At 64.5% G+C, this 163970-nt stretch carries 156 protein-coding genes, 5 tRNA genes, 1 pseudogene and 1 riboswitch; of the genes and pseudogenes, 101 read left to right on the top strand and 61 right to left on the bottom strand.

Going from position 1 to position 163970, the window contains the following annotated elements; translation table 11 throughout:
* Positions 1 to 46: 46 nt before the first annotated feature.
* The gene (locus AB4074_RS07275) at positions 47 to 793 is read right to left on the bottom strand and encodes a phosphoglyceromutase (protein WP_441412775.1); all 747 of its coding nucleotides are present in this window, start codon (positions 791 to 793) and stop codon (positions 47 to 49) included.
* Between the two features lie 129 nt (positions 794 to 922).
* Between AB4074_RS07275 and AB4074_RS07270 the strand changes: the two genes are divergently transcribed.
* Positions 923 to 1735, top strand: a complete 813-nt coding sequence (locus AB4074_RS07270) for a class I SAM-dependent methyltransferase (protein WP_441412774.1) — start codon at positions 923 to 925, stop codon at positions 1733 to 1735.
* A 76-nt stretch (positions 1736 to 1811) separates the two neighbouring features.
* On the opposite strand, the gene AB4074_RS07265 is transcribed toward AB4074_RS07270, so the two are convergent.
* Together AB4074_RS07265 and AB4074_RS07260 are read right to left on the bottom strand one after the other, a co-directional pair.
* On the bottom strand, positions 1812 to 2150 hold the full coding sequence (locus AB4074_RS07265) for a DUF2516 family protein (protein ID WP_441412773.1): 339 nt from the start codon (positions 2148 to 2150) through the stop codon (positions 1812 to 1814).
* A gap of 10 nt (positions 2151 to 2160) precedes the next feature.
* Positions 2161 to 3345, bottom strand: a complete 1185-nt coding sequence (locus AB4074_RS07260; protein ID WP_441412772.1) for a trans-sulfuration enzyme family protein — start codon at positions 3343 to 3345, stop codon at positions 2161 to 2163.
* Between the two features lie 138 nt (positions 3346 to 3483).
* Between AB4074_RS07260 and tmk the strand changes: the two genes are divergently transcribed.
* The 3 genes from tmk to AB4074_RS07245 are packed head-to-tail and all read left to right on the top strand — an operon-like array spanning position 3484 to position 6960.
* Entirely contained in the window at positions 3484 to 4164 is a 681-nt protein-coding gene (gene tmk / locus AB4074_RS07255; protein ID WP_441412771.1) for a dTMP kinase, read from the top strand.
* Positions 4161 to 5309 (top strand): DNA polymerase III subunit delta', encoded by a 1149-nt coding sequence (locus tag AB4074_RS07250; RefSeq protein WP_441412770.1) that lies wholly within the window; start codon positions 4161 to 4163, stop codon positions 5307 to 5309. The genes tmk and AB4074_RS07250 overlap by 4 nt, the downstream gene beginning before the upstream one ends.
* Positions 5310 to 5358: 49 nt before the next feature.
* Positions 5359 to 6960 carry an alpha/beta hydrolase gene (locus AB4074_RS07245; protein ID WP_441412769.1) on the top strand — a complete coding sequence of 534 codons (1602 nt, stop codon included), beginning with the start codon at positions 5359 to 5361 and terminating at the stop codon, positions 6958 to 6960.
* Positions 6961 to 6986: 26 nt separating this feature from the next.
* Here the strand turns inward: AB4074_RS07245 and AB4074_RS07240 are convergent, their stop codons facing one another.
* Positions 6987 to 7223, bottom strand: a complete 237-nt coding sequence (locus AB4074_RS07240) for an endonuclease domain-containing protein (protein ID WP_441412768.1) — start codon at positions 7221 to 7223, stop codon at positions 6987 to 6989.
* A gap of 14 nt (positions 7224 to 7237) precedes the next feature.
* Between AB4074_RS07240 and AB4074_RS07235 the strand changes: the two genes are divergently transcribed.
* Complete coding sequence (locus AB4074_RS07235) at positions 7238 to 7549, top strand: hypothetical protein (RefSeq protein ID WP_441412767.1); 312 nt, start codon at positions 7238 to 7240, stop codon at positions 7547 to 7549.
* Positions 7550 to 7827: 278 nt separating this feature from the next.
* Here the strand turns inward: AB4074_RS07235 and AB4074_RS07230 are convergent, their stop codons facing one another.
* Positions 7828 to 8571, bottom strand: a complete 744-nt coding sequence (locus tag AB4074_RS07230) for an HAD-IA family hydrolase (protein ID WP_441412766.1) — start codon at positions 8569 to 8571, stop codon at positions 7828 to 7830.
* Positions 8572 to 8793: 222 nt separating this feature from the next.
* Here AB4074_RS07230 and AB4074_RS07225 point away from each other — a divergent pair.
* From AB4074_RS07225 to srmL, 4 genes are all read left to right on the top strand, one after another.
* A tRNA-Thr gene (locus AB4074_RS07225) sits at positions 8794 to 8866 on the top strand.
* Between the two features lie 161 nt (positions 8867 to 9027).
* Positions 9028 to 9438, top strand: coding sequence for a hypothetical protein (locus AB4074_RS07220; protein ID WP_441412765.1), 411 nt, complete (start codon positions 9028 to 9030; stop codon positions 9436 to 9438).
* Between the two features lie 282 nt (positions 9439 to 9720).
* Complete coding sequence (locus AB4074_RS07215; protein WP_441412764.1) at positions 9721 to 10398, top strand: hypothetical protein; 678 nt, start codon at positions 9721 to 9723, stop codon at positions 10396 to 10398.
* 192 nt (positions 10399 to 10590) lie between these two features.
* Positions 10591 to 11709 carry a PheS-related mystery ligase SrmL gene (gene srmL, locus AB4074_RS07210; protein WP_441412763.1) on the top strand — a complete coding sequence of 373 codons (1119 nt, stop codon included), beginning with the start codon at positions 10591 to 10593 and terminating at the stop codon, positions 11707 to 11709.
* 73 nt (positions 11710 to 11782) lie between these two features.
* Here the strand turns inward: srmL and AB4074_RS07205 are convergent, their stop codons facing one another.
* From AB4074_RS07205 to AB4074_RS07185, 5 genes are all read right to left on the bottom strand, one after another.
* Positions 11783 to 12349 carry a GNAT family N-acetyltransferase gene (locus AB4074_RS07205; RefSeq protein WP_441412762.1) on the bottom strand — a complete coding sequence of 189 codons (567 nt, stop codon included), beginning with the start codon at positions 12347 to 12349 and terminating at the stop codon, positions 11783 to 11785.
* Positions 12350 to 12357: 8 nt separating this feature from the next.
* Positions 12358 to 12909 (bottom strand): hypothetical protein, encoded by a 552-nt coding sequence (locus AB4074_RS07200; RefSeq protein ID WP_441412761.1) that lies wholly within the window; start codon positions 12907 to 12909, stop codon positions 12358 to 12360.
* Between the two features lie 32 nt (positions 12910 to 12941).
* Positions 12942 to 13625, bottom strand: coding sequence for a hypothetical protein (locus tag AB4074_RS07195; protein ID WP_441412760.1), 684 nt, complete (start codon positions 13623 to 13625; stop codon positions 12942 to 12944).
* Positions 13626 to 13717: 92 nt separating this feature from the next.
* Positions 13718 to 13987, bottom strand: a complete 270-nt coding sequence (locus AB4074_RS07190) for a type II toxin-antitoxin system RelE family toxin (RefSeq protein WP_441412759.1) — start codon at positions 13985 to 13987, stop codon at positions 13718 to 13720.
* The gene (locus tag AB4074_RS07185; protein WP_441412758.1) at positions 13984 to 14265 is read right to left on the bottom strand and encodes a type II toxin-antitoxin system Phd/YefM family antitoxin; all 282 of its coding nucleotides are present in this window, start codon (positions 14263 to 14265) and stop codon (positions 13984 to 13986) included. The genes AB4074_RS07190 and AB4074_RS07185 overlap by 4 nt, the downstream gene beginning before the upstream one ends.
* 165 nt (positions 14266 to 14430) lie before the next feature.
* Here AB4074_RS07185 and AB4074_RS07180 point away from each other — a divergent pair, with 165 nt between their 5' ends.
* The 4 genes from AB4074_RS07180 to AB4074_RS07165 all read left to right on the top strand — a co-directional run bounded on the left by AB4074_RS07180 (position 14431) and on the right by AB4074_RS07165 (position 16750).
* Positions 14431 to 14949, top strand: a complete 519-nt coding sequence (locus AB4074_RS07180) for a hypothetical protein (RefSeq protein WP_441412757.1) — start codon at positions 14431 to 14433, stop codon at positions 14947 to 14949.
* Positions 14950 to 14994: 45 nt separating this feature from the next.
* Positions 14995 to 15501, top strand: coding sequence for a hypothetical protein (locus AB4074_RS07175; RefSeq protein WP_441412756.1), 507 nt, complete (start codon positions 14995 to 14997; stop codon positions 15499 to 15501).
* A gap of 380 nt (positions 15502 to 15881) precedes the next feature.
* On the top strand, positions 15882 to 16058 hold the full coding sequence (locus AB4074_RS07170) for a CsbD family protein (RefSeq protein ID WP_236815163.1): 177 nt from the start codon (positions 15882 to 15884) through the stop codon (positions 16056 to 16058).
* A 212-nt stretch (positions 16059 to 16270) separates the two neighbouring features.
* Positions 16271 to 16750, top strand: coding sequence for a DUF7793 family protein (locus AB4074_RS07165; RefSeq protein WP_441412755.1), 480 nt, complete (start codon positions 16271 to 16273; stop codon positions 16748 to 16750).
* Positions 16751 to 16999: 249 nt separating this feature from the next.
* Here the strand turns inward: AB4074_RS07165 and AB4074_RS07160 are convergent, their stop codons facing one another.
* The 7 genes from AB4074_RS07160 to AB4074_RS07130 form a co-directional block, all read right to left on the bottom strand.
* Entirely contained in the window at positions 17000 to 17578 is a 579-nt protein-coding gene (locus AB4074_RS07160) for a VanZ family protein (protein ID WP_441412754.1), read from the bottom strand.
* Between the two features lie 268 nt (positions 17579 to 17846).
* Positions 17847 to 18686, bottom strand: a complete 840-nt coding sequence (locus tag AB4074_RS07155) for an aldo/keto reductase (RefSeq protein WP_441412753.1) — start codon at positions 18684 to 18686, stop codon at positions 17847 to 17849.
* Positions 18687 to 18803: 117 nt separating this feature from the next.
* Positions 18804 to 19256 (bottom strand): hypothetical protein, encoded by a 453-nt coding sequence (locus tag AB4074_RS07150; protein ID WP_441412752.1) that lies wholly within the window; start codon positions 19254 to 19256, stop codon positions 18804 to 18806.
* A gap of 8 nt (positions 19257 to 19264) precedes the next feature.
* Complete coding sequence (locus AB4074_RS07145; RefSeq protein ID WP_441412751.1) at positions 19265 to 19918, bottom strand: bacterial proteasome activator family protein; 654 nt, start codon at positions 19916 to 19918, stop codon at positions 19265 to 19267.
* Positions 19919 to 19944: 26 nt separating this feature from the next.
* On the bottom strand, positions 19945 to 20403 hold the full coding sequence (locus AB4074_RS07140; RefSeq protein ID WP_441412750.1) for a GNAT family N-acetyltransferase: 459 nt from the start codon (positions 20401 to 20403) through the stop codon (positions 19945 to 19947).
* Positions 20404 to 20437: 34 nt separating this feature from the next.
* Positions 20438 to 21019 carry a PadR family transcriptional regulator gene (locus AB4074_RS07135; RefSeq protein ID WP_441412749.1) on the bottom strand — a complete coding sequence of 194 codons (582 nt, stop codon included), beginning with the start codon at positions 21017 to 21019 and terminating at the stop codon, positions 20438 to 20440.
* Between the two features lie 36 nt (positions 21020 to 21055).
* On the bottom strand, positions 21056 to 22039 hold the full coding sequence (locus AB4074_RS07130; protein ID WP_441412748.1) for an NAD(P)H-quinone oxidoreductase: 984 nt from the start codon (positions 22037 to 22039) through the stop codon (positions 21056 to 21058).
* A 114-nt stretch (positions 22040 to 22153) separates the two neighbouring features.
* Between AB4074_RS07130 and AB4074_RS07125 the strand changes: the two genes are divergently transcribed.
* A tRNA-Ser gene (locus AB4074_RS07125) sits at positions 22154 to 22241 on the top strand.
* Between the two features lie 172 nt (positions 22242 to 22413).
* Here the strand turns inward: AB4074_RS07125 and nirD are convergent.
* Complete coding sequence (nirD, locus tag AB4074_RS07120; RefSeq protein ID WP_441412747.1) at positions 22414 to 22788, bottom strand: nitrite reductase small subunit NirD; 375 nt, start codon at positions 22786 to 22788, stop codon at positions 22414 to 22416.
* A gap of 279 nt (positions 22789 to 23067) precedes the next feature.
* Between nirD and nirB the strand changes: the two genes are divergently transcribed.
* Positions 23068 to 25686, top strand: coding sequence for a nitrite reductase large subunit NirB (nirB, locus tag AB4074_RS07115; RefSeq protein ID WP_441412746.1), 2619 nt, complete (start codon positions 23068 to 23070; stop codon positions 25684 to 25686).
* Positions 25687 to 25722: 36 nt separating this feature from the next.
* On the opposite strand, the gene AB4074_RS07110 is transcribed toward nirB, so the two are convergent.
* Positions 25723 to 26496 (bottom strand): potassium channel family protein, encoded by a 774-nt coding sequence (locus tag AB4074_RS07110; protein WP_441412745.1) that lies wholly within the window; start codon positions 26494 to 26496, stop codon positions 25723 to 25725.
* Between the two features lie 109 nt (positions 26497 to 26605).
* Between AB4074_RS07110 and AB4074_RS07105 the strand changes: the two genes are divergently transcribed.
* Together AB4074_RS07105 and AB4074_RS07100 are read left to right on the top strand one after the other, a co-directional pair.
* Complete coding sequence (locus tag AB4074_RS07105; protein ID WP_345451336.1) at positions 26606 to 27484, top strand: undecaprenyl-diphosphate phosphatase; 879 nt, start codon at positions 26606 to 26608, stop codon at positions 27482 to 27484.
* Positions 27485 to 27609: 125 nt separating this feature from the next.
* Positions 27610 to 28389 carry a VOC family protein gene (locus AB4074_RS07100; RefSeq protein WP_441412744.1) on the top strand — a complete coding sequence of 260 codons (780 nt, stop codon included), beginning with the start codon at positions 27610 to 27612 and terminating at the stop codon, positions 28387 to 28389.
* Positions 28390 to 28718: 329 nt separating this feature from the next.
* Here AB4074_RS07100 and AB4074_RS07095 read toward each other — a convergent pair whose 3' ends face one another.
* The gene (locus tag AB4074_RS07095) at positions 28719 to 30734 is read right to left on the bottom strand and encodes an FAD/NAD(P)-binding protein (protein WP_441412743.1); all 2016 of its coding nucleotides are present in this window, start codon (positions 30732 to 30734) and stop codon (positions 28719 to 28721) included.
* Positions 30735 to 30793: 59 nt separating this feature from the next.
* Between AB4074_RS07095 and AB4074_RS07090 the strand changes: the two genes are divergently transcribed.
* The 3 genes from AB4074_RS07090 (at position 30794) to AB4074_RS07080 (ending at position 34636) form a co-directional block, all read left to right on the top strand.
* Complete coding sequence (locus AB4074_RS07090) at positions 30794 to 33055, top strand: prolyl oligopeptidase family serine peptidase (protein WP_441412742.1); 2262 nt, start codon at positions 30794 to 30796, stop codon at positions 33053 to 33055.
* 139 nt (positions 33056 to 33194) lie between these two features.
* Positions 33195 to 33282 (top strand) — tRNA-Ser (locus tag AB4074_RS07085).
* Positions 33283 to 33553: 271 nt separating this feature from the next.
* Positions 33554 to 34636 carry a hypothetical protein gene (locus AB4074_RS07080; RefSeq protein WP_441412741.1) on the top strand — a complete coding sequence of 361 codons (1083 nt, stop codon included), beginning with the start codon at positions 33554 to 33556 and terminating at the stop codon, positions 34634 to 34636.
* An 87-nt stretch (positions 34637 to 34723) separates the two neighbouring features.
* Here the strand turns inward: AB4074_RS07080 and AB4074_RS07075 are convergent, their stop codons facing one another.
* Positions 34724 to 36166 (bottom strand): MFS transporter, encoded by a 1443-nt coding sequence (locus AB4074_RS07075; RefSeq protein WP_441412740.1) that lies wholly within the window; start codon positions 36164 to 36166, stop codon positions 34724 to 34726.
* Complete coding sequence (locus AB4074_RS07070) at positions 36163 to 38334, bottom strand: RecQ family ATP-dependent DNA helicase (RefSeq protein WP_441412739.1); 2172 nt, start codon at positions 38332 to 38334, stop codon at positions 36163 to 36165. The genes AB4074_RS07075 and AB4074_RS07070 overlap by 4 nt, the downstream gene beginning before the upstream one ends.
* A gap of 124 nt (positions 38335 to 38458) precedes the next feature.
* Between AB4074_RS07070 and AB4074_RS07065 the strand changes: the two genes are divergently transcribed.
* The 4 genes from AB4074_RS07065 to AB4074_RS07050 all read left to right on the top strand — a co-directional run bounded on the left by AB4074_RS07065 (position 38459) and on the right by AB4074_RS07050 (position 42146).
* The gene (locus AB4074_RS07065; protein ID WP_441412738.1) at positions 38459 to 39877 is read left to right on the top strand and encodes a phosphomannomutase/phosphoglucomutase; all 1419 of its coding nucleotides are present in this window, start codon (positions 38459 to 38461) and stop codon (positions 39875 to 39877) included.
* Between the two features lie 27 nt (positions 39878 to 39904).
* Positions 39905 to 40357, top strand: coding sequence for a hypothetical protein (locus tag AB4074_RS07060; RefSeq protein WP_441412737.1), 453 nt, complete (start codon positions 39905 to 39907; stop codon positions 40355 to 40357).
* A 24-nt stretch (positions 40358 to 40381) separates the two neighbouring features.
* On the top strand, positions 40382 to 40831 hold the full coding sequence (locus AB4074_RS07055) for an RrF2 family transcriptional regulator (protein WP_441412736.1): 450 nt from the start codon (positions 40382 to 40384) through the stop codon (positions 40829 to 40831).
* Positions 40832 to 40985: 154 nt separating this feature from the next.
* Positions 40986 to 42146, top strand: a complete 1161-nt coding sequence (locus AB4074_RS07050) for a globin domain-containing protein (RefSeq protein WP_441412735.1) — start codon at positions 40986 to 40988, stop codon at positions 42144 to 42146.
* Positions 42147 to 42248: 102 nt separating this feature from the next.
* Here AB4074_RS07050 and AB4074_RS07045 read toward each other — a convergent pair whose 3' ends face one another.
* From AB4074_RS07045 to AB4074_RS07035, 3 genes are all read right to left on the bottom strand, one after another.
* The gene (locus AB4074_RS07045) at positions 42249 to 42854 is read right to left on the bottom strand and encodes a TetR/AcrR family transcriptional regulator (RefSeq protein ID WP_441412734.1); all 606 of its coding nucleotides are present in this window, start codon (positions 42852 to 42854) and stop codon (positions 42249 to 42251) included.
* A 1-nt stretch (position 42855) separates the two neighbouring features.
* Positions 42856 to 45483 (bottom strand): PEP/pyruvate-binding domain-containing protein, encoded by a 2628-nt coding sequence (locus AB4074_RS07040; RefSeq protein WP_441412733.1) that lies wholly within the window; start codon positions 45481 to 45483, stop codon positions 42856 to 42858.
* A 162-nt stretch (positions 45484 to 45645) separates the two neighbouring features.
* Positions 45646 to 47481 carry a phosphoenolpyruvate carboxykinase (GTP) gene (locus tag AB4074_RS07035; protein WP_441412732.1) on the bottom strand — a complete coding sequence of 612 codons (1836 nt, stop codon included), beginning with the start codon at positions 47479 to 47481 and terminating at the stop codon, positions 45646 to 45648.
* Between the two features lie 283 nt (positions 47482 to 47764).
* Here AB4074_RS07035 and AB4074_RS07030 point away from each other — a divergent pair.
* Positions 47765 to 47838: transfer RNA gene (locus AB4074_RS07030), tRNA-Arg, on the top strand.
* A gap of 393 nt (positions 47839 to 48231) precedes the next feature.
* Here AB4074_RS07030 and AB4074_RS07025 read toward each other — a convergent pair.
* Positions 48232 to 48960 carry a FadR/GntR family transcriptional regulator gene (locus tag AB4074_RS07025; RefSeq protein WP_441412731.1) on the bottom strand — a complete coding sequence of 243 codons (729 nt, stop codon included), beginning with the start codon at positions 48958 to 48960 and terminating at the stop codon, positions 48232 to 48234.
* 361 nt (positions 48961 to 49321) lie between these two features.
* Here AB4074_RS07025 and AB4074_RS07020 point away from each other — a divergent pair, with 361 nt between their 5' ends.
* The 13 genes from AB4074_RS07020 to AB4074_RS06960 all read left to right on the top strand — a co-directional run bounded on the left by AB4074_RS07020 (position 49322) and on the right by AB4074_RS06960 (position 64735).
* Positions 49322 to 50962 (top strand): ABC transporter substrate-binding protein, encoded by a 1641-nt coding sequence (locus AB4074_RS07020; protein ID WP_441412730.1) that lies wholly within the window; start codon positions 49322 to 49324, stop codon positions 50960 to 50962.
* A 149-nt stretch (positions 50963 to 51111) separates the two neighbouring features.
* Positions 51112 to 52068 carry an ABC transporter permease gene (locus tag AB4074_RS07015; RefSeq protein WP_441412729.1) on the top strand — a complete coding sequence of 319 codons (957 nt, stop codon included), beginning with the start codon at positions 51112 to 51114 and terminating at the stop codon, positions 52066 to 52068.
* A 2-nt stretch (positions 52069 to 52070) separates the two neighbouring features.
* A complete protein-coding gene (locus AB4074_RS07010) occupies positions 52071 to 54227 on the top strand; it encodes a dipeptide/oligopeptide/nickel ABC transporter permease/ATP-binding protein (protein WP_441412728.1) in 2157 nt (718 codons plus the stop codon).
* Positions 54224 to 55042, top strand: a complete 819-nt coding sequence (locus AB4074_RS07005; RefSeq protein WP_441412727.1) for an ATP-binding cassette domain-containing protein — start codon at positions 54224 to 54226, stop codon at positions 55040 to 55042. Before AB4074_RS07010 ends, AB4074_RS07005 begins: the two co-directional genes overlap by 4 nt.
* 36 nt (positions 55043 to 55078) lie before the next feature.
* Positions 55079 to 55996 (top strand): dihydrodipicolinate synthase family protein, encoded by a 918-nt coding sequence (locus AB4074_RS07000; protein ID WP_441412726.1) that lies wholly within the window; start codon positions 55079 to 55081, stop codon positions 55994 to 55996.
* A 558-nt stretch (positions 55997 to 56554) separates the two neighbouring features.
* Positions 56555 to 57514 carry an ROK family protein gene (locus AB4074_RS06995; protein WP_441412725.1) on the top strand — a complete coding sequence of 320 codons (960 nt, stop codon included), beginning with the start codon at positions 56555 to 56557 and terminating at the stop codon, positions 57512 to 57514.
* A 36-nt stretch (positions 57515 to 57550) separates the two neighbouring features.
* Positions 57551 to 58237: an N-acetylmannosamine-6-phosphate 2-epimerase gene (locus tag AB4074_RS06990; RefSeq protein ID WP_441412724.1), complete on the top strand. Its 687-nt coding sequence runs from the start codon at positions 57551 to 57553 to the stop codon at positions 58235 to 58237.
* 61 nt (positions 58238 to 58298) lie between these two features.
* Positions 58299 to 59759 carry a dihydrolipoyl dehydrogenase family protein gene (locus tag AB4074_RS06985; protein WP_441412723.1) on the top strand — a complete coding sequence of 487 codons (1461 nt, stop codon included), beginning with the start codon at positions 58299 to 58301 and terminating at the stop codon, positions 59757 to 59759.
* 47 nt (positions 59760 to 59806) lie between these two features.
* Positions 59807 to 60589 carry an alpha/beta fold hydrolase gene (locus tag AB4074_RS06980; protein WP_441412722.1) on the top strand — a complete coding sequence of 261 codons (783 nt, stop codon included), beginning with the start codon at positions 59807 to 59809 and terminating at the stop codon, positions 60587 to 60589.
* Between the two features lie 104 nt (positions 60590 to 60693).
* Complete coding sequence (locus AB4074_RS06975) at positions 60694 to 61410, top strand: ABC transporter ATP-binding protein (protein ID WP_441412721.1); 717 nt, start codon at positions 60694 to 60696, stop codon at positions 61408 to 61410.
* Entirely contained in the window at positions 61407 to 63443 is a 2037-nt protein-coding gene (locus tag AB4074_RS06970; protein ID WP_441412720.1) for a YhgE/Pip family protein, read from the top strand. The genes AB4074_RS06975 and AB4074_RS06970 overlap by 4 nt, the downstream gene beginning before the upstream one ends.
* Complete coding sequence (locus AB4074_RS06965; protein ID WP_441412719.1) at positions 63440 to 64072, top strand: TetR/AcrR family transcriptional regulator; 633 nt, start codon at positions 63440 to 63442, stop codon at positions 64070 to 64072. Before AB4074_RS06970 ends, AB4074_RS06965 begins: the two co-directional genes overlap by 4 nt.
* Positions 64073 to 64135: 63 nt before the next feature.
* Entirely contained in the window at positions 64136 to 64735 is a 600-nt protein-coding gene (locus AB4074_RS06960; RefSeq protein ID WP_441412718.1) for a hypothetical protein, read from the top strand.
* Here the strand turns inward: AB4074_RS06960 and AB4074_RS06955 are convergent.
* Positions 64708 to 65664: an EamA family transporter gene (locus AB4074_RS06955; protein WP_441412717.1), complete on the bottom strand. Its 957-nt coding sequence runs from the start codon at positions 65662 to 65664 to the stop codon at positions 64708 to 64710. The genes AB4074_RS06960 and AB4074_RS06955 overlap by 28 nt on opposite strands.
* 72 nt (positions 65665 to 65736) lie before the next feature.
* Here AB4074_RS06955 and AB4074_RS06950 point away from each other — a divergent pair, with 72 nt between their 5' ends.
* The gene (locus tag AB4074_RS06950; RefSeq protein ID WP_441412716.1) at positions 65737 to 66693 is read left to right on the top strand and encodes a LysR family transcriptional regulator; all 957 of its coding nucleotides are present in this window, start codon (positions 65737 to 65739) and stop codon (positions 66691 to 66693) included.
* 82 nt (positions 66694 to 66775) lie between these two features.
* Here the strand turns inward: AB4074_RS06950 and AB4074_RS06945 are convergent, their stop codons facing one another.
* The 3 genes from AB4074_RS06945 to AB4074_RS06935 all read right to left on the bottom strand — a co-directional run bounded on the left by AB4074_RS06945 (position 66776) and on the right by AB4074_RS06935 (position 69965).
* A complete protein-coding gene (locus AB4074_RS06945; protein ID WP_437772382.1) occupies positions 66776 to 67306 on the bottom strand; it encodes a SixA phosphatase family protein in 531 nt (176 codons plus the stop codon).
* Positions 67307 to 67452: 146 nt separating this feature from the next.
* Positions 67453 to 68322 carry a winged helix-turn-helix domain-containing protein gene (locus AB4074_RS06940; RefSeq protein ID WP_441412715.1) on the bottom strand — a complete coding sequence of 290 codons (870 nt, stop codon included), beginning with the start codon at positions 68320 to 68322 and terminating at the stop codon, positions 67453 to 67455.
* A 665-nt stretch (positions 68323 to 68987) separates the two neighbouring features.
* Positions 68988 to 69965: a hypothetical protein gene (locus AB4074_RS06935; protein ID WP_441412714.1), complete on the bottom strand. Its 978-nt coding sequence runs from the start codon at positions 69963 to 69965 to the stop codon at positions 68988 to 68990.
* A gap of 163 nt (positions 69966 to 70128) precedes the next feature.
* Between AB4074_RS06935 and AB4074_RS06930 the strand changes: the two genes are divergently transcribed.
* The 6 genes from AB4074_RS06930 (at position 70129) to AB4074_RS06905 (ending at position 79135) form a co-directional block, all read left to right on the top strand.
* Positions 70129 to 70869, top strand: coding sequence for a response regulator transcription factor (locus AB4074_RS06930; protein ID WP_078106594.1), 741 nt, complete (start codon positions 70129 to 70131; stop codon positions 70867 to 70869).
* A 12-nt stretch (positions 70870 to 70881) separates the two neighbouring features.
* Complete coding sequence (locus AB4074_RS06925; RefSeq protein WP_441412713.1) at positions 70882 to 72360, top strand: ATP-binding protein; 1479 nt, start codon at positions 70882 to 70884, stop codon at positions 72358 to 72360.
* A gap of 164 nt (positions 72361 to 72524) precedes the next feature.
* Positions 72525 to 72698, top strand: a riboswitch (cyclic di-AMP (ydaO/yuaA leader).
* Positions 72699 to 72700: 2 nt separating this feature from the next.
* A complete protein-coding gene (locus AB4074_RS06920) occupies positions 72701 to 73450 on the top strand; it encodes a hypothetical protein (protein ID WP_441412712.1) in 750 nt (249 codons plus the stop codon).
* 160 nt (positions 73451 to 73610) lie between these two features.
* Entirely contained in the window at positions 73611 to 74978 is a 1368-nt protein-coding gene (locus AB4074_RS06915) for a glycosyltransferase (RefSeq protein WP_441412711.1), read from the top strand.
* A complete protein-coding gene (locus tag AB4074_RS06910; protein WP_441412710.1) occupies positions 74975 to 77038 on the top strand; it encodes an ArnT family glycosyltransferase in 2064 nt (687 codons plus the stop codon). The genes AB4074_RS06915 and AB4074_RS06910 overlap by 4 nt, the downstream gene beginning before the upstream one ends.
* A gap of 6 nt (positions 77039 to 77044) precedes the next feature.
* The gene (locus AB4074_RS06905; RefSeq protein WP_441412709.1) at positions 77045 to 79135 is read left to right on the top strand and encodes an ArnT family glycosyltransferase; all 2091 of its coding nucleotides are present in this window, start codon (positions 77045 to 77047) and stop codon (positions 79133 to 79135) included.
* Between the two features lie 22 nt (positions 79136 to 79157).
* Here the strand turns inward: AB4074_RS06905 and AB4074_RS06900 are convergent, their stop codons facing one another.
* The 3 genes from AB4074_RS06900 to AB4074_RS06890 all read right to left on the bottom strand — a co-directional run bounded on the left by AB4074_RS06900 (position 79158) and on the right by AB4074_RS06890 (position 81861).
* On the bottom strand, positions 79158 to 79835 hold the full coding sequence (locus AB4074_RS06900; RefSeq protein ID WP_441412708.1) for an HAD-IA family hydrolase: 678 nt from the start codon (positions 79833 to 79835) through the stop codon (positions 79158 to 79160).
* A gap of 54 nt (positions 79836 to 79889) precedes the next feature.
* Positions 79890 to 80267 carry a VOC family protein gene (locus AB4074_RS06895; RefSeq protein ID WP_234752415.1) on the bottom strand — a complete coding sequence of 126 codons (378 nt, stop codon included), beginning with the start codon at positions 80265 to 80267 and terminating at the stop codon, positions 79890 to 79892.
* A gap of 124 nt (positions 80268 to 80391) precedes the next feature.
* The gene (locus AB4074_RS06890; protein ID WP_441412707.1) at positions 80392 to 81861 is read right to left on the bottom strand and encodes an MFS transporter; all 1470 of its coding nucleotides are present in this window, start codon (positions 81859 to 81861) and stop codon (positions 80392 to 80394) included.
* Between the two features lie 101 nt (positions 81862 to 81962).
* On the opposite strand from AB4074_RS06890, the gene AB4074_RS06885 reads away from it, so the two are divergent.
* Entirely contained in the window at positions 81963 to 82676 is a 714-nt protein-coding gene (locus tag AB4074_RS06885; RefSeq protein ID WP_441412706.1) for a TetR/AcrR family transcriptional regulator, read from the top strand.
* On the opposite strand, the gene AB4074_RS06880 is transcribed toward AB4074_RS06885, so the two are convergent.
* Positions 82673 to 83062 carry a hypothetical protein gene (locus tag AB4074_RS06880; RefSeq protein WP_441412705.1) on the bottom strand — a complete coding sequence of 130 codons (390 nt, stop codon included), beginning with the start codon at positions 83060 to 83062 and terminating at the stop codon, positions 82673 to 82675. The genes AB4074_RS06885 and AB4074_RS06880 overlap by 4 nt on opposite strands.
* Before the next feature lie 141 nt (positions 83063 to 83203).
* Between AB4074_RS06880 and AB4074_RS06875 the strand changes: the two genes are divergently transcribed.
* Positions 83204 to 83512 carry a hypothetical protein gene (locus AB4074_RS06875; RefSeq protein WP_441412704.1) on the top strand — a complete coding sequence of 103 codons (309 nt, stop codon included), beginning with the start codon at positions 83204 to 83206 and terminating at the stop codon, positions 83510 to 83512.
* A 482-nt stretch (positions 83513 to 83994) separates the two neighbouring features.
* On the opposite strand, the gene upp is transcribed toward AB4074_RS06875, so the two are convergent.
* On the bottom strand, positions 83995 to 84630 hold the full coding sequence (upp, locus tag AB4074_RS06870; protein WP_059388604.1) for a uracil phosphoribosyltransferase: 636 nt from the start codon (positions 84628 to 84630) through the stop codon (positions 83995 to 83997).
* A gap of 23 nt (positions 84631 to 84653) precedes the next feature.
* On the opposite strand from upp, the gene AB4074_RS06865 reads away from it, so the two are divergent.
* The 6 genes from AB4074_RS06865 (at position 84654) to AB4074_RS06840 (ending at position 89261) form a co-directional block, all read left to right on the top strand.
* Positions 84654 to 85163 carry a nucleoside deaminase gene (locus AB4074_RS06865; RefSeq protein ID WP_345451423.1) on the top strand — a complete coding sequence of 170 codons (510 nt, stop codon included), beginning with the start codon at positions 84654 to 84656 and terminating at the stop codon, positions 85161 to 85163.
* A 112-nt stretch (positions 85164 to 85275) separates the two neighbouring features.
* On the top strand, positions 85276 to 86265 hold the full coding sequence (locus AB4074_RS06860; protein ID WP_441412703.1) for a glycosyltransferase family 2 protein: 990 nt from the start codon (positions 85276 to 85278) through the stop codon (positions 86263 to 86265).
* Positions 86262 to 86681, top strand: a complete 420-nt coding sequence (locus AB4074_RS06855; RefSeq protein ID WP_441412702.1) for a GtrA family protein — start codon at positions 86262 to 86264, stop codon at positions 86679 to 86681. Before AB4074_RS06860 ends, AB4074_RS06855 begins: the two co-directional genes overlap by 4 nt.
* Positions 86674 to 88551 carry a glycosyltransferase family 39 protein gene (locus tag AB4074_RS06850; RefSeq protein ID WP_441412701.1) on the top strand — a complete coding sequence of 626 codons (1878 nt, stop codon included), beginning with the start codon at positions 86674 to 86676 and terminating at the stop codon, positions 88549 to 88551. The genes AB4074_RS06855 and AB4074_RS06850 overlap by 8 nt, the downstream gene beginning before the upstream one ends.
* Positions 88552 to 88599: 48 nt before the next feature.
* On the top strand, positions 88600 to 88986 hold the full coding sequence (locus AB4074_RS06845; protein ID WP_441412700.1) for a VOC family protein: 387 nt from the start codon (positions 88600 to 88602) through the stop codon (positions 88984 to 88986).
* The gene (locus AB4074_RS06840; RefSeq protein ID WP_284988732.1) at positions 88983 to 89261 is read left to right on the top strand and encodes an acylphosphatase; all 279 of its coding nucleotides are present in this window, start codon (positions 88983 to 88985) and stop codon (positions 89259 to 89261) included. The genes AB4074_RS06845 and AB4074_RS06840 overlap by 4 nt, the downstream gene beginning before the upstream one ends.
* Before the next feature lie 47 nt (positions 89262 to 89308).
* Here AB4074_RS06840 and AB4074_RS06835 read toward each other — a convergent pair whose 3' ends face one another.
* From AB4074_RS06835 to AB4074_RS06825, 3 genes are read right to left on the bottom strand one after another with little or no spacing between them, the layout of a single operon-like run.
* Positions 89309 to 90520 carry a DNA glycosylase AlkZ-like family protein gene (locus tag AB4074_RS06835; protein WP_441412699.1) on the bottom strand — a complete coding sequence of 404 codons (1212 nt, stop codon included), beginning with the start codon at positions 90518 to 90520 and terminating at the stop codon, positions 89309 to 89311.
* Between the two features lie 49 nt (positions 90521 to 90569).
* The gene (locus tag AB4074_RS06830) at positions 90570 to 90965 is read right to left on the bottom strand and encodes a 6-pyruvoyl trahydropterin synthase family protein (protein WP_441412698.1); all 396 of its coding nucleotides are present in this window, start codon (positions 90963 to 90965) and stop codon (positions 90570 to 90572) included.
* A 2-nt stretch (positions 90966 to 90967) separates the two neighbouring features.
* Positions 90968 to 91990 carry a dehydrogenase gene (locus tag AB4074_RS06825; RefSeq protein ID WP_441412697.1) on the bottom strand — a complete coding sequence of 341 codons (1023 nt, stop codon included), beginning with the start codon at positions 91988 to 91990 and terminating at the stop codon, positions 90968 to 90970.
* A gap of 116 nt (positions 91991 to 92106) precedes the next feature.
* On the opposite strand from AB4074_RS06825, the gene AB4074_RS06820 reads away from it, so the two are divergent.
* Positions 92107 to 92196 (top strand) — tRNA-Ser (locus tag AB4074_RS06820).
* Between the two features lie 461 nt (positions 92197 to 92657).
* Here AB4074_RS06820 and AB4074_RS06815 read toward each other — a convergent pair.
* Entirely contained in the window at positions 92658 to 93497 is an 840-nt protein-coding gene (locus tag AB4074_RS06815) for a DUF998 domain-containing protein (protein ID WP_441412696.1), read from the bottom strand.
* 273 nt (positions 93498 to 93770) lie between these two features.
* Between AB4074_RS06815 and AB4074_RS06810 the strand changes: the two genes are divergently transcribed.
* Complete coding sequence (locus tag AB4074_RS06810; protein WP_441412695.1) at positions 93771 to 94328, top strand: dihydrofolate reductase family protein; 558 nt, start codon at positions 93771 to 93773, stop codon at positions 94326 to 94328.
* 67 nt (positions 94329 to 94395) lie between these two features.
* Here the strand turns inward: AB4074_RS06810 and AB4074_RS06805 are convergent, their stop codons facing one another.
* Positions 94396 to 94854 (bottom strand): prevent-host-death protein, encoded by a 459-nt coding sequence (locus AB4074_RS06805; protein ID WP_441412694.1) that lies wholly within the window; start codon positions 94852 to 94854, stop codon positions 94396 to 94398.
* Positions 94855 to 94991: 137 nt separating this feature from the next.
* Positions 94992 to 95315, bottom strand: a complete 324-nt coding sequence (locus AB4074_RS06800; protein ID WP_441412693.1) for a hypothetical protein — start codon at positions 95313 to 95315, stop codon at positions 94992 to 94994.
* A gap of 322 nt (positions 95316 to 95637) precedes the next feature.
* On the opposite strand from AB4074_RS06800, the gene AB4074_RS06795 reads away from it, so the two are divergent.
* The 3 genes from AB4074_RS06795 to AB4074_RS06785 all read left to right on the top strand — a co-directional run bounded on the left by AB4074_RS06795 (position 95638) and on the right by AB4074_RS06785 (position 99873).
* Positions 95638 to 96783, top strand: coding sequence for an acyltransferase family protein (locus AB4074_RS06795; RefSeq protein WP_441412692.1), 1146 nt, complete (start codon positions 95638 to 95640; stop codon positions 96781 to 96783).
* A gap of 401 nt (positions 96784 to 97184) precedes the next feature.
* Positions 97185 to 99119: a glycoside hydrolase family 32 protein gene (locus tag AB4074_RS06790; RefSeq protein ID WP_441412691.1), complete on the top strand. Its 1935-nt coding sequence runs from the start codon at positions 97185 to 97187 to the stop codon at positions 99117 to 99119.
* Between the two features lie 211 nt (positions 99120 to 99330).
* Positions 99331 to 99873 (top strand): DUF2087 domain-containing protein, encoded by a 543-nt coding sequence (locus AB4074_RS06785; protein WP_441412690.1) that lies wholly within the window; start codon positions 99331 to 99333, stop codon positions 99871 to 99873.
* On the opposite strand, the gene AB4074_RS06780 is transcribed toward AB4074_RS06785, so the two are convergent.
* Positions 99870 to 100664 carry a carbon-nitrogen hydrolase family protein gene (locus AB4074_RS06780; protein ID WP_441412689.1) on the bottom strand — a complete coding sequence of 265 codons (795 nt, stop codon included), beginning with the start codon at positions 100662 to 100664 and terminating at the stop codon, positions 99870 to 99872. The genes AB4074_RS06785 and AB4074_RS06780 overlap by 4 nt on opposite strands.
* Positions 100665 to 100696: 32 nt before the next feature.
* On the opposite strand from AB4074_RS06780, the gene AB4074_RS06775 reads away from it, so the two are divergent.
* Entirely contained in the window at positions 100697 to 101353 is a 657-nt protein-coding gene (locus AB4074_RS06775) for a GntR family transcriptional regulator (protein WP_441412688.1), read from the top strand.
* Between the two features lie 56 nt (positions 101354 to 101409).
* Here AB4074_RS06775 and AB4074_RS06770 read toward each other — a convergent pair whose 3' ends face one another.
* On the bottom strand, positions 101410 to 102801 hold the full coding sequence (locus tag AB4074_RS06770) for an MFS transporter (RefSeq protein WP_441412687.1): 1392 nt from the start codon (positions 102799 to 102801) through the stop codon (positions 101410 to 101412).
* 147 nt (positions 102802 to 102948) lie between these two features.
* Here AB4074_RS06770 and AB4074_RS06765 point away from each other — a divergent pair, with 147 nt between their 5' ends.
* The 10 genes from AB4074_RS06765 (at position 102949) to AB4074_RS06720 (ending at position 113111) form a co-directional block, all read left to right on the top strand.
* Positions 102949 to 103635, top strand: a complete 687-nt coding sequence (locus AB4074_RS06765) for a DUF2848 domain-containing protein (RefSeq protein ID WP_441412686.1) — start codon at positions 102949 to 102951, stop codon at positions 103633 to 103635.
* Between the two features lie 109 nt (positions 103636 to 103744).
* Positions 103745 to 104779 carry a GTP 3',8-cyclase MoaA gene (gene moaA / locus AB4074_RS06760; protein WP_441412685.1) on the top strand — a complete coding sequence of 345 codons (1035 nt, stop codon included), beginning with the start codon at positions 103745 to 103747 and terminating at the stop codon, positions 104777 to 104779.
* Between the two features lie 43 nt (positions 104780 to 104822).
* Positions 104823 to 105719, top strand: coding sequence for an AAA family ATPase (locus AB4074_RS06755; RefSeq protein ID WP_441412684.1), 897 nt, complete (start codon positions 104823 to 104825; stop codon positions 105717 to 105719).
* A 3-nt stretch (positions 105720 to 105722) separates the two neighbouring features.
* Positions 105723 to 106853, top strand: a complete 1131-nt coding sequence (locus AB4074_RS06750) for a vWA domain-containing protein (protein ID WP_441412683.1) — start codon at positions 105723 to 105725, stop codon at positions 106851 to 106853.
* Positions 106846 to 108012 (top strand): XdhC family protein, encoded by a 1167-nt coding sequence (locus tag AB4074_RS06745; RefSeq protein WP_441412682.1) that lies wholly within the window; start codon positions 106846 to 106848, stop codon positions 108010 to 108012. The genes AB4074_RS06750 and AB4074_RS06745 overlap by 8 nt, the downstream gene beginning before the upstream one ends.
* A 91-nt stretch (positions 108013 to 108103) precedes the next feature.
* Positions 108104 to 108634 carry a (2Fe-2S)-binding protein gene (locus AB4074_RS06740; protein ID WP_441412681.1) on the top strand — a complete coding sequence of 177 codons (531 nt, stop codon included), beginning with the start codon at positions 108104 to 108106 and terminating at the stop codon, positions 108632 to 108634.
* Positions 108631 to 111000, top strand: coding sequence for a xanthine dehydrogenase family protein molybdopterin-binding subunit (locus AB4074_RS06735; RefSeq protein ID WP_441412680.1), 2370 nt, complete (start codon positions 108631 to 108633; stop codon positions 110998 to 111000). Before AB4074_RS06740 ends, AB4074_RS06735 begins: the two co-directional genes overlap by 4 nt.
* Complete coding sequence (locus AB4074_RS06730; protein ID WP_441412679.1) at positions 110997 to 111851, top strand: FAD binding domain-containing protein; 855 nt, start codon at positions 110997 to 110999, stop codon at positions 111849 to 111851. The genes AB4074_RS06735 and AB4074_RS06730 overlap by 4 nt, the downstream gene beginning before the upstream one ends.
* Positions 111852 to 111873: 22 nt before the next feature.
* Positions 111874 to 112659, top strand: coding sequence for an SRPBCC family protein (locus AB4074_RS06725; protein ID WP_441412678.1), 786 nt, complete (start codon positions 111874 to 111876; stop codon positions 112657 to 112659).
* A 197-nt stretch (positions 112660 to 112856) separates the two neighbouring features.
* Positions 112857 to 113111: a hypothetical protein gene (locus tag AB4074_RS06720; RefSeq protein ID WP_441412677.1), complete on the top strand. Its 255-nt coding sequence runs from the start codon at positions 112857 to 112859 to the stop codon at positions 113109 to 113111.
* On the opposite strand, the gene AB4074_RS06715 is transcribed toward AB4074_RS06720, so the two are convergent.
* A complete protein-coding gene (locus AB4074_RS06715) occupies positions 113108 to 113581 on the bottom strand; it encodes a MarR family winged helix-turn-helix transcriptional regulator (protein WP_441412676.1) in 474 nt (157 codons plus the stop codon). The genes AB4074_RS06720 and AB4074_RS06715 overlap by 4 nt on opposite strands.
* Positions 113582 to 113733: 152 nt before the next feature.
* Between AB4074_RS06715 and AB4074_RS06710 the strand changes: the two genes are divergently transcribed.
* Complete coding sequence (locus AB4074_RS06710; protein ID WP_441412675.1) at positions 113734 to 114678, top strand: methyltransferase family protein; 945 nt, start codon at positions 113734 to 113736, stop codon at positions 114676 to 114678.
* A gap of 76 nt (positions 114679 to 114754) precedes the next feature.
* Entirely contained in the window at positions 114755 to 115396 is a 642-nt protein-coding gene (locus AB4074_RS06705; RefSeq protein WP_441412674.1) for a dihydrofolate reductase family protein, read from the top strand.
* A 223-nt stretch (positions 115397 to 115619) separates the two neighbouring features.
* Here AB4074_RS06705 and AB4074_RS06700 read toward each other — a convergent pair whose 3' ends face one another.
* Both AB4074_RS06700 and AB4074_RS06695 read right to left on the bottom strand, forming a co-directional pair.
* Positions 115620 to 116273, bottom strand: coding sequence for a DUF1254 domain-containing protein (locus AB4074_RS06700; protein WP_441412673.1), 654 nt, complete (start codon positions 116271 to 116273; stop codon positions 115620 to 115622).
* Between the two features lies 1 nt (position 116274).
* Positions 116275 to 116877 (bottom strand): DUF1214 domain-containing protein, encoded by a 603-nt coding sequence (locus tag AB4074_RS06695; RefSeq protein ID WP_441412672.1) that lies wholly within the window; start codon positions 116875 to 116877, stop codon positions 116275 to 116277.
* A gap of 448 nt (positions 116878 to 117325) precedes the next feature.
* Here AB4074_RS06695 and AB4074_RS06690 point away from each other — a divergent pair, with 448 nt between their 5' ends.
* From AB4074_RS06690 to AB4074_RS06645, 10 genes are all read left to right on the top strand, one after another.
* Positions 117326 to 118477, top strand: coding sequence for a sulfite oxidase (locus tag AB4074_RS06690; RefSeq protein ID WP_441412671.1), 1152 nt, complete (start codon positions 117326 to 117328; stop codon positions 118475 to 118477).
* Positions 118478 to 118570: 93 nt separating this feature from the next.
* Positions 118571 to 119143: an SRPBCC family protein gene (locus AB4074_RS06685; protein WP_441412778.1), complete on the top strand. Its 573-nt coding sequence runs from the start codon at positions 118571 to 118573 to the stop codon at positions 119141 to 119143.
* A complete protein-coding gene (locus AB4074_RS06680; RefSeq protein ID WP_441412670.1) occupies positions 119136 to 119531 on the top strand; it encodes a hypothetical protein in 396 nt (131 codons plus the stop codon). Before AB4074_RS06685 ends, AB4074_RS06680 begins: the two co-directional genes overlap by 8 nt.
* Before the next feature lie 39 nt (positions 119532 to 119570).
* The gene (locus tag AB4074_RS06675) at positions 119571 to 120800 is read left to right on the top strand and encodes a cation:proton antiporter (protein ID WP_441412669.1); all 1230 of its coding nucleotides are present in this window, start codon (positions 119571 to 119573) and stop codon (positions 120798 to 120800) included.
* A gap of 64 nt (positions 120801 to 120864) precedes the next feature.
* Complete coding sequence (locus AB4074_RS06670) at positions 120865 to 122115, top strand: hypothetical protein (protein ID WP_441412668.1); 1251 nt, start codon at positions 120865 to 120867, stop codon at positions 122113 to 122115.
* A gap of 69 nt (positions 122116 to 122184) precedes the next feature.
* Positions 122185 to 122808 carry a hypothetical protein gene (locus tag AB4074_RS06665; RefSeq protein WP_441412667.1) on the top strand — a complete coding sequence of 208 codons (624 nt, stop codon included), beginning with the start codon at positions 122185 to 122187 and terminating at the stop codon, positions 122806 to 122808.
* An 85-nt stretch (positions 122809 to 122893) separates the two neighbouring features.
* The gene (locus tag AB4074_RS06660) at positions 122894 to 123622 is read left to right on the top strand and encodes a YcnI family copper-binding membrane protein (RefSeq protein ID WP_441412666.1); all 729 of its coding nucleotides are present in this window, start codon (positions 122894 to 122896) and stop codon (positions 123620 to 123622) included.
* Between the two features lie 105 nt (positions 123623 to 123727).
* Positions 123728 to 124366 (top strand): DUF4232 domain-containing protein, encoded by a 639-nt coding sequence (locus AB4074_RS06655; RefSeq protein ID WP_441412665.1) that lies wholly within the window; start codon positions 123728 to 123730, stop codon positions 124364 to 124366.
* Positions 124367 to 124436: 70 nt separating this feature from the next.
* Positions 124437 to 129467, top strand: a complete 5031-nt coding sequence (locus AB4074_RS06650; protein ID WP_441412664.1) for a DNA glycosylase AlkZ-like family protein — start codon at positions 124437 to 124439, stop codon at positions 129465 to 129467.
* A complete protein-coding gene (locus AB4074_RS06645) occupies positions 129460 to 130443 on the top strand; it encodes an Fpg/Nei family DNA glycosylase (protein ID WP_441412663.1) in 984 nt (327 codons plus the stop codon). The genes AB4074_RS06650 and AB4074_RS06645 overlap by 8 nt, the downstream gene beginning before the upstream one ends.
* A gap of 114 nt (positions 130444 to 130557) precedes the next feature.
* Here AB4074_RS06645 and yczE read toward each other — a convergent pair whose 3' ends face one another.
* Complete coding sequence (gene yczE, locus AB4074_RS06640) at positions 130558 to 131178, bottom strand: membrane protein YczE (protein WP_441412662.1); 621 nt, start codon at positions 131176 to 131178, stop codon at positions 130558 to 130560.
* Between the two features lie 60 nt (positions 131179 to 131238).
* On the opposite strand from yczE, the gene yczR reads away from it, so the two are divergent.
* Positions 131239 to 132699, top strand: a complete 1461-nt coding sequence (yczR, locus tag AB4074_RS06635) for a MocR-like transcription factor YczR (RefSeq protein ID WP_441412661.1) — start codon at positions 131239 to 131241, stop codon at positions 132697 to 132699.
* Positions 132700 to 132770: 71 nt separating this feature from the next.
* Here the strand turns inward: yczR and AB4074_RS06630 are convergent, their stop codons facing one another.
* Positions 132771 to 133259 carry a DUF4188 domain-containing protein gene (locus AB4074_RS06630; RefSeq protein ID WP_441412660.1) on the bottom strand — a complete coding sequence of 163 codons (489 nt, stop codon included), beginning with the start codon at positions 133257 to 133259 and terminating at the stop codon, positions 132771 to 132773.
* A 92-nt stretch (positions 133260 to 133351) separates the two neighbouring features.
* On the opposite strand from AB4074_RS06630, the gene AB4074_RS06625 reads away from it, so the two are divergent.
* On the top strand, positions 133352 to 133954 hold the full coding sequence (locus AB4074_RS06625; RefSeq protein ID WP_441412659.1) for a TetR-like C-terminal domain-containing protein: 603 nt from the start codon (positions 133352 to 133354) through the stop codon (positions 133952 to 133954).
* A gap of 69 nt (positions 133955 to 134023) precedes the next feature.
* Here AB4074_RS06625 and AB4074_RS06620 read toward each other — a convergent pair whose 3' ends face one another.
* Positions 134024 to 134716, bottom strand: a complete 693-nt coding sequence (locus AB4074_RS06620; protein WP_441412658.1) for an SRPBCC family protein — start codon at positions 134714 to 134716, stop codon at positions 134024 to 134026.
* Entirely contained in the window at positions 134709 to 135341 is a 633-nt protein-coding gene (locus AB4074_RS06615; RefSeq protein WP_441412657.1) for an ArsR/SmtB family transcription factor, read from the bottom strand. Before AB4074_RS06615 ends, AB4074_RS06620 begins: the two co-directional genes overlap by 8 nt.
* 263 nt (positions 135342 to 135604) lie before the next feature.
* On the opposite strand from AB4074_RS06615, the gene AB4074_RS06610 reads away from it, so the two are divergent.
* The 3 genes from AB4074_RS06610 (at position 135605) to AB4074_RS06600 (ending at position 139164) form a co-directional block, all read left to right on the top strand.
* A complete protein-coding gene (locus AB4074_RS06610; protein ID WP_441412656.1) occupies positions 135605 to 137239 on the top strand; it encodes an alkaline phosphatase family protein in 1635 nt (544 codons plus the stop codon).
* A 31-nt stretch (positions 137240 to 137270) separates the two neighbouring features.
* On the top strand, positions 137271 to 138203 hold the full coding sequence (locus AB4074_RS06605; protein WP_441412777.1) for an RluA family pseudouridine synthase: 933 nt from the start codon (positions 137271 to 137273) through the stop codon (positions 138201 to 138203).
* A gap of 520 nt (positions 138204 to 138723) precedes the next feature.
* Positions 138724 to 139164, top strand: coding sequence for an SRPBCC family protein (locus AB4074_RS06600; RefSeq protein ID WP_441412655.1), 441 nt, complete (start codon positions 138724 to 138726; stop codon positions 139162 to 139164).
* A 61-nt stretch (positions 139165 to 139225) separates the two neighbouring features.
* Here AB4074_RS06600 and AB4074_RS06595 read toward each other — a convergent pair whose 3' ends face one another.
* Positions 139226 to 139753, bottom strand: a complete 528-nt coding sequence (locus AB4074_RS06595) for an O-acetyl-ADP-ribose deacetylase (protein WP_441412654.1) — start codon at positions 139751 to 139753, stop codon at positions 139226 to 139228.
* Positions 139754 to 139810: 57 nt separating this feature from the next.
* On the opposite strand from AB4074_RS06595, the gene AB4074_RS06590 reads away from it, so the two are divergent.
* Complete coding sequence (locus tag AB4074_RS06590) at positions 139811 to 140434, top strand: DedA family protein (RefSeq protein WP_437772306.1); 624 nt, start codon at positions 139811 to 139813, stop codon at positions 140432 to 140434.
* Between the two features lie 19 nt (positions 140435 to 140453).
* Here the strand turns inward: AB4074_RS06590 and AB4074_RS06585 are convergent, their stop codons facing one another.
* Together AB4074_RS06585 and ppc are read right to left on the bottom strand one after the other, a co-directional pair.
* Positions 140454 to 140759, bottom strand: coding sequence for a hypothetical protein (locus AB4074_RS06585; protein WP_441412653.1), 306 nt, complete (start codon positions 140757 to 140759; stop codon positions 140454 to 140456).
* 124 nt (positions 140760 to 140883) lie between these two features.
* Positions 140884 to 143682, bottom strand: coding sequence for a phosphoenolpyruvate carboxylase (gene ppc / locus AB4074_RS06580; protein WP_441412652.1), 2799 nt, complete (start codon positions 143680 to 143682; stop codon positions 140884 to 140886).
* A 290-nt stretch (positions 143683 to 143972) separates the two neighbouring features.
* Here ppc and AB4074_RS06575 point away from each other — a divergent pair, with 290 nt between their 5' ends.
* Together AB4074_RS06575 and AB4074_RS06570 are read left to right on the top strand one after the other, a co-directional pair.
* Positions 143973 to 144809 carry a DUF1684 domain-containing protein gene (locus tag AB4074_RS06575; protein ID WP_441412651.1) on the top strand — a complete coding sequence of 279 codons (837 nt, stop codon included), beginning with the start codon at positions 143973 to 143975 and terminating at the stop codon, positions 144807 to 144809.
* A 141-nt stretch (positions 144810 to 144950) separates the two neighbouring features.
* Entirely contained in the window at positions 144951 to 147062 is a 2112-nt protein-coding gene (locus AB4074_RS06570) for a DUF6807 family protein (protein ID WP_441412650.1), read from the top strand.
* 55 nt (positions 147063 to 147117) lie between these two features.
* Here the strand turns inward: AB4074_RS06570 and AB4074_RS06565 are convergent, their stop codons facing one another.
* Positions 147118 to 147633 carry a VOC family protein gene (locus tag AB4074_RS06565; RefSeq protein WP_441412649.1) on the bottom strand — a complete coding sequence of 172 codons (516 nt, stop codon included), beginning with the start codon at positions 147631 to 147633 and terminating at the stop codon, positions 147118 to 147120.
* On the opposite strand from AB4074_RS06565, the gene AB4074_RS06560 reads away from it, so the two are divergent.
* Together AB4074_RS06560 and AB4074_RS06555 are read left to right on the top strand one after the other, a co-directional pair.
* Positions 147568 to 148146, top strand: a complete 579-nt coding sequence (locus AB4074_RS06560; protein ID WP_441412648.1) for a DUF6597 domain-containing transcriptional factor — start codon at positions 147568 to 147570, stop codon at positions 148144 to 148146. The two genes, AB4074_RS06565 and AB4074_RS06560, sit on opposite strands and share 66 nt — an antisense overlap.
* Entirely contained in the window at positions 148076 to 148507 is a 432-nt protein-coding gene (locus AB4074_RS06555) for a helix-turn-helix domain-containing protein (protein WP_441412647.1), read from the top strand. Before AB4074_RS06560 ends, AB4074_RS06555 begins: the two co-directional genes overlap by 71 nt.
* A gap of 48 nt (positions 148508 to 148555) precedes the next feature.
* Here the strand turns inward: AB4074_RS06555 and AB4074_RS06550 are convergent, their stop codons facing one another.
* From AB4074_RS06550 to AB4074_RS06540, 3 genes are read right to left on the bottom strand one after another with little or no spacing between them, the layout of a single operon-like run.
* Positions 148556 to 149410, bottom strand: a complete 855-nt coding sequence (locus tag AB4074_RS06550; RefSeq protein WP_441412646.1) for a sugar phosphate isomerase/epimerase family protein — start codon at positions 149408 to 149410, stop codon at positions 148556 to 148558.
* Entirely contained in the window at positions 149407 to 150621 is a 1215-nt protein-coding gene (locus AB4074_RS06545) for a dihydrodipicolinate synthase family protein (protein WP_441412645.1), read from the bottom strand. The genes AB4074_RS06550 and AB4074_RS06545 overlap by 4 nt, the downstream gene beginning before the upstream one ends.
* Complete coding sequence (locus AB4074_RS06540) at positions 150621 to 151790, bottom strand: Gfo/Idh/MocA family protein (protein ID WP_441412644.1); 1170 nt, start codon at positions 151788 to 151790, stop codon at positions 150621 to 150623. Before AB4074_RS06540 ends, AB4074_RS06545 begins: the two co-directional genes overlap by 1 nt.
* Before the next feature lie 169 nt (positions 151791 to 151959).
* Here AB4074_RS06540 and AB4074_RS06535 point away from each other — a divergent pair, with 169 nt between their 5' ends.
* The 3 genes from AB4074_RS06535 to AB4074_RS06525 all read left to right on the top strand — a co-directional run bounded on the left by AB4074_RS06535 (position 151960) and on the right by AB4074_RS06525 (position 155072).
* Entirely contained in the window at positions 151960 to 153018 is a 1059-nt protein-coding gene (locus AB4074_RS06535) for a LacI family DNA-binding transcriptional regulator (RefSeq protein WP_441412643.1), read from the top strand.
* Between the two features lie 261 nt (positions 153019 to 153279).
* A complete protein-coding gene (locus AB4074_RS06530; protein WP_441412642.1) occupies positions 153280 to 154674 on the top strand; it encodes an MFS transporter in 1395 nt (464 codons plus the stop codon).
* A 65-nt stretch (positions 154675 to 154739) separates the two neighbouring features.
* Positions 154740 to 155072: an L-rhamnose mutarotase gene (locus AB4074_RS06525; RefSeq protein ID WP_441412641.1), complete on the top strand. Its 333-nt coding sequence runs from the start codon at positions 154740 to 154742 to the stop codon at positions 155070 to 155072.
* 118 nt (positions 155073 to 155190) lie between these two features.
* Here AB4074_RS06525 and AB4074_RS06520 read toward each other — a convergent pair whose 3' ends face one another.
* Both AB4074_RS06520 and AB4074_RS06515 read right to left on the bottom strand, forming a co-directional pair.
* A complete protein-coding gene (locus tag AB4074_RS06520) occupies positions 155191 to 156435 on the bottom strand; it encodes an acyl-CoA dehydrogenase family protein (RefSeq protein ID WP_441412776.1) in 1245 nt (414 codons plus the stop codon).
* A gap of 5 nt (positions 156436 to 156440) precedes the next feature.
* Positions 156441 to 157232 carry an SDR family NAD(P)-dependent oxidoreductase gene (locus tag AB4074_RS06515; protein WP_441412640.1) on the bottom strand — a complete coding sequence of 264 codons (792 nt, stop codon included), beginning with the start codon at positions 157230 to 157232 and terminating at the stop codon, positions 156441 to 156443.
* A 110-nt stretch (positions 157233 to 157342) separates the two neighbouring features.
* On the opposite strand from AB4074_RS06515, the gene AB4074_RS06510 reads away from it, so the two are divergent.
* Together AB4074_RS06510 and AB4074_RS06505 are read left to right on the top strand one after the other, a co-directional pair.
* Positions 157343 to 158554, top strand: coding sequence for a glycoside hydrolase family 76 protein (locus AB4074_RS06510; protein WP_441412639.1), 1212 nt, complete (start codon positions 157343 to 157345; stop codon positions 158552 to 158554).
* Positions 158551 to 159060, top strand: coding sequence for a hypothetical protein (locus tag AB4074_RS06505; protein WP_441412638.1), 510 nt, complete (start codon positions 158551 to 158553; stop codon positions 159058 to 159060). The genes AB4074_RS06510 and AB4074_RS06505 overlap by 4 nt, the downstream gene beginning before the upstream one ends.
* A 10-nt stretch (positions 159061 to 159070) precedes the next feature.
* On the opposite strand, the gene AB4074_RS06500 is transcribed toward AB4074_RS06505, so the two are convergent.
* Positions 159071 to 159676, bottom strand: a complete 606-nt coding sequence (locus AB4074_RS06500; protein WP_441412637.1) for a YdeI/OmpD-associated family protein — start codon at positions 159674 to 159676, stop codon at positions 159071 to 159073.
* Positions 159677 to 159736: 60 nt separating this feature from the next.
* Between AB4074_RS06500 and AB4074_RS06495 the strand changes: the two genes are divergently transcribed.
* Positions 159737 to 160405 carry a VOC family protein gene (locus AB4074_RS06495; RefSeq protein WP_441412636.1) on the top strand — a complete coding sequence of 223 codons (669 nt, stop codon included), beginning with the start codon at positions 159737 to 159739 and terminating at the stop codon, positions 160403 to 160405.
* A gap of 165 nt (positions 160406 to 160570) precedes the next feature.
* On the opposite strand, the pseudogene AB4074_RS06490 reads toward AB4074_RS06495, so the two are convergent.
* Positions 160571 to 161185 (bottom strand): annotated as a pseudogene (locus AB4074_RS06490) (M20/M25/M40 family metallo-hydrolase); the annotation flags it as partial.
* Between AB4074_RS06490 and AB4074_RS06485 the strand changes: the two are divergent.
* From AB4074_RS06485 to AB4074_RS06470, 4 genes are all read left to right on the top strand, one after another.
* A complete protein-coding gene (locus AB4074_RS06485; RefSeq protein ID WP_441412635.1) occupies positions 161136 to 161462 on the top strand; it encodes a RidA family protein in 327 nt (108 codons plus the stop codon). The pseudogene AB4074_RS06490 and the gene AB4074_RS06485 overlap by 50 nt on opposite strands.
* The gene (locus tag AB4074_RS06480) at positions 161459 to 162124 is read left to right on the top strand and encodes an RraA family protein (protein WP_441412634.1); all 666 of its coding nucleotides are present in this window, start codon (positions 161459 to 161461) and stop codon (positions 162122 to 162124) included. The genes AB4074_RS06485 and AB4074_RS06480 overlap by 4 nt, the downstream gene beginning before the upstream one ends.
* A 43-nt stretch (positions 162125 to 162167) precedes the next feature.
* Positions 162168 to 162707 (top strand): NUDIX hydrolase family protein, encoded by a 540-nt coding sequence (locus AB4074_RS06475; protein WP_059388553.1) that lies wholly within the window; start codon positions 162168 to 162170, stop codon positions 162705 to 162707.
* Between the two features lie 89 nt (positions 162708 to 162796).
* Complete coding sequence (locus AB4074_RS06470; protein ID WP_441412633.1) at positions 162797 to 163828, top strand: DUF6707 family protein; 1032 nt, start codon at positions 162797 to 162799, stop codon at positions 163826 to 163828.
* The last annotated feature ends 142 nt before the right edge of the window (positions 163829 to 163970 follow it).

Here is a 163970-nt window from a genome sequence, read left to right as displayed (position 1 = left end):
GGCCCACCTCGCAAGGTGGGCCGGCCGCCGTCGTTCGCTCAAAGACTTATTTCTTGCCTTGGGCAGCTACAGCCTTGATGGACTCTGCCGCAGCCTCAGGGTCGAGGTAGGTTCCACCCGGGTTGATCGGCTGGAAGTTCTCGTCCAGGTCGTAGACCAACGGGATGCCTGTGGGGATGTTCAGACCGGTTATGTCTTCGTCGCTGATGCCGTCCAGGTGCTTGACGAGAGCGCGCAGGGAGTTGCCGTGGGCCGTGACCAGGACTGTCTTGCCAGCCTTGAGGTCTTCCTTGATGTCTGACTCCCAGTAAGGCAGGAGACGGACCAGGACGTCCTTGAGGCACTCGGTGCGCGGCAGTGCGTCGCCGAGGCCCGCGTAACGCACGTCGCTCACCTGGGAGAACTCGCTGTCATCGGAGAGCGCGGGCGGCGGGGTGTCGTAGCTGCGGCGCCATTCCATGAACTGCTCTTCACCGAACTCGGCGAGGGTCTGGGCCTTGTCCTTGCCCTGCAGCGCGCCGTAGTGACGCTCGTTGAGGCGCCAGTCACGCTTCACCGGGATCCAGCCGCGGTCGGCCTTGTCCAGGGAAATGTTCGCCGTGTTGATGGCCCGCTTGAGCAGGGAGGTGTACAGGATGTCCGGGAGAATGTTGTTCTCGACCAGGAGCTCTCCGCCGCGCGCTGCTTCCTCGCGGCCTTGGTCGTTCAGGTCGACGTCCACCCAGCCGGTGAACAGGTTCTTGGCGTTCCAGTCGCTGTGGCCGTGGCGCAGCAGAATCAGCTTGTAAGTCATGGTTTTCATCCTAAGCGATCATGCCTAGCTGTTGCCGGGCGTTACGTCGCAACGCGGGGTCACTTAGCGCCGATGTTTGAGGGCCGGATGGGCCGTAAGTGACCCCGCGTTGGAGGATAAAGTGGGACGGTGGTGCAAAAAGCGGAGCGGGTGCAGGGAAGGCGCGGTAAACCCGTCGGCAACATCACCAGGGGCACCACCAATCCCAACCGCATGCGCCGTCTGGACCGCTGGTTGGCAGGTCCGCAGGGATGGCGGCTACGCTCCGCCGTCGACCCCTTGGTAGTGGACCTAGGCTACGGCGCTTCCCCGGCCACCGCCGTCGAACTCTTCGAAAGGCTGCAGGCAGTCCGCCCCGATGTCCGCGTGTGCGGGATCGAGATCGAACCCGAGCGCGTCCGGGTCGCGAAATCCCTGGAAAGGCCCGGGCTCAGCTTCCACGTGGGCGGTTTCGAGGTTCCTGTTCCAGGCAATCCCGTGTTGGTGCGGGCCTTCAACGTGCTGCGGCAATACGAGGAATCGGATGTGGCCGGGATCTGGGCGCTGGTGCAGTCGCGGCTGGCACCGCAGGGATTGTTCATCGACGGTACGTGTGACGAAATCGGCCGCAAGGTGACGTGGGTTGCGTTGGATCCAAACGGGCCGCTGAGCCTGAGCCTGTCCATGCGGTTCGGCGGTTTCGAACTGCCCTCCGACGTGGCCGAACGCCTGCCCAAGGCACTCATCCACCGCAATATCCCGGGGGAACGCATTCATGCTTTCCTGAATGCGCTGGACCAGGCCTGGTTGGAAGCCGCACCGCTCGCGTCCTTTGGCAGCAAGCAGCGGTGGACCGCTATGTGCCAATCAATGCGCGACGCCGGTTGGCCCCTTCAGGACGGAACGTCGCGCTGGCGCCTGGGTGAACTTACCGTCGACTGGTCAGCGGTGGCCCCGGCTTAGTTGGCCGCGGGCGGGCCTGGGCCCACACCGGCGAGGGCCCCGGCCTGAGCTTGCGAAGGCTGGGAGCCGGTGGGGATCACCAGGGACCGTACGGCCCCTGGTTCCGGCCGCTGTTCCCGATTTCCTTCACCGCAGGACGGACGTCCGCCAAATAGACACACGCTGCCGTGACGGCTGCGATGCCAAAGATGCCGAAGCCACCGCCGCCACCGAGGAGGGAGAGGCCGCCGATCACCGCGGCGACGCCGGTCAGGGCCAGCCAGAAGGTCTTGGTGCGCTTGGATGCGGCTTCGAAGGACGAGGGTTTGTGGCGCAGGCAATCGACCAGCGCCCACAGCTCCAAAGCGAAGGCAACCAGTCCCAGAATGAACCAAATCCCATTCTGGATGTTTGAAATCAAAACTTTTCCGTCCACGCCCACAAGCCTAGCGGTCAAGCGACTTGAGCGCTTGCTCCAAATCCGCCCAGAGGTCTTCGACGTTCTCGATCCCGACGCTCATCCTGATCAGGTTGTCCGGCACGCTGAGCGGTTCGGCGGTGTGCCGGCGTCGGCGTTCGATGAGGGATTCGACCCCGCCCAGCGACGTCGCGGGGATCCACAACCGCAATGCACGAACCAGTTGATCTGCTGCGTCGGCACCGCTGCGGATTCCGTCTCCGGCCAACTGGATGCACAGGATGGAGCCGAACCCCTTCATCTGGGACTTGGCACGCTCATGGCCGGGATCGGTGGACAGGCCCGGGAAGCGGATCGACTCGACGCGCGGGTGGGTGCTCAGCCGCTCGGCCAACGTCGCGGCAGAAGCTTGCGAGCGCTCGATCCGGAGTGCCAGCGTGCGCAGGCCTCGGAGCGCGAGCCACGCCTCGAAGGGGCCCGCGATGCCGCCGTGGATGATCCGGTGGTGCAGGAGTTCCGCGCGCAGCTCCGCATTCGAGGTCGCCAAAGCGCCGAGTACGACGTCGGAGTGTCCAGCCAGGTATTTGGTCACCGAATGGAGCACGACGTCGGAGCCCAGGCTGAGGGGCTGCTGAACGAGCGGCGTGGAGAAGGTGTTGTCCGTGACCACGATGGCGCCGGCTTCATGGGCGGCGGTGGCCAGTGCCCGTACGTCGGCGATGCCGAGCATGGGGTTGGTGGGGCTTTCAATCCACAGCATGCTGGCGGGTATTCCATCGGCGGGGGCGAGCTGCGCCTTAACGGCGTCTGTGTCCGCGATATCAACGGTCCGCAGTTCAAGGATGCCCTTGGCGGCGAGTTCGGTGGCCATGACGAGCGATCCTGCGTAGCTGTGCGTGGGCATGACCAGGACACCGCCGGCAGGCACGAGCGACAACGCGGAGCTCACTGCGGCCAAGCCCGAGGCGTAGAGCAAGCCCGGCAGCTCGGCGCCCTCCAGCTGGGCCAGTGCTTCCTCGAACGGATCCCACGTGGGGTTCGCATAGCGTCCGTAGCCGCGGTCGCCGTCGCTCAGTGCTCCCGTGCCGAAATACGTGGAGGACAGAACGATGGGCGGGTTGACGGGTTGGTCATGGCTTCGTTCGGGACGGCCTGCCGCCACCACCACAGTGTCAGGGGACAGATCTGCGGCATGTTCTCGGGAAAGACTCATTGCCCCAGCCTACGGCGCGGGGCGCGGGCGTTGGAAAGGTGTTACGGCTCCGTCCCGTCGAGCGGCAGGTTCGGTCCCGCGCAGGTGGGCAAGCGCCGACGTCGGGCACTGTCAGAGTTCCTCTGTACGCTTAGATCCGTGACTACGCAGCGCCTCAAGCAGGACCAGAGCCCTACGCCGGACCAGCGCCCAGGACTCTTCATCGCCTTCGAGGGCGGGGATGGCGCCGGCAAGTCCACGCAGGCCGCCCGCCTGGCTGCATCGCTTGAGTCCCTCGGCTTTTCGGTGCTGCGCACCCGCGAGCCGGGGGGCACGCCGATCGGCGAGAAGCTGCGTTCCTTGGTGCTGGACCACGGCCACGGCACTATCGACCCCCGGACCGAAGCCCTGATGTTCGCCGCATCCCGGGCTGCCCACGCAAGCCAGGTCATCCGCCCGGCCTTGGCGCAGGGTTCTGTGGTGATCACGGACCGCTATATCGACTCCTCCGTCGCTTACCAGGGTGCCGGCAGGGACCTCGGGACCGTCGACGTCAGGCGGCTCAACGAATGGGCCACCGAAGGCCTCGAGCCGGACCTGACAGTACTCCTGGACGTCCACCCGGGCGATGGCCGGGACCGCAGAACTGCCGGAGACGCTGCCGAGGACCGGCTCGAGTCGGAACCGGACGATTTCCATGCCCGCATCCGTGCGGCGTTCCTGGAACTGGCGGAGGCCCACCCGGAGACGTACCTCGTGCTGCCCGCCAAGGACGCCGTCGAAAACCTCGCCGCGCAGATCCTCCGGAGTGTGCAGGACTTGCTCGGGAGCCGCGCGTGAGCGTCTGGGACGAGCTCCATGGCCAGGCGCCCGTCGTCGCACAACTGCGCGCCGCCGCCCAAGGCGAAGGCCTCACGCACGCATGGTTGTTCACCGGACCGCCGGGGTCAGGCCGTTCCAACGCGGCCAAGGCATTCGCCGCGGCATTGAATTGCGAACAGGACGACGTCGCACTTCGCGGCTGCGGCGAATGCGCATCGTGCCGGACCATCCTAGGCGAAACCCACTCCGACGTGACCTTTGTCCGCACGGAGAAGGTCACCATCACCATCGACGAAGCCCGCCAGTTGGTGTCCAAGGCCGGCGACCGGCCGGCGACCGGCCGTTGGCGCATCATCGTGGTGGAAGACGCGGATCGCATGGCCGAACGCACCACCAACGTGCTCCTCAAGGCCATCGAAGAACCGACGCCCCGGACCATCTGGATGCTGTGCGCGCCGTCGCCCGCCGATGTGCTGGTCACCATCCGCTCTCGTTGCCGCCCGGTGAGCCTCCGGATTCCACCGGCTGCCGACGTCGCCGCCCTGCTGGTGAAGCGCGACGGCGTCGACCCCGCCATTGCGGACAGGGCCGCCCGCGCAGCCCAAAGCCACATCGGAATTGCGCGTCGGCTGGCCCGCGATCCGGAAGCCAGGGAACGCCGGATGGAGACTGTCCGTTTCCCGCTGGGCCTGCGGGGCGTCACTGCTGCCGTGATGATGGCCGAAAAGCTGGTCAAGATCGCAACGGATGAGGCCAACAGCTCCAACGACGAACGCGACGCCGCCGAGAAGGTCGCCCTGCTCGCGAGCCTGGGCGCTCCGGAGTCGGGCACCCTGCCGCCGTCGATGCGCAGCCAGGTGAGGCAGCTTGAGGACGACCAGAAACGGCGCGCCAAGCGCTCCATCACAGATTCCCTCGACCGTACCCTGACGGATCTGCTGTCCTTCTACCGGGACGTCCTGGTCATCCAGCTGGGGAACGCTGTGGAGTTGGTCAACGTTGAACTCAGGAGTGAACTGGACGCCTACGCAGCCAGCTCCACGCCAGAGATCACCTTGGCGCGCATGGATGCCATCAACAAGGCGCGAGTGCGGATCACCACGACCAACGTGGCACCACTGTTGGCCGTCGAGTCCATGGCGAGCAGCCTGATTCAGCAATAGCCGGATAGTTTAGAAATACAGCACGCTTCCCCAGCCTGAGGAGAAACGCATGACCCCCGCACGACGCCGGCCCGCCGGGTCCAGTTCCAGGACACGGTTCCCCTCACTGCGGCGGGCTGCAGCGGCAGTGGCTGCCACGGTCACCGCGAGCCTGCTGCTGAGCGGCTGCGTGTTCTCGGTACCGGCGCCCAATGATGGCGCCAGCAACGGGTCCGGTAACGTCAGCACCCCGGACGCGTCCATCGCAGCCGCAGCGCCGGCAGGACTGGAAAGCTTCTACTCCCAAAGAGTGAACTGGACGTCCTGTGAGCAGGGATTCCAGTGCGCCAACATCAAAGTACCGGTGGACTACGCAAAACCCGATGGCGGCAGCATCTCCATCGCTGCCATCCGGCTCCAGAGCCAGGGCACGAAGAAAGGCTCGCTGCTGGTGAATCCCGGCGGCCCCGGCGCTTCAGGCTATGACTTCGTCAGGGACGCGGCGAAAACGCACTTCACCAGCAAGCTGCGGTCCAGCTTCGACCTGGTGGGCTTCGATCCCCGCGGCGTCAAGCGGTCGGCGCCGGTGACGTGCCTCAGCGATGCCGAGCGGGACGCTTCCCGCGAGAAGGTCTACAACTACGACACTGACCAGGGCGTCGCCGCGGCGCTGGCCGACACGAAGGCCATGAATGCCCAGTGCGTGGAAAAGTCCGGGCCCGCCCTGCCGCACATCGACACCGCCAGCTCCGCCAAGGACATGGACATCCTCCGCGCAGTGCTGAACGACGCAAAACTCAACTACCTTGGCTTCTCCTACGGAACCGCCCTCGGCGCCACCTATGCGTCATTGTTCCCGAACAACGTCGGCAAGCTCGCTTTGGACGGCGCAGTGGATCCGTCCCTCAACAACGAGGACCTCACCGCGGGGCAGGCAGAGGCGTTCGAAAAGGAGCTCCGCACTTACGTGGCGGATTGCCAGGCAAAGTCCGGATGCCCCATGACCGGCAGCGTCGATAATGGCGTGCAGCAGATCCAGAACCTCATCGCCGACGTCGAGCAGAATCCCAAACGCGCCAAAGACGGACGGCTTGTCACCGGGGCTACGTTCGTCAGCGGTATTTTCACCCCGCTCTACGACAACGAATCGTGGCCTGTCCTGACCCAGGCTCTGGTGGCCGCGTTCAAGGGCGACGTGTCGCTCATGCTCCGGATTGCCGACTTCGGCGCGGACCGGGACCCGAACGGCACCTACACGTCAAACACCTCGTTCGCGTTCAACGCCATCAACTGCCTTGACTACCCCATGGTCACGGATACGGCCGGGATGCGTTCCGAAGAAGCCCGATTGAAGCAACTCTCCCCCACCTTCGGCTATTACTTCTCCTACACCGGCATCAACTGCAAGGACTGGCCCTATAAGCCGGTGCACACGCCTGCTCCCGTGAAGTACACCGGCAGTGCGCCGATTGTAGTCATCGGCACCACTGGGGACCCCGCAACGCCTGTCGCCTGGGCTGGTTCGCTGCGCAAACAACTCGGCAATGCTTCCCTCGTGACGTGGAAGGGTGAAGGCCACACCGCCTACGGCCGCTCCAACCAATGCGTGTCCGACGCCGTGGACAACTACTTCGTGGATGGAAAGGCGCCTTCGGACGGGACCATGTGCTGAGCTGGGCGCTGTGCTCGCAAAGGTGGTCATTTGTTGAGGCGTAGCCCGGAATGATGGGCCCGGATGGCGGCCAGCACTTCCGCGACCATTGCCTCCGGGTAGTGAACAACGTCCTCGTAGAAGTACCTCAACACAGTGAAGCCGCCGGCGACAGAAGTGTTATCCCGGCGTCGATCCCTCTTGATGGCCCTGGGTTCGAAATGAGTCTTGCCGTCCAGCTCAAGGACCAAGAAGCGCTCGACGACGAAATCGACCTCCCCCACGCGGGCAGTTCCACGTGCTGCACGAACGCGATTCCAGCCTGCTGGAAGTACATGGCCGCCAGGGGTTCAAGCAGCGAATCGGCTCTCAAGCATACGAAACCAAGGACGTCCCTCGCCCGGCCGTTCCGGTTGCCGCGCAGCTTTCTGCGCAGGAACTCCACGGTTATGTCGCCACGCGCAACAGCACATTGCACCATGACCAGCGCTTCAGCTGGAGGCCTGCATCGCAAGGCATGTATCAGCACATCGGCGAGAGCTGCCACCGGTCGGCCCGGCAAGGGTGGCAACGAAGCGCTCCGGTGCAGCACCACGCCGTCGCGCGGTAGTCCGTTACCGCAGACCAAATGGAGCTCGGTGGCAGGATGAAGTTGCCAAAGTCCATAGTGTGGGGCAGCCGAAATGCAGGTGAGGACACATCCGTGCCGAAAGGCCTCAGCGAATTCCGGGGGTGCGCCCGCCAAGGCCACAACGCCGCGATACGGAACCACAACCCCGCCCAGCCGTGCCGCAGTTCTGAGCTGCCAAGCGCCGACTCCAGCGTTGAGGAGGTCCCTGCGCATGGCCACACCTCCCCGTGCACGAAGGGCAGCTATGAGGCCCGGCGCTAGAGCCGTGCGGCGCGGGGCTCCAGCAGCGCGGGAAGGTTCTTGACTGAGGGCACGACGGCGGTGGCGCCGGCCGCGCGCAAAGCCGCCTCGGAGTGGAAGCCAGTGAGCACGCCCACCACGGCGGAGGCGCCGGAGCGAACACCGGACAACATATCCGAGCTTGTGTCCCCCACGACGACGACCTCACGGACATCGTCCAGGTCAAGAGCCAACACGGCCGTGAGAATCATGTCCGGATAAGGGCGACCTCGGCCGGCGTCAGCGGGGCACAGGCTGAGATCCGCCTTCCCCATCCACCCCAGCGACTCAAGCACCATGTTCTGGGTGTGCCGGCCGAAGCCCGTAGCCAGGCAGACTTTCACGCCGGAGTCCCGCAACCAGTCGATGGTTTCCTCGGCGCCTGGAATAGCCCGGACGCCGCCGTCGGCAATCAGATCGTCGTAGGCGCGTTCGAAAGCCTTGTTGGCGCTCTCGGCCCGTTGAGCTTCTTCAAAAAGGTGGCTGAAAACGGTCAACTTGGAAAAGCCCATGGTGTCCCGGGCGTAGCCGAGCATGCTTTCGAAGCGGGGCGAACCAGGCTCGACGCCGGTCTCCTGCAGGGCGAGGGACATAGCACGCTCTGTAAGACCATCGTCGGTAATCGTGGTGCCCACCATGTCCAAGACAGCAAGCCGGAGCCGCTGCGCACGATGTGCCCCGGCGTCGTCCGCGTTGATCCTCTTGCCGCTGTCCATGCTCATGGCGCCCCTTCGCTGGTTGATGACCGAAATCGTGCGGCCACGTTAGTCCGCCCAGCTTGCCCCCGGTCCACGACGGCGGCCTGAACCCGGCGCGACGAGCGGGTGAATTCCGCAACAACTGCGCCGGGGTAGCTCCGCACGGGGCTGTTTTGACCCGGACGAGGTGACTCTATTACAGTTGTATCTTGCGTGATTCAGCCGGTACCCGGCCGATAACGCGGTGCTTCCTTAGCTCAGTCGGTAGAGCGTTTCACTCGTAATGAAAAGGTCATCAGTTCGATTCTGATAGGAAGCTCGAAAAGCCCCGCCATTCCACGGATTTGGCGGGGCTTCTTTTTCCGAGGTTCAGGGCCTCTTATGGCCCTCTTTGCCGGGGCCAGAGTCCCGCTACTTCGCGCCGGTCAGATCCCTGGCCTGGTCGCTGCCGTTCCCTTCCGGCAGCGCTAGGCTGACGCCATGAGGACCCGGACGCTGCCAGTGCTGCTGCTGACGCTGCTCCCTGCGCTAGTGCTCTCTGCGTCCGCATGCACCCCGACCGCGTGCCCCGCCGTGGGCTTCGTCAACCTGGGCCCGATCGAACTTGACCTATCAGGGCTCCCGGCTGGAACCAAAGTGTCCGCCTGCTTCGGAGTGAACGACCGCTGTGACCCGGTTCCGGTAACCCGCGACAGCTCCGGCCGGTGGATGGTTCCGCAGACGCCACCGTTCGCGCAACCAGATAACGCTGCGGTACCGCTTCCCCGGATCCGCGTCGTCGCCGCCAAGCCGGACCGCTCCATCTCCGATCAGCTTTACGGGATCGAGCGCACTGCGCCGCGCGGAGGCTGTGACAACTCCTATGACCTCATCCCGGTGAAGGTCTACTGATCCGACCGGCCGGTCCATCCGGTAACTCCAGCTTTCTGCAAGTCCACATTTGGACTTGGAGGAACCGATAGCGCCCCGCCCCACGACCAGGCCGCCAGCCGACGATTCGGGGGGCACCCAGGAGAAAGGCTGCGGTGAAGACCAGAACAGCCAGCTCCCGGCGCGCCGGTCGCTGCGAAGTCCAGCCAACAGGATAGAAAAGATGGGCGGGAGCTACTAGCTTCCGCTTGTCGTTCCCCTTTCCGGGGGACAGACTTCCGAGCTCCCGAACACCTGAGGGTCATGAACTTCCGCTATCGCCTCGCCCTGCCCGCCGCATTCCTCTTTGCCGCATTGGCCCTGGGTGGATGCCAGCAGGGGGCCCACTCCGCCGCCGAGGCGATGACCAAGCCCGCGTCGCCGGCAGTTCCCCAGGCGGTTGCGGCCTCTGGCAGCGCACCCTCGGGTGCGGCGGCGGCAGCCGTGAAGTCCATCCACTCCCCCGGCGTCGTCGCGACCGACGAGCAGCTTGGCGCCGGACAGTGCTCCGCCAAAGTGGTCGACGCCACTACTGGCGAGTACCTGCCAGACCCCGCCTGCACTCCAGGGGCCACAGATCCCGCGGTTACCCAGGAGAACATCGACTCGACGATATGCATGAGCGGCTATACGGCCACGGTGCGCCCGCCCGCTTCGAACACGGACAAGGTGAAGGCCGAGAGCCTGCGCGAATACGGCCAGGTCGCAATGAAGACCACGGAATACGATCACCTGATCAGCCTGGAGCTCGGCGGCACAAACTCCGTGTCGAATCTGTGGCCTGAGCCGAACAAGTCGAGCGCCACGGGCACCACAAACCCGAAAGACGCGGTGGAGAACACTCTGCACAGGGCCATCTGCGCTCACAAGGTCGCCCTGTCAGCTGCCCAGGAGGCGATCGCCCACAACTGGGTCACTGCGGTCAAAGACCTCGGTTTGTAGCTGCGCGAAGCGCTGACGCCGACGATCAGTGTCGGCAGCTGGGGTATAGTCACCCCATGCTCTCCATGCGTCGATTTACTTGCCCCCGACCGGGGTCCGGTCGCGAGGGCTCTGAGGCGCGCGCCTAGGTCCTGGCGCCGGATTTGAGTCGGGGACCAACCCGCTACTCAAATCCGAACATAAGGACCAGCAATGCCCGCTTATCTCAGTCCCTCAGAACTCAACGATGCTTTGACCATCCGGGATCTCTCAAATCCGGACGGCGGCCCTCATGCAATGCAGACACTCTTGCAAGGAGTCATCGACGCGTTCGGCAGCAAATGGGGTGTGCCTGAACGGATTGTTCGACACAGCCCTCTGGTGAGCGTGGCCGACAACTACGACCGTCTGGGGTTCAACGAATCGGACGTGACCAGGGATCAAAGATACTCCCGCTACGTCAGTCCTACAGTGATGCTCCGCAGCCATACTTCGGCTTCCATCCCATCCCTGCTGCGGGCATTGGATCCAGACGAATCCACCGACGAGCTCTGGGCCGTCCCCGGTCTTGTCTACCGGCGCGACTCGATCGACCGCACCCACGTGGGCACGCCACACCAGGTCGATTTGTGGCGCGTCAGCTCTCGGGAACCCCTCGACGCCGGTGACCTGCGGGAAATGATCGCCGCCCTCGTGCAAGCGGTCCTCCCTGGGGCGCAATGGCGCGCAGTTCCGGCCGTTCACCCCTACACCAGGGAGGGCCTGCAGGTCGATGTCCTCATGGAAGGAGAATGGCTCGAACTGGCGGAGTGCGGGCTTATCACTCCGCATCTGTTCTCCGAAGCCGGCCTGGATCCCGCAAGGTGGTCGGGACTGGCTTTAGGGATGGGTTTGGACCGGGCCCTGATGCTCCGCAAAGGCATCCCCGACATCAGGTTGCTCAGGGCCATGGACAAGAGAATCGAACAGCAGATGCTGGACCTCTCCCGATGGAAACCGGTCTCCCAGATGCCCTCGATCCGGAGGGACATTTCCATTGTCGTTGCCGCGGATTTGGACGCCGAAGTGCTCGGAGACCGGGTGCGGACAGCCTTAGGCGAACAAGCCGAAGAACTGGAAGGCGTCGAACTCCTGGCACTGAATTCATATGGAGAGCTTCCCGCGGCAGCCCGGGGACGGCTCCGCATCCGCGACGGACAGGCCAACGCCCTTATACGTTTGGTACTGCGTCCCCTCACCCGGACCATGACGGATCCCCAAGCCAACCAGATCCGGGACGATGTGTACCTTGCCCTGCACGAGGGGCCGGTCAAGGAGCTCATCGTAGGCTAGAGCCTGCGCGGTTCACGCCAAATGATGCGAGCATCGCGGGATATGTCGGCAACCGGAGCACCCCGTCAGGATCCTAATCCCAGGTGTTCAACCAAGGGGTTCCCCGAAGGTCGATCGGTCCGGCGGACCACGATGCGGTGGTCTTAGCGGCGGAGCAGATCAGGATCGGAGTATCTGCGGATTCGATGACCGTGGTTCCGTCCAATCGTGAAAGGCACCGCTCTCGCACTCGGATACGCCGCCAGCCGCAGGACTCGTAGAACGTCGCCAAGTCTTCATGACAGCCGAGGTAGCCGAAATCCACGCCAGCGGGCTCCATGGCCTCCCGGGCGCGGCCCATCAGCAGCGTGCCGAGTCCTGTTCCGCGTGCTCGGGGTGCTACAAGTACCCCGCCGGTGCCGCCCACTGGGACCTCGGTGGGGCCGACGTCGATCAGCCTCCTCTGGAATCCGACATGCCCGATGATGCCCAGACTATTGGTGGCGAGGACATGGACATCGGCGGGCGAATACCCGTAGGGACAGTCAGGATCCCATACGCCGAACGTCTCGTAATATTCGGCGTCGAACAGGGATCGAAGGCCCTCAATGGTTCCGCGAAGAAGATGGCTGTGCCTGACAACCCGGATCGTCGTCTGCATTTCCTTTCTCAGCTCTCGACGATGGACATCGGCAAACCGCCCCCATGCTCGGAAAGGTCGATGCTGTCGAGTTGCCATCCGTCCGCGGATGCCCGGAACGTCGCGGTCTGCGGCGACGAGTAGCCTGACGGGACGCTGCTCGGCCCATTCGCCGTCGAGGCAAGGTATTCCTCGGTCTGTTCCTTGAAGTGGACGTTCGCCGTCGAACCGGTCACCTCGATCGACTCCACAGTGACCTTTGTCGAAAAGGACGTATACCAGAAGCCTGCTGACCTGAATCGAGCCTTCGAACGCTCCACCACCGGCAGGTCCCGACCACGCTTGGCCCCGCAGGCGGCCGTAGTCTGCCTGTCGGCGAGGCGCGGGGCCTGCAGAGTGTCGAGAACGGTGCTATTACGATCCTCGACGGCGGTCTGAATCATGGCCGCGAGCTCGGCCGACGGCGGGCTGGGCACCGCTGAGGTCAGTCCCGGTGTGGGCGGCCCGGGTGCCGCCTGGCACCCGCAAAGGGCCAACCCGAGCAGCACGGCGACCGCAGCCAAAGTGCGTGGAAGCTTCATCCTGATCCCCTTGCTATGGATGTCCCCCCAGCCTACGGGCGTTTCGCGAATTCAATGCGTATGTAGCCGAGCTCATCGCGTGGGAGGACGGTCGTCAAAACCCCGCCCTGTCCGAGGGACGCTCCAACGCCGTACACGAAGGGGTCCGTGTCGATCTCCACACCCTGCACTTCGACCCCGTCAATCCAAACTGCCACCTCACGGTTGGCTGGACGACCTCCGATGTCCCCCGCGTATCGGTCCCAGGCAATGCCTCCCGGCCATTCGCGCCGGTAGCGATTGATGAGGATATGGTTCATGTGTTCGGCCAGGACCCTGGCCGGGGACGAGCGTTCGGAAGTGTCGCGGTGCCAGGTGGTCCGCACGGCCTCCCACAACTGGGGGTATCGCATCCGTTGAACCCCTTCAACCAGCCAAGCCGGCCGCGGCCAACGCGGAACGTCTTCGATCGACCTTCGCGTCTGCTCGTCGAGCTCGGCCAGGTTTATCGGGTCGGAATGGTCAGCGGGTTTGCGCCACAGCGTGTAGGTGATGCTCGCCGACATCTCGTTGTATCCGCGGGGATCCTGCCCGTACTGGATGCCGACCATATCCGGATCTTCCAGCGATGGCTGGGGTGCCAGTCCCATGATGGGGATCGGCATCAGTTCCAGACGCCTGGCCTGCTCGTGGCGAGGGTCAGGTGCGTCTTCGGGGAGCACTCCATCGAATCTCACTTGCCGATTGTGCGCGGGTCACGAGTGGTTGGCAATACCGCCTCGGCATGGATCCCAGGTACATCGGCCTTCCGGGAAGCCGCAAGTTCGTCCTATCGATAGGCGTCACGGCGATGCGCGATCGAGACGATCTCGATCAGTACGACGTCCTCCACGATCCGGTAGATGACGCGGTAATCTCCTCGTCTGGCCGAATACAAGGGGAACAGCGGCTCGTGCAACTGCTTACCCACTCGTTGAGGGTTCTCACTCAGCGCGCCCGTGATGAACTCAAAGGCCGCAGCTGCAACCTTCTCTGGCAGGTCATGGGTTAGAGCCCGCTTCGCCGACTTGGAGAATCTGACCTCATAACGAGGGCTCATGCCCCGTGCTTGGTCGTGCGCATGTCCGCCTTGACCTCGTCGATGGTGAAGGTTTCTCCGCCATCCAGTTCCCTCAACCCCTTGCCAATATCCTTGACGAGTTTCGCGTCGGACAATACCGCCACCGTTTCGATCATGGCGTCGTAATCGTCGGCGCCCAGGAGGACCGCGGCACGTGTGCCGTTCCGGGTGATTTCGAATCGTTCATGCGTGGACGATGCCTGTTCCACGATCCGCGAGAAATGCGACCGGGCCTCTGCAACTGGAAGGGTTGTCATGTACATAATTCTAGCGCAATTGCCTAGTGTCTATTTGGACATGCGGTTATGGGAAGTTATGACGCTCCGTCCCGATTGCTCTTATGGGTCAAGGTAGACTCCCGGTTGGGAGCGCGCGGGGACGCCCTCCGCCGCACGCGAGGGGGACCCCACATGGGCCAAGACATGCAGTCGCAGACCGACCAGTCCGATGCCGTAGAGCGGCTCGACGTGCGGCCATCGCGGACAGCCGACGCTCCCGTCCTTACCCGCCACGGCGCGATGAGATCACGGCACTGGCGCTTTTGGTTGGGGCTCTTCGAGTTGGTCTCGGGGTTGCTCACCTGCTGGGTTACCGTCACGAGGGCCGCGACGGGTATCGGACACTTACGGGACATGGCTGGTTCAGGGGTAGAACCCCCGGCAGAGTGGATCGCCTACGTCTTCGCCGTTACCTTGGGCTTCGGCGTGGTGTCCATAGGGGGTGTGGCCATCGGGATCTGGAACATCGCCACCCTAAAAAGAACAGCCCGTTCACCACTGATCGCCGCCATTGTGGTCTCCGCGGCGTCAATCGTGCTGACAATGGTGTTCATCGACGGGCCCCTGTTTGATCCGGTGAAAATCGCATGGGCCGCGCTGCACGCGGTAGTCAGCCTCTGGACTGTCGGCATCCTTCGGCTCAAGAAAGTCCCGGCCCGGTAGTCCCGCGGCGCGCGCTGACCACCGTCAGGGGCCAGACTCCCTGTCTTGCGTTCGCTCCTCGCTGCCGACACTCCCCGCCCGGTCTCTTCCCTGACCGGGATCCTGCTGTTTCCTCCGACAGCATTACGCCGACGCTATGAAGACCAGGGGACTTCCAGGACTAATGTTGGCGATGCTTCCGGCGGTGGTGCTTGCTCTTCCTGCGTCCGACTACACCCGGAAGTGTGCCCCGCCGTCGGCTTCGTCAACCTGGGCCCGGTCGAGCTTGATCTCTCCGGCCTCCCTGGCGGCACGACTGTCTCCGCCTGCTTCGGAGTCAACGACCGCTGTGATCCGGTGAAGGTCACCCGTGACAGCAACGGACGGTTGATGGTTCCTCAGGCGCCCCCGTTCGTCCAGCCCGACAACGCCCCGGTACCGCGCGCCCGGATGCACATCGTCGCCGTCAAGCCTGACCATTCCATCTCCGACCATCTGTACGGGATCGAGCACACGGCGCCGCGCGGAGGCTGCGACAATACCTACGACCTCATCCCCGTGAAAGTCCTCTGACCAAACACGCCCGCACCCATCCGGCAACGCGATAGCCGTGAACCCGGAGCGGAAAGCTTTTGGTGGCGGTTGGGCAGGCATATTAAGAGGACTCCGGGCTGCGCCCCTCGCCCTTCGTGTGATCCGATTTGTTTCTCGTCCAGGCCACCATCGTGTTCTCCGCGTTGTGATTCTTCTTTGTGTTCTTCTGGGCCCGGCGGCCCGAGCCGGGACTCTCGACGAGCGGAGTCCCCGGGGTGACGGCAACTTCGTCGAGTCCAACCAGTGCACGAGAGCCCGTCATCGGGTAGCCGGACCGGACTTGAAATCCAAACCCGAAGCATGCTTAGTATGTAGTAACGGCCGGATCGATCGGCTGCCGAACCAGAGGAGGAAACACCATGGGACTAGGCGACAAGATTGAGAACGCTGCCGAGAAGGCTGGCGGCAAGGGCAAGGAAGCTGCCGGTAACGCCACAGGCGACGAAAACCTGAAGGCGGAAGGCCAGGCCGACCAGGCCAAAGGCGATTTGAAGCAGGCCGGCGAGAAGGTCAAGGACGCTTTCAAGAAGGACTGACCTGACCGTCTAGCGAGGGGCGCATCCCATCGGGGTGCGCCCCTCGCTGTGCCCGCTACTTGATTCCGGAGGTCACTCGAGCGAAAACACTCCGCACACTCACTATTCATGGACGCCGGGCGTCCTCACCGGTATTGTGATCCGCACCCGGCTCTTGCTGATCCGGGAGCTGCGTCAATGGGGTTGCAGCGGAATCACATCTGGGGGATCTGATGACGACGCTGGTACAGTCCGAGGGCGAATTACACCTTCACGCAGAGGTGAGCACCGCTTCCGACGCGGACGGCGGTGGGGCGTGGTTCAGTTCAGACCATGAAAATGTGAGGGTTGAGGACACGGGTGAAGGGGTACTCCGGATCACTTTGCGCCCGGGCCGCCGGATCACCGCAGAGGACGGAGCGCTTGTCCGGGAGAGATACCTGGCTCTGACGGGGACGGGCGCCGCGGTGCTGCTGCAGGTCATCGGCGTCGAGTCCGTCAGCCGCGACGCCGTCCGATTCTTCAGTGAGGCCGCCACCATCACGGCCTTTGCGATCCTGGGCAGCACGCCCGTGGACCGTGTCATTGCCCACGGCAGGCATGGACTCCCCGCACCGCAGTGCCCGACCCGGTATTTCTCCGACGAACCAGAAGCCCTGGGGTGGTTGCGCGAACTGCGTGCCGAGCGAGTCCCGGAACTTCCGAAGGGCTGAGAGGCACCGGACATCATCGGGTTACCGTGCTGATGCCGCGAAGTGCGGCACCAGCACGGCGTTCAAACTCATCAGGGACCGCTTCGTGTGAAGCGGACCGCTTCGTGTGGAGCGGACCTAAGCGCTCCCGGTGTGGACAACGAAGTCGCCATACTTGCCGACCAGGACGTCTTCGAAGTACACGGCCGTCCCCAAGGTTGCCGACACGTAAAGGGGCCGCTCTGCTGTGCGGGGAACTGCGGGTTGTGCTCACATGTGTAGTCGGATGATGAATAAGAAGTAGCACCAGACGGGCATTGAAAGCAGTGACAACACGGCCATCGCGGTCCGTACTCGGGATCGCTCGTGCAGGATCGCGGAGAGCAGCCAGAGTGCCAGCATTCCGATGAGTCCTCCGACACAGTTCAGGATCACGTCGTCGATGTCAGATGCTCCAACCGCGAACACACCCTGGATGATCTCTACGGCCACGCTGACCGAGGCGACCGTGAACATGGTCAGCCATGCGGCCGCCCGATGTCGGAGCCACGATGCGTAGACTCCCAGCGGGATGAAGATCAAGATGTTCCCGACGACGTTGGCGAACGCCACTCTCTCGGTCCCGGGAGAGTGGCTGAACGCGTATTCCGCGATACTTGCGAACGGGATGAGATTGATCGAACGCTCCGAACCCGGTACACGAGAGAAGAGAAGCAGCTTAAGCCCGAAGGCCGCGTAGAGGGCGAAGCCGGCGAAGATGGCCACGGTCTCCGCTTTCGCCCGTTTCGTTGTGAGTCGCCAGCTCGGCACATCATCCGTGACCGCGGTGGGTTTCGGTTGTACACGCATCCACAGGATTGTACATAGGGAGCTTGTCGTGCTCCTGTGAGACTTGGAATCGACAACCGCCACCGAGGAGCGCAACGTGGCCGACCGCGGATCCAGGCAGCATGGAGCCACCGTGACGATGCCGGGTTCAGCAACACGCCAAAGATCCGGGCACGGCGCGACTTCGTCGCCAAATCCCCCGATTAATCCAAGAAGACCCCGCACCTGTTAGGTGCAGGGTCTTCCCGTTGTGAAACTCCGCGAGTTGAGAAACGACGCGAGTTGCGAACTATTCGAAGTCTGAGACTGCCGGGTCCGGTCCGATGCGGCCTTCGGCGCCTCGGTCCAGGCCGTTGATGGCCTCAATGTCGGCCTCATCCAAGGTGACGCCAAGGGCTGCGAAGTTCTCCTGGATCCGGGACTCCGTCACGGACTTGGGGATCACGACGTTGCCGATCGCCAGGTGCCAGGCGATAACCACCTGCGCCGGGGTGGCGCCGTACTTGGCAGCGATCTGGGCGATAGTGGCGTTCTCAAGGAGCTCGCCGCCCTGCCCGAGGGGCGACCAGGCCTGGGTCAAAATGCCGCGTGCCGTAGCGAACTCCCGGAGTTCGGCCTGGTTGAAGAACGGGTGCAGTTCGATCTGGTGGATCGCCGGAACAACGCCGGTCTCGTCGATCAGGCGCTGCAGGCCTTCCTTGCTGAAGTTGGAGACGCCGATGGACTTGATGCGTCCGCGCTTCTGGAGCTCAATGAGCGCCTTCCAGGTGTCCACGAACTTGTCCTGCTTCGGCTGCATCCAGTGGATCAGATACAGGTCCAGGGTTTCCAGGCCGAGGCGGTTCATGGACTCTTCAAAAGCCGCGAGCGTGGACTCGTAGCCCTGGTCCGCATTCCACAGCTTGGTGGTAATGAAGATTTCCTCGGGCTTGAGGCCGGAGGATGCGATGGCGCGTCCCACGCCTGCCTCGTTGCCGTAGATCTTGGCGGTATCGATATGGCGGTAGCCGGCGTCGAAGGCCTGACGCACTACCTTTTCGGCTACATCGTCCTCAACCTGCCACACCCCGTAGCCGAGCTGGGGGATGGAGTTGCCGTCGTTAAAAGTAAGGTTCGGTGACGAAGTCATGGCTTCCATCCTGCCAGCCGCGCACACCGGGTGGCTACGGATTCCGGCCCCTCTAAGCTAGGCGCTTAATAGTTGTTATGTGGGAATAGACGCGTCTGCACCTAAATCGCCAAAAGCCTACGAGCCGGCTTTGGCCCTCAGCAGGCGTTCGGCTTCTTCGACATGTTCGTAAACGGCTTCAGCGCGTCGTCGTACCGAAACGGCTCCTACAGGAACGGGCCCGACGGCGAGACGCAGCATCGCGGCCGCCTCCGCCGTGGTGGCAAGAGAGTTCCCCGCTTTGGACAGCGCGCGATGGACGCCCGCGAGCGAACCAGGAATGTCCAGCCCATCACTGGGCGCCTGGAGTTGGGCCTCCACGCAGATCGCACGCACCCTGGACGACAAGTCCGCCAGTTCGTTCGCAATGGCCACGAGTTCGACGTAAAGCTGTTCGTCTCCTACGCCTTCAAGCACTTGGTGGTACCGGTCAAGGCCGCGATGGAAGCGATCGTGGGCACGGCGCCACAGTCCTTTGCCAAGTTCAGCGTCATCCTTCCGTCCCTGTCGGACGGCCCCAAAGAATCCCAACCCAGCGCTCAGAGGTATTGACCCGGGTGTCGGTCCGGGTCTTCAACGCGAGAAGGTTTGTCGGGTTCCGCTTCCTTGCCGGGAAGGCGGGCACGCTGCGGCTCACCATTTTCGCCAATAACGACGCCCGGGGCGATCATGGTTCCGGGCGGGAGCTGGCGAAGCTGCAACTGGGCAACAGCATGCTCCCGGGCTGCCTGCTGGGCAGCAATGGCGGTCTGGATTCCATGGAACAACCCTTCGAGCCAACCGACGAGCTGGGCCTGCGCGATCCGTAGTTCGGCGTCAGAGGGCGTGGCGTGTTCAGGGAAGGGGAGGCTGATGCGCTCGAGCTCTTCCACTAGTTCCGGTGCGAGGCCCTCTTCCAGCTCTTTGATGGAGCGTTCGTGGATCGCTGCAAGGCGTCCGCGGGCTGCCTCGTCCAAGGGTGCGCTCTTCACCTCTTCGAGGAGCTGGCGGATCATGGTGCCGATCCGCATGACCTTGGCCGGTTCGTCGACGAGGTCCTGCAGGGTGCTGCCCTTCTTGACGCCAGGTTTCCCGTCGGCCTGCGGACCCGCTTCCGATGTGCTCCGTGCCGTGCCAGCGTCCAAGGTTGTGCCCTCCACCGGGATGTCGTCAAAACTCTCGCCACTGGGTTGAGTGTCGTCCTGATCGCTCATGCGTTCATACTCTCACGGGCCGCAACTCAGCCCAGTGCCTTGACGAGTATTTCGCCTTCGTCCTTAGCGAAACCACATTTTTCGTAGAAGCCCGTCGCATAGAGGTTGGCCGGGACCCAGACTTCTTCCATCCCGTGTTCCCGCATCCACTCCTCCATGACTGCCAAAAGGGACCGGCCGATACCACGGCGGCGCCACTGCGCATGAGTCCCCATTTCCATGAGGAGCAGTTCGGCCCAAGGTCCGGCATTACGACGGCGCTGAATGCAGCAGTGAAGGAATCCAACCGTCTCGCCGCCGAGCTCAGCCAGCCAGAAAAGCACGCCGGGGTCGCCCAGAAAGGAGCGGGCGCCGTCGTACGTCAACGCGCCTGACGGCGCGACTGAAGGATCCTCGTCGAACAAGTTGTCCGTATCCGCCAAGCGGATCAGCGCGTCCGCATCGTCGGGGCCGAGCAGCCGGATCCGGACGCCGGCATTCGTCAATGTTTCGATGTCAGCACCTCCCCTGCGGAGCAGTTTATGCGGTGGGTGTCCCCGTCGAGCGGACGGTTCCGATCGTGCCGTTGCTGGCGCCATTGGCCTGCTGGACCAGCCTGGCGTCGCAAAGATCCAGCCATCGGGCCTCCGCCTCGGCATGGAAGATCAGGGAGTCCAGGACGAGCAGCCTGGCCGTATCCGTCACTCTTTGGTTGGCGGCCAGGTCCCTGCGGTCCTGGGTATACGCCTGCAGCTCGCGCAAGGAAATCTCACGTTGGGCCTGGATCAGCGCGGGGACGTCGGTGCCCGCCGTCGTGACGGCCAACGCCAGCTTGATGGCCAATTCGTTCCTCGGCGGCGCTCCGCGATCCACTGCGGTCGCGAACCATCGACGGATTTCCGCAGTCCCGGCGTCGGTGATGCTGAAAAGCACGTGGCCGCGGCCGTCGTCGCGCTCTTTGCGGACCAAAGCGTCGCGCTCCAGCCGGTTCAGGGTGGTGTACACCTGTCCGATGTTCAACGGCCAGACGGCTCCCGTGCGTTCCTCGAACGCCGCCCGCAATTGGTAGCCGTAGCGTGGTTGCTCCTGAAGCAATGCCAGGATGCTGTACCGGATGGACATCGCTCTCCTTCGTACTGCCGGTTTGGCGGGGAGCCGCTAGAGCAGCAGCAGGATTTTGCCCATGTGCTCGCCGGAATCGAAGTACTCGTGGGCTTCGCGGACCTGCTCCAAGGGGAACGACTTGGCCACGAACGGCTTGATCCGGCCGTCGGCCAGCATCGGCCAGACCGATTCACGGACGGCATTCATGATGACACCCTTTTCCGCGACCGGCCGCGGACGGAGCGCCGTGCCGATGATGGCCGCGCGTTTGCTGAGTAACTGGCCGAGGTCGAGTTCGCCCTTGACGCCACCCTGCAGCCCGATCACCACCAGCCGGCCGTAGTCCGCGAGTGCTTCCACGTTCTGCTGCAGGTATTTGGCACCGACGACGTCGAGAATGACGTCCGCGCCTTTGCCGCCGTTTTGTGCCTTGAGGCTTTCGACGAAATCTTCCTCCGCGTAATTGATGGCAATGTCGGCCCCGAGGAAGGCTTTCGCGGTTCCGACCTTTTCGGCCGTTCCGGCCGTCGTCGCGACCGTAGCGCCGTACGCTTTGGCGAGTTGGATGGCCATGGTGCCGATGCCCCCAGTGGCGCCATGAATCAGTACCGTCTCACCGGCCTGCAGCTGTGCAGTCATGATGAGGTTCGAGTAAACCGTTGCGGCTACCTCAGGCAAGGATGCGGCAGTGACCAGATCCACGCCGTCGGGCAGTCGCAAAACCTGCTCCGCCGGGACAGCAACCTGCTGCGCATAGCCGCCACCCGAAAGCAGGGCCACTACCTTGTCGCCTACCGAAAACGGCTTGCTCACCTCGGGCCCGAACGCGGCAATCCTGCCGGAGACCTCAAGGCCGGGAATTTCGGATGCCCCCGGTGGTGGCGGGTAGAAACCGCGGCGCTGCTGGACATCCGCCCTGTTGAGACCGGCGGCGACGACGTCGATGAGAACCTCGCCGGGGCCGGGAACCGGAGCAGGGACGTCCCGGATTTCCAGAACCTCGGGCCCGCCCGGTTCGGAGATGTAGACGGCTTTCATAGAGTGCTCCCGATCCCTCGCTCAGTGCAGTTGGCCTTTCAGACACCTTAACCGCCTTAATCGCCGCGGCAGGTTTTTGGCGCAGCCAACTCCCTATGAAACACTACTAGGCAGGGAAGGTTGTCCGAGCGGCCTAAGGAGCTGGTCTTGAAAACCAGTGTGCGGTAACCCCGCACCAAGGGTTCAAATCCCTTACCTTCCGCGTGGCGCGACACAGCGCAGCTGAGAGGCCGGTTCATGCGAATCTTTGGATTCCATGGCCGGCCTCTTTTGCGTTAAACCCGCTGGCGGTCCCCCGCCACACCACGAGGAAACGCCAATGGCCGGTTCCGCGGGCGGAACCGGCCGGAATCGGCGTCGGAAGCTGAAGCAGCCTAGACGGCTACTTCAATGTATCCGTCGACGAGGCGGGTGTTGTAGGTGGCGAGCCGCAGTTCAGGATTGGTGAAGCATTCGCCGGTTTCCAGGTCGTACACCTCTTTGTGAAGCGGCGAGGCGATGGTGGGACGGCTGCCCCGGGAACCGACGATGCCCCGCGCCATGACATTTGACAGCGTTGCAGGGTCCTGCTGGGATACCGCCAGGACCTCATCCGGCGTGGTGCGGAAAAGTGCTACTTGCTTCCCTCCGACCAGGGCAGCTTCGCCCCAAGCCGGTTCCAGCTCGTCGATTGCGCAGACGCGGTGCCAGCCGGACGCGGTCGGTGCGTTCTGCTGTTGTAGTTTTTGCCGATCCAAAATTACGGTCATTTCAGCCCCTATCGCTAAGCCTGCCGGTCCGGCGGATCCAATTCCGCCAGCCGGCACGGGCCGTTTGCGGCCACAACTTCACGGTAGGCCCGCGATGTTTCGCCGGAATGCAATCAATGTGTCCTGCTCGTAAAGGAGACCTCACATAGCCGCAATCCTCACCGTGATGCCGAAGTTAAGCCCCCGAAACAAAGGGGAAACTGACGCGAAACTGCGTGTCTTTAGTCTGAAGTGACAAGTCGCGGATGACGGTTCTGCGGCACATGCGAAAGGCCGCCAGTGACCGGACATACTTCCCCTTCAGAGAACCCGCGCCGCATTGTGGTCGCGGGCGGAGGCCCTGCGGCCCACCGCTTTGCCGATGCCATGCATACCCGCGGTCTCGAGGGCTGGCACGTCACGGTCCTGACCGAGGAAGCGCATCTTCCTTATGACCGGGTCACGCTGAGCAAGGCGCTCATCGAGGTGGACTGCGACCTCACCCTCGGACACGCGTCAATGTGGGAGCACGAGGCCCTGGACCTGCGCACAGGCGAGCGGGTGGTCAAGATCAACACCGATGCCAAGTCCGTGGAAACCGCGGCTGGCAATAGCTACGAATATGATGCCCTCGTGGTTGCGACGGGTTCGAATGCTGCCCGTCTGCCGATCCCGGGCGCCGAGCTCACCCATGTCTACCGCACCCTCGAAGACGTCTGGGCCATCAACGAAGCAATCACCCAGCTCACGGAAAAGCTGGGCCGCAAGGTCAACGCTGTCACCATCGGCGGCGGTCTCCTCGGCCTTGAATCGGCAGCAGGGACGGAGCGGTTGGGCGCCACGCCGATCGTCATCGACGGCGCGTCCTGGCTGATGGCCACCCAGCTCGACGAAGGGGCCGGCCAGGCACTGGGCCGCCTTATCAAAGACAAGGGCTTCGAAATCCACGGCGGCGTCTTCCCCTCGGAAGTTTTGTCCGACGACGACGGCCAGGTCACCGGAGTCCTCATGGCCGACGGCCGCATCATCGACGCCGACATCGTGATCGTCGCGATCGGGGTCAGGCCGCGCGATGAGCTCTTCCGTGCAGCGGAGGGCGAGGAACAGGTCTTCACGCTTGGCCAGCGTGGCGGTGTTGTCATTTCCGATGCTTGCGAGACCGAGATCCCCGGAATCTTCGCCATCGGTGAGGTGGCGAACTTCGGCGGGATGTGCCTGGGCCTCGTGGCACCGGCGAACACGATGGCCGAGATCGTCGCGGACCGCCTGCACGGCGGACAAGCGACCTTCCCCGGTTTCGACACGGCCACCAAGCTCAAGCTCTCCGGCGTGGACGTCGCCAGCTTCGGCGACGCGTTCGCCAAGACCGAGCACTCCTTGGAAATCGTCTACGCCGACCCCGCCCGCGGCGTGTACCAGAAGATCGTCACCACCGACGACGCCAAGACCCTCCTGGGCGGCATCTTCGTCGGCGACGCCACCCCGTACATGAGCTTGCGCCCCCTGCTCGGCCGCGAACTGCCCGCAGAACCCGGCGCCTATTTGACGGCCGCCGGCGGCGGGGACGCCCCCGAAACCGAACTGCCCGATGACGCGATCCTGTGCTCCTGCAACAACGTCCCCGCCGGGAACATCCGGGACGCGGTCAACGCGTGCGGGACGTGCGAAGGCAACGAGCCGGTCCGCGATGTGCCAGGCCTCAAGGCCTGCACTCGGGCCGGCACCCAGTGCGGCTCCTGCGTGCCGATGATCAAGAAGCTCCTCGAAGGGGAACTGAAGAAGTCCGGCATCGAAGTCTCCAAGGCGTTGTGCGAGCACTTCGAGCTCTCCCGGCAGGAACTTTTCGACGCGATCCGCGTCCTGGAACTGACATCCTTCGAGGAGATCCTGGCCAAATACGGCACCGGAGCGGGTTGCGACATCTGCAAGCCAACCATCGCCTCGATCCTGGCGTCGCAGCATTCCGCGTACGTGCTCGACGCCGGCCGCGGCACCCTGCAGGACACCAACGACCGCGCCCTGGCCAACATGCAAAAAGACGGCACCTACTCCGTGGTCCCGCGCATCCCGGGTGGGGAGATCACGCCCGACAAGCTCGTGGTCATCGGCACGATCGCCAAGAAGTACGGCCTGTACACGAAGATCACCGGCGGCCAGCGCATCGACATGTTCGGCGCCCGCCTCGAACAACTCCCGGAGATCTGGGGCGAGCTCATTGACGCAGGCATGGAGTCCGGCCAGGCGTACGGCAAGAGCCTGCGCACCGTGAAATCCTGCGTGGGTTCCACCTGGTGCCGCTTCGGTGTCCTCGACTCCGTCGCCATGGCCATCAACCTGGAACTGCGCTACCGCGGCCTGCGCAGCCCGCACAAACTCAAAATGGGCGTCTCCGGTTGCGCCCGCGAATGCGCCGAAGCCCGCGGCAAGGACGTCGGCGTGATCGCGACATCGGAGGGTTGGAACCTCTACGTCGGCGGCAACGGCGGAGCGAACCCCGCTCACGCCCAGCTCCTCGCCGGCGGCTTGGACGACGACATCCTAGTGAAGTACATCGACCGCTACTTCATGTACTACATCCGCACCGCCGACCGGCTTCAACGCACCGCCCGCTGGCAGGAAGAGCTCGACGGCGGCCTGGAGCACGTGCGCCAGGTTGTCGTCGAGGACTCCCTCGGCATCGCCGAGGAGCTCGAAGCCGCCATGGCCAAGCACGTTGGGTCCTACGAGGACGAGTGGGCCGCGACCCTGAAGGACCCGGAACGCCTCCGCCGCTTCCGCTCCTTCGTCAACGCCCCCGAGCAAGAAGACGAGGCCATCGTCTTCGTCCCCGAACGCGGCCAGATCCGCCCCGCCACCAACGAAGAAAAAAGCGCCGTCTTGATTTCTTCCGCGAGCATCCCCGTCCGCGGAAGGGACTAAGAACGCACCTCCACGGCGGGCTACGGGGACGGCGAGCTAGGGCGACGGCGAGTGGTCGCCGCGGGCTCCGACCACGCTGCCCCGTGGCTCGTCGTCGGCGTTTTCCAGAAGCGCGCTAAGGCGTTCGACTTGTTCTGCCAACCGGCGGATCTCCTGTTTCATGGGCTCCTCGGCGACTGTCGCGGCCGCCGCAGCTCCGGAGGAGACCTGTTCAACGAGCCACGAGGCAACCGAAGCGGTCACGACGCCCAGGACAGCGATTCCGCAGACCATCAAACCTCCGGCAACGCAGCGGCCCACAACCGTCACCGGGTAGTGGTCCCCGTAGCCGACGGTAGTGATGGTGACCATCGCCCACCAGATGGCATCGCCAAAGTTGGTGATGTTGGCGCCCGCGGCGTTCTCCTCAGCATCAAGCACGGCGATGGCACCGCAATACGTCAGGAGGGCCGCGGACCCAAGGACAAAAGTGAGGATGCGGCCCCGCATGGCGTTCCCGGCGGTGCGATGAAGCAGCTTCAGGAGTGTCACGAGCCGCAACAACCTCAAGGGCCTGAGGACCGGGAGGGCCAAAATCAGCAATTCGTGCAGGTTCCGCACGAACCACTGGGCGCGACGCCGCGCCAGGACCAGGCACATCGCATAGTCCAGGGCAAACACCAGCCAGGTGACCCAGATGATGGTGTCAACGACCGTGGATTGGGCCTCGCTGAGATTGGCGATCACTTGGAATGAATAGGCCACCAGGAACAGCACCGCTGCCGCCACCATGGGCCATTCGGAAACCTGCCGCCATCGCTCTTGAGTCATTCGTCGATATTAGCCACCCACCCTATTGACCGCGTTCACCTGCTGGCACACGGCTGCCTCCCAGCAAACGTTCATCTCCCAGTAACCGGTACTGGCTAGGATCGAACCCATGATTAATATGATCCAGGCCATCGTTATGGGCCTGCTGCAGGGAATCACCGAACTCTTTCCGATTTCCAGCCTCGGCCACAGCGTCATCCTGCCCAAACTGTTCGGTTGGGGCCTGGACCAGAAGGCGCCCGAATTCCTGAACTTCCTCATTGCCACCCACCTGGCTACAGCAATTGTGCTGTTCTTCTTCTTCCTCCGGGACTGGATTGAAATCGCCAAGGGTCTTGGCCGCTCCATCCGGGACCGGAAGATTGCTCCGTCAGACACGTACGCAAAGCTCGGCTGGCTCCTCGTGGTTGGAACCGTGCCGGCCGGAATCATCGGTTTGGTCCTGGAAAAGCCCATTCGGAACCTCTTCGGTTCGCCGCTGATCGCTGCCGCCTTCCTGGTGCTCAACGGTCTCATCCTTTTTGCAGCCGAGCGTCTGCGGACAAGGGACAGCCGCCGTGTAGCGGAGCAGGCGGCCACTGCAACGGTTTCCGACGCCGAAATCGCCACCCTGCCGTGGAAACGCGCCTTGGCAATCGGAACCGCCCAGGCAGCCGCCCTCATCCCGGGAATCTCCCGCTCCGGCTCGTCGATGGCCGGAGGCTTGCTGTCCGGGCTGAACAACGAAAACGCTGCGAGGTTCAGCTTCCTGCTCGCCACGCCGATCATCGGCGCGGCCGCCGTGCTCAAGCTGCCTGAACTCTTCACCCCGGCCATGGCCGACGAGCGTGGAGTCTTCCTGGTGGGGGCCCTGTGCGCGGGTGTCGCCGCATGGTTCGCCACCAAGTTCCTGCTTCGTTTCTTCGAGACCCGGACCTTGACGCCTTTCGCCATCTACTCGGTGGTCGGCGGAGCGATCTACTTCATCTTGATGCTGGTCATGGGCTAGGTTTCCGCTGAAGGCATCGAGCCAGGCATTGAAACTGTCGGAGGCCCCGCATAGGGTTTTGTCTGTCTCCACCACCCACTCATGAAGCCGCGGCAACAACCGCGGTAAACGACACAGGAGCAAACATGCCTACGCCTGACATCACCCCCGGTTCACCTTGCTGGATCGACCTGATGACCTCGGACCCGGAGAAGGCAAAGTCCTTCTACAACACGCTCTTCGGCTGGACCTACGAGACCGGGGACCAGGAAAAGTACGGCGGCTACATCACGGCCTCGAAGGACGGCAAGATGGTGGCCGGGATCATGCAGAAGCAGGAAGAGATGGCCCAGATGCCCGATGTCTGGTCCACCTACCTGCGCACTGACGACATCAAGGCCACCACCGAAGCGGCCGTCGCCAACGGCGGCCAGGTCTACATGGAACCCATGGAAGTACCGGACCAGGGAACCATGGCCATGTATGCGGATTCCTCCGGAGCAGCGATCGGTGCCTGGCAATTCGGCGAGATGAAGGGCTACCAGCTGGCTGCCGAAACCGGAGCACCCGCCTGGCACGAGCTCTTCGCCAAGGAGTACGACTCGGCAGTTTCCTTCTACCAGAACGTCTTCGGCTGGGAAACCACCGTCGTGGGTGATACCCCGGAGTTCCGCTACACCACGCTCGGGGCGGGCGACGACTCCAAGGCTGGCATCATGGATGCCTCCGGTTTCCTCCCGGCGGAGGTCCCGTCCTATTGGGGCGTCTACTTCGCAGTGGACAAGGTCGATGACACCATCGAGCAGGCCGTCTCCCTGGGCGCCACCGTGGTCCAAGCGGCTGAGGACACTCCCTACGGCCGGATGGCCACCCTGACCGACCCGACGGGTGCGATCTTCAAACTCATCGAAAACCAGGCTGCATAAGCCCAACCGCTAGGCCCAGCCCGCCACCCAGAGAGCATGCTCCCCCCACGACGCGGGGAGTGGACATATTGGGATTATGTCCACTCCCCGCCTCAAATGGAGGGCATGCTCTCTCTTGTTTGTGCCGTCACCATATGGGAACCCGGTTTTCACCCACGACTGATGTGATGCCGAGCCTGGGTTGAGTACCAGAAGTGCCTTCCGGGCTAGCCGCAGCGCCAACCCCGGATGAGCATGCTCTCCCCCGGCCCCGACGAGAGGACATATCAGGTTTATGTCCACTCGTTGGAACGGGCGGGAGCATGCTCATCTTTCTTGGGGGAACATGCTCATTTTTGGAGGGGAAGGCCGAGCATGTCCCTGGCGATTTCGTCCGCGTCGCGGAGGGTGCGTTGGCCGCTGCGGTAGCCGGTGCCATCCGAGGGCCGGGCTTCGGCGGCGATGGCCGTTCCCCACTGGGTGGAGGAAAGCTGCAGGCCAAGGGCGTACATCCCCGGAGTCACGGAACCGTTGGCGCCCACCAGCCGGTAGGGGTGCGGCTCGACGTCCAAGCCGGAGGTCTCCACCGGCATTCCCTCGGCAGTCATCATCACTTTGGGCCGCACCAATCCGTCGGCCAGCAATTGCCGCAGGAACGGAGAAACACTCACGCCAACGCGGTTCGCGGGAGACATGGCTTCAATCAGGGTCCTGGCTTCCGCGGCGTCGTCGTGCACCCAGGCAGATACCGCGCGGAAGACGCGCTTGGAACGATCAACGCTGAACCGCGGATCCGGGCCAACGAAACTCACGACGCCGGCGCGCGCCAAAGCGGCCAACTGTTCGGCGCGCAGGGCGGGAGGACCGCTCGCGAGCCCCTCAACGAAGGATTCGAACCAGCCCCGCAGCTCGCCCACCCATGATTCGTCCGTAATGCCGCCGTCGGCCACAGCACTCTTCAGGATCGCCCGTCCGGTATGCAAGGCACCGATGGCCATCTTCACGGGATCTGACTCTCCGAGCGCGGAGCGGCGGGCATCGTCGTCCAGATAGTCGACGACGGCGGCGTCGAGTTCTTTCCTGGACGCGAAGGAATGCCCGGCCAAGGGCGCCGCGAGGCCCAGCAGGTCAAGGCGGCGCGACGCTGCAACGTGGGTGGCAACCAGCTCTGCGACCTGGTTTTCCCATCGCCCGGTGGCATGCGCGTGTGGCTGCAACAAGTCTTCGAGGGCAGCAAGGAATTCGTTCGCATCAGACACGGCCACGGGTTCCGCCACGACCAACGTTGAGTAGTAGGCCCACAAGGCGTCCCGATGCAGGAGGGGCCAAAGATCGTGGTCGAAGCCAGGTTGGATGCCTGCCGCGGCGAAGCGTTCCACCGCGCTCTCGGTCAGATACCGCAAGCGCACGGACTTGGGATAGTACCCGTCCAACCCGGCCTTGGCCCGGTACGGAGTGCCCCGCCTGGATGCCGCAATGATCTTCGGTTCCCTGCCCGAAGGCAAGTATTTAAGCTTCCCCTGGAGACTGCCTTCAGCGGGCACGAATCGTCCCCCGCGGCCTTCGGTCAGCTGGCCCATGACGTCGAAGAAATTCAGGCCCATGCCGCGGACCAGGACGGTTTCCCCGTCCGGAACCAGCGCCCAGTCCACGTCGGCAGGTGCGGCGGGCGGGACGTGTAGCAGCCCGAGCTCCGACGCCACCTCCCTGAACGAACGCTGCTCCGGGTTGAGCCGGGACTCAAGGTGGCCCAGCGCGAGGACGAGGGAATCCACGGTGAGCCGGGCGCCGTCGTCGAGTTCGACGTCGAACCGTCCGCCCGCGCGCTCGCCGGCCGAACCTTCCCGCAAACCGTCCCGCGAACCGTCCGCCGGCCGGCCCGGGAGGGGACGCGCCGCCACGGCGTTGTTCCGGTGGAAGGCGATCTCAACGCCGGCCGGGACACGGTCGAGCAGTTCCTCCAGCGTCGAGCGCAAATACCGCCCGTAAAGGGCGCGGCTGGGAAAGTCGTGGGAGGCGAGCACGGCAAGTTCAGCCCGTTCCTCGTCGCTCAGGCCCGGACCGCCACCTGACCGCTGCTTCGCTCGCCACTGCTCGAAGGAGCCCCCGGCCAAAGGCGGCGCGAGTCGTTCGTCCTCGGGGATCAACGTGGGGTAGAACGACTGCGTGTTCATGAGGTACAGCCGGGACTGCTCGGGCTGCCAGACGTGCCCGGGGCCGGCCGGATAGGGGTCCACGACGTCGATGTGCAAGGAACGCGTTTGAGTTTCCGTCGCGGCCCAATTGGCGAGCAAACGCTCCAGCACACTGGTGCCGCGGGGACCTGCCCCGATCAGCCCAACCCGAATGTTCTGCGATTTACCCACGCCCAAGCCTAACTTCTTGTGACTTGCTTCCTTCTCAGACAGTCACTCTAGGATGGGGGATGACCACCACAGCAGCTGATCAAGCGCCCGCGCCCGACAACGAAACTGCCCAGGGAACCGCAATCGCCCCCGAACCTGTCGACGAGAATATCTGGCTCGAAGACATTCACGGCGAGGAACAGCTGGCCTGGGTGCGGGAGCAAAATGCCCGCACCGAAGACTTGCTCGACGACCCCGACTACACGGCTTTGGAAGCCGGAATCCTGGAGGTCCTGGACTCCACGGACAGGATCGCCATGGTCAACAAGCGTGGCGAGCACTACTACAACTTCTGGAAAGACCAGCAGAACCCCAAGGGCCTCTGGCGCCGGACCACATGGGAAAGCTACCTCAGCGATGCCCCGGAATGGGACGTGCTGCTCGACATCGACGCACTGGCCGCCGCCGAAGGCGAAGAATGGGTTTTCCACGGCGCCAACTTCCTGCGCCCGGCCGAAGGCGAACCGCACCGCCTCGCCATCATCGCCCTCTCCCCCGACGGCGGTGATGCCAACCGCCACCGCGAGTTCGACGTCGAGACCCGCACCTTCGTGGACCCGGCTGCAGGCGGTTTCGACCTTCCGACCGCGAAGGGCAACGTGAGCTGGCTCGATGCCGACACCCTGTTGGTTGCCACCACCGCCGACGGCCTGCCGAAAACCAACTCGTCCTACGCGCGCACCGGGGTGAAGCTCCGTCGCGGCCAATCCTTGACTGAGGCGGAGCGGATTTTCGAGATCCCCGAAGACCACATGATGGCCCTCGTCGCCCACGACTCCACCCCGGGTTTCGAACGCACTTTCGCCGTGGACTGGATCGACTTCTTCAACCGGACCACTTCCGTGCTGCATGACGACGCGTGGCTGGCCATCGATGTCCCCACCGACGTCAACCTCAGTTCGCACCGCGAATGGCTCATGTTCCGTCCGCGGCAGGACTGGAACGTGGACGGAACCACCTATCCCGCCGGGTCTCTGCTGGCTGCCGACTTTGAGGACTATCTGTCCGGGGCACGCGATTTCACGGTGCTTTTCACCCCGGATGAACACACGTCCCTCCAGTCGTGGAGTTGGACCCGGAACTACCTGCTCCTGAACCTGCTGCACGACGTCTCTTCCGAAATCAGGGTGCTCGACCCGGCCCGCAAGGACTCCGCGGGTGGGTGGGCCTCGACTTTGTTGGATGCGTGCCCGCCGCTGCACGATGTGAACGCCTACGCCGTCGACGACGAGGACGAAGCGGAAGGCGACGACGCCGGCAACGACTACTGGCTCGTCGCAACGGGCTTCACCACCCCCACCACCCTCATGCGCGGCACCCTGTCCCCCGGGGTCGCGAGCTACACGCTCGACGCAGGCCATGACGGCGGGGTGGCGAGCACGCACGCAGTGGTGAAGTCCTCGCCGTCGTTCTTCAACGAGGCGGACTACGAGGTCCAGCAGCACTTCGCCACCTCGGCAGACGGCACGCGCGTGCCCTATTTCCAGGTGGCGTCCAAAGATCTTGACCTCGACGGCGAGAACCCCACACAGCTCTCGGGCTACGGCGGCTTCGAAGTCTCTAGGACCCCGGCCTACAGCGGAGCCATCGGGCGCGCCTGGCTGGAACGCCGGACCGAAAGCATCCCGTCCGAAGACGGCTCTGCGGCACATTCACGTGGCGGCGTCTACGTCGTGGCCAACATCCGCGGCGGCGGCGAGTACGGTCCCGCTTGGCACCGCGCAGCCTTGCAGGCGAATCGACACCGCGCGTTCGAGGACTTCGCCGCTGTGGCCCAGCACCTCATTTCGCGGGGCGTCACCAGTCCGCGACGGCTCGGCTGCGTGGGCGGCTCCAACGGCGGACTGCTGGTGGGCAACATGCTGACCCAGTACCCGGAGTTGTTCGGAGCCATCTCCTGCGGCGTCCCGTTGCTGGACATGCGCCGCTACACCAAGCTTTCGGCCGGCTACTCCTGGATTGCCGAGTACGGCGATCCCGACGTACCGGAACAGTGGGAGTACATCCGCACCTTCTCGCCGTACCACCTGCTGCGCGACGGCGTGGAGTACCCGGAGACGTTCATCTGGACGGCCACCTCCGATGACCGTGTAGGCCCGGTCCAGGCCCGGAAGATGGCAGCCCGGATGCAGGCAATGGGCATCCCGAACGTGTGGTTCCACGAAGCACTTGAAGGCGGTCACGCCGGAGCCTCGGACAACCGCCAGGCAGCCTCACTCCAAGCCCGCAGCCAACACTTCTTGTGGCGGGCGCTTGCGGGCAAGGAAGGCTCGGGGCACTAGCGCCCTCGACGGGGAGCGCCCGACGGCGGCCCGCACCAAGTCCGACAGGCGGCGGTGCGACGCCCTGCGGCGGCCCGCGCCTCCGTTTTGCGCTCGGTGCCCAGTTCTGCGTATCCTTGGTTGGCTAGCAATAGCAACTGGAGACGTGCCAGAGCGGCCGAATGGGCTTCACTGCTAATGAAGTGTGGGGCACAACTCCACCGGGGGTTCAAATCCCCCCGTCTCCGCGTTTGGCCCCGGTCCCTGACCGGGGCCTTTTGCGTTTCCGCACCCCTGGGGGCCGCACCGTTTTCCCCATGTTTGCCGGGTTCCGGCGTCGAAATGACGCGACTCGCCGTGTCGTAAGCGCTTTCCCGATTCAAAGAAGGGGAGGAAGGTACGGGGTCGGAACGGAGCATCGCCGAATCCTGGAGGAAGATTCATGTCTCCGACTCTTTGAATTCAGCTCGCGTCAATAACCTCGTCCGGGTAACGGAGACCAACGACGAGGAGAGATTCATGCGTTCAATGACGAGATTCGCGATCGCAACGGTTGGGGCCGTCCTGCTGTCAACCACGTTGCTCACGCCGCCGGCGCTGGCGGCCAATGACGGTAACAAGGCGGGACAAGACGGCTCCAACGGCAACGGACACCAAGGCAATACCGAGGGCTTCAGCTTCGGCGTCATCGGAGACGTGCCCTACGGTAACGCTGAAATCCAAGCCTTCCCCTCCTACATTCAGGACCTGAACGCGCACAAGGAACTGAGTTTTGTAGCACACGTGGGCGATATCAAGAACGGATCATCCCAGTGCACGGACCAGTACTTCCAGGCCATCAAGACGAACTTCGACAGCTTTACTGCCCCTCTCGTCTACACCCCGGGTGACAACGAATGGACTGACTGCCACCGAACGAACAACGGTGCATACAACCCCCTGGAAAGACTGGCCAAGCTGCGGGAAGTCTTCTTCCCGCAGCCAGGTGTCACGCTTGGTTCTCCGATGCAGGTGAAGTCACAGGCAAAGGAAGGCTTCCCGGAGAACGTCAGCTTCCGCAAGCATGAGGTCGCCTTCACTGCCGTCAACATTCCGGGCAGCAACAATTCGATGCTGCCCTGGACGGGACTCGGCCAGACCCAGCCCACCGCCACCCAACTTAACGAGGTACAGCAGAGGACCGATGCTGATATCCAGGAGTTGAGGGATACCTTCCGGAAGGCGCGGAACAACGGTGACCGGGCCGTCGTCGTGATGACTCAGGCGGACATGTTCGACCCGACAGTCGCGGCCCCTTCCCAGGCGGATTTTGGTGCTTTCAAACCCCTGGTGCAGACCTTGATCGAGGAATCGAACTCGTTCGGCGGCCCGGTCTACCTGATCAATGGCGACAGCCACGTTTACAACCAAGACCACCCCCTCGCTGCCGGTTCCACGTGGCTGTCTTTCTACGGCCAGGCCACAGCAGCGAAGAACCTGACCCGAATCACCGTGGATGGATCCAACAATGCCAAGGACTGGCTGAAGGTTACGGTCAACCCGGGTGAAGCAACGAGCGTCATGTCGTTCGACCGGATCCCGTTCACGCACCCGGCGTCCTAGCTAAACGATCCAAGCAAGACGGCGGACGGCCGAAAGTCGCCGGAATCTCCGGTGTGGAAGTTCCGGCGACTAGCGTCCTCGAAGGCCTCAGCCCCGCCGTTTTTCGGGTTTACTCACAGCACTGCGACTGACTTCAGCTCCGGCGTACCGGTGCAGCGTCAGGCTGTCTACTGTGCTCAACAGCATCACGGCAGCCATGGCGAGGAAGGCGCCACGGTATGCCGAGGAAGTGCCGTCGCCGAAGAGCGACACATGGTCGAAGAGACGCAGGAAGAGTGCACCCACTGCAATGCCGGCGCCCGCGGCCAGTTGCACCAACGTGGCTGATACTGCGTTGGCCGAAGGTAGCTCCCCCGGGACGATATCCGCATACTGCACCGATGCGTATGCCGAGAATCCGATCGAGCGGAAGGCTCCGCTGGCCAACAGCAACGCAAAAATCAACGGCTCCGGGGTCCCTGCGTTGAGCGCTGCACAAGCGGCAAAGGTGACGGCCGAGGCGAAAGAGGCAAAGACCAACACTGGCTTGAAGCCGAACCGCCGAATGATGGGCGTCGTGGCGGGCTTGATGCCGATGTTGCCGATGAACACCGCGGCCACCATGGCACCGGATTTGAGCGGATCCCAGCCAAAGCCGTCCTGGAACAACAGAGGCAGCAGAAAGGGCACCGAGCTGATGGTCAGGCGATAGACGAACCCTCCGGTGGAGGTGGCCCGGAACGTGCGAGTGGCGAAAACCCGGAGATCGAAGAGCGGAGCCTTGGCTTTAAGCATCCACCAGGCCGCTCCGGCCAAAGCCAGTGCTCCGGCCAACAGCACGGCTGCCGGGACCACGCCCGCGCCGTGGCCACCAACCCCTTCAAGGCCTACCACAAGCGATCCGACGCCGAAGGTGGTGAGCGTGAGCCCCCGCCAGTCGAGCCGACGGCCGGCGTCGCCTCCCGTACGCGGAACCAACCTCAGGGCTGCGATGAACGCAGCAAGCCCCAGCGGTACGTTGATCAGGAAGATCCAGTGCCAGGAAAGATAGGTAGTGAAGGCTCCGCCCACGAGCGGCGCCAAGACGGGGGCCAGCAACAACCCGGGCCACACAAGGAACGCGGTGGCTCGGAGGAGCTCCGACTTGGGTGTGCCCCGCAGCACTACGAGAGTCCCCACCGGCACCATCATCGCCCCGCCGGCCCCCTGCGCCACCCGGCTCAAGGTCAGCAAGGTGAGGTCCTGGCTGGCCGCGCACAACAGCGACGCGACGGTGAACACTGCGATCGCCAGGCAGAAGATCCGGCGTGCACCAAAGCGTTCTGCGAGCCAGCTGCTCAGCGGAATTCCCATGGCCACAGTCACCAGATAGGCAGTCATCGTGATGTTGACATCGGCCGAGACCACTTTGAAGTCGGCCGCGATGCGCGGCATGGCAGTAGTAAGGACTGTTCCGTCCAGGAACTCCATGAAGAAGGTGGCGGCAACCAGCAAAGCGAGCCGCGGCTGCCACTTGGATTCGGACTGGACGTCCGGGACTGCGCCGGTCACGCTGCTTGACCGAGGACGAGAGGCAACACCGATCCTGCCCCCGCTTGCCTGAGGGCGCGGCCGGCAACGGTCATGGTCCAGCGGCTGTCCGCGAGGTCGTCGACCAAGAGGATGCCTTGACGGCCCAGCGACTCAAGGTTCTGTCCAAGTTCCGGACCCACCACGAGGCGCTCCCAGACACCGGCCAGCCGATAGGCGCTGTTGCCACCGCGCCCGCCCGTGGGTCCGCCGTGCTGGAGTTGGAGGGAACCCAGGTACGGCATTTGGCCGATGCCGGCTATGCCGCGGGCCAAGGATTCGACCAGCGCCGGCTTGTTCCTGGAGGGGATGCTCACGACGGCTGCCGGACGGCCTTGGCCGCTCCACGCCGTGGACCGGCCGTCTCCGGCGGACCATTCGCGCAAGACCTGTACGCAAGCCTGCAACATGGCCGGTTCAACCTCGCGGTCAGCTGCGCCGGCGGCAAAGAGCTCACGGAGGGCACCACCCCAGCCGAGGTCGGTCAGGCGGGCCAGGACGCGCCCTTCGGCCAGCAACTCTTCCGGCTTGATCTTGCCTTTCACCGTGACGCCGAGCCGATCCATGCCACTGGGCCATTGAAGCCGTGGTTCCAGCGCGAGACCCGCGCGCCGAAGCGTCTGCCCGGCGGCGTCGGCGGCGGCTGCTGCCACGTCCGCCGGGAACCACCTGCCGGCGCAATTGTCGCAGCGGCCGCATGCACGCGCGGACTCGTCGTCCAGGACCGCGGTGATGTATTCCATGCGGCATCCGGCGGTCTCTTGGTAAATCACCATGGAATCCTGCTCGTCCACCCGGGCCTCGGCGATCCGGGCGTAGCGCTCGGCGTCGTAGATCCACGGATTTCCAGTGGACCTCCACCCACCGCCCACGCGCTCCACCGCTCCATCCACGGCGAGCACCTTCAGCAGGAGTTCCAAAGGCGTCCGGCGCAGGTCCACCCGTGCTTCGAGGGCCACCGTGGACAAGGCAGAGCCGGATTCGGCCAAGACGTCGAGGACGGCTGCGGCCTTTTCCTCCGAGGGCATTGAAGCAGTCGCAAAGTACTGCCAGATCTCGCGGTCCTCGGATCCAGGCAGGAGGAGCACATCGGCATTTGCAGCGCCACGGCCGGCACGTCCGACTTGCTGGTAGTAAGCCACCGGCGATGACGGGGCACCAAGGTGGATGACGAACCCGAGATCCGGCTTATCGAAGCCCATGCCGAGCGCCGATGTGGCAACCAACGCCTTCACTTGGTTGTCCTTGAGGAGTTGCTCGGCCCGTTCACGATCCGCGGGGTCCGTCCGCCCGGTGTAGGACAGGACGTTGTGGCCTGCCTCGGAGAGCAGCCGGGCGGTGTCTTCAGCGGCAGAAACGGTCAGGGTGTAGATGATTCCGCTGCCTGGCATGTCTGCAAGATGGGTCAGCAACCAGCCAAGGCGATCCCGCGAGTCGGCGAGCTTCAAGACACCCAGCCGCAAGGACTCCCGGCCAAGCTCACCGCGGATGGTCAGCACTCCGGCGCCGAGCTGTTCTTCGATGTCATGGACCACCCGGGAGTTGGCCGTGGCCGTGGTGGCCAACACGGGAACGCTGCCAGGCAATTGCTCGATGAGATCGGAGATGCGCCGATAGTCGGGACGGAAATCGTGCCCCCAGTCCGAAATACAGTGTGCCTCGTCAATCACCAGGAGACCGGTACGGCGGATGAGCTCGGGAAGCTGGTTTTCCCGGAAGGAAGGATTGGTGAGCCGCTCCGGCGAAACCAGAAGAACATCCACTTCGTCCGCGGCCAGTTGTTCGCGGACGTTGTCCCACTCAAGCTGATTGGCGGAGTTGATAGCTACGGCCCGTACCCCGGCACGTGCGGCTGCCGCCACCTGGTCCCGCATCAGTGCGAGCAGCGGCGAAACGATGAGGGTGGGCCCTGCGCCCCGGCGCCTCAACAACAAAGACGAGACGAAGTACACAGCCGACTTGCCCCAGCCTGTCCGCTGCACCACCAATGCGCGCCGTCCCGCGTCAACGAGGGCCTCAATCGCCTCATACTGGCCGTCGTGAAAACGGGCGTCCGCATTTCCCACAAGCTCCTTCAATACTTCAAGGGCCTGCAGCCGGGTGGTGGACTGATCTGCTGCGAGTAGGGCGGCATCCGGGTTGTTGGGCATGGCTTCAGTATTCCAGCACCCGCAGACAGCCAGAACCCGGGACGTCATCTATGTGGACAAGCGTTTTCCACATAGATGACCTCCCCGCACAGCGACGACCTCGCTCCACAGTAAGATTGAGCGCGTGACTAGCGAGCAGAACAAGACATTTGACCTCTCGGCTTCCTTCAAGGCCTATGACGTTCGGGGGATCGTCGGCGAATCCATCACCTCCCACATCGTGGAATCCGTCGGCGCGGCCTTCGTCGACACCCTCGGCCTCGCCGGGGAAACTGTGCTGGTTGGCGGCGACATGCGTCCGTCGTCTCCCGAATTCATCAAGGCATTCGCCGACGGCGCCGCTCGCCGCGGCGCCGATGTCCAGCTCCTGGACCTCATCTCCACCGACGAGCTCTACTACGCTTGCGGTGCCCTGAATGCGGCCGGCGCCACTTTCACCGCGAGCCACAACCCCGCCGAGTACAACGGCATCAAGATGTCCAAGGCCGGCGCCCAGCCGATCTCCTCCGAAACAGGCCTCAAGGAAATCCAGGCGCTGGCGGAGAAGTACCTCAACAGCGGAAGCATCCCGGCTGCGGATGTCCAAGGCAACATCGGCACCCGCGATGTCCTGAAGGACTATTCCGAGTACTTGCGCAGCCTGGTTGACCTCAAGGGCTCCCGTCCGCTGAAGATCGTTGTTGACGCCGGAAACGGCATGGCCGGACTGACCACTCCCGCGGTGCTTGGTGACCAGTTGCTTCCTGCCCAGCCGTTCGAGATCGTCCCCCTGTACTTTGAACTGGACGGCTCGTTCCCGAATCACCCCGCCAATCCGCTTGAGCCCGAAAACCTGCGCGATCTGCAAGCCGCGGTGATCGAGCACGGTGCGGATATCGGCCTGGCGTTCGACGGCGACGCCGACCGTTGCTTCGTGATTGACGAGAAGGGCGAACCAGTGTCCCCGTCTGCTATCACCGGGATGGTTGCGCGCCGGGAAATCGCCCGAGCACAGGCCGCGGGTGAAAAGACCCCCGTAATCATCCACAACCTTCTGACCTCGCGGGCAGTCCCGGAGCTCGTGGCGACGGATGGCGGCAGGGCCGTGCGCACTCGTGTGGGGCACTCGTTCATCAAGGCAGTCATGGCCGAAGAAGGAGCCGTCTTCGGCGGCGAACACTCGGCGCACTTCTACTTCCGCGATTTTTGGAACGCGGACACCGGCATGCTCGCGGCCATGCACGTCTTGGCTGCATTGGGCGAGCAGGACGGCCCACTGTCCGATCTTGGCCGCCAGTACGAGCCTTATGTCTCTTCCGGTGAAATCAATTCCGAAATCGAGGACAAGGCAGGAGCCATTGAGCGGGTCCGCGCCGATTTTGATGGCGAAGACGTCGACGTGGACTACATGGATGGCAGCACCTTCACCGCGAAGGACGGCAGCTGGTGGTTCAATCTTCGTCCGTCCAACACGGAGCCTTTCCTGCGCCTGAACGCCGAGGCGAAGGATGTTGCCACCATGGAAAAGGTACGGGATCGCGTCCTCGCACTGGTCCGGTCCTAGCCGACAACTCCTAAGGCGGGCAGCAGCGTGAATTCCCAGATCAACGGCCTCGAAAACACAGAGGAACACGAACTCCGCGAAGTGCGTGAAACGCTGGGGGCCGCCTTGGCAACAGCGCAGGAACACCTGGAACAAAACGGTGGCTTCCTGCCCTTCGCGGTCACGCTCGCCGAGGACAACGAACTTCGGATCGTCTTCGTAACGCCTGGAGAGCCGGACGACGAGGGAAACGTCGACACAGAGTCGATGCTGGCAGACATCCTCGAATTGCTGCGCCAAGGCCGTGACGAGTACCGCGCGGTGGCGATTGCCAACGACGTAATCCTTCCGGAACACGGTTCGGACGGGATTCACGCCGCGGCTGAGCATCGCAGCGGCGGTCTCCTCGCTGCCGTTGTCCCTTACGTCCAGACCGCCGAAGGCTTTACCTTTGACAACGCCGAGGCCGACACCAATGTGCCCCTGGTATGGGTGGACTAGACCTTACTCCGTAAGCTTGAGGGCATGAAGATCAATGCCTTCGCGGATGTGAGCCTGCGTGCGCTCCTGGTTCTATCGTCCGCGCCCGCAGGAGAACTCCTGACGACCCAGAACATCGCAGACGCCGTGGGGACTCCTTACCACCACGTCAGCAAGGCCATCGTCCGGCTGAGGGAGCTCGGCCTCATCGACGTCGAGCGCGGCCGAAACGGCGGATCACGGCTCAGCGCCGCCGGACAGCAGGCCACCGTTGGGCACATCCTGCGTGAACTGAATACCAGGGCCGACCCCGCCGAGTGCCAATCCGTACATGGCGACTGCCCGCTGATTACTGAATGCGGCCTGCGCCATGCCCTGGCCCGCGCGAGGGAAGCCTTCTACCGGGAGCTGGACGACGTCGTCGTGTCCTCGCTGCCGCGCCTTCGGCAGATGGTGCCGGCATTCCAGGCGATCGGGTTACGCCCCGGACTGTAGACCCGGCTTATGGCGGGCCTCTGTCATCTTCGGGCTGTCGATTAGGCAAATACTTCTACGACGTGTAGAAATTAGCTATAGATACTTGCATTCTAAATACAAGTATTGATCCCGGTCCGTATGCGTCCCACGGGCCACTACGACAGGAGTACCTATGCTCTCGGACAAGTCCTTCCCCGTCATCGAGGCCACTTTGCCGCTCGTCGGCGCCCGGATTGGTGACATCACCCCCAAGTTCTACTCCCGACTCTTCGCTGCGCACCCCGAACTGCTCGATGGGCTGTTCAGCCGTTCGAACCAGCGCTCGGGCAACCAGCAGCAGGCCCTCGCTGGAAGCATCGCCGCCTTTGCAAGCCATCTGGTGAGCAACCCCGGAACCCTGCCGGAGACAGTGCTGTCCCGCATTGCACACCGCCACGCTTCCCTGGGGATCACCGAGCCGCAGTACCAAGTGGTCTACGAGCACCTCTTCGCCGCCATCGCGGAAGACCTGGCCGAAGTCATTACCCCTGAAATCGCCGAAGCCTGGACAGAGGTCTATTGGCTCATGGCGGATGCGCTGATCAAGCTCGAAAAGGGACTCTACGCAGCGCAGGCCAATGGCAAGATGTGGAGCCCCTGGAAGGTCGCGTCGAAGACTCCTGCCGGCACCGGGTCCACGACCTTCACCCTGGAGCCGGCCGACGACACGCCGATCACTGAAGCTCTGCCGGGCCAATACATCAGCGTCAAGGTCACACTCCCCGACGGCCTGCGCCAGGTCCGCCAGTACTCGCTTTCCGGCAACGCCGGCATCAGCCGAAGCTTCACGACAAAAATCGACGACGGCGGCGAGGTCTCGCCCGTGCTGCACAACACCGTTCGGGTGGGTGATGTCCTGGAGATCTCCAACCCCTATGGCGAGATTACGCTCAAGGAGGGCAACGGTCCCGTGGTCCTCGCCTCGGCGGGCATCGGCTGCACCCCCACGGCTTCCATCCTGCGCTCGCTCGCCGATTCCGACTCCGACCGCCAAGTGCTGGTCTTGCACGCGGAGAGCAATCTGGACAGTTGGGCGTTGCGCGGCCAGATGACGGACGACGTCGAGCGCTTGGATGGTGCGGAACTCCAGCTCTGGCTGGAGGAACCGCAGGCCGGGTCCAAAGCGGGCTTCATGTCACTGCGCGAAGTGGACCTTCCAGCCGATGCCTCGCTGTACCTGTGCGGACCGCTGCCGTTCATGAAGCACATCCGCAACGAAGCCATCAATGCCGGAATCCCCGCCACAAGGATTCACTACGAAGTCTTCGGACCGGATATCTGGCTCGCCAACTAGTCCCCACCGCCGCCCTCGCCTCGCAAGTCCGAAGCAGCAGGTGACCCCAACTAGCTCGCAGTTGTTGTCGTTTTGGACCCTCAAAACGACAACAACTGCGAGTCAGTTGGGCGGCCCAACCAGCAACAACGGCAGCATTACCTCGTCCACCACGTGCACCAAATAGTCGTCATCGATCGGCACTCCAGAGAAGATGAACCGCTGCCGCAGCAAGGCGGGGCCGGCCTCGATCCTTGTCTCCGTGGCCACGCTGGGATCGCATTCGCCGCGGGCCGCGGCCTGCTCAATGATGGCTCGCATGGTCTTAGCTACGTTGCCGCGGGCGTACTCCTGGACCTCAGCAGCCACCGCCGGATTCTGCAGCGCCTCCCCCAATAGCCCGCGCATTGCCTGCCCCACGGCCCCTTCGAGTTGTTGGGCCACGAGCCGCAGGATCGCCAGGGCGTCTTCGCGCAGGCTGCCGGTGTCCGGCGCGGACGCCGGGCCGGGCATGGCATCGTAGGCTGCCTCAAGCACCAGGGCCGCGCGTCCGGGCCACCGCCTATAGAGCGAAGCTTTACTCGCCCTTGCGCGCTCGGCCACACTGTCCATGGTCAACGCCGCGTAACCGGATTCGGCGATCTCTGCCCGGACCGCCTCGAAAATCGCACTATTCAGGGCCGCCCCGCGCCGGCGCGGCAGCTTCCGGTGGTCCCGGTTCCCCGGCATCTCAAGGTCTCTCCGCCGAAGCGGCCGGCAGGACTACCCCCAGGGTTCCGTCCACGAGCACTTGCTGCCCGTCAGCCAAGGCGCTGGTGCCCGAACCGGTGCCCATAACTGCCGGAATTCCGTATTCCCTCGCAACGATCGCCGCATGCGAGCCGAGCCCGCCGGCGTCCACCACAACCGCGGCGGCCCGTTGGAACAACGGTGTCCAGGCCGGATTGGTGTACGGGCACACGAGGACCTCTCCGCTGCGCAGCCGTCCGAACTCGGCCGGTCCACGGATCACACGGACCGGCCCGGTCGCTTGGCCGCGGCTCGCTGCCGTGCCGGAGAGGAGGACCCCTTCCACCTGGCGGCCTCGGCGGCTCTGACGGCCTCCGCCGAAGAGCAAAGCCGGATCGAGCAGCGGGATGCCTTCGAGTTCGCGCCGCTTTGCCGCGCGAGCCAGTACCAGCGGCCGGAAACGGTCACGGAGTGAAGCCGGCAGCGCGCCGTCGTCGTTGTCTGTGATGGACTCCAGTTCCTCGAACCGCAGGTGATAGATCTCGTCGGACTCATCGATGACGCCTGCCATCACCAGTCGGCGGCCGAGCTCCCGGTAGGCCCGACGGATCGGCGGGATGGCTTTGGTGGCGTAGAAGTGGCTGTCCTCGCGGAACGCCATTCCGGCTTGGGCGGACTCGACGGCGGCGAGCACCCTCCGCCGCAGCGGTTCGAAGCGGAGAGCCGGATGGCGTTTCAATTCCGCAAGCGCAATCCCGCCCTGGTCAACTGTTTGGGGCCGCTCTCCGGACAAGGCCTTCACGAGACCAAGAACCACCTCGGGGGCATCAGACCACGTGGGCGAACTGCTGAGGACAACGCTTATGGTTTCGCGGTGGCCGTACTCGAGCTCGAACGCCTTGAAGGCCTCGCGGAAAGCGCAATGTTCGGGCCCATTTTCCACCAACTCCAGGAGCTCACGGGGTCCTGAATCACGTAACGCGCGGGACAGCCCGGGATCGTCCGCCGCGATGGAAGCGAGCCGTTCAAGGGCCCGGTTCGCCTGGCTCGTCCGGGTTTCCGCCCCCGCGATCAGCGCAGGCGCAAGCTTGATCCTGCCCAGGAGCAGAAGCATGAAACGCATTTTCAGCACCGGCACCGGAATGCCGGGCAGGTAGGAGACCCTCAAGTCCGTGATGCCCTGCATCCCCGCGAAGCATTCCCCCGCAAATGCAACCACCGCACGCCACCGCAGCGGGCCGAGGTCCTTGCCGTTCAGCCTTTCAATGTTATTGATAAACAGGGAGAAACGTGGATCCCGGGTCCAGGCGCCGGCTTTGAATCGCCTCGACCGGCGCAACAAGGAAACCGGTGCGGCAAGCGTTCGGATGGTCGGGCGCGGCACAGGCGGGATGAGCTGCACCACCACCCCGTCTTCCTCCGGCAGCAACTCCTCCACTGCAGGGAAGACCACACCTACGCTCCCGGCCATGCCGTGCAACATGGCGAGAATTCCCCGACTCATCCAGCCCGATACATCCAAGGGATAGGGCCGCTCCTGGAACATCTCGATGAAAAACGGCCCCACCCGACGTTGGACCGCGTTGAGGACGGGCGGTTGAGGCGGTAGCGCCGTCATCGGCCGCGACTGCAGTACGTATAGCGTTCCGCCGGCCGCCGCCCACTCGATGTCCTGAGGCCGGCCGAAATGCTGCTGGGCTTTGTTTCCCAGCATGGCCAACTCCGCCAATTCCTCCGCGGCGAGCCCTGGTTTCGTGCTTTGCGTACCGGAGCTTTCTCGCGTGCCGCCACCCTCAGCCGCGCTGATCACTACCTCGCGGCCACCGGGCGTGAAACCCAGCACTTTCCCCGAGCCGTCCAGGACATAGTGCTCCGGCGTCACCCGCCCGGAGACCACGGCCTCCCCCAGCCCGGGGTTCGCGTCCACCACCATTTCGCGGCGCTCGCCCGTGACCGGGTTCGCCGTAAACAGCACGCCCGCCATGGCGGCCGGCACCATTTTTTGCACGACGACGGCGATGGCCACCCCGTGCGGATCAATTCCCTGCCGTCGGCGATAGGCCATGGCCCGGTCCGTCCACAACGATGCCCAGCAATTGGCGACCGCCTGGACAACACCGTGCCCGCCCAGCACGTTGAGATAGGTGTCCTGCTGACCGGCGAACGCGGCTCCCGGAAGATCCTCCGCCGTGGCGCTGGACCGGACCGCGACCGCCCCGCCGCCCAGCTTCGCATAGGCATCGAGGATCTCCTGCCGCAGCCGGCCGGGCATTTCCGCCTCGGCGAAGAGGGCGCGGAGTGCGTCACCGCCGGCACCGTCGCCGCCGTCGGGCGCACCGCCGTCGGGAGCTTCATCAGGCCCGACGGACAGGAAACCGCTCAGTGCGGCACCCACGTTTGTTTCCGCCAGGAAGGACGAGTACGCGCCCGTGGTGATAATAAATCCCGGCGGCACTGGAAACCCTTTACGCACCAATTCCCCCAGCGCGGCACCTTTTCCACCGGCAATGGCGACATCCCCGACGCCGAAATCGGCCAAGGGGGCGGTAGCCTGCTGAGCCGTCTTGGGCCCGTCACGCGGTCCTGACGGCGGAGGGGACTCTTCTGTGTGCCGCTGGGAATCGTCCATGGCCCGGACCCCCGGAAATAGAGAACTGCTGGTTCTCTAAAAGCTACGCTCGCGCCAATCGCGGCACAATGCTCGGCGACGACAGCTCCAAGATGGGGGAAACGACGACGACGGTCCAGCACCGAGGTACGGGACCGTCGTCGTCGTAAGCCGGCAGGTGGTCTAGGCCAGGCGGGCCTTCAGTCCGTCGAGCTCGGAGAGGAGCGCGGCCGGCAGGGAACCGCCGAACTTTGCGTACCATTCCTCGATCGATGCCAATTCGGTCTTCCACTCGGAGGCGTCGACGCGCACTGCGGCTTCCACCTCGGCGGGGGTCATGTCCAGGCCTTCGAGATCGATGGACTCGCCGGTCGGCACGAAGCCGATGGGAGTCTCGACGGCGTCGGCCTTGCCTTCAAGGCGCTCGATGGCCCACTTGAGGACGCGGGCGTTGTCACCGAAGCCGGGCCAGGCGAAGCCACCCTCGGCAGTGCGGCGGAACCAGTTGACCAGGAAGATCTTGGGCAGTCGGTTTTGTCCAAGTGAGTTCGCCTTGGCAGACAGGTTGACCCAGTGGTTCAGGTAGTCGCCTGCGTCGTAGCCGATGAACGGCAGCATGGCCATGGGATCACGACGCACAACGCCAACGGCACCGGCCGCAGCAGCGGTGGTCTCGGAGGACAGCGTGGAACCCATGAAAATGCCGTTGGACCAGTCTCGGGCCTCGGTGACCAGCGGGATGGTGGTCTTGCGGCGGCCGCCGAAGAGGATCGCGGAGAGCTCCACGCCGTCGGGGCTGAAGTATTCCTCGGCGAGCATGTCGATCTGGTCGATCGGGGTGCAGAAGCGGGAGTTCGGGTGTGCAGCAGGCTTGTCGGAGTCGGGGGTCCAGGAGTTGCCCTGCCAGTCGGTCAGGTGCGCCGGAGTTTCCTCCGTCATGCCCTCCCACCAGACGCCGCCGTCGTCGGTTATGGCGACGTTGGTGAAGATGCTGTTGCCCTTGGCGATGGCACGCATGGCGTTGGGGTTGGTGCCCCAACCGGTGCCGGGAGCGACGCCGAACAGGCCGGCCTCGGGGTTGACTGCGCGGAGCTCGCCCTCCTTGCCGAAGCGCATCCAGGTGATGTCGTCCCCGAGGGTCTCGACCTTCCAGCCCTTGATGGTGGGGTCGAGCAGCGCGAGGTTGGTCTTGCCGCAAGCGGAGGGGAACGCCGCAGAAATGTAGTAGGTCTTCTGCTCAGGCGAAGTCAGCTTCAGGATGAGCATGTGCTCGGCCAGCCAGCCTTCGTCGCGGGCCATGACGGATGCGATGCGCAGGGCGTAGCACTTCTTGCCGAGGAGGGCGTTGCCGCCGTAGCCGGAGCCGAAGGACCAAATGGAGCGCTCTTCCGGGAAGTGCACGATCCACTTGTCGGGGTTGCAAGGCCATGCGACGTCGGCCTGGCCGGCTTCCAACGGAGCGCCCAGGGAGTGCAGCGCGGGGACGAAGAAAGCGTCGGTCTGCGTAATGCGCTCAAGGACGTCGGTGCCGATGCGCGCCATGATGCGCATCGAGGCAACAACGTAGGCCGAGTCGGTGATCTCGACCCCGAACTTCGGATCTTCGGCATCCAGGTGGCCCATGACGAACGGAATGACGTACATGGTGCGGCCGCGCATGGAGCCGGCGAACAGCCCGCGCAGCTTCAGCTTCATCTCGGCCGGAGCCATCCAGTTGTTGGTGAAGCCTGCGTCGTGCTCCTTCTCGGAGCAGATGAAGGTCTGCTCTTCGACACGGGCTACGTCCGCGGGATCAGAGAATGCAGCAAATGAATTGGGGAAGAGTTCTTGGTTCAGCCTCTTCAGGGTGCCGGCCGCGACAAGTTCGTCGGTCAGCTTCTTGTTTTCAGCTTCGCTGCCGTCAACCCAGTGGATGCGGTCCGGCTGTGTCAGCTCGGCTACTTCCTCCACCCAGGCCAACAGGCGTGCATGCGTAGTAGGTGCCTTCTCAAGCAACGGCAGTCGCGCCAGATCGCCCATCGTGGTTCCCTTCCTCGGGTTCAGTGGTGTGTCCTAAATGCTAGGGGTCGCGGAGTAGACCAATCTGGGTTCGGACATGGGATCTCTTGACCATTTCGGAGCAAAACCCCTAAAAATCAAGGATCCGCGTCACGGATACGCCAAATTTAGTGACTAAGGTCACATAGACCGGTCTAGTTAGGCAGATTACACCGCATCGATTTGGCACCAACAGGGATCTCGCGTAAAGTTTATTGAGGTTCGAGGGGGGAACGAGTTTGAAACTCCCGAGAATCACCAACATGCGCCCATAGCTCAGCTGGATAGAGCGTCTGTCTACGGAACAGAAGGCCGGGGGTTCGAATCCCTCTGGGCGCACAAATGAAGACCCGCACCGGGCCCGGTGCGGGTCTTTTTTCGTTAAATTCCGGGCCCAGGTTTGGTTTGCCGCAGCGTCCTCCCTGGGCTGCTCCGCGTTGCCCGCGCCTTCCTGACCCTCTTTGGCGCGCCACGGCCACCAAATGACGAGACTCGCCGTGTCGTAAGCGCTTTCTCAAACCAAAGAAGGTCAGGAAGGGCGGCCCTCCAGGAAACCGAAGGGCTCCCCCGCACTACCCGGCCAGGCCTACCCCCGGCATCGGCCTGGCGGCAAGCCGACGATACCCTCGTCTCCGGGGTTGCCCTCCAGCGAGACACGCGCGCATAGCCAAGGGCCGCCGTCGTACTTCGTGAAAAAGTACGACGGCGGCCCTTGAGCTTGGGTGCCAGGCCTTAGACTGCGACGGCCTCGCTGATCCGGCGGCGGATTCCGTCGAAGTGACGGTTGAGGAGTTCGGCAGCCGCGGTTTTGTCCCCGGTTGCGACGGCGGTGTAGATGCTTCGGTGCATGGCTGCGGTTGCTACAAGATCTTCGTTGTCGGAGCCGATCTCCACATGGATCTTCCGGTAGACCTTCCAGAAAACGCCCATGAGGTTGATGAGGATCTCGTTGTTCAGCGGCTCGAACAGCCGGCGGTGGAACTCGGCGTCGGCGGCTACGAAGTTCTCGCCAGCGTGTGCGAGCTCCTCCATCTGCTTGACGGCTTCTTCGATCAACGCGAGCTGCTCAGGGGTCATCACGTCCATGGAAGAGCCGATCAGTCCCGATTCGAGGGCCTGGCGCACGTCCACGAGTTGCAGGGCCTCGAGCCCTTGGTGGCGCAGCGACAAGCGGCCCCGGAACGTCAGGCCGTCGGCGAGCGCCTCGAAGTTGCTGGGGGCGACGAACATGCCAAAGCCGTGGCGGATCTCGATGACACCCAGGGCCTGCAGCACTTTCAGGGATTCGCGCAGGGTGTTGCGCCCTACCCCCAGAGCCACGGATAGTTCATTTTCCGTGGGCAAAGGATCGCCCGCCTCGAGCTCGCGCTCGAGGATCAACTCCATAATGTCCGACTGGAGGGCCCTGAGCCGGGCCTGTGCGCTGAACCGCGCCTGCGGAACGACACCGGAAGTGGTCATGGCTCTCCTTGCAAAAGTACTCATCCTCGGCCGGACCCTTTCAGGACCGGGGACAAGGAATCAGTGCAGTGTTAATGTTGAGGTGAGCCTAGCGCCCACCGTGGATATAGTGCTTCGCAACATACAATATCGGATGTCCCATCTCCTTGATAGATATTCGCCTTTATTTTTGACCGAGCCCCAGGCTGAACCTCGCAAGGTGAACCCGGGCGCAGCGCCCGTCGGGAGCACCCGCCGGGAGCGTCGCTGCCGCTCCTCGGGTCGCTAGTGATCCAGATCTCGCTTGACGACTTCATGTGACCACCCTTACAGTTTCTTTACGAGCATCGGATGTCCTACATCCGATAACCAGAAAACTTGAATGGTGAGGCATCTTATGAGCAACACGATTAACAACCTGCCGCTGGTCAGCGACGCCAGCCGACGCAACTTCCTCAAGCTGACCGGGGCGATTGGAGCCGCGGCAGCGTTCACGGCCAGCCTGTCCGCATGTGGCGGTCCTGCCTCCACCACCACGGGCGCAGCAAACAACACTGCGACCGTCAACAAGGACCTCACCATCGAAGCGGGCATCTCCTATGCACTGTCAACCGGGTTCGACCCGATGACATCCTCCGGCGCCACGCCGCAGGCCGCCAACCTGCACGTCTTCGAGGGCCTCGTGGAACTCCACCCGGCCACCCGCGAGCCGTATAACGCGCTGGCAGCGAGCGACCCCAAGAAGGTCAACGACACCACGTACCAAGTGACAATCCGCGACGGTGCCAAGTTCCACAACGGCGCCCCTGTCACCACCGACGATGTTGTCTACTCCTTCACCCGTGTGATGGACCCGGCCAACAAGTCCTTGTTCTCCCAGTTCATTCCGTTCATCAAGGACGTCAAGGCCCTCGATGCCAAGACGGTCGAGTTCTCGCTGAAATACCCCTTCCCGGGCTTCGGACCGCGAATCTCCGTGGTGAAGGTGGTTCCGAAGGCGTTGGCCTCCGCCGATCAGAAGGGATTCGATGCGAAGCCCGTCGGCTCCGGCCCCTACAAGCTGATCTCGGCCGTCAAGGACGACAAGATCGTCTTCGAAGCCTTCGCCGACTACAACGGCCCCAAGCCGGCACTCGCCAAGGGCATGACCTGGCTGTTGCTCTCGGACGCGGCCGCCCGTGTCACGGCAGTCCAGTCGGGCCGCGTCCAGGCGATCGAAGACGTCCCGTACCTGGACATGGACGGGCTCAAGTCCAAGACCCGGGTTGAATCCGTGCAGTCCTTCGGCATGCTGTTCCTCATGTTCAACTGCGCCAAGGCCCCGTTCGACAACAAGCTGGTCCGCCAGGCACTCCACTACGGACTGGACAAGGACGCCATCATCAAGAAGGCCTTGTTCGGCAATGCCAAGGCCGCGTCGTCGTACTTCCAGGAGGGCCACCCGGACTACGTCAAGGCCAAGAACGTCTACTCCTACGATCCCCAGAAGGCCGCGGACCTCCTCAAGCAGGCCGGCGTGGGCAACCTCGAGTTCGAGCTGCTCACCACGGATACCGCTTGGGTCAAGGACGTTGCCCCGCTGATGCTGGAATCCTGGAACAAGATCCCCGGCGTCAAGGTCACCGCAAAGAACCTGCAGTCCGGCGCTTTGTACTCGGACAGGGTTGGCAAGGCCGACTTCTCCGTGGTCGCGGCCCCGGGCGACCCCTCCGTCTTCGGCAACGACGCAGACCTGCTCTTGAGCTGGTTCTACTCCGGCGCCACCTGGATGGCCAAGCGCGCCTACTGGACCACTCCAGAAAGCGCCACCCTCCAGGGTCTGATGGACAAGGGCTCGCAGGCCGCGGCGGCCGATGCGAAGAAGATCACCGGCCAAATCGTGGATCTCGTCTCCGATGAAGTCCCGCTGTACCCGCTCTTCCACCGCCAGCTCCCCAGCGCGTGGGACGAGAAGAAGCTCTCAGGCTTCAGGCCGCTGCCCACCACGGGACTGTCCTTCATCGGCGTCGGCCGCACTTCGTAGCACGCCCAACCCAACTGACTCGCATTTGTTGTCGTTTAGACGGCTCAAAACGACACTTACTGCGAGTCAGTTGGGCAGGGCGCACCCCTTAGAAGCACTACCCGCGAGACCGCCACGCAGCGGCCGCACCAAAGCAACCGGAGAACAAATTGGTCATGATATTGCGTCTGCTTGGACGCAGGCTCGCAGCATTGCCCTTGATGATCCTGGGCATCACGCTGCTGGTCTTCCTCGTCCTTCAAGCAGCCCCAGGCGACCAGGCCAGCTCGGCCCTCGGCGAAGGCGCCAGCGAGGCCGCCAAACAGCAGTACCGCCAGGACAACGGCCTGAACGATCCCCTGTTCGTCCAATACTTCCGCTTCCTGGGCAGGCTCCTGCAGCTCGATCTCGGCGTGACCACTCCGCCGTCCAAGTCGGTGGCAAGCATGATCGCCTCGGCCTTCCCGCTGACCCTCCAGCTGACCTTCCTCGGCGTGATCATCGCCGTCGTGCTGTCCTTGGTTTTCGGCATCATCGGGGCCCTTTACCGCGACAAATGGCAGGACCAGCTGGTCCGGATCTTCTCCATCGCGGCGATCGCCACCCCGTCCTTCTGGCTTGGGATCCTGCTCATCCAGTGGTTCGCGCTCGGTGAGAACCCGCTGTTCCCCTCGGGTGGAATCGCGACGCCGGAGTCCGGCTTCGGCGGCTGGCTCAACTCGCTGGCGCTCCCGGCCCTCGCGCTCGGCATTCCGGTCTCCGCTTCCCTGATCCGCGTGGTCCGCACGTCCATGGTGGAGGAACTGGACCGTGACTACGTCCGGACAGCCATCGGCAACGGGGTCCCCTACCCCGAGGTGGTTTCCCGGAACGTCCTGCGCAACGCGCTCGTGACTCCGGTGACCGTGCTGGGACTCAGGATCGGCTACCTCCTGGGCGGCGCCGTCGTGATTGAAATGATCTTCGCCCTTCCGGGCATGGGCCAGCTGATCCTCAACGGCATCACCAACCTGGACGTCAACCTGGTCCAGGGCGTGGTCCTCACCATCTCGGTCACCTTCGTTCTGGTTAACATCGTGGTGGACCTCCTGTACCTGCTCATCAACCCCCGAATCAGGACGGTATAGCCATGCGCAGCAGACTTGCTGAACGGCTCAGCGCCCCGGGCGTCCGCTTCAAGTCCCTCCCTTGGGGATCGCGTTTTGCCCTCTTGTTCCTCGTGGTCATCGCCCTGGCGGCGATCTTCGCGCCGGTCATCGCGCCACACGATCCCCTGGAAACGTTCATTCCGGCGCAAGCTCCGGACGGCGACCACTTCTTCGGCACCGACCGCCTGGGCCGCGACGTCTTCTCCCGGCTCCTTTACGGCTCACAGTCTTCGCTCATGATCGGCCTCGGCGCAGTGGCCCTTGCGATCGTCGTCGGCGCTGTGCTTGGCTCGCTCGCTGCGACGTCCGGCAAGGCCGTCAGCGAGATCATCATGCGCCTCATGGACATCCTGATGGCGTTCCCGGGCATCGCCCTTGCAGCCGTACTCCTGGCCGCGTTCGGCAACTCGGTGCCCACCATCATCGTCGCGATCGCGATCATCTACACCCCGCAGCTCGCCCGCGTGGTCCGCGCCAACGTGCTCGCCCAATACGGCGAAGACTACGTCCGCGCCGAACGAGTGATGGGTGCAAACCGCCCCTACATCCTGCTCAAGCACATTGTCCGCAACACCGCCGCCCCGGTGCTGGTTTTCGCCACGGTCATGGTGGCCGACGCCATCATCCTCGAAGCCTCGCTATCCTTCCTCGGCGCCGGCGTCCAGGATCCCGCGCCGTCGTGGGGCAACGTGATCTCCTACGGCCGTAACCTGGTCCTCTCCGGAGGCTGGTGGGCAACCACCTTCGCCGGCCTCACGATCCTGCTCACGGTGCTTGCGCTGAACATCCTCGCCGAGGGCCTCACCGATGCCATGGTGAACCCGAAGCTGCGCAAGGCTCCAGTTGTGAAGGACGACGACGGTGCTGCCGCGGCCTTTGCAGGCGCGGCCGTGGTGGGTGCCGCCATCGATACTGAGATCGCGACGTCGGTGGCCCAGCCATCCGTCGTGGAACAGCACGAGCTCGACGGCGTTCGCGCCGCCAACGGCGATCCGCTCTCCGAAGAGGACTACGCGGCGTCGGTCCTGAACGATACTCGTGTCCTGAACAATCCGAGGCTCGCAATAGCGAATCCGCACGCGCTCCTCGACAAGGAACTCGAACTCCTCGCTTCCATCGAGGCGAAACGCACGGACCGGCTCCCCCAGGTGCCCGTCGACGCCCGGAACGTGCTGGAGGTCAAGAACCTGTCCATCCGCTTCCCCGGCCGTTTCGGCGAAACCGCGATCGTGGACAACGTCTCCTTCACTGTCCGCGAAGGGGAAACCATGGGCCTGGTGGGCGAATCCGGTTGCGGCAAGTCCATCACGTCGCTCGCGATCATGGGCCTCCTGCCAAAGACCGCCGAGATCACCGGTTCCATCACCTTCGATGGCAAGGAACTCCTGGATTCCAGCTCGAAGCACAGCAACGCCAAGGCCTATCACGGCCTGCGCGGCGAACAGATCGCCATGGTCTACCAGGATGCGCTGAGCTCGCTCAACCCGTCCATGAAGATCAAGGAGCAAATGACCCAGCTGACCAGGCGCGGCGGCCGCAAGTCCCCCGCCGAGTTGCTGGAAATGGTAAAGCTCGATCCCGTCCGCACGCTCGCCAGCTACCCGCACGAGCTCTCCGGCGGCCAGCGCCAACGCGTATTGATCGCCATGGCGCTCTCCCGCTCGCCGAAGATCGTGGTGGCAGACGAACCCACCACCGCCCTCGACGTCACCGTCCAGAAGCAAGTAGTGGAGCTGCTCAACGAACTGCGCGAACAGCTCGGCTTCGCCATGGTCTTCGTCAGCCACGACCTCGCCCTGGTTGCCTCCCTGGCGCACCGGATCACGGTCATGTACGCCGGCCAGGTGGTGGAATCCGCACAGGCATCGGAGCTCCTGCAGAACCCGCGGCACGAATACACGCGCGGGTTGTTGGGCGCAGTCCTTTCGATCGAGGCCGACGCCGTCCGCCTCCACCAGATCCCCGGCACTGTTCCGTCCCCGCGCGACTTCGCTCCCGGCGACCGCTTTGCGGCACGTTCGTTGAGGCCCGACGCCGACCCCAACCAGCAATTGGTCCTCGCTGTTGTTGAACCCGCGGGCGGCGGAGCGGACAGGGACCACTACTGGGCCAGCCACCTCAAGGAGGACGCAAAGTGAGTACTTCCCAACGGGACATCCCAGCCAAGCCGGTCATCGAGCTCAAAAACGTCAAGGTCCATCACCGGGCCCGCACCGGCGGCCTCTTCCGGCCCAACATCGTCAAGGCCGTCAACGGCGTGGACTTCAGCATCAGCCGCGGCGAAACGGTGGGCATCGTCGGCGAGTCCGGCTGCGGCAAGTCCACGCTCGCGTCAGTGCTCGTGGGACTCCAGGCCCCGACGTCGGGCGAGGTCCTGTTCCACGGCAAGCCGGCCATCAAACGCAACGCCCGGATGCGCAAGGAATTCGGACGCGCCGTATCCGTGGTCTTCCAGGACCCGGCCACGGCCCTCAATCCACGCATGACCATCCAGGACATCCTCACCGATCCCCTGCAGGTGCACGGTATCGGCAACGCCGCGTCCCGCTCTGCCAAGGTCAAGGAACTGCTGGCCCTCGTCGGCTTGCCGCAATCGGCTGCCGAGGTCACGCCGTCGCAGGTTTCCGGCGGCCAGCGCCAGCGCGTGGCCATCGCCCGCGCCCTCGCCTTGGACCCGGACATCATCGTGGCGGACGAGCCGACGTCGGCCCTCGACGTTTCGGTCCGCGCCCAAGTCCTGAACCTGCTGTCCGACCTGAAAACCCAGCTGAACCTCGGCATGGTGTTCATTTCGCACGACATCCAGACCGTCCGCTACGTCTCCGACCGCATCTGCGTCATGTACTTCGGACAGATCGTCGAGGAAGGCCCGGCCGCCCAGGTCTTCGACAATCCGAGCAACGACTACACCAAGAAGCTGCTCGGCGCCGCTCCCAGCCTGCTCCACACCTAAGTTTTTCCCATCCAGATCCAAGCAACGGAGATTTCTGTGTCTACTCAGTTCCAGGGCGTCATTCCCCCGGTCATCACCCCCCGCCACGCAGACGGCCGCGTTGACACCGCGTCCCTGAAGAACGTCACCAAGCACCTGCTCGACGGCGGCGTGTCCGGCCTCTTCGTGTTGGGCTCCTCGGGCGAGGTCCCCTACATGACCAACGAAGAGCGTGAACTCGTCGTCTCCACGATCGCCGACGCGAACGCCGGTGCGGTGCCGCTGATCGTGGGCGCCAACGAACAGACCACCAACCGCGTCATCGAAGAAGCACGCAAGGTTGTGGACCTCGGCGCCGACGCAATCGTGGTCACTTCCATGTACTACGCCATCGGCAACGCCCAGGAGACCGAAACCCACTTCCGCAGCATCCACGCTGCCGTGGACAAGCCGATCTTCGCCTACGACGTCCCCGTCCGCACCCACTTCAAGCTGCCCACCGACCTCCTGGTCCGCCTAGGCCGCGACGGCGTCATCGCGGGCGTCAAAGACTCCTCCGGCGACGACGTCTCCTTCCGCCAACTCGTCCTCGCAGCCAAGGACATCCCCAACTTCGACATCTTCACGGGCCACGAAATAGTAGTCGACGGCGCCCTCCTCGCCGGCGCCCAAGGCGTAGTCCCCGGCCTCGGCAACGTCGACCCCGCCGGTTACCGCCGCCTCTTCGACGCCACCCAAGACGGAGACTGGACCGCAGCCGCAGCCGAACAAGACCGCCTGGCCGACCTCTTCGACATCGTCTACACCCCCAACGGCCGAGTCTCCGGCGGCGCAGCAGGACTAGGTGCCTTCAAGACGGCCCTCCAAATCATGGGCATCATCGAATCCAACACCATGAGCGCCCCGATGCTCTCCCTCAACGCCGAAGAAGCCTCCGCGATCCGCACGATCCTCGAGCGCAACGGCCTGGTCTAAGGGGCGGCGCCGTTTCGCCCGCCTTTCGCTCACCCGAGCGGGGTTGCTGTCCGTTGGGCTGTTGGCTGCCGTCACCTTTCGTGGGTTCCCGTGGTCGGGTCGTGCCGCAGGACCAGTTTTGCCGTCCCTTAGACACCTCCCGACGCCGCATTACCGTCGCTGAGCGACGTCCATGCAGCTCTGGTCGGCGATGCGGGACTACACAAAACCGTCCCACCGCCACTCGAGCGATCGCGGAACCTTTGTACCGGGGCTGGGATCCGCACCGTGCCGCTGCAGGCGGCAGGGTGCCGATCGGTGAGTCGACAGCGCAAAGCGCGGGCGCATTGTTTCGTGTAGGCGCGCATCGCCGACCAGAGTCGTCTGAAGGTCGCCCAGCGACCGGAAGACGACGTCGGGAGGTGTCTAAGCGCCGGCGAAATGATGGGTCCGCGCTGTCCCAGCCACAACTAACCCGACCGCAACCAAACCGCAGTCCGGCGCAGTACCAACCACAGCTAACCTGACCACAGACGCAACCACAGCAACCGCAGCAATCGAACGATCCGGAGGACAAACATGATGTACGTGGTCGGGGTTGATCTTGGGGGGACGAAGACTGCCGCGGGGGTTGTGGGAGCCGACGGCGAGGTGTTGTTTTCGGAGCAGATTCCTACTCTGAATCGGAGTGGGGGCGACGCCATTTTGAAGGCGACTGCGGCGCTCGTGGGGCGGCTCATGCGGCGGGCGGCGGGTGAGGGAATCGACGTCGGGCGTGTTGGCGTGGGGTCGGCCGGGGTCATCGATGCCGTGAATGGCGAGGTGGTTTCGGCCACTGATGCGATTCTTGGGTGGGCCGGGACCAGGTTGACGGCTGGGTTGGCGCAACTCCTGGGCTTGCCTCGGGGGTCGGTCAGTGCGGTCAATGATGTGCATGCGCATGCTCTGGGTGAGGCGTGGCGTGGGGCGGCTGCGGGGTCTTCGAGTTCGTTGATGGTGGCTTTCGGGACGGGTGTGGGCGGCAGCTTTGTGCTGGACGGCTCTCCTGTTTTGGGACACCACTATGTGGGTGGGCACGTGGGGCATTTTGCTTCGCCGTACGCCTATCACGAGGGCAAAGCCCTCCCCTGCGTGTGCGGCGGCTCGGGCCACGTCGAGGCGATCGCCTCGGGGCCGGCCATCCATGAGTCGTTCATCCGTTTCGGCGGTTCCTCCGAGGTCGCGGACACGCGTGCCGTGTTTGCCGTGGCCCGCAACGGCGATAGGGCCGCCGCGGCTGACAGTGCTGCCGCCATCAAAGCCATCGGGGCAGGCGCGGGTGCTGCCGGGCAGGCGATCGGCGGGCTTGTCAACATCCTCGACCCGGAGACGGTAGTGGTTTCCGGCGGTCTCGCAGATGCGGGAGATTTCTGGTGGAAACCCATGGAACGCGCCCTGCGCAAAGAGCTCATGGCCCCGCTTGCTGACATCCCCGTGCTTCGCGCGGCGCTAGGCAATACCGCGGCCATTGTGGGCGCAGCCAAACTCGTCCTGAACTGACATCAGAACACCCGAACACCCGAACAAGGAGACCCCATGATCCTGACCCCCGACGGCCTCGAAGCCCTCCGCTCCCAGTTGATCGTCTCCTGCCAGGCCTACCCGGGCGAACCCATGCGCGATCCGCGGACGACCGGCCAGGTGGCGGCGTCGGCGGTTATCGGTGGTGCCGCCGCGGTCCGGGTCCAGGGCCTCGCGGATGTCCAGTTCACCCGCACAGCTGTGGAGGTTCCGGTGATCGGGCTCTGGAAGGACGGGCACGACGGCGTTTTCATCACCCCCACGCTCCGGCATGCCCTCGCCGTCGCGAACGCCGGGGCCCACGTCGTGGCTATCGACGGTACGCGACGCCCGCGTCCCGATGGCTTGAGCCTCAAGCAAACCATTGATGGAATCCACGCCGAATCGCATGCCTTGGTCATGGCTGACTGCGGTTCCTACGCTGATGCGGTGGCCGCCGTCGAAGCCGGTACTGACTTGATCGGCACCACGCTGGCCGGGTACACCGGGGAGCGTCCCAAGACAGACGGCCCCGATCTCGAGCTTCTCGCCGAGATCGCCGGCGCAGGACTGGGCAAGCCACTCATCGCCGAGGGCCGCATCCACACCCCCGCACAAGCCCGCCAGGCCCTCGACGCCGGGGCGTTCGCCGTCGTCGTCGGCACCGCTATCACCCATCCGGCCAGCATCACGGGCTGGTTCAAGGGCGCAATGGACGCCTGATCGCGCAGAATCCGTCGCCGGTTCCCTGATCCCAGCCTGTGTCCGGGCGTAGGCTTCTCCCATGGCTGAGGAGAATATCCGGGAATTCGATGTCATCGTGATCGGCGCCGGGGCGGTGGGTGAAAACGTTGCAGACCGAGTGGTCCGGGGCGGTCTTACCGCGGCCATCGTCGAGGCTGAACTCGTCGGAGGGGAATGCTCCTACTGGGCCTGCATACCGTCCAAAGCGCTCCTTCGGCCTGGAACCGCGCTGCACACAGCCCAGTCAGTGCCCGGAGCATCGGACTCCATCACGAAGGTCCTGGATCCCGCACCAGTCCTGAAATACCGCGATTACTTCACCAACAAATGGCAGGACGACGGCGCCGTGCAGTGGCTCGTGGATACGGGGATCGAGCTCATCCGGGGCCGCGCGCGCATCACGGGCCCCCGCGAAGTCCAAGTGGATGGCAAGGACGGCAACAGCTACTCGCTCAAAGCCCATCACGCCGTGGTAGTGGCCACCGGATCCACGCCCGTCATCCCGAAAGTCGACGGCTTGCGCAACGTCCCCTACTGGACAACCCGCGGGGCCACCTCGGTGCGGCAAATCCCCAAACGGTTCATCGTGCTAGGCGGCGGTGTCGCCAGTGTCGAACTTGCCCAGGCTTTCGCCCGCTTAGGCTCGTCGGTTTCGATCGTTGCCCGAGGGCGGCTGCTGAGCGCGTTCCCCGAGGAAGCCGCCGAGCTGGTTGCTGCGGGACTTAGGGCCGACGGCGTCGATCTCCGTCTCGGGACAGACACGACGCGGGTCGAACATAACGCGGACCATTCCTTCAGCGTCACACTCGGCGACGGGACAGTCTTGAACTCCGACCAGTTGCTGGTGGCGACTGGTCGGCGGCCCTCCCTGGACAATTTAGGACTCGAAAACGTAGGGCTCGACGCCGAGGAGGGCAAGCCTTTGCGCCTCACCACGGACTCGAGCGGCTTGGTTGAGGGTGCCGCGAGCGACGGCACCAGCGGGCTGTGGCTTTACGCGGCCGGCGATGCTGCGGGATCGGTGTTCCTCACCCATCAGGGCAAGTACGAGGCCAGGGCAACCGGCGACGCCATCGTGGCCCGCGCAAAGGGAACCCTCCACGGCGACCCTAAGCCCTGGAGCGCCCTCGCAAAGACGGCCGACGAATACGCGATCCCCAGTGTGGTCTTCACGGATCCGGAAGTGGCATCCGTGGGTCCGAGCCTCAAGCAGGCGTTGCAGAAGGGCATCAATGCAAGCACGGTGGAACTCCCCATCAACGTGTCCGGCTCCCAGCTGCATTCGGAAAATTACCAGGGCTGGGCACAACTGGTGGTGGACGAGGACCGGAAAGTGGTGGTGGGCGCGACGTTCGCCGGGCCGGGAGTAGCCGAGCTTTTGCATGGCGCCAGCATCGCGATTGTGGGCGAAGTGCCGTTGGACCGGCTGTGGCATGCGGTGCCGTCGTTCCCCACTATCAGTGAGGTGTGGCTGCGCCTGTTGGAAAAGTACGGGCTGTAAGCCTGGTAGCCGTTGTGGCGCCGACGGGCCGGGAGGACAATGGCCGCATGGCCGAGCTCGTGGACATTGCCGGACACCCAACGTGGGTCGAAGACCGGGGCGGTCCCGGCGAACCCCTCCTGCTGTTGCATGGCGGCCTGAGCAACAGCGACGATCTGCTCAGGAGCATCGGACCGGGCCTATCGGAGCGGTTCCGGGTGGTCGCCTTCGATCGTCGAGGCCATGGGTATACCGCGGACACAGATGCCGACTTCCACTACGCGGACATGGCCACCGAGACGGTACGGGTGCTCGAGGACGTCGTTGGTGGCCCTGCCCATCTCGTCGGGTGGAGTGATGGTGGGATCGTTGGCCTCCTTGTCGCACTCCGGCGACCCGAGCTTGTCAGCAAGCTGGTTGTCATTGGCACCAACTACCACTACAACGGCACCGTGCCCTTCGACATGGACCAGGATTCGCCGATCGCGCAGGAACTGGGCAAGGCCTACATCGAGCGATCGCCCGACGGTCCGGAACACCTAGAGGTCGTCTTTGGCAAAAGTGTGGCGACGTTCACGTCGGAGCCGGAACTCACCACCACCGACATCGCGCACATCACTCAGCCGGTTCTCGTGATGGTCGGTGACGACGACGTGGTCACGTTGCCCCATACCCTCTCGCTGTACGAGGCCCTTCCCCAAGGCCAGCTGGCCGTCGTTCCGGGAGCCTCCCACGGGCTTCCCCTGGAACAGCCGGAGGTCGTCACGGGCTTGATAGCCAATTTCCTCGCCGCGGAAGAGCCGCCGCGTACGTTTATGCCGGTGCGCCGCGCGAAGCCTGCCGAGGGGTAGCCACCTGAGAGGACGCGGCCCGAGGAACCGCCGACGCTATTTGAACTGACTGGTCAGTTCAGTTACGATTGGAGCAGATAACAGGTTCTGCGAAAGGTCCAATTGTGCTGTCTGCACAGCAACTCCAGATCGACGGCCGCCGGGACGATCTCCTGCCTCCCACTTCCCTCGAAGCCAGGCGCGGGCAACTCCTCCTGGTCAGCGGCGACGGTCAGGACCAGCGCACGGCATTGGCTCTCGCGCTGAGCGGCCGGATGAAGCCCAGCAAAGGCCTCCTGAGCTGGGAAAACTCGGCAAAGACCAAGAAAGTCCGGGCCGCGAGCGCCCTGATTGACGCTCCCGGCGTCAACGAGCCGGAGCAGCATTTGAGCGTCCGCGACCTGGTCACCGAAGACCTCTCCCTCATCCCCCGCCGCTACCGTGGCGCCCTCCTCAGCAAGCCGTGGCTCAAGGTCAACCGCTTCGAGGACATCGCCGGGCTGTGGATTGAGCAACTCCCTGCGGACCGACGCCTCGAGCTGCTGACTGCCCTGGCCCTTGCGGACCCTGCCCTTGACCTCCTGGTGCTCGACTCCCCGGACCGGCACAGCGCAAACACCGCGGACTGGCTCCCCCGCCTTGAGCAGTTGGCGTACGACGCCGGGCGGCCGCTCGCCGTCATCGCCGTCGTTTCTGCCCTCCCGGACAACTGGGCCGGCCCGGCCGCGGTGATCGGCAACTCGGTCACGCACACTGCACCGGCCGAACCCGCTGAGCTCCTCGACGACGCGCAAGAAGATCCCGAAGAAGTACCCGAAACCCTGCAAAGGACCGCAAAGTGACTGTTCTGCGGCTGGCCCGCTCCGAACTCAAGCGCATGACCGGCGGGCTCCTGCCTAAGCTGACCATCCTCGCCCTGACCATGGTGCCCCTCCTCTACGGAGCCGTGTACCTTTACGCGAATTGGGATCCTTACGGCAATCTCAACCAGATCGACGCCGCCTTGGTCGTCGAAGACGCGGGAGCCCAGCCGGCCAACGGTCCCGAACTGCAGGCGGGCCAGAAGGTTGCCGACAGCCTCGTGCAGAGCCACGTTTTCAACTGGCAGCGCGTGACCACCACGGCCGAAGCCGACGCCGGCGTGGAATCCGGCAAATACGCCTTCGCCCTGAAGATTCCAAAGGACTTTTCCGCCAACCTGGTCTCGCCGGGCAGCTTCGACGCCGCCAACCAGGCGATGCTCAACGTCACCACCAACGACGCGAACAACTACCTCCTCAGCACTATCGTGGACAAACTCACCACCGCGGTGCACTCCACCGTGGCCAAGGAAGTGGGCGAGGAAACCGCCAACCAACTCCTCACGGGCTTCGGCACCATCCACGCCTCCATCGTCAAAGCGTCCGACGGCGCCTCCCAGCTCGCCGACGGCGTCGGCAAACTCAGCGACGGCGCGGCCACCCTGCACAACGGCACCAGCAAGCTCAGCAGCGGAGCCTCCGAGCTCCTGGCCGGCCAAAACAAGCTGCGTGACGGCGCCAATCAGCTGAACGACGGCGCCGGACAGCTCAGCGCAGGGCTCACCGAACTGAAGAACAAGACCGCATCCCTTCCGGCCGACTCACAGAAGCTCGCCGACGGCGCCGCCCAAGTAGCCGCCGGAAACGCGCAGTTGAACGCGAAAGTCCAGGACGTCGTCGGGCAGCTTTCAGCTTTCGACGCCGGAGCGCGGGACCGCGTTGTGGCCTCCAACGCGCGGCTCCTGTCCGCCGGGGTCATCACGCAGGACCAGGCGAACAAAATCCTGGCCGACTTTGACACCGCCGCCGCGTCCGGCCCGGTCACCGACGCCAAAGCCAAGATCTCGGCGGATGCCGCCCAGATCCAGCAGCTTTCCGACGGATCGGCCGCCGTAAGTGCGGGCGCCGCCAAACTTGCCGGTGCCACACCGGCACTGACGGGCGCCATCGGCCAGGCCTCGGCAGGCGCGGACCAGCTCAGCTCCGGCGCCGCGACGCTGGCCGCAGGTGAACAGTCTGCCGTCAACGGCACCGCGGCCCTCGCGGACGGTGCGTCAAAGCTCGACGACGGCGCGGCGCAGCTTGCCAGCGGTGCCGCGACGGCCGCGGACGGATCCCGCACCTTGGCGAGCGAGTTGGCGAAGGGCGCAGGCAAGGTCCTGAATCCGAACGACGCCCAAAAGAGCGAGGTGTCCAAGGTGATCGCGGATCCTGTGGCGGTCAACAACGTTTCCCAGGCCAAGGCAGGGTCCTACGGTGCGGGCCTGGCCCCGTTCTTCCTGACGCTGTCCCTTTGGATCGGTGTGTTCATGCTGGTCCAGGCGATGCGTCCCATCACGCAGCGGGCCTTGGCCTCGAACGCTCCGTCGTGGAAAATCGCCGTCGGCGGCTGGCTGCCGTTCTTCGTGGTGTCCGTGCTGCAAGCAAGTATCCTCACCCTCGTGGTGGACCTGGGGCTGGGCCTCAACGCGGCGCACCCGGTGTGGATGTGGCTGTTCATGCTGGCCGCGGTCATGGCATTCACGGCCCTGATCCAGGGCATCGTGGCTTTGCTGGGGACTCCCGGAAAGTTCGTGGTGTTGATCCTGCTGGTCCTGCAGTTGGTGTCTTCCGGCGGAACGTTCCCGTGGCAAACCACCCCCATGCCGCTGCACGTGGTACACGAGATCATGCCAATGGGCTACGTGGTGACCGGCATGCGGCACTTGATCTATGGCGGCGATTTGTCCATGATCTGGCCGATTGTCCTGGGCCTGCTTGGCTACACTGTGCTGGGAGCCGCGCTTTCCACGCTGGCCGTCCGTAAGCACAAGTTCTGGACCCCCAAGACCCTGAAGCCGGAGATCGCGGTATGAGCATGCAAGAGCCGGACGCCCCCGCGCTCCCGGAGAAGAAGCTCCGCCCAGCCCGCACCAACGCGACCAAGCAGCGCCTTTTCGACGCTTCGATGGAGCTGATCGGCGAGCGCGGGGCGGCAGGCGTCACGGTGGACGAGATCGCAGCCGCAGCCGGAGTGTCCAAGGGAACGGTCTACTACAATTTCGGCAGCAAGTCCGATCTGATCGCCCAGTTGCTGCGACACGGCGTCGACATCATGCTCGGGCGACTCCAGACCATCGAAGGCTTGCACGCCGATCCGCTCGAGGCCATGGAAGCCATGCTCGGCCAGGCCATGGACTTCATGGACGACTACCCGTCCTTCGCGCGGCTCTGGATCAGCGAAAACTGGCGGACGCCGAGCGAATGGGGCAAGCTCTTCGTCGAACTCCGCAGCGAGTTGCTGGCCGTGATTGGCTCAGCCATCGAAAAGGTCGCCACCACGTACACCGTGGATACGGGCATTGCCCGGGGCAGCCTCGAGGCGGCGATGTTCGGAGCGATCTTCGTGGTGGGCCTTGACCGGCAGACGTACAACCCCGAGCGCACGCGTGAGCAGAGCACAGCGGCAATCATGACGATCATGCGCGGCTACGTTCTGCGGTAACGGTATGGCAACTGCCGCGTCTTGGGGCGTGGCGCTGCCTGCCCGTCAGGGATGATTAATCCCATGCGTCACATGGGGAACAGTGGAAAGCTAGCGATCATCTCTGCCGTGGTGTCCGCTGGTTTGCTGGTGCTCCTCGCCATCACCCTTGACGAAACTGTGATGTACATCTTCCTTGGGGTCCTGGCGATCGGCTATCTGGCGTGCGTCGCCGAAGTTTTCACCCGTCGCAGGTACTTCATGCTGGTTCTCGGAGCCATTTCGACGATCCTTTTCATCGGGTTCGGAATCGCGTTCCTGCGCATGTGGGGGCTCGCCTTCAACCAGGACGAGAATGCCCTGGGCAGCGCCGTGAGCACCAAGGATTCGGACATCTACTTCTACCTCGCCGCACTTGCCGGATGCAGCTCCCTGCTGGTCTTGTTCGTGGGGGCGGTGTGGCCATCCCGCCGTTCGAAGGCAGCGGCCCGTACGGCTGCCCGGCGGCCGGCGCCCCGGCCAGCTTCGCGTCCTTCCCCGGTACCCGCCAGGCCCGCCCAGCGGCCGGCCGCCCGTCCGGCGTCGGGAGCTGTGAAGCGCCCGGCACCGCGCACCCCGGCCGCCTCCGCCAAGCGCCCGCCGTCGGGATCGCCCGCTCAGCGCAGGCCGGCACCCAAGCGCTGACGCACGTCGGGCGCCGCCAGCTCCCCAGGCTTCGCGCGTCGCTGCAGCACGGCAGTCGCCACACCGCCCAGCAGGAGGAGGCCGCCAACCAGTTCCGCCGTCGTCGGGACCTCTGAGATGAGCAGCCACGCCGCGGTCATTCCCACCACCGGGACCAACAACGTGAAGGGCACCACGGCCGAGCTCGGGTAGAGGCTAAGCAGCCGGTTCCAGATGCCATAGCCCACCAGCGACGCGAAAATGGCGGTGTACAGGGCGCTCAAGATGGTCGCCGGCTGAAGGTTGGTGAGGGTCCCGACGACGGCGGCCGGCCCGTCCATGATCAGCGACAAGCCCGCAAGCGGCAACGGGACAACCGCCCCGGACCAGACCACCAGCCCTAGTCCCGAGGCCGCCTTGGCCTTGCGTGCGATGATGTTTCCCGCGGCCCAGGACAACGCCGCTGCGAGCACAATCATGAGCGGCACCACCGGGGCCACCAAACTTCGACCCACCGCTACGAGGGCGAGCCCTGCGACACCCAGAACCACTCCGGTCAGTTGGCGCTTGCTCGGCCGCTCCCCGAGGAACCGGGCCGCCAAAAGCACTGTCAGGAGCACTTGCGCCTGCAGCACAAGCGAGGCGAGCCCGGCAGGCATCCCAAGCGCCATGCCCAGGTAGAGAAGGCCGAACTGCCCGGCGCTCATAAAGAGCCCGACGCCGACGATCGCCTTCCAGCTGACGTCCGGTTTGCGGACGAAGAAGATGCAGGGGAACACCACCAGCAGGAAGCGGATGGCGACGAACAGCAGCGGGGGCACGTCGGCCGAGCCACCGCTCCCGTTGCCGCCATTCCCGCTTGCGGGGTGGAGGCCAAAGTCGATCGCGACGAAATTCAGGCCCCAAAGGACGGCGACAAGGACGGCGAGTGCTGAGTGTCGGATATTCACGATTCAACTCTGACAGTCAAGTGAATGAAGCACCAGCGTTGAATTCTGCATCCAATCATGTACGTTTGCTTCATGATTGAGATTGCGGCGCTACGGGCCCTCGTAGCAGTTGAACAGCAAGGCTCGGTAGTGGCGGCCTCGGAAGCCATGGGCTTCAGCCCCTCAGCGGTCTCCCAGCAGATCAAGAAGCTCGAGAAGCAGAGCGGTGTCACCGTCCTGGAGCGGCATGGCCGCGGCGTACTGCTGACCGACCGCGGCATGGCATTGGCCGAGTACGGACGCCGGATCCTGGGCGAGTTGGAGGAGCTACAGGCCACCTTGCTCGCCGACCCCGCGAAGCCGAGCGGAGTGCTTCGGCTCGTCGGGTTCTCAACGGCTTGCCGCGGGCTGGTGGGTCCGATGCTGCGGAAACTTGGCTCAGATCAGGCTGTTGCCGCCGCTTCGGCCGCGGGGAGCTCCGGGCTTGGCGGCTCCGGGCTTGAAATCCGGGTGGTGGCCGAGGACCCGCGCGAGGCCGTCCAAAGGGTCGCAACCGGTGAAGCCGATCTCGGCGTCGTGCACAACTGGCACTCGGTGCCCTTGGTGATTCCGGAGAACATGGTCCACGAGGACCTCTGCCTCGACACCGCCGACGTCCTGCTGAACTCAGCGCACCCGCTGGCCGGGCGGACCGCCGTCGAGCCCTCCGACCTGGTGGATGAACGCTGGATCAGCACGCCGGCCGGCGCCATCTGCAATGAGGCGTTGCTGGCGATCCTCGCAGGCCTGGGGCGGGTGCCGGACATCCGCATCTACGACCCCGACTTTTCCACGCACATCGCAATGGTCCAGCAGGGTGTTGCGGTGGCGCTCGTGCCCCGGCTCGGCAGGCCCGAGCTCCCCACCGGAGTGGTCGCGGTTCCCGTGGTCAATCCGATGCAGCAACGCCAGGTGGGAATCGTGTACCGGAAGACCATGACGGCAAGCCCCAGCATCCGCCACGTCGTGCGCCTGCTTCAGGACGTGGCGGCTGGCCTCGAGGTGGGCTAGCTCGGACTATCCGCGCGAACTGGCAGCAGATGCCCTCTGGCGGCGCGGCAATGGGCATTAGCTGCCAGTTCGCGCGACGGGGCTATTTCTTCGGGCGGGGCACTGCGAAGTGGGTCAGCCGTGCATCCTGGCCATCGAGTTCAGCCCACGGCTTTTCGAGTTCCATCACGGTCATGGCGCTCGTGGGGTAACGCGTTGCGGCATCCATGTAGGCGTCATGGTCCGAGTCGCGGGACGCCAAGTGCATCGCGAGGTCCTGCACGCCGGGCATGTGGGAGAAGATCATGAGCGTGGTGACGGTTTCCGGCACATGGTTGATGACGGTCAACATGCGCTGTGCGGAGGCGGCGTATAGTCCGTCCTCGAGTTTCGGCGTCGGGGCCTTGTCCCCAAGCTCGCTGCACACCCAAGTACAGGTCTGCCGGGTCCGCAGCGAGGACGAACACAGGATGAAGTCCGGAATCACATGGTGTTTGAGGAGCCATTTTCCGGCAAGGGGAGCCTCCCGGTGGCCACGCTCGGCAAGGGGGCGCTCATGGTCCGGCACCCCGAGAGGCCAGTCCGACTTCGCATGCCGCATGATCACCAGCCGCTTAATGTGATGCTCGCTCATCCCCCCACCCTACTATCCCAACTAGCTCGCATTTATTGTCGTTTTGACGCCTGTAAACGACAACAAATGCGAGTCAGTCGGGTGGGCCGCGCAAGCAAAAGCGCCCGCCACCTTTGCAGGGGGCGGGCGCCTCGAGCGGGTTGAGACTAGATCGAGTATTCCGGAGCGGCCCAGACGATGACCTCGGGGTGCTCATAGAAGCGGTAGCCCTGGCCGCGCACCGTGCGGACCGTGTTTGCGAGGCGCCCGAGCTTGGAGCGGAGGCGCCGGATGTGGACGTCGATGGTGCGCTCGTTGGGGACCTCTTCGGCGTTGCGCCAGAGGCCCTCGAGAAGTTCATCGCGGCCCACGGTGCGGGTGCCGTTCTCGACGAGGTAGTTGAGGAGCTCGAATTCCTTGAACGTGAGGTTCAGCGATTCGCCGTCGAGGTGCACTTCACGACGGGCGAGGTCGATCAAGACGCCGGACGGGCGGGCTTCCTGGGCAGGCTGCGGGCGGAGCGCCTCAGCGCGCTGGCGGTTGCCAACGGTCGGGTCACCGAAAGTCGAGCGGACGACGTCGAGCGCGGAACCTGGCGCACTGGCCGGGGCAACCGCGACGGCGGCATAGCTCTCGGCACCGGAAACGAGGGACTGCGCGTAGGCCCGGATTTCCTGGGCAAGCTTGGCGATGGACGTTCCCGCGGCCGCGGCGGTGTCTTCGTCGATGCCCATGTAGAGCACGAACCCGCGGGCCACATTGTCATTTGCAACGGGGCGGAGGGAACGGTCCGCTGGCGCCAGGACGGGCGTGGGTGCAGTCATCGGCGAGGCCTCGTTGGCGGGAACAGCGCGGAGCTGGCCGTAGGAGTTGGGGTTATAGCCCTGGGGGACGTAACCGGGCGCCTGGCTGCCACCCTGCGGTGCGGGCTGGGCGTAGGCCGGGCGGTTGCCGAAGCCGGGACGCAGGCCGGCGTTCGACGCGGCCTTATTGGCGTTACGGACGGAGATGTGGACGTATCCGGATGCAACTGACATGGATTGCTTACCTCAAAGTGAATAGCCGTCATCGCGGCTTCGAATGCTGGTCTGGTCCCCGCAATGAGATGGGGAGGGGCGCCCGACGCTGGGCAGGGGGCGAATGCCTGAAACCTCTTGGGGTCTGAAGTTAGGCATGCATTCGACAACAGCTCATCGAAAAACCAGCGGGTGCGCTGGGCTCGATCGCTGCGGCTGCAGATGCTGTTGAGTTCTTGTTCACATTTGAAGTGTGCAACGTAACAAAGGGAACTTGCAAGTAACAAAGGGCGGAAGCGTCCACATTTTGAGACGAATCGGACTATTGTGCCGCACATCACAATTCACACATGTCCAAATGTGACTCGTTCTCGTTCGTCATACTGGCTGTTGCTCACGAAATATTCGAATAAAATTTGATGGAAAGATCATTCTTTGAATCTTAAGTCACGTCATGCGCTTGCCTTTGAATCTCGAGATATGAAACAACCCTTGTCCAATCGTGGGTTTGCGTCCTGTGAAAATTCTTTGGCAAATCCTCTGCTAGGTCCCTTGCAATCGCCCCGGCGGACGCGCCGTCGTGACCTTCTTTGAATTCGGAAAGCGCTTGCGACACGGCGAGTTGCGTCATTCTGAGGCCAAAGCGGGGCAAAGAAGGTCACGACGGAGCCAAGCAGCACCCGTCGCTAGTTGGTGGTGCCGGTTCCTTGGGTACTTGAGGTGGTGGCAGTGACGATCTGGATGGACTGGGCCGTGTACTTGTCGGATTCCTTGAGCGCAGTGACCCTCACGCTGGATCCGGATTTCACATCGGCGAGGGTCAAGGTGGAGCCGGTGGTTCCGCTTCCGCGTTGCCGGACGCCTTCCGCTACCACGACGTCCGTTCCAAGCGAATAAGTGCGGGTGAATCCGTCGTCGCTCTTGACGGTCATGGAGCTCGCCGAGATGTCAGTGACCGTACCCAGCTGGCCTGCCATGGTGACGTAGCTGCCGTTTTGGAGGACCACATACTCGGAGTGGACCGCAGCGTTCAGGCCGCCCATGCCCACGCCGAGCCCGCCCGGGCCCGCGTTCGTCCCACCCGGGCCGCCGAATCCGCCCTGGCCGTTCTGCCCGGCCCCCGGTCCCTGCGCGTTGGTGGTATCTGCTGCCGCGGTCCCGTTTCCGGCGGCGTAAGCACCGGCCCCTGCCGCCGCGGCGACCACGACCGCGACGCCGCCAACAATGAGCCCCTTCTTCAGGCTCCAATTCTTGAAAAACGAAGGCCGGGGCTGTGCGGAGTTGTATTGCTGCGGAGCACCCCACCCGGCGGCAGGCTGCCCAGGCTGCTGGTGCACCGGCGGCTGCGGAGCACCCCACCCGGCGGCAGGCTGCCCAGGCTGCTGGTGCACCGGCGGCTGCGGAGCACCCCACCCGGCGGCAGGCTGCCCAGGCTGCTGGTTCACCGGCGGCTGCGGAGCACCCCACCCCGCGGCAGGCTGCCCAGCACCAGGCTGCGCAGAATCATCAAGGGGGCGGATCACCGGCTGCGGGTGCCCGTTCTCCGGCTCGGAACCAGGTACGGAGGGGTTGTTTTGCTGATCCATGGTGTTCTCCATCGAAATCGAGGCTGTTTGGTCGTGCTTGTTCTTGTCCCAAACAGCGTCAGCCGCTTTGCTGTGCATTGGCTGTGTCGAACTGCAGGCTTGCCTGTGACCTGCCGCTCGGTATGGTGTCGGATTCTGCTGGAACCGGAACAACCTCCCGACAGGTGGCTAGGCTGGGACTCACAGGGTGCTCACAGCAACGGCAAAGCACTGGCAAACCGGCAGATTGGAGAGTTGTCCCATGGCATCCTCGCACTCCATGACCAATAACCTTCCGCAGCTCAGCCACCCGGACGGTTCTCCTATCCGCGCCCTTGTGGTGGACGACGAACCCAGCCTCGCCGAGCTCATGAGTATGGGGCTGCGCATGGCGGGTTGGTCGGTGGCCGTGGCCGGCGACGGTCCGGCTGCGGTAAAGCTCGCCAAGGACTTCCGTCCGGATGTCCTCGTGCTGGACGTGATGCTTCCAGGGTTCGACGGCGTAGAGCTGCTGGGGAGGATCCGCGCCTTTGCGCCTGAGGTGCCTGCGCTCTTCCTCACCGCCAAGGATGACGTGCAGGACCGCATCGTCGGGTTGGCCGCCGGCGGCGACGACTATGTCACCAAGCCGTTCAGCATGGAGGAAGTCCTGCTGCGCCTGCACCGCTTGGTCCAACGCTCAGGCGTGGCCGCGATGGACACGGCCGAACTGGTTGTAGGTGACTTGACCCTGAACGTAGACACACGAGAAGTTACCCGCGGCGGCGAAGACATTCCGCTCACGGCGACCCAGTTCGAGCTCCTCCGCTACCTCATGGAGAATCCCAAGCGCGTGGTCAGCAAGGCCCAGATCCTTGACCGCGTGTGGGACTACGATTTCGGCGGGCAAGCCAACATTGTGGAGCTTTACATCTCATACCTGCGCAAGAAGATCGAGGCCAACCACCCGCCCATGATCCACACGGTGCGCGGAGCAGGCTACGTCATCAAACCCGCCGAATAGCCGGGGCTCCGAATGTCCGCACTCTCGGGTATCCCCCGCCAGACCGACCACAGCTGGTTCAATCCTTCAACCTGGCACTTGCGCACGCGCTTGATCCTTCTCTCCATGGCACTCCTCGTGGCCATCTGCGGTGCCGTCGGTGTGGTCAGCTACGCCTCCATGGATGTGTTCCTCACGAAACAGCTGGACCAGCAATTGGCGCAGGCCTCCCATGGCCGCCCGCCGCAAGGCAACCCTGGCGGCCGTCCGGACCCCTTGGACCCCCGGGGCCAGAGCATCGGCACCCTGAATGCGCGTATTCTCGCAGGTCAGGTGAGCACCGATGCTGGATTCCTGTCCTCCGATGCCACCCGTGCGCCGTTGTCGCCCAGCGACGCTCGAATCCTGTCGGCGCTCCCCTCCGATGGCCGCCCGGTTGATCGCACCCTGTCCAATGGCGGCTACCGGCTGGTGGCCACCGAAACTCCCTACGGCGATGTTGTCATCACGGGGCTGCCGCTCGCCTCGAAAGAGGACACCGAGGCCTCGCTCGTCTGGACCATGGTGCTGGTTTCCTTGGGCGGACTGGTCCTGATCGGGCTGGCCGGAACCGTACTGATCCGCCGCACCATGCGCCCCTTGGAGCAGCTCTCCGACGTCGCCACGAAGGTGTCGAAGCTTCCGCTCGACGCCGGTGAGGTGGCACTCGCTGTGCGCGTTCCGGCGTCGGCGGCCCACCCGAGCACGGAAGTGGGAAGCGTCGGCCATGCTTTGAACTTGATGTTGGACAACGTGTCCAGCGCCCTAGAGGCGCGCCAGCAAAGCGAAACAAAGGTGCGCCAGTTCGTGGCCGACGCGTCCCACGAGCTGCGCACTCCGCTGACCGCCATCCGCGGCTACACCGAGCTCTTGCGCATGACAGAGACGTTCACCGAGGACGGGCGCAAGTCGCTGGGCCGGGTGCAGAGCCAGTCGGAACGCATGACCACCCTCGTGGAGGACCTCCTCTTGTTGGCCCGGCTGGACGAAGGGAAGGCCCCAGAGTTCACCGATGTGGATCTCACGCAGTTGGTGATCGAAACCGTCAGCGACGAGAAAGTCATGGCCCCAGGTCACATCTGGCAGCTCAAGCTCCCGGACGAGCCCCTCACGGTCCGCGGCGACACCACTCAACTCCACCAGGTTTTGGCGAATCTGCTCTCCAACGCCCGCAAGCACACGGAGGCGGGAACCACCGTGGTCACCGGCGTCATGCGGTCCGCCGACGGCAGCGCCGTGGTGACCGTGACTGACAACGGGCCGGGCATCCCGCCTGAATTCCAGGGCAGGATCTTCTCGCGCTTCGCCCGTGCCGACGCCGCCCGCTCCGGTTCCGAGGGCACGTCCGGGCTCGGCTTGTCGATCGTGGAATCCATTGTCCAGGCGCATGGCGGCACGGTCGAAGTGGCCTCGCGGCCCGGACGGACGGAGTTCGCGGTGCGGCTTCCGGCGCTCAGGACCGCCACGGCCTGAAAGGCCGCCCTGGAGGGCACGACGCCGGTGCGCGGCGAGCGCAAGTCGACGCACCGACGTCGTGACCTCCGTTACCTAAATGTGACTTAAGTAAGATCCTCCTGTACCGTCGAATGGGTGCGCTGGATCATTCCGGCCACCGCCGGGTAGGCGCCGAGCTCTGCCACTTCCCGGTGCCCATCAGTCCAGGCAGAGACGGGGGACCCAGGTCTCCGGGCAAGCGCTCATGTTGAGCCAGCCCTAGGGGTGAAGCCGTACCGCCACGTTCCGTTGTGGCCACGGCCGGATGACCTCATCCGAATCCGACAGCTAACTCCGCAGGCGTCGAGAGGCAATCACCATGTCTGATTCAAGGAATCAGTCGCGCCCTGTTGCGCGCCACCGCGGCGAACCTGCCCGGAATAACAAGTCACGCTCCACTTTGAGGCGAGCCGCGTCGAACCTCGGCACCGGCCAGCGCATGGCAGTTGTTGCCAGCGTCGTTGCCGTGTTCCTCGGTGCAGGTGCCGCCACCCAGGCCGCCGGTCAAGCCATCAATGCCCAGGACATGAGCCGCACGTCCGAATCCCGCACGGCAGACCACTCAGCCACGCCGTCGGCCACCGCCACGCCGTCGGCGAGCGCGAGCCCCAAGCCCAGCGCCACGCCGACGCCGAGCCAAGCATCCGCCCCCGGTCCGGCCGCCGTCGCGGCCCAGGCTGCCGCACCGGCCACGCCCGTGGCACCCCCTGCCCCCGTTGCACCCCCCGCTCCGGCGGCTCCGGCCGCTCCCGTCGCCGTCGATGATCCCTCCGGCGCCCAGTCCTATGCCGCAAGCATCCTTCCCTCCTACGGTTGGGGACAGGGCGAGATGTCAGCCCTGATCACCTTGTGGAACAAGGAATCGGATTGGCGCACCACTGCCACCAACTCCTCCAGTGGCGCTTACGGCATTGGGCAGTCGCTGCCGGCCGAAAAGATGGCATCCGAAGGCGCCGACTGGCAGACCAACTACCAGACGCAGATCCGCTGGGGCCTGAACTACATCAAGGAACGCTACGGATCGCCGTCCGCGGCATGGTCCTTCCACTTGGCCCATAACTGGTACTAAACCAAGAGCCACGCGCAAAATACATCGAGGTCCGTCCCTTCAGGGGCGGACCTTTGCGTTTTTTGGCCAGGCATGTGATTTGCCACGCCGGTGGTACATCCACAGCCACGTCACAGGTTCCGCCTAAAGCCTTCATATTCTGCGACGGCACTGTGGATACATGACGCTCATCGAATCCACCTCCGGAACCCTGAAGGACCCCGCGGTGGTGCCGCCGGGCCTTCCCATCCAGGCTAAGACCCCCGTCCAGCGCAGCGGACGGCGTGCCCCTGTGGACACCCACACCGCCATCCCCATCCTCGATGTCACGATCCCCGTCTTCAACGAGGAACGCGACCTCGAAGAGTGCCTGCGCAGGCTTCACGGCCATTTGCGCGAATCCTTCCCTCATGGCTTCCGCATCACCGTGGCGGACAACGCGAGCACGGACAGCACCTTGAAGATCGCGGAGCGCGTGGCCAGGGAACTGCCTGAGCTCGCGGTTGTCCATCTTGAGGAGAAAGGACGCGGCAACGCCCTTCGCAAGGTGTGGCTCGCATCGCCGTCGCCGGTTCTGGCGTACATGGACGTGGATCTTTCCACGGACCTCGCCGCACTGGCGCCCCTTTTGGCGCCGCTCATCTCCGGCCATTCGGACCTCGCGATTGGCACACGTCTCACACGCAACTCGCGGGTTGTCCGCGGCCCCAAGCGCGAGTTCATTTCGCGCAGCTACAACCTGATGCTGCACTCGTTCATGGGCGCCCGCTTCAGCGATGCCCAGTGCGGCTTCAAAGCGATCCGGGCAGACGTCGCACAGCAGATCCTCCCCCACACCATGGACAACTCGTGGTTCTTCGACACTGAGCTCCTGGTCCTCGCCGAACGCTGCGGCCTCCGGGTCCACGAAGTTCCCGTTGACTGGATCGACGATCCCAATTCCAGCGTCGACGTGGTACGCACCGCCCTGGCCGACATCCGCGGCATGGTCCGGCTCACCCGGGATCTCGTCTCGGGCCGCATCCCCATTCCGGAATTGCGCGCAGCGCTTGCACGCGGGCCGCTCCCGGCGTCGTCCCGCACCGCCGAGCAGAACCCGCGCAGCAGCCTTTTCGGGCAACTGGTTCGGTTCGCCGCGATCGGCGCTGCGTCCACCCTCGCCTATGTGCTCATCTTCCTGTTCTGCCGCGGCTTCATGGACCTGCAGCTGGCCAACTTCCTGGCGCTGCTCGTCACGGCCATCGCCAACACCGGCGCCAACCGGCGCTTCACCTTCGGCATCCAGGGCGGCAATCCCGTTCGGCACCACTTCGAGGGGTTGATCGTGTTCGGGATCGGCCTCGCACTCACCTCCGGGGCACTCGCCTTGGTGCACAGCACGACGACGCCGGACCGCTGGGGCGAGCTCCTCACCGTAGTCGCAGCGAACCTCGCCGCCACTGCGGTCCGCTTCCTGTTGTTCCGACTTTGGGTCTTCCGGCAGCCTGCTGCGCAGGCGACTGCACCCACCACACAAGCCAAACCGCGCACAGAAACGGCAGCATCATGACCTCCACGATCACTCCTGCAAGCACGGGATCCGCCGCCGGAAGTGCTGGCGCCGAGCTTCCTGCCACCGTCGGGACCGCCCAGGCAGCGCAGGGCCGTCACTCGACCGGCCCCGCAACCCCCGATGCCACGCCCCGCTGGACGCGATACGCCTTTGGCCGGCAGCCCCGCTGGGTGCGGCCATCCGCCGCCGGGCTCCTCGTAGCCACCGCCTTCCTGTATCTCTGGAACCTCGCGGCCACCGGCTACGGAAACTCCTTCTACGCCGCGGCCATCCAGGCCGGCACCAAGGACTGGACCGCGTTTCTGTTCGGTTCCCTCGACGCCGGCAATGCCATCACCGTCGACAAGCCGCCGGCTTCCTTGTGGATCCCTGCTTTGGCAGGCCGGATCTTCGGCTTCTCACCCCTGAGCATGCTGGTTCCCGAGGCGCTGATGGGCGTCGCCGCCGTCGGTTTCCTCTATTTGACGGTCAAGCGGGTCTCCGGACCAGGCGCTGGCTTGTTGGCCGGCGGCGCTTTGGCACTGACCCCGGTGGCGGCCCTCATGTTCCGCTTCAACAATCCCGACGCCATGCTGACCCTGTGCCTGGTACTCGCGGCCTACTTCACTACCCGTGCCATCGAACGGGCAGGCTGGAAGTGGCTCGCCGCAGCCGGCGCCGTGGTGGGCCTCGCGTTCCTGAGCAAAATGCTGCAGGGTTTCCTGATCGTTCCAGGACTGGGACTTGCGTACCTCTGGGCCGCACCCACCCCGTTGCGGCGGAGGCTGCTGCACCTGCTCGGCGCATTGGCCGGTATCGCAGTAGTGGCCGGCAGTTATGTCGCGGTCTTCCAGCTGACCCCGGCTTCGGCCCGGCCTTACATGGCAGGTTCGCAAACCAACAGTTTCCTTGAGCTGACGTTTGGCTACAACGGGCTGTCCCGCATCACTGGCTCGGGCGAAGGGACGCCCGGCGGAGGCGGGGCACCTGCCGGGGGCGGCCTCGGCGGGTTCGGCGGCGGCGGCGGTGGCGGCAACAGCGGTTTCGGTGGAGCTGCCGGGATCGCCCGCATGTTTGGCACGAGCTTTGGCGCCGAGGTCTCCTGGCTTCTCCCTGCTGCACTGATTCTGCTGGCAGCCGGCCTGTGGTTCACCCGCCGGGAAGCGCGATCCTCCCGCACCCGTGCCGCGCTCATCCTGTGGGGCGGCTGGCTTCTGGTCACAGCCGGCGTCTTCAGCTTCATGAGCGGCATCGTCCACCCCTACTACGCGGTAGCTCTCGCACCGGCAATCGCAGCCTTGGCAGGCATTGGCAGCGTCGAGTTGTGGCGTGGCCGCGGATATTGGCCCGCCAGGATCGTCCTGGCCGTGGTAATCCTCGGCAGTTCGGCCTGGTCCGCGGTTCTCCTGGGCCGCGACGCGTCATGGCTTCCGTGGTTGCGCATCGTGATCGTCGTCCTGGGTGTCGTGGCGGCCGCAGCAATCCTGCTTCGCCTCGACTCACTGCGGCCGGCGGGGCGGTTCCGGAACGCAGCGGCTGCGGCCGTCGTCGTCGTTTCCCTTCTGGCCGGCGGCCTCGGAACAGCGGCGTGGACGCTCGCGACGGCGGCTACCGCGCACTCCGGTTCCATCCCGACGTCGGGACCCAGCGGTTCCGCGATGGGCGGCTTCGGAAACCGTGCTGGAGGGTTCGGCGCAGCCGGTGGCGCGGGTCAGGCGGGAGGGCCTGGTTCCGAGGGAACGGCCGACGCCGGACTGACCGCCCTGCTGACATCCACCACCACGAAGTGGTCGGCGATCGTCTCCGGTGCCACCCAAGCCGCGAGCCTTGAGCTCGCCACCAACACCAACGTGATCGCACTCGGTGGCTGGAACGGCGGCGATCCATACCCCACCCTGGCACAATTCCAGGACATGGTGGCCAAGGGACAGATCGGTTACTACATCGCAGGAGGCGGTATGGGTGGCGGTGGTGGATTCGGAGGCCAGGGCGGCAATTCCGAGGTAGCCTCCTGGGTACAGGCCAACTTCCAAGCGCAGACGGTGGGCAGCTCCACCGTCTACAAGCTGACAAAGTAGATTCCGATGACCACTTCCTATTCCACAGACACGGACTCCAAGGCAGGGCAGTCGTCTCCGCCGTCGCGGTTGGTGGATCCTGCGGAAACGGCCGCTCCCCGGGGAGGGGGTGGCCGCGCCCGGCCGTGCTTGACCCGAAAGTCCCGCCCCAACCATGGCCCGCATGCCCTGCGTCACCGCGTGGAGCTCGGCATTGTCCTCCTTGCAACTGCGGTCCTGTATCTCTGGAACCTCGGCGCTTCCGGCTGGGCCAACCCGTTCTATTCCGCCGCGGCCCAGGCCGGCTCGCAGAATTGGGCCGCGTGGTTCTTCGGATCCTCCGACGCGGCCAACTCCATCACGGTGGACAAGCCTCCTGCGTCGCTCTGGATCATGGGCCTCTCGGTACGGATCTTCGGGCTGAGCTCCTGGAGCATCCTGGTTCCCGAGGCACTCATGGGCGTTGCGACAGCATGGTTGCTTTATCTGGCGGTCCGACGGGCCGCGGCCCCCGCCACCGGCGATCCACGGCTCGCCCACCGGGCCGGGCTGCTGGCCGCCGTCGTCATGGCCATCGCGCCGGTTGCCACCCTCATGTTCAGGTTCAACAACCCGGACGCCCTGCTGGTGCTGCTCATGACGGCCGCCGGCTACGCCACCCTTCGGTCCGTCCAGGACAACAAGTTGCGTTGGCTCCTGCTGGCGGGAGTGTTCCTAGGCTTCGGTTTCCTGACCAAGCAACTCCAGGTCCTTCTGGTGGTTCCTGGATTTGCGGTGGCGTATGTGGTTGCGGCGCCGGGCGGAGTGGGGCGCCGCCTGCTTCGACTGCTTGCGGCGGGGGCGGCCATGGTGGTCTCGGCCGGCTGGTGGCTCGCCGTCGTCGAATTCATTCCGGCGAACATGCGGCCGTACATCGGCGGCTCCCAGAACAACTCGATCCTGGAACTGACGCTCGGTTACAACGGCCTGGGCAGGCTCAGCGGCCAGGAAACCGGCAGCGTGGGAGGCGGCAACGGCTGGGGAGTTCCCGGGCTGTTCCGGATGTTCAACAGCGAGTTCGGCGGCCAGATCGCGTGGTTGCTGCCCTCGGTGCTGGTCCTCGGGGCCGGGCTGCTGTGGCTGGGCCGCCGTGCCCCGCGTACGGATTCCGTCCGGGCCTCGGTCATCGTGTGGGGCTCGTGGGTCCTTGTCACCGGACTCGTATTCAGCTTCATGGCGGGCATCATCCATCCCTATTACGCAGTAGCCCTGGCTCCGGGCATTGCCGGACTCGCGGGCTTGGGCGGTGCGCTTTTGTGGCAGCACCGCGCGCAGCTCGTCGCCGCGGTCATGCTCGCCGTGGCAGTGGCCGCAGCGGGATTCCTCGCCTTCGGCCTCCTGGGCAGCACCACCGCGTATGGTCCGTGGCTGCGCTGGGCGGTGCTGTTTGGCGCATTGGCAGCCGCGGCCGGGCTGCTGCTCTCGGGACGCTTCACCTCCCACATCCTTCAGCGCACGACGGCGGTACTCGCCCTCGTGGCCTCCCTCGCCGGCCCCCTGGCGTACTCGATCTCCACCGCCTCCGTGACGCACAGCGGCGCGATCCCCAGCGCCGGTCCAACGACTACGTTCGGCGGCTTCGGAGCAGGTGGTTTCGGCGGCCGGGGCGGCTTCGGACAAGCCAGCCAAAACAACGCAGCCCAGAACAACCCGCCCCAGACCCTCCAGCAGCCGGGCGCCCTGGGTGGTGGCTTCGGCGGGAACCGGCAAGGCGGTGGCATGGGCGGCCTGCTCGGTGCCACGACGCCGTCGTCGGGAATGGTTGCCGCGCTCAAATCCGGCGCCTCGAACTACACGTGGGCGGCCGCCGTCGTGGGTTCCAACAACGCCGCCGGCTACCAGCTGGCCACCGAACTGCCCGTCATGGCGGTTGGGGGCTTCAACGGTACGGACCCGTCCCCCACGCTTGCACAGTTTCAGCAACTCGTGGCGCAGGGCAAGATCCATTACTTCATCGCCGGCGGGACCATGCAGGCGAACAGCGGATCGGAAGCTCCTGCCCAGATCGCGCAATGGGTGGCTGCGAACTTCCAGGCACAGAGCATCGGCGGCACCACGGTGTACGCATTGGCGGGCTGAGTGCGGCTGGCTGGCTGAGCCGTTAGAACCGAAGATCGATCACCCGGCGGCCCGAAGCGTCCAGACTGGCCGTGGCAGTGATAGCTGAGTAATCCGCGATCTGCAACAGCCCATCCGCCGCCTCGCCGCCGGCGTCGCCCACCACCACGGTTAGCATGCCGGCCGCACGGGCGGAAGCGATACCCGCCGGGGCATCTTCGAAGACGACGACGTCGGCCGGCTCGGCACCCAGCAGCGCGGCTGCCCTGAGGTAGCCTTCCGGGTCAGGCTTGCCGCGGGTCACGGCCTCGGAGGTGACAGTGGTTGCGGGCATCTCGAGTCCGGCCGCCTGCATGCGCACCCCGGCGAGGATCCGATCGGCCGAGGTGACCATGGCGACGGCATCGGCAGGCAAGGACCGCAACAGTTCCGCTGATCCGGGCAACGCCACGATTCCGTCCGTCCGGGTCCGTTCCATCTCGCCGAGCTCCTCCGCGAGCGCGTCGATGTCAGCTCCGGCCGGGGCGAAACGGCGCACCGTGTCCTTGGCCTGGACCCCGTGTGAAGTCCGCAGGATCTCTTCGATGTCCAGTCCATACCGGCCGGCGAATTCGCTCCACACTTGCTCCACGATCGCGGTGGAGTCCACCAAGGTGCCGTCCATATCGAAGAGGACAGCCTGGACGGTCAGGGTTTTCACGGCTTCAGCAGGCAGGTTCATGGATCCATCCTGCCGTTGAAGCTGGTCCGCGGCCCAACTTTTACAGTGTGAGTCCTAGCCGTTGGGCCTGTTGGGGATGTACTGAACGGCCCACTTGTTGCCGTCCGGATCGGCGAAGTAGACAAAGTGGCCCCAATCCTGGATATCGATGTCGCTGACTTCCACGCCGTTGGCCTTGAGTTGGCTGTGGGCCTCCTGGATGTCACCCACCACCATCTGTAGGCTGGGGGCGGTACCGGGAGGGGCGTCGTTGAGGCCCTCGCCGATGCAGATGGAGCAGGCCGAGCCAGGCGGAGTCAGTTGGACGAAGCGGATGCCGTCCATGGGCCGCTCGTCGTAGTCGGCGTTGAAGCCCACTTTGTTGACGTAGAAATCCTTGGCGCGGTCCACGTCGGACACAGGGACAAACACAAGTTCAAGTTTCCAGTCCATGCGCCAAAGGCTATCGGCGGAGCCCGAAAACCGGTAGGGGCGGAGCACAACGCGGGGTCACTTACGGCCCATGTTGCTGGTCGAATTGGGCCGTAAGTGACCCCGCGTTGACGAGGCCGGTTACTTAGGCGCGTTGTAGCGAGGGTTCGACGGCGGCGCCCTCCCGGATGCCCGCATCTGCTTCGGTTTCGGCCTGGTTTGCGGCGAGTTGAGCCGCCAGGCTGCGTGCGCTGGCGCGGGACGGAAGGAGCCACGCCACCAAGGTGGCAAGGACCAGGACGGACGCACCAACGTAGATGGCGGGAATGGCCGCGTCCACATAGCCCGTGGGAGTGAGTTTGCCGCCGGCCCCGGTGAAGACTAAGGTCAGGACGGCTACGCCCAGTGCTACACCGATCTCCCGGAGCGTGGAGTTGGTGCCGCTCGCCTTCGCGTGGTCCTCGGCGCGCATATTGGCGAGCACCGACGTCGACATCGGGGCGAAAACCAGGCCCATCCCGATTCCCGCTGCTACAAAGCCTGGCACCAACGTCTCGTACGGGACGGTCGAGGAAAGGACTCCGGCAAGCCAGAACATGCCGGCTGTGAGCAACGCAAGGCCAGTGATCATCAGGGTCCTGGTGCCAAGCCGCGGTGCCAGCAGGCCTGCCAACGGCGCCACGAACATGGGGGCCAACGTCCAGGGCATCGTCATGGCGCCGGCCGCGAGGGGTCCGTGGCCCTGCACCACCTGCAGGAACTGGATGAGGATGAAGACGGACCCGAAGATCCCGAAGCTGAAGGTCAGGCCGATCAGGTTGGCCACGGTGAAGCTACGGTCGCGGAAGAGCCGGAGCGGAAGCAGCGGCGCGGCGACGCGGGATTCCCACAGAACGAAGGCGAGCAGCAGGACCCCGCCACCGATCAAGGCGCCGAGCACTTCGGCACTGGACCACCCGGCGTCGTTCCCTCGGACAATGCCGAAGACGAGCGCCAAGAGGCCCAGTCCGGAGAGAAGAAGGCCTACGACGTCGGCGCGGACGCGGGCGCCGAAGCTATTCGGCAGCGCGAAGATCGCGAGCGGAATCGACAGGATTCCGATGGGAACGTTGAGCCAGAAGATCGCTTCCCAACTCCAGCCTTCCACGACCGCGCCGCCGATCAGCGGCCCAAGGGCGACACCCAGGCCGGAGACGCCGCCCCAGATGCCGATGGCGAGCGGGCGCAGCTTGTCGCTGACCGAGCCCACCAGCAGGGTGAGCGATAGCGGCATGAGCGCCGCGGAACCAACGCCTTGGACTGCGCGGGCCGCGATGAGCTGCAACGGATCCGTGCTGACGGCTGCCGCTGCGGAAGCGAGGGTGAAGATGGCAAGGCCGGCGATGAAGACGTGGCGGCGGCCGAAGCGGTCCCCCAGGCCGACGGCCAGCAACATGAACGCCGCGAAGCTCAGGGAGTAGGCGTTGACGATCCACTGCAGTTCCTCGACGCTCGCGCCGAGGGCCTTGTGCATTACGGGCAGTGCATTGGTGACCACAAGGTTGTCCAGAGTGGCCATGAAGACGGGAAGGGAGGCCGCCACAATGGCCAGCCAGACGGGAACGGTGCGTTTCATGATGACTCCACGGGGTCGCTGAAGGGCCGCTTTTTCGGGTTGTTGTAATCGAATGATTACTTAAAAAGCAAAGTTAGTTATCGACTGATAACATGTCAAGCGTGGCTAAGAAAACGGCGGGCACAGGCGCCCCGGAAACAGGCTCAACCAGCCAGGCAACTGCCCAACGCATACCTGCGGCTCAACGGCGCGAACTGATCCTGGAAGCCGCCACCGGCGTCTTCGCCGAGCGTGGCTACGCCGGTTCCACCACGGACCAAGTGGCAAAGGCTGCGGGCATCAGCCAGCCATACGTCGTGCGGATGTTCGGCACCAAGGAGACCCTGTTCCTGGAGGCCTTGGACCGCGCCCAGGGCAAGTTGCTGCGCGCGTTCCGCGACGTCATCGCGGCCTACGACGCCGGAGAACTCGCCGAGGAACTGCAGCACCTCGATCCTGCCGCCGGGAGCGGCCGACCGGAACAACTCAAACAGCTCATGGCCATCGCCTACGCCGATCTGGTGGCGGACCGCGGGATCCTCATGATGCTGATGCAGGCTTTCGTGGCAGGCCATGAACCCGCCATCGGGGCACGGGCCAGGGAAGGATTCCTGGACATTTATCGCCTGGTGCGGGACGAAGCCGGCCTGTCTCCCGAAACCTCCCGCGACTTCCTTGCGCAGGGCATGCTCATGAACACCCTGATCGGCATCCGCCTGCCGGAAGTCTACGAACAGGACGAGACCGCCGAGGAGTTGCTTGAGTGCACCCTGCGGTCCAAGCTGCCCATGGTGCTCAAGGCAAGCAAGGCGCAGCGCCGGGCGGGTTGGGGCTAGGCGAAAGGCGGCCCTGTAGCTTTCTCCCCTTTTTTGCCGCACAGAAGCCCCGAAATGGCGCGACTCGCCGCGTCGCAAGCGCTTTCCGGAACCAAAAGAGGGGAAAACGGTCCGAGCGTCGGTTCGGTGACAGCAACTTTGATCCGGACAACACTGCCTAAAGATGTGTCCGGGGGCTGGAGGCAGGGCTCTTTCTGCGGAACGAGCCAGCCACCCGAACTATCAGCAATGACCGGTTCCGGAGTGCAGGTATCGCCGAACCAAGCACCGACACTGAGGTCTTTGCCGGCGAAGCCGGTCAAGTCCAGTTCAATGGGACCATCGTTGACAAACCCCATCGCCGGGCAGGCGCGGGTGGAAAAGTCACACCCGGAAAGTGTGGCCAAGATGAGCGCGGCAAAAGGGAAGGATGAGTGCAGAAGGATGCCCCATGGCCCAAGCCTACGGCCACGCCGTTCAGGCGGTCGCCTTACGTCGTGCGCATTATCCCCAAGAACTCGAACCGAATATCGATGCACAATAGAAGAATGAGCGATGAAGTCTTTGAGTCTCGATATTCGTCCGAGGATAAACCCAGAGTTACCCCTGATCCTGAACTTGCTGCTGGATGCCGGGACCTCGCCGGCTCGCTTCAGTCGCACCTCCACTTCGCCCAAGGTGCCGCTGAACAGCTTGATGCGGCCCTCCTTAGGCTGTCCGCAAGTGGTGCAGATTCTGCCGATATCGCTTCAGAAACAGGCCTCGGCACAGCCCACGTCGAGGCTGTAGTTGGCGGCCAGACGTCGTTGTATTTCCTTTTCCGAGCTCTTGTTGACCGGGCTAGTGGACTGGCCTGAGGAAGGTCTCTCAAGGGTTGTGCAAACCGAGCGGACGAAGGCGGTTGCGCCAACCCTGGTAGCAGCCGCAAATCGCACCTGGTCGTGTGTAACCCAAATACCACAGATGAAAATTGTCGTGCGGGGCCTGCAATGGGGTGCAGAGCAGACGTGTGAGGGAAACTATGCGCCTCAGTACATCAGTGCGTCACTGCAAGACACTTGCGACGGGGCGTTGTGCCTCATCTGGGAAACCAAGCGGGGTCCGTGGCGCAGTCCTACCTCTCAGGACTACTCGCGCGTTTCCAAGGTTGGATCAATCTCGCTCTGTTCTACGACTGAGAAAAGGAAGATTCGGGTCAAGGTTGATCGCTGGAGCGGTGGAGTCCAGTACCCGGCGATGTACCACCCTGACGCAGTCCGGGCATGCAACGTCAAATTCATGTAGACATTTCACCTGCTGGCAAGAAGGCTGGGCAGCTTGCGCTTCCCAGCCTTACTCGCTAGCCGGCCACGCCGTAGAGGCGGTCTCCGGCGTCGCCCAGGCCCGGAACGATGTAGGCCTTTTCGTTGAGCCTCTCGTCGATCGAGGCGAGGACGATCTTGACGTTGGCCTCTGAAAGCTCTTCTTCGAGCTTGGCCAGGCCTTCCGGCGCGGCCAGCAGGCAGATGCACGTGACGTCCGAAGCGCCGCGCTTGAAGAGGAACTTGATGGCTTCGCGCAGGGTGCCGCCTGTAGCGAGCATGGGGTCCAGCACGAAGATCTGGCGGCCCGTCAGGTCCTCGGGGAGGCGCTCGGCGTAGGTGATGATGTCCAGGGTCTCTTCGTCGCGGGCCATGCCCAGGAAGCCCACCTCGGCAGTAGGGACCAGCTTGGTCATGCCCTCGAGCATGCCGAGGCCTGCGCGCAGGATGGGAACCACAAGCGGCGTCGGCTTCGTGAAGGCGGTACCGATCGCCTTGGTGACCGGGGTTTCGATCTCTACCGCTTCGGTCCTGACTTCGCGGGTGGCCTCGTAGGCCAGCAAAGTGACGAGTTCTTCGGTGAGTTGCCGGAAGACCGGTGAAGGAGTGTTCTTATCCCGCAGAACGGTGAGCTTGTGAGCGACCAGCGGGTGGTCCACGACGAGTGTGCGCATGACTCCAAAACTATCATTGAGGCATGAGCACCAACGAGCCTTATCACGCAGAGCACGCGGCCTGGATGGGTCTGGCCCTGGACGAGGCCCGGCTGGCGCTGGATACGGAGGATGTGCCGATCGGCGCTGTCGTTTTGGGCCCCGACGGCGGCGTGCTGGGTGCCGGGCGGAACGAACGGGAAGCGCACGGCGACCCGACGGCGCACGCCGAGATTGTCGCCATCCGTGAGGCAGCCGCCGCCCTGCAACGCCACGCCCTGGAGCTTGGCGAAGGCGGAGACGGCTGGAGACTCGAGGACTGCACCCTCGTCGTGACGCTGGAGCCCTGCGCAATGTGCGCCGGAGCCATTGTGCTGGCACGGATTCCGCGGGTGGTCTTCGGCGCCTGGGACGAGAAGGCCGGTGCCGCCGGATCCGTGTTCGATATCTTGCGGGAACGCAGGCTCAACCACTGGGTGGAGGTCTACGCGGGCGTGCGCGAAGAGGAATGTTCAGCCTTGCTCCGGGATTTCTTCGCAGCCCACCGGAAGTAACAGCCATCCGGGAGCCCCCTACCGTTTGATTATCCAGACGTTACGCTAACCTGATATGGCAACAGTTCCATACGCAGTCGTCCATGTCTGCGGCCTTCAGAAACGACCGATAATGACGCACAGCGGCGGGCGAAAGTCCATTTCATATGTCTTTCCCATCTTCAACGAGTCCGGAAACATCCGTCGCCTTTATGACGTGATCTCCGAAACTACAGCGGGCCTCGACTATGATATCGAGCTTGTTTTCGTCAACGATGGCAGTAAGGACAATTCCCTGAAACTGCTTCGGGACCTGCAGATGACGGACCGCCGCATACTGGTCATCGATTTCGCTCGCAATTATGGCCACCAGGTCGCCGTAACAGCGGGCATCGACGCAGCAACCGGCGATGCCGTGATCATCATGGACAGCGACCTCCAGGATCCTCCAGAAGTCAGCCTGGAGCTGATCTCTCGGTGGGAGGAGGGGTTCGATGTCGTGTATGCCCAACGCCGGACTCGCAAAGACACCCCTTTCAAGAGGTTCACCGCCTGGGCTTTCTACGTAATGCTCAGGCGCATTGCATCAATCGAAATCCCGGCCAATACGGGTGATTTTCGGCTGCTTGACCGCGTAGTAGTTGATGAAATAAAGAAATTCCGCGAACACGACCGCTTTATTCGCGGGATGGTCAGCTACGTTGGATTCAATCAGGCCGCCGTCCAATTTGACCGCGATGAACGCCTCAATGGAAAGTCCGGATATCCGCTGGGAAAGATGCTCAAATTGGCCGCGGATGGCGTCTTCGGCTTCTCCACCTTCCCCCTCACCTTGATCTCCAGAATCGGCACGATCACAGCGTTGCTGAGCGTCGTTGGCATCGCGTATGCCGTGCTCATGAAGGTGTTTTCTCCGAACACCGTGGTGGAAGGATGGACGTTCATTGTCACGTCGATCCTCTTTGTGGGCGGCTTGCAGCTCATCATGCTCGGCATTCTGGGTGGCTACATCGGGCGCATCTACACGGAGGTTCAGAACCGGCCGTTGTACGGGGTCCGGGCCATATACGGGGCCACCGACCGCAGAGCAACACCGGCCATCTCGGAAGCGGAGGCGGAATGAAGTCGCCCCGTGCAAGGCTGCTCGAATCCACGGGAAAGTTTGCCGTGGTAGGCATTGTCAACAATATTGTCGGGTACGCGATCTTCGCTGTCCTGTCCTTGCTTGGGACGCCCGCTATTCCGGCTATGGCCGTCAGTTACTGCACCGGAATGGTCATCAGCTACTTTGGCAACCGGTCCTTCACCTTTAAGCACGAGGGCAAATCGGGACCCGCGATCCTCAGGTTCCTCGTGGTCAATGCCGCAGGTTTTACGCTGAACGCCGCACTGTTGTGGTTCTTCGTGGATGTCGCCAGAATGCCCCAACTCCTTGTTCAGCTGTTCGCGATCGCTTGCGTAGCTACGCTCACCTACACCTTGATGCGTCTTTGGGTTTTCCACGAGAGCAAAGTTCAGCCGGAGGCATCCAATGCCTGAGACCCAAGCCCGGCCCGTCCTCGAGGCTCCAGAGCAGGCCGTTACGCGGAACCCGCCCAAAGTGAAGTTGTCGACATGGATCTGGCTCGGTTCCGCGGTCTTCGCGGCTCTGGTTGCCGGATTCATCGCGCCGACCCTGATGCCGTCCCGGGCATTCCAGATACTGGCCGCGTTCGGCGTCTTCATAGCCGTGGTTGGCGCCCGGACCACGTTCGGATTCTACTCGGAGTTGGCCGGCCGGATCCGCGGATGGCGCGAAGAACCCGTTAGGCACCATAAGCTGTCCGCAGCCCCTGGCCTGATCTTTTGCGGAATGCTCGCATTCATACTGCTTGGGGTGCTGTTCTGGCCCTCCCCGCACATCGCCAACTACAACTATGCACTTACGGGTTGTGGCGCCTTGTTCGTGCTCTTCGTTCTTCCGCCGTTGTATCGAGCTTCGGCGGCTTTTGGCCGCCGACTCGAAACCGCGCCGCGATGGGTCCGTCCCGCATTCCTCTGTGTAGCCATGATCCTTGCCCTGTTGGTGCAGTTGAGGCTCGGATACGCGTTGCAGGTCATGCCCGGGTGGGACGCTGGCGCGGTTGCAGAGAGCGCGTTCGGCGTCGCCGATGGCAGCAAGTCCACCATCTACGACTACTTCAACATGTACCCGAACAACCTGGCGATCACGGTCGCGCTCACGAGGTACTCCCAAGTGATGGTGGCCCTGGGTGTCCCCTCGGGCGGGCTCCTCTACGCAGCGATCGTCCTCAATTGCGTGGTGTTGTGCACGGCAATCCTGCTCACCTATTTGTGCGCACGGCAACTTGTCAACGAAGGTGCCGCCGTCTTCACGCTTCTCCCATCTGCGCTGTACCTCGTGCTCTCCCCGTACATCTCCGTTGTCTACTCCGACAGCGTGGGCATTCTCTTTCCAGTGTTGCTCTTCTACATCCATCTCAAGGCGGTGCGAGCGGGCAGGTGGCAGGTCAAACTTGTCCTTTGGACGCTGCTTGGCGCCGTCACGGCGGTGGGTTATAACCTCAAACCGACCGCTGCATTCGCAACCGCAGCGATAGTTGGTGTTTACGCACTCGAATATCTTTTCCGCAACAAGAGCGCCCTGCATAAGTTGCGTGCGTTGGCAGGGGTTCTGGCAGCAACGGCAATCGGGTTCACCGCCACAAACACGGCAATGTGGGTAGACATCAAAGCCCAGTCTTATGTCGGTTTCAACGTCGATCAGAACACCAAGGCCTTTCCGTGGACGCATTTCCTCATGATGGGAGCAACCGGGATTGGCGCGTTCACGCAATCGGATGTGAACGCCACTGCGGCGATTCAAGATCCAACTGAGCGCTACCAGCACGGCCTTGAGGTGTACGCCCAGCGCGTAGCGGATATGGGATATCCGGGCTACCTGCAGTTCATTGACCGCAAGGCCGTGTGGACGTTTGGCGATGGGAGTTTTCATACCTGGGGAGAAGGACTCCTTTTGAATCAGAAGGATCCCTTCCCGATCAAAGATCCGCTCAGCAATAAGATCAAGGACTACCTCTGGGGGAACGGCGCCCACTTTGACCTGATGACAGGCGTCTGGCAGTCCGGTTGGCTGGCATTGCTCTTCCTGGTCGCACTGCCCATGCGCGTGCGGTCACCGCGGCTTCTGACGTCCAGCGCAGCAATCATGCGTTGGTCTTTGCTCGCGTTGACCCTATTTCTCCTGTTTTTCGAAACGCGGCCACGATACCTCTACCTGTACGTTCCGTTCTTCATTCTTCTGGCAACGCTGACCCTCAGCGCGCTCACAACGCCCGCTCACGGGCGGAGATCCATTCTTGCCGCTACATCTACGAATCCCGATGAAAAGGCGCCCTTGAAATTGTGAGGTGTTGGACGTCAGATGGTCTCAGGCAGCACATCTGAGGAGGACCTCATGACCGTCTCTTTCAACCACACCATCGTCTACGCGACGGACAAACGCCGTTCCGCGGAGTTCCTCGCCAAGGTATTTGGCCTGCCGAAGCCGCAGCCCATGTGGTCCTTCATGACTGTGTCCTTTGACCATGGAGTTGCCCTCGATTTCGCCACGGCGGACCGGCCCGTCTCGCCCCAGCACTATGCGTTTCTGGTCAGTGAGGACGACTTCGACGGGATCTTCGCGAGGATCCAGGCCGAGGCAATCCCCTATTGGGCGGACCCTGCGCGGTCCCGCGCCCAGCAGATCAACCACAACGACGGCGGTCGCGGCGTCTACTTCGCAGATCCGGACGGGCATTTCCTGGAGGCAATCACGCGGCCATATGGATCGGGTGCCGCGTGAGCTCCCCGGTGCGGGTCACGGCCATGGTGACCGGCCGCGTCCAGGGCGTCGGTTTCCGCTACTCGACAATGCACCAAGCCCGATCGCTGGGACTGACAGGAGAGGCGGCCAACCAGTTGGATGGCTCGGTGCAGGTGATCGCTGAGGGTGATCGCGAAGCCGTCGATTCCCTGCTGGAATGGCTGCAATCCCGGGATGCCCCGGGCCGCGTGAAACACGTGGATGCCACCTTCACGCAAGCCACCGGGGAGTTCTCCGGATTTTGGGTGGACTGAAACAGCCCCCAGACTGAGTCCAGTGTCAGGCGTGCGCGGCGTTCGCCTTATGAATTGGCACTGTCCAAGGCGTCGATGCGCTTCTGCCGCGATGCCGGCGAGTCCAGGCTGAACGAGCGGAAATCCCCGAGGTCCTCGCGGATCCAGCTCTCCACCTCACTGATCCGGTGCGTGACGGCCGCGCTGGGCTTGTCAAACGTCCAGGCGGCGATCCGTTCCTTACCCGGATCGTATTGCCACAGCCCGATGATCCTTCCCCGGTCCAGGATCGGGTGGTCGGACAGGTCCGCCTGAAGCGCCAGCGTGGTGTTCATGACCTTCCGGCCCCGATCCCGCTCGGCGAGCATGTCCGCCGAGTTCCTGCGCAACAGCACCAAAGAGTCCGTCCCGGCCAGAAGCTGGATCTGCTCCTCCTGCGGTGCCCTGAACGCGGAAAGGTGCTCGACGTCGTCGGGCAGCATCCAGAGCGACTCGCCTGCCTCCGTGGTCACTTTGACGGCGCCGACGGCGGCCAGCGCCGCCTTGCTCTGCGCGACGGTGAAACCCGTTAGCCATTGGCTCTGCTTGAACGTCGCTCCGCCGGTCCAGCGCAGATACCGTTCGATCAAGAGCGCGCGGGCGGCGTGGTCGTCGAGGGAGCTGGGCGGCAGCGCCCATGAGGTGTAGGCGTAGCGTTGCTGGTCGAGGCGGCCGTTGACGGGGACACGTCGGATGCGTCCGTCGGCTTGGAGGAGGCCCAACGCAGTGGGGAGGGTGGTTGACGCACCCTTCTTCTTGCCTTCTTCGCCGAGGCTGCGGACGGACTCGCCGAGCTCGTCCCTGAGCTGCTTCGGGTCCATGGGGTCGCTGGATTCGATGAGGGTGTGCAGCACTTGCTCTTCGAGCAGGGTGATCTCACCGCGTTCGACGCCGAGCCGGGCCAGGACCTTGAATGGCGCCACCGCGGCCTCCCGGCCGACTTGGAGTCCCCACGCAAAGTCCTTCCGGCCCAGGACGTAGGTGCAACCGCGGGCCGTGGGGAGCTCGTGGATTCTCAACTCGGCGACGTCGCGATCGACCTGTTCGCGCCGGATCCCGGCCCGGGCGAAGAGCGTCAGGTAGGGGCTGGCGCCGCCCACGGAGCGGGCCCAGCCGGCGCGGTCCAGGACTTCCTCGGACGTCTTGCCGGCGAGGGAACCGTCCAGGCCCTGTCTGTGCCACGCCCAGGCGCGAAGGAGTTCCCGGGTGAGTGTTTGGGTCGAAAGCACGGCGGACGTCATGGCCCCATTCTGCACCGTTTGTCCGCCATCCGGGGCAGTCCCGCGCTAGCTAGCGCCCGAAATCCAGCGAGAAGCCCGCCCAGGCGTCGGGATGTTCCCGGAGGACGACGTCGACGCCGGCGAGCGCACCGCCGTCGTCGCTCCCGCGAACCTTAGCGGCAACCGCCTCAGCGATGAACCGGGCAAGCGCTTCCGTCGTCGTGAGCTGCCCGACGAAGTCCGGGTGCTCATCGAGGTTCTTGTAGTTGAGGCCGGCCAGCACCGCGTCGAGGATGGTTCCGGCGGCGCCGATGTCCAGCACGATCGCGTCGTCGTTCAGTTCCACCCGGCGGAACGTCACCTCAGCAACGAAAGTGGCTCCGTGGAGTCCCTGGGCCGGGCCGAACGACTCCCTCGGAAGGCTATGGGCGATCATGAAGTGCCTGCGGACGGTGAGGCTGAACATCGTTAGCCTTTCTTGGTTTCGGGGTAGTTGATGACATGGCAAAGATCGTCCAGTTCGCCGTTTTCCAGGCCGTTGAAGACCTCCGGCAGCTCCTCGAACCGCGACTCTCCCGTGAGGAAGGCGTCGAACACGGGGTCCCGCAGCAGGGACACGGCAAGCTGCAGCCGCTCGCTTGAGGTGCGGCGGTGCCGGCGCGACCGTGCAACGACTCCAACCTGGCTGGCTCGGATGGAGAGGCGCCGGGCATGGAAGTCCTCCCCCAGCGGCAGGGAGACCTTCCGGTTCCCATACCAGGAGAGCTCGATAATCTCGCCCTCGTCACCCACGAGCTGCAGGCTACGGGCCAGTCCTTCGTCCGTGGCCGAGCAGTGGAACACGATGTCGCAATCCTGCTGCGCGTCGTCCGGGAGCGCGAACTCCACGCCCAGGGATTCCACGAACCCGTGCTTCCCCGGATCCGTCTCCACGAGTTGCAAGCGCTGCAGCGGGAAACTGCGCAGCAGTGCTGCGGTCATGCCGCCCACCAGTCCGGCACCGACGACGGCGATCCTGTCACCAAGGCGGGGTCCGGCCTCCCAGAGGGCGTTGAGGGCGATCTCGGCAATGCCGGTGAGCACAGCGCGGCGTGCAGGCACGCCGTCGGGAATTCGGGTGAGTGAGGTGAGCGGCACGACGTAGCGGTCTTGGTGCGGGTGCAGGCAGAAGACGTTCTGGCCGATCCAGTCCTCGGGACCCACTTCAACGACGCCAACCGACAGGTAGCCGAACTTGACCGGCGCCGGAAAATCCCCGGTTTGATGCGGTGCGCGCATCGCGTTCGCGATTCGTGGAGGGACATTGGCTTCGTGAACCACGAGTTCGGTTCCCCGGCTGATTCCCGAGTACAAAGCTCGGACCAGAGCCTCCCCCTGGCCCGGGGCCGGAAGTTCCTCGCTGCGGAGCTCACCTTGGCAGGGGCCCACCGTCCAGTAGGCCAGGGCCGATTGGGGGTGCGTGTTCTGCGGTGCGTTTTGTGGAAGAGTCATCGTGCTTGCGAATCTAGTCCTGCGGCTGCGATTGGGGAAGCGAAGGCTACTTACTAAGTGGGCACCGACCGGCCGTTTTGGGGAACAGGCCTTCACTCCGGTACCCTATTTCAGTTGGTGACGTGTCCGAGCGGCCGAAGGTGCAACACTCGAAATGTTGTTTGGTGTAAAAGCCAACGTGGGTTCAAATCCCACCGTCACCGCCAAAGAAAACCCCTGGTCAGCCAGGGGTTTTCTGCTTTCTCGGGGTGTGGTGGTGCAGATTTCGCCAGCTGAGATTGCACGAAACTGGTCGATGGGGTGCTCAAACAGGTCGACGTAGTGCGCGACCGCGTCGGGGATGTTCCGGTTACCGGTGTGCTCTGCTTCGTCGAGGCCAACTGGCCCCTGATCGGGGGCGCGTTCTCGACTCGTGGCGTTCACGTGCTCTGGCCGAAACGACTGGCCAAAGTGCTTGCCGCGGAGACAGCCGGCGATGTTGACGTGGCGGCTACGCGTGAGGCGGTAGCCTCCCGATTCAGGTCCGCGTGATGTCAGGTGTCGATGTTCGAAGCAAGCCAAAGCGGACATGTGTCCGCCCGGTGGACCATGCTGGCCGTTACCCCGCGTTCCGGGCCCGCTGCAAGACTCGCCAACGAGAGGTGGACTCCTGCGGCATGGTCGACTGCTAAATCTCGAGCACGGTCGCGTGACGCCGCCTGAACGGTACGACAAGCCGCCCAGCCTGGCGAGGCCCCCATAGCGGCTTTGTGACTGGTCGCGGCTGAAGTTGGCCAATGCGCTCATGATGGGCCGCAGAACTGACCATGAAGCCAAGGATGGCCAGACCAGCAATGAACGCGTAGATGACGCCACGCTCAAAAATGCCTGAGAAATCGGTTTTACCCCCGGTGAGCAGCATCAACAACCCCGATACGCCGGCGACGATGGCCAGTCCGAAAAACCAAAGGCTTGCGTCGGTCCGTCTGAACCAGAGCACGCCGACCGAGACGAGGGTTACGAAGATACCAAACGACAGAATGACGACGGCCGGGTCGTGGATTCCAATAGTGTGGCCTGCATTTGGATAGTCTTCGGGGAAGACGCCGATGGCGAAAATAGCCAGCCCGGTGACGGCGAGCGACCAACGAATGATGGTTGTCGTTACCTTGGCAAAACCGGTGGGCTGCATTCGAATCTTGCCGTCAGTTTTGTCCCGGCGTACCGCCTTGTAAGCGTCATCAAGGTCGCCGGCATGTGCTGCAATCCAGAGCACCGGCGAAGTGATGAGACAGGCCGCTACCACGACGTTCACGCCGATGAAGATAAGAGCCAGATCCATCGCAGCGAAGGACGGAGAACACACGTAGCGGGTAGGGTTGCCGACGTCGTCGCAATGTACCGCGCCAAGGTCGCTGACGTAGTTCGACACGTAGCTGTAAGTGCCATTGCCTTTCCACCCAAGCTGAACGACCCACTCAAATACGATGAAGCTAAGCATCGCTTTCGCGGCCCATGATCCGATCATGTGCCGAGTATCTGACGTCCTTGGACGCCGCCCCAAACACCAGCCGCCGAGTAGCTCGATCCAGCTGTTCACCTTGTTCATAGCAAAGATTAAGGCGCTCGACTGGACAAAATACTAGAGGTTCCGCTACTCGAATGAAGACCTGCGCATCCTTGCACGGAATTGAGTAGAGGAGAGCCCGCCGTGCTACCCGTTAACTAGTCCAGTGAATAGCCTCCGTAGCAAGGCGGTGATAGTTGAGGCGTCGGTAAGTGGGCGGCCTAGAATCGTCGTATGGGCCTCCTAACGTTCAGCATCAACGTCACCCTGGATGGTTGCGTCGACCACCGGGAAGGCATCGCCGACGACGAGACGCACGCCTACTTCACCCGACTCATGGACGAGGGTGGCGCAATGCTCTGGGGCCGCACCACCTACGAGATGATGGAGAGCTACTGGCCAGCGGTCGCCCGCGGCGACCAGGACGCGCCGCCTGCGATGCGCGAGTGGGCGCTCAAGCTCGAGGCCAAGCCCAAGTACGTTGTGTCGTCGACGCGAAGCGACTTCCCGTGGACCAACAGCCACCACGTCGTCGGCGACCTGCGCACGGCGGTGCAGGAACTCAAGGATGCGACGCCCGGCGGGGTGCTCGTCGGCAGCGGCAAACTTGCGACAGAGCTGGACCAACTGGATCTGATCGACGAGTACAAGTTCCTTGTCCATCCCATGATTGCCGGCCACGGCCCCACCCTGTACCAGGGCGGACTGCCTAGCACCCGACACCTCGATCTCATCTCGGCGGAGCCGCTCAGCAACGGCGCGGTCGCCTTGCACTATCGACGGGCTGATTGAGGGTGACTGCCCGTCGCCGGTGAGCTTCGGCTGAAACGAGTCTGGTTCTTCTTGGCCGCGGCCACAGTTACGGCCGCTCCACGGTCTCGTCATCGTCAAGCCACTCGAGGTCGGCGCTGCCAAGCCCGGCGGCGACGGCCGTGGCCGTCTCTTTCCAGCTGGTTAGCTCGGCAATGGCGAGGTGCGGCTGGTTGGTTGAGAAAGACGCACGCGCAGCATCGACGAGGTCCTGTGCACAGGACTCCCTGTCGACTGGCGAGAGGGCGAGCATCCAGGGGAAAGCCTTCGACATGCGCTCGGCAAGCGTGCCGCGGTCATCGAGAGTGACGGTGATGAGCTGCGCGGCGAAGTTCAGCAGGAGGGAGCGCCCCTCGGCTTCACGCTGCGACATCAGAACCAGCGTCTCGCCGTCGCGCCGGGTCACCGTCACGGGATGGTCCTCGGCCTCGGCGAAAACCTCGGCGGAGTGCTTGCTCAGGTCAGATGAGCGTCGGGTTGCCACGGGGAGATCTGCTGCGATGGCCATGCATCCATCATATTCGGAACGTGTTCGGAAGTCCAGCGAGGAGGCGGAACTGCGCGGGCAGGAGGGCATCACACTGTGGCTAGATGGCGGCGCCTCACTAATTCCCCCCGCGGAAATCTTTCGGCAAACACGCGCGACTATGGTGTTACGTTGAACGATTTCTCTGGGACAGCACAGGAAGCGCGCTGCAAAGTGGCGTTGCCCCTTACGCGGTTGTTGCGTCCCGTGTCATCGCACCAGTCGATGTTGTGAGGCATGGCGACTACCTTTGCCTCTCCCGGGGCGGCACCTTTCGGGAGGACAAAGGTAAAAGTGAAGCCGCCCTTGTCCCCCATTGGCGCCGTCTTGTCGACGAGTTTGATACCGGCAGCGTCGGTAATTTTGAGTTCGACGAGAGCATTGGCACCGTAGCGCGGATTGCACTGGGCGTCGGGGGCGCTGATGGTTAGCTCGTCACCCACCTTTGCGACCTCGGGATTTACGGAAAACTTTGGAGGCAGGCAGGGTAGCTCGCCCTGCGGTGTTGCGCATCCGGAGGTTGCGCCTAGAGTCAGGACTGCACAAACCGCGCCCAGGCCAAAACGTCCGGGCTGGGCGCCCCTTAATCGAAAGCCTTGATAGTTCCCCCATTTACTCATTGTTTCGCACGAGAACCGGGACGAAGATAAAGTCGCTTGACCACTTCGAATCTACTCGTGTAGATTCAATCAGAGTGTTAGCCGCGTCACACCCGTGATGGACACCCGAACAGTCCCTGGTGCCCGAAAAAGAGATGACCAGCCCATGAAGACCCCAACGTCAGCCGGGGACCGTCCAAGCCTGTCTATCCTCGGCGCCCGCACCCTGGGTAGCGCCCTGGGCTCCGGACGAAACTCGCTGAACGCCCTGCGCCTGGTCTTCGCCGCTGCCGTGATCGTGTCCCACTCCTGGTGGCTGGGCGGCTACGGCCTGGAACCTTCGCTTTATGGGATCAAGCTCGGCACCGCAGGCGTCATGGGCTTCTTCGCCATCTCCGGCTATCTCATCACCGTCAGCGCCGAACGCTCCGACACCGTGCTGGAGTACGCCGCAGCCCGGCTCGCACGCATCTATCCGGCCCTCGTGGTCGCTGCGCTTGCTGTTGCCTTCGTGGCAGCACCGCTTGGCGCCCTCCTGACCCACGGGACCTACGACTTGCGCGGAGCCCTGGCCTTCCTCGGCGCCGCCCTCGCGCTCAGCATCGGTGTCATGGACACCCCCGCCATCGGGACGTCCCTCTGGGGCAATAACGACCACTTTGACTGGAACGGCCCCCTGTGGACTCTCACCTGGGAAGGGCTGTGCTACGTCATCATCGCTGCGATCGTGTTCCTGCTCCGCAGGCTTCCAGAGACCAGGCGAGGCACGGCCACCGCAATATTCCTGCTCTTCGCTGCATCCACGGGCGCGGTCTTCGGAAAGCTCCTCGCGGGCAGCTTCGGGCCAAACCGCACCGAATTCGTCCTCCCGCTGCTCGCGATCTTCATGGCGGGGTCTCTCCTTGCCACGCAGAGGCGAACGGTCCGCGTCGGTGCGGTGCCAAGCCTTCTCGCCGCACTGGCCGTCTGGGGCGCTCTCGCCACCGGCTACGGTACAGCCCTCGCCCCATTACCGTTTGCTTACCTTGTCCTGTCGATCGGTTCAATCAGCAGCGCGTCCGCCATCGGGTCCCGATACGACATCTCTTACGGGATCTACATCTACGGTTGGCCAATCCAGCAACTCCTCGCCGCCGCCCACACGCCATCACATGTTCCCGTGCTCGGGTTTGCCGCACTCGCCCTTGTGGCGGCCTGGCCCCTTGGCTTCCTCAGCTGCGTGGCGGTCGAACAGCCAACCCAGCGGATCCGGCGCGCTCTCATGAGCCGCCTCACCATCCGCGTGGCCACCGGCAGCCCAGGTCATCGATAGCGGCGCGGGAAGCTGGTGACCCCACGAGCATGATCCGTGCGTTCATCAACAGCTGGAACGACCGCTCCCACCCCTTCGCCTGACTAAATCCCCAGCGGAAATCCTCGGCAAACACACGCGACTAGGGTGTTACGTTGAACGATTTCTCTGGGACAGCACAGGAAGCGCGCTGCAAAGTGGCGTTGCCGCTTACGCGGTTGTTGCGTCCCGTGTCATCGCACCAGTCGATGTTGTGAGGCATAGCGATTACCGTAGCCTCTCCTGGGGCAGTTCCTGGGGGGAGGACAAAAGTGAATGTGAAGCCCCCTTTGTCACTCATTGGTGCCGTCTTTTCGACGAGTTTGGTACCAGCAGCGTCCTTAATATCGAGGTCGACGAGAGCATTGGCACCGTAGCGCGGATTGCACTGGGCGTCGGGCGCGCTGATCGTTAGCTCGTCACCCACCTTTGCGACCTCGGGATTTACGGAAAACTTTGGAGGCAAGCAAGGTGGTTCGCCCTGCGATGATGCGCATCCCGGCGTTGCAGCCACATTCGACACCTCACCGGACCTCAAGACCTGGACCCACCAGACGGACTTCAGCTACACAACCCCGAACATCGGCGGCGTTGAGTGCCCGGATATCTTCCAGATGAAGGCCAACGACGGGTCGTGGCACTGGATCATGGCCGGGAGCATGCAGGGCGACTACAGCGGCAAGCCGGACACGTACGCATACTGGACCGGCACGTGGAACGGCTCGGCGTTCGTCGCAGACCAGACGGACCCGCAGTGGCTCGACAGGGGCTCGGACTGGTATGCCTCGGTGACGTGGCCGGACGCCGCGAATCCCGACGCTTCCCGTTACGCGATCGGCTGGATGAACAACTGGCACTACGCCCCGCACACCGTGCCGACTGACGCCACCGACAACTACAACGGCCAAATGTCCGTGGTGCGTCAGCTCAGCCTCAAGTCCGAGGGCAGCGGCGTCTACAGCCTTCTATCCAAGCCGACGCCGAATCTGGCCAACTACGCCACCAAAACCGTGAAGCCCGCCGTCGCCACCGTCAATGGGCGGACAACCCTCGACTACCATGGCTCGGCTTACGAGCTCGACGCGGACGTCAGTTGGACCACACTGAACAACGTCGGTATCTCCGTCGGCGAGAACAAGGACGCCAGCCGGCACACGAACATCGGCGTCTACGGGGGCAACCTTTACGTCGATCGCTCCGCGCGGGACCAAGTGCCGTACTCCTTCGGGACGTACCAGCAGTCCCAGGCGCCGCTCGCTTCGGGTGCAACGTCCGTACATCTCCGGATCCTCGTGGACCACGGCAGCGTGGAGGTCTTCGCCGACGACGGCCGAATCGCGCTCTCGAACCAGGACTTCTTCACGTCGTCGGACACGGGGATCTCCCTCTACACGATCGGCGGCAGCGCCAACTTCGCCAACCTCTCGATCGCGGAATTCGCCAACATCACCGAACAGGCGAATCCCGCGGCGCCCTACGCGGACTTCGAAGGCAGCACATATGGCCCATGGACGACGGCGGGCGCGGCCTTCGGTTCCGGGCCCGCCACCGGGGCACTCCCCAACCAGCAGCCCGTCACGGGCTACCTCGGGAACAAGCTCGCCAACAGTTTCAGCGGCGGCGACGCGTCGACCGGAACGCTGACCTCGCCGTCGTTCACCATCGGCCACTCGTACGTCAATTTCCTCGAGGGAGGCGGGAAGAACCCGAGGCCCTCAGACGTCTTCGCCGATTTCGACGGCGCGACGTGGGGTGCCGGCTGGACGGCGTCGGGCAGTTACGTTGGCCAAGGCCCGACGGCGGAATCCCTCCCGAACCAGCTCGGCTCCAAGGTCCTCGATACGTACGCCGGAGGAGGTGATGCCGCCACGGGCGCGATCACGTCGCCGACATTCACGATCACGCGGGACTATGTCGATTTCCTCATTGCCGGAGGCAATCACCCCTGGGGCCAGTCAGGTGCCGCTGCGGTGAACCTCCTCGTCAACGGGCAGGTAGTCCGCACGGCGACGGGCCAGAATTCATCGACGATGTCGAACGTGAACTGGGACGTCCACACGCTCGTGGGACAGAAAGCCCAAATCCAGGTTATCGACCACGCAAGCGGATCCTGGGGCCACCTCATGGTGGACCAGATCGTGCTCAGCAGCATGCCAAACGCGGTTGGCGGTGAGCCGGACAATCAGACCACGGTGAATCTCGTCGTCAACGGGCAAGTCGTTCGCACCGCGACGGGTCAGAGCACCGAACGCCGCGTGGACGTCGTGGAACGTCTCCGACCTCATCGGTCAGAGCGCCCAGCTCCAGGTGGTCGATAACGGCACGGGAAGCTGGGGCCATGTCCTGCTGGACCAGGTCATCTTGGAAGACATCCCTGCGGCCTAAAATGATGAGTCCATCGCCCTGTCTGTCCTCCCGTGAATCTATATATCGCTTCCGCAGGACATCGCCCTGGCCGTTATTCAGCGTAGACGTTACATAGCCGTGGTCCGTGACCTTTCGACGCCGATTTGTGCCTAAGCTGGGCTCATGGGGAGCGACTCATTGACGACGCCGGATGCGCGGCGCCTCCTCGCCGCACTGGCAAACACCCAAGCCCGGAGGGTCTTCGCTGAGATCAGCGTTGGCGGTACCCCGGGCAGTTCGCTCTCGCCAGCGAAACTCGAACGGGCGCTCGCGCTCCTGGACCAAGTGGGGCTGGTCGAAACGGTTGAGACCGAAGGCGATGTTCGCTACCGCATCCGCGAGCATGCCTTCCGGGACGCGCTGGCGAGCCTCTCGTCGGCACCCAGCCCGTCCGGCGTCGAGCGCTTCTTGACCTCGGAAGGCCGCATTGATCGCTATCCGGCGAGGGAGGCAGACCGACTCAAGGTTCTCGCCTGGGTTGCGACGCGCGTCCTCAAGACCAGCGAGCGGGTGGCGGAACGGGAGCTCAACGAACGCCTCGCCCGGTTCACTGGAGACGTGCCCATGCTCAGGCGGTATCTCGTGGACTCGAGCATCATGAGCCGCACGTCGGACGGCTCGGCGTACTGGCTTGCCCTCAAAGAAGACGCCGACGGCGGCCGCTAGAGGTCCCTGGCATTCGCCAGAACGGGAAGCTTGCCCCGGACTTCTTCCACAACAGACGGATCGATGTCCACGATGGCGAGTTCCGGCATTTCCCCGAGGGCGGCGACTACGACACCCAGTGGCGAGATCACAGCACTGTGCCCGATGCCTGTGGGCGCCGTGCCTGTGGAGGGGAGGCCGACGCTCGCGGGATCGCCTTGGCCGCACGCCACGACGAAGGTGGTGCTGTCCACTGCGCGGGCCCGCACCAGCAGTTCCCACTGCTCGGCTTTGCCCTCGCCGGCGCCCCACGAGGCACAGACGATGTTGACCTGCGCTCCCGCCCGGGCGTTGGCGGTGAACAGGGCGGGGAAACGCACGTCGTAACACGTCGCAAGGCCAAACACCGTGCCGTTGAGTTCGAACGTTACGGGTGACGTGCCGGCATCAACCGAATCAGACTCCGCGAAACCGAAGGCATCGAAGAGGTGGATCTTGTCGTATGACGTGTCCACCCCGGCGCCCGTGACCAAAAGGGTGTTCCGAACCCGGCCGCCCTCGCCCGGAGTGAACATTCCCACCACGACGGCGATATCCAGCTCCAGCGCAAGGCCGCGGACCGCTTCTGCCCACGGTCCGTCCAGCGGTTCGGCGATATCGGCCAGGCTGTTGCCGAAGGCGCGCATCGCTGCTTCGGGAAAGACCACGAGTTCGGCTCCGGCGGCTTTGGCACGGGTGGCGTATTCTCGAATAAGTTCCAGGTTGGCGGCCACATCGGCCCCGGTGATGATTTGTGCCACGGCTAAACGCATGAATTTACTCCAGATTGTTGTATACATGATGTATGCGAAAAAGTTCGGGGACTGCGGCGTCCGGCCGCGAGAAGGCGTACGCGTACCTGCGTGAAAATATCCTGATCGACCCCGAGGTGCAGGGGACGTTCCTGAATGAGCAGGAACTGGCCGCGGAAATCGGCGTATCGCGTACGCCGGTGCGTGAGGCGCTCTTGCTGCTGGTCTCGGACGGCTTGGTGGAGCTGATTCCCCAGCGCGGAGCGTACGTTCCCCCGGTGACCGGCCGGGAAATGTCCGAATTGATGGAACTGCGCGGAATCCTTGAAAGCCACGCCGCCCGGCTGGTCATCGAGCAGGGCAGGGTTCCCGCCGGGACGATGCAGGAAACCCTGGACGCGCAGGCGAAGCTTCCCGAGGAACTGAGCCCGGAAGCGGCCCGTGAGTTTATCCGCCTGGACACCCTGTTTCACCAGCAGCTCATTGACGCGGCGGGCAACGAGCTTATCTCCCGGACGTACAGCAAGCTCCATGTCCGGCAGATTCTGGTGGGCGTCTCCGCACTGTTCCGTACGGGAGGCCGGCGCGAGCAAGTGTGCGCCGAACACCAGGACATTCTCGACTCCTTGATGTCCGGCGACGCGGCGAAGGCCCAGAAAGCCATTGACCGTCACCTGGCAGTGACCCGGGACATCCTGCTCCGCACCTGACGGGCCTTCTGCCCGCCCAGCGCAGCTCGCCGAGTTCCTCACGACTTCTCCGACTGTCAGCGCGTTTCCGCGACGGCGGACGGTCGGCTTCCTGCCGCAGATCCTTCGAGCAGCAGACGGTAGTCCTCATCCTCCACAGTGTTGGAGTCCCGGCCGAGCGCCAAGCCGACTACGGTGACGACGGCGGCCACGGCCACATAGATGGCAACCGGAATCCAGGTGCCGAACTGGGACAGCAACAGCGTGAACATCAAGGGTGCAATGGCACCCCCGATCACGCCGGCAAAGGTGTAGGCCAGCGAACTTCCGGTGGACCGCAGCCTCGGGGAGAACTGTTCCACGATGAAGGCGGCCTGCGGTCCGTACATGAAGGAGTGCGCCATGAGACCCAGGACGATTCCCACGATCAGCAGTGGCTCGCTGTGCCCGCCCAGGATGCCGAAGATGACGAAAGTCCAAACCGCTCCTACCAGTGCCGCAATCCCGTAGACGAGGCGCCGGTTGAAGCGGTCGGAGACGGCTCCGGCCAGCGGGATCATGAACAGCTGGAACGCCGAGCCGATCAATACGGCAGTGAGGACCTGGCTGCGGTCATAGCCAAGCGTCTGGATCCCGTAGCTCAGGGTGAAGACGGTGAACAGGGCGTAGAGCACGTCTGGGCCTACCCGGCACAGGGTGGCGGCCACGAGCGGCCGGAGTTCCTTGCTGAAGACTTCACGGACCGGAGCGTTGGGCTGCTCACCGTGCGCCTCGATGGCCTTGAATATCGGGGTATCTTCAAGCTTCAGCCGAATCCAAAGGCCGAACCCGACCAGCACGGCCGAGACCAGGAATGCGATGCGCCAGCCAAAGCTGATGAACTGCGCTTCACTGAGGGTAACGGTCAGGACGGCCAGCGTGCCGTTGGCCAGGAGGTTGCCGGCCGGCGGTCCGACTTGGGCCGCGGAAGCCCAGAACCCGCGCCTATGGGGATCGCCGTACTCGCTGGAGAGCAGCACTGCGCCGCCCCATTCGCCACCGACGCCCACGCCCTGGGCGAAGCGCAGCAATACCAAGATGATCGGGGCCGAGATGCCGATGCTGCCGTAACCAGGCAGTACCCCGATCAGTACGGTGGCGACGCCGATGATCATCAGCGTTGTCACCAGCACCTTCTTGCGGCCGATGCGGTCACCGAGCCGTCCGAAAATGATGCCGCCCACAGGACGGGACACATAGCCCACGGCATAGGTGGAGAACGCCAGGATGGTCCCGGTCAAGGGATCCGATGACGGGAAAAAGACGATGGGGAATACGACGGCGGCCGCGGCGGAGTAGACAGCAAAGTCGTACCACTCAAGCGCGGTGCCGGTGAGGCTTGCGGCAAAGGCCTTGTACAGGCCCTTGGGATGCGTCGGCTTTCCCGGACGCGGCGCTGCGCCGGAAGCCGGAACTGGAACGTTGGCCATGGGTTTCCTCCACGAGAAGTTTACGGTGACGCCTGCCACACTGGCGTTAAATGTATACATTACGCATACTGGATGTACATTGGCGACTGTTTCCGGTTTCCGATCTGAAAAATTTCTCGAGCAGGACACGCAAAGGATGGACAGAAAATGACGACTCTGAGCTTTGAACTTCCCGATGGCACCACGAGGAACGTCCAGGTCAAGCACCTCCTGAACGCCGGTTACGCGGGGCGCGAGCAGGAAGAAGTGCAGGCCCACATCGCCGAACTGGCCGAACTTGGCGTTCCCGGCCCCGCGACCACGCCGGCGCTGTACCCCGTGTCGCCATACTTGGCCCAGCAGGTTTCGGAAGTCCGCGTCCAGCACGGCAGGACCTCGGGTGAAGCCGAATGGGCCCTGGTGATCACTGACGAGGACGTGCTCCTGACCGTGGCGTGCGACCACACCGACCGCGAACTCGAGGTCCACGGGGTGGCTTGGAGCAAGAACGCCAGCCCGGACGTGTTGGGGCGCAAAGCCTGGCGCCTGGATGATGTCCGCGACCATTTGGACAAGATCACGCTCAAGGGCTGGGTGGGCGACGGCGAAACGCCGGACACCCTTATCCAGGACAGCTCGTTGGAGGCGCTCCTCAGCCCTGACTACTGGCTCCAGGTCCTGGCGGAGCGCGGCCTGAACCAGCCGGGCACGGTCCTCATTTCAGGCACGGTGGCAATGAAGCATGGGGTTGACCAGTTTGCCCGCAGCTGGAAAGTGGAAATGAGCGATCCGGTGACCGGCACGTCGGTGGACGCACAGTATGTTGTGGAGCGGATGGCGGAGCCCATCGGCTGAGTCCGGCTCCGCCGTCGTTCAGCCGTCTCCATTGTGGGCGCCCGGGACCGGGCTTACGCTGGGAGAGGCACAAGCGGTTGGCATTACTACCGCGTTGAGAGGGCGCTGCATGGACGCCAATTCCATCACCGACACCTTCCACCGGCCCCTGAGGGACCTGCGGATTTCCGTCACGGACCGATGCAATTTCCGTTGCGTTTACTGCATGCCCAAGGAGATCTTCGGGCGGGATTTCGTTTTCATGCCCCGGGATCAGCTGCTGACGTTTGAGGAAATCACCCGGCTGGCGTCGATCGCGGTGGGGCACGGGGTGCGCAAGATTCGGCTGACCGGCGGGGAACCCCTTCTGCGGAAGGACATCGAGGAATTGGTCCGGATGCTGGCCCGGTTGCGCACCCCCGACGGGCTGGCACCGGACCTGGCCATGACCACGAACGGCTCGGTCCTGGCGCAGAAGGCGCAGGCCCTCAAGGATGCCGGGCTGAACCGGGTGACGGTCTCGCTCGACTCCCTCCGGGAGGAGACGTTCCAGGCCATGAACGACGTCGGCTATCCCGTGGCGAAGGTCCTTCACGCCGCAGACGTTGCCCAGGCCGCCGGACTGGGGCCGGTGAAGATCAACATGGTGGTCAAGCGCGGGACGAACGACCAGGACATTCTTCCCATGGCGAGCCACTTCAAGGGATCCGGGTTCATTCTGCGGTTCATCGAATACATGGACGTGGGTGCGTCCAACGGCTGGAAAATGGATGAAGTGGTGCCCTCCGCCGAGATCCTGGCCCGCATCGGCGCGGTGTTCCCGCTGGAGCCCGTGGCGCCCAACTACCCCGGCGAGACCTCGGATCGCTGGCGCTACGCGGACGGCAGCGGCGAAATCGGAGTCATTTCCAGTGTGACCCAGGCCTTTTGCCGCGGCTGCACCCGGGCCAGGCTATCTGCCGACGGGAAGTTGTTCACGTGCCTCTTCGCCACAACCGGCACTGACCTAAGGGCCCTCCTGAGGGGCGGCGCGTCCGACGTCGAGCTTTCGACGGCGTTGTCCGCCCTGTGGGGCGGCCGTACGGACCGCTACTCGGAACTGCGTAGTTCACACACGGCCAACCGCAGCGCCCACAAGATCGAGATGTCCTACATCGGCGGATAGCCCAGCCGGGCCGCAGCCCCGCCCGTGACCCTATGCTGGTGCCATGACGCAGACGTCGATCAGTTCCGCCACAGCGCTGGCCGAAATGCTGGCCGCCACCGGTTATCTCGCCGACGAGGGCCTGGCCACCATTGGCTACCTCGCCCTGAGCATGGAACGGCCGCTGCTTCTGGAGGGCGAACCGGGCACCGGCAAGACCTCCTTGGCCGAGGCCCTGGCGGAAGGGTTCCGGCTGCCGCTGATCCGCCTGCAGTGCTATGAGGGAATCGACGCGTCGCAGGCGCTGTATGACTGGGACTTCACCGCCCAGATCCTGCACCTGCGCAGCGTGGAGGCCAGCAGCGGCGCGGGAATGAGCGCGGGATTGAGCGTGGCCGAGCTGGAAAGCTCGCTCTACGACAAACGGTTCCTGCTGGCCCGGCCCATCCTTAAGGCATTGCAGCAAAGCCCGGCCGTGCTGCTGATCGACGAAATCGACCGGGCTGACGACGAGTTCGAGGCGTTCCTGCTGGAAGTGCTCTCGACCTACCAGGTCTCCATCCCCGAGTTCGGCACCGTCAAGGCCGACACCCCGCCCATCGTGGTGCTCACTTCCAACCGGACCCGCGACCTGCACGATGCGCTCAAACGCCGGTGCCTCTACCACTGGATCGACCACCCCGGGCTAGCCCGCGAAGTGGAAATTGTGCGCACCCGGCTCCCCCAGGTGCCAGCGCTCCTGGCCGAGCAGGTGGTGCGCGCGGTCCAGCAGATCCGGGTCACTGACGACGTGCTCAAGCCTCCCGGCGTGGCCGAAACCCTGGACTGGGCCCGCGCGCTGCACCAGCTCGGCCGGGCCGAGCTTGACCTGGCCTCGGCCGCGGCCAGCATCGGCGCGCTGTGCAAGTACCGCGAAGACACCGAGCGGGTCTCGGCGGCCCTGGCCCGGATGCTCGGCTAGCCCATGCCACTCGCAGGAGGGAGCCCCCCGGCAGGCCAGAACACCGGGCACAGCGCCGAAGAAATCCTCCTGGCCTTTGCTGCCGCAGTGCGCGCCGCAGGGGTGAAAGTGACCGCGGACCGCTCGCTCAGCTTCGTCGACGCCGTAGGCAGGCTCGCCGTGGACCGCCGCTCGGACGTGTTCTGGGCCGGCCGGGCCACTCTGTGCGCCTCGCCGGAGGACTTGCCCGCCTACCAGCGGACGTTTGAGGCCTGGTTCGCCGTGGAACATTCCGCCGCGCAACACCTGGAAACCTCGGCGACGTCCGTCAGCGCCGCCGCTTTGGACGACGACGGCGGCCCGGAAGGTGGGCGGGAACAGTTGCGGGCACTCGCCAGCCGTCGGGAGTTGCTGCGGCACCGCGATGTAGCCATCCTGGACGACGCGGAACGGGCGCTGCTGCACCGGATGTTCGAGGAGCTGCAGGTGCGCTTGCCCACCCGGCAGACCCGGCGCAAGCACCTCGACCGGCACGGCGACGTCGACCGCGTGCGCACCCTGCGCGACCAGCTGCGCCGCGGCGGGGAACCGGGGCCGCTGCGCCGCGCCCGTGCTCCGCGCAAGCCCCGCCGGATGGTCTGGTTGATCGATGTTTCGGGTTCGATGGCACCCTACGCGGACAGCCTCCTGCGCTTGGCCCACCGGGTAGTGGAAGCCGCCCCGCGCCAGGTGGAGGTATTCACGATTGGCACCCGCCTGACCCGTGTGACGGACGCGCTTCGGGTTCCGGACCCGGACAATGCCCTGGCCCTCGCCGGCCGCACCGTCCCCGACTGGTCCGGCGGAACCCGGCTTGGAGAGGTGCTGCGAGCGTTCAACGACCGCTGGGGCCAGCGCGTGATGGTGCGCGGCGCCGTCGTCGTGATTGCCAGCGACGGCTGGGAGCGGGGCGACCCTGCACTGCTGGGACGCCAAGCCGAGAGGCTGCATCATCTGGCGAGGCGGATCATTTGGTCCAATCCGCACCGCGGCAAGGCGGGGTACGAGCCCCTGCAACGGGGAATCAGGGCGGTGCTGCCGCACGTTGACTTCTTTATAGGGGGGCACTCAATGCAGAGTTTCGAGGAGTTGTTGGACGTGGTTGCCAATGCGTGAAGTCTTGGACGATCTGGTCGCCGCCATGGCGTCCGGCCACACAGTAGGACTCGGAACGGTGGTGCGCACCTTCCGCTCCGCACCACGGCCGGCGGGGGCCGCCATGATGGTCGACGCCGACGGCAGCGCGGTCGGCTCCGTGTCCGGCGGGTGCGTCGAAGGAGCGCTCTACGAACTGGCCACCAAGGTGGTCGAGTCCGGCCGGCCAGTGCTGCAGCGCTACGGTATCAGTGACGACGCCGCATTCGAGGTCGGCCTGACCTGCGGCGGGATCCTGGACATTTTCGTGGAGCCGGTCTCCACCGCGATCTTCCCGGAATTGCCGCAAGTGGCGGACGACGTCGGTGCCGGCCGCCCGGTTGCCATCGTCACCGTGATCGAACACCCCGATCCGGCTTGGCTGGGCCGGCACCTGGTGGTTCGCCCTGATGGGTTTGTCGGCTCCCTGGGCAGCGAGCGTGCCGATCATGCGGTATCCGACGACGTCCAGGGCCTGCTGGCAGCAGGCCGCAACGCCACGCTCATGTACGGACCGGACGGGCAGCGGCGCGGGGAAGGCATGCGCGTTTTCGCCCTCAGTTTCGCCCCGCAGCCACGCATGCTGGTGTTCGGCGCGATTGACTTCGCCGCCGCCGTCGCGAAACAAGGCACCTTCCTGGGCTACCGGGTCACGGTCTGCGACGCACGCGCGGTTTTCGCAACGGCTGCCCGGTTCCCGCAGGCCGACGAGGTGGTGGTGGAATGGCCGCACCGATACCTGCAGGGACAGATCAGTGCCGGCCAAGTAGATGAACGCACCGTGATCTGCGTATTGACCCACGATCCGAAATTCGACGTGCCACTGCTGGAGTTGGCGCTGCGCCACAACGTGGCCTATGTGGGGGCGATGGGATCCCGGCGCACGCACCACGATCGCTTGGAACGGCTGCGCGAAGCGGGCCTGACCGAGGCCGAATTGGCCAGGCTCTCAAGCCCGATCGGCTTGGACCTGGGATCCCGCACCCCGGAGGAAACAGCCGTCTCCATCGCCGCCGAAATCATTGCCTTGCACTGGGGTGGCGGCGGCGGAAGATTGAGCACCATGGAGGCCCGGATCCACCACGAACCCACCGTCGAAGCGGACCGCGAGGATACGGGGTACGAACTCGAGCCGAGCTAGGGCGCTCGCCTCCCCTGAGGAGTAACCTGTGTCACATCAGGACTGGATGCCGGGCACTCATGCTCGTAGTCCAACGCGACAGGAGATCCCAATGGCGAGTTCCAAGACGATCACCGTCGAAGTCGATGATGTGAGCTACACAGACGATGTCGAGCCACGATTGCTGCTGGTCCAATACCTGCGCGAACGGCTTGGCAAGACCGGCACATTGATCGGCTGCGACACCACCAACTGCGGCGCCTGCACCGTCCATCTGGACGGAGTCAGCGTCAAATCCTGCACCATGTTCGCGGTTCAGGCAGACGGCCACAACGTCACCACCATCGAAGGCCTGGCTCGGGACGGCAAGCTCGCCCCTCTGCAGCAAGCCTTCCACGAATGCCATGCCCTGCAATGCGGCTTCTGCACGCCCGGCATGATCATGCAATCGGCATCTCTTCTCGCCGAAAACCCGCACCCCACCGAGCAGGAAATCCGGGACGGCCTTGAGGGGAACCTTTGCCGGTGCACCGGGTACCAGAACATCGTTGCCGCGGTGCAGGCCGCGGCTGACGGAACCGTTTCTTCCGACAGCACCGTGTCCGCAGACAGCGATCAGACGGAAACGGCAGGTGTAGCATGACCATCGCCGAAATCGGCAGGCCCCGCCTCCGCAAGGAAGATGCCCACCTCATCACTGGACGCTCCAGGTACACCGACAACATGACGCTGCCCGGCATGCTCCATTTGGCCATGGTCCGCAGCCCGTTCGCCCATGCGAAGATCACGTCGATCGACGCGTCCGCAGCGAAGTCTTCACCCGGCGTCGTCGCCGTGCTTACCGGAGCCGACGTGGCCGCGGAACAGGGCAGCCTGCCGAACGTCTGGCCCGTCACCGCCGAGCAGAAGGCGCCCGCGTTCCCATCGATCGCCGTCGACGAGGTGGCCTTTGCCGGCGAGGTAGTGGCCTGCATCGTTGCCCGCAGCGCCGCAGCGGCGCGGGACGCCGTCGAACTCGTGGACGTCAGCTACGACGAACTTCCGGTGGTCCTGGATCTAGAGGAGGCGTTTACGGACAAGGTGCTCGCCCACTCCAGCTTGGAGTCCAATCTGTCGGCGACATGGGTGTTTGACTCGGGCGAGGCAGGCACAGGCAAGCCGATCGCCGAGGCGTTGGCGAACGCCGAGGTACTCATCGAACGCACCTTTTATCAACAGCGCCTCATCCCGGCTTTCATGGAACCGCGCTCGATCGTGGTTGACCCCACGAGTGAGCAAATCACCATGTGGTCGTCCACGCAGATACCCCATATCCTGCGGCTGATTCTGGCATTGACGCTGGGAATCCCGGAAAGCAAGCTGCGTGTGATCGCCCCCGACGTGGGCGGCGGTTTTGGCGGAAAACTGACGGTGATCCCGGAGGAATTCATCACCCTCATGGCAGCCCGACGGGTCGGCAAGCCCTGCAAGTACACTGAAACCCGCAGCGAATCGCTTCAGTCCGGACATCACGGCCGGGCCCAAGTGCAGAAGGTGAAGCTCGCGGCGACGAAGGACGGGATTGTCACCGGGCTGGACATCCAGCTGCTGGCGGACATGGGCGCCTACCTGGGCATTATCGGCTCGGGAGTCCCGATCCTGGGCGCGTTCATGTACAACGCCATCTACAAGTTCCCGGCGTACCGACTGGAATGCAACAACCTCTTCACCAACAAGGCGTGGACGGGCGCTTACCGGGGCGCAGGCCGGCCGGAAGCAACCTTCGCTATCGAGCGCTTGATGGATGAACTCGCCGTCGAACTGGGCATGGACCCCCTGGAAGTGCGCAAAAAGAACTGGATCAGCCACGAGGAATTCCCCTTCACCACTGTCACGGGGCTCGAATACGACAGCGGCAACTACGAGGCGGCCACGGCGAAGGCGCTGGAGCTCTTTGGCTACGACGAGCTTCGGGCTGAGCAGGCGAGGCGCCGCGAAGCCAACGATCCCGTCCAACTCGGCATCGGCATCTCCACGTTCACGGAAATGTGCGGCCTGGCTCCGTCCCGCGTGCTTGGCGCGCTCAGTTACGCGGCCGGCGGCTGGGAGCATGCCCAGGTGCGCGTGCTGCCCACCGGCAACGTCGAGGTGGTCACGGGCACATCCCCCCACGGTCAGGGTCACGAAACCGCGTGGAGCCAGCTCGTGGCGGACAGGCTCGGCGTGCCGTTCGAAAATGTCGAAGTGCTGCATGGTGATACCCAGGTCTCCCAGCGCGGCCTGGACACCTACGGCTCCCGCTCGCTGACCGTCGGTGGCATGGCGGTGCTGGCCGCTGCGGACAAGGTGATCGAAAAGGCCAAGGTTCTGGCGGCGCACATGATGGAGGCCAGCGAAGAGGACATCGAGTTCACGGACGGCAAGTTCAGCGTGAAGGGCACTGATCAGTCCACGGCATTCGGTGAAGTCGCCTTCGCCGCCTTCTCGGCGCACAACCTGCCAGAAGGGTTTGAGCCCAATCTGGACTCGGACGCCACCTTCGACCCGCAGAGCTTCTCCTTCCCGCACGGCACCCACTTGGCCGCCATGGAAGTGGACACCGAAACCGGGCAGGTCACCATCCGCAAGTACGTTTGCGTGGACGACGTCGGGGTGGTGGTCAATCCGCTGATTGTGGAGGGCCAGGTCCACGGCGGCCTGGCGCAGGGAATCGCGCAGGCACTCTATGAGGAGGCTGTGCACGACGACGCCGGGACCCTGGTCACGGGCTCGTTTGTCGACTACCTGGTGCCCAGCGCACCGGATCTGCCGCACTTCACGACGGCGCGCACCGAGACGCCGTCCACCACCAACCAGTTGGGGGCAAAGGGAGTCGGCGAGGCGGGAACCATCGCCTCGACGCCCGCCATTGTCAACGGAGTGCTTGACGCGGTGCGGCACCTTGGAGTGAAGGACATCAAGATGCCCTGTACGCCGGCGCGTGTGTGGGCCGCCCTTGAAGAGGCCAAGACCACCGGAGGTGTGCAATGATTCCGAGCGCATTCGATTACGCCGCTCCGGCTACGCTGGCGGAGGCGCTGAGCGCGTTGGCCGACGCCGGAGACGACGTGAAGCTGCTGGCCGGGGGCCAAAGCCTGATCCCCGTGATGAAGCTGCGCCTGGCCGACCCAGCCATGGTGGTCGACTTGGGCCGGATCGGGGAGCTGTCCGGGGTCCGCGACGACGGCGATGCACTGCTGATCGGAGCCATGACGACCCACCACCAGATCGCCACCGACCCGCTGATTGCCGAGCACGTGCCGTTGCTGGCCAAGGCCGCGGCGACGGTCGCGGATCCGCAGGTCCGCCACCGCGGCACGTTCGGCGGCGCTCTGGTGCACGCCGACCCGGCGGGCGACATGCCCGCGCCGGTGCTGGCCGCGGACGCGACCTTCATCCTGACAGGTCCGAACGGGGAACGCCGGGTGGCAGCGGCGGACTTCTTCCAGGGGTACTTCACCACCGCCGTTGACGACGGCGAGATCCTCACCCATATCCGGGTGCCGAAGTACACCAGATGGGGTGCGCACTATGAGAAATTCACCCGCGTGGCCCAGCAATGGTCCATCGTCTCAGTGGCCGCCATGGTCCGGGTGGAAGGCGGCACTATCGCTGAGGCCAGGATCGGCCTGACCAACATGGCCAGCACGCCCTTGCGGGCGACCGCCGTCGAACAGGCACTCGCGGGTGCCCCGCTGGCCCGGGAAGCGATCGCCACCGCGAGCGCACACGCAGCCGAAGGGACCGATCCCGCCAGCGACCTCAATGGGGACGCGGCCTACCGCCGCCACCTGGCCGGGGTCCTGACCAAGCGGGCCGTCCTCGCGGCCGCCGGACTCTAGCGGAAAACAGACGGAGGAAGACGTGGAACTCAAACATCACTTCGTGGTTCCCAGTTCGCTGGAGGACACCTGGCATTCGTTCAACCAGCTGGAAGACATCGCGCCCTGTTTCCCCGGGGCGACCCTCACGTCCGTGAGCGGCGAGCAGTTCACCGGAACGGTCAAGGTCAAGCTCGGGCCGATCGCCATGATCTACACCGGCACCGGTGAATTCCTCGAGCGCAACCAGGAGACGCATACGGTGGTCATTTCGGCCACGGGCAAGGATAAACGCGGCAACGGCACAGCGGGCGCCACCGTGACTGCAGTGCTGACGCCCGAGGGCGACGGCACCTCCGTGGACGTGACCACCGACATGAACGTCACCGGGAAACCGGCCCAATTCGGCCGGGGCGTCATCCAGGACATCTCGGACAAGTTGCTGGAGCAGTTTGTCCAATGCGTGATCGGGAAGGCGGGCGGCGGGGCTCCGATCGATACCGAGCCCGACGCCGGAGGCTCGGCTGCGTCGGCAGCGTCCGGGACGGCTGGGGCAACGGAGCCCGGGGAGCCTGCTGCCGCGACTGCGGCCGGGCCCGCCGCCGTCGGACCCCTCGCCGCGGGTCCTGCAGCGCCGATGGCCGGGCCCCCGGCGTCGCCCGTACCTGCGGCCGCAGTCGGAACTGCGCCGCCGTCCGCGCCGTCGTCGGAATTGGATCTGGGCTCGGCCGTCTGGCCGGTGCTGGTTCGTCGTTTCGGCCCCGTGCTTTGCGCCGCCGCTGCCGTGATCTTGGTGGCTTGGCTTGTCCGGCGACGTGGACGAGACTGAACGCGCTATTTGGGCTGTATTGATGCTGGTTTTGGGCAGCGCGGCGCGCTTGCCGCGCGCCTCGGCGTGTCGATATCATCAGGGTGGGTTATGCAGCGGCCCTCGGATCTCTTTCCATGGAGCGACCCCATGACCCGCCGGACACCCCTCTCTTTCAGCGCTTCTTGCGTGTCTGCCCACACGCCTGGAGCCGCGCTGTGAACGCGCTACTCACCGCATGCCTGGAGGGCGAACTGGACCCAATCCAGGGGCTTGCGAAGTTGTCTGTTGCGGAGCTCAACTTTTTGGCCGACGCCCTCTTCAGGCTGCTCGACGTCGGGAAGCCTGAGTTCGGGGTCAAGTCCTGGTACGACGCGGTTCTGGATGAATTGGCTGCGCGCGGCCAGCGGTCCGCGCGCGGTGGGGATCCAACGCCCGATGAGCGGACCGCCGTCGACGTTTCCTCGGACTAGTCTTCCAGTGCCGCGGAGGCAAGAGGGGCGCTGGCGCTGTCTCCCTCTGGTGCTTGCCGGTCTGCCAGCTCGCGCACGACTGTTTTCAGTTCCTGCCTGAACATCGACGTATCGATCGACACCTGGGCGAGGACCTGCCGTTCCGATTCCGCCGCCCGCTCAAGTGCGTCCCTGCCGGCATCGGTCAGCGAAACGACGTGTACCCGGCGGTCCTCGGAACTTCGACGGCGGCTAACGTGCCCGTGGGCCTCGAGCCTGCTGAGGGTCTGCCCCATGGTCTGGGCCTGCACGCGCACGATCTGCGCCAGTGTGGTCTGGGTGATGGGGCCAGTGGCTGCAAGAACCTCCAGCGCGATGACGCCGGCGTGGGTGAGGCCGATCGCCCTGAGATTCTCGTCCCAAGCGTGTTCCACCAGCCGGGCCGCTGTAGACAGCAACCTTCCGGTGGGCCAACGCTCGATGTCCGGCATATGTCTCATTGTAGCCGTGAGCGGATTTTGCGGGGGTTTGGGGGTTAACTGGTCCTGCGGCGGTCGGCTGTGAAGACGGATGCAGCGTTCGAATTGGGTAGGCTGAGCCAAAATTGTCTTCGATTGGGGATGCTGATGTTTGGGTTGAGCCGGTGTCGCCCTTGATTCGGCGGGGCGAAGCCGTTTCGTGGGGCAGAGCATATTTCGCCGTGCAGGCGATTGCCGGTTTCTTGTGGTGGGCCGCGGTTTTCCTATCGCCGGTGGTGCGCGAGGCGACCCTCGGTAACCTCGACCCGGTTGCGGTTGCTGTCCTCGACATTCCTTTGTTCGTCGCGGCGTCGGCCGTGGCGGCGTTTGCTGTTAAGGCCGCTGCGGTGGTGAGTACAGGCTGGACGGGTGTTGTCGCCGTCGCGCTGGCGGTATACGCCACGATCACAACCGAAGCAGGCTGGGGCTTACTAACCATGGGCGCTGCGACCGCAGGTTCGCTGCTCGCGCTCTGCCTTGTCTTGCTAGGGCGCGTGCCGACCGCGTGGATCATCCGCGGTCCGTTCGCATTCCGTCCCGCAATCCCCCGCCCGACCGCCGCATCCCACGTGGCCTCAACATTCGCGCAAATTGTCCTGTTCTGGGGGTTCTTCCTGGCGGTGATTCCGTTTACCGTCGCGTTTCTCGAACAGCGCTGGGCGGTAGTGCTCACGTTTCCTTCGTTTGCAGCTCCTGTGGGTGTCGCGGTTCTGGTACTCGCCAGCGCCCTTGGCATCTCGGCGGCCGTAGCGATGTCGACGTTGGGAAATGGCACCCCGCTGCCATCGGCGATGCCGAACCATTTGGTCATCGCAGGTCCGTATCGCTGGATCCGTAACCCAATGGCGGCCGCGGGCATTCTCCAGGGCGCCGCAGTTGGCGTCATCCTGCAGTCATGGCTCGTGGTGGCCTACGCCGTCGTTGGTTCGCTGGTGTGGAATTACGTTGTCAGGCCGCTCGAGGAATCTGACCTGGAGGAACGGTTCGGCGAAGAATTCCGGCAATACCGCGACGCCGTGCGCTGCTGGGTACCGCGGGTGTCGAAGGCTCTGCGCTCTCAGAAACAATGAATTCTTCCGTGACGATGATCTCACCACCAGTATGGTGGTTGCATAACGCAACCACTGATCTGAGGGGACCTTCACCATGGCTGTTCGAGTTGACCTGAATATCTCGCTAGATGGTTTCGCCACGACCACCGACGCAACTCCGGAGAACCCCTTTGGCTCGGATTGGGGCCGCCTGGTTGATGCATATATGTCCACCCGCACGTTCCGTGAGCGGGTCTTGCATGACACCAGTGGAGAAGGAACGTCCGGCGTCGACGACAAATACGCAGCGGCCTACTTCGAGGGGGTCGGAGCTGAGATTATGGGTGCCGGCATGTTCGGGTTCCATAACTTCCCCGATGACCCTGAGTGGAAGGGCTGGTGGGGCGACGAGCCTCCCTTCCGCGTCCCGGTGTTCGTCCTTACTCACACGCCCCGCCCTGCCATCTCGATGGCCGGCGGTACGACCTTCAACTTCGTAAGTGCCAGCCCGGAAGAAGTACTTGAACGAGCGCTCAGTGCGGCGGGTGAAAAGGACGTGCGTATCGGAGGGGGCCCTACCGTTGTACGCGACTACCTCAGGGCCGGACTTGTCGATCAGCTACACGTTGCGATCACACCCATCCTGCTCGGTAGTGGAATACGGCTTTGGGACGATCTCCGGGGGCTGGAAAGCGATTACACCGTCACGTCAGAGACCGCCGAAAGCGGCATCATCCACGCCACCTTTCGCCGATAACGCTCACACGGGATCGGCGGGCCGCATCTACTCCCGTTTGAGCGTGAGTGCCAGGCTGGGAACGGCAAAGGACAAGAGAAAGTTCGGCAGGGGGCTTTGCCCTGAGCGTCAGCTTGAGCGTTGCAGACATTCTGATCTCCCCCTGTGTCCTGAAAGGGCCTTTCGGCAAGTCATCGGCGGCGAGCCGTTCGCCGTCGTACATCTGGGCCGGTCACGTCGACCGCTACTGCTTCGGCGGCGCGAGCTGTATTTGCTTCGCGAGCGCGTAAGCGGTCGGAAGGTCGCTGTCGCTTTCAACGAAGACACGGCCAATGACGAGCGCGGAGTGGGTCGGCGAGGAAATCTGCGTCATGCCGTTCGGTACGGTTCCCTTCCAGCCGGGCCCGCTGAGAACATAGTCGCCGGCTTTGGTTCCCGTCGTGCGTTTGCCGACATAGGCAAAGTTTGTGCTTTTCGAAGGGTCGGTGAACTGCACGCTGAAGTAGCGCCCGGCCATATCCGGTACGTGGAGGACTTGAGGTCCCTTGCTCAAGTCGAGCCAGCCGCCGACGTAGAGCAAATCGTCAGCTCCGGTTGCCATAAGGCTCCCGCGCGACGTCGACGGGGACGAGGTGCCGGGCACGGCGTACAGCGTGTTAATTGGGATGGGGCCGTCGCCGAATCCATGCTTGAGGATCGCCCTCTTGTATCCATTGACCGTGAGTCGCGGCCAGAGGTAGATGAACGCGGGCGCGCCGAGCCCCCATACGATGACCGCCGCTATGACGAGTGGAATGATCCCGTCCCCACTGGCGATCCGCCGGTAGATGACCCAAGCGAAGACCGCCAGAATGACGGCCGTAAGGGTACGTCCGTACTTCAAGATGAGGCGGTTCATCTCAATGCGCCCTGGCAATGGGCGGCAATTGATACGTGCCGTCGAGAATCGCCGCGCCAGGCAGATACACCCGGAACATCAGCTTGAACTTCCCGGAAGGAGTCGGCAGCCAGTTCTGCTCGTGCCCGCCCGGAGCCTCATGTTGGAGATAGATATCGACAGAACCGTCGGCATTCTGCGCGAGAGGTGAACGGTCACCGACGCTGTGGCGATTAGTGGGATTGTTCACCATATACCCGACGGTATCGGTCGGAGTGAGCGACCAGAAGGCGTCATTCGGCGGAAGTTTCCCGGGAGGAAAATGCAGGACGTATCCGTGCCCGCCGCTCAGCGTTTGCCCTGAGCCATCCACCGTAGTCGTCCAGTACGCGGCCTCCTCAAAGACATTCACGACGGGTAGGGCTTTGGCGCAGGCGGCCCGCACGAGGACTCCGTTGCCAGGCTGGCCGCATTTGCGGATGGCGCTCCAACCGTTGACAGTCGTTGTGACCGCCCTCCCCACGGCATTCATCACGAGGATCGCCGTCAAGAACGCCAGCACGGCACCGAGAATCAATCCTTGCACGACACCGGACTGTGAGAACCACGCGAGGGCATTTGCCATAACCGCAAACTACCACTGCGCTAAACGGCTGAGTGCTTTTCCGCACAGCCAGCCGCCCTGCAATTAGGTGCGCCAACGCCCCCGCGTAGAACGACGCCGGTACCACCCAGCAAAACCCCACAGCGCGACGATCAAACACACGGCAGCGACAATCCCCCGCCACCATATAAAAGGTTGCCAAAGCCCGAATATCAGCGCCCAAACAAGGAGAACGCCACTCACGTCGAGTCGTGGGGCTCGGATCTTCACGGAGACTCTCCTTTTTTTCATATCTCTTGGTCCACGAGTGCAAGCACCAAAGACCAACTCAATGAAGAATACTTTCCCAACAGCCCGACGTCGGACGCGGACCGCTGCGCCCCCGTCGCGCGCACAGCAACCGGGACGCGCCTCGTTGCCCAGGGCAAATTCCAGTGACACTACCGTCCCGGGCGCCCATACTGGGAGCATGAGCGTCAATACCCGCCGCACAGCGGAAGGCGCCGCTGTTGCCACCCCGGCCCCCACCGCCACCGCTGCTCCGACAGAACCAACCGCACCGGTCACCCCAACCACCGGTCCCATCACCCGTGAAGAACTGCAACTAGCTTCGCGCAACCACGCCATGCCGTTGGAGATGCTCCGATGGCCTGTCACACCGCTCGGTATGCACTATCTCCTGGTCCATTTCGACGTTCCCCAGATCGATCCCGTTTCGTGGCGGCTGAATATTGGCGGGCTAGTTGACCATCCGCACGAGTACACCCTGCCTGACCTCCAGCACCGCGAGCGCCGCACCCACGCCGTCACGATGGAGTGCGCCGGCAACGGCCGCTCGCGGCTGGAACCGCGGCCCGTGAGCCAACCCTGGGACCAGGGTGGAGTGGGAACCGCCGAGTGGACCGGTACTCCGCTCGCTCCGTTGCTGCTCGACGCCGGCGTCTCACCCGACGCCGTCGAGCTCGTCTTCACGGGCGCGGACCGCGGGATCCAGGGCGGCGTGGAGCATCAGTACGCGCGCAGCCTGGCCCTCGCGGAAGCAATGTCCGACGACGTCCTGCTCGCCTATGAGGTCAACGGCCAAGCCCTGCCACCGCAGCATGGCTACCCCGTCCGCTTGCTCGTCCCGGGCTGGTACGGGATGACGAGCGTCAAATGGCTGCAATCCATCGAGGCAATTGACCACAGCTTCGACGGTTACCAACAGCTCGACTCTTATCGCTATACCCAAGATGCAGACGATCCCGGCGAGCCCGTCCAGCGGATCAAGGTCCGCTCCCTCATGGTTCCGCCCGGCGTTCCCGATTTCTTCACGCGGCAACGCACCGTGGAGGCGGGACCGGTCCAGCTGAGCGGCCGGGCCTGGTCCGGGAAAGGAACCGTGGACAGCGTGGAAGTCTCTGTGGACGGGGTCTGGGAGCAGGCCCAGCTTCAAGCTCCCGCCGGGCGGCATGCGTGGCGCGGATGGACATTCACGTGGATCGCAACTCCCGGTTCCCGCGAGTTGGCATGCCGTGCGACGGATTCCACCGGGCAGATCCAGCCCGAGACGCCGGAGTGGAACTATCAAGGCATGGGAAACAACGACATCCAACGGCTGACGGTGACCGTCCGGGAGTAACCGGCCCGCGTGAACGCCGAAGCCGGGCCGTTGACCGTGTGCAACGGCATGAGTACTGTGAGTCCACTATCCATCCGCGCCCTGGAGGCAGCAATGGGCGGCACTTCCAAGAGCAACACCGACTACGAGTTCCTCACTGTCTGGCGCGTCGCGGGGACCCCGCGTGAGGTCATGGATATTTTGGGCGACGCCGGAACACTGCCACGCTGGTGGCCCTCGGTGTATCTGAGGGTTGTTCCGCTGGATCCGGGAAATGCCGACGGTACGGGAAAAGCCTTCTCCCTGCACTCCAAGGGCTGGCTGCCGTACACGCTTCGCTGGAGGTTCACGGTCACCGAACCCATCACGGAGCGAGGTTTCGCGATCGCGGCGAGCGGCGACCTGCATGGTACCGGGCGCTGGACTTTCGAACAGGACGGCCCCGAAACCGTGGTCACCTACGACTGGCGGGTCAGTACATCGAAACCACTGCTCCGACCACTAAGCTGGCTGCTCAAGCCCGCTTTTGCCGCGAATCACCACTGGGCGATGGCCCGCGGCCAAGAAAGCCTCGCCCTTGAATTACGACGGCGACGCCCCGGCACGGACCTCTCCAAGGTCCCCCGTCCGGCGCCGCCTACGTTTGCAAGCCGATACCGCTGGCCAAGGAGTACAACGCATGCCTGACGATAACAAAGGCGAAGTCCGCTGGTTGCTGGAGCCCGAGGACCAGGACTACCCGAGCGCCGCAGACTACCTTTCCCTCCTGGAATCCGACCACGTGGTGGCCTCGGTGGTCGCCGCCCTCAAGGAGGCGCCCATCCAGCACCGCAAAGCCAAGGACATTCTCCGGGCCGCCCGCCTTGCGTTGCTCCCGGAAGATAACGCCCACGTGGCCTCGGACCTGAAGAAAATCAAGGAGGGCAAGAAGCTCTCGCCCATCCTGATGGTCCGGGGAGACCTGGCCACGGGCATGCCCGCGCAGGTAGCCGACGGCTATCACCGGGTGTGCGCAAGCTACTACACGGACGAGAACACGGACATTCCCCTGAAACTGACTGATGCGCCCCGGTAACCACCGCAGGCCAACCGCCATGCCCGGAGAAGGAGGAACGTGTCGTTCTTTCAGCTTGCGCTGATCGCCGCAGTCGCGCTCCTCGGGCCGCTCCTGGCGCTGCCGCGGAAATGGCACCTTCCCGTTGTGCTCGGGCAGTTGCTGGCGGGCATCGTGATCGGACGCACGGGTCTGGGACTGGTGGACTCTTCGGATCCCACCTTCACCTTTGTAGCCGACGTCGGGTTCGCCCTCATCATGTTCGTGGCCGGGACGCACGTCCCCGTGCGGGACAAAGCCATCCGCCCTGCCCTGGGTAGCGGCGCCCTGCGCGCCGGCGTCGCCGCGGTGCTGGCCGCCGTCGTCGGAGTCGTCATCGCTTTCGCCTTCGGCACCGGACATGCTCCCCTTTACATCGTGCTGCTCGCTTCCTCCTCCGCAGCGCTGGTCTTGCCGATCGTCGACTCGCTCCGGCTGACAGGGCCGAAGGTCCTGACGACGACGGCGCAAGTGGCGATCGCTGACATCGCTTGCATTGTGGCGCTTCCGTTAGCCGTCGACCCGCCTAACGCTGGGCGGGCGGCGGTGGGGGCTGCCGTCGTCGCGGCTTGCGCGCTGGTCTTGTTCTTTGTGCTGCGCTGGCTGGAGAACAGCGGCAACCGCGGACGGTTGCACGACATGTCCGAAGACCGGAAGTTCGCCTTGGAACTGCGGATCCAGCTGGCCTTGCTCTTCGCGCTTTCCGGACTCGCGGTTCTGGGCCACGTCTCCATCATGCTGGCCGGGTTCTCCTTCGGCCTGGTGGTCTCCGCAGTGGGCGAACCCCGTCGCCTGGCGCATCAGCTCTTTGCCGTGAGCGACGGTTTCCTGGGGCCGGTGTTCTTCGTCTGGCTGGGTGCATCGCTCGACCTGAGAACCCTCGCAGGCAGCCCACGGATGATCCTCCTCGGGATCTGCCTTGGCTTCGGAACACTGTTGGTGCACGGAAGCCTCCGGGCCCTCGGCCAGCCCCTGCCGCTCGCAGTACTGGCCTCGTCCCAATTGGGAGTACCGGTTGCAGCCGCCACCATCGGCTCCCAATTGCACTTGCTGGAACCAGGAGAAGCCGCCGCCATGATCCTCGGTGCCCTCATCAGCATCGGGGCAAGCACCATCGCCGGCTCGAGGGCGGCACGCAGCTTTTCGCAGGTGTCCCCGGACGCCGCGGGCGAGGGGCCGGCGAGCGGTGGAACGCCAGGCAAAGGTCCGGCAGGCAAGCCGTCGGAAGGTGGTCCGGCGATCACTGCGTGATTCCCGCGTACTGCGTCGGGTAACGTCAATGCAGTAGCTGTGCGCTCGGAACGAAGGAATAGCGATGAGCCGGAAAACGAAAAAGCCAAAGGCCCGCGGCGGGCACCTCAAGGCAGTGCCTTCGGCCCCCAAACTGCCCTTGCAGCTGGTTCTCAACCATCGCTCGGTTGACTCTTTGACCCCGGATTTCGTGCACTGGTTCGAGAAATTTGGGGATACCCCTGACGCTCTGCAGGCCCTGGAAGTGGTCAAACTCTTCATGACCACCAGCCATGCGGTCAGCGATCAGAGCTCAGCTACCAGGATCGACCCGGACACCTTGGAGGACGCCGCCTTTGCGCTCGTCGGCGTGCTGGACGAGCCCGACATGGACGACGCTTTAGGCGAGGTCTACGATTACCTGCACCTGTACGTTGACTTTCTTTCCGAGACTGGGCGCTGGTCTGGAAGCGAGGAAGAATACTCAATCGTCCATTCGTTCCTCACTGAAGAATTAGCTGACGATGGGCCGGACTTTCCACCGCTCGACCTTCCGGAACTCAGCGGAGAAGAGCAGGACCAAGGGTTCCGGGAACTCCCCGTTCTTGAACTTGCCAGCCGCTTGCTCGAATGGCTCGGAGAAGGCAAGGACGTCACCAGCACAAGGGCGCTCCGGCTGAAGGACGTAGAAGGTGCCGCTGCCGCGGTAGGGGTGAAAGCCAGAGGCAAAAAGAATGGGAAACAGCCCTTAGTGCCCCTCTTCGATAGCGAGGAATACGCTCAAAGCCAGTCAGAGACTTTTGAGGTCAGGTCCATGCACGATGTGCCCGTGCTGCGCGAGATCTGGGCAGCACTCGTCGACTCCCGCATCTTGTCCGTCGGGTCGACCCGTGCCGTACCCGGGGCAGGCGCAGAATCTTGGCACTCCCGAGACCTTGAGTCGAGGCTTCAGATCCGCCGGGAGTTCCTCGTGGTGTTCCTTGCCAGTGCCGTGATGAATTCGGGAAGCATGTTTCAAGAAGGTTCCGACCAACTCCTTGCAACGGTCCTCATAAAGGGCTCCACCGCGGAGCCCATGGGTGTGGAGGAACTCAGCAAATCAGCAGACCTCGGTGCGGGGGACGACATCTTCCTCGCATTCTCGGCCAGGCGCACGCGCACCCAGCTGGCCAAGCTCGCCGAGCTCGGGCTCCTTCAGGTGGATACCCACTACACCGTTTCCCCGGTGGTCATCCAGTGCGTCCCCCCAGCGCTTGCTCTTGTCCTTGCTTTGGAGGACTTTGAGCCCCCGTCACACGACCCATCCGACAGCCAACCAGCCCCGAACCACCGGTAGAATGACCGGGTTGACCAGCCCGAACTGGACGGTCAACCACCCGCTTGAACGCTACCGAGGGAGGAACCCGTGCGCGCATCGCATGCCCGGACACCCTTCCATGCCATGCGTTCGGGCGCTCTGGCGGTCGCCATTGTTGCCCTCGCGGCAGGGGCCCACGTGCTCTCCGGCGGTGCGCTTCCCGTCGCGCCGGTCCTGCTGGCCGTCCTCGCATTGACCGGGCTCGTCACCACGCTTGCCACCCGCTTCAAGCTCGGATTCCCGGTCATTGCCGCGCTTCTGGGAGCCGGCCAGCAGGTCTTGCACGAAGCCTTCACGCCATTCGGTCCGCTCACCGTCCCGGCTCCGGGATCACCGGCACACCACCTGGCGGCCGAGCACCTTTCCCCGCCGCTGGGCGCTGAAACAGTGCATTTTCACGAGGTCGACACTCCCCTCAGCTGGTTGATGCTTACGGGGCACGCCCTCGCCACTGCCGCTTCGGCATTGCTCCTTGCCAAGGGCGAGCAGGCACTGTGGCAACTCGAAGCCTGGCTCCGGCCCCTCCTGCAGCTCATCCGCCTGATCTTCAGGACCGACGCCGGCAGCTCAGCTGTCGCGTTCAGCGCACCTGCCGTATTCGTCCCCCGCCCGTGGCGGAACCTCAGGCAAGACAGCAGATGCGGCCCGCCCGCCGTCGTCGTACCCTCCTGACTCCGCCCGGCACCGCCTTCAACTGGTGACGGGCACATCCCCGCACTTTGGCGCGCTTTCGCGCGCCCGTTGAAAGGCAACAACCATGAACAAGTCCTCACTCCGCCGCGCCCTCTCCGCCACCGGAATCGCCGGCGGCACCGCCGCACTGATGATGGCTGGCCTCGCAGGCGCATCTGCGCACGTCTCCATCAACCCGGACAAGACCACCGCCAACTCGTACGCGCTGCTGACCTTCGGCGTCCCGCACGGTTGCGACACCTCGGGCACCACCAAGCTGACCATCAACCTCCCCGAGGAACTGACGGACGCCACGCCCACGGTGAACCCCAACTGGACGGTCGAGAAGGTGACGCAGACGCTGCCTGAACCCAAGAAGCTGGCCGACGGCACCTCGATCACCAAGCGCACCAGCCAGATCGTCTACACGGCCAAGGCCCCGCTCGACCCGCACTTGCGCGACGCGCTGGTCCTGTCCGTGAAGCTGCCCGATACCGCTGGCAAGACGCTCTACTTCCCCACGCTCCAGAACTGCGAGCAAGGGCAGACGAACTGGGCTGAAATCCCGAAGGACGGCCAGGACCCGCACTCGCTGAAGGCTCCGGCTCCGTCGGTGGCCGTCACAGCCCCGGGCGCGGCCGCGGGTGATGGTCACATGGCTGCTTCAATCTCCACAGAACAGGCAGCTTCCGTGACCGACGACGGCTCACAGGCGCGCAGCTGGGCCGGCCTGATCGCCGGTGTGGCAGGGCTGGGGCTGGGTGGCGCGGCCTTCTTCCGCAGCCGCTCCGCCAAGGCTTCAGTGTCCAAGTAACGGCTCCGCTGGGTCGGCGTCCGGAACATCACGATCCGGACGCCAATCCGGCTCCGCTGCCGCGCCGCAGTTGACTCCGGCAAATGACGACGAAAAGCTGTTCGCATGACGAATATGCGAGTCAAGAACGGTCTCCTGCTCACGATGGCAGCAGCCTCGGTATTCCTGCTCTCCGGCTGTTTCCAAAGCCAGGCCCAGCCCTCGGGCTCAGCCGTACCCAGCGACACGGCTTCAGCCTCGTCGTCACCGTCGGCCTCGGCCTCAAGTACTCCTACTTCAAGCGGCAGCGCCACGCCATCGAGCACCGGGACCACGGCATCCGGCGTCGCGCTCTGCAAGGCGGGCTCGCTGACAGCTTCTGTCGACTCCACAGGGGGCGGAGCGGCAGGCAGCGTCTACATGAAACTCATCCTGACCAACTCCGGCACGGAACCTTGCGTCCTCAATGGCTTCCCGGGCGTCTCGCTCACGTCTGGAGCCACGGGCGATCCGATCGGCGCGGCCGCCGCGCGGGACGACTCCCAGCCTGTGACCCAAGTGGTTCTCGCTCCCGGGAAGGCCGGTTTCGCCCAACTCCGCTACACCCAGGCCGGGAACTACCCCGAATGCACCCAGACCCCTGCCGCCGGTTTCCGGGTTTACCCACCCGAGGACACCGCTTCGCTGTTCATCCCGCAGCAGCGTACGGGCTGCAGCAACACAAATATCAACCTCCTGAGCGTCCAGGCGTTCCAGGCGGGGTAGGCGGGTTAGCGCCTGAGCCTTATCCTGCGCTGTTCCTGATTGTGTCAGTGCCGTGAGGCATGATGGAGGAATGCAGGAGCAGGAGCTACCGGGCGGTCCGGGCCATACAGCCATGGGCCGTTTCAGCCTTGCCACGCGCGAGTGGTTCCTCGGTGCTTTCTCCGCGCCCACACCTGCCCAGGACGGTGCATGGAAAGCCATTTCTTCCGGATCGCACGCCCTCGTGGTGGCACCTACTGGTTCCGGCAAGACGCTCGCAGCATTCCTGTGGGCGCTGGACCGGCTCTTGTCCGTGTCGCCGGCTGCTTCGCCGGACGCCCTTCCGGGTCTTGAGGAAACAAGCGGCCGCGCCCGTGCCAGAGCCCCCAAGCGCAAGACCCGTGTCCTGTACATCTCGCCCCTCAAAGCACTCGGCGTCGACGTCGAACGGAACCTCCGCTCGCCGCTGATCGGCATCACCCAGACCGCCAAACGGCTCGGATTGCCGGCCCCGCTTGTGAGCGTCGGCGTGCGCTCAGGAGATACGACGACGGCGGACCGCCGCGCGCTGCTCAGCCACCCGCCAGACATCCTTATCACCACGCCCGAGTCCTTGTTCCTCATGCTGACGTCCAAAGCCCGGGAGACGCTCAGCGAAGTGGACACCGTCATCGTCGACGAGGTCCACGCAGTTGCAGGTACCAAGCGTGGCGCGCACCTTGCAGTTTCATTGGAACGGCTTGATGCGTTGCTGCCGAAACCCGCCCAACGGATCGGCCTCTCGGCCACCGTGGAGCCGCGCGAGCTGGTCGCACAGTTTCTGGCGGGCTCGGCACCCGTGGAAATCGTCGCGCCGCCATCGCACAAGAACTGGAACCTCAGCGTCAGCGTTCCTGTGGAGGACATGTCGGACCTGGCGGGAGCTGCGGGCGCCTTCGACTCCGGGCCAGCCTCCGGACTTCAACCGCAAGCGTCTATCTGGCCGCATGTCGAGGAGAAGATCGTTGATCTTGTGCTGTCGAAGCAGTCCACCATTGTGTTTGCCAACTCCCGGCGTCTCGCGGAGCGACTCACGGCACGGCTGAACGAGATCTACGCTGAGCGCCAGCTCATGGCGGCGGATGTGTTTTCTGCCGCGTCGGATTCGGTGGCGGTTGATTTCGGAGGGCCGTCCGCGGGGCCGACACCCTCGGAGCTGCCGTCCTCGACGGCGACGCCCGCCCACATGATGGCCCAGGCCGGAAGCACGAGCGGCGCCGATCCGGTCCTGGCCCGTGCGCACCACGGTTCCGTGTCCAAGGACCAGCGGGCACTCATCGAGGACGACCTCAAGTCAGGACGGCTGCGGTGTGTCGTAGCGACGTCATCCCTGGAACTCGGCATCGACATGGGTGCCGTGGACCTGGTGGTCCAGGTCGAGTCGCCGCCGTCGGTGGCCAGCGGACTCCAGCGGGTAGGCCGCGCCGGCCACCAAGTGGGTGAGATTTCCGAAGGCGTGCTCTTCCCCAAACACCGGGCAGACCTCGTCCACACCGCCATCACCGTGGAACGGATGCTGAGTGGGAAGATCGAACGCCTCCATGTACCCGCCAACCCCTTGGACATCCTCGCCCAACAAACGGTCGCCGCCACCGCTCTGGGAAGCATCGATGTCGAGGAATGGTTCGCCACCGTCCGCCGGTCCGCTCCGTTCGCCACCCTGCCACGCTCGGCTTTCGAAGCCACCTTGGACCTCCTGGCCGGACGGTATCCCTCGGACGAATTCGCCGAACTCCGGCCGCGCATCATCTGGGACCGGAACGCCGGCACCATCGAAGGCCGCCCGGGAGCACAGCGCCTTGCCGTGACCTCGGGCGGAACCATCCCCGACCGCGGACTCTTCGGCGTCTACATCATCGGCACCGAGACGGAAGGCTCTGCTTCTGGATCTGCTTCTGGATCCGGCCAGAACGGTGCGGCGTCCGCACAGGAGCCCAGTCCGGCGTCGCGCGCTGCCAAAGGCGGCCGACGCGTCGGTGAGCTCGACGAAGAAATGGTTTACGAATCACGCGTCGGGGACATCTTCGCCCTGGGTGCCACCAGCTGGAAAATCGAGGACATCACGCACGACCGCGTCCTCGTCTCGCCCGCCTTCGGCCAGCCTGGAAAACTCCCCTTCTGGAAAGGCGATTCCCTGGGCCGGCCGGTGGATCTCGGCCGGGCGCTCGGAGCATTCGTGCGTGAACTTTCCGCTTCGGACCAAGGTCCGGCGCTGGAACGCTGCAAGGCCAGCGGGCTGGACGACTTCGCCGCCGGCAACCTGCTCCAGTATCTGGGCGAACAGAAGCAGGCCACGGAAGTCGTCCCCAATGACCGGACACTCGTCGTCGAACGGTTTCACGACGAACTCGGCGACTGGCGGGTCGTCCTGCACAGCCCCTTCGGCATGCCGGTCCATGCACCGTGGGCCCTCGCCGTCGGGCAGCGGCTCCAGCAGCGCTACGGGCTGGACGGTTCCGCCATGGCCGCCGACGACGGCATCGTGCTGCGGGTGCCGATGATGGAGGACGAACCGCCCGGGGCTGAGCTGTTCCTGTTCGATCCGGAGGAACTTGAGCAGATCGTGACGGCGGAGGTTGGCGGCAGTGCTTTGTTCGCCTCGCGCTTCCGCGAGTGTGCCGCGCGTGCGCTGTTGTTGCCGCGGCAGAATCCTGGGAAAAGGCAGCCCCTCTGGCAGCAACGGCAACGCTCGGCGCAATTGCTGGACGTCGCCAAGAAATACCCTTCATTCCCCATCGTCCTCGAAACCGTGCGTGAATGCTTGCAGGACGTCTACGACCTCCCGGCGTTGAAAGACATTGCCGCCTCGATCGAGCGCCGGGAACTGCGTTTGGTTCAAACCACCACGCAGCAGCCCTCCCCCTTCGCCAAGTCGCTGCTCTTTGGGTATGTGGCCCAGTACCTGTACGAGGGCGATTCTCCGCTCGCCGAACGCAGGGCCGCGGCTTTGGCCCTCGACTCCACGCTCCTGAACGAGCTCCTGGGCAGGGTGGAACTGCGCGAACTCCTGGACGCGAAGGTCATTGAGGCCACCGAGCTTGAGCTCCAGCGGCTGGCACCGGACCGGCGGGTCCGTGGCATGGAAGGCGTCGCCGACTTACTGCGCCTGCTGGGCCCCCTGAGCATCGAAGAAGTGGCTGCCCGCTTGCAGCCCGAAGGGGTGGAAGCCTCCCCCGATCCGGCGGCGATGCAGCTGGCGGCCGGATCGCATCTGGCTGCGTTGCATCTGGCGGCGTTGCGCAAGGCCAATCGCGCCCTCACCGTGACCCTCAGCGGCGTCGAACGATTCGCGGCAATCGAGGATGCGGCCCGGCTCCGGGATGCCATCGGCGTTCCACTCCCCATGGGAGTGCCGCTCGCCTTCATCGAACCCGTCCACGATCCACTCGGGGATCTGGTCTCCCGTTACGCGCGGACCCACGGACCGTTCACGGCCGAGGAAGCTGCTGCGAGGGTCGGACTGGGTGTCGCCGTCGTGGGCACCGCACTGAAGCGCTTGGCGGCGGACGGCCGTGTTGTTGAGGGCGAGTTCCGCCCGCACCCGAGCGCGCCGGACTCGGTTCCCGATGAACGGGCGGAGTTGTTGGAGGCGCCGGAACTCCCGGCTGTGCCGATCCGCGGAGTCCCCTTGAGTAGCGAGTGGTGCGATTCCGAAGTGCTGCGCAAGCTCCGGCGTCGTTCACTGGCCGCGCTGCGCGCCGAAGTGGAGCCGGTGGACGCTGCCGCCTACGGCCGGTTCCTCCCCGCCTGGCAAAACGTGTCCGTGCCCTCTGCCGGCCGTTCCCGGGGTGCCCCGGCGCTGCGCGGGCTCGACGGCATCATGACCGCCATCGATCAGCTCTCCGGCGTCCCCGTTCCGGCGTCGGCCTGGGAGCCTTTGGTGCTGGCCAGCCGGATCTCCGACTATCAACCGGCCATGTTGGACGAGCTCATGGCCGCAGGCGAAGTCTTGTGGTCCGGAGCCGGCTCGCTGCCCGGGAACGACGGTTGGATCAGCCTCCACGTGGCCGAAGCCGCGGAACTGACGCTCAACCCGGACCCTGATTTCGAGCCCGGCGATGCCCAACTCCGCCTTCTGGAATACCTGGAGACCGGTGGGGGCGCCTATTTCTTCCGGCAGCTCACCGAGGTTGCGGGCGGCATGGATGCGGTCCTCAGCGACGACGCCGTGGCCGCCGCCCTGTGGGATCTCGTCTGGGCCGGCCGCATCACGGGCGACACCTTCGCCCCCGTCCGTGCGATGATCGCAGGCGGCCGCACGGCACACAAGCAGCCCGCCCGGCCGCCGCGGGCCAGGTCCCTGCGCATGAGCAGGCTCGGCCGCTCGCACGGCACGGGCTTGATGGGATCGCCAGGACTCACTGGCGGACGCTACGGCTCGGTCACCGGAACGGCTCCCACTCCCCCGCTCGCCGTTGGACGCTGGTCGGCATTGCCGGCTCCTGAGCTCGACCCCACTATCCATGCACGCGGCACCGCCGAACTCCTCCTCGACAGGTACGGCGTCGTGACCCGCGGCTCTGTCATGGTGGAGAACATCGTGGGCGGATTCGGGTTGATGTACAAGGTCCTCGCGCGCCTCGAAGAAGCAGGGCGGTGCCGTCGCGGCTACTTCATCGAGCACCTCGGAGCCGCCCAGTTTGCCGTGCCGGCGACTGTGGACCGTTTGCGCTCCTTCACGGAGGATGCCCAACTCGCCAAGGCCGAGCCTGTCGCCTTGGCCCTGGCCTCCACGGATCCCGCCAACCCGTACGGCGCGGCCCTCCCGTGGCCCGCGTTGGCAGTCGACGCCGGATCGGGTCACCGTCCGGGGCGGAAGGCAGGGGCCTTGGTGATCATGGTCGACGGTGCTTTGGTTTTGTACGTCGAACGCGGAGGGAAGACCCTGCTCACTTTCAGCCATGACGACGCCGTTCTGGCGGCTGCCGCTGCGGCGCTCGTAGGCGTGGTGCGTCGGGGAGCAGTGGACAAATTGATCATGGAAAAGGTCAATGGCCATGACCTCCTGGACACCCCCGTGGCTTTTGCCCTTGCGGCTGCCGGAGCGTACTCCACGCCGAAGGGTTTGAGGATCCGTGCCTGAGGGCGACTCGATCTGGCGAGCTGCCGCGGAGCTGCACAAGGCCCTTGCCGGGCAGACACTTGTCTCCTCTGACTTCCGGGTACCTCGGTTCGCCACGCTAAATCTGGCCGGATGGACTGTGTCCGAAGTGGTGCCACGGGGAAAGCACTTGCTCATGCGCTTGCTGGAGCCGACTGCGGGTTCGGCCGCCCCCGGATCGGCGGCGACCGGGAGCGCCGAGGCCGGATCGGCGGCGACCGGGAGCGCCGAGGCCGGATCGGCGGCGGCCGGGAGCGCCGAGGCCGGATCGGCGGCGGCCTCGCCGGACGAGGCCGGTTGGGCTGCGGCCGCACGGCCCCGGCGCGCCCTGACCATCCATTCGCACCTGAAAATGGAGGGAAGCTGGCAGGTCTATGCCCCCGGCGGTCGCTGGAGGAAACCCGGCCACACGGCCAGGTGCGTCCTCCGCACGGCGACGGCCGACGTCGTCGGCTTCTCTTTGGGAATCCTGGAAGTAATCCCGACCCCGGACGAGTCCCGCGTAGTGGGGCACCTTGGCCCGGACCTGCTAGGGCCGGGCTGGGACGCCGAAGAGGCCGTTCGCCGGCTGCGGGCCGCACCGGACACTCCGATCGGCGTCGCACTGTTGGACCAGCGGAACCTCGCCGGCATCGGCAACATCTACCGTTGCGAGGCGTGTTTCCTGGCTGGGGTGCATCCGGCCTCGCCGGTGTCGGCTGTGCCGGACCTGACGAAGATGCTCGGCGAGGCCAAGGGCCTGCTCGAGGCCAACCTAGGACCGGGGCGAAGGATGACGCGTGGCACCGCGTTCCCTGGAGTCCGGGGGATTCCCCGCTCCGGCTATTGGGTGTATGGCCGCGAGCACCAGCCGTGCCTTCGCTGCGGTACGCCCATTCGCCGCGGGCTACTGGGACCGGCGTCGGGGTTGGAAGACCGGACCATCTACTTCTGCCCGAAGTGCCAGCCCGGTCCTTGACGCTGGAGGAATCGCGTGGCGACACCGAAATTCGCCGATGACACAGAAATTCGCTGATGACACCCGGATTCGGGTGTCACCAACGAGTTTGCGCGACGCCAGGGAGTATCCGCGTCACGGCGCGGCCGGCACCGCTTCCACCGGACGCTGGGGAGCCTTCACCGGAACCGTGAACAGGGGTAGCAATAGTTGCACCACCGGCCCAATGGCCAAGGCATAGACAACGGTTCCCACGCCGACGGACCCACCCAACAGCCAGCCCACACCGAGAACGACAACCTCGATCAACGTCCGGGACAAGCGCACGGACCAGCCCGTGCGGCGGGCAAGTCCCGTCATGAGTCCGTCGCGGGCACCCGGTCCAAGGCGTGCGCCGATGTAGCAAGCGGAGGCGATGCCGTTGAGGACCACGGCGCCGGCGAGCATGGCGATCTGGCCACCCAGGTGCGAGAACGCGGGGATCAGGGCCAGGCCGATGTCCGCGAAGACACCCACGAGCACGGCGTTGGCGAGGGTTCCGAAACCGGGCATCTGCCGCAGCGGTATCCAGAGGAGAAGGACCAGGAAGCTGACAACCACCACGACCGTGCCGATGCTCCACCCGATCTTTCCCGCGACGCCCTGGTGGAACACATCCCAGGGATCCAGGCCAAGCCCGGCCCGGATGAACATGGCCAGGGAGATCCCATACATTGCGAGGCCGATCAGGAGCTGGGTGATTCTGCGGGTCATCATGAAACCATGCTCCCCGAAAACTGGCATTGCTTTCCATAGCCAGTTTGCAATACTGGTCTTATGCCCGGATCCCTGAACCCCACAGCCATGGTGCGTCTCCTCGGCCCGTGGAACACTGGCGCCGCTCCCGCGTATCGCGAGCTTGCCGACGTCGTGCGCCTTTTGGTGATGGACGGGCGCATCCCGCTCGATGTCGCGCTACCGAGTGAACGCGCGCTTGCCGTCACGTTGGGCGTCAGCCGGACCACCGTTACCGCCGCGTATGCCAGCCTGCGCGAGCAAGGGTTCCTCAGCGGCGGCCAGGGCAGCCGGGGCCGGACGGGCATTCCGCACCGGACGGTTCCCGTCAGCGGACCCGGCCTCGCGGTTCCGGATGGGATTCTTGACCTCGCCTATGCTTCATTGCCGGCCACGGGTGAAGTGGTGCACCGCGCATTCGCCGATGCGTTGATTGACCTTCCGGCGTTGCTGCCCGGTTTTGGCTACGACGCGGTCGGCCTCCCGAGCCTCCGGGAAGCCATCGCGGACCGCTACACGGCAGCCGGCATCCCCACCAGGGCCGCCCAGATACTGGTGACTTCGGGGGCCCAGCACGCACTGAACATTATCTTGAAGACCCTCGCCGGGCGGCAGCAGAAGGTCCTCGTGGAGCATCCCAGCTACCCCAACGCTCTCGACGCAATCCGAGCTTCGGGCTCCCGCACGGTTCCGGTGCCGATGCCGCCTGCAGCGGAGCCGACGTCGGGCGGCTGGGATATCGACGGCATGGTGGCGGCGATGCGCCACCAACGTCCGGCCATGGCCTACCTCGTGCCGGACTTCCACAACCCCACTGGGCGGATAATGTCCAACCTTCAGCGCCGCCGCCTTGTCCGCGAGGCGGCAGGAACGGGCACTGTCCTGGTGGTGGACGAGACACTGCGGGAGCTGAACCTCGACGATGTCAGCACCTCGCCGCTCGCGGCGTTCAGTCCGGCCGTGGTGACCATCGGTTCGCTCAGCAAATCCCATTGGGCCGGGCTCCGGACAGGGTGGATCCGCGCTGAAGTGGACCTGATCAACCGCTTTGTGCAGATGCGGACGACGATGGATCTGGGCGGCCCTATCGTCGAGCAATTGGCTGCGGCTCGGCTGCTCCGGGCCTTCGCTGAACCGCTGGACGCCAGGCTTGCGGAGCTGCGGCGGAACCGGGAAGCGCTCCTTGGACTACTGGCCGAGCACCTGCCCGATTGGCACGTGGAGCGTCCGCGCGGCGGGCTGACGGCATGGTGCAGGTTGCCCGCGCCGTCGAGTACCGCGCTCACGGTCGTCGCCCCGGACTTCGGCGTGCGGCTGGCGGCAGGGCCGCGCTTCGGCGTCGGCGGGGCTTTCGAGCACTTCATGCGTGTCCCGTACACGCTCGCGCCGGCCCAGCTTGAGACGGCGGTGCTGGCACTCCGCGATGCCCAAGCCAGGATCGACGCGTCGCCGCAGCTCCGGAGGACCTTGAAGGCACCCAAGGAAGCCGCCGCCGTCGCGTAGCGCGCTACCCGCCACCCAACTGACTCGCATTTGTTGTCGTTTTGAGGGCTCAAAACGACATTAAGTGCGAGTCAGTTGGGTTGCCCGGCACCCATGCGCTGCTTGGCGGTGTTGGTGCCCGGACCGACCTGGACATGCGAGGTGGCTTTGGCCAGGCCAAACTGCGGCATGCCGTTGTAGACCACCTCAATTCCCGACGCCGGCACTTGGTAGGTTTCGTGCCAGACGCCAATGTCACCGCTTCCCGAGACTTCCTTCATGAAACGGCGCCAGGGCCCCAAATGCGGCGAGTCCCTGTCCGCCGCGAAGCGCCTGAGATGCTCGGGGCTCTCCCAATAGCTAAGCAGCATGGTGGTGCGCCCAAACCACTGTTCACAGCCGAGCAATCCGGACTCGGGATGTGTTGCGAGATGGCGGAGCATGGTGGGCATTGCCGATGCCACGCGCGCCACTTTGCCGATCTTCCACCACCGATTGGCCCGCATTCCGATAAGGAATACCGTCACCGACTCGCGCCCGGTGTCCGCCGTGAAACGTCCTGGGAAGATTTCCTGTGCCATGTGAATCCTTCGGTCTGGGAACGGTAGCTCAAGTTCCGTTCATCAAGTTTCATAACATTGTTACGAAACAATGTTATGAAACACTTGGAGGCATGGCAAGACCCATCGTTCACGACCAGCTAGTGCGGCAACGGCTTCTTCAGGTAACGGCCGAACTCGTCGACCGGGATGGCCCCGCGCGGGTCACGCTCCGGGACGTCGCCGCGACTGCCCAGACCTCAACCACTGCGATCTACTCGCTTTTCGGTGGCAAAGCACAGTTGCTGACGGCCGCCGTCGACGACGGATTCCGCTCCTTCGGCGAATCGCAACGGCTCGCCGAAAGCAGTGGACTCCGAGGCTTGGGCCTCGCCTACCGCTCCTGGGCGCTGGAACATCCGGCTCTATACCGGCTCATGTTTGGCGGCGCACTTGCCAGCTATGTGGACTGCAGCCCGACGCCGGCAGTCGCCTCGGAAGCCATGCTTCCCCTCATGGAAGCCGTGACCGCCGCGCAGAAAGCGGGGACCGTTCGAGATGCCGAAGCCGCGACGATCGCCATGTCCATCTGGGGACAGGTCCACGGTCTCGTGAGCCTGGAACTGGCGAACATGAATGACTCCGGAACCGACTGGGAAGGGATCTACCACGCGGCGCTGGATGCTGTGGCACGCGGCTGGCAGCCTGAGCCAGATTCGCTTCCCCAGCCCAACTGACTCGCAGTTGTTGTCGTTCAGAGGGCTCAAAACGACGTTAACTGCGAGTCAGTTGGGTGGGCCTGGGGATCAGGCGTACACCTTCTCGAGGAACCCGCCCCAGGCCTTCGCGGTCAGTTCGGAATCGCCGCTGCCGCTGAAATCGTGCACCGTCATGCCCACGGGGGCTCCGAAGGAGTTGCGGCCGAAGAAGCGGTAGAGGGTGTCGGCCGTGCGCAGGCCGAGGAAGTGCTGGTTGGAGAAGTCGAGCTCCCCACTCAGCCGCCCGACGCCGTCGACGTCCACCTCAACCGTTGAACCCTGCGCAACACCGTCCACGCCGAGGGCCTTCTTCAGTTGCACAAAACCGTCGGGGGTCTGCGAGGCCGCCGGGCCCTGGATGTCGGTGAAGACCACGGGCTTGCCGTCGAAGTACTGAAGGTACTGGCCCAGGGTGTGCAGGTAGAACTCGGTGTGCTTACTGGCGCCGTCGTACTGACCCTCCCAGTTGTCCGCGAAGATGCCGCTGTGGACATAGTGAAGCTTGGCCCGGCCGCCGTCGAGCGGTTCGAGTACGTGCTCCAACTGGTTGAACCAGCCGTCCGGCCCGTCCATGCGGGTCACAAGGTGGCTGGGGTATTCGTCCACGGTTTTCACGGCCGGCCACTCATCGGTGGGAAACATCCAGGCCGAGGTGTCCTTGGTGACAGCCTGCCAGACCCGTTCAGGAGTGCCGGGCAGTTCGGTGTCGGCCACGATTTCGAATTCACGGTTGTCAGTCATTGTCCGGTTCCTTTTCTGGAGAGTGCTGCGTACTTGTCTTGAGTGCGGGATGAAGTACGACGACGAGCCGGTGCTTGCGTGCGCCGCTCGCCGCTGCGGAAGCACCGCCGTCGTGGTATTTCTCCACGAGCCGGGTCACCGCGACGCCGAGCTCCTCGGCAAAAGCGGCGCGGTCCGACGCCGATCGGAAGGTGATTTCGCCGTCGATCGCGAAGCTCGCGAGCTTCTTCTTGGCCGCGGCCGCCCCCGCTATCAGCTTGCCCATCTCCTGGACGGTCCGGGCTGCGAGGGCCAGGAGCCAGAAGGCGGAAAAGCGATCCGAGAAGCGTCGGGGATCCGGCGCCACGGATGCAAGCGCCACCGGCGAGATCAGGTACGACGCCGCCGTCGCGCGCAAAACGCGTTCGGTGACGTTGCCCTTCTTCCTTTCCTCCACAAGCTCAACGAGCCCATGACGCTCAAGGGCCTTGAGATGGTAGTTGACTTTCTGCCGGGGCAGGCCCACCTTCACCGCCAGCTGGGTAGCGGAACTGGGCTCGACAAGCTCCTGCAGAATGCGGGTGCGGATCGGGTCCAGCGACGCTTCCGCCGCGGCGGGGTCCTCGATCACTTCGATGTCCAACATGCTTCTATTCTGCCCACCGACAACTTTTCTTGTCAAGAATTTTTTAATCGTCGGAGGTTGCGGGACGCCGTCGGGCGCGTCGACGCTGCCGTACCGGGCTGTACCGCAGCGCCCAGGGAAGGAGTACCCTGCGGGTATCACTGTCCTTGAGGTGCAAGATGAGGTTCAATAGTCCGCCCGCTGGGTCTGGAGCCGATCGGCCAATCGGGCGTCGCAAGGGGAGGATTCGGGCCTGGGCGTTACGCCGTCCCGCACTCGCTGCCTTGTCGATCGTCGCGGTCATCGCGCTTGTGGGCGCTGCCGTCTTTTTCGGCTCCTCCTGGTCCCGGACACTGGTGGCGGCCGGGAGCCCGGCCGGCGGGGAGTCCGGCGCCTCTGCCGTGGATCCGGGGATCTCTAAGATCCAGCATGTCATCGTCATCATGCAGGAGAACCGCTCGTTCGACAGCTACTTCGGCACGTTCCCCGGAGCGGACGGGATACCAATGCAGAACGGTTCCCCGGCGGTGTGCGTTCCGGATCCGGCCCACGGCTCGTGCGTGAAACCGTACTACGACCCCTCTGACCGGAACTCCGGTGGCCCGCACGGCCAGAGCAATGCCACGGCGGACATCAACGGCGGGAAAATGGACGGCTTCATTGGCCAGGCCGAGAAAGCCTCGACCAACTGCGCACCGAACGCCCCAGGCTGCGCGGGCGGTAACCAAAGCGATGTGATGGGCTACCACGACGCCCGTGACCTGCCCAACTACTGGGCGTATGCGAAAGACTTCACGTTGCAGGACCACATGTTCGAGCCCAACGCCTCCTGGAGCCTGCCCGAGCACCTGTACATGGTCTCGGAATGGTCCGCCAAATGCAGCCGGGCGGGCGATCCGCAATCCTGCGTGAATGCCCTCCAGAATCCGGGCAGTCCGCCGGACTTTGGCTCCTCGATGAAGTCGACCCTCATCGGCAAGTGCCGGGCCGGCCTGCAGAACAAGGCCTGCCAGGACGCACTCGCTGCAGCGGGGATCACCCCGGACCTGGCCGCGCAACTGCACACCCTCATCGCGCAAAACTGCGCCGGCTCGGATTCCTATACGAGTTGCCAGGCCGCCATCGACAAAGCAACCCTCCCCGAAGCGCTCAAACAAAAGCTGCTGGCCGCCGCCAAATTGCTTGCTCCCCCTGACTACGCCTGGACCGATCTGACCTACCTGCTGCACCAACAGAACGTGCCCTGGGCCTACTACGTCTTCAACGGCACAGAGCCCGACTGCCAAGACGACGCAGCCATGACCTGCGCTCCCGTAGCCCAGAACGCGAAGACGCCCGGCATCTGGAATCCGCTACCCTACTTCGACACCGTCAAGCAGGACGGCCAGCTAGGCAACATCCAGTCCCTCACCAACTTCTACACCGCCGCCCAAAAGGGCACATTGCCTGCCGTGAGCTGGATCGACCCCACGGGAGCCGTCAGCGAACACCCGCCGGCGCTGATCAGCACCGGGCAGGCCTACGTCACGGGCCTGATAAATGCCGTCATGTCCGGCCCGGACTGGAACAGCACCGCCATCTTCCTCTCCTGGGATGACTGGGGCGGTTTTTACGACCACGTCACCCCGCCCACCGTGGACCAAAACGGCTACGGACTCCGGGTCCCGGGCATCGTCATCAGCCCCTACGCCAAACAAGGCAACATCGACCATCAGACCCTCAGCCACGACGCCTACGCCAAATTCATCGAAGACGACTTCCTCCATGGCCAACGCCTCGACCCGGCCACCGACGGACGGCCAGATCCCCGGCCCGGCGTCCGCGAGGACAACCCCCAGCTCGGCAACTTGGTGAACGACTTCAACTTCAACCAGCAACCCATCAAACCTGTCATCCTGCCGGGCGGGACGACGTACTAGGTGTTTACGGCCCCGGTAGAATAGACCGGTGATGCAATCCCCCCTTCCAGTGCGCGACGGCGTCAACGCCACCCGTCTGCGCCTCCCGGACGAGGGGCCTTGGGACACCGCGATGGACTACATGATGCACCGCTGGGGCCATATCGACCCCCAAGGCATCGAGGACAGGTTCGACGCCGGCGAAATCGTGGGCGAAGGCGGCGCACCCCTTGACCGCGGTACGCCCCTCGAAGAACACACTTTCATTTGGTACTACCGCACGCTCCCGCCAGAGACCCGGATGCCGGTGGAGATCACCATCCTGCACCAGGACGAGCACCTCCTGGTGGTCGACAAGCCCCACTTCCTGCCCACCACCCCGGGCGGGACGTACATCCAGGAATCCGCGCTCGTCCGGCTCCGGAACCAGTTGGACCTGCCAGACCTCATCCCGATGCACCGGCTCGACCGCATGACCGCCGGGGTGTTGCTCCTCTCCACCAACCCGGAGACCCGCGGCAAGTACCAGGTGCTCTTCGAGAAACGGCAGGTGCAGAAGGAGTACGAGTGCGTCTCTGCCGCGGCACCCGCCGCAGGCTTTCCCGCCGTCGTGCGCAATCGCATGACCAAATCCCGGAGCTACCTTCTCGCCGAAGTGATCGACGGTGAACCTAACGCGGAGACCCGCATTGAGCTGCTGAAAACGTTCGACGGCGGCACTCACGACGGCGCCGCCGCTCGCCGAGCGCTGTACCGGCTTGAGCCCCACACAGGCAAGACCCACCAGCTCCGCGTGCACATGGCTTCGCTCGGGCTGGGAATCGTGAACGACGCGTTCTACCCCGAACTGCTGGACAAAGCCCCGGACGACTACTCCAAGCCGCTCCAGTTGCTGGCCCGCGGCATCCGATTCGTTGACCCCATCAGCAAGCAGCCCGTGGAATACCAGAGCCGCCTTGAGCTGAGCGAAGCCCACCCCGCCTGATGCCCGCTCACCTATGACGGCCTTTCCCGGGACGCTCGCTCACCTATCACGGCCTTTCCCGGGACGCTCGCTCACATATCGCGGCCTTTCCCCAAACCCCCGCTCACCTAAATCGAGGAACATGTCCACCTTGAGGTCATGCCGGAGGAGCGCTGGGCAACAGGCTGCATAAGTGAGCGAGCGTCCCGGCCAAACACCCACATACATGAGCGAGCGTCCCGGCCAAACACCCACATACATGAGCGAGCGTCCCGGCCAAACACCCACATACATGAGCGAGCGTCCCGGCCAAACACCCACACAAGTGAGCGGGCGTCCGGTCAAACACCCACACAAGTGAGCGGGCGTCCGGTCAAACACCCACACAAGTGAGCGAGCGTCGGGTAGCGAGGGTGGGTGTCCTGGCCGCGGCGCGGAAACAGTGGCGCGTTTCGGCGTTGCCAGCGGGACCGGGCGTATATGCTCAGTCCTGCCGGCCCGACGACCGCGGGCGGTGTTCGGTCCCGCGAAAAGGAACCACATGGCCCACGCTGAAAACGAAGTCTCGATCAACCGCCCCGCAAACGACGTCTATGCCTTCCTGGCGGACGGGCTGAACAACAAGCTGTGGCGTCCGGCCGTCAAGACTGTCGCCCTCGCAAGTGGAGAAGCAGGCAACAAAGGCGCCGTGTACTCCCAGACAATGGCAGGCCCCGGAGGCCGCACGATCGCCGGAGACTACGAGATCATCGCAGCCCAGCCGGGCAAACGACTCGATTTCCAGGTCGTCGCCGGCCCGGCCCGCCCCACAGGATCCTTCACCCTGGACGAGAACAACGGCAGCACGACCGTACGCTTTGCCTTGGATCTCCAGCCCAAGGGCTTCATGAAGCTCATGGGGTCGATGATCACCAAGACCATGGAGTCGGAAGTCGGACAGCTCGGGCAGTTGAAATCCGTGCTTGAGGCGCAGTCCGCCTGACGCCACCCGCGAAAGCGCGCGCCACCTGCAAAGGCCACCCGCGAAAGCCCGCGGGCTTCCCTCAACCTTCCGAATCCCCGAACACGCTCCGGAACACGTCCGTCGTCTCGGGACTGAACAGCACAAATTCGACGAGTTCCAGCCCGCTGGAGCTTTCGACGCCGAACCGGCTGACGGCGTCGAGCGCTACCGTGGCGACCTCGCGCGCGTCCCAGCCGTAGACACCCGCGCTGATTGCGGGGAACGCAACGGAACTCGCCCCGAGGGACGCCGCCACTTTCAGGCTTTCGCGGAAACACGACGCGAGCAGTTCCGGATCGTTCTGACCCGCGTGGCGGTTGGGGCCAACGGTGTGGATCACCCATCGGGCAGGCAATCTGAACCCGGGGGTGGCCACGGCTTGGCCCACCGGCAGTCCGTGCGGGTACCGCCCGCGCACCTCCATGCACGCGGCCAAGAGCTCCCTGCCCGCGGCGCGGTGGATCGCGCCGTCCACTCCCCCGCCACCCATCAACGACGAGTTGGCAGCGTTGACGATCGCATCGACGTCGCGCGTGGTGATGTCACCTTGCAGGATTTCGAGCCGCATGGCGCCAGTCTTGCACGACACTCCGGTGGATGCACCAAAGTGGGGTAATTTGTGCCCATGGACATCACCACCGCCGATGGCTGGGGAGCCGCGATCTATGTCTGGATCATCCCCATGGTGGTGGGCGACGCGATCTTCCCGCCCATCCCGTCCGAGATGCTGGTGATCACCGGTGGCGCGCTGGCCGCCGAGGGCCGGGTCAACCTGTGGCTGGTGGGCTTGATGGCCGCTGTCGCCTCTTGGCTGGGCGACATGATCGTTTTCCAACTATTCAAGCGCCGCCTGGGGCATGTCCTGGATCGCTGGGCCTGGGGCCGCAAAGTCCATCAGGGGATCCACCGGGCCATCGCCAGGGCCGGGCGATCCTCCACCTACGGCGCGATTATCGGCGCCCGGTTCATCCCCGGTGGGCGGCTTGCCGCGTCGGCTGCTTCCGGGATCGCCGAGGTTTCCTCCCGTGGCTTCAGCCTCTGCGCTGGCCTGGGCGGGCTGTTGTGGGCCACGTGGCAGACAGGGCTGGGTTACTTTACGGGCTCGACGACGAAGCTTCCGTTCTGGGCGAGCTCACTGATCGGCGTCGGCGTGGGGCTGCTGATCGGCGTCGTGGTGGGCGTGATCGTCACGCGTCGCCGGGGCGACCGCTCGCCGGTGGACGAGCCTGGCGAGCCGCCGCACCTTTAGGCGCGTCCCGACGTCGGGCTCAAACCGGCGACCATTTGCCGCGCTTGCGGCGCAGAACGTAAAGGTTCCCAGTGAGCGCTACGCGTTCGACGGCGTCGCGCATCATGGCTGCTGACGCGCGGGCCTCGCTGTTCTCACCTGGATAGTCGCGCGGCTCCACCAGGAAGCGGAGGCTGATCTGGGCGACGCCGCCAACAATGTCCAGCTGATTGGATTCGACATGATGACGCGTCTCCAAGGCCTCAAGCGCAGCGGCCATCACCGACTCCGGCTGATTGCCTGGCTTGAGCCCGGTGATCTTCAACTTGGTCTGGAACGACGGCATCCCTCAACCCTAAACGCTCGCTCACCGATGGCGCTCCTCCCGGCGCGACCCCCGCTCACATGATGTGAGCGAGCGTCGGGGGAAATACCCATATATGTGAGCGAGGGTCGGAAGGGGGGTGAGGCTATCCCGTGTTGCGGAGGCCGGCGGCCACGCCGTTGACCGTGATGAGCATCGCCCTCTGGAGGCGTTCGTCGATCTCGGCGCCGGAAATGGAGGCTTCGCGGACGCGGCGCAGCAACTCCACCTGCAGGTAGCTGATGGGGTCGAGGTATTGGTCGCGGATTTCGAGGGAACGCTTGAGCGTCGGCTGGGCTTCCAGGAGCTCGGTCTCCCCGCTCAGGAGTTCCACTTCGGCAACCGTGAGCTCGTACTCGGCGCGGATTGCCTTGAAGAGGTGATGCAGCTCTTCCGGAACAAGCGAAGACACGTAGTGCCCGGCGATGTCCATGTCCGTTTTTGCCAAGGTCATCTCCACGTTGGAAATCACGGACTGGAAGAAGTGCCAGCGCTTCATCATCTCCGCAAGCTCGGAGGTGTTGCCTGCCTCGCGGGCCGCCTTCAGGCCCGATCCCACGCCGAACCAACCCGGAACGATCTGCCGCGACTGGGTCCAACCGAACACCCATGGGATGGCTCGAAGACCACCCAATCCGGCACCGGAATCGGGCCGCTTGGAGGGACGCGAGCCGATGTTCAAGGATCCGAGCTGCTCCACCGGCGTCGAGGCAAGGAAGTACGCGGGCAGGTCCGGGTCGTCGATCAGCGAACGATACTGGGCAAACGCGGCGTCGGAAATGATCTCCATGACCTGGCCGTAGCGTTCGCGCTCGTCATCGGAGGTGCGCGGGTCGCGGTGCAGCGCGGACCCCTGCATCACGGCGGCAAGCGAGAGCTCCAGGTTTTCTCGGGCAAGCTCCGGAAGGGAGTACTTGTCCGAGATGACTTCGCCTTGCTCTGTGAACTTGATGGCGCCTTCGAGCACGCCGTTGGGCTGGGCCATGATGGCGTCGTAGGTCGGGCCGCCACCACGGCCCACGGAGCCGCCGCGGCCGTGGAACAACCGGACGTTGACGCCGTGCTTGGCTGCCACGTCGCGCAGCTTCCGCTGAGTCTTGTGGATTTCCCACTGGCTGGTCATGACGCCGGATTCCTTGTTGGAGTCCGAGTAGCCCAGCATGATCTCCTGGACATCGCCGCGCAGCCGCACCAGCGCGCGATAAGACGGATCGGAGAGGAGCAAGTCAACGATTTCGGCCGAGGCACGCAGCTCCTCGACGGTCTCCAGGAGCGGTGCGAAGCCGATCTTGGCATACGGAGCCGCGCCGAAGAGGTCGATCAGTCCGGCTTCGCGGGCCAGCACCGCGGCAGCCAGGACATCGTCGGCACCGCGCGTCATGGAGATGATGTAGGTTTCGACGACGTCGGGCCCGTACGTCTGGAGGGCGTGGCGGATGCTGCGGAAGACGTCGTACGTGCGGTCGCCGTCGCCGTCGAGCTTGATGGGGTGGCCGGACAGCGGGCGGCGCGAAGCCAGCTCCGCGCTCAGCCGTTCGAAACGCTCGGCGCGGCTCAACTCACCATAGGGAGTCCCGACGCCGATCCGGTCCACCAGCTGCCCGACGGCGTCGTGGTGGTAGTCGGCATGTTCACGGATGTCGAGGGTCGCCAAGTGCAGCCCGAAGGAAGCGATCGCACGGCGGACGCGGGCCAGGGCGCCGTCGGCCACGAGAACGGCCGAGTGCTTGCGCAGCGAGTTTTCGAGCATCTCGAGTTCGGCCAGCAGCTCGGCTGTCGAGGCGTAGTCACGGCCGGGCTCGTGATGGTTGGAGGCAGCCACGCGGCGGCCTGTGTTGATGAGCTTGGCCTTGATGCACGTCAGCTTGAGCCGGTAGGGCTCCTGGGCGTTCAGCTCAAGGATGCGCTTGTCCAGTCCGGGCAGGTTCCTGAGGTCGACGTCGATCGAGTCCAGCAGTACTTCTTCCGCGTCCACCAACGCGGTGGAGTTGGAGAGGACGGAAATCAGTTCGTCGATCATCGAGATGCTGATCCGCACGGCGTGCTGGTTCTGCAGTTGCAGGATCTCCCGCGTGACGGAAGCGGTGACGTTCGGGTTGCCGTCGCGGTCTCCGCCGATCCAGGAACCGAAGCGGATGGGGGCGGTGTGCGCGGGCAGGACGACGCCGTGCTCGCCCAGCAGCTCGGAAAGATCCGTGAGCATCTCCGGCATGGCGTCGGTCAGGATGCTGCTCAAGTAGTAAATGGCGTTGCGGGCCTCGTCCACGGGTGTGGGCCGGACTTGGCGCAGTTCGTCGGTCTGCCACATCTGGTCGATGATCTCGGCGAGCTGGCGGTCCTGCCGCTTGCGGGCGGACGTTCCCTCAAGAGTAGATTCGGCCAGGACGTCCGAGAGCTTGCGGATCTTGTCCAGCACCGAACGGCGCGAGGCTTCGGTGGGATGCGCGGTGAAAATCGGACGAACGTCCAGCTCATTGACCACATCCTGCAGCGCCTGGGTTCCGGCTTCGTCGGCGATTTCGGACACGGCTTTGGCCAACCAGCCGTCCTTTTCCTGGCGGGTGCGCAGTCCGCGGACGCGGTGCACCTGCTCGGCGGCGTTGGCGAGGTGGAAGTAGAACGCGAAGGCGCGCACCAGCTCGGTGGCTTCCTCGAGGGGCAATGAGGCGAGCAACTCCCGGACCTGGGCGACGACGTCGTGCGCGCTCCACGGACCCGTGGCGTCAGCGCCGCCGCGGGCGGCTTCCTTGGATTCCTTGGTGAGCAGGCGAACCTGCTCGACGAGCTGGAGCAGTTCGGGGCCATGCTGGCGGACCAACGACTCCCCGAGAAGCGTCGATACTCGGCGGACATCGGCCCGCAGTTCCGCGGCAAGATCGGTGCTGAGATGTGCAGTGTCAACCATGAAAATACCTTCTGGCGTTGGGTGTGGCCCGTACACTGCGCTGGATACTGTGAGCCGGATTACTAATATTCCTAGGGAATCTTACCCGCAGCCCTTGCGGGGGTGGCAATCCGTCTCAAATGTTGTCGCTGGCTCCACGCGCGCCCCGCCCTGCCTGCCCCAACTGACTCGCAGTTGTTGTCGTTATCAGCCCTCAGAACGACATCTAATGCGACTCAGTTGGGTTCCGGGATTGGTGGTGACCAGTGCATGGTTAAGCCAACGACAGATCCCGAGCCGCTGGAGGAACCATGAGCGCAACAGCCCCCCCAAGCAACGCCCAGCTGGAACGCTGGCAGCGTTTCCGCAACGGCCGCAACGCCGCACTCGCCGCGGACCACGGCTGGCTCACCCTCACCTCCTTCCAGTGGCTCGAATCCGCGCCCGCCGCCGTCGAGCTCGTCCCGGGGCTTTGGTCAACGGACGGCACGACGGCGACACTCACCGCGGGCGCGGCCGATGGACTCTCGCTCGTGGAGACGGGAGCTCCCGTGGACGGCACGATTTCGGCCACCCTGCAGGACGAGGAATCGCTCATGTGGGTGCAGTTCGGCGGAGCGGATGGCACGGAAGTGGTGGTGGAACTGGCCATGCGTGCGGACAAGTACGCCATCCGCACCAGGGACAACTCCTCGCCCGTACTGACAGAGTTCGATGCCGTTCCCACCTATGACTACAACCCGGACTGGGTGCTTGGAGGCCGCTTCGAGGCCTACCCGGAGCCGGTGGATGTACCCATCGGAACAGCCAACCCTTTGGTGGACGGAGTGCATCGATCCGTCGGCGAAGTCGTTTTCCGGGCGCCAGGCCTTCCCCACGAGATCCGGCTGCACGCCGAGGCCGAGAAGCTCGGAGCCCTCACTGTCACTTTCCACGACGAAACGAACGGCAACACCACGGACGAATGGCGCAAGCTCGCCGTCTCGCGCCCCCGGCCTGACGGCTCCGTAGTCCTGGACTTCAACCGCGCCATCAACTACCCCAGCGCCTTCACCCCGTATGGCACGTGCCCTATGCCGGTGTCAGGAAACTCGATCGACGTGGCGGTCGAGGCGGGGGAAAAGCTACCGGCCGGCCGGATCGTCTAAACATCGCCCCAAACATAGTAACCCAAGGGCGTTACATCTCCCACAAGTCAAGGTACACTCTTCTTGGAAAGCGCTTACCAACCGCTCCTGGAACGACACTGACGTCAGCAACCCCGCCCCAGGGGATAGATGAGGAGAGCCATGGGCACCCTGTCCACGCCCGTCCCGGCAGAACGCGAACAGCCCAGCCCTGAAGCAAGCCGGGTGGCCCTTGTGGGGGTCCACGGCTTCGGCGCGCACCACCTGCAGAACCTCGAAAGGCTCCAGGCCAACGGCGTCGTACGCCTCGTTGCCGTAGCGGATCCGAATCCGCCTGCCCCCGGCGCCCTCCCGCCCGGAACCGCCGTATTCAGCAACCTGGACGAGCTGCTGGCGGGAACCCCCGCGCTGGACCTCGTCATTGTGGCCACCCCTATCCAGACGCACGCGCAACTCGCCCTCACGACGCTCTCCCACGCCGATTTGTACCTCGAGAAGCCTCCAGTCGCTTCCCTCGCCGACTTCAATCGGCTGCAGGAAGCCGCCACCGCGGCCGGCAGAAGCGTCCAGGTAGGCTTCCAAAGCCTCGGATCCCGGGCCCTCCCGGCCATTGACGAACTGCTTGCGGCGGGAGAGATCGGCACGCTCCTGGGCATCTCGGCCACCGGGCGTTGGGTGCGTGACCGCGCCTATTACAAACGCTCGCGATGGGCGGGCAAACGCAGCCTGGACGGCATCGACGTCGTGGACGGAGTGGCAACCAACCCCCTGGCACACGCGATCGCCACCGCCCTGAGGATCGCCGGGGCGCGGACCGTGGACGATCTTGTCTCCGTGGAAACGGACTTGTACAGAGCCAACGACATCGAATCCGACGACACCTCGGTGATCCGGATCCGCACCGCCGCGGGCCTGCCCATCACGTGTGCGCTCACTCTCTGCGCCGCCGAGTCCGTGGAACCGTACATCACCCTGCAGGGCAGCGAAGGCACGGCGGTGTTCTATTACACCGAAGACCGCCTCACGGTCAGCTCGGCCGCCGGGAAGCGCGAAACGGTCTACAGCCGGGTGGACCTCACCGAGGACTTGCTGGAGCATCGTCACCAGCTACGCTCCGTGCAGGGCCTTGCAACCGGCGCGCCGCTGATCAGTCCGCTCGCGGACAGCGGCGCCTTCATGCAGGTCCTCGAGGCCATCCGCACCGCAGAATCTCCCGCGCTGATCCCCGGGCAGTACGTCACCTGGGAGGGCGAAGGCGACGCCGCCCGTGCCGTGATCAACGGAATCGAAGACGCCCTGGAACGCTCGACGGCGGCGCACACCACCTTCAGCGAACTTGGCGTGCCGTGGGCGCGGCCTGCCGTCGACAGCGATCGGCCGGTTTTGAGCTTGCCCGACGGCGGCCTGCCGAGCGGCGGCGGTGAGCCGGGCACCTCTGCGATTGAAACCGACCAGGCCGCCGTCGTCTTGGCAACCCTGCAGAGCGGCGCCGGCCTTGCCGCGCGGATCTCCCCGAGGCCCTATCTGCACCCGGTCCGCACGCTCGCCGGAGTCAAGGTCACGGACCACCTCCCGGCGGACCACCCTTGGCACCTCGGCGCGGGATTCGCGTTGCAGGATGTCAACGGCAGCAATTTCTGGGGCGGCAAGACGTACACGCGCGCTGCAGGCCGTTACGAAGAACGGCAAGACCACGGGCGCATCATCGAACGCTCCACAATGTCCGGTCCAGGCCTGCTGGAGCAGGAATTGAGCTGGCAGGCACCGGACGGCACCGAACTGCTCCGCGAACGACGCACCGCCCGGTCCAGCCTGCTCGACCCCGGCACGTGGCAACTCGAGCTCCGAACAGAACTGAGGGCCGTCGTCGACTCCTCGCTGGGCGGCCCCGGCTCCAACGGAGCCCTCGGAAGCGGCTACGGCGGCTTCTTCTGGCGCCTGCCTGCGTGCTCCGGGGCAGAAGTCTTCACAGCTGAGAGGGCCGGTGAATCCGAAATCCACGGCTCGGCGTCGCCGTGGCTGGCCTGGGCCGCGGATTTTCCTGAAGGCCCCGCCACTCTGGTGTTCGCCACCCCGGCTGAGGCACAGGATCCCTGGTTCGTCCGGATGGCTGATTACCCCGCAGTGGGTTCCGCCTTGGCCTGGGACCGACCAGTGAAGCTCGGCGCAGGCGAATCCTTGGTCCGCTCCTTCACCGTGTGGATCGTCGACGCCAAGCTGTCTCCGGCCGAGGTCGCCGAACTGACGGCCGGCAGGGCTTCCGCTGCAGGATAGACCCGTAAAACTTGAGTGCGGCTTAGCGAGAGCGGCTGCGCCGACGGAGCTCCCGTCAGGACGAGGGGGTCTGTTCTTTTGCCCACTCGGCGACCCGGCGAGCACTTTCCTCATCGGAGAGGTCCTCGCCTCGGGTCATGATGGTCCAGCGGATACCGAACGGATCACGAATGCTGCAGAACCGATCCCCGGACACGAAAGTCATCAACGGCTCGCGGATAGTAGCGCCAGCCGCCTCGGCCCGCTCGACGACGCCGTCGACGTCATTGCAATAGAAACCCATCGAGCAGCAGTCATCGTCGCAAGCAGGAGGAGGTACGAGATGGTAGTCGACGGCCGGTTCACCAATCTGGAGCCGACCGTCGCCGAAATCGAGGACGGCGTGAACAACGACGGCATTGATTTCCGTCACGTCGACGATGCGTGCGCCGAACAGATCGCGATAGAAAACGATCGCCGCGGGGGCGTTCGGTACAACGAGGAACGGCGTCAGGCTGGTCGAACCATGCGGGATACCGTGGGACGTGTGATCGCCGTGTGCAGCGGCGGTTTTCTCAGTTTTTTCGGGCATGTCTTCACGATAAAAGGACGGCGCAATGCGGGGCTTGAAGATTCGCGACAACTTCATGAATGCCGCAGTATGACCGGCGATTCACGCGGAATTCTCTATCCCGGCAGCCTGCCACGGTTCTCCCGGCTGCCCTCCTCGGACCGGATCTCCTCATTGGTGCGGTGGTTCTGGATCGCCGAGTGGGACATCGCACCAGGACGTACGTCGCGCCAACAATTGATTTCGTTCCCCACGTCAAATCTCACCGTGGAGCCAGCGTTTGTCGGTTTCGCGGGACCGACAAGCCGGCGCTCCACCCGTGACCTCACTGGTCGAGCATGGACTGTCGGCGCCCTGTTAAGGCCCGCTGCCGTCCCGCACTTCACGGCCGCCCCCCGCAGCTCATCGAGATGCATACGGCCCGGTACACTTCCCGGACCTCCATGGCGCGGTCGTCCGCACAATGACGGGATCCGAGGATGCAAGCGGCCGGCATCTCCGGGCTGCCGAAGCGTTCACGAGCTGGTTCGTTGAGAACGTGCCGACTCCGGACGCGGAAGGTTTGCGTGCGAACATGATGGCCGACCTCATAGACACTGATTCGACGATAGTGCGCTTGGATGATGTAGCCGGGCGTCTAGGAGTTTCTGCACGAACAGCACAGCGGCTCGCTGTACGTTACGTCGGTCTCTCGCCGGCTGCCATGATCCGTCGTCGGCGAATACAGGAAGCCTCAGAGCGTCTCAGGAACGACCCGGACTCCGACATCGCAACCATTGCGGCCGACTTTGGCTACTCGGACCAAGCGCATCTCGCCAACGACTTCCGCACCGTCCTAGGGCTCACACCCGGCGCGTACCGCAACGCTTCATCGGATCACCCTCCTCTCGAATAGGACCCGCGATACTCCCGGCCATTTGGTCATCGGGATCGCGCCGCGCTGCTAGGCGTACGGAAGCACGAGTTCCGCGTAGCGCTGCTTCATAGTTTCCAGGACCGAATCGCCGTCGGCGTCCCAGATGTCCTGGTTGAAGATTTCCACTTCGATGTCGCCCGTGTAACCGGCGTCGCGCACCCAGGTGCCGATCGTCGCGAAGTCGATCACGCCGTCGCCCATCATGCCGCGGGACAGCAGGGCGTCGGCGGCGATCGGAAGGTTGAAGTCGCACACCTGGTAGGACGCGATCCGGTTTTCCCGGCCTGCCCGCTGGATCTGCTGCTTCAGTTCCGGGTCCCACCACACGTGGAAGGTGTCGACGGCGACGCCGACCGCCTTCGCGTCGTACGGTGCGGCGAGGTCGAGTGCCTGGCCCAGCGTCGAGATGAGGGCCCGGTCCGCGGCGTACATCGGGTGCAGCGGTTCGAGCACCAGCCGGACCCCGTGCTCGACGGCGAAGGGCACCAGGTCCTCGAGGCGATCGGCAACGCGCTGGCGAGCCGCGACGACGTCCTTCTCGCCAGTCGCGAGCCCGCCGACCACCAGGAACAGCTCCCGCGTATCCAGCGCCACGGCTTCCAGGATGGCCGCCCGGTTGTCCGCCAGCGCAGCCGCCTGCCCCTCGGCGTCGGCCGCCGTGAGGAAACCGCCCCGGCAGAGGGACGAGACGCGAAGTCCGGCGTCCTTGATCAGCTTGGCGGCCTTCTCCAGGCCGGTGTCGGCAACGATGTCCCGCCACGGTCCGATCGCAGGAATTCCGGCCCGGACGCAACCGTCCACGGCTTCGGCGAGGGTCCATTTTTTGGTGGTGGCAGTGTTCAAGGAAAGCCTGTTCAGTGACAGCCGTGAAAAGTCGCTCATGCGCCCACTCCGTTGATGCGGAGGTATTCGGACATCCGGAACGCGGCCAGTGCGGGATCGCGCAGGAGCCCGGCCTGGTCGGCGAGTTCGAAGGTGCGCGCCAGGTGGACCACGGAGCGGCCGGAATGCAGTCCGCCGACCATCTGGAATCCGGGCTGCTTGCCGTTGAGCCAGGACATGAAGGCGATCCCGGTCTTGTAGTAGAACGTGGGGGCGCTGAAGATGTGTTTGCCGAGTTCGCGGGTCGAGTCCAGGATGGCGCGCGCGTCCGCGGCATCGCCGGCGTCGTACTTCTGCAGCGCCACCGAGGCGGCAGGGTAGATCGCGGCGAAGATGCCCAGCAGCGCGTCCGAGTGGTGGGCGCCGTCGCCGTCGATGAGTTCCGGGTAGTTGAAATCGTCGCCGGTGTAGAGGCGGACGCCCTCCGGCAGGGCCGCGCGCAGGGCAACTTCATGCGAAGCGTCCAGCAGCGAGACTTTCACGCCATCCACTTTGTCTGCGTGATCGCGGATGAGGCCAAGGAAGGTCTCTGTTGCCTCGGCGACGTCGTCCGAGCCCCAGTAGCCGGCCAGTGCGGGGTCGAACATCGTCCCGAGCCAGTGCAGGATGACGGGTTGGTCCACTTCGCTGAGGAGCGTGGAGTAGACGTGAAGGTAGTCCTCGGGCCTTGCAGCCACTTTGGCCAGCGCCCGGGACGCCATGATGATGACCTTCGGTCCTGCTTCGCTCACGACGGCGATCTGCTCGCGGTACGCGTCCAACACTGCCTTGATACCAGCGGGACCCTCGGGAACAGAGTCCAGGTCCAACTGGTCCGTTCCGGCGCCGCAGGAGACGAGGTCCTGGACGCTCTTGCCGGCAGTGGCTGCGTTGCCGGACACCACCACGGAGGCCGCTTCGACGCCGGTTCGCTTGATGAGCTGCTGCGTGGCGGCCCAGTCCAGGCCCATGCCGCGCTGGGCGGTGTCCATGGCATCGGCAACGCCCAGGCCGTAGGACCACAGCTCGTGCCGGTACGCCATCGTGGTGTCCCAGTCCAAGTGCGCCGGGGCGCCCGGGGTGTTGTCGGCCGTCGTTTCGGGGATGACATGCGCCGCAGCGTAGGCGCGCCGGGACGTCAGCGGTGCCGTCGGCCTGGACCACGACGTGGCCGGCTGCACCTTGTAGAGGCGGGTCCCGCCGTCGTGGTTTGGAAGGAGAAGGGAAGTCATCAGAGCACGATCTCCGGGATGTCGATGGTGCGGCGCTCGGCCGAGGACTGCAGCCCGAGTTCGGCGAGCTGCACACCGCGGGCGGCGGAAAGGAGCCCGAAGCGGTGTTCCCGGCCCGCGACGACGTCGCGCAGGAATTCTTCCCATTGCAGCTTGAAGCCGTTGTCCAGATCGGCGTTGGCAGGGACTTCCTGCCACTGGCTGCGGAAGGACTCCGTGACGGGCAAGTCCGGGTTCCAGACCGGCTTGGGCGTGTGGGCGCGCTGCTGCGCAACGCACTTGTTCAAGCCCGCGACGGCGGAACCGTGCGTGCCGTCGATCTGGAACTCCACGAGTTCGTCGCGGTAGACGCGGACGGCCCAGGAGGAGTTGATCTGGCCGACGACGTCGTCCCCGCCCGGGGTCTCGAGCTCGAAGATGCCGTAGGAGGCGTCGTCGGCCGTGGCCTTGTATTCTTTCCCCTGCTCGTCCCATCGGGTCGGGATGTGGGTGGCGGTCTTGGCGTTGACGCTCTTGACCTTGCCGATGATGCCTTCAAGGACGTAGTTCCAGTGGCAGAACATGTCCGTTGTCATGCCGCCGCCGTCTTCCTTGCGGTAGTTCCAAGATGGCCGCTGCGCTGACTGGACGTCGCCCTCAAAGACCCAGTAACCGAACTCGCCGCGGATCGAAAGGATCCGGCCGAAAAAGCCTTCGTCCACGAGCCGGCGCAGCTTGACCAGGCCCGGCAGGTACAGCTTGTCGTGCACCACGCCCGCCGTCACGCCGGATTCCTTGCCGATCCGGGCCAGCTCGATGGCTTCTTCCAGCGTCTCCGCCGTCGGCTTTTCGGTGAAAATGTGTTTCCCGGCGCGCATGGCTTTCTTCAGCGTCGCCGCGCGGAGGCTGGTCATCGACGCATCGAAAACGACGTCCACCGTGGGGTCGTTGATGACGGCGTCGAGGTCGGTGGACCACTCGGAGACTTTGTGGAGTTCGGCGAGTTCGCGGATTTTCGCTTCGTTGCGGCCCACCAGGATCGGTTCAACCTGGACGCGGGTGCCGTCTGCCAAGGTGAAGCCCCCGGCGTCCCGGATGGGGAGGATGGAACGCAGCAGGTGCTGGCGGTAGCCCATCCGGCCGGTGATGCCGTTCATGGCGATGCGGATCGTCTTTGTTTCGTAGCCCATGAGTCCTCTTCAATGGAAAGTAAATGAAGTGGGAAAGCGCATTCCCAATGCATTCATGATGACACGCGACTCCGGGTCTGGCAATCGCTTTCCCGAGGCTAGTCGGGACTGCAATAATCGGATGTTGCTGAAAGTGCCAGAGACTGAGGCTTTTGAAGAGGAGTTGTCCGTGACTGCAAGCACGCTGTCCGAAGTGGCCAAACTGGCCGGCGTCTCCCCCGCCACGGCCTCCCGGGTGCTCAATGGCTCTGCCAGGACACCCGCACCGGAGATCGCCGAGCGCGTCCGGCAGGCGGCGGACACCCTCGGCTACATCGCGAATGCCCAGGCCCAGGCGCTGGCGAAATCCAGCACGGGGCTCATTGGCCTGATCGTGCACGACATCGCGGACCCATATTTTTCCGCCATAGCGCAAGGCGTCCAGGCCGCCGCGCGGCAGGAGCGCCGCATGGTCCTGCTCGCCACCACCAACGGCACACCCGCCGAGGAGAAGGAAGCTGTCGCCGCCTTCGCTGCACGGCGGGCCGAGTCGATCGTCATCGCAGGATCGCGTTCAACACGTTCCGAAGACGCCCGCGCGAACACCGAGCTAGCCGCCGAATTGGACCGTTACTGCCGCAACGGCGGGCGCGTGGGCGTCGTCGGGCAAGCGATTCTAGGCGTCGCCGAAACGGCAAACTACCGCACCATCGCCGTCCCTAACGAGCAACTTGCGCGGGATCTGGCGCGCGCATTGGCGCGCACCCACAAAGGGCCGTTCGTCATTGTGGCCGGGCCGGAGGGGCTGACCACTTCGGATGAGCGCGTCATGGGATTCCAACGAGGCTTGTCCGACGCCGGCCAGCCCGCCGCGGACGTTGTGCACGTGGCGTTCAACCGGAACGGCGGTTTCGACGCCGGCATTGAACTGGCCTGGCGGATCAAGGCGTCCGACCGATCGGGGCCGGATCAACAATTGTGCATTTTCGGCACGAACGATGTCATGGCTATCGGCGTGGCCGCCGCGTTGCGGGACCAGGGGCTCAGAGTCCCCCACGACGCCAGCCTCGCAGGGTTCGACGACATCGAATGGCTCCGGGACTTCCGGCCGGCGCTCTCCACCGTAAGCCTGCCACTGGAAGAAATCGGACGGCTGGCAACCATGGCGGCCCTTTCCAACGACGACGACGGCGGTCCGGCCGCCGTCGCGGGGAGCGTCACCCTCCGCAGGAGCACGAGTTCGCCCTAGTTCCCTGGGTTCGCGGCGGCTCTACCGATGACCCGATCATGCCAGGCCGATAGGTCCCGCCAGTGTGACCGGCGCAACAACTTAACCTTGACAGCGGGGCTGTGCGGGTGTCTTATGGAAAGCGCTTACCAGATGGGAAAGCGCATACCAAGCGGAAGCTCACTCCGATTCTTGCGATGGCGCTGCACTCCTACTGGAAACCACACCCAAAGGCGGGAAGGCCTTCCAGTGGCCCCAACGACTTGTCCAAAGGAGGACAATATGAAGATCGACGCGAGCAGGCAGCGAAGTTCAATCGAACCGCGACAGTCCAGCACCACAAGGAAAGCGGCAGCCAGCGGCTGGATCGGTAGCGCCCTTGAGTACTACGACTGGTTCATCTATGCACAGGCCGCCGCGCTGGTGTTTCCCGGCGTCTTCTTCCCCGCGGGAAACCCGACCGTTGCGCTGATCGCTTCGCTTGGCACCTACGCCGTGGGCTATGTGGCCCGCCCGATCGGCGCATTCGTCCTGGGACAGTGGGGCGACAAACATGGCCGCAAGAACGTTCTGGTCTTGGCCATGTTGATGATGGGCGCGTCGACCTTCGCCGTCGCATTATTGCCCACCTACGGCCAGGTCGGCGTCTTGGCACCCGTCCTGCTGGTTGCCGTCCGGCTCATCCAAGGCTTCGCGGTGGCCGGCGAACTGAGCGGTGCCAGCGCCATGATCGTGGAGCACGCACCTTTCGGCCGCCGGGGCTTCTACGCAAGCTTCGCGCTCCAGGGCACCCAGGCCGGGCAGATCATCGCCGCCGCGGTCTTCCTCCCACTCTCTGCCATGCTCTCCAGTGAATCGTTCAAATCCTGGGGCTGGCGCATTCCGTTCCTCCTCAGCGCCCTTGTGGTGTTCGCCGGGTACATGATCCGCCGCCGGGTCGAAGAAACCCCCATCTTCACCGAAGAAAAGGCGCACCAAGAGATCCCGAAGATGCCGATCGTCCGCGTGCTGCGCGAAAGCGGTCTCGACGTGGTTCGCGCAATCTGCATGACCCTGGTCAACGTCGTCGGCGTCACCGTGGCAGTGTTCGGTGCGGCTTACGCCACCCAGCCGGGCTACGGCGTCGGCATGAGCACCACCGTCTACCTCTGGATCCCGGTCCTGGCCAACGTCGTCGCACTGGCCCTCATCCCCTTGTTCGGAGATCTGTCGGACCGTTTCGGCCGCAGGCCGTTGATGATCTTCGGCTCATTGAGCTCCGGCGTGCTGGCCTACGCCTACCTGTACGCAGTCAGCCAGAACAACGTACTGCTCACCATCATCCTCTCGATCCTCATGTGGGGCACGCTCTACCAAGTCTGGAATGCAACGTTCGCCAGCTACTTCCAAGAACTCTTCCCCGCCCGCACCCGAGTCACGGGATTCGCCATCTCGCAGAACATCGGCCTCGTCATCACCGCGTTCCTTCCGAGTATCTTCGCGGCGATCGCCCCGCCGGGGTCCGCGAACGTACCGCTCATCATCGGGTCCATCTGCTTCGGAATCTGCATCATCGGAGCCGTGGCCGCCTGGTCGGCCCGGGAAACGTACCGCATCCCCCTCAATCAGCTGGGCACGCCGGACGCGACGCCGGTTCCCCGCGAGGAGTACCGCCGGCTCAGGAACGGCACCCGGTAAGCCGCACGATTTGCGGTGATTCGCGGGCTTTGAATGAAACGATTCACAGAAAGAGGAGAATCCACATGCGTGTCTGCTTCCGTTCCTCGGTCACGCCCAGCCAGATTCCCGAATATCGACGCCGACACGCGGCCGTTTGGCCGGAGATGCTCCGTGAACTCAAAGCGGCCGGCTGGAACAACTATTCGTTGTTCCTCGCCGACGACGGGCTGCTAGTGGGATACGTGGAATGCGACGATTTCGATGCGGCACGAGCCCGCATGGCCCTGACTGATGTGAATGCCCGTTGGCAGGCAGAAATGGCCCTGCTGTTCGAAGACCACGCACGGGCGCCGGACCAAGGATTCGTCCAACTCACGGAAATCTTCAATCTCGAGGACCAGCTGTCCAGGGACTGAGGCCTCACGCTCAAACCGGGGCTTGTTTCCCATCGCCGCGCTTCAAGCTCCGGCCTGGGAAACGAGCCCCGGAATGGCGCCCTGTGTCGCCGTCACAAGCGAGGTCCCGGAAAACCCCTCAAACGATCGCGGAGACCCCTGTCACGGCCCGGCCCACGATGAGCGAGTTGATCTCGAACGATCCTTCGTACGTGTAGATCGCCTCGGCATCGGCAAAGATTTTGGCCATCCGGTAATCGGTCACGATGCCGTTCCCACCCAGGATGGACCGGCCCATCGCCACGGTTTCGCGCATCCGGGCGCTGCAGTACGCCTTGGCCAGGGCCACCTGGGCCATCTGGGCTCCGCCGTGCCGCACTCCCTTGCTGTCCGTGTAGATGTCCTCCTGCAGCTGGGCGATCCGCACCATCATGCCCATGCTTGCCACGGCATTTCCGAGCATGTCCACCAATTGCTGCTGGATGAGTTGGAACTTCGCAAGCGGGCGGCCGAACTGCTGGCGGTCAAGCGCATACTGTCGGGCGACGTCGAATGCCGCCAACTGCTGCCCCACGGCCTGCCAGGCCACCATGAGCCTGGATCCGCGTAGAAGGTGGTTGGTGTCAGCGAAGCTGTTGGTCCCGGAAAAGCGGTCCGCCTCGGCGATCCGGACGTCTTTGAGGACAATGTCGGCGTTTTGAACGGTGCGCAGGGCAATCTTGTTTTCGATCTTGGTCCGCGTCACCCCAGGCAGCGTGGCATCCACGATGAAACCCCGGACGGCGCCGTCGGCTTCGTCCCGGGCCCAGACCAGCATGTGGTCGCAGAACGTCCCGTTGCCGATCCAGCGCTTGGCACCGTTCAGCACCCAGTAGTCGCCGCCGTCCTCGGCTCCCCCGACGACCCGGCGGGCAACCGTCTGCAGGCCGCCGGCAACGTCGGAGCCGTGGTCCGGTTCCGTGAGCGCAAACGCTCCTGTGGTCCGGAGGTTGGAGGCGTCGTCTAGGTAGCGGTCCTGCTGGTCCTTGGAGCCGAACTCGTAGAGCGCCTCGATGAAGAGGTCGTGGTGGACCATGAAGAACGTGGCAATGGAGGTGTCCACGCGGGTCATTTCCGCGATCACCAACCCTGCAAACAGGTTGCTGTAGCCGCGGTGCGTGGGGGTGCTCAGGCGAAGGGCCGCGAGCTTGGGCAGGATGTGTGCCGGGAACTCGGCCTTGTCCCACCAATCCTTGGCATACGGCGCGATCTCCGTGGCCAGGAACTCCCGGAGCTCGTCGAGTTTGCGCTGTTCCTGGACGCTGAGGAGGGACTCGAAATCGAAAAAATCCGCCGAAGGCAGGGAACCAGCCGAGTGCTCGACGGCGGCCGCCAGCTTGTGCATCTGGCTCACTTCGGTGCCATCCGGATCGCGCCGTCGAGGCGGATGGTTTCGCCGTTGAGCATGGCGTTTTCCACGATGTGCGCCACGAGGTTGGCGTACTCGGCGGGGCGGCCAAGACGTGCCGGGTGCGGTACCTGCTGGCCGAGGGAGAGCTGCGCGTCCTGGGGCAAGCCGGCCAGCATGGGTGTTTCGAAGATGCCCGGTGCAATGGCCATGACCCGTACCAGCGAGCGCGCAAATTCACGGGCCAGGGGCAACGTCATCGCGGCCACGGCTCCCTTGGACGCGGCATACGCAGGCTGCCCGATCTGCCCATCGAAAGCCGCCACGGAGGCCGTGCTGATGATGACGCCGCGTTCCTCGCCACCGAGCTCGGTGGACGCAGGTTCGTTTTGGGCCATCGCGGCGGCGGCCAGGCGGATCACGTTGAAGGTGCCCACGAGGTTGATCTGGATGACTCTGTTGAAGTTCTCCAGCGGCAGCACGCCGTCTTTGCCGAGCACCTTGCCCGGGGTTGCCACGCCGGCACAGTTGACCAGGATCCGGAGCGGACCCAGCGCGACGGCAGCGTCGACGGCGGCCTGCACTTGTTCTTCGTTGGTGACGTCGGCGGGAACGAACACGGCCCTGCCGTCGGCTCCCGAGGCATTGAGTTCGGCAGCGAGGGACTCGCCGGGAGAGGAATGGAGGTCAAGTAGCACCACCGATGCTCCGGCGTCGAGCAATCGCCTCGCGGTTGCGGCCCCCAGTCCCGAAGCCCCGCCGGTTATCAACGCAACTGCGCCCTTGATGTCCATCCATCCTCCTCGATGCAGAACCAAAATCCGTTAATGAATGTTAACTGAATCACTTTGATTGTGCACTGGGGAGGGGCCTGCGGCCAAGCGCGCGGCGTTAGGCTGTCACCATGTCCGCTCCCGACACGCCGCAGCGCACCTCCGGAACACCGGATTGGGCCGCGCGAGCCGACCACGCGGCGCGTTCGGTGACCCGGCATTTCGGTCGGCGCCTCCTTTTCCTTCCCGGAACGCACCTTGCGGCGTCGGTCCGGCCGTCCACGCGTTTTCCGGGTCAGCCATGGAACTACTGGTGGCAGGCGCACTACGTCGATTGCCTCGTGGACGCCGGGTTGCGCGAACTGGCCTCGGGATCAAGGTTCGACGGCGGGGATCACCCGAGCGCGGGCCGGCTCGCTTCACGCCTGGTCAGCACTATCCGCTTGCGCAACTTCCTGCGCTACGTCAACAGCTACTACGACGACATGGCGTGGCTCGCTCTCGCCGTCCTGCGTTTGGACGCCTTGGCCGAAAGGGCGCACCAGCCCGGCCGCCGACGCAACGCCCGGCTGCAGGAAAACCTCTCTCCGCAATTCGAGTCGGCCTCCACTGAACACATGGCTGGCGGCACCTTCTGGAGCACCAAACGCGATTTCAAGAACACCCCGGCCACAGCGCCGGTGGCCCTGCACTTCGCCCGGACCGGCAAGCAGGAGCGGGCCCAAGGGCTCCTGGACTGGCTCGATGCCACGCTCTTCGAACCCACCCGCGGCTTGTACCTCGACGGCGCTTGGATCAAGGAGGGCAAGCTCGTCCTCGCGGAAGAGATCTACACCTACAACCAGGGTCCTGTCCTCGGCGCCTTGTTGGAGTTGGGTGGAGATGCGAACCTGGCCCGCGCAGCCGCGTTGGTGGGCTCGGTGGCTGAACATCTGACGCTCCCCGGTCCGCCTGACGGGGCGGGGAGGCTCGTTCTTCGCGGCGAAGGCACCGGCGACGGCGGACTTTTCACCGGAATCCTCGTCCGTTACCTGGCCCTCGCCACCGGGGACCCGCGGTTGCCCTCACCTGCCCGGGCCACCGCCGGGCATCTCGTGCTCGACACCGCGGAGGCGGTCTGGGCGGGGCGGACTGTGCGCACCGACGCTGCCCACGGGGCGTCCGGAAAGTACGACGACGACGGCTGGCTCGTCTTCTCGACGGAACCACAGCGTCCGGCCTCCCAGACGTATCCGGCGGGCACCGCCGTCGAACTCTCCACGCAACTGCAGGCGTGGACGGTGCTCGAAGCCGCCGCGCGCGTCCGGCAATTGTCAGGGCCGGGGCCTAGTCTGGAGCTGTGAACCCGTCCCCGAGTCCGTTGCCTGTCACCGTGGTCGCTCCGCCGGCGGAATGGTGGCAGATCCTTGGAGCGCTCAGCCCGCTCGCTGTCCTTGTTGCGGCGATCGTTGCCGCGATCGTTGGCCTCCTGTCCTTGCGGCAGAAGGCGAGGGCGGACAACAGGTCCGAGTGGTGGCGCCGTGCTCAGTGGGCGCTGGATGCGTCCCTGTCCCGGAGCCGCTCCGAGGCTGAAATGGGGCAAAAGGCCATCGAGATTCTGGGCCAAAGCGAACTCGCGTCACGGGAGGAACTAGCGCTCCTCAAAGTCGGCACGGAGGATGAGCTCCTGGCAGCTGCCACTGCATCCGAAACCCGAGCCGTCACCCGGTCGCAGCGTCCCGATTCGGTGAGCGCTGAAGACCGCAAGGTCCAGATCGCCGCAGCAAAGGCCAGGGTCGTGCTGGACCAGCGGCTCGGGGAAGACACTCCAGGCTGGATCGTCGGTCTGTCCGCTGAGAAGCCCGAGTAGATCCCCGCGGTTACTCCCCCACAGGCGCCGACTTTTTCCTCTGCGGATGCGGGGTTTCCTGCCGCGCCAACATCTCGACAAAGCCAGCGATCTTCCTGGCTCGCGTGTCCGCCTTCTTCACCGAGTTGGTGCGGTAGATCAGGGCGTAGCGATTGACCGACGTCAGCACGTCGAACATCGCCTGGGCTTCCGGAACGGCGGCGATGGCGGCAGCGAGGTCCTCCGGGACTTCCGCGTCCGCTTGGCCCACGTAGGCAGCTTCCCAACGCCCGTCCGCCTTGGCGCTGTCGACGGCGGCCCATCCGGCCGGGGTCATCTTGCCCTCAGCTTCCAAACGGGCAATGTGGCCCACGTTCCGTTTGGACCACGGGCTTTTGGGGCCGCGACGGGTCATGCGCTGGAAGACGCTCGCGTCGTCGCGCCTTCTGCCTTGGCCGTCGATCCAACCGAAACAAAGGGCCTCATCCAAGGCAGCGGCGTAATCCAGTTCCGTCACGTTGCCGCCCTTCTTGTGCAGCACGAGCCACACGCCAGGGCTATCGGCGCCATTCTTTTCGAGCCAGGCCCGCCATTCGGCAGCGTCTTTGACGATCAGTTCTTCGAGTTCAACAGCCATGGCCCCATTCTGGTGCCAGCTAGGCTGTGGCGAAAGCCCACTGACTTCTGCGGAGGATCCATGTTGCGCGTCCGTCCCATCCAGTTCACGTCCGACGTCGCCGGCTGGAAGCACCTTCTTGCGGCGCTGGGCCTCGTGTGCGTGGAGGACGACGGCGATTGGGTGGAGTTCGACGCCGGCTCGGGCCGGGTGGCCATGCACCGTGCTTCCGCGGGCTCGCTCGACGACGGCACTACCGTGTTCGGCGTCGAGGTCGGGGATTTGGCCGAGTTCGCCCGGCGCACCGTAGCGGACGGGACCCGCGCCGAACTGTTCGACGCCGATCACGGCCAGGCCGTGCGCATTACCGCCCGGGACGGCTTCACCTTCCTCGCCGACAAGGCGAGCAGCCGCACGACCAGCCCGGAAGCGGATCCGGGGCTCGCCGTCGTCGGGACCTGGCTCACGCCCGATGTGCCGGGGGCCGCGTCGGAGTTGCACAACATCGGCGCGCGACCGCGGCGGGCGTCCGCGGACTTCGCGGACTTCAGCACGAAGAACGGCGGAATCCTTTTGGTCCGGCAGTCTCCGGAGACGGCTGCGGGAGGCCTCGCTTTCGAGTACGACGGCGACCTGGCTGCCCTGGAAGCCCGGCTCGCCGCCGCCGGACTCAGGGCAGCCCGGACCGGATCGCTCCTCACGATCCAGGCACCGCGCGGCGGATCCATCAGCGTGACCCGGACCCTCTAACCCGACGCTCGCTCACTTATATGCGCCTTTCCCCCAACGCTCGCTCACCTATATCGGTCTTTTCCCCAACGCTCGCTCAGATCATCTGAGCGCGGGATCCCGATTTTGGCCACATACGCGAGCGAGCGTCGCCCGATTAGACGACATAAGTGAGCGGGCGTTTGGCTAGTCCTCCAGCGCTCCGTTGCAGAGCCTGTTGACCACCTCGGTGAGCATTGCCAGGCCCGCTACGATGTCCTCGTCCTTGGTGTATTCGTGCTCGTTGTGGGAGATGCCGTCCACGCTGGGAACAAAGAGCATCACTGTGGGAACGATGTCCTTCATGTTGGTGGAATCGTGCCCGGCCAGGGTCATGACTTCCTTGTTGGACAGTCCTATGTCGGCGGCAACCTTGGCGGCGAGTTCAACGCCCTCGGGCTGGTATGGAGTGACCGGCCACGAGTGCGAATGGTGCTGTTCGACGGAAACGTTGGCAAGCGCCTCGATTTCCGCGATGCGCTCATGCAGCAAGGCATCGGCCTGGGCGAGTACGGACTCATCCGCACTGCGCAGGTCCAACAGCAGGCTGACGCGGGACGGCACCACAACGGGCGAGTTCGGGTAGACGTTCAACTGCCCCACCGAGGTGTGGAGCACACCGGGGAAGCGGTTGGCGATGTCCCGGGCGGCAACCACCAGCATCGAGGCTCCCAGGAGAGCGTCCTTGCGGTCCGCGATCACGGCTGAGCCTGTGTGCGCCTGCTCGCCGTGGACCACGAATTCGTACTTGTTGGCTGCCCAGATCCCGGCCATCACGGGCCTGGATGACCAACCGGAGACCTTCGAAGCACAAGTCCGGCAGACCATCGAAAACCTGCGTACGGTACTGGAAGCAGCCGGTTCCAGCCTGGCGCACGTGGTCAAGGTCAACACGTACTTGACCAGCCAGGACCAACTCGAGGAGTACAACCGCGTCTACACGGAGTACTTCGGCTCGGCGAAGCCCGCGCGCACTTCGGTATGCGTGAGCCTCTGGGGAGTATCCCTCGAGATTGAATGCGTGGCGGTGCTCGCGTGAGCGGGGCTTCCACGGCTGAGCTCGTGTCCTCGGCAGGCCTGTTGGCCCGGCTTTCCGAGGTCAGCTACCCCACTATCGGACACTTCCTGGAGGACGGATTTGTCGATCCGGCCATCCAATCGTGGCTGGACTCCTCGCTGACGGGCGAAGGTCTCGACGCCGTCAAGATCGCCGGCCCGGCCGTCACCGTCCGGATCGTCGACAATGACGCCATCGCCATGAACCGCGCGCTGCTCGCCCTGACCCCGGGCAGCGTGCTGGTGGTGGACATGTCCGGCGACCACCGTCACGCCCCCGTGGGGGCCGTCACGGCCGCCGCGGCGAAAGCGCAAGGCGCTGCCGGCGTCGTCGTGGATGGTGTGGCGACCGATCTGCTGGAACTGGGGCAGACCGCGCTCCCCGTCTTTGCCCGCGGCACCTCGTCCCTCACTACGAAGCGCGTCTACGGCACCGGTTCGGCCGTGAACGTACCGGTTCGGTGCGGTGGCGTCACGGTCAACCCGGGTGACTTCGTGCTCGCGGACAGCAACGGCGTGGTGGTGCTGAGCGCAGAAGCCGCCAGTGCCGTCGTCGACCGGGCCGCGGCCTCGGATGCTGCCGAACCGGCAATCCTGGGACGCATCGCTGCAGGAGAATCGCTCGACGCAATCCTGGCTGTCTGATTCGTGCGACATGGAACGGCATGGGATGAGGTAGAACTTAACCATGAGTGTTCGTACCCCTGACCCGTACTCCGGCTGGCTTTCCGATGAAGACCTCTTCGAAGCCCGCGGCCGCCTCCCCATGGTTTACGTGGAGGCGGTTCCCGTGCGTCTGGATCCACTCGGATTCGTCAACGAGGTAGGTACCCTGCTCCAGGGCGACGCCGACGGCACCATGGTCCGATCCTTCGTGTCCGGCCGCGTGCTGTACCGCGAAACCATCCGTGCCGCGCTGTTGCGGCACATGGAAAAGGACCTCGGGCCGCTGGCCTTCCCCCAGTTGCCCGTCAGTCCCGTGCCGTTCACGGTGGCCGAATACTTCCCGGCGCCGTCGCAGACCGGCTTCACGGACGACCGCCAGCACGCAGTGTCCCTCGTCTATGTCATCCCCGTGACCGGCGAGTGCGAACCGCGCCAGGACGCCCTCGAGCTGACGTGGATGACTCCGCAGGAAATCCTCAGCGACGACGTCCAGCAGGAATTCAGCGGCGGTCGAGGCAATCTGGTACGCCAGGCCTTGGCTTTTGCCGGCGTCGGACAGTAGCGGCAGCGCGGGCAGTAGCCACCTCCCCGATTTGTTGGGTGGGTTTTATAGACTGTTGGGCGGACCCCAAGAGAACCAAAGGACTTCCGATGACTCACAGCCCGGCCGACCAGCAGTACCGTGAAAAGCAGGCTGGGGCCCTGCAAATCGGGGACTACCTGTTCCTCCCTGGGGATGGTCCCGCGGAGGAAATCACGCACATCGAGCTCGAACACGACGATTTTGGCGTGCCCGCACTCATTCTGGTGACCACGCTCGACGGCGGAAAAGTGCGGATCGCGATCGGGTCCAGCGTCCCGGTGGGCGAAGCAGCTGTCGTTCCCGACGACGACGACACGCTCGCCGAAGAGCCGGCCCTGCTGGCGGAGCCGGTTTCCGGCGGCGAGCCCGACGCCGTTACCCCCGACGCCGGTGACTCACCCGCGGAAGCCGTTCCCGCCGTCGTCGTACCTCCTTTGCCCGCTGTGGCACCGACTGTGAGCGGATCGACGGCACCAAGTCCCGAGCAGCTCGCGCTGATCCCGGAACCGACCGACTCGCCGGAGGACGTCGTGGCCGCCGCTGCGGAAGCGCACCCCGGCAGGAACGGCGTCGCTGTACTGAGCGACCGCCTCGTGAAGGGCATCAACACGAAGTCGGGAAGCTGCCTGCGGGATCTGAGCGACCTGGCCCACGATCTTTTCATCGAACTGCGGGATCCGGACCATGCCCTCGCGGTGGCCGATATTCTCAACGTGCTCCCCTACGACGGAAACCGCGACCGGTGGATGTCCGTTGAGCGTTCCCTCGCACTTTCCAGCTTCATTTGCCGCGAGCTCGGCCAAACGGAACGTGCGGAAGTCTACGATCAACTCCTGCAAGCCCCCGACACCATCGAGACAGACCCGTTCAAGGCCCGGATCGCCGCCAAGGTCCGGCAGCGCGGGCTCAACGAACCGAACCTGTACGACAAGGAAATCTTCCGCTCCATCGACAACGGCAATCGCGATGCCGAGCGTGAATGGCGGCTGCTCCGGCTCGAAACCCTGCTGTTCCTCCGTTCGCACGGCGGCTCGAACACCCTTGGCGTAGGTGAACTAGATCACCGGATCGCGAACGAACTCGAGGCCGTGCGGGCTTAGCCTCGATCCACCGATGTGCCCGGGCTGATGATTTGAATCCGGTTCGGCTCGTTGTGCGGGCAGGGAGCATGCTGGGGTGCCAGGCCTCGCTGCCCTTCGGTGTTCCACTGTTGGTCCTGGTTGCGCCGGGTGGCTGGGTGGG

The sequence above is a fragment of the Arthrobacter sp. 2MCAF14 genome, assembly GCF_052115645.1.
GTDB lineage: Bacteria > Actinomycetota > Actinomycetes > Actinomycetales > Micrococcaceae > Arthrobacter.
Note: the sequence above shows the minus strand (reverse complement) of the source record. Positions and strands in the feature narration are given on the sequence as shown.

What these genes read in the sequence shown, in the direction of transcription:
- AB4074_RS07275 (WP_441412775.1), bottom strand. Translation starts at nt 793, where the DNA reads ATGACTTACAAGCTGATTCTGCTGCGCCACGGCCACAGCGACTGGAAC.
- AB4074_RS07260 (WP_441412772.1), bottom strand. Translation starts at nt 3,345, where the DNA reads ATGAGTCTTTCCCGAGAACATGCCGCAGATCTGTCCCCTGACACTGTG.
- AB4074_RS07245 (WP_441412769.1), top strand. Translation starts at nt 5,359, where the DNA reads ATGACCCCCGCACGACGCCGGCCCGCCGGGTCCAGTTCCAGGACACGG.
- AB4074_RS07230 (WP_441412766.1), bottom strand. Translation starts at nt 8,571, where the DNA reads ATGAGCATGGACAGCGGCAAGAGGATCAACGCGGACGACGCCGGGGCA.
- AB4074_RS07220 (WP_441412765.1), top strand. Translation starts at nt 9,028, where the DNA reads ATGAGGACCCGGACGCTGCCAGTGCTGCTGCTGACGCTGCTCCCTGCG.
- AB4074_RS07215 (WP_441412764.1), top strand. Translation starts at nt 9,721, where the DNA reads ATGAACTTCCGCTATCGCCTCGCCCTGCCCGCCGCATTCCTCTTTGCC.
- srmL (WP_441412763.1), top strand. Translation starts at nt 10,591, where the DNA reads ATGCCCGCTTATCTCAGTCCCTCAGAACTCAACGATGCTTTGACCATC.
- AB4074_RS07205 (WP_441412762.1), bottom strand. Translation starts at nt 12,349, where the DNA reads ATGCAGACGACGATCCGGGTTGTCAGGCACAGCCATCTTCTTCGCGGA.
- AB4074_RS07200 (WP_441412761.1), bottom strand. Translation starts at nt 12,909, where the DNA reads ATGAAGCTTCCACGCACTTTGGCTGCGGTCGCCGTGCTGCTCGGGTTG.
- AB4074_RS07190 (WP_441412759.1), bottom strand. Translation starts at nt 13,987, where the DNA reads ATGAGCCCTCGTTATGAGGTCAGATTCTCCAAGTCGGCGAAGCGGGCT.
- AB4074_RS07185 (WP_441412758.1), bottom strand. Translation starts at nt 14,265, where the DNA reads ATGACAACCCTTCCAGTTGCAGAGGCCCGGTCGCATTTCTCGCGGATC.
- AB4074_RS07180 (WP_441412757.1), top strand. Translation starts at nt 14,431, where the DNA reads ATGCAGTCGCAGACCGACCAGTCCGATGCCGTAGAGCGGCTCGACGTG.
- AB4074_RS07170 (WP_236815163.1), top strand. Translation starts at nt 15,882, where the DNA reads ATGGGACTAGGCGACAAGATTGAGAACGCTGCCGAGAAGGCTGGCGGC.
- AB4074_RS07165 (WP_441412755.1), top strand. Translation starts at nt 16,271, where the DNA reads ATGACGACGCTGGTACAGTCCGAGGGCGAATTACACCTTCACGCAGAG.
- AB4074_RS07160 (WP_441412754.1), bottom strand. Translation starts at nt 17,578, where the DNA reads ATGCGTGTACAACCGAAACCCACCGCGGTCACGGATGATGTGCCGAGC.
- AB4074_RS07155 (WP_441412753.1), bottom strand. Translation starts at nt 18,686, where the DNA reads ATGACTTCGTCACCGAACCTTACTTTTAACGACGGCAACTCCATCCCC.
- AB4074_RS07145 (WP_441412751.1), bottom strand. Translation starts at nt 19,918, where the DNA reads ATGAGCGATCAGGACGACACTCAACCCAGTGGCGAGAGTTTTGACGAC.
- AB4074_RS07135 (WP_441412749.1), bottom strand. Translation starts at nt 21,019, where the DNA reads ATGTCCATCCGGTACAGCATCCTGGCATTGCTTCAGGAGCAACCACGC.
- AB4074_RS07130 (WP_441412748.1), bottom strand. Translation starts at nt 22,039, where the DNA reads ATGAAAGCCGTCTACATCTCCGAACCGGGCGGGCCCGAGGTTCTGGAA.
- nirD (WP_441412747.1), bottom strand. Translation starts at nt 22,788, where the DNA reads ATGACCGTAATTTTGGATCGGCAAAAACTACAACAGCAGAACGCACCG.
- AB4074_RS07110 (WP_441412745.1), bottom strand. Translation starts at nt 26,496, where the DNA reads ATGACTCAAGAGCGATGGCGGCAGGTTTCCGAATGGCCCATGGTGGCG.
- AB4074_RS07105 (WP_345451336.1), top strand. Translation starts at nt 26,606, where the DNA reads ATGATTAATATGATCCAGGCCATCGTTATGGGCCTGCTGCAGGGAATC.
- AB4074_RS07100 (WP_441412744.1), top strand. Translation starts at nt 27,610, where the DNA reads ATGCCTACGCCTGACATCACCCCCGGTTCACCTTGCTGGATCGACCTG.
- AB4074_RS07090 (WP_441412742.1), top strand. Translation starts at nt 30,794, where the DNA reads ATGACCACCACAGCAGCTGATCAAGCGCCCGCGCCCGACAACGAAACT.
- AB4074_RS07080 (WP_441412741.1), top strand. Translation starts at nt 33,554, where the DNA reads ATGCGTTCAATGACGAGATTCGCGATCGCAACGGTTGGGGCCGTCCTG.
- AB4074_RS07070 (WP_441412739.1), bottom strand. Translation starts at nt 38,334, where the DNA reads ATGCCCAACAACCCGGATGCCGCCCTACTCGCAGCAGATCAGTCCACC.
- AB4074_RS07055 (WP_441412736.1), top strand. Translation starts at nt 40,382, where the DNA reads ATGAAGATCAATGCCTTCGCGGATGTGAGCCTGCGTGCGCTCCTGGTT.
- AB4074_RS07050 (WP_441412735.1), top strand. Translation starts at nt 40,986, where the DNA reads ATGCTCTCGGACAAGTCCTTCCCCGTCATCGAGGCCACTTTGCCGCTC.
- AB4074_RS07045 (WP_441412734.1), bottom strand. Translation starts at nt 42,854, where the DNA reads ATGCCGGGGAACCGGGACCACCGGAAGCTGCCGCGCCGGCGCGGGGCG.
- AB4074_RS07040 (WP_441412733.1), bottom strand. Translation starts at nt 45,483, where the DNA reads ATGGACGATTCCCAGCGGCACACAGAAGAGTCCCCTCCGCCGTCAGGA.
- AB4074_RS07035 (WP_441412732.1), bottom strand. Translation starts at nt 47,481, where the DNA reads ATGGGCGATCTGGCGCGACTGCCGTTGCTTGAGAAGGCACCTACTACG.
- AB4074_RS07025 (WP_441412731.1), bottom strand. Translation starts at nt 48,960, where the DNA reads ATGACCACTTCCGGTGTCGTTCCGCAGGCGCGGTTCAGCGCACAGGCC.
- AB4074_RS07020 (WP_441412730.1), top strand. Translation starts at nt 49,322, where the DNA reads ATGGTGAGGCATCTTATGAGCAACACGATTAACAACCTGCCGCTGGTC.
- AB4074_RS07010 (WP_441412728.1), top strand. Translation starts at nt 52,071, where the DNA reads ATGCGCAGCAGACTTGCTGAACGGCTCAGCGCCCCGGGCGTCCGCTTC.
- AB4074_RS06995 (WP_441412725.1), top strand. Translation starts at nt 56,555, where the DNA reads ATGATGTACGTGGTCGGGGTTGATCTTGGGGGGACGAAGACTGCCGCG.
- AB4074_RS06990 (WP_441412724.1), top strand. Translation starts at nt 57,551, where the DNA reads ATGATCCTGACCCCCGACGGCCTCGAAGCCCTCCGCTCCCAGTTGATC.
- AB4074_RS06985 (WP_441412723.1), top strand. Translation starts at nt 58,299, where the DNA reads ATGGCTGAGGAGAATATCCGGGAATTCGATGTCATCGTGATCGGCGCC.
- AB4074_RS06980 (WP_441412722.1), top strand. Translation starts at nt 59,807, where the DNA reads ATGGCCGAGCTCGTGGACATTGCCGGACACCCAACGTGGGTCGAAGAC.
- AB4074_RS06965 (WP_441412719.1), top strand. Translation starts at nt 63,440, where the DNA reads ATGAGCATGCAAGAGCCGGACGCCCCCGCGCTCCCGGAGAAGAAGCTC.
- AB4074_RS06960 (WP_441412718.1), top strand. Translation starts at nt 64,136, where the DNA reads ATGCGTCACATGGGGAACAGTGGAAAGCTAGCGATCATCTCTGCCGTG.
- AB4074_RS06950 (WP_441412716.1), top strand. Translation starts at nt 65,737, where the DNA reads ATGATTGAGATTGCGGCGCTACGGGCCCTCGTAGCAGTTGAACAGCAA.
- AB4074_RS06945 (WP_437772382.1), bottom strand. Translation starts at nt 67,306, where the DNA reads ATGAGCGAGCATCACATTAAGCGGCTGGTGATCATGCGGCATGCGAAG.
- AB4074_RS06940 (WP_441412715.1), bottom strand. Translation starts at nt 68,322, where the DNA reads ATGTCAGTTGCATCCGGATACGTCCACATCTCCGTCCGTAACGCCAAT.
- AB4074_RS06935 (WP_441412714.1), bottom strand. Translation starts at nt 69,965, where the DNA reads ATGCACAGCAAAGCGGCTGACGCTGTTTGGGACAAGAACAAGCACGAC.
- AB4074_RS06930 (WP_078106594.1), top strand. Translation starts at nt 70,129, where the DNA reads ATGGCATCCTCGCACTCCATGACCAATAACCTTCCGCAGCTCAGCCAC.
- AB4074_RS06925 (WP_441412713.1), top strand. Translation starts at nt 70,882, where the DNA reads ATGTCCGCACTCTCGGGTATCCCCCGCCAGACCGACCACAGCTGGTTC.
- AB4074_RS06920 (WP_441412712.1), top strand. Translation starts at nt 72,701, where the DNA reads ATGTCTGATTCAAGGAATCAGTCGCGCCCTGTTGCGCGCCACCGCGGC.
- AB4074_RS06915 (WP_441412711.1), top strand. Translation starts at nt 73,611, where the DNA reads ATGACGCTCATCGAATCCACCTCCGGAACCCTGAAGGACCCCGCGGTG.
- AB4074_RS06910 (WP_441412710.1), top strand. Translation starts at nt 74,975, where the DNA reads ATGACCTCCACGATCACTCCTGCAAGCACGGGATCCGCCGCCGGAAGT.
- AB4074_RS06905 (WP_441412709.1), top strand. Translation starts at nt 77,045, where the DNA reads ATGACCACTTCCTATTCCACAGACACGGACTCCAAGGCAGGGCAGTCG.
- AB4074_RS06900 (WP_441412708.1), bottom strand. Translation starts at nt 79,835, where the DNA reads ATGAACCTGCCTGCTGAAGCCGTGAAAACCCTGACCGTCCAGGCTGTC.
- AB4074_RS06895 (WP_234752415.1), bottom strand. Translation starts at nt 80,267, where the DNA reads ATGGACTGGAAACTTGAACTTGTGTTTGTCCCTGTGTCCGACGTGGAC.
- AB4074_RS06890 (WP_441412707.1), bottom strand. Translation starts at nt 81,861, where the DNA reads ATGAAACGCACCGTTCCCGTCTGGCTGGCCATTGTGGCGGCCTCCCTT.
- AB4074_RS06875 (WP_441412704.1), top strand. Translation starts at nt 83,204, where the DNA reads ATGAGCGATGAAGTCTTTGAGTCTCGATATTCGTCCGAGGATAAACCC.
- upp (WP_059388604.1), bottom strand. Translation starts at nt 84,630, where the DNA reads ATGCGCACACTCGTCGTGGACCACCCGCTGGTCGCTCACAAGCTCACC.
- AB4074_RS06865 (WP_345451423.1), top strand. Translation starts at nt 84,654, where the DNA reads ATGAGCACCAACGAGCCTTATCACGCAGAGCACGCGGCCTGGATGGGT.
- AB4074_RS06860 (WP_441412703.1), top strand. Translation starts at nt 85,276, where the DNA reads ATGACGCACAGCGGCGGGCGAAAGTCCATTTCATATGTCTTTCCCATC.
- AB4074_RS06855 (WP_441412702.1), top strand. Translation starts at nt 86,262, where the DNA reads ATGAAGTCGCCCCGTGCAAGGCTGCTCGAATCCACGGGAAAGTTTGCC.
- AB4074_RS06850 (WP_441412701.1), top strand. Translation starts at nt 86,674, where the DNA reads ATGCCTGAGACCCAAGCCCGGCCCGTCCTCGAGGCTCCAGAGCAGGCC.
- AB4074_RS06845 (WP_441412700.1), top strand. Translation starts at nt 88,600, where the DNA reads ATGACCGTCTCTTTCAACCACACCATCGTCTACGCGACGGACAAACGC.
- AB4074_RS06835 (WP_441412699.1), bottom strand. Translation starts at nt 90,520, where the DNA reads ATGACGTCCGCCGTGCTTTCGACCCAAACACTCACCCGGGAACTCCTT.
- AB4074_RS06830 (WP_441412698.1), bottom strand. Translation starts at nt 90,965, where the DNA reads ATGTTCAGCCTCACCGTCCGCAGGCACTTCATGATCGCCCATAGCCTT.
- AB4074_RS06825 (WP_441412697.1), bottom strand. Translation starts at nt 91,990, where the DNA reads ATGACTCTTCCACAAAACGCACCGCAGAACACGCACCCCCAATCGGCC.
- AB4074_RS06815 (WP_441412696.1), bottom strand. Translation starts at nt 93,497, where the DNA reads ATGATCGGATCATGGGCCGCGAAAGCGATGCTTAGCTTCATCGTATTT.
- AB4074_RS06810 (WP_441412695.1), top strand. Translation starts at nt 93,771, where the DNA reads ATGGGCCTCCTAACGTTCAGCATCAACGTCACCCTGGATGGTTGCGTC.
- AB4074_RS06805 (WP_441412694.1), bottom strand. Translation starts at nt 94,854, where the DNA reads ATGGCCATCGCAGCAGATCTCCCCGTGGCAACCCGACGCTCATCTGAC.
- AB4074_RS06795 (WP_441412692.1), top strand. Translation starts at nt 95,638, where the DNA reads ATGAAGACCCCAACGTCAGCCGGGGACCGTCCAAGCCTGTCTATCCTC.
- AB4074_RS06785 (WP_441412690.1), top strand. Translation starts at nt 99,331, where the DNA reads ATGGGGAGCGACTCATTGACGACGCCGGATGCGCGGCGCCTCCTCGCC.
- AB4074_RS06780 (WP_441412689.1), bottom strand. Translation starts at nt 100,664, where the DNA reads ATGCGTTTAGCCGTGGCACAAATCATCACCGGGGCCGATGTGGCCGCC.
- AB4074_RS06775 (WP_441412688.1), top strand. Translation starts at nt 100,697, where the DNA reads ATGCGAAAAAGTTCGGGGACTGCGGCGTCCGGCCGCGAGAAGGCGTAC.
- AB4074_RS06770 (WP_441412687.1), bottom strand. Translation starts at nt 102,801, where the DNA reads ATGGCCAACGTTCCAGTTCCGGCTTCCGGCGCAGCGCCGCGTCCGGGA.
- AB4074_RS06765 (WP_441412686.1), top strand. Translation starts at nt 102,949, where the DNA reads ATGACGACTCTGAGCTTTGAACTTCCCGATGGCACCACGAGGAACGTC.
- moaA (WP_441412685.1), top strand. Translation starts at nt 103,745, where the DNA reads ATGGACGCCAATTCCATCACCGACACCTTCCACCGGCCCCTGAGGGAC.
- AB4074_RS06755 (WP_441412684.1), top strand. Translation starts at nt 104,823, where the DNA reads ATGACGCAGACGTCGATCAGTTCCGCCACAGCGCTGGCCGAAATGCTG.
- AB4074_RS06750 (WP_441412683.1), top strand. Translation starts at nt 105,723, where the DNA reads ATGCCACTCGCAGGAGGGAGCCCCCCGGCAGGCCAGAACACCGGGCAC.
- AB4074_RS06745 (WP_441412682.1), top strand. Translation starts at nt 106,846, where the DNA reads ATGCGTGAAGTCTTGGACGATCTGGTCGCCGCCATGGCGTCCGGCCAC.
- AB4074_RS06740 (WP_441412681.1), top strand. Translation starts at nt 108,104, where the DNA reads ATGGCGAGTTCCAAGACGATCACCGTCGAAGTCGATGATGTGAGCTAC.
- AB4074_RS06735 (WP_441412680.1), top strand. Translation starts at nt 108,631, where the DNA reads ATGACCATCGCCGAAATCGGCAGGCCCCGCCTCCGCAAGGAAGATGCC.
- AB4074_RS06730 (WP_441412679.1), top strand. Translation starts at nt 110,997, where the DNA reads ATGATTCCGAGCGCATTCGATTACGCCGCTCCGGCTACGCTGGCGGAG.
- AB4074_RS06715 (WP_441412676.1), bottom strand. Translation starts at nt 113,581, where the DNA reads ATGCCGGACATCGAGCGTTGGCCCACCGGAAGGTTGCTGTCTACAGCG.
- AB4074_RS06705 (WP_441412674.1), top strand. Translation starts at nt 114,755, where the DNA reads ATGGCTGTTCGAGTTGACCTGAATATCTCGCTAGATGGTTTCGCCACG.
- AB4074_RS06700 (WP_441412673.1), bottom strand. Translation starts at nt 116,273, where the DNA reads ATGAACCGCCTCATCTTGAAGTACGGACGTACCCTTACGGCCGTCATT.
- AB4074_RS06695 (WP_441412672.1), bottom strand. Translation starts at nt 116,877, where the DNA reads ATGGCAAATGCCCTCGCGTGGTTCTCACAGTCCGGTGTCGTGCAAGGA.
- AB4074_RS06690 (WP_441412671.1), top strand. Translation starts at nt 117,326, where the DNA reads ATGAGCGTCAATACCCGCCGCACAGCGGAAGGCGCCGCTGTTGCCACC.
- AB4074_RS06685 (WP_441412778.1), top strand. Translation starts at nt 118,571, where the DNA reads ATGGGCGGCACTTCCAAGAGCAACACCGACTACGAGTTCCTCACTGTC.
- AB4074_RS06680 (WP_441412670.1), top strand. Translation starts at nt 119,136, where the DNA reads ATGCCTGACGATAACAAAGGCGAAGTCCGCTGGTTGCTGGAGCCCGAG.
- AB4074_RS06670 (WP_441412668.1), top strand. Translation starts at nt 120,865, where the DNA reads ATGAGCCGGAAAACGAAAAAGCCAAAGGCCCGCGGCGGGCACCTCAAG.
- AB4074_RS06660 (WP_441412666.1), top strand. Translation starts at nt 122,894, where the DNA reads ATGAACAAGTCCTCACTCCGCCGCGCCCTCTCCGCCACCGGAATCGCC.
- AB4074_RS06655 (WP_441412665.1), top strand. Translation starts at nt 123,728, where the DNA reads ATGACGAATATGCGAGTCAAGAACGGTCTCCTGCTCACGATGGCAGCA.
- AB4074_RS06650 (WP_441412664.1), top strand. Translation starts at nt 124,437, where the DNA reads ATGCAGGAGCAGGAGCTACCGGGCGGTCCGGGCCATACAGCCATGGGC.
- yczE (WP_441412662.1), bottom strand. Translation starts at nt 131,178, where the DNA reads ATGATGACCCGCAGAATCACCCAGCTCCTGATCGGCCTCGCAATGTAT.
- yczR (WP_441412661.1), top strand. Translation starts at nt 131,239, where the DNA reads ATGCCCGGATCCCTGAACCCCACAGCCATGGTGCGTCTCCTCGGCCCG.
- AB4074_RS06630 (WP_441412660.1), bottom strand. Translation starts at nt 133,259, where the DNA reads ATGGCACAGGAAATCTTCCCAGGACGTTTCACGGCGGACACCGGGCGC.
- AB4074_RS06625 (WP_441412659.1), top strand. Translation starts at nt 133,352, where the DNA reads ATGGCAAGACCCATCGTTCACGACCAGCTAGTGCGGCAACGGCTTCTT.
- AB4074_RS06620 (WP_441412658.1), bottom strand. Translation starts at nt 134,716, where the DNA reads ATGACTGACAACCGTGAATTCGAAATCGTGGCCGACACCGAACTGCCC.
- AB4074_RS06615 (WP_441412657.1), bottom strand. Translation starts at nt 135,341, where the DNA reads ATGTTGGACATCGAAGTGATCGAGGACCCCGCCGCGGCGGAAGCGTCG.
- AB4074_RS06605 (WP_441412777.1), top strand. Translation starts at nt 137,271, where the DNA reads ATGCAATCCCCCCTTCCAGTGCGCGACGGCGTCAACGCCACCCGTCTG.
- AB4074_RS06600 (WP_441412655.1), top strand. Translation starts at nt 138,724, where the DNA reads ATGGCCCACGCTGAAAACGAAGTCTCGATCAACCGCCCCGCAAACGAC.
- AB4074_RS06595 (WP_441412654.1), bottom strand. Translation starts at nt 139,753, where the DNA reads ATGCGGCTCGAAATCCTGCAAGGTGACATCACCACGCGCGACGTCGAT.
- AB4074_RS06590 (WP_437772306.1), top strand. Translation starts at nt 139,811, where the DNA reads ATGGACATCACCACCGCCGATGGCTGGGGAGCCGCGATCTATGTCTGG.
- AB4074_RS06585 (WP_441412653.1), bottom strand. Translation starts at nt 140,759, where the DNA reads ATGCCGTCGTTCCAGACCAAGTTGAAGATCACCGGGCTCAAGCCAGGC.
- ppc (WP_441412652.1), bottom strand. Translation starts at nt 143,682, where the DNA reads ATGGTTGACACTGCACATCTCAGCACCGATCTTGCCGCGGAACTGCGG.
- AB4074_RS06575 (WP_441412651.1), top strand. Translation starts at nt 143,973, where the DNA reads ATGAGCGCAACAGCCCCCCCAAGCAACGCCCAGCTGGAACGCTGGCAG.
- AB4074_RS06570 (WP_441412650.1), top strand. Translation starts at nt 144,951, where the DNA reads ATGGGCACCCTGTCCACGCCCGTCCCGGCAGAACGCGAACAGCCCAGC.
- AB4074_RS06560 (WP_441412648.1), top strand. Translation starts at nt 147,568, where the DNA reads ATGCGGGATACCGTGGGACGTGTGATCGCCGTGTGCAGCGGCGGTTTT.
- AB4074_RS06565 (WP_441412649.1), bottom strand. Translation starts at nt 147,633, where the DNA reads ATGCCCGAAAAAACTGAGAAAACCGCCGCTGCACACGGCGATCACACG.
- AB4074_RS06555 (WP_441412647.1), top strand. Translation starts at nt 148,076, where the DNA reads ATGACGGGATCCGAGGATGCAAGCGGCCGGCATCTCCGGGCTGCCGAA.
- AB4074_RS06550 (WP_441412646.1), bottom strand. Translation starts at nt 149,410, where the DNA reads ATGAGCGACTTTTCACGGCTGTCACTGAACAGGCTTTCCTTGAACACT.
- AB4074_RS06545 (WP_441412645.1), bottom strand. Translation starts at nt 150,621, where the DNA reads ATGACTTCCCTTCTCCTTCCAAACCACGACGGCGGGACCCGCCTCTAC.
- AB4074_RS06540 (WP_441412644.1), bottom strand. Translation starts at nt 151,790, where the DNA reads ATGGGCTACGAAACAAAGACGATCCGCATCGCCATGAACGGCATCACC.
- AB4074_RS06530 (WP_441412642.1), top strand. Translation starts at nt 153,280, where the DNA reads ATGAAGATCGACGCGAGCAGGCAGCGAAGTTCAATCGAACCGCGACAG.
- AB4074_RS06525 (WP_441412641.1), top strand. Translation starts at nt 154,740, where the DNA reads ATGCGTGTCTGCTTCCGTTCCTCGGTCACGCCCAGCCAGATTCCCGAA.
- AB4074_RS06520 (WP_441412776.1), bottom strand. Translation starts at nt 156,435, where the DNA reads ATGCACAAGCTGGCGGCCGCCGTCGAGCACTCGGCTGGTTCCCTGCCT.
- AB4074_RS06515 (WP_441412640.1), bottom strand. Translation starts at nt 157,232, where the DNA reads ATGGACATCAAGGGCGCAGTTGCGTTGATAACCGGCGGGGCTTCGGGA.
- AB4074_RS06510 (WP_441412639.1), top strand. Translation starts at nt 157,343, where the DNA reads ATGTCCGCTCCCGACACGCCGCAGCGCACCTCCGGAACACCGGATTGG.
- AB4074_RS06500 (WP_441412637.1), bottom strand. Translation starts at nt 159,676, where the DNA reads ATGGCTGTTGAACTCGAAGAACTGATCGTCAAAGACGCTGCCGAATGG.
- AB4074_RS06495 (WP_441412636.1), top strand. Translation starts at nt 159,737, where the DNA reads ATGTTGCGCGTCCGTCCCATCCAGTTCACGTCCGACGTCGCCGGCTGG.
- AB4074_RS06475 (WP_059388553.1), top strand. Translation starts at nt 162,168, where the DNA reads ATGAGTGTTCGTACCCCTGACCCGTACTCCGGCTGGCTTTCCGATGAA.
- AB4074_RS06470 (WP_441412633.1), top strand. Translation starts at nt 162,797, where the DNA reads ATGACTCACAGCCCGGCCGACCAGCAGTACCGTGAAAAGCAGGCTGGG.